This window comes from Pseudomonas sp. RC10, from assembly GCF_038397775.1.
Taxonomy (GTDB): Bacteria; Pseudomonadota; Gammaproteobacteria; order Pseudomonadales; family Pseudomonadaceae; genus Aquipseudomonas; species Aquipseudomonas bambusae.
Window position 1 is genome coordinate 3,356,148 of the sequence record NZ_CP151650.1, and the last position, 227,788, is coordinate 3,583,935.

At 62.1% G+C, this 227,788-nt stretch carries 205 protein-coding genes, 5 pseudogenes and 1 riboswitch (2 of these 211 only partly in view); of the genes and pseudogenes, 145 read left to right on the forward strand and 65 right to left on the reverse strand.

Annotated features, from left to right (window positions below; translation table 11 throughout):
• The 6 genes from AAEO81_RS15445 to AAEO81_RS15470 form a co-directional block, all read left to right on the forward strand.
• Positions 1-762: the 3' portion of a fatty acid desaturase family protein gene (locus AAEO81_RS15445; protein ID WP_341957525.1), read on the forward strand. It extends 336 nt beyond the left edge of the window; the window shows 762 of its 1,098 coding nt (coding positions 337-1,098); its start codon lies off the left edge, out of view; it ends in the stop codon at positions 760-762.
• 39 nt (positions 763-801) lie between these two features.
• Complete coding sequence (locus AAEO81_RS15450; RefSeq protein WP_341957526.1) at positions 802-1,134, forward strand: MocE family 2Fe-2S type ferredoxin; 333 nt, start codon at positions 802-804, stop codon at positions 1,132-1,134.
• On the forward strand, positions 1,131-2,375 hold the full coding sequence (locus tag AAEO81_RS15455; protein ID WP_341957528.1) for an FAD-dependent oxidoreductase: 1,245 nt from the start codon (positions 1,131-1,133) through the stop codon (positions 2,373-2,375). The genes AAEO81_RS15450 and AAEO81_RS15455 overlap by 4 nt, the downstream gene beginning before the upstream one ends.
• On the forward strand, positions 2,368-3,219 hold the full coding sequence (locus tag AAEO81_RS15460) for a sugar phosphate isomerase/epimerase (RefSeq protein WP_341957530.1): 852 nt from the start codon (positions 2,368-2,370) through the stop codon (positions 3,217-3,219). The genes AAEO81_RS15455 and AAEO81_RS15460 overlap by 8 nt, the downstream gene beginning before the upstream one ends.
• A gap of 66 nt (positions 3,220-3,285) precedes the next feature.
• On the forward strand, positions 3,286-3,960 hold the full coding sequence (locus AAEO81_RS15465; protein ID WP_341957532.1) for a GntR family transcriptional regulator: 675 nt from the start codon (positions 3,286-3,288) through the stop codon (positions 3,958-3,960).
• A 30-nt stretch (positions 3,961-3,990) separates the two neighbouring features.
• Entirely contained in the window at positions 3,991-4,842 is an 852-nt protein-coding gene (locus AAEO81_RS15470) for a DUF1989 domain-containing protein (protein WP_341957533.1), read from the forward strand.
• Positions 4,843-5,049: 207 nt separating this feature from the next.
• Here AAEO81_RS15470 and AAEO81_RS15475 read toward each other — a convergent pair whose 3' ends face one another.
• Positions 5,050-5,451, reverse strand: a complete 402-nt coding sequence (locus AAEO81_RS15475; RefSeq protein WP_341957537.1) for a hypothetical protein — start codon at positions 5,449-5,451, stop codon at positions 5,050-5,052.
• A gap of 192 nt (positions 5,452-5,643) precedes the next feature.
• On the opposite strand from AAEO81_RS15475, the gene AAEO81_RS15480 reads away from it, so the two are divergent.
• The 11 genes from AAEO81_RS15480 (at position 5,644) to AAEO81_RS15530 (ending at position 16,480) form a co-directional block, all read left to right on the forward strand.
• Positions 5,644-6,339: a hypothetical protein gene (locus tag AAEO81_RS15480; RefSeq protein WP_341957538.1), complete on the forward strand. Its 696-nt coding sequence runs from the start codon at positions 5,644-5,646 to the stop codon at positions 6,337-6,339.
• 348 nt (positions 6,340-6,687) lie between these two features.
• Positions 6,688-7,104 (forward strand): DoxX family protein, encoded by a 417-nt coding sequence (locus AAEO81_RS15485; RefSeq protein ID WP_341957540.1) that lies wholly within the window; start codon positions 6,688-6,690, stop codon positions 7,102-7,104.
• A complete protein-coding gene (locus tag AAEO81_RS15490; protein ID WP_341957542.1) occupies positions 7,097-7,729 on the forward strand; it encodes an antibiotic biosynthesis monooxygenase in 633 nt (210 codons plus the stop codon). The genes AAEO81_RS15485 and AAEO81_RS15490 overlap by 8 nt, the downstream gene beginning before the upstream one ends.
• A 133-nt stretch (positions 7,730-7,862) precedes the next feature.
• On the forward strand, positions 7,863-9,701 hold the full coding sequence (locus AAEO81_RS15495; RefSeq protein ID WP_341964543.1) for an amidohydrolase: 1,839 nt from the start codon (positions 7,863-7,865) through the stop codon (positions 9,699-9,701).
• A gap of 126 nt (positions 9,702-9,827) precedes the next feature.
• Complete coding sequence (gene ycaC, locus AAEO81_RS15500; RefSeq protein ID WP_341957543.1) at positions 9,828-10,448, forward strand: isochorismate family cysteine hydrolase YcaC; 621 nt, start codon at positions 9,828-9,830, stop codon at positions 10,446-10,448.
• Between the two features lie 370 nt (positions 10,449-10,818).
• Entirely contained in the window at positions 10,819-11,493 is a 675-nt protein-coding gene (locus tag AAEO81_RS15505; RefSeq protein WP_341957546.1) for a GntR family transcriptional regulator, read from the forward strand.
• Between the two features lie 107 nt (positions 11,494-11,600).
• Positions 11,601-12,407 carry an ABC transporter substrate-binding protein gene (locus tag AAEO81_RS15510; protein WP_341957548.1) on the forward strand — a complete coding sequence of 269 codons (807 nt, stop codon included), beginning with the start codon at positions 11,601-11,603 and terminating at the stop codon, positions 12,405-12,407.
• 24 nt (positions 12,408-12,431) lie between these two features.
• A complete protein-coding gene (locus AAEO81_RS15515; protein ID WP_166598756.1) occupies positions 12,432-13,199 on the forward strand; it encodes an amino acid ABC transporter permease in 768 nt (255 codons plus the stop codon).
• A 1-nt stretch (position 13,200) separates the two neighbouring features.
• Positions 13,201-13,980 (forward strand): amino acid ABC transporter ATP-binding protein, encoded by a 780-nt coding sequence (locus tag AAEO81_RS15520; protein WP_341957552.1) that lies wholly within the window; start codon positions 13,201-13,203, stop codon positions 13,978-13,980.
• A 48-nt stretch (positions 13,981-14,028) separates the two neighbouring features.
• Complete coding sequence (locus AAEO81_RS15525; RefSeq protein ID WP_341957554.1) at positions 14,029-15,639, forward strand: gamma-glutamyltransferase family protein; 1,611 nt, start codon at positions 14,029-14,031, stop codon at positions 15,637-15,639.
• 160 nt (positions 15,640-15,799) lie between these two features.
• A complete protein-coding gene (locus AAEO81_RS15530; RefSeq protein ID WP_166598753.1) occupies positions 15,800-16,480 on the forward strand; it encodes a GntR family transcriptional regulator in 681 nt (226 codons plus the stop codon).
• A gap of 536 nt (positions 16,481-17,016) precedes the next feature.
• On the opposite strand, the gene AAEO81_RS15535 is transcribed toward AAEO81_RS15530, so the two are convergent.
• The gene (locus AAEO81_RS15535; RefSeq protein ID WP_166598711.1) at positions 17,017-17,343 is read right to left on the reverse strand and encodes an NIPSNAP family protein; all 327 of its coding nucleotides are present in this window, start codon (positions 17,341-17,343) and stop codon (positions 17,017-17,019) included.
• A 196-nt stretch (positions 17,344-17,539) separates the two neighbouring features.
• Between AAEO81_RS15535 and AAEO81_RS15540 the strand changes: the two genes are divergently transcribed.
• The 29 genes and pseudogenes from AAEO81_RS15540 to AAEO81_RS15680 all read left to right on the forward strand — a co-directional run bounded on the left by AAEO81_RS15540 (position 17,540) and on the right by AAEO81_RS15680 (position 44,023).
• Positions 17,540-18,421: an NAD(P)-dependent oxidoreductase gene (locus tag AAEO81_RS15540; RefSeq protein WP_341957559.1), complete on the forward strand. Its 882-nt coding sequence runs from the start codon at positions 17,540-17,542 to the stop codon at positions 18,419-18,421.
• Between the two features lie 14 nt (positions 18,422-18,435).
• Positions 18,436-19,863, forward strand: a complete 1,428-nt coding sequence (locus AAEO81_RS15545; protein WP_341957561.1) for an aldehyde dehydrogenase family protein — start codon at positions 18,436-18,438, stop codon at positions 19,861-19,863.
• 93 nt (positions 19,864-19,956) lie between these two features.
• Complete coding sequence (locus AAEO81_RS15550; RefSeq protein WP_341957563.1) at positions 19,957-20,352, forward strand: carboxymuconolactone decarboxylase family protein; 396 nt, start codon at positions 19,957-19,959, stop codon at positions 20,350-20,352.
• A gap of 55 nt (positions 20,353-20,407) precedes the next feature.
• Complete coding sequence (locus AAEO81_RS15555) at positions 20,408-21,748, forward strand: MFS transporter (protein ID WP_341957565.1); 1,341 nt, start codon at positions 20,408-20,410, stop codon at positions 21,746-21,748.
• Positions 21,749-21,781: 33 nt separating this feature from the next.
• The gene (locus AAEO81_RS15560) at positions 21,782-22,702 is read left to right on the forward strand and encodes an NAD(P)-dependent oxidoreductase (RefSeq protein WP_341957566.1); all 921 of its coding nucleotides are present in this window, start codon (positions 21,782-21,784) and stop codon (positions 22,700-22,702) included.
• Entirely contained in the window at positions 22,699-23,088 is a 390-nt protein-coding gene (locus tag AAEO81_RS15565) for a cupin domain-containing protein (protein ID WP_341957568.1), read from the forward strand. Before AAEO81_RS15560 ends, AAEO81_RS15565 begins: the two co-directional genes overlap by 4 nt.
• 282 nt (positions 23,089-23,370) lie before the next feature.
• Complete coding sequence (locus AAEO81_RS15570) at positions 23,371-24,135, forward strand: carboxymuconolactone decarboxylase family protein (RefSeq protein WP_341957570.1); 765 nt, start codon at positions 23,371-23,373, stop codon at positions 24,133-24,135.
• A 47-nt stretch (positions 24,136-24,182) separates the two neighbouring features.
• Positions 24,183-25,574 (forward strand): MFS transporter, encoded by a 1,392-nt coding sequence (locus AAEO81_RS15575; protein ID WP_341957572.1) that lies wholly within the window; start codon positions 24,183-24,185, stop codon positions 25,572-25,574.
• Between the two features lie 27 nt (positions 25,575-25,601).
• Positions 25,602-26,441, forward strand: coding sequence for an N-acyl homoserine lactonase family protein (locus AAEO81_RS15580; protein WP_341957574.1), 840 nt, complete (start codon positions 25,602-25,604; stop codon positions 26,439-26,441).
• Positions 26,438-27,205 carry an SDR family NAD(P)-dependent oxidoreductase gene (locus AAEO81_RS15585; protein ID WP_341957576.1) on the forward strand — a complete coding sequence of 256 codons (768 nt, stop codon included), beginning with the start codon at positions 26,438-26,440 and terminating at the stop codon, positions 27,203-27,205. Before AAEO81_RS15580 ends, AAEO81_RS15585 begins: the two co-directional genes overlap by 4 nt.
• Positions 27,206-27,243: 38 nt before the next feature.
• Entirely contained in the window at positions 27,244-28,584 is a 1,341-nt protein-coding gene (locus tag AAEO81_RS15590; RefSeq protein ID WP_341957578.1) for an MmgE/PrpD family protein, read from the forward strand.
• 17 nt (positions 28,585-28,601) lie between these two features.
• Positions 28,602-29,483 carry an NAD(P)-dependent oxidoreductase gene (locus AAEO81_RS15595; protein WP_341957580.1) on the forward strand — a complete coding sequence of 294 codons (882 nt, stop codon included), beginning with the start codon at positions 28,602-28,604 and terminating at the stop codon, positions 29,481-29,483.
• Between the two features lie 76 nt (positions 29,484-29,559).
• Positions 29,560-30,594, forward strand: a pseudogene (locus tag AAEO81_RS15600) (transglycosylase SLT domain-containing protein); the annotation flags it as partial.
• Between the two features lie 1,149 nt (positions 30,595-31,743).
• On the forward strand, positions 31,744-32,691 hold the full coding sequence (locus AAEO81_RS15605) for a sigma 54-interacting transcriptional regulator (RefSeq protein WP_341957582.1): 948 nt from the start codon (positions 31,744-31,746) through the stop codon (positions 32,689-32,691).
• 85 nt (positions 32,692-32,776) lie between these two features.
• Entirely contained in the window at positions 32,777-33,688 is a 912-nt protein-coding gene (locus tag AAEO81_RS15610) for a sigma-54 dependent transcriptional regulator (RefSeq protein ID WP_341957584.1), read from the forward strand.
• Between the two features lie 314 nt (positions 33,689-34,002).
• Positions 34,003-34,164 carry a hypothetical protein gene (locus AAEO81_RS15615; RefSeq protein ID WP_341957586.1) on the forward strand — a complete coding sequence of 54 codons (162 nt, stop codon included), beginning with the start codon at positions 34,003-34,005 and terminating at the stop codon, positions 34,162-34,164.
• Between the two features lie 653 nt (positions 34,165-34,817).
• Entirely contained in the window at positions 34,818-35,126 is a 309-nt protein-coding gene (locus tag AAEO81_RS15620) for a hypothetical protein (RefSeq protein WP_166594294.1), read from the forward strand.
• Positions 35,127-35,179: 53 nt separating this feature from the next.
• Positions 35,180-36,265, forward strand: a complete 1,086-nt coding sequence (locus AAEO81_RS15625) for a type III secretion protein HrpZ (RefSeq protein ID WP_341957589.1) — start codon at positions 35,180-35,182, stop codon at positions 36,263-36,265.
• Positions 36,266-36,303: 38 nt separating this feature from the next.
• A complete protein-coding gene (gene sctI / locus AAEO81_RS15630; protein WP_341957591.1) occupies positions 36,304-36,678 on the forward strand; it encodes a type III secretion system inner rod subunit SctI in 375 nt (124 codons plus the stop codon).
• A gap of 10 nt (positions 36,679-36,688) precedes the next feature.
• Complete coding sequence (sctJ, locus tag AAEO81_RS15635) at positions 36,689-37,492, forward strand: type III secretion inner membrane ring lipoprotein SctJ (RefSeq protein ID WP_341957592.1); 804 nt, start codon at positions 36,689-36,691, stop codon at positions 37,490-37,492.
• The gene (locus AAEO81_RS15640; protein ID WP_341957594.1) at positions 37,492-38,040 is read left to right on the forward strand and encodes a type III secretion protein; all 549 of its coding nucleotides are present in this window, start codon (positions 37,492-37,494) and stop codon (positions 38,038-38,040) included. Before sctJ ends, AAEO81_RS15640 begins: the two co-directional genes overlap by 1 nt.
• A 23-nt stretch (positions 38,041-38,063) precedes the next feature.
• Positions 38,064-38,639: a type III secretion system stator protein SctL gene (gene sctL / locus AAEO81_RS15645; protein WP_341957596.1), complete on the forward strand. Its 576-nt coding sequence runs from the start codon at positions 38,064-38,066 to the stop codon at positions 38,637-38,639.
• Positions 38,640-39,411: 772 nt separating this feature from the next.
• A complete protein-coding gene (locus AAEO81_RS15650) occupies positions 39,412-39,720 on the forward strand; it encodes a transposase (protein ID WP_341957599.1) in 309 nt (102 codons plus the stop codon).
• Between the two features lie 8 nt (positions 39,721-39,728).
• Entirely contained in the window at positions 39,729-40,559 is an 831-nt protein-coding gene (locus AAEO81_RS15655; RefSeq protein WP_341964544.1) for an IS3 family transposase, read from the forward strand.
• A 158-nt stretch (positions 40,560-40,717) separates the two neighbouring features.
• Complete coding sequence (locus AAEO81_RS15660) at positions 40,718-40,942, forward strand: type III secretion protein (protein WP_166594299.1); 225 nt, start codon at positions 40,718-40,720, stop codon at positions 40,940-40,942.
• Entirely contained in the window at positions 40,929-41,360 is a 432-nt protein-coding gene (locus AAEO81_RS15665; RefSeq protein WP_341957602.1) for a type III secretion protein, read from the forward strand. Before AAEO81_RS15660 ends, AAEO81_RS15665 begins: the two co-directional genes overlap by 14 nt.
• 1 nt (position 41,361) lies before the next feature.
• Complete coding sequence (gene sctC / locus AAEO81_RS15670; RefSeq protein ID WP_341957604.1) at positions 41,362-43,467, forward strand: type III secretion system outer membrane ring subunit SctC; 2,106 nt, start codon at positions 41,362-41,364, stop codon at positions 43,465-43,467.
• The gene (gene hrpT / locus AAEO81_RS15675) at positions 43,464-43,670 is read left to right on the forward strand and encodes an HrpT family type III secretion system protein (RefSeq protein WP_341957606.1); all 207 of its coding nucleotides are present in this window, start codon (positions 43,464-43,466) and stop codon (positions 43,668-43,670) included. Before sctC ends, hrpT begins: the two co-directional genes overlap by 4 nt.
• A gap of 2 nt (positions 43,671-43,672) precedes the next feature.
• On the forward strand, positions 43,673-44,023 hold the full coding sequence (locus AAEO81_RS15680) for a type III secretion protein HrpV (protein WP_341957607.1): 351 nt from the start codon (positions 43,673-43,675) through the stop codon (positions 44,021-44,023).
• A 69-nt stretch (positions 44,024-44,092) separates the two neighbouring features.
• Here AAEO81_RS15680 and AAEO81_RS15685 read toward each other — a convergent pair whose 3' ends face one another.
• The 5 genes from AAEO81_RS15685 to AAEO81_RS15705 all read right to left on the reverse strand — a co-directional run bounded on the left by AAEO81_RS15685 (position 44,093) and on the right by AAEO81_RS15705 (position 49,287).
• Positions 44,093-44,887 carry an ABC transporter ATP-binding protein gene (locus AAEO81_RS15685; protein ID WP_341957609.1) on the reverse strand — a complete coding sequence of 265 codons (795 nt, stop codon included), beginning with the start codon at positions 44,885-44,887 and terminating at the stop codon, positions 44,093-44,095.
• Entirely contained in the window at positions 44,884-45,924 is a 1,041-nt protein-coding gene (locus AAEO81_RS15690) for an iron chelate uptake ABC transporter family permease subunit (protein ID WP_341957611.1), read from the reverse strand. The genes AAEO81_RS15685 and AAEO81_RS15690 overlap by 4 nt, the downstream gene beginning before the upstream one ends.
• Positions 45,921-46,940, reverse strand: a complete 1,020-nt coding sequence (locus AAEO81_RS15695) for an ABC transporter substrate-binding protein (RefSeq protein WP_341957613.1) — start codon at positions 46,938-46,940, stop codon at positions 45,921-45,923. The genes AAEO81_RS15690 and AAEO81_RS15695 overlap by 4 nt, the downstream gene beginning before the upstream one ends.
• Before the next feature lie 120 nt (positions 46,941-47,060).
• A riboswitch (cobalamin riboswitch) is annotated at positions 47,061-47,270 on the reverse strand.
• A gap of 182 nt (positions 47,271-47,452) precedes the next feature.
• Positions 47,453-48,172 carry an aspartate/glutamate racemase family protein gene (locus AAEO81_RS15700; protein WP_341957615.1) on the reverse strand — a complete coding sequence of 240 codons (720 nt, stop codon included), beginning with the start codon at positions 48,170-48,172 and terminating at the stop codon, positions 47,453-47,455.
• 119 nt (positions 48,173-48,291) lie between these two features.
• A complete protein-coding gene (locus AAEO81_RS15705; protein WP_341957618.1) occupies positions 48,292-49,287 on the reverse strand; it encodes an aldo/keto reductase in 996 nt (331 codons plus the stop codon).
• Positions 49,288-49,643: 356 nt separating this feature from the next.
• Between AAEO81_RS15705 and AAEO81_RS15710 the strand changes: the two genes are divergently transcribed.
• A complete protein-coding gene (locus AAEO81_RS15710; protein WP_341957619.1) occupies positions 49,644-50,201 on the forward strand; it encodes an ATP-dependent Clp protease proteolytic subunit in 558 nt (185 codons plus the stop codon).
• Positions 50,202-50,259: 58 nt separating this feature from the next.
• The gene (locus tag AAEO81_RS15715) at positions 50,260-50,424 is read left to right on the forward strand and encodes a hypothetical protein (RefSeq protein ID WP_341964668.1); all 165 of its coding nucleotides are present in this window, start codon (positions 50,260-50,262) and stop codon (positions 50,422-50,424) included.
• A gap of 69 nt (positions 50,425-50,493) precedes the next feature.
• Here the strand turns inward: AAEO81_RS15715 and AAEO81_RS15720 are convergent, their stop codons facing one another.
• From AAEO81_RS15720 to AAEO81_RS15735, 4 genes are all read right to left on the reverse strand, one after another.
• Positions 50,494-50,691 (reverse strand): KGG domain-containing protein, encoded by a 198-nt coding sequence (locus tag AAEO81_RS15720; protein WP_166594309.1) that lies wholly within the window; start codon positions 50,689-50,691, stop codon positions 50,494-50,496.
• 149 nt (positions 50,692-50,840) lie between these two features.
• A complete protein-coding gene (locus AAEO81_RS15725; RefSeq protein ID WP_166594742.1) occupies positions 50,841-51,599 on the reverse strand; it encodes an endonuclease/exonuclease/phosphatase family protein in 759 nt (252 codons plus the stop codon).
• A 134-nt stretch (positions 51,600-51,733) separates the two neighbouring features.
• Positions 51,734-52,948, reverse strand: coding sequence for an MFS transporter (locus AAEO81_RS15730; RefSeq protein ID WP_341957621.1), 1,215 nt, complete (start codon positions 52,946-52,948; stop codon positions 51,734-51,736).
• Between the two features lie 177 nt (positions 52,949-53,125).
• Positions 53,126-54,556 (reverse strand): mechanosensitive ion channel family protein, encoded by a 1,431-nt coding sequence (locus tag AAEO81_RS15735; protein ID WP_341957623.1) that lies wholly within the window; start codon positions 54,554-54,556, stop codon positions 53,126-53,128.
• Between the two features lie 208 nt (positions 54,557-54,764).
• Here AAEO81_RS15735 and AAEO81_RS15740 point away from each other — a divergent pair, with 208 nt between their 5' ends.
• From AAEO81_RS15740 to AAEO81_RS15760, 5 genes are all read left to right on the forward strand, one after another.
• Positions 54,765-55,757, forward strand: a complete 993-nt coding sequence (locus AAEO81_RS15740; protein ID WP_341957624.1) for an MBL fold metallo-hydrolase — start codon at positions 54,765-54,767, stop codon at positions 55,755-55,757.
• A 73-nt stretch (positions 55,758-55,830) separates the two neighbouring features.
• Entirely contained in the window at positions 55,831-56,718 is an 888-nt protein-coding gene (locus AAEO81_RS15745) for an AraC family transcriptional regulator (protein ID WP_341957626.1), read from the forward strand.
• A 234-nt stretch (positions 56,719-56,952) separates the two neighbouring features.
• Positions 56,953-58,506 (forward strand): winged helix-turn-helix domain-containing protein, encoded by a 1,554-nt coding sequence (locus AAEO81_RS15750; RefSeq protein WP_341964545.1) that lies wholly within the window; start codon positions 56,953-56,955, stop codon positions 58,504-58,506.
• Positions 58,507-58,520: 14 nt separating this feature from the next.
• The gene (locus AAEO81_RS15755; RefSeq protein WP_341957628.1) at positions 58,521-59,138 is read left to right on the forward strand and encodes a response regulator; all 618 of its coding nucleotides are present in this window, start codon (positions 58,521-58,523) and stop codon (positions 59,136-59,138) included.
• Between the two features lie 204 nt (positions 59,139-59,342).
• On the forward strand, positions 59,343-61,634 hold the full coding sequence (locus tag AAEO81_RS15760; protein ID WP_341957629.1) for an ATP-binding protein: 2,292 nt from the start codon (positions 59,343-59,345) through the stop codon (positions 61,632-61,634).
• Between the two features lie 127 nt (positions 61,635-61,761).
• On the opposite strand, the gene AAEO81_RS15765 is transcribed toward AAEO81_RS15760, so the two are convergent.
• Positions 61,762-62,406 carry a phosphohydrolase gene (locus AAEO81_RS15765; protein WP_341957630.1) on the reverse strand — a complete coding sequence of 215 codons (645 nt, stop codon included), beginning with the start codon at positions 62,404-62,406 and terminating at the stop codon, positions 61,762-61,764.
• Between the two features lie 224 nt (positions 62,407-62,630).
• On the opposite strand from AAEO81_RS15765, the gene AAEO81_RS15770 reads away from it, so the two are divergent.
• Positions 62,631-63,140: an AraC family transcriptional regulator gene (locus AAEO81_RS15770; RefSeq protein ID WP_166594318.1), complete on the forward strand. Its 510-nt coding sequence runs from the start codon at positions 62,631-62,633 to the stop codon at positions 63,138-63,140.
• An 11-nt stretch (positions 63,141-63,151) separates the two neighbouring features.
• On the opposite strand, the gene AAEO81_RS15775 is transcribed toward AAEO81_RS15770, so the two are convergent.
• Positions 63,152-64,414 (reverse strand): OprD family porin, encoded by a 1,263-nt coding sequence (locus AAEO81_RS15775; RefSeq protein WP_341964546.1) that lies wholly within the window; start codon positions 64,412-64,414, stop codon positions 63,152-63,154.
• 335 nt (positions 64,415-64,749) lie between these two features.
• Here AAEO81_RS15775 and AAEO81_RS15780 point away from each other — a divergent pair, with 335 nt between their 5' ends.
• Positions 64,750-65,670, forward strand: a complete 921-nt coding sequence (locus AAEO81_RS15780; protein WP_341957633.1) for a LysR substrate-binding domain-containing protein — start codon at positions 64,750-64,752, stop codon at positions 65,668-65,670.
• A gap of 263 nt (positions 65,671-65,933) precedes the next feature.
• On the opposite strand, the gene sctU is transcribed toward AAEO81_RS15780, so the two are convergent.
• The 12 genes from sctU to sctW all read right to left on the reverse strand — a co-directional run bounded on the left by sctU (position 65,934) and on the right by sctW (position 76,873).
• Complete coding sequence (sctU, locus tag AAEO81_RS15785; protein WP_341957634.1) at positions 65,934-67,010, reverse strand: type III secretion system export apparatus subunit SctU; 1,077 nt, start codon at positions 67,008-67,010, stop codon at positions 65,934-65,936.
• Between the two features lie 28 nt (positions 67,011-67,038).
• Positions 67,039-67,833: a type III secretion system export apparatus subunit SctT gene (gene sctT, locus AAEO81_RS15790; protein ID WP_166594322.1), complete on the reverse strand. Its 795-nt coding sequence runs from the start codon at positions 67,831-67,833 to the stop codon at positions 67,039-67,041.
• Positions 67,834-68,100 (reverse strand): type III secretion system export apparatus subunit SctS, encoded by a 267-nt coding sequence (sctS, locus tag AAEO81_RS15795; RefSeq protein WP_296187369.1) that lies wholly within the window; start codon positions 68,098-68,100, stop codon positions 67,834-67,836. It lies immediately after the preceding gene.
• An 8-nt stretch (positions 68,101-68,108) separates the two neighbouring features.
• A complete protein-coding gene (sctR, locus tag AAEO81_RS15800) occupies positions 68,109-68,762 on the reverse strand; it encodes a type III secretion system export apparatus subunit SctR (protein ID WP_341957639.1) in 654 nt (217 codons plus the stop codon).
• Positions 68,759-69,196 (reverse strand): FliM/FliN family flagellar motor switch protein, encoded by a 438-nt coding sequence (locus AAEO81_RS15805; protein WP_341957641.1) that lies wholly within the window; start codon positions 69,194-69,196, stop codon positions 68,759-68,761. The genes sctR and AAEO81_RS15805 overlap by 4 nt, the downstream gene beginning before the upstream one ends.
• Positions 69,186-69,908, reverse strand: a complete 723-nt coding sequence (locus AAEO81_RS15810) for a type III secretion system protein (protein ID WP_341957643.1) — start codon at positions 69,906-69,908, stop codon at positions 69,186-69,188. Before AAEO81_RS15810 ends, AAEO81_RS15805 begins: the two co-directional genes overlap by 11 nt.
• Entirely contained in the window at positions 69,905-70,453 is a 549-nt protein-coding gene (locus AAEO81_RS15815) for a type III secretion system HrpP C-terminal domain-containing protein (protein ID WP_341957645.1), read from the reverse strand. Before AAEO81_RS15815 ends, AAEO81_RS15810 begins: the two co-directional genes overlap by 4 nt.
• A 24-nt stretch (positions 70,454-70,477) precedes the next feature.
• Entirely contained in the window at positions 70,478-70,924 is a 447-nt protein-coding gene (locus AAEO81_RS15820) for a type III secretion protein (RefSeq protein WP_341957647.1), read from the reverse strand.
• A gap of 368 nt (positions 70,925-71,292) precedes the next feature.
• A complete protein-coding gene (locus tag AAEO81_RS15825; protein ID WP_341957649.1) occupies positions 71,293-72,642 on the reverse strand; it encodes a FliI/YscN family ATPase in 1,350 nt (449 codons plus the stop codon).
• Positions 72,639-73,649: a type III secretion system inner membrane ring subunit SctD gene (sctD, locus tag AAEO81_RS15830; RefSeq protein WP_341957652.1), complete on the reverse strand. Its 1,011-nt coding sequence runs from the start codon at positions 73,647-73,649 to the stop codon at positions 72,639-72,641. The genes AAEO81_RS15825 and sctD overlap by 4 nt, the downstream gene beginning before the upstream one ends.
• An 18-nt stretch (positions 73,650-73,667) precedes the next feature.
• Positions 73,668-75,761, reverse strand: a complete 2,094-nt coding sequence (gene sctV, locus AAEO81_RS15835; RefSeq protein WP_341957654.1) for a type III secretion system export apparatus subunit SctV — start codon at positions 75,759-75,761, stop codon at positions 73,668-73,670.
• Positions 75,761-76,873: a type III secretion system gatekeeper subunit SctW gene (sctW, locus tag AAEO81_RS15840; RefSeq protein WP_341957656.1), complete on the reverse strand. Its 1,113-nt coding sequence runs from the start codon at positions 76,871-76,873 to the stop codon at positions 75,761-75,763. Before sctW ends, sctV begins: the two co-directional genes overlap by 1 nt.
• A gap of 244 nt (positions 76,874-77,117) precedes the next feature.
• Here sctW and AAEO81_RS15845 point away from each other — a divergent pair, with 244 nt between their 5' ends.
• The 7 genes and pseudogenes from AAEO81_RS15845 (at position 77,118) to AAEO81_RS15875 (ending at position 86,069) form a co-directional block, all read left to right on the forward strand.
• Complete coding sequence (locus AAEO81_RS15845) at positions 77,118-77,672, forward strand: RNA polymerase sigma factor (RefSeq protein WP_341957658.1); 555 nt, start codon at positions 77,118-77,120, stop codon at positions 77,670-77,672.
• Positions 77,673-78,217: 545 nt separating this feature from the next.
• The gene (locus AAEO81_RS15850) at positions 78,218-80,572 is read left to right on the forward strand and encodes a type III effector HrpK domain-containing protein (protein WP_341957661.1); all 2,355 of its coding nucleotides are present in this window, start codon (positions 78,218-78,220) and stop codon (positions 80,570-80,572) included.
• A gap of 173 nt (positions 80,573-80,745) precedes the next feature.
• Positions 80,746-81,585: a transglycosylase SLT domain-containing protein gene (locus AAEO81_RS15855; RefSeq protein ID WP_341964547.1), complete on the forward strand. Its 840-nt coding sequence runs from the start codon at positions 80,746-80,748 to the stop codon at positions 81,583-81,585.
• Positions 81,586-81,670: 85 nt separating this feature from the next.
• Positions 81,671-83,146, forward strand: a complete 1,476-nt coding sequence (locus AAEO81_RS15860; protein WP_341957663.1) for a type III effector — start codon at positions 81,671-81,673, stop codon at positions 83,144-83,146.
• A gap of 1,210 nt (positions 83,147-84,356) precedes the next feature.
• Positions 84,357-84,569: pseudogene (locus AAEO81_RS15865) on the forward strand (hypothetical protein); the annotation flags it as partial.
• 311 nt (positions 84,570-84,880) lie between these two features.
• Positions 84,881-85,279, forward strand: a complete 399-nt coding sequence (locus tag AAEO81_RS15870; protein WP_166594336.1) for a RidA family protein — start codon at positions 84,881-84,883, stop codon at positions 85,277-85,279.
• Positions 85,280-85,382: 103 nt separating this feature from the next.
• Complete coding sequence (locus AAEO81_RS15875; protein WP_341957665.1) at positions 85,383-86,069, forward strand: dihydrofolate reductase family protein; 687 nt, start codon at positions 85,383-85,385, stop codon at positions 86,067-86,069.
• Positions 86,070-86,074: 5 nt separating this feature from the next.
• Here the strand turns inward: AAEO81_RS15875 and AAEO81_RS15880 are convergent, their stop codons facing one another.
• A complete protein-coding gene (locus tag AAEO81_RS15880) occupies positions 86,075-86,965 on the reverse strand; it encodes a LysR substrate-binding domain-containing protein (protein ID WP_341957667.1) in 891 nt (296 codons plus the stop codon).
• A 160-nt stretch (positions 86,966-87,125) separates the two neighbouring features.
• Here AAEO81_RS15880 and AAEO81_RS15885 point away from each other — a divergent pair, with 160 nt between their 5' ends.
• Entirely contained in the window at positions 87,126-88,517 is a 1,392-nt protein-coding gene (locus tag AAEO81_RS15885; protein ID WP_341957669.1) for an aldehyde dehydrogenase family protein, read from the forward strand.
• A 323-nt stretch (positions 88,518-88,840) separates the two neighbouring features.
• Here the strand turns inward: AAEO81_RS15885 and AAEO81_RS15890 are convergent, their stop codons facing one another.
• Complete coding sequence (locus AAEO81_RS15890; protein ID WP_341957671.1) at positions 88,841-89,467, reverse strand: ABATE domain-containing protein; 627 nt, start codon at positions 89,465-89,467, stop codon at positions 88,841-88,843.
• A gap of 105 nt (positions 89,468-89,572) precedes the next feature.
• Positions 89,573-90,484 carry a LysR family transcriptional regulator gene (locus tag AAEO81_RS15895; protein WP_341957673.1) on the reverse strand — a complete coding sequence of 304 codons (912 nt, stop codon included), beginning with the start codon at positions 90,482-90,484 and terminating at the stop codon, positions 89,573-89,575.
• Between the two features lie 255 nt (positions 90,485-90,739).
• On the opposite strand from AAEO81_RS15895, the gene AAEO81_RS15900 reads away from it, so the two are divergent.
• The 3 genes from AAEO81_RS15900 to AAEO81_RS15910 all read left to right on the forward strand — a co-directional run bounded on the left by AAEO81_RS15900 (position 90,740) and on the right by AAEO81_RS15910 (position 92,657).
• The gene (locus AAEO81_RS15900; RefSeq protein ID WP_341957675.1) at positions 90,740-91,156 is read left to right on the forward strand and encodes a VOC family protein; all 417 of its coding nucleotides are present in this window, start codon (positions 90,740-90,742) and stop codon (positions 91,154-91,156) included.
• 24 nt (positions 91,157-91,180) lie between these two features.
• Positions 91,181-91,414, forward strand: coding sequence for a 4-oxalocrotonate tautomerase family protein (locus tag AAEO81_RS15905; protein WP_341957677.1), 234 nt, complete (start codon positions 91,181-91,183; stop codon positions 91,412-91,414).
• Positions 91,415-91,670: 256 nt separating this feature from the next.
• Positions 91,671-92,657 (forward strand): alpha/beta hydrolase, encoded by a 987-nt coding sequence (locus AAEO81_RS15910; protein WP_341957679.1) that lies wholly within the window; start codon positions 91,671-91,673, stop codon positions 92,655-92,657.
• Between the two features lie 222 nt (positions 92,658-92,879).
• Here AAEO81_RS15910 and AAEO81_RS15915 read toward each other — a convergent pair whose 3' ends face one another.
• The 3 genes from AAEO81_RS15915 to AAEO81_RS15925 form a co-directional block, all read right to left on the reverse strand.
• On the reverse strand, positions 92,880-93,794 hold the full coding sequence (locus AAEO81_RS15915) for a LysR family transcriptional regulator (protein WP_341957680.1): 915 nt from the start codon (positions 93,792-93,794) through the stop codon (positions 92,880-92,882).
• Between the two features lie 31 nt (positions 93,795-93,825).
• Positions 93,826-94,887 carry a nitronate monooxygenase gene (locus AAEO81_RS15920; RefSeq protein ID WP_341957682.1) on the reverse strand — a complete coding sequence of 354 codons (1,062 nt, stop codon included), beginning with the start codon at positions 94,885-94,887 and terminating at the stop codon, positions 93,826-93,828.
• Between the two features lie 135 nt (positions 94,888-95,022).
• A complete protein-coding gene (locus AAEO81_RS15925; RefSeq protein WP_166594346.1) occupies positions 95,023-95,946 on the reverse strand; it encodes a LysR family transcriptional regulator in 924 nt (307 codons plus the stop codon).
• Between the two features lie 93 nt (positions 95,947-96,039).
• Between AAEO81_RS15925 and AAEO81_RS15930 the strand changes: the two genes are divergently transcribed.
• From AAEO81_RS15930 to AAEO81_RS15940, 3 genes are all read left to right on the forward strand, one after another.
• Positions 96,040-97,362 (forward strand): MFS transporter, encoded by a 1,323-nt coding sequence (locus AAEO81_RS15930; protein WP_341957685.1) that lies wholly within the window; start codon positions 96,040-96,042, stop codon positions 97,360-97,362.
• 9 nt (positions 97,363-97,371) lie between these two features.
• Positions 97,372-98,298, forward strand: a complete 927-nt coding sequence (locus AAEO81_RS15935) for a carbon-nitrogen hydrolase family protein (RefSeq protein WP_341957687.1) — start codon at positions 97,372-97,374, stop codon at positions 98,296-98,298.
• A 296-nt stretch (positions 98,299-98,594) separates the two neighbouring features.
• On the forward strand, positions 98,595-98,921 hold the full coding sequence (locus AAEO81_RS15940; protein ID WP_341957689.1) for a hypothetical protein: 327 nt from the start codon (positions 98,595-98,597) through the stop codon (positions 98,919-98,921).
• A 16-nt stretch (positions 98,922-98,937) separates the two neighbouring features.
• Here the strand turns inward: AAEO81_RS15940 and AAEO81_RS15945 are convergent, their stop codons facing one another.
• The 3 genes from AAEO81_RS15945 to AAEO81_RS15955 are packed head-to-tail and all read right to left on the reverse strand — an operon-like array spanning position 98,938 to position 103,044.
• On the reverse strand, positions 98,938-100,365 hold the full coding sequence (locus tag AAEO81_RS15945) for an efflux transporter outer membrane subunit (RefSeq protein ID WP_341957690.1): 1,428 nt from the start codon (positions 100,363-100,365) through the stop codon (positions 98,938-98,940).
• A complete protein-coding gene (locus AAEO81_RS15950) occupies positions 100,365-101,942 on the reverse strand; it encodes an MDR family MFS transporter (RefSeq protein ID WP_341957692.1) in 1,578 nt (525 codons plus the stop codon). The genes AAEO81_RS15945 and AAEO81_RS15950 overlap by 1 nt, the downstream gene beginning before the upstream one ends.
• Positions 101,935-103,044 carry an HlyD family secretion protein gene (locus AAEO81_RS15955; protein WP_341957693.1) on the reverse strand — a complete coding sequence of 370 codons (1,110 nt, stop codon included), beginning with the start codon at positions 103,042-103,044 and terminating at the stop codon, positions 101,935-101,937. The genes AAEO81_RS15950 and AAEO81_RS15955 overlap by 8 nt, the downstream gene beginning before the upstream one ends.
• A 98-nt stretch (positions 103,045-103,142) precedes the next feature.
• Here AAEO81_RS15955 and AAEO81_RS15960 point away from each other — a divergent pair, with 98 nt between their 5' ends.
• The 15 genes from AAEO81_RS15960 (at position 103,143) to AAEO81_RS16030 (ending at position 117,419) form a co-directional block, all read left to right on the forward strand.
• A complete protein-coding gene (locus AAEO81_RS15960; RefSeq protein WP_341957695.1) occupies positions 103,143-103,844 on the forward strand; it encodes a CerR family C-terminal domain-containing protein in 702 nt (233 codons plus the stop codon).
• Positions 103,845-103,946: 102 nt separating this feature from the next.
• Positions 103,947-104,351: an antitoxin Xre-like helix-turn-helix domain-containing protein gene (locus AAEO81_RS15965; RefSeq protein ID WP_341957696.1), complete on the forward strand. Its 405-nt coding sequence runs from the start codon at positions 103,947-103,949 to the stop codon at positions 104,349-104,351.
• Positions 104,345-105,037: an RES family NAD+ phosphorylase gene (locus tag AAEO81_RS15970; RefSeq protein ID WP_341957697.1), complete on the forward strand. Its 693-nt coding sequence runs from the start codon at positions 104,345-104,347 to the stop codon at positions 105,035-105,037. Before AAEO81_RS15965 ends, AAEO81_RS15970 begins: the two co-directional genes overlap by 7 nt.
• Before the next feature lie 128 nt (positions 105,038-105,165).
• The gene (locus tag AAEO81_RS15975; RefSeq protein WP_341957699.1) at positions 105,166-105,867 is read left to right on the forward strand and encodes a TetR/AcrR family transcriptional regulator; all 702 of its coding nucleotides are present in this window, start codon (positions 105,166-105,168) and stop codon (positions 105,865-105,867) included.
• Positions 105,868-106,091: 224 nt separating this feature from the next.
• Positions 106,092-107,150, forward strand: coding sequence for an aromatic ring-hydroxylating dioxygenase subunit alpha (locus tag AAEO81_RS15980; protein ID WP_166594357.1), 1,059 nt, complete (start codon positions 106,092-106,094; stop codon positions 107,148-107,150).
• Positions 107,137-108,096, forward strand: coding sequence for a PDR/VanB family oxidoreductase (locus AAEO81_RS15985; RefSeq protein ID WP_341957702.1), 960 nt, complete (start codon positions 107,137-107,139; stop codon positions 108,094-108,096). The genes AAEO81_RS15980 and AAEO81_RS15985 overlap by 14 nt, the downstream gene beginning before the upstream one ends.
• A 101-nt stretch (positions 108,097-108,197) precedes the next feature.
• A complete protein-coding gene (locus AAEO81_RS15990) occupies positions 108,198-109,433 on the forward strand; it encodes an FAD-dependent monooxygenase (protein ID WP_341957704.1) in 1,236 nt (411 codons plus the stop codon).
• A 60-nt stretch (positions 109,434-109,493) separates the two neighbouring features.
• Positions 109,494-110,345 carry an alpha/beta hydrolase gene (locus AAEO81_RS15995; protein WP_341957706.1) on the forward strand — a complete coding sequence of 284 codons (852 nt, stop codon included), beginning with the start codon at positions 109,494-109,496 and terminating at the stop codon, positions 110,343-110,345.
• Positions 110,332-111,375 (forward strand): 2,5-dihydroxypyridine 5,6-dioxygenase, encoded by a 1,044-nt coding sequence (locus tag AAEO81_RS16000; protein ID WP_341957708.1) that lies wholly within the window; start codon positions 110,332-110,334, stop codon positions 111,373-111,375. The genes AAEO81_RS15995 and AAEO81_RS16000 overlap by 14 nt, the downstream gene beginning before the upstream one ends.
• Positions 111,375-111,998, forward strand: coding sequence for an isochorismatase family protein (locus tag AAEO81_RS16005; RefSeq protein WP_341957709.1), 624 nt, complete (start codon positions 111,375-111,377; stop codon positions 111,996-111,998). Before AAEO81_RS16000 ends, AAEO81_RS16005 begins: the two co-directional genes overlap by 1 nt.
• A gap of 126 nt (positions 111,999-112,124) precedes the next feature.
• Positions 112,125-113,345, forward strand: a complete 1,221-nt coding sequence (locus AAEO81_RS16010; RefSeq protein ID WP_166594363.1) for an ABC transporter substrate-binding protein — start codon at positions 112,125-112,127, stop codon at positions 113,343-113,345.
• A gap of 182 nt (positions 113,346-113,527) precedes the next feature.
• Complete coding sequence (locus AAEO81_RS16015; RefSeq protein WP_341957712.1) at positions 113,528-115,504, forward strand: ABC transporter permease; 1,977 nt, start codon at positions 113,528-113,530, stop codon at positions 115,502-115,504.
• Complete coding sequence (locus AAEO81_RS16020; RefSeq protein WP_166594365.1) at positions 115,501-116,283, forward strand: ABC transporter ATP-binding protein; 783 nt, start codon at positions 115,501-115,503, stop codon at positions 116,281-116,283. The genes AAEO81_RS16015 and AAEO81_RS16020 overlap by 4 nt, the downstream gene beginning before the upstream one ends.
• Positions 116,280-117,050 (forward strand): ABC transporter ATP-binding protein, encoded by a 771-nt coding sequence (locus tag AAEO81_RS16025; RefSeq protein ID WP_341957714.1) that lies wholly within the window; start codon positions 116,280-116,282, stop codon positions 117,048-117,050. Before AAEO81_RS16020 ends, AAEO81_RS16025 begins: the two co-directional genes overlap by 4 nt.
• A 63-nt stretch (positions 117,051-117,113) precedes the next feature.
• Positions 117,114-117,419: a DUF1883 domain-containing protein gene (locus AAEO81_RS16030; protein WP_341957715.1), complete on the forward strand. Its 306-nt coding sequence runs from the start codon at positions 117,114-117,116 to the stop codon at positions 117,417-117,419.
• Between the two features lie 281 nt (positions 117,420-117,700).
• On the opposite strand, the gene tauA is transcribed toward AAEO81_RS16030, so the two are convergent.
• Entirely contained in the window at positions 117,701-118,687 is a 987-nt protein-coding gene (gene tauA / locus AAEO81_RS16035) for a taurine ABC transporter substrate-binding protein (protein WP_341957717.1), read from the reverse strand.
• Between the two features lie 482 nt (positions 118,688-119,169).
• Between tauA and AAEO81_RS16040 the strand changes: the two genes are divergently transcribed.
• From AAEO81_RS16040 to AAEO81_RS16055, 4 genes and pseudogenes are all read left to right on the forward strand, one after another.
• Positions 119,170-119,835, forward strand: a complete 666-nt coding sequence (locus tag AAEO81_RS16040) for an amino acid ABC transporter permease (protein ID WP_341957719.1) — start codon at positions 119,170-119,172, stop codon at positions 119,833-119,835.
• Complete coding sequence (locus AAEO81_RS16045; protein ID WP_341957721.1) at positions 119,816-120,475, forward strand: amino acid ABC transporter permease; 660 nt, start codon at positions 119,816-119,818, stop codon at positions 120,473-120,475. The genes AAEO81_RS16040 and AAEO81_RS16045 overlap by 20 nt, the downstream gene beginning before the upstream one ends.
• The gene (locus AAEO81_RS16050) at positions 120,472-121,233 is read left to right on the forward strand and encodes an amino acid ABC transporter ATP-binding protein (RefSeq protein WP_341957723.1); all 762 of its coding nucleotides are present in this window, start codon (positions 120,472-120,474) and stop codon (positions 121,231-121,233) included. Before AAEO81_RS16045 ends, AAEO81_RS16050 begins: the two co-directional genes overlap by 4 nt.
• A gap of 71 nt (positions 121,234-121,304) precedes the next feature.
• Positions 121,305-122,063, forward strand: a pseudogene (locus AAEO81_RS16055) (transporter substrate-binding domain-containing protein); the annotation flags it as partial.
• 183 nt (positions 122,064-122,246) lie between these two features.
• Here AAEO81_RS16055 and AAEO81_RS16060 read toward each other — a convergent pair.
• The 5 genes from AAEO81_RS16060 to AAEO81_RS16080 all read right to left on the reverse strand — a co-directional run bounded on the left by AAEO81_RS16060 (position 122,247) and on the right by AAEO81_RS16080 (position 126,479).
• On the reverse strand, positions 122,247-123,038 hold the full coding sequence (locus AAEO81_RS16060) for an amino acid ABC transporter ATP-binding protein (RefSeq protein ID WP_341957724.1): 792 nt from the start codon (positions 123,036-123,038) through the stop codon (positions 122,247-122,249).
• Entirely contained in the window at positions 123,031-123,681 is a 651-nt protein-coding gene (gene ehuD, locus AAEO81_RS16065; RefSeq protein ID WP_341957726.1) for an ectoine/hydroxyectoine ABC transporter permease subunit EhuD, read from the reverse strand. The genes AAEO81_RS16060 and ehuD overlap by 8 nt, the downstream gene beginning before the upstream one ends.
• Entirely contained in the window at positions 123,678-124,358 is a 681-nt protein-coding gene (ehuC, locus tag AAEO81_RS16070) for an ectoine/hydroxyectoine ABC transporter permease subunit EhuC (protein WP_341957728.1), read from the reverse strand. Before ehuC ends, ehuD begins: the two co-directional genes overlap by 4 nt.
• Before the next feature lie 210 nt (positions 124,359-124,568).
• Positions 124,569-125,435, reverse strand: a complete 867-nt coding sequence (gene ehuB / locus AAEO81_RS16075; protein ID WP_341957730.1) for an ectoine/hydroxyectoine ABC transporter substrate-binding protein EhuB — start codon at positions 125,433-125,435, stop codon at positions 124,569-124,571.
• A gap of 63 nt (positions 125,436-125,498) precedes the next feature.
• The gene (locus tag AAEO81_RS16080) at positions 125,499-126,479 is read right to left on the reverse strand and encodes an aliphatic sulfonate ABC transporter substrate-binding protein (protein ID WP_341957731.1); all 981 of its coding nucleotides are present in this window, start codon (positions 126,477-126,479) and stop codon (positions 125,499-125,501) included.
• Positions 126,480-126,765: 286 nt separating this feature from the next.
• Between AAEO81_RS16080 and AAEO81_RS16085 the strand changes: the two genes are divergently transcribed.
• From AAEO81_RS16085 to AAEO81_RS16095, 3 genes are all read left to right on the forward strand, one after another.
• Complete coding sequence (locus tag AAEO81_RS16085; RefSeq protein ID WP_341957733.1) at positions 126,766-127,593, forward strand: energy transducer TonB; 828 nt, start codon at positions 126,766-126,768, stop codon at positions 127,591-127,593.
• 86 nt (positions 127,594-127,679) lie between these two features.
• Positions 127,680-128,402 carry a MotA/TolQ/ExbB proton channel family protein gene (locus tag AAEO81_RS16090; protein WP_341957734.1) on the forward strand — a complete coding sequence of 241 codons (723 nt, stop codon included), beginning with the start codon at positions 127,680-127,682 and terminating at the stop codon, positions 128,400-128,402.
• A gap of 1 nt (position 128,403) precedes the next feature.
• A complete protein-coding gene (locus tag AAEO81_RS16095; protein ID WP_166594380.1) occupies positions 128,404-128,805 on the forward strand; it encodes a biopolymer transporter ExbD in 402 nt (133 codons plus the stop codon).
• 303 nt (positions 128,806-129,108) lie between these two features.
• On the opposite strand, the gene AAEO81_RS16100 is transcribed toward AAEO81_RS16095, so the two are convergent.
• From AAEO81_RS16100 to AAEO81_RS16110, 3 genes are read right to left on the reverse strand one after another with little or no spacing between them, the layout of a single operon-like run.
• Positions 129,109-130,704, reverse strand: a complete 1,596-nt coding sequence (locus tag AAEO81_RS16100) for an ABC transporter substrate-binding protein (protein ID WP_341957736.1) — start codon at positions 130,702-130,704, stop codon at positions 129,109-129,111.
• Positions 130,705-130,744: 40 nt separating this feature from the next.
• On the reverse strand, positions 130,745-131,596 hold the full coding sequence (locus AAEO81_RS16105; RefSeq protein ID WP_341957737.1) for an ABC transporter permease: 852 nt from the start codon (positions 131,594-131,596) through the stop codon (positions 130,745-130,747).
• On the reverse strand, positions 131,593-132,582 hold the full coding sequence (locus tag AAEO81_RS16110; protein ID WP_341957739.1) for an ABC transporter permease: 990 nt from the start codon (positions 132,580-132,582) through the stop codon (positions 131,593-131,595). Before AAEO81_RS16110 ends, AAEO81_RS16105 begins: the two co-directional genes overlap by 4 nt.
• Before the next feature lie 275 nt (positions 132,583-132,857).
• Here AAEO81_RS16110 and AAEO81_RS16115 point away from each other — a divergent pair, with 275 nt between their 5' ends.
• From AAEO81_RS16115 to AAEO81_RS16135, 5 genes are all read left to right on the forward strand, one after another.
• Positions 132,858-134,141 carry an acyl-CoA dehydrogenase family protein gene (locus AAEO81_RS16115; RefSeq protein WP_341957741.1) on the forward strand — a complete coding sequence of 428 codons (1,284 nt, stop codon included), beginning with the start codon at positions 132,858-132,860 and terminating at the stop codon, positions 134,139-134,141.
• A 159-nt stretch (positions 134,142-134,300) separates the two neighbouring features.
• The gene (locus AAEO81_RS16120) at positions 134,301-136,835 is read left to right on the forward strand and encodes a TonB-dependent receptor (protein ID WP_341957743.1); all 2,535 of its coding nucleotides are present in this window, start codon (positions 134,301-134,303) and stop codon (positions 136,833-136,835) included.
• A gap of 72 nt (positions 136,836-136,907) precedes the next feature.
• The gene (locus AAEO81_RS16125; RefSeq protein ID WP_341957745.1) at positions 136,908-138,074 is read left to right on the forward strand and encodes an LLM class flavin-dependent oxidoreductase; all 1,167 of its coding nucleotides are present in this window, start codon (positions 136,908-136,910) and stop codon (positions 138,072-138,074) included.
• A 513-nt stretch (positions 138,075-138,587) separates the two neighbouring features.
• Complete coding sequence (locus AAEO81_RS16130; protein ID WP_341957747.1) at positions 138,588-139,649, forward strand: LLM class flavin-dependent oxidoreductase; 1,062 nt, start codon at positions 138,588-138,590, stop codon at positions 139,647-139,649.
• Positions 139,642-140,817 carry a cupin domain-containing protein gene (locus AAEO81_RS16135; protein ID WP_341957750.1) on the forward strand — a complete coding sequence of 392 codons (1,176 nt, stop codon included), beginning with the start codon at positions 139,642-139,644 and terminating at the stop codon, positions 140,815-140,817. The genes AAEO81_RS16130 and AAEO81_RS16135 overlap by 8 nt, the downstream gene beginning before the upstream one ends.
• Before the next feature lie 9 nt (positions 140,818-140,826).
• Here the strand turns inward: AAEO81_RS16135 and AAEO81_RS16140 are convergent, their stop codons facing one another.
• From AAEO81_RS16140 to AAEO81_RS16155, 4 genes are all read right to left on the reverse strand, one after another.
• Positions 140,827-142,419, reverse strand: a complete 1,593-nt coding sequence (locus AAEO81_RS16140) for an ABC transporter substrate-binding protein (RefSeq protein ID WP_341957752.1) — start codon at positions 142,417-142,419, stop codon at positions 140,827-140,829.
• Positions 142,420-142,593: 174 nt separating this feature from the next.
• Positions 142,594-145,137, reverse strand: a complete 2,544-nt coding sequence (locus AAEO81_RS16145; RefSeq protein ID WP_341957754.1) for a TonB-dependent receptor — start codon at positions 145,135-145,137, stop codon at positions 142,594-142,596.
• 272 nt (positions 145,138-145,409) lie between these two features.
• Positions 145,410-146,639, reverse strand: a complete 1,230-nt coding sequence (locus AAEO81_RS16150) for an SfnB family sulfur acquisition oxidoreductase (protein ID WP_341957755.1) — start codon at positions 146,637-146,639, stop codon at positions 145,410-145,412.
• A gap of 49 nt (positions 146,640-146,688) precedes the next feature.
• Positions 146,689-148,278, reverse strand: a complete 1,590-nt coding sequence (locus AAEO81_RS16155; RefSeq protein ID WP_341957756.1) for an ABC transporter substrate-binding protein — start codon at positions 148,276-148,278, stop codon at positions 146,689-146,691.
• A 299-nt stretch (positions 148,279-148,577) separates the two neighbouring features.
• On the opposite strand from AAEO81_RS16155, the gene AAEO81_RS16160 reads away from it, so the two are divergent.
• The 4 genes from AAEO81_RS16160 to AAEO81_RS16175 are packed head-to-tail and all read left to right on the forward strand — an operon-like array spanning position 148,578 to position 153,481.
• Complete coding sequence (locus tag AAEO81_RS16160) at positions 148,578-149,597, forward strand: ABC transporter permease (protein ID WP_341957757.1); 1,020 nt, start codon at positions 148,578-148,580, stop codon at positions 149,595-149,597.
• A 2-nt stretch (positions 149,598-149,599) separates the two neighbouring features.
• Positions 149,600-150,613, forward strand: a complete 1,014-nt coding sequence (locus AAEO81_RS16165; protein ID WP_341957759.1) for an ABC transporter permease — start codon at positions 149,600-149,602, stop codon at positions 150,611-150,613.
• Complete coding sequence (locus tag AAEO81_RS16170) at positions 150,610-152,400, forward strand: ABC transporter ATP-binding protein (RefSeq protein ID WP_341957761.1); 1,791 nt, start codon at positions 150,610-150,612, stop codon at positions 152,398-152,400. The genes AAEO81_RS16165 and AAEO81_RS16170 overlap by 4 nt, the downstream gene beginning before the upstream one ends.
• Positions 152,401-152,458: 58 nt before the next feature.
• Positions 152,459-153,481 (forward strand): aldo/keto reductase, encoded by a 1,023-nt coding sequence (locus AAEO81_RS16175; protein WP_341957763.1) that lies wholly within the window; start codon positions 152,459-152,461, stop codon positions 153,479-153,481.
• Positions 153,482-154,153: 672 nt separating this feature from the next.
• On the opposite strand, the gene AAEO81_RS16180 is transcribed toward AAEO81_RS16175, so the two are convergent.
• Complete coding sequence (locus AAEO81_RS16180) at positions 154,154-155,380, reverse strand: MFS transporter (RefSeq protein ID WP_341957765.1); 1,227 nt, start codon at positions 155,378-155,380, stop codon at positions 154,154-154,156.
• A gap of 365 nt (positions 155,381-155,745) precedes the next feature.
• Between AAEO81_RS16180 and AAEO81_RS16185 the strand changes: the two genes are divergently transcribed.
• The 5 genes from AAEO81_RS16185 to AAEO81_RS16205 all read left to right on the forward strand — a co-directional run bounded on the left by AAEO81_RS16185 (position 155,746) and on the right by AAEO81_RS16205 (position 161,968).
• Positions 155,746-156,738 carry an ABC transporter substrate-binding protein gene (locus AAEO81_RS16185; RefSeq protein WP_341957767.1) on the forward strand — a complete coding sequence of 331 codons (993 nt, stop codon included), beginning with the start codon at positions 155,746-155,748 and terminating at the stop codon, positions 156,736-156,738.
• Positions 156,731-158,455 (forward strand): FAD-dependent oxidoreductase, encoded by a 1,725-nt coding sequence (locus tag AAEO81_RS16190; RefSeq protein WP_341957769.1) that lies wholly within the window; start codon positions 156,731-156,733, stop codon positions 158,453-158,455. The genes AAEO81_RS16185 and AAEO81_RS16190 overlap by 8 nt, the downstream gene beginning before the upstream one ends.
• Before the next feature lie 25 nt (positions 158,456-158,480).
• Positions 158,481-158,861: a 2Fe-2S iron-sulfur cluster-binding protein gene (locus AAEO81_RS16195; protein ID WP_341957771.1), complete on the forward strand. Its 381-nt coding sequence runs from the start codon at positions 158,481-158,483 to the stop codon at positions 158,859-158,861.
• A gap of 97 nt (positions 158,862-158,958) precedes the next feature.
• The gene (locus AAEO81_RS16200; protein ID WP_341957773.1) at positions 158,959-160,023 is read left to right on the forward strand and encodes an ABC transporter substrate-binding protein; all 1,065 of its coding nucleotides are present in this window, start codon (positions 158,959-158,961) and stop codon (positions 160,021-160,023) included.
• Between the two features lie 619 nt (positions 160,024-160,642).
• Positions 160,643-161,968 (forward strand): LLM class flavin-dependent oxidoreductase, encoded by a 1,326-nt coding sequence (locus tag AAEO81_RS16205; protein WP_341957775.1) that lies wholly within the window; start codon positions 160,643-160,645, stop codon positions 161,966-161,968.
• A gap of 345 nt (positions 161,969-162,313) precedes the next feature.
• Here AAEO81_RS16205 and AAEO81_RS16210 read toward each other — a convergent pair whose 3' ends face one another.
• Positions 162,314-163,225, reverse strand: a complete 912-nt coding sequence (locus AAEO81_RS16210; protein WP_341957777.1) for an AraC family transcriptional regulator — start codon at positions 163,223-163,225, stop codon at positions 162,314-162,316.
• 101 nt (positions 163,226-163,326) lie between these two features.
• On the opposite strand from AAEO81_RS16210, the gene AAEO81_RS16215 reads away from it, so the two are divergent.
• The 5 genes from AAEO81_RS16215 to AAEO81_RS16235 are packed head-to-tail and all read left to right on the forward strand — an operon-like array spanning position 163,327 to position 167,781.
• Positions 163,327-163,887, forward strand: coding sequence for a carboxymuconolactone decarboxylase family protein (locus AAEO81_RS16215; protein WP_341957778.1), 561 nt, complete (start codon positions 163,327-163,329; stop codon positions 163,885-163,887).
• Between the two features lie 46 nt (positions 163,888-163,933).
• Positions 163,934-165,004 (forward strand): acyl-CoA dehydrogenase family protein, encoded by a 1,071-nt coding sequence (locus AAEO81_RS16220; protein WP_166594400.1) that lies wholly within the window; start codon positions 163,934-163,936, stop codon positions 165,002-165,004.
• Positions 165,001-165,855: an ABC transporter ATP-binding protein gene (locus AAEO81_RS16225; RefSeq protein WP_341957780.1), complete on the forward strand. Its 855-nt coding sequence runs from the start codon at positions 165,001-165,003 to the stop codon at positions 165,853-165,855. Before AAEO81_RS16220 ends, AAEO81_RS16225 begins: the two co-directional genes overlap by 4 nt.
• On the forward strand, positions 165,821-167,020 hold the full coding sequence (locus AAEO81_RS16230; protein ID WP_341957782.1) for an ABC transporter substrate-binding protein: 1,200 nt from the start codon (positions 165,821-165,823) through the stop codon (positions 167,018-167,020). Before AAEO81_RS16225 ends, AAEO81_RS16230 begins: the two co-directional genes overlap by 35 nt.
• Before the next feature lie 32 nt (positions 167,021-167,052).
• The gene (locus AAEO81_RS16235) at positions 167,053-167,781 is read left to right on the forward strand and encodes an ABC transporter permease (RefSeq protein ID WP_341964548.1); all 729 of its coding nucleotides are present in this window, start codon (positions 167,053-167,055) and stop codon (positions 167,779-167,781) included.
• 126 nt (positions 167,782-167,907) lie between these two features.
• Here the strand turns inward: AAEO81_RS16235 and AAEO81_RS16240 are convergent, their stop codons facing one another.
• The 4 genes from AAEO81_RS16240 to AAEO81_RS16255 form a co-directional block, all read right to left on the reverse strand.
• Positions 167,908-168,744, reverse strand: a complete 837-nt coding sequence (locus AAEO81_RS16240; RefSeq protein ID WP_341957783.1) for a CmcJ/NvfI family oxidoreductase — start codon at positions 168,742-168,744, stop codon at positions 167,908-167,910.
• A 31-nt stretch (positions 168,745-168,775) separates the two neighbouring features.
• The gene (locus AAEO81_RS16245; protein WP_341957784.1) at positions 168,776-169,516 is read right to left on the reverse strand and encodes an SDR family NAD(P)-dependent oxidoreductase; all 741 of its coding nucleotides are present in this window, start codon (positions 169,514-169,516) and stop codon (positions 168,776-168,778) included.
• A 120-nt stretch (positions 169,517-169,636) separates the two neighbouring features.
• Complete coding sequence (locus AAEO81_RS16250; protein WP_341957785.1) at positions 169,637-170,935, reverse strand: MFS transporter; 1,299 nt, start codon at positions 170,933-170,935, stop codon at positions 169,637-169,639.
• 199 nt (positions 170,936-171,134) lie between these two features.
• Positions 171,135-172,340 (reverse strand): LysR family transcriptional regulator, encoded by a 1,206-nt coding sequence (locus tag AAEO81_RS16255; RefSeq protein WP_341957787.1) that lies wholly within the window; start codon positions 172,338-172,340, stop codon positions 171,135-171,137.
• 157 nt (positions 172,341-172,497) lie between these two features.
• Between AAEO81_RS16255 and galB the strand changes: the two genes are divergently transcribed.
• From galB to AAEO81_RS16270, 3 genes are read left to right on the forward strand one after another with little or no spacing between them, the layout of a single operon-like run.
• Positions 172,498-173,232, forward strand: coding sequence for a 4-oxalmesaconate hydratase (gene galB / locus AAEO81_RS16260; RefSeq protein WP_341957789.1), 735 nt, complete (start codon positions 172,498-172,500; stop codon positions 173,230-173,232).
• The gene (locus tag AAEO81_RS16265; protein ID WP_166594408.1) at positions 173,229-173,945 is read left to right on the forward strand and encodes a 4-carboxy-4-hydroxy-2-oxoadipate aldolase/oxaloacetate decarboxylase; all 717 of its coding nucleotides are present in this window, start codon (positions 173,229-173,231) and stop codon (positions 173,943-173,945) included. The genes galB and AAEO81_RS16265 overlap by 4 nt, the downstream gene beginning before the upstream one ends.
• 2 nt (positions 173,946-173,947) lie before the next feature.
• Complete coding sequence (locus tag AAEO81_RS16270; protein WP_341957792.1) at positions 173,948-175,027, forward strand: 4-oxalomesaconate tautomerase; 1,080 nt, start codon at positions 173,948-173,950, stop codon at positions 175,025-175,027.
• A 24-nt stretch (positions 175,028-175,051) separates the two neighbouring features.
• Here the strand turns inward: AAEO81_RS16270 and AAEO81_RS16275 are convergent, their stop codons facing one another.
• From AAEO81_RS16275 to AAEO81_RS16290, 4 genes are all read right to left on the reverse strand, one after another.
• The gene (locus AAEO81_RS16275) at positions 175,052-176,026 is read right to left on the reverse strand and encodes a GlxA family transcriptional regulator (RefSeq protein ID WP_341957794.1); all 975 of its coding nucleotides are present in this window, start codon (positions 176,024-176,026) and stop codon (positions 175,052-175,054) included.
• 432 nt (positions 176,027-176,458) lie between these two features.
• Positions 176,459-177,436 (reverse strand): HAMP domain-containing sensor histidine kinase, encoded by a 978-nt coding sequence (locus AAEO81_RS16280; protein ID WP_341957797.1) that lies wholly within the window; start codon positions 177,434-177,436, stop codon positions 176,459-176,461.
• A 171-nt stretch (positions 177,437-177,607) separates the two neighbouring features.
• A complete protein-coding gene (locus AAEO81_RS16285; protein ID WP_341957799.1) occupies positions 177,608-178,834 on the reverse strand; it encodes an acyl-CoA dehydrogenase family protein in 1,227 nt (408 codons plus the stop codon).
• Between the two features lie 60 nt (positions 178,835-178,894).
• On the reverse strand, positions 178,895-180,268 hold the full coding sequence (locus AAEO81_RS16290; RefSeq protein WP_341957801.1) for an LLM class flavin-dependent oxidoreductase: 1,374 nt from the start codon (positions 180,266-180,268) through the stop codon (positions 178,895-178,897).
• Between the two features lie 590 nt (positions 180,269-180,858).
• Here AAEO81_RS16290 and AAEO81_RS16295 point away from each other — a divergent pair.
• The 4 genes from AAEO81_RS16295 to AAEO81_RS16310 all read left to right on the forward strand — a co-directional run bounded on the left by AAEO81_RS16295 (position 180,859) and on the right by AAEO81_RS16310 (position 184,818).
• Positions 180,859-181,887: an ABC transporter substrate-binding protein gene (locus AAEO81_RS16295; protein ID WP_341957802.1), complete on the forward strand. Its 1,029-nt coding sequence runs from the start codon at positions 180,859-180,861 to the stop codon at positions 181,885-181,887.
• Positions 181,888-182,298: 411 nt separating this feature from the next.
• Positions 182,299-183,168 carry an ABC transporter ATP-binding protein gene (locus tag AAEO81_RS16300; RefSeq protein WP_341957803.1) on the forward strand — a complete coding sequence of 290 codons (870 nt, stop codon included), beginning with the start codon at positions 182,299-182,301 and terminating at the stop codon, positions 183,166-183,168.
• A gap of 2 nt (positions 183,169-183,170) precedes the next feature.
• Entirely contained in the window at positions 183,171-183,962 is a 792-nt protein-coding gene (locus AAEO81_RS16305; protein WP_341957804.1) for an ABC transporter permease, read from the forward strand.
• Positions 183,952-184,818, forward strand: coding sequence for a transporter substrate-binding domain-containing protein (locus AAEO81_RS16310; protein WP_341957805.1), 867 nt, complete (start codon positions 183,952-183,954; stop codon positions 184,816-184,818). The genes AAEO81_RS16305 and AAEO81_RS16310 overlap by 11 nt, the downstream gene beginning before the upstream one ends.
• 12 nt (positions 184,819-184,830) lie before the next feature.
• Here AAEO81_RS16310 and msrA read toward each other — a convergent pair whose 3' ends face one another.
• Entirely contained in the window at positions 184,831-185,337 is a 507-nt protein-coding gene (gene msrA, locus AAEO81_RS16315; protein ID WP_341957806.1) for a peptide-methionine (S)-S-oxide reductase MsrA, read from the reverse strand.
• Between the two features lie 179 nt (positions 185,338-185,516).
• On the opposite strand from msrA, the gene uvsE reads away from it, so the two are divergent.
• The 13 genes from uvsE to AAEO81_RS16380 all read left to right on the forward strand — a co-directional run bounded on the left by uvsE (position 185,517) and on the right by AAEO81_RS16380 (position 201,288).
• Entirely contained in the window at positions 185,517-186,548 is a 1,032-nt protein-coding gene (gene uvsE / locus AAEO81_RS16320) for a UV DNA damage repair endonuclease UvsE (protein WP_341957808.1), read from the forward strand.
• Positions 186,549-186,867: 319 nt separating this feature from the next.
• The gene (locus AAEO81_RS16325) at positions 186,868-187,992 is read left to right on the forward strand and encodes a GGDEF domain-containing protein (RefSeq protein WP_341957810.1); all 1,125 of its coding nucleotides are present in this window, start codon (positions 186,868-186,870) and stop codon (positions 187,990-187,992) included.
• A 418-nt stretch (positions 187,993-188,410) separates the two neighbouring features.
• Entirely contained in the window at positions 188,411-190,036 is a 1,626-nt protein-coding gene (locus tag AAEO81_RS16330; protein WP_341957812.1) for an NADP-dependent glyceraldehyde-3-phosphate dehydrogenase, read from the forward strand.
• Between the two features lie 102 nt (positions 190,037-190,138).
• Positions 190,139-190,735: a LemA family protein gene (locus AAEO81_RS16335; RefSeq protein ID WP_341957813.1), complete on the forward strand. Its 597-nt coding sequence runs from the start codon at positions 190,139-190,141 to the stop codon at positions 190,733-190,735.
• A gap of 24 nt (positions 190,736-190,759) precedes the next feature.
• Entirely contained in the window at positions 190,760-192,649 is a 1,890-nt protein-coding gene (locus AAEO81_RS16340; RefSeq protein ID WP_341957815.1) for a M48 family metallopeptidase, read from the forward strand.
• Positions 192,650-192,821: 172 nt separating this feature from the next.
• Entirely contained in the window at positions 192,822-193,448 is a 627-nt protein-coding gene (locus AAEO81_RS16345; RefSeq protein WP_341957817.1) for a biliverdin-producing heme oxygenase, read from the forward strand.
• Positions 193,445-195,667, forward strand: a complete 2,223-nt coding sequence (locus AAEO81_RS16350) for an ATP-binding protein (protein ID WP_341957819.1) — start codon at positions 193,445-193,447, stop codon at positions 195,665-195,667. The genes AAEO81_RS16345 and AAEO81_RS16350 overlap by 4 nt, the downstream gene beginning before the upstream one ends.
• A 301-nt stretch (positions 195,668-195,968) precedes the next feature.
• Positions 195,969-196,898 carry a pca operon transcription factor PcaQ gene (gene pcaQ / locus AAEO81_RS16355; RefSeq protein ID WP_341957821.1) on the forward strand — a complete coding sequence of 310 codons (930 nt, stop codon included), beginning with the start codon at positions 195,969-195,971 and terminating at the stop codon, positions 196,896-196,898.
• Between the two features lie 126 nt (positions 196,899-197,024).
• Complete coding sequence (gene pcaH, locus AAEO81_RS16360) at positions 197,025-197,744, forward strand: protocatechuate 3,4-dioxygenase subunit beta (protein WP_341957823.1); 720 nt, start codon at positions 197,025-197,027, stop codon at positions 197,742-197,744.
• A gap of 10 nt (positions 197,745-197,754) precedes the next feature.
• Positions 197,755-198,357 (forward strand): protocatechuate 3,4-dioxygenase subunit alpha, encoded by a 603-nt coding sequence (gene pcaG, locus AAEO81_RS16365; RefSeq protein WP_341957824.1) that lies wholly within the window; start codon positions 197,755-197,757, stop codon positions 198,355-198,357.
• Positions 198,358-198,404: 47 nt separating this feature from the next.
• Positions 198,405-199,769 carry a 3-carboxy-cis,cis-muconate cycloisomerase gene (locus AAEO81_RS16370; protein ID WP_341957825.1) on the forward strand — a complete coding sequence of 455 codons (1,365 nt, stop codon included), beginning with the start codon at positions 198,405-198,407 and terminating at the stop codon, positions 199,767-199,769.
• A gap of 16 nt (positions 199,770-199,785) precedes the next feature.
• On the forward strand, positions 199,786-200,181 hold the full coding sequence (gene pcaC / locus AAEO81_RS16375) for a 4-carboxymuconolactone decarboxylase (RefSeq protein ID WP_166594427.1): 396 nt from the start codon (positions 199,786-199,788) through the stop codon (positions 200,179-200,181).
• A gap of 219 nt (positions 200,182-200,400) precedes the next feature.
• The gene (locus tag AAEO81_RS16380) at positions 200,401-201,288 is read left to right on the forward strand and encodes a DMT family transporter (RefSeq protein WP_341957828.1); all 888 of its coding nucleotides are present in this window, start codon (positions 200,401-200,403) and stop codon (positions 201,286-201,288) included.
• A gap of 69 nt (positions 201,289-201,357) precedes the next feature.
• Here the strand turns inward: AAEO81_RS16380 and AAEO81_RS16385 are convergent.
• A pseudogene (locus tag AAEO81_RS16385) lies at positions 201,358-201,579 on the reverse strand (MFS transporter); the annotation flags it as partial.
• A gap of 88 nt (positions 201,580-201,667) precedes the next feature.
• Between AAEO81_RS16385 and AAEO81_RS16390 the strand changes: the two are divergent.
• The 6 genes and pseudogenes from AAEO81_RS16390 (at position 201,668) to AAEO81_RS16415 (ending at position 208,558) form a co-directional block, all read left to right on the forward strand.
• Positions 201,668-203,326 (forward strand): annotated as a pseudogene (locus tag AAEO81_RS16390) (bifunctional sugar phosphate isomerase/epimerase/4-hydroxyphenylpyruvate dioxygenase family protein).
• An 89-nt stretch (positions 203,327-203,415) separates the two neighbouring features.
• Positions 203,416-204,087 carry a TetR/AcrR family transcriptional regulator gene (locus tag AAEO81_RS16395; protein WP_341957831.1) on the forward strand — a complete coding sequence of 224 codons (672 nt, stop codon included), beginning with the start codon at positions 203,416-203,418 and terminating at the stop codon, positions 204,085-204,087.
• 91 nt (positions 204,088-204,178) lie between these two features.
• Entirely contained in the window at positions 204,179-205,573 is a 1,395-nt protein-coding gene (locus tag AAEO81_RS16400; protein ID WP_341957833.1) for an MFS transporter, read from the forward strand.
• Positions 205,574-205,701: 128 nt separating this feature from the next.
• Positions 205,702-206,469, forward strand: a complete 768-nt coding sequence (locus AAEO81_RS16405; protein ID WP_341957835.1) for an SDR family NAD(P)-dependent oxidoreductase — start codon at positions 205,702-205,704, stop codon at positions 206,467-206,469.
• A gap of 15 nt (positions 206,470-206,484) precedes the next feature.
• A complete protein-coding gene (locus AAEO81_RS16410; RefSeq protein ID WP_341957836.1) occupies positions 206,485-207,693 on the forward strand; it encodes an acetyl-CoA C-acyltransferase in 1,209 nt (402 codons plus the stop codon).
• A 91-nt stretch (positions 207,694-207,784) separates the two neighbouring features.
• Positions 207,785-208,558, forward strand: coding sequence for an enoyl-CoA hydratase (locus tag AAEO81_RS16415; protein WP_341957838.1), 774 nt, complete (start codon positions 207,785-207,787; stop codon positions 208,556-208,558).
• 16 nt (positions 208,559-208,574) lie between these two features.
• Here the strand turns inward: AAEO81_RS16415 and tssI are convergent, their stop codons facing one another.
• Positions 208,575-210,140 (reverse strand): type VI secretion system tip protein TssI/VgrG, encoded by a 1,566-nt coding sequence (gene tssI / locus AAEO81_RS16420; RefSeq protein ID WP_341957840.1) that lies wholly within the window; start codon positions 210,138-210,140, stop codon positions 208,575-208,577.
• A gap of 336 nt (positions 210,141-210,476) precedes the next feature.
• On the opposite strand from tssI, the gene AAEO81_RS16425 reads away from it, so the two are divergent.
• On the forward strand, positions 210,477-211,178 hold the full coding sequence (locus AAEO81_RS16425) for a YebC/PmpR family DNA-binding transcriptional regulator (RefSeq protein WP_166594437.1): 702 nt from the start codon (positions 210,477-210,479) through the stop codon (positions 211,176-211,178).
• 110 nt (positions 211,179-211,288) lie between these two features.
• On the opposite strand, the gene AAEO81_RS16430 is transcribed toward AAEO81_RS16425, so the two are convergent.
• On the reverse strand, positions 211,289-212,575 hold the full coding sequence (locus tag AAEO81_RS16430; protein WP_341957841.1) for a leucine-rich repeat-containing protein kinase family protein: 1,287 nt from the start codon (positions 212,573-212,575) through the stop codon (positions 211,289-211,291).
• Between the two features lie 57 nt (positions 212,576-212,632).
• Positions 212,633-213,181, reverse strand: a complete 549-nt coding sequence (locus AAEO81_RS16435) for a TetR/AcrR family transcriptional regulator (protein ID WP_166594439.1) — start codon at positions 213,179-213,181, stop codon at positions 212,633-212,635.
• A 118-nt stretch (positions 213,182-213,299) separates the two neighbouring features.
• Here AAEO81_RS16435 and AAEO81_RS16440 point away from each other — a divergent pair, with 118 nt between their 5' ends.
• The gene (locus tag AAEO81_RS16440) at positions 213,300-214,493 is read left to right on the forward strand and encodes an MFS transporter (protein WP_341964549.1); all 1,194 of its coding nucleotides are present in this window, start codon (positions 213,300-213,302) and stop codon (positions 214,491-214,493) included.
• Positions 214,494-214,604: 111 nt separating this feature from the next.
• Positions 214,605-216,203: a lactate dehydrogenase gene (locus tag AAEO81_RS16445; protein WP_341957846.1), complete on the forward strand. Its 1,599-nt coding sequence runs from the start codon at positions 214,605-214,607 to the stop codon at positions 216,201-216,203.
• 46 nt (positions 216,204-216,249) lie between these two features.
• Here AAEO81_RS16445 and AAEO81_RS16450 read toward each other — a convergent pair whose 3' ends face one another.
• Together AAEO81_RS16450 and AAEO81_RS16455 are read right to left on the reverse strand one after the other, a co-directional pair.
• Positions 216,250-217,008: an anti-sigma factor gene (locus AAEO81_RS16450; protein ID WP_341957848.1), complete on the reverse strand. Its 759-nt coding sequence runs from the start codon at positions 217,006-217,008 to the stop codon at positions 216,250-216,252.
• Positions 217,005-217,517 (reverse strand): sigma-70 family RNA polymerase sigma factor, encoded by a 513-nt coding sequence (locus tag AAEO81_RS16455; protein WP_341957849.1) that lies wholly within the window; start codon positions 217,515-217,517, stop codon positions 217,005-217,007. Before AAEO81_RS16455 ends, AAEO81_RS16450 begins: the two co-directional genes overlap by 4 nt.
• A gap of 177 nt (positions 217,518-217,694) precedes the next feature.
• Between AAEO81_RS16455 and AAEO81_RS16460 the strand changes: the two genes are divergently transcribed.
• The 3 genes from AAEO81_RS16460 to AAEO81_RS16470 all read left to right on the forward strand — a co-directional run bounded on the left by AAEO81_RS16460 (position 217,695) and on the right by AAEO81_RS16470 (position 219,947).
• Positions 217,695-218,780: a catalase family peroxidase gene (locus tag AAEO81_RS16460; RefSeq protein WP_341957851.1), complete on the forward strand. Its 1,086-nt coding sequence runs from the start codon at positions 217,695-217,697 to the stop codon at positions 218,778-218,780.
• Positions 218,777-219,325 carry a cytochrome b gene (locus AAEO81_RS16465; RefSeq protein ID WP_341957854.1) on the forward strand — a complete coding sequence of 183 codons (549 nt, stop codon included), beginning with the start codon at positions 218,777-218,779 and terminating at the stop codon, positions 219,323-219,325. Before AAEO81_RS16460 ends, AAEO81_RS16465 begins: the two co-directional genes overlap by 4 nt.
• A 76-nt stretch (positions 219,326-219,401) precedes the next feature.
• Positions 219,402-219,947, forward strand: coding sequence for an MgtC/SapB family protein (locus tag AAEO81_RS16470; RefSeq protein ID WP_341957857.1), 546 nt, complete (start codon positions 219,402-219,404; stop codon positions 219,945-219,947).
• 35 nt (positions 219,948-219,982) lie between these two features.
• Here AAEO81_RS16470 and AAEO81_RS16475 read toward each other — a convergent pair whose 3' ends face one another.
• A complete protein-coding gene (locus AAEO81_RS16475; protein ID WP_341957859.1) occupies positions 219,983-220,159 on the reverse strand; it encodes a hypothetical protein in 177 nt (58 codons plus the stop codon).
• 329 nt (positions 220,160-220,488) lie between these two features.
• On the opposite strand from AAEO81_RS16475, the gene AAEO81_RS16480 reads away from it, so the two are divergent.
• The 3 genes in view from AAEO81_RS16480 to glgB are tightly spaced (at most 16 nt apart) and all read left to right on the forward strand, a layout consistent with a single transcriptional unit that may run on beyond the window.
• Positions 220,489-222,525: an alpha-1,4-glucan--maltose-1-phosphate maltosyltransferase gene (locus AAEO81_RS16480; protein ID WP_341957862.1), complete on the forward strand. Its 2,037-nt coding sequence runs from the start codon at positions 220,489-220,491 to the stop codon at positions 222,523-222,525.
• 16 nt (positions 222,526-222,541) lie between these two features.
• A complete protein-coding gene (gene treS / locus AAEO81_RS16485; protein WP_341957864.1) occupies positions 222,542-225,862 on the forward strand; it encodes a maltose alpha-D-glucosyltransferase in 3,321 nt (1,106 codons plus the stop codon).
• A 2-nt stretch (positions 225,863-225,864) separates the two neighbouring features.
• Positions 225,865-227,788, forward strand: the 5' portion of a protein-coding gene (gene glgB / locus AAEO81_RS16490) for a 1,4-alpha-glucan branching protein GlgB (RefSeq protein ID WP_341957865.1). The gene runs 311 nt beyond the window's last position; 1,924 of the gene's 2,235 nt are visible here — the first part of the coding sequence; the start codon lies at positions 225,865-225,867; its stop codon lies beyond the right edge, outside the window.

The following is a 227,788-nucleotide window of genomic DNA, read 5'->3' on the forward strand; positions in this document are numbered from 1 at the left end:
CGCTGGATGAACGACGTGGTCTATCAGATCGCCTGCTTCATGGTCATGTACGAGCCACAAGTCTGGCGCTGGAGCCACGCCCGCCACCACACCGACACCATCATCGTCGGTCGCGACCCCGAGATCGTCGAGCCCCGTCCGCCGCGCCTGAACATGATCGTGCTCAAGCTGTTCTCGCTGCCCCACGTCTACAACGCGTTAAAGTCGCTGTTCCCCCACGCGAGCGGGCAGATGAGCGCGGAAGAAAAAGTGTTCGTGCCCGAGTCGGAATTTCCCAAGGTTTATCGCACGGCGCGCGTCTGGCTGGTGTTGCACGGGATCGTCATTGCCTCGGCGCTTTACCTCAACTCCTGGCTGCCGTTGATGTTCGTGCTGTTGCCGACGATGTACGGCGGCTGGCTGAGTTATATGTTCGGCCTGACTCAGCACGTGGGCCTGGCCGAAGATGAACTCGACCACCGCAAGAACTGCCGCACGATTTATATGAACCCCGTGTTCCGGTTCTTTTATTCGGACATGAATTACCACCTGGAACATCACATGTTTCCCATGGTGCCTTATCACGCCCTGGCGCAACTTCATGAAGAAATAAAAGACGATTGCCCGCCGCCGTACAACAGCCTGTTCGAGGCCTACCGGGAAATTATTCCGACGTTGCTGAAACAGCGCAAAGACCCTTCTTTCTATATCAAGCGCCCGGTTCGCGAGCCTGCGCCTGAAGCGGCAACAGCGTCGCAAAGCCCGGAATCGGCGTTCAGCTGACCATCACCCTCCTTTTCAAAAGAACAAGAGAGCACTGCCATGAGCAATCAATGGGTAGAGGTTTGTCACGTCGATGACATCGATGAAGAAGATGTCATTCGCTTCGATCATCAACAGAAAACCTACGCGGTGTACCGCTCCCACAACAGCCAATACTTCGCCACCGACGGCCTGTGCACCCACGAGAAGATTCATCTCGCCGACGGTCTGGTCATGGACTTCGTCATCGAATGCCCCAAGCACAACGGGCGTTTCGATTACCGCAACGGCAAGGCGCTGAACGCCCCGGCCTGCGTCAACCTCAAGACCTACCCGGTCAAGGTCGAAGCCGGGAAAGTCTTGCTCGACCTCTTGGGGCAGGGCGAAGCATGAAGGCGTCCGAGACGCTGGTGATCGTCGGCGCCGGTCACGCGGGTGGCCGAGCGGCGCTGACCCTTCGGGAAGCGGGATTTACGGGGCGTATCGTGTTGATCGGCGATGAGCCGCATTTGCCCTACGAGCGTCCGCCGCTGTCGAAAGCGCTGCTCAAGGGTGAGTCGGACCTAGCCGCGTGCAGCCTGTTCAGTGAGGCGAGTTTCATCGCGTCGGGGATCGAGCATCTCAGTGGGGTGAAAGCGACGCACATCGACCCAGCTCGGCATGAGGTGGTGTTGGACAGTGAGGTGTCGGTGGGTTACAGCAAGCTGCTGCTCGCCATCGGCGGTACGTCGCGCCGCCTCGATTTGGCGGGCCGCTCGTTCGACAACCTGCATTACCTGCGCACGTACGACGAAGCGGTCGAACTGGAAAAACGCCTCACGCCCGGCACCCGGCTGGTCGTGGTGGGCGGCGGGTTCATCGGCCTTGAAGTGGCGGCCAGTGCTCGCGAGCGCGGCTGTGACGTGACGGTGCTGGAGGCCGGGACACGACTGGCGGCCCGTGCCCTGCCTGAACGGATCTCCGAGGCGTTGTTGGCGCTGCACCGACGTGAGGGCGTGACCATACACCTCGGCGCGCGGATCGAACGTTTCATCGGGGAAACCCACGTGGAAGCAGTGCAGCTGGCCGATGGGACGCGCGTGCCGTGCGACCGGTTGCTGGTGGGCATCGGGCTGCAACCGAATCTTGAGCTGGCGCGCCAGTCAGGACTGGAAACAGGCAGCGGCATTCGGGTAGATCGCTATCTGTGCACCAGCGCGCCGGACGTGTACGCGGCGGGGGATGCCTGCGAATTTCCCGGCATCGACGGCGGCTTTCAGCGTCAGGAAACCTGGCGCAATGCGGAGGCCCAGGGCCGCATCGCCGCGCTGAACATGCTGGGTCAGGAGCAGCCGTTCACTGGCGTGCCGGGGTTCTGGTCCGATCATTACGCGTTCGGCTTGCAGACCGTGGGCGTGCTGGCGGCGGACGCGCGGATCGTCCAACGAGAGGGGGGCGATGGCGGGTTTTTGCTGCTGTACCTGGACTCCCAATCCAGGCTGACGGGCGCCAGTGGTTGGGGGCTCGGCAACAGCATCGCCAAAGACATCAAGCTGTGCGAGCGGCTGATCGAAAGCGGGGTCGTGTTACCCGTCGACGCACTGGCCGATGCCGGGGTGTCACTAAAAGGATTGCTGCGGGGTGCCCATGCCTGAGCGGTCATTGACGCGTGAGTTCGTGGTCTTCCAGTCGATGTGGGCCATGCAGAACGAACAGGGCGTGCTGCCGTCGCCTCTTGAACAGCAACTGACGAAGATTGCCGAAGCGGGTTTCGATGGCATCACTGATCACTTCTACGAACCGGGGGCGGCGCGGGAACTGGCAACGTTGGCGCGTAGCCTCGGGCTGCAGATCGAAGGCCAGTTGTTTCCGCAAACCGTCGACGGGTTGCAGCCTGCGTTGGACATCGCCAGCCAGTACGGTTGTCATCACCTGACGATTCAGGCCGACGTTCGCCCGCGCACGCTGAAGGAGGCGGTCACGCTGATCGAAGGCTGGCAGCGTCTGGCGGAGCAGGTGGATTTCCCCGTGCTGATCGAAACCCACCGCTACCGCGTGACCAACGACCTGCATTTCACCCTCGACCTGCTTCGGGAATTGCCGGAGATGAAGCTGTTGGCCGACCTGTCCCATTACGTGGTGGGACGCGAGATCCCGCTGCCACCGAGTGATGAGGATCAGCGTCAGATTGAGGCCATCCTGCGGCACAGTTGGGGCTTTCATGGCCGGGTCGCCAATAGTGAGCAGGTGCAGGTGCCGATCAGTTTTCCCCAGCATCAGCCTTGGCTGGCGCTGTTCAGCGAGTGGTGGCGGTTCGGGATGCAGGACTGGCGTGAGCGGCCGGAGGTGCAGGGGAGCCTGTCGTTTACCTGCGAACTGGGCCCGCCGCCCTATGGGATCACCGACCGATTTGGGCGGGATATCACTGACCGGTGGCAAGAGTCGTTGCAGATGAAGGATCTGGCTCGCCGCCTCTGGCAGGATTGCGCGCCAATCTGACGTTCTGGCACGCCCTGTGCTGTCCTGATCGATACCGGGTTGTTGAACAATCCCGCTCGCTCAGGAATGCACGCTGTGTCCATCGCCAAAGAAAACGGGTTGTCCCTCGCCGATCAGGTCGCGCACGAACTGCGTGAGGACATCATCAACGGTCGTTTGCTGTCCGGCATGCCGCTGGTGGAAACAGAACTGGTCCGCCATTACAGCGCGTCCCGCAACACCGTGCGCGAAGCCTTGCACCTGCTGGGGCGGGAAGGGTTGACCACCTACATACGGCACAAGGGCGTGATCGTCCGTCGCCTGACCGTGGACGACGTGCGTGACCTCTTCAGCGTGCGCCGCACCCTGGAATCCCGCGCCATTCTGGCCGGCCGCCCGCTGGCTCATCCCCAGACCGATCACATGGCCAACGCCATCGACGCCGCCGAGCTGGCCTGCGAGCGCGAAGACTGGCGGGCGTTCGGCACCCACAGCCTGCGTTTTCATCAGCAGGTCGTCGGCCTGCTGGGCAGCCCGTCGTTCAACGAATTCTTCACCAACATCGTCGCCCAGATGCGCCTGGTGTTTTCCGCTGCCCTCGACGAAGCGAACTTTCAGGCGCCGTGGCTGGCGCGCGACCGCCACCTCTATCAGCTGCTGCTCGACGAACGACGGCTTGAAGCCAACGAGGCGATGGACAGCTACCTCAACGATTCCGAACACCAGGCGCTGACGCTGCTGGCCAGCGCTGCACACCCTTGAATCAAGCCACCTTTAAACCAGGAGAGCCTCATGTATAAAGACTACCCAGCCGCGTATCAGGTCAGCAAAGGCTCGGCCTTGCAGGTCGACACGGCGTTTTACGAGCGCATTCGACAGGCGCAGGACCAGCGCACCCTGGTCGAGCAGTTCCAAGTGCCAATCCGCACCGGGCGGGCGTGGAAAGTGAAGGCAGGGCAGGTGTTCCGCGTCACCGCACCGGTCGGCCCGCAGGTGGGCGATTTCAACGTCTGGAACGCCAACGACCCCCGCGAACGCCTCTGGGCCGCCCGCACCCGGCAGCTGCAAGGCGCCCACGTCACCACTCATGATCGCCTGTGGTCGAACTTGCCATTCCTGCGCCCGCTGGTGACCATCACCGACGACAGCCTCGCGGCTTACGGCATCGACGAACACGGCGGCCGTCTGCACGATTTGCTCGGCACCCGCTGCGACCCCTACGTCAACAAAATGCTCACCGGCGAAGATTTCCATCACCACTGCCATTCCAACCTGACCCGCGCCGTGCTGCCTCACGGCCTGACCGAATTCGACGTGCACGATGTGCTGAACATCTTTCAATGCACCGGGCTCAACCACGACGACATGTACTTCATGAAGGCCTGCCCGGCGCAGAAGGGCGATTACCTGGAATTCTTCGCCGAAATCGACCTGCTCTGCGCCTTGTCCACCTGTCCGGGCGGCGACCTGTCCTTGCCGATGTGGGGGCCTGAAGCACAAGACCCGCTCAGCGTCTGTCGGCCGTTGGGGGTGGAAATCTACGACCTGACGCCCGAGCTGCTGGACGGTTGGGAACAACCCAAACGCGCCGAGTACAACGGGTTGCATGGGTTGGGGATTGCCAAGGCAGCGTGGGAAAAATAGCTACGCCTGAGTGTCCTGGATGGGGGGCTTCGGACAGCAGACGCTGAGCCTGCTGTTCGATGAATTCAAGTCCGTGAAAAGCGGGGCCAGCGACATCACTCTGTCATGCCCGCAGATTTTTTACATCCGCCCATTTTTTTTTTTACAAAACGCCCAATAGCCTCAGAAAATTTTACAGGTCGCCGGGGCGGATCGAACGGGATGACCTCAAGCATCCCGCAACAAGTCATGGGCGTTGAGCAGGCTCCAGGCGATTTCAGGGCGTTTTTCCAGGCCGCGGCGGATGGCGGCGGGGATGGCGGCTCGGGTCTTGCGACAGAGGCCGGGGAGGTCGGCGATGTCGATGACGATGCCACGCATGCTGCGCACTTCCTTGAAACCGGGGGCGACGTCGAGGCGGATGCCGAGTTGCTCGTACAGGCGCCGTTGCATGTGTTCCAGATCGGTGAGGCTGGCGATGTTTTCCAGCCGTTCGAGGAGGCGCTTTTCCTCGGGCTTGGTCAGGCGGAGGATGCGTTGGTCTGCCCCGGCGGTCTCCAGCAGGCGTTCGCGGTCGCAGATGCAGGCGCCGGGCGGGCAGGGTGAGCGGATCGGCAGTATGGGGATCATGGGTGCCGATCATAGCGAGGGGGATCGGGGATTTATAGGGCTTCGATGGACGGCCTCGTGATCGAGTCGCCGGACGGTCTTGCTGTGTGATCAGCGTCTCGTTGCGCAGCCGTTGGTGCAGAAAAAACGAACGCTGGCGTGTCTCGGTCCTCGAACGTTCATACCCCTCGCGGTCATTCTGGAGAGACGACGATGATCAGTTCGCGCAAGACCTTGATGCCTTTGTTGTTTGTCGCGGCCGCCGTTGCATCGGGCGGTGTGGTGGCGCAGTCCTCTGTTTCATCACCGGTCATGCTCGCGGCGTCCGGTATTGGCGGTGGGGGCGCGGGTGGCGGTTCGGCAGGGGGCGGGGCTGCTGGCGGTGGCGCGGCAGGTGGTGCGGCGGGCACGGGGGCTGCCGGAACCAATGCCGCCGGGACCAATGGCACCAACAGCGGCAACACCAACGCGACCGGGACCAATGGCACGAATAGCAGCAACACGAATGCCACGGGCACCAACGGCACGAACGTGAACGGCACCGACGCCGCCCACACCAATGGCAGCAACAGCAGCAATACCAACGCCACCGGCACCAATGGCACCAATGCCAACAGCACTGACGCGGCCCACACCAACGGCAGCAACAGCACTAACACCACCGCGCCGAACACCTCGACCACCAACGGGGTCAATAACGGGACCGGGCAAAATGGCGTGAACAACGGTGGTGTCAACAACGGCAACGTGGGGACGACCAACCCAGCGTTGAGACCGGGTAACGGCGTGGGTGGCTCGTCATCGGCGCCGTCCTCCAGTGGCAACAGTGATTCCCTGCAGCAGGAACGTCAGCAGAGTGGCGAGCGGATGATCATGGAGCGCAAGGGGCAGATTCAGGAGGCCAACTGAGGCGGTGTGTCAGGCGATTCAGCGTTCCCTGATCCGTCGTCTTCGCTGCCGTCGTGACCTCCGGCGACTCCCACAGGACTTGTTGCGAATCCGCGACCTGCGACCGACGCCTCTACAGTTGATCGTGCCCACCGGATCAAGGATGGCGCGAAATCCCGTGGGAGACGCCGGAGGTTACGGCGGCAGCGAAAGCGGTCCACCGGATTCACCCCACCTTCGGCCACGCACAAACCGTCCATTCACAGCACGTCCGTTCAATACCCGCAAATCCCCCCACGACACTATGGCTTCAAGACCTGCCATCCCTCATCGAGGACATGGCGGTATTCATGAATCCGTTGGTGTGAAATGAGCTATTCGACTTTCAACGACCGCGCGCTGGACCTGGGGCTGTTGTTCCTGCGGGGCAGCGGTGCGCTGTTTCTGCTGTTCGTCCACGGCCTGCCCAAGCTGCTGGATTACAAGGCGCAGCTCACGCTGATCGAAGACCCTTTCCACTTGGGCGGCGTCTTGACCCTGAGCCTGGCGATTTTTGCCGAGGTGCTGTGCCCGTTGCTGATCCTTGCCGGTGTGCTGGCCCGGCTTGCCTGCCTGCCGATTCTATTTCTGCTGCTGGTGGCGCTGGTCGTGGTGCACAGCGACTGGAGCGTCGAGCAAGGCCAGTTCGGCTGGCTGCTGATCATCATTTTCACCAGCGTATTGATTGCCGGTCCCGGTCGTCTGGCGCTCAATCTTCGCATGCCGGGAGCGCTTCGCTATGCCTGAAACCGTTCTGTCCGCCGATATCCCCGCGCCGTCGACGTTGTCACCCGACGAGATCGTGACGCTGGTGGTCAAGCACCGCGTCAAGCACGGGATGGAAACGCAATACGAAGCCTGGCTGCGCCGCACGGTCACCATTGCCAGCACCTACCCGGGGCACCTCGGGGTGGACGTCGTTCGCGGCAAGTCCGACGGTTTGCACACCTTCACCTGTGTGCTGCGCTTCTCCTGCACCGAGGTCATGCAGAGCTGGCTCAGCTCCACCCAGCGCCGCGACTTGGTCGCTGAAGTGGCGCACATGCTCGCCGACGGCGACACCACCGAGGTCAATCGCCATAGCGAATTCTGGTTCGTTCCGGCCAGCGAGCTGCCACCGCCGCCGCGCTGGAAACAGGCCGTGGTGACCTTTTGCGTGATCTGCCCGCTGACCCTGCTGATCCCGCTGCTGTGGGGGCCGGTCTTTCGCGCATTTCCGTTGCTCGCTAATTACGTGATCAGCACGGCGCTGGTGACGATCACCATCGTGTTGCTGGTGGTGTACCTGCTGATGCCCCAAGCGACAAAGCTGGCTGCGCCATGGCTGAACGCCAAACCCGAGCCGCTGCCCGGTGCCGACCATGAAGGATGAACCCACCAACAGCGACCGCCGCCGCTTCGTCGCCACCGGCTCGCTACTCAGCGCGGCGGCGGCCGTTTTCTCTTCATTTCCCGTCACTGGCCTTGCGGTCGGTGCATCCCACTCTTCTGCCCCCGGAGGCGCGATGAACGTCGATCTGATTCTCTATAACGGCAACTTTCACACGGTCGATCAGGAAAAACCCAAAGCCAGCGCCGTGGCCATTGGCGGCGGCAAATTCGTCGCCGTGGGCACCGATGCCGAGATCATGTCCCTGCGCAACAGCGCCACGCAGGTCATCGACATGCACCAGCGCACGGTGATTCCGGGCCTCAACGACTCGCACTTGCACCTGATCCGTGGCGGCCTGAACTACAACCTCGAACTGCGCTGGGAAGGCGTGCCTTCGCTGGCCGACGCGCTGCGCATGCTGAAGGATCAAGCCGACCGCACGCCGACCCCGCAGTGGGTGCGCGTGGTGGGCGGCTGGAACGAATTCCAGTTCGCCGAAAAGCGCATGCCGACCCTGGAAGAGCTGAATCAGGCTGCGCCGGACACCCCGGTGTTCGTCCTGCACCTCTACGACCGTGCGCTGCTCAACCGCGCCGCACTGCGCGTGGCGGGGTACACCCGCGACACGCCGAACCCGCCGGGGGGCGAAATTGTGCGGGACAGCAAAGGCGACCCGACCGGCATGCTGGTGGCCAAACCCAACGCAATGATTCTGTATTCCACCCTCGCCAAAGGGCCGAAGCTGCCACTGGAATACCAGGTCAACTCGACCCGTCAGTTCATGCGCGAGCTGAACCGTCTGGGCCTGACCAGCGCCATCGACGCCGGGGGCGGTTTCCAGAACTACCCGGACGATTACGCCGTCATCACTCAGCTCGCCGAAGCGAAACAGCTGACCGTGCGCATCGCCTACAACCTGTTCACCCAGAAGCCGAAAGAAGAGCTCAACGACTTCAAGCACTGGACCAGCACCGTCACACTGCACCAGGGTGACGACTTCCTGCGGCACAACGGCGCCGGGGAAATGCTGACGTTCTCCGCCGCCGACTTCGAAGACTTCCTCGAACCACGCCCGGACCTGCCGCCCGGCATGGAGCAAGACCTTGAGCCGGTGGTGCGCCATCTGGTCGAGCACCGCTGGCCGTTCCGCCTGCACGCCACCTATGACGAATCGATCTCGCGGATGCTCGACGTGTTCGAGAAGGTCAACCGCGAGATCCCGTTCAACGGCATTCCGTGGTTCTTCGACCACTGCGAAACCATCACGCCACAGAACATCGAGCGCGTGAAGGCGCTGGGCGGCGGCATCGCGATTCAGGACCGCATGGCGTTCCAGGGCGAATATTTCGTTGACCGTTACGGCAAGCAGGCCGCCGAGGCGACGCCGCCGATCAAACGCATGCTGGCCGAAGGTGTGCCAGTGGGGGCGGGCACCGACGCCACCCGCGTGTCGAGCTACAACCCCTGGACCTCGCTGTACTGGATGGTCAGCGGGCGCACCGTTGGCGGTCTGGAACTGTACCCGGAAGGCCTGTCCCGCGAGGCCGCGCTGGAGCTGTTCACCCGTGGCAGCGCGTGGTTCTCGTCCGAGCAGGGCAAGAAGGGCCAGATCAAGGTGGGCCAGTTAGCGGACGTGGTGGCCCTGTCGCAGAACTTCTTCAGCGTCCCGGAAGAGTCGATCAAGTGGATCGAATCGGTGCTGACCATCGTCGACGGCAAGGTGGTGTACGCCACCGAAGAATTCGACGACCTGGCCCCGCCGAGCGTGCCGGTGCTTCCGGACTGGTCTCCCGTGGCCAAGGTGCCGGGCCACTGGCGTCAGGGTGCGCCGATGGCCGCTGCTGTTCACCAGTGCAGCGGGCCGTGCGGGGTGCATGCCCACAGCCACGACAAGGCGCGAATGTCGAAAGTCCCGGTCAGTGACTTCCAGGGCTTCTGGGGCGCGTTCGGCTGTTCGTGCTTCGCGTTCTGACCGGCGATTGAAAAGAGCCTGAAATCCCTCGCCGGGCTGAATGGGCGAGGGCAGGGGTCAGCGCCGTTCGCTGACCCCCAATAAACGAAACGCCACACCTCAGTCACTCACTCAATGGAGTCAATCATGACCGCTCCCTACAAACGTCTGGACATCAACGATGCCGTGGTCCTGCTGGTCGATCACCAAACCGGCCTGATCTCGCTGGTGCAGGACTTCTCGCCGAACGAGTTCAAGAACAACGTGCTGGCCCTGGCCGACTGCGCCAAGTTCTTCAAACTGCCGACCATCCTGACCACCAGCTTCGAATCCGGCCCGAACGGTCCGTTGGTGCCCGAGCTGAAGGAAATGTTCCCGGACGCGCCGTACATCGCACGCCCTGGCCAGATCAACGCCTGGGACAACGAAGATTTCGTCAAAGCGATCAAGGCGACCGGCCGCAAGCAATTGATCATCGCCGGTGTCGTGACCGACGTCTGCGTGGCGTTCCCGACCCTGTGCGCGCTGGAAGAAGGCTTCGACGTGTTCGTGGTGACTGATGCGTCCGGCACGTTCAACGAAGTGGTTCAACAAGCCGCCTGGGCGCGCATGTCCGCTGCCGGTGCGCAACTGGTCAACTGGTTCGCCGTGGCCTGCGAGCTGCAACGCGACTGGCGCAACGACATGGAAGGCCTGGCCAACCTGCTGTCCCAGCGCATCCCGAACTACCGCAACCTGATCAACACCTACACCACGTTCAACAAGTAAGACGGGTTGATGTCAGACAGGGCGCCATTGTCCCGCCCTGTCTGACAAACGCCGCAGCCCCCTGTAGGAGCGAATTCATTCGCGAGACGGCGGCACATCCGCAGAGGTTTATCGGATGTACCGGCCTCTCGCGAATGAATTCGCTCCTACAGAACACCGTCTCCGGATCACGTTCCCGAACGCACGATCATCGTGCGTTATCTACCCAGTCCTGGTGCGTGAAGTAGCAGTCCGATACGCCCCCCGAAACCTGTTCCTGCACATTTTCCATTCCGGTCAGACAGTTGGCGGGGTGCCGCTGACCTTGGCACCGCTTTTGCTTTTATGCATCCGTGGATGATTGGATACAAAAATTCAAAGAGGTCACCTCATGCGCCCCGTGCCGCGTTACACCGAACGTCAACCCGTGACCGCCGAAGAGGAGGCGTACGCCTTTCTGCTCGACGCCATTTGCAAAGGCACTTACCGCATGGGCGAGCGGCTGATCGCCGAAGACATCGCGGGGGAGATCGGCATGAGCCGCATGCCGGTGCGCGAAGCGTTCAGGCGCCTGGCGGCCGACGGACTGGTCACGTTGCGGCCCAACCGCGGCGCCGTCGTCAGCGGCCTGAACATCGACGAAATGCGCGAAGTCTTCGAAATGCGCAGCGCGCTGGAAGGCCTGGCGATCCGCGTGGCGGTGCCCAAAATCACCGAACGCCACCTCATCCATCTGGAGCGCCTGCTCGACGACATGGACGACTACCGCGACGACAGTTCGGAGTGGGTCAGCCGTCACCGCGCGTTTCACGAATACCTGTGCAGCCTCAGCGAGCGCGCGCGGTTGATGCGGCAGATATCCGCGCTGTACACGGTCATCGAGCCGCACATGCGGGTCTGGCTGGAGCATGGCGAAAAGCCCCTCAGCGCCCGCGATGAACACGCGGTGATTCTCGATGCCGTGCGCGCTGGCGACGCCAATCACGCCGAGCGGGTCCTGCGCGACCACATCGAAGGCACGGTGCCTAGCCTTATCGCCTTTCTGGAGCAACAAAAACACCCCTAGCTTCCCCCAAAGAGCCAGAGCGGACACCCAGTCCGCCCGCTGCAAAGCCGTACCGCTGTGACGTTCAGAACTGCCCTTACTTTCTTACCGAAACCGGAGCTTCCGTCATGCACACACCCGCCACATTGGCCGCCGCCATTTCCCTGAGTCTTTGCGCATCGCAGGTGTTCGCCGCGCCGACCGTGCCCGACCGTCTGCAGAAGGTCGACAAGGTCACCTATTGCTCGGGCATGGATTCACCGCCGCTGGTGTCGTTCGACGCCGCGCAGAAACCGGTGGGCCTGACCATCGACCTCGGTGTCGAGATCGCCAGGCGGTTGGGGGGCAAGAAGGTGGAGTGGCGGGTGATTCCGTTCTCCGGGCTGGTGCCCGCGTTGCTGGCGCAGCAGTGCGACATGATCGTCGATCAGTTGTTCGACAAACCCGAACGTCGCGAAGTGATCAACATCGTCAATTACATGTATTCCAGCCAGTCGGTGGTGGTGCCCAAGGGCAACCCCAAGGGCATCAAGTCGCTGGATGACCTGTCCGGACACAAAGTCGCGGTGCTCAACGGGTCGACGATCAAGACCCTGCTCGACGCACAGAACGAAACCCTGACCAAAGCCGGCAAGCCGCCGCTGAAACTGGTGGTCTACAACACTGACACCGACGCGTTCCAGGCCCTGCGCATCAACCAGGTCGACGCATACGGCACCACCGTGGAAACTGCCGGTTACTACGCCAACATGGCGCCGGACCTGTTCCAGGAAGGCGTGCCCGCGTTCAGCCGCATCCTCACCGGGTTGGGCATTCGCAAGGACGACGCGCAACTCACCACCGCTGTGCAGCAGGTGATCAGCGACATGCGCAGCGACGGCAGCTACACCCAGTTGCTCGCCAAATGGCATGTCGAAAGCGACAAGCTCGACTGAGTCAGCGCCGAACGGGATAGACCGATGAATTTCAATTGGGATGTGTTCTGGCAATACCTCCTGCAACCCAGTGGCGTCTACGTCACCGGGCTGTGGCTAACCTGCCTGATCAGTGTGCTGGCGATGCTGCTGGGTTGCACGCTGGGCCTGATCGCAGCGTTGATGCGCCTGTCGAAGAACCCGCTGTTGAACCTGCCGGTGCGTTTTTACGTATGGCTGATGCGCGGCACGCCGCTGTTGGTGCAAATCGTCTTCCTCTACACCGCGCTGGCGGCGGGCGGGATTTTCCGCTTCGAAGACATCGACCTTGGCTGGTTCATCGTGCCGGGCAACATTCAGGCGGCGATCATCGCGCTGGGGCTGAACGAAGGCGCGTATATGGCCGAGATCATTCGTGCCGGGATCGGCGCGGTGGACAAAGGTCAGTACGAGGCCGGGCGTTCGCTGGGCATGACCTTCGGCAAGCTGATGCGCCGTATCGTGTTGCCCCAGGCGTTTCGGGTCATCGTTCCGCCGCTGGGCAACGAATTCAACGTGATGCTGAAAAACACCACGCTGGTCAGCGTCATCGGCGTTCAGGAACTGCTGCTGAGCACGCAAATGGTGACCTCCGCGACGTTCCGCGTTTTCGAGCTGTACCTGGTGGTGGCGATTTACTTCCTGATGCTGACCACGCTGTGGGGCTTCTTCCAGCGCTGGCTGGAACAGCGCTTCGGCCAGTCGGACCGACAGCCACCGGCGGCGAAACGCATGTTCGGTCGCAGCGCAATGAAACTGCTGAGGGGGCGTTGAGATGGCGCATCAAAGTGACGAACTGATCATCGAGGCGCTGGACATTCACAAGTCCTTCGGCGACCTGGAAATTCTCAAGGGCATCTCACTGCAAGTGCGGCGAGGCGAAGTGGTGGTGCTGATTGGCGCCTCGGGGTCGGGCAAGACCACCTTCATTCGCTGCATCAATTTGCTGGAAGACATTCAGTCCGGACGCATCCGGGTGAACGGCCAGGCCATGGGCTATCGCGAGCGGGCCGACGGCAGTCTGGTGCGTGAGTCCGAGCGCCACATCGCCCGCCAGCGTCGCGACATCGGCATGGTGTTCCAGCGCTTCAATCTGTTCGCCCACATGACCGCGCTGGAAAACATCATTGAGGCGCCGATCCACGTGCTCGGCGTCCCAAAAGCGGCTGCGTTGAATCAGGGCCGTGAGTTGTTGGCGCGGGTCGGTCTGGCAGACAAGGCCGCGCACTATCCCTCAATGCTCTCCGGCGGGCAGCAACAGCGGGTGGCGATCGCCCGCGCGCTGGCGATGAAACCCAAAGCCATGCTGTTCGACGAGCCCACCAGTGCCCTTGACCCGGAAACCGTCGGCGAGGTGCTTCAGGTGATGAAAGAACTCGCCGAAGACGGCATGACCATGGTCGTGGTGACCCATGAAATGGGCTTTGCCCGAGAGGTCGCCGACCGCGTGGTGGTGCTGGACCAGGGCGAACTGATCGAGCAGGGGCCCCCGGAACAGATTTTCAGCCGTCCGAATCACCCCCGTACCCAGGCGTTTCTCAGCCGCGTCCTCTGAGGCCCAGCCGGTCTGGTCCACGAATCCCGCATTGATAGAGCCTTCGACATGTTGAATTTTTCTGCCCACGACTATCCGTATCCGTCCCAACGCCAGAGCGTTTTTGCCCGCCGAGGCATGATCGCCGCATCGCAACCGCTGGCCGCTCAGGCAGGGATGGAAATGCTGCAAAAAGGCGGCAACGCCATCGACGCCGCGATTGCCACGGCCGCGGCCCTGACCGTCGTCGAACCTACCGGCTGCGGCATCGGCGGTGACGCGTTTGCGTTGGTCTGGACCCAGGGCCAACTGCACGGCCTGAACGCCAACGGCCATGCCCCAGCGGCGTTGAGCATCGAGGCCGTGAAAGCGGCCGGCCACACCGAGATGCCCCTGTACGGCTGGACGCCGGTCACCGTGCCCGGCTGCCCCTCGGCTTGGGCTGAACTGTCTCGACGGTTTGGCAAGTTGCCGTTCGTTGATCTGCTGCAACCGGCAATCAGCCTGGCCCGGGACGGTTTTCCGCTGTCACCCGTGGTCGCCCATCAATGGCAAAAAGCGTTCGACGAATTCAGTCCCCATCGGGACGCAGTGCTGGACAGCTGGTTCGACACCTTTCTGATCGACGGCCGGGCGCCGAAAGCCGGAGAACTGTTTCGCAACCCGGCGCAGGCGCGCACCCTTGAAGAACTGGCCACCACCCAATGCGAGAGCCTGTATCGCGGCGCGCTGGCGCAGCGCATCGACGCTCATTCGCGAGCCACGGGCGGCTATTTGCGCGCTGAAGACCTCGCCGCGTTTCGCCCGCAGTGGGTCGATCCGATCAGCGTCAATTACCGGGGCTACGACGTCTGGGAAATCCCGCCCAGCGGCCAGGGCCTCGTGGCGCTGATGACGCTGAAGATCCTCGAAGGCTTCGATTTCGACCATCGCGACAGCCAGCAGACTTGGCACCGTCAACTTGAGGCGATGAAGCTGGCCTACAGCGACGGCCTGCACCACATCACCGACCCATTGCACATGCGCGTCGCGGTCGAGGAGTTGCTCAGCGACCGTTACAGCGATGCACGGAGGGCCTTGATCGCCGATCACGCCCAGGCGCCAACACCGGGCGATCCCCACGCCAGCGGCACGGTCTACCTGGCCACCGCCGATGCCGAGGGCAACATGGTCTCGTTCATCCAGAGCAACTACCACGGCTTCGGCTCCGGCGTGGTGCTGCCCGACAGCGGGCTGGCGTTGCAGAACCGGGGGCAAGAATTCAGCCTCGATCCCGCGCACGCCAATTGTCTGGTCCCTGGCAAGAAAACCTTTCACACGATCATTCCGGGGTTTATCACCAAGGACGGCGAAGCAGTGGGGCCGTTTGGCGTGATGGGCGGTTACATGCAGCCTCAAGGGCACGTGCAGATGGTCATGAACCTGGTGGATTTTGGCCTCAACCCCCAAGCGGCCCTCGACGCACCGCGCTGGCAGTGGTTGGGCGGGATGAAAGTTGGCATCGAACAGGGCGCGTCAAAAGCGTTGGCAGCGGGATTGGCGCGCCGGGGCCACGACATCAGCATCGCTTTTGACTCCACGGAATTCGGACGCGGGCAGATCATCGTGCGGGACCCGGGCACAGGCGTGCTATGCGGCGGCACCGAGCCCCGGGCTGACTCCACCATCGTGGCGTGGTAAACCAGACGATCTGCTGATTTTAATTTTCCGAAAAGTCCTGTAATACAATACGATTGCTTTCAAGGGGCCGGATCATGAGGATCGGCCCCGGATTCAATCGTGGTCTTCCTGCAAAAGGAAGGCCGCCACCGTGGCATTCATAGGTCTTCAGGAATACAGCATGAAAGTACTACGTCAGGCGTCGTCCTTGCGGCATCAAGTGCAGGATGCACTGCGCAATGAAATCATCTCGGGGCGGTTCAAGCCTGGGGATCGTCTGGTGGAACAACAGCTGTACACCGCGCTGGACGTTAGCCGCACCTCGTTGCGTGAAGCATTGCGGCAACTGGAAGCGGAAGGGCTGGTGGAACAAGTGCCCCATCGCGGCGCCTACGTGGCCTCGGTGGATGCCAAGGACGCCGTGCAGATCTACGATGTACGCGGCGCGCTGGAAGTCCTCGCCGTGCGCAACTTCGTGCGCTACGCCACCGACGAAGACGTCGGCGAACTGAGCGAAGTCTTCGACGAATTCGCCGAACAGTCCCGCACCACCAGCGTCGACGGAACAGCCCTGCTGGACATCAAACGCCGCTTCTACCACGTCCTCCTCGACATCGAACAAAGCCGCGTCGTCGGCGGCATGCTCGAACAACTCAACAACCGCGTCAGCCTCCTGCGCGCCCTGTCCCTGGGCCGCGAAGGCCGCATGCCCCACACCCTGGCCGAACTCAAGGAAATCGTCCGCAACATCCAACTGCGCGACGAAGAAGGCGCCTGCGCCGCCGCACTGCTCCACGTCGAAAACGCCTCCAAAAACGTGCTTGAACTGTTGGCGGCAACTGGGGTGCACGCGGTGCAATAACCTGCCAACACCCGGATCGCCGGGCTGCCCCTTTCTCACGAACCCTGCGGCGTGCGCGGTTTAGGTATTCACTGAAGATTCACTGTGGGAGCGAATTCATTCGCGAAAGCGGGTCTTCAGGCGACGGAGATGTGTCGCCTGTACCGCCTTCGCGAATGAATTCGCTCCCACAGTTTAAGGCCTCTGCACGAAATGAAGCCCTGTACATGCCCTCACACCGCGAAGAGCGTTAGCTCCAGCCAGATGCCGTTGCTCTTCAAACACGATGGATCAGACGCCGCCGAACGCGACTTGGGTGCAGGCCGAGCGCAGGCGGCGCGGAGTGGGTCGAGCGGCATGGATGCCGCGAGAGCCGCGCTGGGCCATGGATGGCCCTTCGCGGCGGGCCCACGGAGCGTCGCCGTAGTGAGGGAACCCTGACGAAGTCAGGGCCAAACCAGGAGCAGGCGATTTTGGTTACTTTTGTCGCTTTTTCAAAAGTAACTCGCCGAAGGCGAAACCTTCTGCCCCCAGGCAGAACCGCCCCAACGGCAAACCTACCGCAACGCCGAATACGCCGTAGGCGTCATAAACTGCACCTCAACCCGCTCCACGATAATCTTCTGCGCCTCCGTCGCATTGCGCTTCTCCACCCACTCCGGATCTGCTTGAAACGCATTCCACTTCGTCTCCCGCTCCGCTAGGCTCTCCCACTGCAACAGATACGTCAGCGACTGATTCGTCGGCCCCGACAGATTCGTCCAGAACCCGACCTGCTTGATCCCATACTTATCGAAAAACCCCAGCGTAATGCTGGTAAACCGGTCATGCAAAGCGGGCAAACGGCCGGGAGCACAGTGATAAGTGCGCAATTCAACAATCATTCTTCCTCTCCTGTTTAAGTGCTGCTGACAAAGACTGAAAGCAGGTGCCGCTGGTAAGAAACCGTAAATTAGCCTATTGACCGATTGTATGACAGTCCTATAGTTTTATCTCACCTACTGGCCAATGTCATGCAGAACATTGCAGACACCGCCGCGACCCGAATTGACAAGAACATAAAAATCAAAGGGCACGAACATGACGCAACCCCAACGTATCGGCTTTATCGGACTGGGCATGATGGGCACGCCCATGACCGCCTGCCTGGCCAAAGCCGGCTTTCAACTGTTCCTCGCCGACGCCGATGCCGGGCGCCTGCGTGATGTGCAGGCGACCCTCAACGCCAGCGCGCTGACCCCCGAAAACGCCCAGTCACTCGACATCCTCATCACCATGCTGCCGAACTCGAACATTGTCGAGAACGTGTTGCTCGGCGAAGGCGGGTGGGCGGCATCCCTGGCGCCACAGGCCGTGGTGATCGACATGAGCTCTTCAGAGCCTGCCCGTTCCCGTGATCTTGGCCAGAAACTCAAGACCCTCAACCTTCAATACCTCGATGCCCCCGTTTCGGGCGGCGTGAAACGTGCCGTGGACGGCAGCCTGGCGATTCTGGTTGGCGGTAATGCCGAGGTCATGCAGCAATGCCGCCCGGTGCTTGACGCCATGGGCAAGAACATTCTGCACATCGGCGACGCCGGGTCGGGGCACGCCGCCAAGGCACTGAACAATTTCGTCTCGGCTGCGGGCCTGATGGCCACCGTCGAGGCGCTACACGTCGCCAAGCGCTTCGGCATCGACCCCGGCGTCATGGTCGATGTGCTCAATGCCTCCAGCGGTGGCAGCAACACCTCGTTGAACAAGGCCAAGCAATTCATGCTCAGCGGCACCTTCGGTTCGGGCTTCTCCATGCAGTTGATGAACAAGGACCTGAAGATCGCCAAGGGCCTGTCGGATGCGCTGGAGTATCCGATGATTTTCGGCCAGAGCGCGATCAAGGTCTGGAACGACGTGGCGCAGGATGCAACGCCGACCACCGACCACACCGAGATGTACCGCATGCTGGCCAAAGAAGGCGAGTGAAGGAGTCCGATTCCATGTCAAACGCCGCCAAGTTTTACATCGACGGACGCTGGGTCGAACCCGCATCCCCTTCATGGTTCGACGTCATCGACCCGGCCACCGAGACCGTGGTCGAGCGCCTGGCGCTGGGCGATGCCTCCGACGTTAACCGGGCCGTGGCTGCTGCTCGCAAGGCGTTACCCTATTACGCCCGGACTTCCGTTGCCGAGCGCATCGCGTTGCTGAAACGCGTCGTGTCGATCTATGAACGTCGTCAGGAAGAATTCGCCCAGGCCATGCGCATCGAGATGGGTTCGCCCATCACGTTTTCCCGCAAGTTCCAGGTGCCACGCGGCTGGCTGCACCTGAATCAACTGATCGAGGTGCTGCAACGCTTTCAGTTCGAAGAGGCTCAGGGCAGTACGCTGATTCGCCACGAACCGGTGGGTGTCTGTGGCCTGATCACGCCGTGGAACTGGCCGATCAACCAGATCGTGGTCAAGGTCGGTCCGGCCCTCGCGGCAGGCTGCACCATGGTGCTCAAGCCCAGTGAATACTCGCCGTTGAGCAGCCTGCTGTTCGCCGAAGTTCTGGACGAGGCGGGCGTGCCACCGGGGGTGTTCAACCTGGTCAACGGTGACGGGCCGGGTGTCGGCGCGGCGCTGTCGGCCCACCCGGACATCGACATGCTGTCGTTCACTGGTTCAACCCGCGCCGGGGTGCTGGTGGCCAAATCCGCTGCTGACACCGTGAAGCGCGTGGCGCAGGAGTTGGGCGGCAAGTCAGCCAATATTCTGCTCGACGACGTCAATCTGCAGGATGCCGTGACTCGCGGTGTCGCCGCGTGTTTCACCAACAGCGGCCAGTCCTGTTCGATCCCGACGCGCATGCTGATCCCGCGCAGCCTGATGGACGACGCGATCCAGATCGCCAGAACCGCCGCCGAAGGCTACAGCGTTGGCGCGACGACGGACGAAAGCACGCAACTCGGCCCGCTGGTCAATCGCGCGCAATTCCGTCGGGTGCAGACGTTGATTCAAAGTGGCATCGACGAAGGCGCGCAATTGGTCACCGGGGGCGTTGGCCTGCCGAGCGGTATCGAGAAGGGCTACTACGCCAAGCCAACGGTGTTCGCTTACGTGGCATCGGGCATGACCATCGCCCAGGAAGAGATCTTCGGGCCGGTGCTGTCGATGATCCCTTACGACAGCGAGGCCGATGCGATTGCCATCGCCAACGGCACCCACTACGGACTGGCGGCGTACGTGCAATCCGGCGATCAGGAACGCGCCCGTCGCGTCGCCCGCCAATTGCAGGCCGGCAGCGTTCACCTGAACTATCCGCCCGCCGATTTCGCCGCGCCGTTTGGCGGGGTGAAGCGCTCCGGCAATGGCCGCGAATGGGGCGAATACGGCTTGCGCGAGTACTTGGAAGTCAAATCATTGGTGGGCTACGGCAACTGAGTCGCTACGGGGATTCAGGCCCAAGGCTCAAAAAAATTTGCCCGTTTCAACTGTATGACAATCAGTCGATCGTACGAATAAGGTGATCACAACATGAGTGACAACGAACGCTTCAACCAAGGTTTCAACAATCGCAAAGAAGTGCTGGGCGACCGCCATGTCGAGAAGTCCTGGGCCGCCGCCGATGACTTCAACCGGCCGATGCAGAAGATGGTCACGGAAGTCTGCTGGGGCGAGATCTGGGGCGACCCGACGCTCTCGTTCAAGACCCGCAGCATCATCAACATCGCCATGCTCACCGCCATGAGCCAGCACCATGAACTGGGCATTCACATACGCGGCGCGCTGCGCAATGGCGTGACCCAGGACGAGATTCGCGCCGTGCTGATGCAGGCGGCGGTGTACTGCGGCGCGCCGTTGGGCCTGGCGGCCTTCCGCGTGGCGTCCGAAGCGATCAAGGCCTTCGAGGCTGAAACCGCTGCCAACTGAATGCTCCAACCTCCACCTCAATGCATGCGTCTCACAATAACTATAAGGAAACGCCATGAGCACATACGCCCCAGCCAGCTCGGCGGCTGAAACCGAACAGTCGATCGAGAAGAAGAGAAGGAACGCCATCAAGGGCGCGTTTTTCTCCGAATACATCGACATGTTCGACATCTACTTGCCGGTGGTGGTGTTGTCCCCGGTGCTGTTCTTCTTCCAACCTGCGCAACTGTCGCCCGGCATGGCCGCGATTCTCGCCTCGCTGGTGTTCATCACCACGCTGCTGGGCCGTCCCATCGGCGCCTTGCTGTTCGGCATGATCGCCGACAAGACCGGTCGCCGCATGGCCTCGATCTACTCGGTGTCCGGCTTCGGCGTGGTCACGTTGCTGATCGCCTTGCTACCGGGCTACGAGACCATCGGCATCGCCTCGTATTGGCTGCTGGTGCTGTTGCGCTTCGTCGACGGGATCTTCCTTGGCGGCGGCTACACCGGCGCGATGCCCTTGGCCATTGAATATTCGAAGAAGCACCAGCGCGGCTTCGTCGGCGGCTTGATCATCGCCGGGTTCCCGCTGGCCTACGTCTCCATCAACCTGGTGGCGATGCTGATGTTCATGCTGTTCCCCCTCGACGGCCCCGGTTCGCCGTACGTGGTATGGGGCTGGCGCATTCCGTTCGTGATTGGCGCGGTGCTGGCCGGTGTGCTCGCGCTGTACTACGTGTACGCCGTGTCGGAATCGGAAATCTGGGAAAGCGAAACCGGCAACAAACCCCGCGAGAAGCTGCCGCTCACTGACCTGATCCGAGGCAAAAGCGGCCGCAACTTGCTGCAAGTGTTGCTGATGATGACCGGCTTCTGGCTGACCCAAAACATCATCACCATCTTCCTGCCCACCGGGTTGCTGCGGAACACCTTGCACCTTTCGGGGCTTGAGGTGACCGGTACGCTGCTGATCGCCTATTCGATCCTGTTTTTCAGCTACATCGCCTCGGGCATGATCGGTCAGAAAATCGGCCGTCGTCGCTTCTTCATTGTGCTCGGCCCGATCATCGCCACTGTGGGCGCCGCGATCATGTACGTGCTGGCTAACGTTCAGGACCTGAGTCTGCCGGTGATCATCACCCTGGTCTGCGTGCTGTCGGTGCTGGTGACCGCACCGTGGGGCGTGATCGTGACCTACATCAACGAGCGTTTCGTGACCGACGTGCGCGCCACCGGCTTCGGTGTCGGCTTCAGCCTGTCGGTGATCATCCCGTCGTTCTACGCCTTTTACATGGCCTGGCTGGGCGAATTCATGCCGTTCACCGTGACCCCGGCCGTGCTGCTGGTGATCGGCGGCGTGATCGCCACCATCGGCGCCTACATGGGGCCGGAAACCAAAGACGTGGATTTCTAGGATTCACAGCCCCCGTGGCTGAGGAGAGCAGTCGTGAATAGCAAAACTGTGGGTTTCATTGGCTTGGGCAACATGGGCGGGCGCATGACGCGCTGCCTGGTGAACGCCGGGTTGAACGTGCTCGGTTATGACACCGACGCTGAGCGGGTCAAGGCGGCCGGGGCGCAGGCGGCGAAGTCCATCGCCGACGTGGCGTCCGAAGCAGGCGTGGTGCTGCTGTCGTTGCCTGACAGCAAAGTGGTGGAGGCGGTCGTCGAAGGGCCAAACGGTCTGTTGGCGCACTGCCGCGAAGGGCAGGTTGTCGTTGATCTGAGCACGGCGGCGGCGAGTTCGACCATTCGCCTGCATGGCCTGTTTGCCGAGCGCGGTGTGCAGTACGTCGACGCCGGGATTTCCGGCGGCGCGGCGGCGGCGGAGAAGGGCGCGCTGACCCTGATGGTCGGGGGCGATGCCGCGACGGTGGACGCCCTGGCCTGGGTGTTCGAACCCATCGCCAGCAAGGTGTTTCTGATGGGCGAGAGCGGCGCCGGGCACACCACCAAACTGCTGAATAATTTCCTCAACGCGGTGAGCCTCGCGGCCACCGCCGAGGTGATGGTGGCGGGCAAGAAAGCGGGCCTCGATCTGCATCGTTTGCTGGACGTGCTGAACAGCAGCAGCGGGGTGAACTTCGCCACGCAGAACCGTTTCCCCCACATCGTCGACGGCAATTACCTGGAAGGCGGCCTGACCGGCAAATTGATGAGCAAGGACGTGGTGCTGTACCTCGACCGCGTGCGCGAACTGGGCGTCGCGTCCCTCAATGCATCGGGGCCGCTGGCCAGTTTCGGCCTGCAAACGGCGCTGGGTTACGGCGACCTGATCAGCAACCGAGTGGTGGACGCCATCGGCGACATGTCTGGTGGGGTGCGTCTGCACGAATCGGCCAAAGGCAAGACAGGAGAGAAGGCATGAAGGTTTTTCACGGCGCCGTCGAAGGCGCGATTTCAGAGCAACGTGGCGCGACGTTCACTGGCGTGGTCTGGGCCGACCCGGTGATGCCGACCACCGATGGCGTGACCATCAACAACGTGTCGTTCAACCCCGGCGCCCGCACGTTCTGGCATCACCATGAGGTCGGGCAGGTGCTGTACGTGACGGCGGGCAGCGGCTGGATTTGCCTGGAAGGCAGCGACCCACAGCCGATCCGTCAGGGCGACACGGTGTGGATCGGCCCGAACGAACGGCATTGGCACGGCGCGAATACCAAGAACTTCATGGTCCACACCGCGACCTCCATCGGCAAGACCGTGTGGCAGGAAGCCGTGGCGGATGAGGATTATTTGCGGTCTGCGGATTGATCCCAGACGCCGTTATTCCCCTGTAGGAGCGAATTCATTCGCGATGCAATGTTTCAGGCGCCGCATGTGTATCGATCATGCGGCCCCATCGCGAATAAATTCGCTCCCACAGGTTATGGCGGTCTGACGATAGATCCAAAACGCCGTTATTCCTCTGTAGGAGCGAATTCATTCGCGATGCAATGTTTCAGGCGCCACATGTGTGTCGATCATGCGGCCCCATCGCGAATGAATTCGCTCCTACAGGTCTTGCAACGATCCCCACTGTTGACGAGGAAAACCATGAGCCTCACCGAAAAACAACAACAGGCCAAAACCGCGTTTACGCGACATGGCACGTGGAATGAAGGCTGGGACAGTCTGTTGCGTCTGGACCCCGGTTTTGTCGAGGCGTATGCGAATTTTGCGTCGGTACCGTGGCAGAACAATCACCTGCCGAACAAGGTCAAGTGCTTCATCGCGCTGGTCGCCAGTGCCAACGCCACGCACCTGTTTCAGCCCGGTATTGAGGAACACATTCAGGCTGCGCTCAAGCACGGCGCCACCCGCGAGGAACTGACCGAAGTGCTGGAGCTGATCAGCACCGTCGGCATTCACGCGTCCAACGTCGGTGTTCCGGTGTTGCTGGAAGTGCTGGAAGAAGAGGGCATGCGCAATGGTCCTGAACCCCTCGACGCCCGGCGCGAGGCGCTAAAGGCCAGCTTCATCGAGAACCGTGGCTACTGGCATCCGTCTTGGGAAGGGCTGCTGGAGCTGGACCCCGAGATGTTCGAGACCTACGTCGAATTTTCGTCGGTGCCGTGGCGCACCGGCGTGCTGGAACCCAAGGTCAAGGAATTGATGTATTGCGCGTTCGACGCTGCTGCCACGCACCTCTACGTGCCGGGCCTCAAGCTGCACATGCGCAATGCCCTGCGTTACGGCGCGACCAAGGAAGAGATCATGGAAATGCTGGAGATCGTCAGCGTGATCGGCATCCACGGTGCGCAAATGGCCGCGCCGATCCTGGAGCAGGCACTCAACGCGAGGGCCCGCGACGCCCGATGACGCCGCTGCTCCCAAGATTCCTATAACAATAACGATGAGGAACACACATGAACGCAGCAGCCAGCATTGGCGCGCGCCTGGACCGGTTATCGCTTTCGGGCTTTCACTACCGTCTGCTCGGCCTGATCGCCGCCGGGATGTTTTTCGACTCCTTCGACATCTACATCGCCGGGTCGGTACTCGCCGCGTTGATCAACAGCCATGAATCCACACTGGCACTGAACGCGACATTCGTCTCGGTGACCTTCATCGGCATGATGTCCGGCGCATGGCTGTCCGGCGTGTTGGGCGACCGCTACGGACGACGCTTCACCTACCAGTTCAACCTCGGGATCTACGGCTTCGCGTCGATTGCCGCCGCGCTGTCCCCCAACATGTACTGGCTGATCTTCTTCCGGTTGGTGATGGGCGTCGGCATGGGCGCCGAGATCGTCGTCGGCTATGGCACCTTGAGCGAATTCATCCCCGCCGCTTGGCGCGGGCGCTTCGGCACCATCCTCAACCTGATCATCAACACCTCGCTGTTTCTCGCGGCCTTCCTCGGCTGGCTGATCATCCCGCGCTTCGGCTGGCGCTGGATGTTTGCCATCGCGGGCGTGGGCGCGCTGATCGTCTGGTTCCTGCGGAAGAACATGCCGGAATCGCCACGCTGGTTGGCGTCCCAAGGGCGTCAGGAAGAGGCCGAGAAGATCGTGGCGAATATCGAAAGCCGCTGCGGCGTCGAGCCTGGCAGTGCCGTGCCGGTGACGATCACGGCGCGCGACGACACACCGCCCGCCCGGATTCGCGACCTGTTTTCCCGCCGCCTGCTGACCCGCACCATCACCGGCATCACCGTGCTGGTGGCGTTGTTCACCGTTAACTACGCTTTCGTCAGCTGGATTCCGACCTTTCTGGTGCAGCAGGGCCATAGCGTCTCCAACTCCCTGGGGCTGACCACCCTGATGTTCGCCGGAGGGCCGCTGGGGTCGTTGATTGCCTTCGCCTTGGCAGAACGGCTGGGACGCAAATGGGGCATCGTGCTGTTCTCGCTGGTGGGCATCGGTTTTGGCGTGAGCTACCCCTTCGCCGAGACCGAAACCGCGATCATCGCCGCCGGCTTCGCGATCACCGCGTGCATCTACGTGCTGTCGTCGTTGAGCGTGGCGAGTTACGTGCCTGAGCTGTTCCCGACCGAACTGCGCTTGCGCGGTGCCGGGTTGTGCAATGCCATCGGGCGTGGCGTGAACATCCTCGTGCCTTATGCCATCGCATCGGTGTTCGCCGGTTTCGGCATCGTCGGCGTGATCTCGCTGATCGTCGGCACGCTGCTGTTGCAAGCCATCATCGTCGGCTCGATCGGCCCGGAAACCAAGAACCGATCACTGGAAGACATCGCCGTGGCGCCGCTGCCGGTGGTGGCAGCGGGGCAAGAAAAGCCTCACGAAATCAAGACCTGAAGACCGACCCTATCTGGAGTTTTTCCCATGAACACACCCTCGACCGTCAGACCGAACTGGACCGACCCCGAAGTGATCGTGGTGCGTTATGGCACCCGGCAGACCACCAAAAGCGAGTGCTATTACAACTTCCGCGCCTACCGGGAACCGGACGCGGAAATCACCATGGATTATTTTTTCTGGATCTTCCGCAACGCCGAGCAAACCATCGTCATCGACACCGGTTTCAGCCCGGAGGCCGCAACCGCACGCAAACGCCAACCGGTGGTGGCGCCTGCCGATGCCTTGGCCCGCCTGGGCATCGACCCCAAAGAGGTCAAGTTGCTGGTGTTGACCCACGCCCACTACGACCACGCCGGGAACCTGGGTCTGTACCCGAACGCGAAGATTGTCATGTCGCGCAAGGAGTTCGACTTCTGGGGCACCGACATGGGCAAGCGCCCGCAGTACGGCCACCACATCGACCCACTGGACATCGAACGCATTCAGGCGCTGCACCATGAAGGCCGCATTACCTTGCTCGACGAAAAACAGAACACGCTGATCCCCGGCATCGAGCTGTACGAACTCGGCGGCCACACGCCGGGCCAGATGGCGGTGGTGGTGGAAATGCCCGAAGGCCCGGTGATCCTCGCATCGGATGCCATTCACTATTACGACGAACTGGAGCAGGACCGGCCCTTCGCCGTGCTCGACAGCCTGGCCGACATGTACCAGGGCTACGAGCGCATTCGCGAATGGCTGCAACGCCCCGGCGCGGTGGTGATTCCCGGCCATGACCCGGACGTGATGAACCGTTTCGCGCCGGTCGATCCGAGCGATCCGTCGTTCGCCGTGCGCATCGATGCCAACGGAGCCGGGGTATGAAAGGGCGCACGGCACTGGTGACCGGGTCGTCCGACGGCCTGGGCCTGGCGATGGGCACCGGGCTGGCCGCAGCGGGTTACCACGTTGTGCTGCACGGTTTGGCCATGCCCGATGAGGTGCGCGACACCTGCGAAGAACTGACGAGCACTCACGATGTGCAGGTGCGTTACGTGCGCGCTGACCTGTCCACACCTGAAGGCGTCGAAGCGCTGATCGCAGTGGCGGGGCCGGTCGATGTGCTGGTGAACAACGCGGTGATCCGGCATTTCGCGCCGCTGGAAGACTTCCCGCTGGCGCGCTGGGATCAGGCGTTGGCAGTGAACATCACGGCCGCATTTCTGGCGATTCAGCGGGTGCTGCCGGGCATGCGTGAACGTCAATGGGGACGCATCTTTAACCTGTCGTCCGCCTATGGCTCTCGGGCCATCGCCAACCGCATTGATTACGTCACCACCAAGACGGCGCTGCTGGGCCTGACCCGCGCCGTGGCGGTGGAAACCCTGGGGCAGGGCATCACGTGCAACGCCGTGTGCCCCGGCTCGGTGATGACGCCGAACATCGACAGCCGACTGACCGCGCTGATGGCTGAAAAACAGCTCGACCGCCAGACCGCTACCGTTGAGTTTTTGCAGGGCAAACAGGCCACAGGGCGCTTTGTCGAGGCCAGCCACGTGGCCGACCTGATCGTCTACCTGTGCAGCGAATCGGCAGGGTCGATCACCGGCGCGACATTGCCGGTGGATGACGGGTGGATGGCGGGGTGAGCGATGCTGAACATGACCCTTGGAAAACGGAACTGCCCATGACTCAAAGCCTCAGCCTGCAACTGGCGCATTTCATCGAACGCACCACCTGGTCGGACATTCCCGCCCACGTGCGTCACGAAGCCCATCGCGCATTGGTCAATTATTTCGCTGTGTCGCTGGCCGGTTGCAGCGACCCGGACGTGGCGAAAGCGGCGACGCTGTTCACGCGCTTCAACGCAGGCGGCGCGGCCCACGTCATCGGTCGCGCCGACGTCATGGACATGCTCAACGCGGCGTCGCTGAACGCCATGAGCGCCAATGTCTTCGACTACGACGACACGCACATTCCGACGATCCTGCACCCGACGGCACCGGTGGCCGCCGCGTTGTTCGCGCTGGCGGAAACACAGCCTGTCAGCGGTGAGCAGCTGTTGCTGGCGTTCGTGTTGGGCGTGGAAGTCGAGTGCCGGATCGCGATGGCCATTTCCCCCGAACATTACCGGCGCGGCTGGCACATCACCTCGACCTGCGGGGTGTTCGGCGCGGCAGCGGCCATCGGCAAGGTGCTCGGCCTCGACGCCCGGCAATTGGTCGGCGCATTTGGCAATGCCAGCGCACAAGCCAGCGGGCTGGTGGAAACCCTCGGCAGCGCGGCGAAGAGCATGGGTGTTGGCAATGCCGCGCGCAATGGCCTGCTCTCGGCATTGCTGGCACAGGACGGGTTCGTCGGGCCAGACCAGCCACTGGAAGGTGAGCGCGGTTTCTTGAAGGTGTTCGGTGAACAGCCGCGTTTCGACGAAATCAGCGTTGGGCTGGGCGAGCGCTGGGCCTTGCTGGCAAACACTTACAAACCCTATCCCTGCGGTGTGGTGCTTAACCCGGTGATTCAGGCGTGCCTCGAACTGGCGCGGGATCGTACGTGGGGGCTGGACGACATTCAGCGCATCGAACTCACCGGGCATCCGTTATTGCGTCAACGCACCGATCGGCCTGACATTCGCTTCGGCAGACAATCCCAAGTCAGCGCGCAACACGCCGTGGCGGTCAGCCTGGCGACGGGCAAGGCCGGTCTGGCGGAATTCAGTGACGCAGCGGTGAGTGATCAACGGCTGCGGGCGTTGTATGAACGTGTGCATTTCGTCGATGACGCTGACTACTCGGTGGAGTCTGCGCAGGTGCGGATCACGTTCAATTCCGGTTCGGTCCTCACACGAACCGTCGACGTTTCCCTCGGCAGCCTCGACGCGCCCCTCAGCGATCATTTTCTCGAAGACAAACTCCGCGACCTCGCCGCTTACGGCCGGTCCGGATGCGAACCGCAACCGCTGATCGATGCGCTCTGGGCGCTGGAACAGGCAACCGACGTTGGCGCGCTGATGCGCCTGGCCAGTCTCTGACAGACAGGAAAACACTTATGAGCAATCAATTACTGGGCTTCATCGGCGTAGGCGTCATGGGACGGCCCATGGCGCGGCGTCTGCTGGAACAAGGTCACTCGTTGGTGATTTTCGACAAAGATCAAGGCGCACTGGACGAGCTGGGTGCCTTGGGCGCGAAGGTCGCGGGCAGCGTGCGGGAGGTGGCGGACAGCGCTGAAATCATTTTCACCAGCCTGCCAAGTCCAGCGATTTTCAAGGCCGTGGCCTTGGGCGCTGACGGGATTATCGAAGGGACTTCCGTGCGCATTCTGGTGGACCTGTCCACCGTCGGTTCCCGTGCGGAACAGGAAGTCGCCGAAGGGCTCGCCGCGAAGGGCATCGATACCGTGGACGCGCCCGTGAGTGGCGGCGCTGCCGGGGCGAAGAAAGGCACGCTGGCGTTGATGGTCGCGGGCAAACCGGCAGCGGTCGAGCGCGTGCGCCCGCTGTTCGATGCCTTCGGCAAAGTGTTCATCGTAGGCGAGCAACCGGGGCAGGGCCAATTACTCAAACTGCTCAATAACATGCTCTCGACCACCGCGTTCGCGATCACCAGCGAGGCCTTTGTCGCGGGCGTAAAGGGCGGCCTGGACCCGGAGGTCATGATGGCGGTGATCAACGCGGGCAGCGGCAAGAACGGCGCGACGATGGACAAATTTCCCAAGCACGTGTTGCCGGGCACCTTCGATTTTGGCTTCCCGATTTCCAGCGTCTGCAAAGACGTCGGGTTGGCTGTCGAAGAATGCCAGGCGCTGGGCGTGCCGATGTGGCTGGGGAACGCGGCGCGGCAACTGTGGAACGTCGCCGCACAACAGGACGGCGGGCACCGAGACCTGACCGATCTGGTGCGCACCGTGGAAGGCTGGTCGAACCGCTGACCGATCTGCATCTATGGCATGGAACCGCTTCGGCGCGGGGGCCACCTAGGGTAATCGCTCTCAGGACCCGCCCCCCATGCCACCTGCCTCGACCCCGCTTTTGGGGCCCACTTTCGTTCGCCATGTCCGTTTCGCTTCGCTGGCCCTCGCCATGCTCTGCGCCGGTTGCCAGACCCTCGACCATGAGGTGCTCGGTTATCCGTTGCCGCCTTCGGTCGAGCGCACTCCGCGACTGGTGGCCGGGCTCAATCGGTCGCCGGACATCAGCGTCCGTCCGCGCCCTCGCGTCATGGCGGCGGCGTATGACGGCAGTGATATCTGGGGACGGCTGGGGCAGGGGTTCAGCCTGGTGGACGACACGGGGGAGAACCCGCGCATCGTCCGCCAGCGTGACTGGCTGTTGAGCAATCCCGGTTTCTTGCGCAACGCCAGCCTGCGCGCCAGCCCCTATCTGCACTTCATCGCCGAAAGCCTGGACCAGCGCGGCATGCCTGCGGAGTTGGCGCTGCTACCCATCGTCGAAAGCGCCTACAACCCCAAAGCCAATTCGATCAAGGACGCGGCAGGGTTGTGGCAGTTCATGGCCGCCACCGGGCGCGACTTCAACCTGCGCCAGACCGCCTGGTATGACGGGCGCCGCGACGTCGTGGCGTCGAGCAAGGCGGCCATGGATTACCTCACACGCCTTCACGACCAGTTCAACGGTGACTGGTTGCTGGCGATGGCGGCGTACAACGCGGGCGAGGGCACCGTCAGCCGGGCCGTCGAAGCCAACCAACTGCGGGGGCTGCCCGCCGATTACTGGCACCTGAACCTGCCGAAAGAAACCCAGGATTACGTGCCGCGCCTGCTGGCACTGTCGATGCTGGTGCGCGAACCGGAGGTGTACGGCGTCCAGCTCAGCCCCGTGGCCGATGCCCCGTATTTCACCGCCATCGAACTGACCCGCCCTGTAGACCTCAGCCAGTTGGCCGCCAGCGCCGGGGTGGACGAAGCGGTGCTGCTGGGCCTGAATCCGGCTTTCCTGCGTAAGAAAACTTTGGATGGCCCGACGCATTTGCTGGTGCCCAGGGATCAGGTGCAGCAACTGTCCGCCAGCCTTGCGAAAATGGGCCCGTACGGGTCACAGGCGTCAGGCGAAGCGCTTGCGGCGACCCTCTCGCCGGTATCGCCGTCCGTCCGGTTGTCGCCCTGAGGGCGGAACTCGCTCCACCGATCGCCGTGACCCGCTTCGGTGCACCGCTACAAAAAAGCGTGTGGGTAACCGTACGGATACAAACCTTCCTGAGGCAGGCATTCAGCGCTTCAAGCCTGCTGTGGTGTCGCCGGGCCATATATTCGTTCATCTAAATCGTGGCATACGCCGTGAACTTTTTCGCACCCCTGTACCCTTGCTGATACAGAGGGATTTATCGTGTTTCAGAAATATCTTGAAACATCGCATGAGTATTTGTTTCGCGAATGCCTCGCTATCACAGCTCGCCGCTCGTCATTGCATGGGAAGTCCTTAGTTGTGTCGCATTCGACACGAACAAGAAACAAAGGCCGCGTCGCGGTCCTCAGGTGGCGGAAATCGGCCACGTCGCGTCCACGCAAACCCCCGGAACACAAGGGTGTTCAGCCGGAGTGGCTGAATGGATAAAGCACCGTTCGGAAATCCGAATGGCCTTAGTTGGATTTCCGAATGTTTAAACGGCGTAAATAAAGTGTGCGTAACTTTATTAAGTTGCCGCGACTGAATGAGTTAAAGTGCCGCGCTAACTCTAAAGCTAAGCCAGGGGAGTTGAAAGGGAGCAGTAGTCACTTTGTATTCAGAAAGTGAGTATCAACGAATCGATAAATGAGCGCTTCTTCAACTTCAAACACAACAATGTTACTTGCAGAACTGATAGCCGTTTGAACTTAGATCGCTGACGGCCGGTGATGGTTTTCAGGCGAGCACAAGAAAACCGAGGGCTGGGCGCACTGAAATGTAGCATAACCCATTGATTGTTAATCTATTGTGATAGGCGATGAGAATTATTTTGCGCAATCGATGCCCTGTTAAAACATTGTCTTGCGCGAGGCAAGTCTTAAATTTAAATACGCGTTTGAAAGGGGCTGTGCATGTATTAGTTGCGCGGAAGAGTGCAGTCATATTGATATCACCGGGGAACCTTGTGAACCTGTTCTCATCAAGCGCGGGAACTAAAATTAATTATTGCTGCCTTTGTAATGCGTGGTACTAATAACTCGCTTGCACCCAATTTGAGAGGTATCGATGAAGGACGAAATCGATGTAAGCGGCTGGGCATCTTTAGGGGCAAATACAACGCTGGATGTTCATCAGATAGCGTTGAATACAGCGAGTCTGAGCATGGACCTGCTGCTGTGCGGCGAGACCGGAACCGGCAAGGACACGTTGGCCAAGGCCATTCATGAACTGTCGGGTCGGACCGGTGCCTTCGTCGGCATGAACTGCGCGGCAATCCCGGAATCGCTCGCCGAAAGCCAGTTGTTCGGTGTGGTCAACGGCGCGTACACCGGCGTCAGCCGATCACGTCAGGGGTACATCGAAGCGGCCTGCGGCGGCACGTTGTACCTGGACGAAATCGACAGCATGCCCCTGAGCCTTCAAGCCAAGTTACTGCGCATTCTCGAAACCCGCGGGATCGAACGCCTGGGCTCCACCGCGTTCATTCCCGTGGATTTGCGGGTCATCGCTTCGGCGCAACGGCCGCTGGATGAACTCGTGGAACAAGGGCTGTTTCGCCGCGACCTGTTCTTTCGCCTCAATGTGCTGACGATCCAGATGCCAGCCTTGCGCAACCGTCGCGAACAGATCCTGCCGTTGTTCGACCAGTTCACCCAGTCCATCGCCCGCGATTTCAACCGCTCGGTGCCTTCACTGGACACCGGTCTGGTGCAAGTGCTGTTGAGCCACGCGTGGCCCGGCAACATTCGCGAACTCAAGTCGGCGGCCAAGCGCTTCGTCCTCGGTTTCCCATTGCTGGGTGCCGACATCGAACCGGATCGTGATCCTGAAACCGGCCTCAAAACCCAGTTGCGGGTGATCGAAAAGATGCTCATCGAGGACGCGTTGAAGCGCCACAAACACAGCCTCGATGCCGTGATTCAGGAGCTGGAGATTCCCCGGCGCACCCTGTACCACCGCATGAAAGAACTGGGCCTGAGCTGCCTCGCGGTATCCGATCCGCTGTTTTCGTAACACCTGACGCCTGTTGTCCCACGAATCGCTCGGCCCGCCCGCAGCGACCGGCGCTTGCAGGCGCGTGAACTGCCAGAGGTTGGGGATGAGTGTCTACGATTCTTTTGATGATGAACCCGCCGATGACCAACAGGTGCCGAACCTGACAGTCATTGCCCAGAGCATTTCGCAGCTGGGCATCGATGTGCTGCTGTCGGGGGAGACGGGCACCGGCAAGGACACCGTGGCGGAGCGCATCCACGGGTTGTCGGGGCGTAAGGGGCGTCTCGTGGCGATGAACTGCGCGGCCATTCCGGAGACGCTGGCGGAGAGCGAATTGTTCGGCGTGGTCAGCGGCGCTTACACCGGTGCGGACCGGTCCCGGGTCGGCTACATCGAAGCCGCGCAGGGCGGGACGTTGTACCTGGATGAAATCGACAGCATGCCGTTGAGTCTTCAGGCCAAGCTGTTGCGGGTCCTGGAAACGCGTGAGCTTGAACGGCTGGGGTCGACGACGTCGATTGCGCTGGATGTGTGCGTGATCGCCTCGGCGCAGCACGCGCTGGATGAGTTGGTGGAACAGGGGCGGTTTCGCCGGGACCTGTATTTTCGGCTCAACGTGCTGACGCTGAAACTGCCGCCGTTGCGGGCACAGCGTGAGCGGATCATTCCGCTGTTTCGGCGCTTCGCGCTGTCGTCCGCCCGTGAGTCGGGGCGGGTGATGCCGGAGGTGAGTACGGTGTTGCGGCACGTCTTGTTGAACCATGACTGGCCGGGAAACATTCGTGAGCTGAAGTCGGCCGCCAAGCGGTTTGTGCTGGGGTTTCCGTTGTTGGGCGAGGAGCCTGGGGAAGAGGGCGAGTCGTCGACGGGGTTGAAATCGCAGATGCGGGTGATCGAGAAGGTGTTGATCCAGGCGGCGTTGAAGCGGCACAACAACAGCATCGATGCGGTGAGCCAGGAGCTGAACATTCCCCGGCGGACGCTTTATCACCGGATGAAGGAGTTGGATGTTTGAGGGTGTTTTTTCGAGGTGTGTGAATATCCGTTGCTGCGGTAACGGCTGCTGACGGTTCCGCCCTTACGGCGGGTCACTTTTGGCAAGAGCGCCCGGAATGCCGGCCCAGCCAAAAGTAACCAAAAACGCTTTGCTCCTGGCTTGGCCCTCCTTCGTCGGGTTCCCTCACTCCGGCGACGCTCCGTGGGCCCGCGCCGAACGGACATCCATGTCCTTGCGGCGCTCTCGCGGCATCCATGCCGCTCGACCCACTCCGCGCCGCCTGCGTTCGGCCTGCACCCAAGTCGCGTTCGGCGGTGTCTGAACTATTGCGTATGAAGATCAAAAGCGAAAGCGAAAGCGAAAGCGAGAGCGAGAGCGAGAGTAATGTCGAGGGCAAGGGCAAGGGCGAACTTCGCCCTGGAATCTGGACGCTGTCCTTGTGGGAGACGCCGGAGGTTACGACGGCAGCGAACGCGGTCTGCCTGGATTGGTGAAGATTCAGGAGCGCCGCAGAGCCCCTGTAGGAGCGAATTTATTCGCGAAGGTGGTACATCCGACGCAGCTCTGTCGTCTGCCAGATCCCTTCGCGAATGAATTCGCTCCCACAGGGGGATGGTGGAGCTACACAGATTTGCGCCCAACGTAAAAGAGTCAGACGCGTCGCTTGCCTTTGGCTTTGGCTTTGGCTTTGGCTTTGGCTTTGGCTGTGGCTTTTGATCTTCCTACGCAATGGCTCAATCACCGCAGAACGCGACTTGGGTGCAGGCCGAGCGCAGGCGGCGCGGAGTGGGTCGAGCGGCATGGATGCCGCGAGAGCCGCGCTGGGCCATGGATGGCCCTTCGCGGCGGGCCCACGGAGCGTCGTCGGAGTGAGGGAACCCGACGAAGGAGGGCCAAGCCAGGAGCAGGCACCCTTGGTTACTTGGGGTGCTTTTCCAAGTAACTCGCCGAAGGCGAAACCTTCTGCCCCCAGGCAGAACCCGCTGTAAGAGCGGAACCGTAATTAGCCGTTACCGCAGCATCGGATATCCCCACGATCTAAAAGCCAACAAAAAAATTTCCAAACCTCTGATGGAACCGATCCCACCCCCGTTACCACCTATCAGCACCAAGCACTTCCGCTGGTGATGACCCAGGAGTAATCGACATGGCCGTAGGTATGAACCCAATCTCGATGATCGGCAACCTCACCCAAGGCGCCGCTGGCGCGTTGTCCAGCATCAAGCAGGAAAGCAGCATCACCGACTCCGCCGCACCCTCCAAGGCTGAAGCCGCGCAAAACGCCGCGACCGAAAAATCCGACGCCAGCTCTGCACGACTGATCGCCATGCAGACCGACGCCGACATCAAGAAACAAACCAACGACGTCCTCAGCGCCATCCGTTCCGGCAAGGAAGATAGCTCGAACAAGGCGATCAGTGCCGAGGCGCAAAACGCCAAAGGTATCAGCTACTGATCATTCAGAGCGCCCCCTGAAAAAGGGGGCAACCCCCTGACATTGGAGGTTTCATGCTAAGTCTCAACGCCAGTATCAACCCGCTGCAGAACGCGCACATCGGCACCGTCGTGTCCACCGGCGGGATCGGCGGTCAACAAGGGCCGCAACAGTCGCTCAAGGACGTCATCGACAAGCTCGCCGGCGCGCTGACCAAGGACGGTCACCTGGACCAGGATTCGCCGCTCGGCAAAATGGTCGGCGACCAGATGAAAAAGATGAACCCTCTGGCCGCGATGGTCGGCGGCTCGCCGGACATGATCAAGGCAGCCTTGGGCGACGTGATCAAAGACAAGCTGGGCGACAACTTCGGCGCGGCGGCGGACTTCGGCCTGGGCGGCGGCGCCAGCAGTGGCGCGGGCAAGCCGGACCTGATGTCCCAAGTGCTGAACGGCCTGGGTAAAGCTTCGTTGGATGACCTTTTGAGCAAGCAGGGTGATGGAACGAAGTTTTCCTCCGATGACATGCCGATGCTGGACAAGGTCGCGCAGTTCATGGACCAGAACCCGAGCAAATTCCCCGCGCCGGATTCCGGGTCGTGGAAGAACGAGCTCAAGGAAGACAACTACCTCGACAAGAGCGAAACCAGCGCCTTCCGTGCCGCACTGGACATGCTCGGTGGCCAGTTGGATCAGCAGCAAAGCGGCGTTGCCGATGCCAGCAGCGGCGCGGGCAGTCCGACGGGCAGCACGCTGGCGGCGGACCCGACCGGTGGCCAAGGCGCATTGAGCGGCAATCCTGCTCAGGACCTGGGCCAGTTGCTCAGCGGTCTGCTGCAACAGGGCCTCAACGCCAGCACTGGCAATGGCGCGGGTAACAACGTCGGCAGCGGCCTAGGCTCTCCTGCGAACGATGCCGTGCAGCCGGGCAATTCGGGCAGCCAGGGCGTGGCCCAGGACCTTGGTCAGCTGCTGAGCGGCCTGATCGAGAAAGGCCTCGAAGCCAGCCAGGGCAACAACGGCAATGGCGCCGGCGCCACCGGTAACGGTGCGCCGCAAAACGCGTTGTTCGCGCAACACGACTTGCAAAACAGTCTGGGCCAGGCCGCCGACGCCATCGTCCAGGCACTGCTCGGATCAGGCAATAACAGCGTTTCCTGATAGAGCTTTCGTATCGACCCGTCTGCCGGAGAGCACCCGTGACCGTTTCCAACGTCAATCAACTCAAATCGCCATCCCCCGATCTTGAGCAACACCTTGATCAAGGACTGGTCAGCGGGCCTTCGCAGGCGGACGTCGATCTGTTCAATGCGGCCATGCGCCCCGACATGGCGCTGCAGCAGAGCCACCTTTCCGAACAGATTGCCAGTGCCTTGTCCGAGCGACTGGGCACCATGGACAAGTTTTCCCAGCAGGCGGCGCGCAAGATGAAAAAGGCCTCCACCACCGACGACCCGCTGGAGATCGCGCAGATGAGCCGATCCTTGTCGCAGTATTCGTTGCAAATGGCGTTGACCACCAAGGTCGTCAACAAGAGCGCTCAGGCGTTCGACAAGCTGACCAACCTGCAATAGAGGGTCTGGCGTGAAGTATCTGACTGCGGGTCTGATGTGCCTGATGTTGCTGCTCAGCGGATGCAGCGACGAGACCGACCTGTTCAGCGGTCTGTCCGAGCAGGACTCCAACGATGTGGTGGCCAGCCTCGCCGATCAGCACATCGATGCGCGCAAACGCATGGAGAAAACCGGGGTGGTGATCACCGTCGCCACCGCCGACATCAACCGGGCCGTGCGCATTCTCGACGCCGCCGGTTTGCCTCGGCATTCGCGCACCAGCCTGGGTGAAATCTTCAAGAAGGAAGGCGTGATTTCAACGCCGCTGGAAGAGCGCGCCCGCTACATCTACGCCTTGTCGCAGGAACTGGAGGCGACGCTGTCGCAGATCGACGGCGTGATCGTGGCCCGGGTTCACGTGGTGCTGCCTGAACGGGTCGCGCCGGGCGAGCCGGTCCAGCCCGCATCGGCGGCGGTGTTCATTAAGCACACCTCAGCGCTCGACCCCGACAGCGTGCGCGGGCGCATTCAGCAGATGGTCGCCAGCAGCATTCCGGGGATGTCCGGCGAGCCGCTGGACTCGAAGAAATTCGCCATCGTGTTCGTGCCCGCGGCAGAGTTTCAGGACACCGAACGGCTGGTCAATTTCGGGCCGTTTCTGGTGGACAGCGCGAACCTGGGCTTCTGGAAAAGCATGCTATGGGCGGCGCCGTTTGTCGGGCTGGTGCTGATCCTGTTGCTGGTGTTGATCCTGCGCAGCGACTGGCGCAACGCGCTGTTGCAGCGGATCGGCCTGCGTCGCGACGAGGGTTCTAACCTGCCGGTGCGGGCGTGATGCAAAACGCAACGCACGCTGCGATGGCGGACGCGGATCAGCGCTGGATTCAGTGGTGGTGCGCGCCTTGGCAATGGGCGCACGGCGACTGGCTGGCCCGATTCGCCGAGGACAGCGGGCTGCCAACGTCGGAGCTGTCGGGGGTGTTGCGCACCCGGCATGGCGCGTTTTTGCACAGCGTCGGGATTGCGCCCAGTCAACCTCCCGCGCCGGTTGAGCCGGTGCTGCAATGGTTGACGCTCGATCCCGCTCAACAGCAGGCCGCGCTGCACCTCGCACAGAGCATATGCCTGGGGCGCGTGACGGATGAATCCCCTCATGAGCGCTGGTGCCGCGCCGTGGCCAAGGCGTTGCGTCCTGGCGTCTGGCTCGACGCTTCCGTGCACGATCCTCGTGAATTGTTGGCGGCCTGGGTGGGCGAGGATTGCTGGTCCCGGTTGCGCTTGAACTGGGCACCTGGCGCCGTGCCTGACGCGGTGATCGAGATGCCCGTCGGCAAATTGCACACGCTCTGGCAATCCGTCGTTTGGCGCGCCAGCACACCCTGACTCTTTCTCTCCGGGAATTCGACATGCTCGCCAAACGCCGCCTCGCCCTGGCTTCTTCCGATGTGCTGCTCGACACCATTCTGCGGCGGGACGACTTGGCCGATATCCAGCTCGCCGGGGACGTATTGCGCAATGCGCGCGAGGAAGCCGAGCAGATCCTTGCGGACACCCGCGAACAGGCGCAACGGGAAAAAGACCAGGCGCTGATGCAGTTCTGGGAACAGGCCAACGGCTTTCTGGACGCGTTCGAGCAGCAGCGGCAGACGTTGCAGCAAGAAGCGATGAGCGCTGTCGAAGACTTGCTCAACATCACGCTCGCCCGACTGCTGGACGAGACCACGCTGGCCGAGCGGACACGGGTGCTGATCCGCAACCTCGCCGACAGCCAACGCCATGAAGCCGTCGCCACCCTCAGCGCGCACCCCGATCAGCTCGACGAACTTCGGGACTGGCTCGCGCAAAGCCGGTTTTCGGAACACTGGCAACTCAAGGCCGACCCCCTCATGCCGCCGCTAACCCTGCGCCTGAGCGACGCCAACGGCGCGTTCGACATTGACTGGACCAGCCTGAAACGCGGGCTGTTGGGGCAAGACGCGTAGGTGCATCAACGCTCTCCACAGTGGGAGCGAATTCATTCGCGAAGGGCTCGGACAGGCACTCGATCTGCGTCGCCTGTACTTCTTTTCGCGAATGAATTCGCTCCCACAGGTAATCGGCGGCGCTGCCAAATGCTGAGCCTGACTCGGTTTCAACTGTAGGAGCGAATTCATTCGCGAGAGGCCAGTACATTCAACCCAGAAATGTCGGCTGCACCAACGCTTCGCGAATGAATTCGCTCCCACAGGTAATCGGCGGCGCTGCCAAATGCTGAGACTGACTCGGTTTCAACTGTAGGAGCGAATTCATTCGCGAGAGGCCAGTACATTCAACCCAGAAATGTCGGCTGCACCGCCGCTTCGCGAATGAATTCGCTCCCACAGGTAATCGGCGGCGCTGCCAAATGCTGAGACTGACTCGGTTTCAACTGTAGGAGCGAATTCATTCGCGAGAGGCCAGGACATTCAACCCAGAAGTGTCGGCTGCACCGCCGCTTCGCGAATAAATTCGCTCCTACAGGTAATCGGCGGCGCTGCCAAATGCTGAGGCTGACTGGGTTTCAACTGTAGGAGCGAATTCATTCGCGAGAGGCCAGTACGTTCAACCCGGAAGTGTCGGCTGCACCGCCGTTTCGTGAATAAATTCGCTCCTACAGGTTTTTCGCCGCGCCCCATTATCCTGAACACCCCACCTTCCGTAGCAGCACAGCTGAACTGGCCTAATGATCCCGGACACCTCTTAAGGGCGATATGATTCGCCCATTCAGGAGGTTCCATGCAAGAGCGAAAAACCTATACCCGCGAGTTCAAGCAACGTGCTGCCAGCATGGTTCTTGACGACAACTGTTCGGTTCCTGACGTCTGCGCATCGATGGACGTCGGCCCAACGGCTCTGCGCCGCTGGGTGGATCAGGTTCGTAAAGAGCGCCAGAAAGGCCAGCCTTTGGCAGGCACCAAAGCGATCAGCGACGAGCAGCGAGAACTCCAGCAGTTACGCGCCAAAATCAAACGCCTGGAGACCGAGGCCGAAATCTTAAAAAAGGCTACCGCTCTCTTGATGTCGGATCCCGATCGTTTTTCCTGATTGAGGAACTGAGAGAGTCAGGTGCGTATCCGACCAGCCAGCTTTGCTGCGCTCTTGGCGTTTCCCGAAGCGCGTTCTATGACTGGCTTCATCGCCGTTCGTTGCCTGATGCCAAGCGTGAGGCGCTCAAGGCCCAGGTCGTCCAATTGCATAGGGAAAGCAGGGAAAGTGCAGGTGCGAGAATGATCTCTCAGTCCTTGAAGGCGCTACAGATCAAGGTAGGGCGACATCTGGCTGGGAAACTCATGGCGGAGGCAAATCTGACCAGCAGGCAGCGCCGCCGCCATCAGTATCGCTCCAGAGGTGTCGAGGCCTTTGTCGCCAAGAACCTGCTCGAACGTAACTTCAAGCCAACAGGAGTCAATCAGGTCTGGTGTGGCGACGTCACCAGCCTGATGGTCGGGAAGCGCTGGTATCACTTGGCAGTGGTCATTGATCTGTTCGCTCGCCGAATCGTTGGCTGGGCGTTTTCTCTGATCAATGACGCCAACCTGGTGAGCAAGGCACTGAGAATGGCGGTGGAGGTTCGAGGTAAACAGTCGGGTTTGATGTTCCATTCAGATCAAGGCTGCCAATACACCAGCCAGCGTTTCCAGTCCGAGCTGCTTGAGCATGGGATCACGCAAAGCATGAGCCGCAGGGGGCAATGCTGGGACAACGCACCAACGGAGCGATTTTTCGGCACGCTCAAGTCAGAATGGGTGCCTGCCAAGGGCTACTCAGAAATCGAAGAAGCTAGACGGGACATGACCAGCTTCTTCATGCGTTACAACCGAATCAGGCTCCACAGCTATAACAATTACCTGTCGCCGATAGCCATGGAGCTGCAGGCGGGGTGATCACCGTAATCGGTGTCCGGAAAGACTTGACCAGAACAAGCTTGCTGGTAGTGGAGACGATTACAACACGCGTCTAAAGCCTTTTTGTCACGTCACAGGGAACCGGAGCGCGGCGTGTTTCCACTCAGGGGATGAACCTTCACGTTGGAGTCGTCCCCATGATCAGTTTCAAATCACTGCAAAACCACCTCGATCATTCCTACAGCCGCGCCCAGAGCGACATGGAAGACGCCGCTGAAACCGCGTCCGACAGCGGCACGATGGAAGACCTTCAGGCGTTCAACGACGCGTCGCAACAAACCAACGTGGCGAATATGATCCTCAACGAAGGGCTGCGCGCCAAACACGGCATCACCAAAGCGATCATCGATGGAATTCAGTGAGTTCACGGCGATCCTCGCCCAGTGGTGTGAGCAACGTCCGCTCACGCCGCTGGACTGCTGGATCGACGACGCCAACGCCCGGCTGGCGGTGCACGGAAACGGTCTCCGCATCAGCCTCGACCTGCTCGATCCCTACGACGGCAGCGACCCTCAGCGTCTGGAAGCGTTATTGGGGCAGGGCGGTGCCAGCGTCGCCTGCGACTGCCTCGGTGCCTTGGCCATCGACCCCGAGACCCGCTGCGTCGTACTGCTCAGCTGGCTGCCCAATCCCTGCACGTCGGCGGATGCCCTCAATCGCCTCGAACAGCTGGCCAACCAGCGCGGCGCGATGCTCAGCCTGATGCAAACCTCCATGCGCCACGCCACGGCCCTGTCGTCGCCTCGCGCAACCCTCAATACCTGGCAACCGGGAGTGTGAAATGCGCAAGGCCTTAATGTGGTTGCCTCTGCTGATGATTGGCGTCGCGATGCCCGCGCTGGCAGCGGTGCCCGATGCCTGGAAACACACGGCTTACGCCTACGATGCACGGCAAACCGACCTGGCCACCGCGCTCAAGGATTTCGCCAAGGAATTCGGCATTGGCCTGGACATGGCGCCGATTCAGGGCACCCTCGACGGTCGCATCCGGGCGCAAAACCCGCAGGAATTCCTCGACCGTCTGGGCCAGGAACACCACTTCCAGTGGTTCGTCTACAACGAAACCCTGTACGTCAGCCCCACTAGCGAGCAGACCTCGGCGCGCATCGAAGTGTCCCCGGAGGCGGTGGACGACTTGCAGCAGGCGCTGTCCGACGTCGGGTTGCTGGACAAACGCTTCGGCTGGGGCGCATTGCCCGACGAAGGCGTGGTGTTGGTCCGTGGCCCGGCCAAGTACGTCGATTTCGTTCGCACCTACAGCAAAAAGGTCGAAGCGCCGGAGAAAGCCGAGAAGCAGGACATCGTCGTGCTGCCGCTGAAATACGCCAACGCCGCCGACCGCACCATCCGCTACCGCGACCAGCAACTGACCGTGGCCGGGGTGGCGAGCATTCTTCAGGAACTGCTGGAAAGCCGCTCCCGGGGCGAGTCCATCAACGGCGTGAATCTGGTGCAAGGGCAGGGCAGCACCGCCAGCGGCATGGCGGGCAACAATTCGGCCGGTCTGAATTACGGCGGCCTCGAAGGCGGCGGATTCGACACCAATGCGCTGGAGCAAGGGCTGGACCGCGTGCTCGGTTCCGGTGGCAAACGCGGCAGTGGTTCCCGTGACAGCGCAAGCGGGCGCTCGAAAATCCGCGTCAGCGCCGACGTGCGCAACAACTCGGTGCTGATCTACGACCTGCCGAAACGCAAGGCGATGTACCAGAAGCTGGTGAAGGAGCTGGACACCCCGCGCAACCTGATCGAGATCGACGCGGTGATCCTCGACATCGACCGCAACGAACTGGCCGAGCTGTCCAGCCGCTGGAATTTCAATTCCGGCAGCGTCAGCGGCGGGGCGAATCTGTTCTCCCAGGGCACCAGCTCGACGTTGTTCATTCAGGACGCCGGCAAATTCGCTGCCGACTTGCACGCGCTGGAAGGCAACGGCGCGGCGTCGGTGATCGGCAACCCGTCGATCCTGACCCTGGAAAACCAGCCGGCGGTGATTGACTTCAGCCGCACCGAATTCCTCACGGCGACGTCCGAGCGGGTGGCGGACATTCAACCGATCACGGCAGGCACCAGCTTGCAGGTGATCCCTCGCTCGCTGGAAAAGGGCGGCAGTTCTCAGGTGCAGTTGATCGTCGACATTGAAGACGGACAGATCGACACCTCCAACATCAACGAAGATCAGCCAGCGGTGCGCAAGGGCAACGTCAGCACGCAGGCGGTGATCGCCGAGCACGGTTCGCTGGTGATCGGCGGTTTCCACGGGCTGGAAACCAATGACAAGGTCAACAAGATCCCGTTGCTGGGAGACATCCCGGTGATCGGCAAGCTGCTGTTCCAGAATCGCACCCGGGAAACCAACCAGCGTGAGCGGCTGTTCATTCTGACCCCGCGTCTGATTGGCGATCAGGTCAACCCCTCGCGTTACGTCGAGCTGAGCAATCCCCACGACGTTGACGATCAGATGAAGCGCATCAAGCAGCGCCGCGACGGCGGTGAAGAGCCGACCCGTGGCGACGTGCAGAACGCGTTCACGCAGTTGCTCGATGGCGTGGCGCCGGTGGGCTTCAACAGTGGCGAGGCGCTGCCGTTCGAAGCCGACAGCCTGTGCGACCCCGGTGCGGGTCTGGAACTGGACCGTCAACGTTCGCAGTGGTTTGCGAAGAAGGATTGGGGCATCGCCGTGGTGGTCGCCCACAACACCACCGCGAAACCGGTGCGCATCGACGAAAGCCGTTGCGGCGGCCGCTGGGTAATGGGCGTCAGCGCCTGGCCCCATGCCTGGCTGCAACCGGGTGCGGAGAGTGAAATCTACATCGCGGTCCGCCAGCCGCAGGTCTCGACCAAGTCCGGCAAAAACCGTCCATCACTGCTCAAGGGGGCCACACGATGAACCTGCGCGGCTACGTCATCCTGCTCGTGCTGCTCGCCACCCTGGGCGGCTGCGCGAGCCATTCGGGCTGTTCGGGCTACGCCTGCAAACGCCCGGATTCCAACGATCGTGAGCTGGTGATCTGGTGGCCGGCGGACATGCGCCAGGGCATCGACGAGCGGGACCACGAGCAAGACTTCACCGTTGTGCCATTAAAGGACTGAGCATGATTCGGGTATCGGAAAAGGCAGCGTTCTACGCCCACGTCGCCGCAGAACGCGCGGCCATCTGGCCAGTGGCAACCGGCATCGCCTTCGTCAGCCGTCGAGAGCACCGGGATTGGGGCATCGCTCTGCACATCGAAGGCCGCGCCCTGCGCCCCGAGCAACTGCGCGACGCGCTGGAGCGGCGCTTTTCGCAGGCTGAGGTGTTCAACGAGTATTTCCTGTTTCTCGATGTGCAGCGGGATTTCGTGGTCTGGCACGCCGTGCCCGACGCCTCGGAATCCTCCACCAGCCTGGACAGCATTCGCCAGCATGAATTGATGTTGGCGGGGTTGGAGCATTTGCGGGATTGAGGCCTGCGCCATTCAATGCAGCACCGCGATCCACTGTGAGAATCGAGGGGTGTCAGACACCCCTGTGATTCAGGCCATGTGTGTACGCAAGCGCAACACCCGCTGCCCGTCGAACGGATCGGTCAACCAATGCCCCGACACGCCGAATGTGTCCCGTAATCGCTCTGGCGTCAGCACCTCGAACGGCGACCCCAACGCCACCAGTCGCCCCCGGTCCATCACGGCCAACCGGTCACAGGCCAGCGCCTGATTCAAATCGTGCAGGGCGATGACGGTGGTCACGGGCAGGCGTTGCACCAGGTGCAGAATCGACAGTTGCTGCTGAATGTCGAGGTGGTTGGTCGGCTCGTCCAGCAACAGGATCTGCGGCCGTTGCGCCAATGCTCTGGCAATGTGCGCCCGCTGCCGTTCGCCGCCCGACAGCGTGTGCCAGGCCCGATGACGAAGGGGCTCAAGGCTCACATCAGCAATCGCCTCACTGACGATTCGGTCGTCTTCCACGCTCCACGGCGCCAGCGCCGACAACCATGGCGTACGGCCCAATTCAACGGCTTCAAGCAGGCTGATCGAATCGCCGGTCTCCGCCTGTTGCTCGACCACCGCCATCCGCTGCGCCATGTCGCGACGGCGGATGGCAGACAGCCGTTCCCCGTGCAGGAGCACCTCACCTGAGGTGGGCGTCTGCAACCCGGCCAGCAACTTGATCAGGGTCGATTTGCCTGAACCGTTAGGGCCCACGACGCCGAGGTTTTCCCCCGCCCGAATCGACAATGACACGCCGCTGAGCAACGTCGCGCCCTTCACGCTGTAGCTCAGATTGACCGCGCTGAGCACGCTGGCGGCCTGTTCGACAGAAGCGTTCATCGGGCGCGATTTCCCCGCATCAGAATCAGTGCAAACACCGGCGCGCCGACCAGGGCCGTGATCACGCCAATGGGCAGCACCTGGCCCTTGATCAGCACCCGCGACAGCACATCGGCGGCGATCAGAAACAGTGCGCCGCTCAAGGCACTCAACGGCAACAGCCGCGCATGCCGCACCCCGACGACCATGCGCACGGCATGAGGAATCACCAGACCGACGAAGCCAATGGAGCCGACCATCGATACCATCACTGCCGTCACCAACGCTGCGGTGGCGATCAGAAGGGTCTGCACCCGACGCACCGGAATCCCCAGCGAAGCCGCCGAGTCGGCACCAAAGGTGAATGCATCCAGCGAACGCCGGTGCCACAGGCTCACCGCCAGCCCCAGCAGCACCACCGGCACGGAAAGCGCCACCGAGGTCCAGCGCACGCCACTGAGATTGCCCAATAGCCAAAACATGATGCCCCGGGCCTGTTCGGCGCTGGCAGATTTGGTGATCAGAAACGACGTCAGCGCATTGAACAGCTGCGACCCGGCGATCCCCGCGAGGATGATTTGCCCCGTCACCGCCTGGCTGCCCGAGGCCCGAGACGACCGTGCCAACAACGCGACCAAGGCAAACGCGGCAATGGCGCCCACGAACGCACCCATCGATAAGGAAATCGCCCCGGCGCCCAAGCCGATGATCGCGACCAATACCGCGCCGGTCGACGCCCCGGCGGAAATGCCCAGCAGATACGGGTCCGCCAGCGCGTTACGCAACAGCGATTGCAGCACCACACCGGACATCGCCAGGCCCGCGCCACAGGCCGCCGCGACGATGGCTCGGGTCAGCCGGTAATTCCAGACAATGCCCTCATCGATGGGATCGACCGCATAACCCGCCGCCCACAGCTTGTTCGCCAGCACCTGAAAGATCACCGGCAGGCTGATGGAGGTCTCACCGATGGCCACGCCCGCAATCACGGCCAGCACCAGCAAGCCGCTGACCCACAGGGCATGGCCCAGCCAGCGGGCGATGTTCAGGAGGTTCATGGTGTTTCAGTGGCCTTGGCCAATTGCTCGATGCCGTCGAACAGACGAACGCTGGACTCCATCGCACTGGCGTCCATGATCACGATGCGGTTGTTTTTCACGGCGTCCATGTTGCGGGTCACGGGGTCGGACGTGAGGAAGGCCAGTTTCTTTTCGTGGTCGTCAGCGGGGAAGCGGCGACGGTCCATGCGCGCGATCACCAGAATCGTCGGGTTGGCCTTGGCGATGGTTTCCCAGCCCACGGTCGGCCATTCTTCGTCCGAATCGATGATGTTGCGCATGCCCAGGGTGTCGAGCATGAATCCCGGAATGCCTTTGCGCCCGGCGACGTACGGGTCGGTGTTGATGTCCGGGCTGGAGAACCAGAACACCGCCGAAACCTTGCTCGCGTCATGGGCCTTGGCGTGTTCGATGGCCTGAGCCAGACGGGCCTTGTAGCCGTCGATCAGTTGCTGACCGCGATCCTGAACGTCGAAGATTTCCGCCTGTTGCGCGATGCTTTTGTACAGCGCGTCGATGCGGAACGCTTCAAGCCGAGTCCCGTCAGCGCCGACCAGGTTGTTCTTGCCTTCGCAGTCGGACGGCAGGATATACGTCGGGATCTTCAGGTCGTGAAACTGCTGTCGCGTGCCGACCGCACCTTGCGGACCGACCATCCATTCGAACTGCACCGGCACGAAGTCCGGGTGCTTGCCGATCACCGATTCGAAGCTCGGCGCGTTGTCGGCCAGGCGCTCGATCTTCGCGTTGGCGTCCTTGAATTGAGGCAGGGTGTCGTTGAACCACAGGGAAGTGCCAATGACCCGGTCGCTCAGGCCCAGCGCATAGAGCATTTCGGTGGCGGCCTGGCCGATGGTCACGGCTTTGTGAGGCGCCTGGGCAAAGGTCAGGGGCACGCCGCAGTTGTCGAGGGTCAACGGGTAGTGGGTCGGTGCAGCCAAAGCGGAGGGGGACATGAACGCTGCGCTCGACAGCGTCAGACTGGTGAACAAGGGAGCAAAACGGCGCAGCGACATTGGGGTTTCTCCAGTGAGCCTGTGATCGACGAAACAGGCACTGGAAAGCACACCCGAACGGCTGGCGGAGAATAAAGGCAAGCACCGCGCACGGGAGTCCTTCCCGGACACCCCGCCGGTGAATGATTGACGCTTGCCGGCAGGTCTCCTGACTGGCGCTTCATCACCGTGCTTCGGCCTTCCCGGGCGGTAACCCAGTGGCAAACAGGAAGCACGGCTCGACGCCTACAGTTGCGGGGACAGTTCCGTTTGAGCGCGCCCGATGACACAGGGCACGGCTCGCGGATTCCCTATTAATTCCGAGTGGAAACCGGCGGCGGCGATGGTAAACGATTTGCCCGATACAGGCGACCACTCGGCGTTCGCAACCCTTGTAGGAGCGTGGCTTGTCCCGCGATCGGCGACGAAGTCGTCGTCATCCGTCAAATGCATTTCATCTGAGGCACCGCGAATACCGATTTGGCGACGGGTTCCCCGCCGATCGCGGGACAAGCCACGCTCCTACAGGCCCCTTATTTTAACGGCCAGCCGATCACTTTCTTCGGCCTCGGATTCGCATACGTCCGCACTTTGGAGGTCTTCAATCCCAATCGCACCAGCGACTCCGCCAGCGCCACGGCGGCCGTCACGCCATCCACCACCGGCACGCCCGCACGGTCACGAATCAGCTGGTCCAGCCCGGCCATGCCGCCGCAACCCAGGCAGATCACCTCGGCCTTGTCCTGCGTCACCGCCTCGACCGCCTGCCCGGCGATGGCCTCCAGTGCGCGGTCCGGCCTCTCTTCCAGCTCCAGCACGCTCATGCCGCTGGCTCGCACCGACGCGCAGCGTTCGAACACACCGGCCAGTTTCAGGCGGTCTTCGATCAGCGGCACCGTCCGGTCCAGCGTGGTCACCACCGAATATTTATGCCCGAGCAGCATCGCCAGGCTGGCCGCGGCTTCGGTGATGTCCACCACCGGCACGTCCAGCAATTCCTGCAAGCCTTCGCGCCCGTGCTCGCCATACCCGGCCTGAATCACCGCGTCGTAGGGCTGATCGTAGGACAGCACGCGGTCCATCACGGCAATCGCCGCCAGATAGCTTTCGAAATTGCCTTCCACCGATTCCGCACCAAAACGTGGCGTCAGGCCGATGATTTCCGTACCGGGTGACGCAACACTGCGCGCCTGCTCGGCAATGGTGTCGGTCATGGATTGAGTGGTGTTCACGTTGACGATCAAAATGCGCATGGGGGCGGGTCTCAAGCGGTGATCATGGGATACATGCCTACCGCTGAAGCGAAAACCGCGCCACCTTGGAATTCGGCGGGTGAGACGTCGAACCGTTCGCCGACGTCTCGGGTGGATCTTCAATCCTTCATCGGCACCGGAGCCTGCGGCGCAATGAAGCCTTGATCACGCATCGCTTGCCAGAAGCCGTCCGGCACCTGGGCATTCAGCGCCGCGACGTCTTCGATGATTCGCGAGGGCCGGCTCGCGCCAGGAATCACCGCCGCCACCAGCGGGTTGGCCAGTACGAATTGCAGCGCCGCCGATTTGATATCGACCTGGTACTGGCGGGCGATTTCCTGAATGTGCGCGACCTTGTCGAGCATCGCTTGCGGCGCTTCCTGGTACTCGAAATGCTTGCCGCCCACCAACACGCCCGAGCTGTAGGGCCCGCCCACGACGAACTCGGCGTTGTGCTCACGGGCCTTGGCGAACAGGCGTTGCAGCGGCTGGTCGTGGTCCAGCAGCGAATAGCGGCCCGCCAGCAGGAAACCGTCCGGTTGTGCTTCACTCAGGTCCAGCGTCAGCTCGCACGGCTCGACCCGGTTCACGCCCAGGCCCCACGCCTTGATCACGCCTTCTTCGCGCAGTCGGGTGAGGGTGCGGAAAGCGCCTTTGCGGGCGATGTTGAAATGCTCGATCCACTCATCGCCGTGGGCATCTTGAGCGATGTCGTGCACGAACACGATGTCCAGCCGATCGGTGTCCAAGCGCTTGAGGCTGGCCTCGATGGAACGCAGCGTGGCGTCGCCGGAATAATCGGTGAGGATTTTGTTTTTCAAACCGTCGCTGAACGGGCCGCTGCGGGTTTCGCTGTCCAGTTCGTCGGAAATCAACCGGCCCACTTTGGTGCTGAGGGTGTATTCGTCGCGCGGCACATGGGCCAGCGCCTTGCCCAGCCGTTGCTCGGACAGGCCCGAGCCGTACAGCGGCGCGGTGTCGAAATAGCGGATGCCCTGATCCCACGCCGATTGCACCGTGGCGGCGGCTTCGTCTTCGCTGATGTCGCGGAACATATTGCCCAGAGGCGCTGCGCCAAAGCCGAGGCGGCCAATGATCTTGTCGTGCAGACTCATGAAAGTGTCCTGTCCGGGGTCATGGAGTGCCGGGAAAAAATGCCCGGCGTGTTGTACAGATCATGCCGTGCGGCAGGAGTTCTATGGTTCGTGTGGAGGGCGGGCATACGTGTCACACCACGCCGCAGAACTCCTCCTGTAGGAGCGAATTTATTCGCGAAGAGGGTTCAGACGCTAGAGAAGTGTCGACTGTACAGCCCTTTCGCGAATGAATTCGCTCCTACAGGTTTCTCGACTCGGCACCCTGTGGCGGACGATCCCCTCCGCTTGAGCAGCACGGCACCATGCAACTTTTGCGGTCTGCGCGCCTTCCAACCCATTACACCGTGTCGATAACCGGAAAGGGAGGGCCGTCGATGAGCGAACACATCGTCCATTTCCATTGTGGGGTCGATCAGACCACCACCGAGCATTTCCGCGACCGCTGTCTGGAAGCCCTCGACAAAGGGGCGACCGGCTTGCTGCTGAACCTCTCCACCGCAGGCGGCAGCACGGCCCTGGGCTTCACGATCTACAACTTTCTCAAGTCGCTGAAGGTGCCGATTCGCGCACTGAACAGCGGCAACATCGAATCCATGGGCATCGTCATCTACCTCGCCGCCGAGGAGCGCATCGTCTGTCCTCACTCCCGGTTTCTCATCCACCCGATGAGCTGGTACTTCAACCAGAGCTCGGTGGATCACTCACGCATCCGCGAATACCTGCGCAGCCTGGATAACGACTTGCAACGGTACGTGAACATCTATCTGAGCGAGACCGACGGCGCAGTGACCCCGCTGGACATTGGCCGCTGTCTGTCGTCGGAGGAAAAGGTGATTCGGGCCGAAGACTCCCTGGCCTGCGGCATTGCCCACCGGGTCGAGCAGTTGCAGTTTCCCGAAGGCGCCACGCACTGGACGGTCAGCGCCAGCTAAGCTCAACTCATCCACACACCGGGTCGCCACAGAACCCGCCTGACACGAGGAACTTGCCATGCACACTCATTCGCACAAAACCCCGGACGCCGTGCCCCGTGGCGCTGTTCCGCTGGACGAAGAAGAGGTTGAAGTGGACGTCGATAATGACCCCGGCAATGAAGACCCGGGTTCGCAGTTCGACCGGGACGCCACGGTGCCGCTGATCGACCCGGACGAATAACTAACGCAACGCACGGGCATAAAAAAGCGAGGGCTCTCACCCTCGCTCGTTCCGCTGATCAGACGTTGATCAGGATTTACGGCCTGCGCCGCCTTGTGGCATTCCGCCTTTTTTGCTGGCGTCCGGACGTTTTTCGTCAGTTGCTTTCTGCCGGTCGTTGGCCATGTTGCTGCCACCTGAAGCCTGGCCGCCTTTTTTGCCTGCGTCGGAGGCTTTTTGGCGATCGTTCGAGAAGTTGCCAGGGTTCGATTTTCCGGTGTTAGCCATGATTGCGTACCTCTTGTTATGAGAAGGGCGAGTCATGTGGCTCGCATTAAATGGGATGAATCAAGCGGCAGTTGGTTTAAACAATCACGGCATTACCGGACAAACGGCGGGAGTGGCGAAACGATGCCAGCGCCTTTGGATACGGGCGTTTACATGTGCACTTCGACCGCCAGCGGCAGGTGATCGGACAGGTGCGTCCACGGCCGCGTCCCGAGGATTTTCGGGTTGTGACTGGTGGCGTTGCGCAGGTAAACCCGGTCCAGCCGCAGCAGCGGGAAGCGGGCCGGGTAGGTCTTGGCCAATCGCCCATGGCTTTGCTCGAAAGCCTCGTGCAAGTACGTGCAGCGCGCTAGGCGTTTGTTGCCCTGCAATTGCCAATCATTGAAATCCCCGGCAATCACCACCGGCGCGTGTTCGGGCAGCGAGTCCAGCAACGCGCACAATAAGTCGAGCTGTAACTGCCGATGACTTTCCAAGAGGCTCAAATGCACGCAAATAGCGTGCACCTCGTCGTGTCCCGGCACCTGCAACACGCAATGCAGCAGGCCCCGACGCTCCGGGCCGGTGATCGACACGTCGAGGTTGCGGTAATGCAGGATCGGGTACTTCGAGAGGATCGCGTTGCCGTGGTGGCCTTCCGGGTAAACTGCGTTGCGGCCGTAGGCAAAGTCGCTCCACATGCTGTCGGCGAGAAATTCGTATTGGGAGAGGGTCGGCCAGTCGTGATAGCGGGCGGCATGGCGATCATGGCCGCCGAGCACTTCCTGCAAAAACACCAGATCGGCCCCCGTGCTGCGCACCGCTTCGCGCAGCTCCGGCAGGATGAAACGTCGGTTCAGGGCCGTAAAGCCCTTGTGAGTGTTGACCGTCAGTACGCGTAAACGATGAACGTCCCGTACGCCCGACATGTCCGAGAGGGGAAGGTGGACACCAGCAGGATCGGAAGTCACACGCACGCTCCTTTTGCGAGGGATGTGCTAGTTCCGACCGGCTCGGGTCCGGGCAGTTCAGCGTTTTGCGATGCCGTTTGGCCGGCGTCGTGCTAGAGCCGCGTGTCTACGGCGGGGCGTCGCGACAGCAGCACGGTCAGGCCCAACGCCAGAATCGAGAGCAGTGCTGCGAAAAAAAAGATCCAGTCGTAGCCCATGCCGAGGGCAATCGCGCCCATCAGCGGCCCGGCGATGGCCAGTGCCAGATCGAAGAACACCGCATAGGCCCCCAATCCCGCGCCACGGCTGCTGTTGGGCACTTGCTTGATGGCTTCGACGCCGATGGCCGGGTAGACCAGCGATAAGCCAAACCCCGCGAACCCCGCGCCGATCAACGCCACAGTGGTGTTGGGCGATAGCCACAACAGCACTAGCCCGACGGTCTCGACCGACATGCACACAATGGCCGAACGGTAGCCGCCGAAGCGGGTGATGGCGTTGATGAAAAACAGCCGCGCCACGATGAAGCAGACACCGAACACCGTCAGGCACCACGCCGCGCCTTCCCAGCCCCGGCTCACGTAATACAGGGTGATGAAGGTGGTGAGGGTGCCATAGCCGATGGAGGACAGGGTCAGGCCCAGGCCATAAGGTGCGACGCGACCGAACACCGACCAGAACGCCATGCGCTCGCCGCGCACCACAGGCACCGGCGGTTTGTTGCGAATCAGCAGCAGCGCGCCTGCGGCCAGCACGGTCAACACCAGGCCGAGGCTGACGAACCCCAGCGTGTTGACCATCACCACGCCCAGCGGCGCGCCGATGGCAATGGCGCCGTAGGACGCGATGCCGTTCCATGAAATCGAACGTGCCGTGTGTTCCGCACCGACCTGGCCGATGCACCAACTGATCGTGCCCACGCCCACCAGACCTTGCGACCCGCCGAGGATCACCCGAGCAATCACCAGAATGGACAGGCTGATGCCCGCGAACGTTTCGAGCAGGACCGCCAAAACGGTCAGCACGCCACTGATCGCGATGCCTGCCAGCCCATACACGATGGCCCGCTTGGTGCCGATGGTGTCGCAGATCCGGCCCGCCACAGGGCGGCTGAACAGCGTGGCAAGGTACTGCGAACCAATCACCAGACCGGCCACCACCGCACTGAAACCCAGTTGGTTATGGACATAGCCGGGCATCACCGCGATGGGCAGCCCGATGCACAGGAACGCGATAAAGGTGTAGAGGACGATGGAGACGATTTGCAGGGTGATCGCCATTGAATTCGTGTGCTGAGGCGACGTTTCGGGTGGCAGGGCGGCAGACATGAGGGCTCTTCGCAGGCGCGGTGGGAGTGCGCCATCATCGCCCGAGGCCAACGGAAATGAAAGCAGGCTAACGATTTAATCGTGATGCGTCGCCAGTCTCTTTCATTCCATCTTCAGTCGCGGTGCGGGTTTACCGGCAGTGGCATTTCCCCTGGCTTGCCCGCACGCCCGAATCGTTCAGCGCTTCTGCAACCAGCCCAAAAAGTGATTCTTCTTGATCACCACCGGCTTGCGCAGCAAAACATGCTGGCTGTTCTGTTGGCGCACCGCCTGCAACTTGTTGAGTGCCGTGGTGATTTCCGCCCGCTGCTCCATCGCCTTGCGCGTGGCGGCTTTTTCGATGCGGTACATCACACAGGACGTGAGGGCGATGAAGCGCGCCTCGGACGGCGAGTCGTCGAGCACGTTCTGCACGCCCATCACTTCCCCCGGCCCCATGCGCCCGGCCTCGATCATCTCCCTGCCGTCGGGAATCCTCACCGAGACAACGCCGGTCGCTATCACCCACAGCCCGTCCGGTTCGTCTCCCATGTCCATGATGGTCTGACCGGTGGCGAACTCCCGAGCGACCATCGTTTGCGCCAGTTCATCTTTCTCTTCGGCAGTGCTGGCCCTGAACACCTTCACCTCGTCCAGTAACGCCCTGGGTCGCGACATGGCCTCGGCGGTGATCTCCGATTGCCAGGCGATACCCGCAGCTTCCAGGTGCCGATACGCCAGATCGAACAGCAGATTGCGCACGTCGCTCTTGTTATTGAGGTCGCTGATGAAGCCTGTCATCGAATATTCGATGGTGGTCGGGCTGGTGTCTTTGACCACTGCCCGGGGTTGTGGCGTCTGTAACAACGCGCTGCACCCTTGCAACGCACGCTCCAGGGCATCCAGCACGCGGCGGGGCCGGATGTGCGGAGACATCATCACCGTGATCGACACGCCATGAATATTGACCGGTCGGCTCAAATTGACGATTTTTGCCTTGGCCGCCACTGAATTTGGGATCACCACCATGGTGCCGACCCCGGTCATCAGGTGCGTGGCGCGCCAGTCGATGTCCATGACCTTGCCTTCCATCCCGTCGATGGAGATCGCGTCGTCCACCTGATAGGGCTTGGTGGTGTTGAGGATGATTCCGGAAAACACGTCGCTCAGTGTGCTCTGCAACGCGAGGCCGACGATGATCGCCATCGCCCCGGAGGTCGCCAGAAGCCCCTTCACGGGCAGCTGCAGCACGTAGCCGGCCGCCGCGACGATGGCGATCAGGAAGACCACCGCGCCTATGACCTCCTGCAACAGTCGCCCGCTGTGGCCAACGCGGCCGGTTAACAGCAAGCCCAGCAGAACGGTGAGGGTGCGCGCCGCATACATCCACCAGACGATGGCCAGCGCGGTGGCGGCGAATTGCATGGCGCTGTTGTCGGGCCAGGCAGGCGCTTCCAGTGGGCTCACGCCTGCGCTGGCGATCACCAGGCTGTAGGCCACGAAACCCATGAGGCGGATGCCGATCCGGGTCAACCGGTTGCGGTCGGCCAGCAGGTGCCAGGCCGCGACATCTGCCAAAAGCAGAAGCAGGCTCCAGGCCAGCGAATAATGAGGAGCGTCTGAGGGCATGAAGGGAATTCCACGGGAGAGGGCACGTCGCCACGACACGCGGGGATGTTAGGGACAGTGATGGCGGGATGTCTATAACCGATCGCTCCCGGAGTCTGCCGTCATCGACCGCCGCAGCTCTGCTTCGAAACAAGCACAGCGCTTCAATCACTGGATCGGCAGGGATCGCACCATCGGCGCTTCTTCTAACCCTGCTTTGAGGCGTCCCATGCACTCATCCCTGTTTTCGCTCGCCCGTGCCGCTGGCCTGGGCCTTGCGCTGTGCTCGACCCTGGCCAGTGCCCAACCGCCCGCCCAGCAGAAAACCCAAGTGCCGGGCTATTTCCGGCTGGCGGTGGGGGATTACGAAGTCACGGCGCTGTTCGACGGTTACAACGACCTGTCGCCAAAACTGCTCAAAGGCCTGCCCCCTGAGCGGATTCGCGCGCTGCTGGCTCGGCGTGCCATCGAAACACCGGGGGTGCAAACCGCCTTCAATGCCTTTCTGATCAACACGGGAAAGAACCTGATTCTGGTGGACACCGGGGCGGGCCAGTGCATCGGTGAAACGGCGGGCATGCTGACGCGCAACCTCAAGGCGGCGGGCTATGAACCGGAGCAGGTCGACACGATTTTTCTGACCCACCTGCACCTGGATCACGTCTGTGGCCTGGTCGACGGCAACAAACAGCCGATCTTCGCCAACGCCACGGTGTACGCCGCCAAGCCCGAGGCCGATTACTGGCTGGACCCGACGGCGCTGTCCCGCGTGCCGGAACAGGCCAGGGCATTCTTCAAAATCGCGCAGGAATCGACCGCTCCCTACGTCGCTGCCGGTCGGTTCAAGACGTTCACCCCCGGCGAGTCGCCCATTGCGGAAGTGCACACCACCCTCGAAGCGGGGCACACCCCCGGCAGCACCACGTACCAGTTCACGTCTCGCGGCCAATCCATTGTCTTCATCGGTGACTTGGTGCATAACCTCGCCGTGCAGTTCGAACACCCGGAAGTCAGCATCAGTTTTGACGAGAACAGCCAGAACGCGATCGCCAGCCGCGACGCGGTGTTCAGCGAAGCCGCCAGCAAGAAGCGCTGGGTCGCCGCCGCGCACCTGCCGTTCCCCGGCACCGGGCACATCGAAGCCCTGGGCAAACGCTTCCAGTGGGTGCCTGTGGAATACGGCCCGTATCAGCGCGCTGCCCATGTGCCGCTGATCGACTAAGATGAGCGCAGTCGCCTGGGCACAGGGAGTGGGCGACTGCACTGGCACCCCTTTACTGACACAGGACTGGCCCTTGAACACTCCCCGGATCATGCAGCTGAGCGGTGATGCCTTCACCGCTGTGCGCATTCAGCAGGCGACCCCCGACCCTGAAAAGATCATCGACATCCCGTGTGTCGATGCCTTCTCGATCATCGTTCAGTTGCAGGATTTTGCCGCCCATCGCCTTTGGCGTGGGCGCCGGTTGAGCTACGCCGGTGGCCATCTCCGGGGCTCTGTCGCGTTGCCGTTCATGGGCGATGAACTGCGCTGTCAGCATCGTTCGTCTTACGACAATCTGCGCGTGACGCTGCCCCGGCAGGCGCTGGACGCGTTGCAGGCCGAGCAGGGCGCCCAAAAGATCGGCGTGTTCCGCTACGAGCAGGGCGGCGCCGAAGACCCCGTGCTGTATCACCTGGCGCACGCCATGCTCCCGGCGCTGCAACGTCCCGACATGGCCAATCGTTTGTTTCTCGATCACGTGCTGATGGCGATGAGCAGCCACGCCATCGCCCGCTATGGGCGTGTCGCCCCGGCGTCCGGCAAGCTTCACGCGTCCCTCACGCCCACCCAATTGGCGATTGCCAAGGAGCTGATCGCTAGCCACCTTGACGGCGATCTGTCGGTCGAGCGCATTGCCCAGGAATGCTCGCTGACGCGCAGCCATTTCTCCCGGGCATTCAAACAGGCCACTGGCGTCGCTCCCCACGCCTGGCTGTTGCAGATTCGTGTGGAGCGGGCGCGGGAATTGCTGCGCGCCATGCCGCCCATGCCGTTGGTTCAGATTGCGCAGCACTGTGGCTTCGCCGATCAGCCGCACTTGACGCGGGTGTTCACCCGATTGACCGGGGAAACACCCAGTGCCTGGCGCAGTCGTCAGCGACAGGTGCTGTCAGTGCCGGTCACTGGCGAGCGACAGTGACCAACTAATCGTTATCTAACGATCATTAAGCTCACCGAGATTCAACAACCGTTAGACGGATGAATTACAAGTTCCTACCCCTACGGATAATATCGGTTAATGTTTTTTACTGATTAGATGTTCACTGACTAAAAATGGATCGGCGACGTTGTTCGAGTACGGGAGCCCGATGGCCTCGTTCACGTTCGACGCATTCAGGGCGTGCGAATCCACTCTAAGGACTGCGTGAATAAGATGATAAGTCTCGGTCAGGCTACTGTGTCCCTGGACCTCAGGGACGTTTTCAAAGACGGCGTTGCCCTGCGCATTGGCACCCGCGCGTTCGATATTCTGGAAATGCTGATTCGCCATCAGGGGCAACTGGTCAGCAAGGAACAGATACTTCAGCACGTGTGGCCCGACACGATCGTTGAGGAAAATAACTTGCAGGTGCACATTTCGGCGCTGCGCAAGGCGCTGGGCGCTGACCGCGACCTGATTCGCACGATCCCCGGTCGTGGCTACCTGTTATTGGGCGGCGAGGGTGCCTGGCCTGACGCCACCTTGCAGGACCCGTTGCCCAAGGCGCGGGAAACAGCCTCGGGATGGGGACCATCAAGCGCCAGGCATCGGCTGCCCGCGAGCGTCGATCTGGTGGGGCGCGAGGCGTTGCTGGACGAGGTGGAGGCGGTTTTGAACGACGGCCACGCGTTGGTCACCCTGATCGGGCCGGGGGGCGTGGGCAAGACCAGTCTGGCGGTGGTGCTCGGCCAGCAGCGTATCGACCGCGAGGCAATGCCGGTGTGTTTCGTGCCGCTGGCCGAGTTGCAACGGGGCGATCGGCTGTGCGAAGTGCTGGCGGCCGCGTTGGGCGTTGAGCCCGTCGAGGGTGAGCCGCTGGCGGCGAGCATATGCCAACACGTTGTTCGCCATCCGGGCCTGATTATCCTCGACAACTGTGAGCACCTCATCGACGAGATCGCCGGGCTGGTCGAGGCCGTGTTACGGGGCGCGCCGTGTGCACGGCTGCTGGCCACCAGTCGTGAGCCCCTGCGGATTGCCGGCGAACGCAGCGTGCAAGTACCCCCGCTCACGGCGCCCGCACCGGACGCCAGCCGCGAAAACGTGTTGCAAAGCACCTCCGCTCAGCTGTTTCTGCGGCATTGGCGGGCACTGGACTGCCACATGGGCGGCAGCGGCGACACCGAACTGGACGATTACAGCGTCGAGCTGGTGGGTGAGGTCTGCCGGCGTCTGGACGGTATGCCATTGGCGCTGGAAATGGCGGCGGCACGGGCCACGGCACTGGGTCTTTATCAACTGGTCGCCAGTCTGGACGACAGCGTTCATCTGCTGACCGCGAGCCTGCGTACCGCGCCGCCACGGCAACAAACGCTGCATGCGTCGCTGGCCTGGAGCTATCGTTTGCTGAGCCGGGACGAACGTGCGGTGCTCAGGCTGCTCGCCGATCTGGACGGCCCGTTCACGCTGGATCAGGCGTGCCATGCCTTGCAGTGCGCGACGCTCGCCCGGGCGTGCATCATGGATTGCATGGTGAGGCTGGCGACCAAGTCGTTGTTGGTGGTGTCGGCCCAAGGACCGTTCCGTTTTTATTGCATGCTGGCGGCAACGCGGGCCTGCCTGCGGGTGGTTCAGACCCAGGAAATCGCTGGCGAAACCCTCAGGCTCGACCCGCGCTACCGTGTTCCCGCCGCTGCACAGGGCGATATCCAACCGCTCAGGGCTGTTCCGTTGGGTCCCGACGGGTATCATCCTCAGGCACACAGAGCACTGGCGTTGAGCCGCTGAAGACGGAAGAGTTTATGAATGCGACACCCCGGGTCTATGTGGTCGATGACGACGCCGCCATCCGTACCGCGCTGCAGCGCTTGTTGAATTCGGAGGACATCGCGTGCAGCGCCTTCGACAGCGCCGCCGCCTTTTTGGCGCACCCGCTCGATGAAGCCCCGACCTGTCTGTTGCTCGACGTCAATCTCGCCCACGGCACGGGTTTCGATTTGCAGGATGAATTGCAGGTGCGCGGCCTGCATTTTCCGATCATCTTCATGACCGGCTACGGCACCATCGCCATGTCGGTCAAGGCCATCAAAGCCGGGGCCCATGAGTTCCTGACCAAGCCATTCGAACCGGAGCACCTCCTGGACCTGGTGCGCGAAGCGCTGTCCGCCGACGCACGCAACCTGTCGGAACGCCGCCTGACGTTTAACGTGCGCGACCGTTTCAATCACCTGACGCCCCGTGAACGACAAGTCATGGGTTTATTGATCACCGGCAAAATGAATAAACAGATCGCTGTCGAATTGGGCACCAGCGAAGTGACCGCCAAAGTTCACAAAAAACATGTCATGGCAAAAATGAACGCACGCAATGTCATCGAACTTTTGAAGATGCACGAGCGGCTCGGTGTCATGACGCAATGACTAACCGCACATTTATACATCTTCAGTAGTTTGAAGTTTATATGTCGTGTGACCTGCCAATCGCGTCAACTTTCCGCCCGACAAAGTTGTGCTTATGATTCGCAGGGCCGATGAGTTCCATGCGGTTGTTTACGCCTGTCGAACTCAGGCACGGTCCGCGGGGCACGATCTGGCCCCTGACGTTGAATCTCACCAAGGGCTTTCATGAGCAGCGTTTTTGATGCGCCATCAGGCAGGGCTCCCCACGACGCGCTCTTCGGGCCGGAGTGGTGGGGGCAGCTCGTCTGGGAATGGCTGCTCGCCGACGGCGAACTGAGTCATTTCCGGGTGAGGCTCCCCGACGGCGGAGGTCAGCAGTGGCGCGTGATCAGTGCGGCCGCCGGCGCAAGTGACAATGCCACGCGGCGGCTGGAACATGAGTTTTCCCTCGCGGCCCGGTTGTCGCCCCGGTGGGCGCTGCAACCGCTGGCGCTGTTGTCCGACGCATTGCCCAGCGGCCATGGCCTGCTGCTGGTGTCGAGCGATCCGGGCGGGCAGCCGCTGCACGAACTGGCCAATCAACCCTTGTCGATCGAACGTTTTCTGCACCTGGCCATCGGCGCCTCGTCTGCTTTGGTGCATCTTCACGCAGAAGGGCTGCTGCACCGTGACATCAAGCCGTGCAATCTGGTGGAAGGAGCTGATGGCAGTGTGCGGCTGAGCGGATTTGGACTGAGCGTCGAGGCCCACCCTTCGGGCGCTCTGCCAGTGTCGGATTCAATTTGCGGCACGCTGGCGTACATGTCGCCGGAGCAATCGCGCAGGGTCGAGCGTCACGCCGATCAGCGCAGCGACCTTTACTCTCTCGGCATGACGTTTTACGAGTGGTTGGCCGGCCACTTGCCGTTCGAGGCCCGCGACGCCGTCGAATGGGTGTACTGCCATGTGGCGCGACAGCCACCGGCGCTCAGCCTGTATCGCGGTGACATTCCTCCCGCGCTGTCGGAGCTGGTGCTCAAGTTGCTGGCCAAGAACCCGGACGACCGTTACCAAAGCACGGCTGATCTGCTGGCAGACCTGCGTTCGTGCAACTGCCAGTGGCAACGGCTTCAGGACATTCCCGCATTGGGCCACGACCTGGCGCCGGCGCGCAGTGAAGCGTACCGGCACGCGCTGATCACGCAGGCGCGGCAGCGGGAGGCGATTCTGGCATCTCGCGTCAGTGTCACCATTGCCGGAGGGCAGGACACGCTCGACCTCGCGTCGGTGATGAAAGCGGCGCAGGCATTGAGTGACGAGACCGAGCAGGATCGCCTGATCGAAATCCTCATGCGCACCACCATCTTGCATGCCGGTGCACAGCGAGCGCTGCTGATGCTCGTGAAGAACGAGGCGCCGCTGATCCACGCGATTGGCCGTGACGACGATGGCGGCCTGCGGATCGAATTGGTGAACCTGACCCCCAGCAAGGCGCACTTGCCCCTGTCGATCCTCTACCGGGTGATGCGTACCCAACAGCGTCTGGTGATCGAGGATGTCTCCGCCGACGGCTACTTCGGCGACGATGAATACCTCGACGAGCATCGTGTGCGGTCCGCGTTGTGCCTGCCGTTGCTCAAGCAGCGCCAGGTGATCGGTGTGCTGTACCTGGAAAACAATCTGGCGCCGGGGGTGTTCACGGCCAACAGAGCCGGGGTGTTGGAGCTCTTGGCCGGGCAGGCGGCCATCTCGCTGGAGACCGCTCGACTGCATCAGGAACTGATGGCGGAAAACGCTCGCCGACACGACATTGAAACCGCGCTGCGAAACGCCAGGGCCAAACTGGCGAGGGTGTCGCAAGTCACGGTCATGGGTGAGCTGGCGGCGTCGATTGCCCACGAAATCAACCAGCCGTTGGCGTCGATGGTGTCCAATGCCGCAGCAAGCCTGCGCTGGTTGAACCGGGAGACCCCGAAGGTCGATGAAGCGCTGTCCGGGCTGCGGGACATCGTGCAGGACGGTCGGCGTGCCGGAGAAATCGTCAATGCCCTGCAGTCTCTCGCGCGACAAGGTGCGCAGCAGCGACGGCGGCTGTTGATCAACGACGTGATCCGTCACGTCGTGGCGCTGACCGTGGTCGAGGTGGAGCAACACAGAGTCCTGATGACCAGCCACCTGACCCGCTCACCGTTGCAGGTCTACGGTTGCGAAGTGCAATTGCAGCAGGTGGTGCTGAACTTGATCCTCAACGCGCTGGACGCCCTGAGCGCGGGCGACCAGGTGCTCAGACGCCTGTCGATCACCAGCGAAGCGGTGCACGATGATTATCTGGTGGTGAGCGTGGAAGACACCGGCCCGGGCATCGCCCTTGAGGACATGGATAAGGTGTTCAACGCGTTCTACACCACCAAGGACAAAGGCATGGGCATGGGATTGGCGATCTGCCGCTCCATCGTCAACGCCCACGGCGGCCAGCTGTACGTCATGCCTGCGCGCTACGGCGGCGCCACGTTCGTCTTCACCCTCCCGGCGGTTTGAGCGGCAGACGCAGGCTGCGAGCTACGAGCTACGAGCTACGAGCTGCAAGCTGCGAGCTAGAAGCGGCGAACGCTGAACCTGAGACCTCCGCGCACAGCTTGAAGCTTGAAGCTTGCCGCTTGAAGCTTCAATACGGCCAAGTCGACGCCAGCAACCGTTCGCAGAACCCGCCCGCATTCAGATGGTGGTCATGAAACTCCAGCACGTCGGCGTTGATCGTGCCGTAGGTGCTTTGCCGTCGGTGCAGTTGTCCCTCGGCCAGCGTATGCAGGAACTTGATCTTGAATCCGGCTTCGCGGGGGAATGCGTTGAGTACGCAGGCGAGGACACCGGGGCAGAGCGCCTGGCAATGGGTGCCAAGCAAGTCGGTGTCGACGGCCGCCGCCAGCAGCGCTGTCAACGCCGGTTTGTGCGAGGGAATGCCGGGGGTGGTGTGCAGGGCGATGGCGTCCCAGACGAGGGCGATGTCATCGCGGGAGCGGCCATAACCTCGCAGGAACTGGGCCGCTGCGTCGGCGCTGTCCACTTCGAAGCGCTGCTGGGAATGGCGATACAGCGTTGTGACACCGATGCGCAAAAACAGCGCGCTGATGTACAGCAGGTCGGGTTCATAGCGCAGTTCACGGCCTTGGCCGATCAGACTGGCGAAGACGAACGTGCGGCAGGCGGCGTCGAACATCAGTCCGGACTGGGTCGCCCGCATCAACTCGGTCGCCGCACGGGCCATCGCGCTGTCGGGGATCGAGATTCCAGCAACATATCGGGTGGTCACGTGCGTCCCTCGCAACGAACCGGGCTTTGGCATGTTCAGACCTTAAACCGCTCGGGCGACAGCGTCTTTGTGCGGCGCCTTAAACGTCCTGAAAGAGTCTGGGTCGGGCTACCTGGCAGGCGCGGATTATTAACCATTCAGAACATTTAATACCCGGAGAAGGACTTTAAGGCCTCTGCGGACCAGACTCCAGAGACCGCCCCCTGCGACCTGGAGAGCCCGGAATGAATGCAATCAACTCGACTTTGTACAACGCGTTGCTGGCGTCTTTGCGTGCCTTGCCCGACGGCGAGCAACAACTGCTGGAACAGGTGGTGCGTGAGCTGTCGAATCGCGTGGCCTCGGAAGCGGAACGCCCTGAGACCGAGACCCCGGCCGAGCGCGTGGCGCTGTCTCCGTGGCAGGAGCGGCGGGCCAAGGAGCTGATGGCCAGCCAGATGGACAAGGGCCTGTCGATTGCCCGTATCGCCAGCGAATGCTCGTTGTCGCGCAGCCATTTCTCACGGGCGTTCAAGAAAAACACCGGCCTGTCCCCCCGCGACTGGTTCCTGCAAATGCGACTGGACCGCGCCCGTGGGCTGTTGAGCGAATCGGCGCTAACCATTTCCCAGATCAGCCTGGACTGCGGGTTCGCCGATCAATCGCACTTCACCCGCGTGTTCACCCGAGTGGTCGGGATTACGCCGTTCAACTGGCGCCGGTCCAAGGCGCACGTGTTGGCGTGTGCGGGGTGATCAATGCAGCGCTACAAGACATTCAACGGGTACTGAACCACCACATACCAGCGATCAATGTCATCGCCGCCTTGCGCGTCGTTGCCGCGATGGGACACATGGGACAGGTTGAACAGCAGGTCTTTCGCCGGGCCTGACTGCACGACGTATTTGACGTCGATGTCGCGCTCCCAATGCCGTCCGCCCTTGCCCTGGACCGGCTGGAAACGTCCCGTCTCTTCGTCGAACGGCTGGTACACCGCGCCTTGAGGGGCGTGGGTGCCGTCGATCTGGCTGCCGCGCACGTAGCGGGTCATGAATTTCAGGCCTGGCACGCCGAGCACGCTGGCGTCGAGGTCGTAGCGCAGTTGCCAGGACTGCTCGTGGGCGCCGTTGAAGTCGGCGTATTTGATCGAGTTGGCGAGGTAAATCGAATCGCCCCCCACAAAGTCGAACGGCGTGTCGCCATCGATTTTCTGATAGGCGAGGGTGAGCGCCTGACCGCCCAGGCTGTATTTCGTGGACAGGCTCCAGGCCGTGTTGTCGATGGCTCCGGCCCGTGCGCTGCCTTGATCCAGCGTGCGATACACGTTGGCATCCGTCAGCAATGAGCTGTTGTCGGACGGCACGGCGAGGTAGTGCAGGTTGCCGTAATACTGCCGCCAGGTGTCAGTGAGTTGCGAGCCATAGACCGACCCGCCGAACGGCCCGTCGCCCGTGCTTTCCACGCCCGCCAGCGAGATCGCCCGACCACGGGTGCTGGCGCCATAGCCATCGAAATCGCCGTGGGCGGTGGAGGCGTTTTCGTTCTTGAACGCGTTGAAGTGCCCTGCGACCAGTTTCAATCCGTCGACATCCCGGCTGTCGAGAAACAGGCCGGTGGCGTATTCCGGTTGCAGGCGTTTGTCCCCGGTGTCGAGGACCGGCGTCTCGACTTCCATCTCGCCGATTTTCAGCGTGGTGTTCGAGAGCCGCAGCTTCAGTGCACCGCCGGCGCTGGCGTAATCGTCTTCGGCACGGCCGTCGCTGTCCAGCGGCAGCAATCCGGTCCCGGCGTGACCTCGGCCGCTGTCGAGCTTCAGGCCATAGAAACCGTGGGCATCGACACCAACGCCCAACATGCCTTGGGTAAACCCGGATTGCATGTTGGCGATAAAACCCTGGGCCCATTCCTGTCGATAACTCTGATCGGGGTGCCCGGTGCGGTAGTCGTTCTGCAGGAAGAAATTGCGCGCCAGAATGTTCAATGAAGTGCCCGCGAGGAAGCCCTGATCATCGGGGGCGGTGGCGGCCATCAAGGTCGGGGAAGTGGTGAGTAACGCCAGGGACAGCAGGGACAATCGGCTTGCCATGAAACGGCCTTCTGAAGAGTGAACACGCAAGCCGTCAATGTGGCAGGCACGGACGCGCGGGGATTGATGCCCTGTGCGCGTTTTAGTCCGGGAGTGCTGCGTGATAAATGAAGGCGTCAACGTCACGAAGAGCACATTCATGCAAGCCGTACGGCAACCGACTGTGTATATCTGCCCGAGCCGTTTACAGTGCCTCGCTTGTTGTGCATTGTTGACGGGCTCGAACCGTGCGCCGCCCAGCGCGGGCCTTTCCCTCATGCTTACACCGGAACCGATCCATGAATCGCAACGACCTGCGCCGCGTCGACATGAACCTGTTAGTGATCTTCGAAGCGTTGATGTTCGAACGCAACCTGACGCGGGTCGCTGAGAAGCTGTTTATGGGCCAGCCCGCGATCAGTGCCGCGCTGGCCCGTTTGCGCGATTTGTTCGACGACCCGTTGCTGCTGCGCAACGGCCGGGCCATGGAGCCGACGGCCCGTGCGCTGGACATTCTCAAGGAGCTGCAACCGGCGCTCGACACCATTTCCGGGGCCGTGAGTCGCGCCAAGGAATTCGACCCGGCCACCAGCTGCGACGTGTTTCGGATCGGGCTCTCCGACGATGCCGAGTTTGGATTGTTTCCGCCGCTGCTGACGCGCCTGCGGGAAGAGGCCCCGGGGATCATCGTCGTGGTGCGCCGAGCCAATTACCTGCTGATGCCGTCGCTGCTGGCGTCCGGGGAAATTTCGGTGGGCATCAGCTACACCACCGAACTGCCGGCCAACGCCAAGCGCAAGAAACTGCGCGACATCGGCTGCAAGGTGCTGCGGGGCGACAAGCGTCCCGGCACGTTGACGCTGGACGATTACTGCGAGCGGCCGCACACCATGGTGTCGTTCTCGGGGGATCTGAGCGGCAACATCGACCTGGACCTGGCCAAGGTCGGGCGGGCGAGAAGGGTGGTGGTGGCGGTGCCTCAGTTCAGTGGTTTGCGCGCCTTGTTGGCCGGCACCGAGCTGATCGCGACCGTCCCGGATTACGCGGCCTGCGCGTTGGTAGAAGGCTGCGCGCTGCGGGCCGAAGACCCACCGTTCCCCATCGAGCCAGCCGAGTTGTCGATGGTCTGGAGCGGCGTCCACGACAACGACCCCGCCGAACGCTGGTTGCGCGCGCGGATTACCGAGTTCATGTCCCAGGAAACGCGGCCGATGCCGTGAGCCGTGTGGAGCTTCGCGTCAGTGCTGAGTTGCCCGTACTGCCGCTTTCGCTGCCGTCGTAACCTCCGGCGTCTCCTACAGAACCGTGGTTAGTCCCGATCCGAACGGTATCTGATCGGACGCCATCGCGGGCAAGCGCGCTCCTACGGTCTTTCGTCGAACACAAACACAGCGTTCGCCGCCTATCCTGTGGGAGACGCCGGAGGTTACGACGGCAGCGAAAGCGATGTGCCTGTCACCCACGGCATCCCTGTCCAGACACCTTAATCCTCCTCTATCCGAATGAGCTCGTCCGTCACTTCCTCCAGCTGCCGCACGACCTGATAAATGTGCGCCACGGCCAGCAGGGTCGGGCGGGGGATGTGTTTGCCGGGTTTGACCTTGTACAGCGTTCGCGCCAGCCAGATGCTTTGCACCACCGGAATCCCGGCTTTCTTCGCTCGGGCGATGAGGGCCAGGGCGTCGTCGTCTTCGCCTTTGCAATGAATCAGCGGTAACGGCGTTTTTCCCGGCCGGTAGTACAGCGCGACGGCGTAGTGGGTCGGGTTGACCACGAGCATGTCGGCATCTTCCACGGGTTTCGGCGGCGCGGTCGGGGCCTGGTTCAGCAGCTCATGGGCCAGTTGCCGACGATGGCCTTTGACGTGGGGATCGCCCTCGGACTGTTTGTATTCCTTCTTGATGTCCTCATGGCTCATGCGCAGCTTTTTCGCGTGGAAATACTTCTGCAACGCGAAGTCCACGACGCCGATCACCACCAGCAGCCCCAAGGTGGCCCGGAGGATGTGGCGGAACAGCTGCAACAGCGAATGCCAGTAGGTCGTCAGGTCAGTGTTGGACAGCAAAATCAACGCCCCCAGCGACGGCTTGACCACCGCGTACAGCGTCGCGGCAATCGCCACCGCCTTGAGAATGCTGAGCAGCAGCGTCGTCAGGCTCTGGGCCGAGAACATCTGCTTGGCGTGGGCAAACGGGTTGAGCTTGTTGAGGTCGATCTTCAAGGCTTTGGGCGCGAACAGAAAGCCGATCTGCATCCAGCTCCCCACCAGCCGCATCAGCACCGCGATGCCGACGCTGCTGAGGATGAATCCGACCAGCACCGAGGCGCCTTCGCTGGCCACCTGTTCGAGGGTGTGCAGGTAGGGTTTGCCGATCCCCTGAAACGACAGCGACAGCAAATGCAGCAGCCGCGCCACGCTTTCATCGGCCAACCCCAGCGTGACCTCGCTGACCACCAGCAGCACCAGGAGTTTGCTCAGGTCCTGACTCTGCCCGACCTGGCCTTTCTCCCGGGCGTCGCGCAGCTGTTTGGGCGTGGCTTTTTCGGTTTTTTCGCTCATCGACTGCCCCTGTTTATCCGGTGCGCGCTCACGGCACCGGCACCAATTGCGTCAGCAAATGCTTGAGATCCGCCAGTTGCAGAATCTGGCCGTTGCCCAGTTCCAACAGGGTCGGCAGGTAGATCAGCAGAAACGCGATGCCCGCCATGCTCTTCGCCGGCATGGCCAGAATCGACACGTTGAGCTGCTGCGCGTACAGGCCGATGATCGCCAGCGCCGCTTCGATCAGCAGCAACAGGCCAATGAACGGCGCGGCGTAGAGCATCATGTGCTGCAGGGTCTGGTTGAGCTGTTCGAGAAACACGTCCAGCCCTTCGACCGTCATGCCTGGCAGCCACGCGGTGGGCGGCCAGACCTGGTAGCTGTCCCAGATCACCTGGGTGATCAGCGACAAACCGCCCGACAGGATCACCAGCATGATCAGGGTTTCCTGAAACAGCTCGCCCAAGGGGGTTGCGTCAGGCCCGAGGGCCGGGTTCAACTGCCCGCCGCTCAAGGCGCCGCGTTGGCTGTCGAGCAGTGCGCCAACCGAGGCGAACATCCAGAAGGGCGCGTACAGCAGCAGGCCGAGCAGGGTGCCCAGCACCGCTTCCTTGAGCAGCAGCGCGCCGATGGAAAACCAGTCGTTTTCAAAGGATGACAGCGCGCGGCTGATGGCGGGGGCCGGAACCATCGACACCACCAGCACCACGGCATAGCGCAGCGGGCCCTTGAGGTATTTGAAGCAGAACGCCGGGACCAGAATCATGCACGGCAACAGGCGCGCCGCTGCCAGGCCCATGCCCAGCATCAATTCAAACAGCCCCTGTGCGTCGAAGGGCATCTAGTGCATGCCCCCGGAACGGGCGATCAGGTCGAATGACATGTTGATGAACTGAATCAGTTCGACACCGATCCAGCGCCCGGTCATGGCCAGGGTCAGGCCGACCGCCGCCAGTTTGATGCCGAAGGGCAGGGTCTGGTCCTGAATCTGCATCAGGGCCTGCACCAGCGAAGTGATCACCCCTACCAGCACGGCAACCCCTAACGGGGGCGCCGTGAGGATCACCACCAGAAACATGCCCTGCTTGAACAACGCCAACGCTTCCATGGGCCGCCTCACATGTACGAATAAAAGAGACTGTCGAGCAGGCGTGTCCAGCCTTGCACCAGCACGAACAGCAACAGTTTCAGCGGCAGGGAAATGGTCATCGGCGAGACCATCTGCATGCCCAGCGCGAGCAGCAGGTTGGAGACGATCAGGTCGATGACGATGAACGGGATGTAGATCAGAAAGCCGATCTGAAACCCGGCCTGCAATTCCGACAGCACGAACGCCGGGACCGCCAGCAGCAGGTCGCTCTTGGTCGCCTGATCAGCCATTTCCTTGGGCCACATGCGTTGGGTGTTGTCCAGCAAGTGGGCGCTGACGTCGGGGTCGGTGTTTCGGGTCATGAAGCGTTGCAGCGGCTCGATCACCGTGCTGGCGCTGGCCTGGAGTTTGTCGGTGCTGCCCATTTCCAGCGGGTGTTCGTGAATCCGCTGCTGAATCTCGTGGGCCACCGGGGCCATGACGAACATGGTCGCCGCCAAGGCGATGCCGTACATCGCCATGTTCGGTGGCACCTGCTGCACGCCGATGGCGTTGCGGGTGATCAGCAAGGTCATGGCGATTTTCAGAAAGGCCGTGCAGACGATCAGCAGAAACGGAATCAGCGACAGGGCGCCGAGAAACAGCGCCAGCATGACCGGGTTCATCCCGTCCATGATCATGCGGGCGACGCCATGCGGATGATGTGCAGGCCGAGGCGGCCTTCGACGTCCACCAGTTCGCCCTCGGCCACCACGCGGTCGCCGTGGCACAACGTCGCGTAGCCGGGGGCGATGCCGCTGACTTCCAGCACCGTGCCCGCCGCGATCCGGCGCAGGTCGCCGAGGGTCAGGTCGAGGTGGCCGCAGCGCAGGGTCAAGGCCATGGGCAGGTGATCGAGCGGGTCGAGTGTGTGTTGCGGCTGGGATTCGGAGGTCGGCGTGTCGAGGGTGTCTTCGAACGGGGCGTCGGCGGGGTGTGCCCAATCCGTTTCAGCGGGGTCTTCGTGGAGCGGTTGCCCGTGGTCTTGGTAGGCGTCTTCGGCCACGGGGGAAACGTCCTGATCCTCGTCGGTCAGGGTGTCCAGCTCTTCGTCGTAGAGCGCTTCATTGGCCATGTTCCAGGGTTTCCTCGTGGCTGAGCCGTACATACAGCTGGCGTTCGTCGCTGTCGGTGTGCACTGCCCATTGCCGTCCGCCGAGGTTCAGGCGGCCTTGGCCATCGCTGTCGAAATGGCTCAGCGTGGGCAGCAGCACGTCACCAGGTTGCAGTGACGTGAGTTGCGCCAGGCTCAGCGACAGTTCGCCCAGTTCCAGCGGCTGTCGGACGGGCCATTGCTCGTCGAGCGCTTGCCGATGCCGGTACCAGTCAGCGCCTTGCAGTACGCGGAGCAAGACGTCGGCAGTGGCGCGGATCACCCCGTGCAGGCATTGATCGCCCCATTGCAGCTGAATCCGACAGGTTACGGCGGCGGTTGGCAGTGCAGTGTCAGTGCTGAGTGGCACAAGGGGCGAAAGCAGTTCCGCGATGACCGGACTGAATCGCTGATTCAATACCTGCCAGTACCAGGGCTGAGGTTCGCCGGAGAGGGTGACGGGCAACTCGCCGAGCAGGGTGAGCAGGGCGTCGGCGTTGCTCAGGCCCAAGATGCCAAGGGCGCTGTCGAACCAGATCAGTGAGTGATGCTCGGTGAAATCGGACGTCATCGGGCGCAGGGTCAGTTCGCCCGGCAGGCCTTGCGCGCTGAAGGCCAGCGTGGCCCCGGCGCCGAGTTGGCGACTGAAGTGCGCGGCGTGAGGATCGATCTGGCGGAAAGTCAGGGCGTTCATGCAGGCAGTTCCTCGTGAAAAGACAGGTCGACGTCATGACCCAGTGCGTCGGCCAGTGCAGTTTCACAGGCCCGTTGGTGGGGCTGGACGCGCTTGAGCACGCCTTTTCGGGCGAAGCCCAGTTCGACGTTCCATTGGTTGTCGCGTTTGTTGGCGTTGACCTGGACCTTGCCCAGCGTCGGCATCAGCAGGGTCACGCTGAACGGGCCGTCGGGTTGGGCGGGCAGGCGCTCGGCGAGTTCGTGAATCAGTTGGGTTGGCACGCCTTCGCTCGGGGGCAACAGGCTGAAACCGCTGCCACCGAAGCCCGAATGATCGGGTTCTTCGCTCACGGGCGGGACCAGCAGTTGCGAGAAAAACAGGCCGTCGGCGTTCAGCGCGTCGTTGGGGCTGGACTGAGGCGATGCCGTGGTGGGGCGACTGACATCGGATCGGCGGGCGCCACTCAGCGTGAGGCGGTCGGCCAGCGTGGACGGTTCAGGTGATGCCGGACGCTGCGCAGGGTGTGCAGCTGGGCGAGGGGGCGCTTTGATCGGTGCGTTCATCGGGCTCAACCTTATCGTTGAAAATCAGCTCTGTTCGTTGACGGCTTCGGCGAGGCAGGCCAGTTTCTCCACGGCCCGTTGGGCGGCCTTCGCGGCGGCCATGGCCTCGGTGATCCGTTGGCGCTGGTCGTCGATGCCCAGCTTTTGCCGCTCCACGTCCTGACGGATATAGGCCAGGCGGTCGAGCATGCGGTGTTCCTTTTCGTGCCAGCGGTCGAGGTCATTCAAGGGCATGGTCTTGTTCAGGTTGACTTCGCTCAACACCTGACGCCGCTCCCGCTGATTGACCCGCTCCTGGCTCAACACCTCGCGGGTCTCCTGCAATTGCACCTGCATCGCCTCCAACGCCTGCTGCGCCAGACGCTGCGCCCGCTCGGCACTCGCCTGACGGTGCTGACGCAACGGCGTCAGCACACCGATCACCTGCTCCATGGCTAGGCGTTGCGGATCGGTTTCGAGTTCTTCTTCCATCCAACAATCCTCCAGCACTGAAACTCGGGCCGACGGGTTAAAACAGGGTCCCCCTGTGGGAGCGAATTCATTCGCGAAGCGGCGGGGTGGCCAACGGAGATGTGTCGGCTGTACCGGCCTCTCGCGAATGAATTCGCTCCTACAGATTTCGTGCGTTGCAGCCAAGCCCGGGCCGACGGGTTGAAACGCGATCCCCTGTGGGAGCCGCCGGAGGTTACGACGGCAGCGAACGCGGTGGGTCAGCTGTAGAGGGATTGCCTGACCCTCCGCATTCGCGGCTGTCGCACAGCTCCAGCAGCTCCCATAGGAATGGGTTAGCTGGCTCAGAACCCATCCGTAGCCGGGGTCTTGGTGCAGCCACCCCCATTTCACTCCGGCAACTGCGATGTCAACGCCATCAACGCTTCAAGCGTCTCCTGCAACGGCACCGGCTCGCGCAAATCCTGGCGCAGGAAGGCGTTGATCGGTTCGTTAAGCTGCACCGCGCAATCGGTCACGGGGTCGCCGCCAGGCTGGTATTCGCCGAGGCGCAGAAGCATTTCCACCTGTTTGTACGCCGCCATGAGCCGCCGCAGCCGGTTGTTCGCCTGCTGGTGTTCGCGGCCAGTCACGTTGCTGAGAATCCGGCTGATGCTGGCTTGCACGTCAATCGCGGGGTAGTGGCCGCGTTCGGCCAGCTTGCGCGACAGCACGATGTGACCGTCCAACAGCGACCGCACTTCGTCGGCCACAGGATCGTTCATCGAATCCTGCTCGATCAGCACGGTGTACAGCGCGGTGATGGACCCCTTTTCGCTCATCCCGGCCCGTTCCACCAGACGCGGCAATAGCGTGTACACCGACGGCGGCAAGCCACCCCGGCCCAGCGGTTCGCCCGCCGCGATGCCGATTTCCCGTTGGGCCCGGGCGAAACGCGTCAGAGAGTCCAGCAGCAACAGCACCTTCATGCCGCGCTCGCGGTAGGCCTCGGCGATGGCGGTCGCGGTGAACGCCGCACGGGCCCGCTCCATGCTGGACCGGTCGGACGTGGCGCAGACCAGCACCGAGCGGCTGCGCAACGTGGCGTCCAGTTCGTGATCCAGAAATTCGCGCAATTCCCGACCCCGCTCACCGATCAGGCCGAAGACGATCACGTCGCAGTCCATGTTGCGCGCCAGCTCGGCCATCAGCGTGGTCTTGCCGCAACCGGCCCCGGCGAACAGCCCGACGCGCTGACCTTCGCCCAGCAGAATCGCGCTGTCGATGGCCCGCACGCCGGTGGGCAACGCGTTGGTGATCCGTGGGCGCTGAGTGGGCGGCAGGGCGTCGGCGATCACCGGCAGCGTCACCCGACGATCACCGGGACCGGCAAAAGCGCCCAACGAGTCCTCCAGCAACGGCCGGCCGAACCCGTCCAGCACGCTGCCGAGCAGGCTGTCATCGACGCCGATACGGTGGGCCATGCCGAGGGGGCGAATGTGCGCGCCGACCTGAATCCCGTCCGGCGTGCCCAAAGCGCTGAGCAGCGTGCAGTCGCGGGTGAAACCGACGATTTCCGCCAGCATGGTGCTGCCGTCGGCCTTGCTGACTTCGCACAGGTCCCCGACCTTCGCCGCCGGAATCTGGCACTCCAGCAAAATCCCGCTCACCGCACTCACGCGGCCGCTGACCTGCACGGCAGAAAACCCGCTCAGCCGCCGGGCGTGGCCGGTTTTCCAGTGATCGAGGGCGGCGTTCACCAGTTCACCTCGTAATGCCGTTCGCCGTCGAACTGAATGCGATTGTCGTCGATGCGGGTCAGGCGCAACCCGGCCAGTTCATCGCCGACGTACAGCCGATGCCCGTCCGCCGTGACCAGATGCGCGTGCGGCCCGGACATGATCTGCACGATGGTGAACGGCAGGCCGTTGCTGGACGTGGTGACGTTGTCGATCACGCCGACGGGCGTGTCATAACGGTCTTTGAAGCGTTGCAGCATGCGCTGATACACCACCTGCGACTCGGCTTTCAGGTTGCCGCTCAACACCAGACCTTCGGGCGTCTGCTGCACATCGACGCCACTGAGCAGGCGGTCGCTGAGCATGGTGGTGAGCTGGCGCCGGGTGTCGTCGACATTGGCCAGGTGAATACGTTTTGAAGCAGGTTCCGCGACGGGTTTCAAGGCGGGTTTTGTGGTTGCTGCGGAAGGCTTCGACGGTTGGACCATGGCGACGGCGGCCACCGTGTCCGGACTGCCGCTGCTACGGGTCAGGCTCCAGGCGCTGCCAGCAACGCCCAACAACACGCCGACGATGACCCCGGTGGTGCGGTTCAACAGCCTTGAGCGCGACTCGACTTTTTCCAGCGGGGGTGCGCTGCTGCGGGCGTCTGGTGCAGGGTCGGGCGGCTCGGTCACAGGCGTTTCCTGCGCGGCTTCGACCCGAGGTTGCGGGATGACAACCGGCACCGATGGCCACGCATCTTCGGCCGCCGACACGCACAGCCACACCGAACCCAGCACGAACGCGGTGTTGGGGATCAGTTCGGCGGTCGCGTGACGATGGCCTTCCTGATCGCCGATCTGACCCTCGGCCGCGTTCAGCACGAACCCTTCGCCTTGGCGCTGCAAGCGGCAATGCACCTGTTCGACACCCGGGTCGTGCAGCGCCAGGTCCTGCTCCTCGTCCGAGCCGATCACCCATTGTTCACCCACCAGGGGCAGGGCAGCGCCTTGATGCAGGCCGGTCAACACCCGTAATTCAAACATGCGACGCTCTCCAGCCACTCACGCGGCGTACTCGTTGTCCAGCGCTTCCAGGTCTTCTTCGAGGTCGAAGCGGCCCAGCACCTTGACCTGCGCAGCGTTGTTGATTTCGGCGAACGACAGCACCGGCACGTGATAGAACTCTTCCTGCAACAGGGTCCGCAGCGGGCTGCGCAGGTCCTGAGCCACGAGCAGCACCGCGCGTTCGGCGGTGCGGAGCGGGAAGGCGATGTGCAGCTGCTGCACCAGCAACTGGCTGGTCTCGTTGTCCAGCGCGAAGAAGGTTTCGGTCTGGGTCTGGCGCAGGCCGTCGCGCAAGATGCCTTCGCTTTCCGGGGTCAGCACCCACACCAGCAACCCTTCGGCGCCGCAGTATTGGTGGTAGATCTGCGACTTCAGGGCGATGCGCACGTAGTCGGCCAGCACCGTCACTTCCCGTTCGTGCTGGCCGTGTTCGATGAGGGTTTCGGCGATCACCCGAATGGCCCGAAGCGGCACGCACTCCGACGCCAGACGTTGCAACACCGCCGAGAACCGCGCCAGTGGCAGCACCCGTTGCATTTCCTGGGCGAGTTCCGGTTGTTCGCTTTCCAGCCAGCCGAGGATCGCCTTGGTTTCCTGCAAGCCGATGAATTGCGGGCCGCAGGACTGCAAGGCGCGCTCCATGCGCTCGATGATCAGGGTCATGGCGTCCACCCGCTCGACGTCATGGTTCTGCAATTGCGGGTCGTCATAAGGCAGCCACAGCCATTGGCCTTCCTGCCGCTCGACGCTGCCGTAGACCCCGGCGTCCGGCGATTCTTCAACCATCCGCGCATCCACCGCCACGTGGCTTTGGGTGAACGTCGCTTTGAGCAGCGGCACCTCGTAGACGGAAAAGCGGAATTCATCCGGTGGCAGGTGTTCGGCCTGTTCGATGATGAAGGAGGGCAGGGTCAGGCCGTATTGCACCACCAGCCGGTTGCGACGCTGGCGAATCTCGCTGACCAGCGCCTCGACCTGCGCCGGGTTCTGGCTGGGGTGGAATTGCAGGACGAACTGACGACTCGGCGAAAAGGTCCGCAAGTCTTCGCGGCCGTTCATCTCCGGCGCCACGGCCACCGCCTGCACCTGTTCCGCCTGGGGTTTGGCGCGGTGCAGTTGCAGCAACCCGCCCGTGCCGCAGACGATCGAAATGACGATGAACACCGCAGTCGGCATGCCCGGCAGCGCGGCGAAGCCGAGCATGGCCACGGCGGCGATGATCCAGGCCTTGGGCTGGCTGGTGATCTGCTCGGCGATCTGCCGACCGATATTGGCCTCGGCGCGGTCCTCGTCCGGCACGCGGGTGATGATCATGCCGCAGGTGACCGAAATCAGCAGCGCTGGAATCTGCGCGATGAGGCCGTCGCCGATGGTCAGCACGGTGTAGACCTGCAAGGCATCGCCCGCCGTCATGTTGTGCTGGACCACGCCGATGGCGATGCCGCCGATCATGTTGATCGCGACGATGATCAGGCTGGCGATGGCGTCGCCGTTGACGAACTTCATCGCCCCGTCCATGGCGCCGAACAACTGGCTTTCCTTGCCCAGCTCAGAGCGACGACGGCGGGCTTCATGAACGCTGATCAGGTTGGCGCGCAAATCGCTGTCGATGGACATCTGCTTGCCGGGCATGGCGTCCAGCGTGAACCGCGCGCCGACTTCCGCCACCCGCTCGGAACCCTTGGTGATCACCAGGAAATTGACCACGGTGAGGATCAGGAAGATCACCATGCCCACCGCCAGGTTGCCGCCGACCACGAACTGGCCGAAGGCTTCGACGATGTGCCCGGCGTCCTGATTGAGCAGAATCAGCCGGGTGGTGGAAATCGACAGCGCCAGACGGAACATCGTCGTCAGCAGCAGCACCGCCGGGAAAGTCGAGAACGCCAGCGGGCGGGGCAGGTGCATCGCGAGCATGATCAGCAGGCAGGAAATACAGATGTTGATGGCAATCAGCACGTCCACCAGGCCCGTGGGCAGCGGCGTGATCATCATGAAGACGATGGCGATCACCACAAAAGCGCCGACGATTTCCGAGCGGCGCATGGCCGCCAAGGCGAGTTGGTTGAGCAGGTTGATGACACGATCCATCAGGCGAGGCCCCCTTGCTGCGGGTTCTGTTCCAGCCGAGTCAGCTCGGCCATGAGGATGAGCAGGTTGCCCAAGGCGTTCTGGCGGCTTTTCATGTCGCGCCACAGGAGAATCGGCAATTGCTGCAACATCGGCCGCAGACCGTTGAGGAACGCGAGCTGATGCTTGAGCTGTTTGCCGCCGATGTGCTGGGTCAGTTGCAGGGTTTCATTGAGGCTCATGCCTTTGGCGGACAGCGCGAGCAGGTGTTTGAGGAATGCGGCGGAATCCACCTGGACGCCGGGGTTTTTGTTGCGCATCCGCCCCAGCAGGTGTTCGCAGCTTTGCAGCAGGGTCGCGACGTGGCGCGCCGTGTTGAGGCCGTGCATCAGCGTGCGCAATTGCTGGGGCGATGTGGAAGGGGTGAGGGCGGAGAGGTCGTCGGCGAGGGCGCTGCGCATGTCCCGCAGGTTGAGTTCGAACTCGCCGGCCTGCTCCTGTTCATTGAGGAGGGCATCGATCAGGCCGGTGATGTTGGGTTGACCGGACACGGCCACGCCGTACAGGTTGCGCAGGGCGCCCCGCCGTTTGTTGTCGATGCCCGAGCGGGCGAAGGCCTTGGCGCTGTTGATTCCCGCGCGCGCCCGCTGGCCGTATTGGCGGCGCAGCAGCTTCAATTGTTGGGTCAGGACCACGTGTTCGCCGGTGGCGCCGTCCGCTTGCGCCTGCTTTCTCGCGGCCTGAAGCACCACGTGCGCCTTCGCGGGATCGCCTTCGGAAAAATCGAGAATCTGCTCAAGGCTGGCGGCCCGTTCCTTTTGCAACTGTTTGCGCATCTTGCGGGCCGCGTCGTCGAGCCCGGAATCCTGACTGCCCATCAACAGTTGATACAACTCCCCCAGCTTCGCCGCGCGAGACTGCAAGGCATTGCCGCTCGCCACCAGTTCGCGCTGACCCAGGCTGCGGCTCTGTTGCACCAGCGCCGACGCGAAACGGGCCACCTGTTGCGGCGAGGTGCCGCCCAGGTTCGGCAGGTTGGTGCGCGGGGGCGTCGTGACCGTCGCCGCGTTCTTCGCGAGGGCGGGCTCAGGGGTGTGCAACGCTTGAGGAGCAGCGGGAGCGGAGATCTTCATAGGACGATTCTGAGCGTGGTCATGGGCTCTGAGTGGGGCGTCCGGGGATTACGGTTCCATCGATTCCGCACAATCGGCATCTGTGCCAAAAACCGTTCGGGATTCAGTGCCTTCGCGCAAGTTTTTGCACGGAAGGATTTGGTGCATAAATTATTATTGATACAAATCAGTGGGATAGAGGGTTTTAGAGGCTGGCACGGCTATCGCTATAGGGCTAACACACTTCAAACAAGGAAGAGCCCTGATGTTCCCAAGCCTCGCACTGCTCGACATCGAACCTAAAAAGCGCCACCAGCCGATCTCCGGCATCCGCCAATTGACGAGCGATCAGATCAAGATGATTCGTGCATTCATTCAGAAGCGCGTGATGAATCCGGACGACGTTGACGACATCCTGCAATGCACTTTTCTAGAGGCGCTGCGCAGCGAACACAAGTTCCAGAACGCGAGCAAACCGCAGACGTGGTTGTGCGGGATCGCGCTGAACCTGATCCGCAATCACTTTCGCAAAATGTATCGTCAGCCCTATCAGGAGAGCTGGGAGGACCAGACCCACACCGAACTCGACAGCCAGGGTGACATCGGGCATCAGGTGGACGGCCACCGCCAACTGGATCGCGTGGTCAAGGCCATCGGGACCTTGCCATCGAACATGCAGCGGGTGATCGAAGTGTCACTGGAAATGGACGGCAACTATCAGGAAACCGCGAGTTCGCTGGGGGTGCCGATTGGCACGGTGCGTTCGCGCCTGTCCCGTGCCAGGGAACAGTTGAAACGTCAGATGGACCCGTTCAGTTGAGGCCGGTCTTCTTCAGCCAGGTTCAGCGTTGGCCGAGCGCAGCCGAAACGGCCAGACCGTTTCAGATGTGCTCGGAAACGGTGGCAGCGTTGACCAGGTCGTACAGGGCGAAGGCGCGGTTAACCAGGAAAACGGTAACAGCGGTGAGGGCAATGGCATTGATCAGGTGGATAGTCATGGTCGTGAGTCCTGTAGGGAAGATCGTAAGGGAGGTAAGCGATGGAGGCGATGTTACGCGAGGCCCGAAAAACCTGAAGACAATCGCTTTCATGGTGGACATCAACAGGATTGATAAGGGCGGCGGGAGGCTCTAGTGCAAGTCTGTCAGCTCTGCGCAGAACCTCTGTAGGAGCGAATTCATTCGCGATTGGCCAGTACATCCGACTCTTGTCTGTCGACTGTACGGGCGCCTCGCGAATGAATTCGCTCCTACAGTCTTGGCCATCGCAGGCCTGAAAAAACGACACAACCTGAAACATTTCCCGGAACCGACCTGCATGCGGGACCACACAGTTGCCATCCTTCATTCCCGGATGGCGACTCCCATGCGTATTTCGAACAGCCCCTACAGCGGTATCGCACCTCAGTCCGACAGCGGCGAGTCGGCTCAATCCCTGCCACTGGCAAAATCAGCCAGCACGTTGCTGAGTCAGGGCGCGAACCCCAATGTCCAGTTCGGCGCGGCGACGGCTCAGCCTTCCGGGGACGTCGCCGCGACTGAAAAGCAATTGCTGTCTCTGCTGTTGCAACTGTTCAAAGGCAATGCGCAAGCCCCGCAGACACCGCAAACCCCGCCCCAAGGCACGCCGGCCAACACGTCATCGTCGGCCACATCCTCGGCCAACACGCCCACACAAGCCCCGGCCAGCGCCAGCAAACCCAACGCTGTCAGCGACGTCAGCGCCTCGACACCCACCGATGCCAGCCAACCCACCGACCAGCCCAAATCCACCGAAGCCAGCTTCCTCGACGACTCGAAATACTCATCGCCCAAAGAGCTGGAACGTTGGGCGCCGATGGTCGCCAACTTGCCGCCGGACCAGCGCGAGCAGGCCGCCAAGGAGCTGAACCGGCCCATCGCCGCCGCGCGCATGGCCGCTGAAAAAGGCCCGGACGCCGCCAAGGCCATGGACTTCATCAACGCCAACCCGGCGCTGAAAACCGCCGTGGACACCGGCAAACACGGCGGCAAGGCTGACGGCAAGATCACCGACGGTGACCTCAAGGCCTTCGCCAAAAACATGCAAAAGGCCGCCGACAGCGCCGACAAAGACATCTCGAATTACCAGAAAGACCACCCGGACGCCGATCCGCAGTCAATGGAACTGGTGCGCAGCGCCGCCCTGATGCGCGCCAACGAACCGCTGACCAAGGCCGCCGACCCCAAGCACGCGGCGGGCACGGACGGCGAAACCAAAGTCGACGGGCTGACCAGCGCCGACGGTTTGAAAGCCCTGCAGAGCGACAACCCCGGACTGGCCGGACCGCTCAAACAGGCGGCCAAGACCTGGTCGCAGCCGGGTCTCCTGACCCAGATCGACCAGGGCGGTCTGGAAGGGCGGTCACTGGCGGCCCACAGCCCCGATAAACTGTTCAGCGCCAGCAACATCAGCGACTGGATCAAGAAACAGGCGCCCACCAACGGCGGTGAATTCGCCAGCGTGTTGAGCGACGCCGCGACCCTCAATTCGGTCGCCAACACCGACATCAGCAAGCTGGGCAAGGACGTCTTCGACAACCCTACGGCCTACACCGGCGAGCAAAAGGCTGCGGTGATGGTCAAGTTGCAACAGACCCAGCAAAGCGTCGTGGCCGGGGAAGACCTGCGCAAGACCGGCAAGACCGAAGACGCACTCAACGAGAAAATCGGCCAGTTGCAGGCCGACCCGGATGTGCAAGCCTTCCTCGATCAGCAGATCCCGCAGCAGTCGCGCAACCTGGTCAACAGCACGCCGAGCCTGCAAAAGGCCGTCAACGAGCAGATGCAGAAGGTCAACAGCGGTGAGGCCTTGCAGACTGATTTGAACACCGCCGACAAGGCCACCAGCAAGGACAAACCCAACGCCGATTACAGCAGTGCCCTCGGCGGATTGTCCGCGCAACTGCAAATGCAACAGGACCTGCTGGGGCCGAACGCCAACGTGCCCACCGCGCAACAGGTGCTGGGCCAACGCCCGGACCTGCAAGGCAAGGTTCAGGACTCGTACGTCAGTAATTTCAGCGAAGGCGGCGCGGTCAAGCAGCTGCTGAACCAGAAGAAAGCCGACGGCGAGCAAGCCTTGAATAGCGCCGACGCGCAAAAGGCGGCCTACGACAGTGTGTTGCCGCAGGATTTCGTGCAGGGCCAACAACAGAACTACGTGCAGTCCACCTTCGCCCAGCTTCAGGACTCCAAACCCGGCCGCAAGATGCTCGACGAAGCGAGCAAGGGCGACAAGGACCACGCGCCGTCCCAGGTCGCGAAAATGGCCTCCCACATGGGCCCGGCAGCGTTCCAGTCCATCGCAGGCTTCGCCTCTGTCTCGGACATGCTGGCCCGCGGCGACAAGACCGACGCCGCCAAGACGATTTACGACAGCACCAAATCCGGCCTGTCAGCCGCCAAGCAAGGCTACGACGCGGTGGCGAAATCCGCCGGGCGCGCCGGGTTGGGTGAAGTGGCCGCGAAAGTCGGCGGGCGCGTCGCGGGCATGGTCGTCGGTGAAGCCGCCGGGATGGCAGCCGGGGCCGCCATCGGCGCCTCGATTCCGGTGGTCGGCTGGATCGCCGACGCCGCCATGAGCCTGGGTTTCGGGATCTCCGCGATCATCGAAGCCGTGAAGAAGCACAAGGCGCAGAAAGCCTTCGACCACAACGTCGACCCGGTCCTGGACCAATTCGGCATTCCGAAGGCCCATTGATTCTTCCCTGACCTGAAACGAGGTAAACGATCATGAACATGAGTGTTTCGTCGCATCGCCCCCTGCAGGACCTGAACACGCCCACGGATTTTTCCTCACTGAGCGGCAAATCCGGCCAGCACAACGGCCTCGGCAGCAGTGGCAGCGGCAACCAGGCCATCGACCCCAGCGCATTGCTGTTCGCCAGCCCGACGCAGTCCCAGGTCAATTTCGCGCCGCCCAACAGCCAGGACCCGCAGGTGGACGCCAGCAACCCGGCCTCCAGCACTGATCAACAAGCGGGCGTGGTGCAGCAGATCATGAGCCTGCTGATGCAATTGATCCAGATGCTCATGCAGAACAACCCCAACAGCCCGTCCAACGCGCAAAACCTCGCGACGCAGAACCCGGCCACTGGCAGCGGAAGCGGTGCCGGCAGCGGCGCAGTGGACGGGGCGGGTTCCGGCGCAGGTTCGGGCGAGGGCGCGTCGGGTGCAGAGGGCGCTGGGGCTCCAACGAGCAACGCCGCCAGCGCGGTGCCGGGCGATACGTCGCTCACCGGTTCAGGCGATCTGCACCTGCCCAAGCAGCTCGAACCGTACCGCAACGACATCATGGACGCCTCGAACGCCACGGGCGTTCCGCCGAGCGTGCTGGCCGGGCAGATCTGGGCCGAGTCCCGTGGCCAGTTGGGCCAGGACACCACCAACGTCAACGGCAAGACCGATGCGGGCCTGATGCAGGTCAACGCCGATACCTTCGCCGGTCTGAAAAAGGAAAACCCCGATCTGCTGGGCAACGCCGACGTGAACAACGCCCACGACAACATCATGGCGGGCGCGCTGTACATGCGCGATCAGAAAGAGGCGTTCGGCGACTGGGGTTCCGCGCTGCGGGCCTACAACTCCGGCCCGGACAAGGTCAGCAAGGGTGACCTGGCCAACGCAGGCGGCGTGGGCGATCCCGACTACGTCAACAACGTCATGAACTTCGCGAAGATCATCGAAAGCGGTCAGGGGCAATTGCCCGGCTGATCGGTGACTCGCTCAAGGACCGGGTGACGGGCGGGTGTGTGCCCGTCGCGCGGTCTGGCTCGTACATCAACAAGAGGTGTTAACCATGAATGGAATCCAGAGAACCCCCCAAGGCGCTCAGCCGGTCGCCAGCACGTCGGCGAACACCGTCAACGACACCGACGCAGGGCATGGCGCGGGGCGGGTTGCCGCGTTGTCTCCGGCGCTGGTGCAAGCGGAAGTCACGCTGATCGCCGATTACCTGAAACAGCACGTTTTTTCTGCCCATTACCAGAATTTGAAAACGGCTCCTCCCGGCGCCAGCCAAGCGGCGCTGGATGACATCAACCAACATAACGAAGGCGTGACCCGGCATAACGCGCAGCTCAACGACATCGCCACCAGCCGTGCCCGCGTGTTGCAGCGGGAGGGCGAAACCCTGAGCGACATCGCCGACACCCTGGCCAAGGGCGAGAAGTTCGACCGGCTGGCAACTCACACGTCCAGCGCGTTCCGTGCGATTCCGTTCGCCGCCGCGACGGCGTTGCAGTACGCCCGCCCCCAGATCAACAAGGGCGACTGGCTGCCGACGCCACTCAAACCTCTGACGCCGCTGATTTCTGGGGCGCTGTCGGGTGTCATGGATCAGGTGGGCACCGGGGTGATGAACCGGGTGACCGGCGATAATCAATTCCTCAAGACCACGCCTGACAAGCTGCATGATGCAATGGCGACCTCCCAGCGGCTGCACGCACCGGGGCTGGTCAGGCAGAGCGTCGACATGGGCGTGGCGATTCAGGGCTACACCGCCCGTAACGCAGCGCGTACGGTCATGGCCACCGCGCTGGCGGGGCATCCCAAGGCACAGGGCGCGATGGACACCGCAATCTCGACGGTCGGCGGACTCGGGGCGAATGCCGTATTCGGCAACCGGTTGCAAGCCACGGAACACCGTGACCATCAGCGCGGTGGGGCCTATGTGTTCGGCCGTAAAGACGCCGAGGCCAAGCCGCTGGACGAAGAAACGGAATGGCTCGACGCCTATAAGGGCATCAAGAACGCCAGCTATTCGGGGGCGGCGGTCAATGCGGGCAAACGCCTCGCGGGCATGCCTATCGACATCCTGACCGACAGCAGCAAAGCCGTGCGCAGCCTGGTCTCGGCCACCAGCCTGACCCAGAACGGGCTGGCGTTGGCGGGTGGGTTCGCGGGCGTGGGCAAGTTGCAGGAATTGGCGACCAAAAACCTCAGTAATCCTTATGCGAAGACCGTTGTCAGCCAGTTGACCAACACTGCTGCATCGGCCGCCGTGTTTGCTGGCTGGACCACCGCAGGCGTGATGACCGATCCGGCCACCAAAGGCGCCGAGGCCTTCCTGCAAAACACCGTCAAGGGTGCGGCGTCCACCTCGGCGTCGTTTGTGGGCGACAAGAGCGTGGCGGGCGCCAAAGCCGTCGGCCGTGGTGCTTCCGAAACCGTGTCCACAACCGGCGCGGCCTTGCGGGCGCAGTACGAGAATCATGTGCGCCGTCGTGAACGGGAGCGGGATGTTGAGGGGGAAGGGGGGATGGAGATGGCCTGAGGTGGCTTGAAGTTTTGAGCCGCGAGTTTTGAGCTGCAAGCTGCAAGAAAGAGCAGAATTCGCGCGCTTCAGACGCTTTTGATTCTGCCCGGAGGGCGTAGGAGTTGGCTTGCCTACGATCGGCTGCGAAGCAGTCGCAAATTCAGAGCATGCGATCTGTCTGACAGGGTGGAGGTGTTTGGTTCTACTGCCGCTACGCAGCAGATTGTAGGCAAGCCAACTCCCACGGCCCGTAATCAAAAGCGTTGTGCAGCGCTTGTTAGAGTACGCGACGCGTTCAGTGACTATGCGAGCTGATGCGTTAGCGTATAGCGTTAGCCTTTATGGCCTTAGTTCTTTTCCGTCTGCACTTATTTGGCGCATACACATTAGCTATCCATAACTCGAAAGTCTGTTAATACCCCTCAAAACTTGCACAATCGTGCTTTTATTTAAGCCCACAGAACTAATAGCACACGACCCACTCGAAGCGTTTAATGGCAGATAGTTTGCCATCGGGCGGATGAAGCTTCGTGGTTGAGGCGCACGCCCGAAATCAGGACTAACCTGAGCAGACGCGGGCGTTCGCCGTTGATACCGACTGTCCAGTCAAACGCCGCTCGCTGGCTGCACAGGCCATCCATGCAAGTCAGGAAATGTAGACCGTCCTTATTTGGGGACACCGTTTTTATTGTCGACGACATTCACTGGCCGGGCACTTCGCCCGCCTCGACAGACATGACACTTGGAGCAATCGGCGATGAATAAGCAATGGGTTTGGGGCCTGACGGTTTCCGTGCTGGCTTTGGGTGTGTCCACCGCGTACGCGGCGTCCGATGTAACCACTGGCAAGGCCGTGGCGGAATACGGCTCCGAGAAAGTCGGCCCGAACCGAACGGCGTCCGATGGCAGCGACCATGTCGGAGCGAATGCGACCGCGTCCGATGGCGCGGATCATGTCGGCGCCAACGCTACGGCCTCCGATGGTTCGGATCGTGTGGGTGCCAATCGTGTAGCGGCTGACGGTGCTGATCGTGTCGGGGCCAATCGCGTAGCGGCTGACGGTGCTGATCATGTGGGCGCAAATTCCGTTGCTGCTGATGGTGCTGATCGTGTGGGTGCCAACCGCGTAGCCGCTGATGGCGCTGATCATGTGGGCGCAAATTCCGTTGCTGCTGATGGCGCTGATCGTGTGGGTGCCAACCGCGTAGCCGCTGATGGCGCGGATCGTGTAGGTGCCAATCGCGTAGCGGCTGACGGTGCGGATCGTGTAGGTGCGAATCGCGTAGCGGCTGACGGCGCTGACCGTGTCGGTGCAAATCGAGTGGCCGCCGACGGTGCAGATCATGTGGGTGCGAACTCCGTAGCCGCCGACGGCGCCGATCGCGTGGGTGCGAATCGTGTCGCTGCTGATGGCGCGGACCGTGTAGGCGCTAATCGTGTCGCTGCTGACGGCGCAGATCACGTCGGCGCCAACGCTGTCGCTGCGAACGGCCAGCCTGAACGCGGTCTGGCTTCTGATGGCGCGGACAAAGTGGGCGCGTCCCGCGTCGCCGCTCAGGGCGAGAAAAAACTCGATTACATGAACTTCCGCGAAGTGGCCGGTGAGATGGATTACGACAAACTCACCCGGTAACGGTCACGTGAAAGGAAAGACCGCCCCGCCTCGCCGGTGGCGGTTTTTTTTTGCCTGCGCCGCACGCGCGCTCTTACACGACGGCATAATCGCGCCTTCTTTCAACAGGAGACCGCCCGATGACTGACCGTACGCTGATTGTTCCCGACACCATGACATCCCTCGTTGAACGCGCCGGTTACGCCCCTGCTGTGAGCGTCGGCGACACGTTGTACTGCGCCGGACAAGTCGGCAGAACCGCCGACCTCAAGGTGATCGACGACCCGGAACAACAGTTCATCGCGGCCTGGGACAACCTGCGTCAGGTGCTCGAAGCGGGAGGCTGCACGTTCGAAGACATCGTCGACATGACCACCTACCACGTGAACATGTCGCAGCACATGCCGGTGTTTCGTGACGTAAAAAACCGGCTGTTCCCCCGAGGCCTGTGCGCCTGGACCTGCATCGGCGTGAGCGAACTGGCGCACCCCGGCATCCTGGTGGAAATCAAATGCGTGGCGGTGCGGCGTCGGGCTTGATCCATGGGCGGTATGACAGCCGGCCGCTCGTGGAGGATGGGCTGAACTAACGCTGCGCCATCCGGGTCGGTTTTACATCGCTCATCCATTGCTGGAGTCTGTCATGCAGCCTTATGTCATTTGCCACATGATGTCGTCCCTCGACGGCCACGCGCTCACCGACGGCTGGGACCGCGCCTTCAAGAAATCCGCGGGCGACCTCTACGAAACGCTGGCCCAGACCTTCGAATTCGATGCCTGGATCTGCGGTCGCGTGACCATGCAGGAAATCGCCCACGATGACGGTTATCCGAAAGGCTTGGCGAAGGGCACGATTCCCCGCACGGATCACTTCGTCGAACGCAATGCCAACAGCTACGCGATCTCCATCGACCCCCACGGCAAGGTGGGCTGGAAGAAAAATGAAGCGCTGGGTTCCCACGTGGTTGAAGTGCTCACTGAAGGCGTCTCGGACGATTACCTCGCGCACCTGCAATCCGTGGGCGTTTCGTACCTGTTTGCGGGAAAAACGGAAATCGACCTCCAGCACGTGGTGGACGTGTTAAGCAGACAACTGGGCTGCAAACGGCTGATCGTCGAGGGTGGGCCCCATGTCAGCGGCTCGTTCGTCAACGCCGGTCTGGTGGACGAAGTGAGTGTGTTGATCTTGCCGCTGGTGGACGGTCGTGGCGAACACCCCGCGTCATTCGAGGTGTCGCCCGACGCCTGGAAACAGCCCGCGCACCTAAAGTTGTCGTCTGCCGAGGTCCAGGAGGGCGGCGCGGTTTGGCTGCGTTACACCAGGGCCTGATGGAATCAACCGGCGAGGCGTGTCTCGTCGGCATGCTGGACGGCGCTCTGCACCAGGTCGATGAAAGCGTTGAGCGCAGGCGAGCGCACGCCCCGTCGCCAGATCAGCCAGATATTCAAGTAGCGGAATTCTTCGCTCAGCGGATAGGCCCGGACGCTGGGGCTGCCTGGCATGCTTTCGAGCATGCTGCGCGGCACCATCGCCACGCCCGCGCCTGCGGTTACACAGGCCAGCATGCCGTGGTAGGACTCCATTTCGAGGATCTTGCCGGGGGTGGCCATGTCGGCCTTGAACCAGGCTTCGAAGTGGCGGCGGTAGGAGCAGTTCTGGCGAAAGCCATAGACCGTCTTCCCATTCACATCCAGCGCACGGGTCACGGGATCATGGCTGGCAGCGGTGATCAGCAGCATTTCCTCTTCGAACAACTCGACGCCTTCCAGCTCGGGGTGACGCAGTGGCCCATCGACGAACGCAGCACTCAGCCGTCCTGACAAGACACCGTCGATCATGTCTCCAGAAGGCCCGGTAGAGAGGTCCAGCTCGACCTTGGGGTAGCGCTGGTGAAACGCTGCCAGCAGGGAAGGGATGCGCACGGCCGCCGTGCTTTCCATGGAGCCCAGGGAAAACGCGCCCTGAGGCTCGGACCCCGAGGTGGCCTGACGCGCCTCCTCAACCAGATCGAGAATGCGCCGGGTGTAGTCGAGAAACGTCCAGCCGGTGGGGGACAGACGCAGGCGCAGTTTTTCGCGAATGAACAGATCGACGCCCAGTTCCTGTTCCAGTTGCTTGATGCGAGTGGTCAGGTTGGACGGCACACGGTGCAGGCGCTGGGCCGCCGCGGTGATGCTGCCTTCTTCGGCAATGGCCTTGAACAGTTCGAGTTGGGTCAGGTCCATGTGGGCGGTCAATCTTTCACGTTTTGAGAATGTATTTTTGATAATTATTCATTATCGGAAATGGTTCGGAGAGCCTATCGTGGTCCCAGGACTTCAGCAATGGGTGGCCGTCGGACGGCATTCAGTGTGAAGGTCACACCACCACAGGAGGCATTTACTCATGTCGCAACACGCATCTTCGTCTCACGCCATTTCGTTGAACCCTGCCACTGGCAAGGTGTTTGCCGAGTATCCGTTCGAACAGGCTGCCGAGCTTGAGCAGTCCCTGAGCCGCGCTGCCGCTGGCTTCAAAGCCTGGCGCAAGGAGCCGATCAGCGTGCGCGCCGAGCAGTTGCGCAAAATCGCCAAGGTCTTGCGCAAGAACGCCGAGGCACTGGCGCAGATGATGACCGCCGAAATGGGCAAGCCCATCGCCCAGTCCCGTGGCGAGGTGGAAAAAACCGCTGCCACCTGCGAGTGGTACGCCGAAAACGGCCCGGCCATGCTGGCCCCGGAAAAGACCCCGGTCGAGAACGACAAGGCGTACATCGATTACCTGCCGCTGGGCCCGATCCTGGCGGTGATGCCGTGGAACTTCCCGATCTGGCAGGTGATGCGCGGCGCGATCCCGATGATTCTTTCGGGCAATACCTACGTCCTCAAACACGCCCCCAACGTCATGGGTAGCGCGTACCTGTTGCGTGATGCTTGGGCCGAAGCCGGTCTGCCGGAAGGTGTGTTCGAAGTGATCAACGTCGGCAACGAAGGCGTTTCGAAAGCCATTGCCGATCCACGCATTGCCGCGGTTGCCGTCACTGGCAGCGTACGCGCCGGTGCTGCCATTGCCGCTCAGGCCGGTGCAGCGTTGAAGAAGTGCGTGCTGGAGCTGGGCGGTTCGGACCCGTTCATCGTGCTGGCGGACGCGGACCTGGACGAGGCCGTGAAGGCCGCGACCATCGGCCGTTATCAGAACAGTGGCCAGATTTGCGTGGCGGCCAAGCGCATCATCGTCGAAGAAAGCGTGCTGCCCGCGTTTACCGAAAAGTTTGTGGCGGCGGTCAAAGCGCTGAAAGTCGGTGATCCGCTGGATGAGGCGAATTACGTCGGTCCAATGGCCCGTTACGATCTGCGCGACGAGCTGCATGCCCAAGTGCAGAAAACCCTGAGCGAAGGCGCGACGCTGTTGTTCGGCGGTGAAAAGGTCGCGGGCGAGGGCAATTACTATGCGCCGACGATCCTGTCGAATGTGCGGCCAGGCATGACATCGTTTACGGAAGAGCTGTTCGGCCCCGTGGCGTCCTTGATCGTCGCCCGTGATGCCGAGCATGCCGTCGAGCTGGCCAACGACAGCGAGTTCGGTCTGGCGGGCAGCGTCTGGACGGCGGACGTCGAAAAGGCCCGCGACATCGCGGCGCGACTGGAAACCGGCGGCGTGTTCATCAATGGCTACACCGCCTCTGACGCCCGGGTGCCCATTGGCGGCGTGAAGAAAAGCGGATTCGGCCGGGAGCTGTCGCACTTCGGCATCCGCGAATTCTGCAACGCGCAAACCGTCTGGCTGGATCGTCGTTGATCGGCGTCAGCCGGTAGCACCGAACCCCGCGCAATCGATGACTGCGCGGGGTTTTTCTTTCTCTGTGATGGGCACGTCCTGTTGCTACAAACACTCAGGTGCGTTGCAGCCCTTCGGGTCGACGCGGTTTGAACTGTAGGAGCGAATTCATTCGCGAAAAGGCGTTCGGGCGATGGAGATGTATCAGCTGTACCGCCGTCTCGCGAATGAATTCGCTCCTACAGGAGATCGCGGTAGCTCTGAGAGACGCGGCCGTCCCCCTCGGTGTCAGGCGCGACGGGTGTGTCGTTCGCAAGGTCCTGGGCTGCTCCCATTGCAGACCGCTAAATCGCCTTTTTCTGCCGTTCCCGATGCGCCGCTGCTTTGGCGCGGTTGCCGCAGGCGGCCATGCTGCACCAGCGGCGTTTCTTGCCTCGGGTGTGGTCAACGAACATCAGGGTGCAGGTCGGTCCTTCGCAGCTTTTGACGTCTGAAAAATCCTCGGTGCACAGGAACTCGGCAATCGCCTCTCCTACGGGCAACAACAAAGATTCCGGCGTACGCCAGCGCCGTTTCAGGCCAAGGGACAGTTTTCCGTCGAGACCATCACCGGCCGTGATTTCCGCGTACTTCTCATCCCGTTCCAGCAAACGATTCAGCGATCCGAGTTCCGAAGCGGCCGACGGATCAAGGGGCTGCCCTCGGTGTTTGAGCACGAACGCCCGAAACCACTCGCGGAGCGATCTTGCTTGCGCGGCGGCGTTGTCCAGCTCGCCCGGCAGCGCGTTTTCACGCAAGGTGCTGAGAACGGATTCGTCGACCCAGCCCGATTGGCGCAACCAGTCCAGCCAGCCGTCACCGTCATCGATCCAGTCGAAAGGTTCGGTCATCGGTGTGGCGATGGAGTTCAGAAAGTCCAGTGCAGGGGCGTCTGCGACGAAAATGGCGGGGCCGCGAAGCTTGGAGGTCATGAAGGTTCCCCAACGAAGAATCGGCCAATGGTAACCCCTGAAATGCACTTGGCCAAGTTACGGTTTCGTGGGTGACACTGCGCACTGACGAATGACCGGCCCCGCTCATTGCGAGGACAGGGGCGCCAGCGCATCGCGCAGGCGCGGACTGGCAAAATCCAGAAAACGGCGAATTTTCAACGGCATGTGACGGTGAGGCGCGTGCAGGATATGAATGGGGAAGGGCGGCAATTCGTATTCTTCGAGGACGATGCGCAGGGTTCCGGCCTGGATGGCTTCATGGGCCTGGTAATGCAGCAGTCGGGCGAACCCCACACCTTGCACGGCGGCGTCCACCAGCGCGTTGGCCCCCGTGAGCAGGCGCGGAGCAAAGGCCACCTCAATGGACGCGCCGGTGTCCGGAGCCTGAAAGCGCCAGCCGGCGGTCAACGTCGGACCGTCTGTGGCGATACACGGCATGTGCTTCAAGTCGAGGGGCGTCTGCGGCACGCCATGTTCGGCGAGCAACTTGGGACTGGCGCAAATCACTCCCCGCACCGCGCCGACACGGGTCGCGGTCATGCCGCTGTCGGGCAGATGACCGATGCGCACGGCCATATCGATCTGATCGTCGAGCAAATCGACATTCCGGTCCCGAAGGTCAAGTTTGACGTTGATTTCGGGAAACAGTCCGAGGAAATCCGCCACCACCGGCAGCACGTGAAGGCGGCCAAACAGCAGCGGGGCGGAGATGACCAGTTCACCTCGCGGCGCCACGAATTCCCCCGCAGCGGTGCGTTCGGCTTCGGCGATCTGTTCGAGAATCTTCTTCGCGGCAGCCGCGTAAATCACCCCCGCATCGGTCAGGCCGAGTTTGCGCGTCGTGCGCGTCAGTAACTGCGTTCCCAAGTGCTTTTCGAGGTCCCCGATGTTGCGGCTGACCGTCTGGACCGGGATTCGCAAGGCACGAGCGGCAGCGGAAAAACTCCCGGTTTCGATGGTGCTCAGCAACAGGTTCATCGCTTCGATACGGTCCACTTCATCTTCCCGAAAACAGTGAAGGTCTTTCCCGAAAACGTTGGATTATCAAGGTTCCGCGGAGGGTTCATAGTCTGGTCCAGCCCTTTGTGCAGCGCAAGAACCGTCTGTGTGGCGCCACGCAGCGGAGTTTTGTCGCGCGCGAACCCGGCGCCGACGCCAAGGCTGGGCTATGACTGTACACGCGACCCAGGGTGATGCCGCAGCCTGGGACTGTCCCTTCAAAAATCAACACGGCATCCAAGAGGATTTGTCATGAGTGAAGCACTGACCCAAGGTGTTCACCACGTAGGGCTGGCCGTGGAAAACCTCGACCAGACCGTCGATTTTTTCTGCACATGCCTGGGCTGGAAAGAAGTCGGGCGCAACCCGGCCTATCCTTCGGCATTCGTCAACGACGGCACCGTGACCGTCACGCTCTGGCAGGTGGCAGACCCGCAGACAGCCACACGCTTCGACCGCCGAAAAAACATTGGCCTGCACCACCTTGCCCTGGCCGTTACCAACTTGCCGGGCGTGTTCGAGAAAGTCCGGGCGTACCCCGGCGTGGTCGTGGAGTTTGCACCTCAGCCAACTGGCCCCGACTCTCCACGCTCCCATTTCATTTGCGCAATCCCAGGCGGGATTCGTGTCGAGTTCGCCACTCGCGCCCCGGCCGCCACGGCCAAGTGACTTCCAGCAGCAGGAGATGAGTCGATGCCTTACGTCAATATCAAAATCACCCGGGAAGGCACCTCGCCCGGTGCCAGCGCCACCACGCCGGAACAGAAAAAAGCCCTGATTCAGGGGGTGAGCCAGTTGCTGCTCGACGTGTTGGGCAAACCACTCGATTCCACGTTCGTCGTCATTGACGAGGTTGACCTCGACAGTTGGGGCGTGGGAGGTGTGACCGTTACTGAGTACCGGAACGGCCTTAAGAACAAGTCCTGACTGCGCTGCATGCCGGCAAAACACGGATGTTTTGCCACAGCACTTCAATCTTCTCCCGATGCCCCCATGCCCATCTGTCTACGCCCCGCAGTCGTGTCTGCTGTTGCCTGAGTTTTCTGTGATGCTCATAAAAGTAACCTTATAGAATGCGTTTGACAGGTTACTTATTGCGTGCAAGGATAAATCCACCTTAGCCAAGGGTCGCATGGGAACGCCCGTGCTCATCACGTTGATCACCCACGAAGGATCGCAACAAATGACTCTCAACAAATTGCTGGCGGCCATGTGCGCATGCGCTGCGATCGCTGTCGGTTCAGGCATCACACCCGCCCAGGCGGCCACGGAGAAAACCATGACGTCCAGTGTTCAACCTTTCCAGCAAGTGCATTACCGCTATGCGCAAGTCAATGACGTGAAAGTGTTCTACCGTGAGGCAGGCAACCCGGCCAACCCCACTGTTTTGCTGCTGCACGGTTTCCCGACTTCGTCGTTCATGTACCGCAATCTGATTCCGATTCTGTCCAAGCGTTATCACGTGGTTGCGCCGGATTTCCCGGGCTTCGGCCTGACCGAAAGTCCAGCCCGTGACAAATACGAGTATTCGTTCGAGAACATTGCCAACACCATCGACCAGTTCACCGAGCAGCTCGGCCTGAAACAGTACGCAATGGAAGTATTCGACTACGGTGCACCGGTGGGCTGGCGTTTGGCGAAAGCACACCCTGAGCGCATCACTGCGATCATCACCCAGAACGGCAACGCCTACGTCGAGGGTTTGAGCGATGGTTGGGCACCGATTCAGAAATACTGGAAAGACGCGTCACAACAGAACCGCGACGCACTGCGTCCGTTCTTTGAAGTCGGCGCAATCAAGGACCAATACACCTACGGCACGAAAGACCCGAGTGTTGTCGCGCCAGAAACTTACTTGATGGATGCGGCGCATATCGCCCGCGGTGATAACGCTGAAATTCAACTGGACCTGTTTCGCGATTACCGTAATAACGTCGAGATGTACCCCGAGTTCCAGAAGTATTTCCGTGACCACCAGCCACCCCTGTTGGCTGTATGGGGCAAGAACGATCCGTTCTTTCTGCCACCCGGTGCAGAAGCCTTCAAGCGGGATTTGAAACATGCAGATGTTCGTTTCTACGATACCGGTCACTTCGCACTGGAAACTCACGTCGATGAAATAGGCGCGGCGATCGTTCAGTTCCTGGACCATAACGTCAAGCGCAAGTAAGGCGGCAGCTTCGAGGGTCAAGCGACAGGTTTAAGCTAAAGCAGAACGTGAAAATGGCGGCCATTGTGGTCGCCATTTTTTATGGGTATCGGTCAGGTTTCTTCAAATAAACCATAACCGCTCCGAAGGTTTTAATGAGGTTCTTCAGGCCGCTTCCACAGTCCTGTGTCAGCCCCGAGCCTTCATGGCGACGCGGCCATACGCGGCAAGAAGCCGCCGTGCCTAGTCCAGAAACAACCCCTGTTCCTGCTCGAAGGTCTCCATCAGGTAATCCGCGACCGCCCGAATGGGCACGTCTTTGCGATCCTGCGGGCGCATCAACAGCCATGCCTCCCTGGGCGGCGGGACGCTCTTCAACTGGCAAAGCCGCAGCGTCGGTTCCTGTCGACCCACGTAATGAGGCACAAGCGCCAGCCCCGATCCGAACCGGGCCGCCGTGGCCTGGGCAATGTGGTTGTTGGCGCGAAACGGCACCCGTGCGGACGGGAAGTGGCGGGCGAGCCACAACGCTTCCGGCATGTCCGAATTTTCTTCATCGAAGCTGATGAACTTGGGATTGCCGCCATCTTCTACGGCACGGCAGACCTCTTCCGTGCCGTAATACCCGAAGGCCAGTCGACCCAGGGGTTTGGCGATGAAATTACCATCCAGTGGCTTGCCGATGCGCACGGCGATGTCCGCCTGATGTCGCTCCAGGCTGACCGAGCGCAGGTCGGTGGCCAGATCAATGTCCAGGCCCGGGTACATCACCGGCAGCCTGGCCAGCCGCTCGATGAGAAAACCGTGGGACAGGGCAGGGGGCGCGTTGATGCGCACCAGCCCTCGCGGCAAATCATCGGCATCGCCGCGCCCGAGGGTCTGTACCGACGCCTCCATGGCGCTGGCGACGTCCATCGTGCGCATGCCCGCAGGCGTGAGCACGTAGCCTTCGGGGCGACGCTCCACCAGCTTCTCGTTCAAGGTCAGTTCCAGCGACTGAATGCGCCGGGAAATGGTCGCGTGGTTCACCGACAGCGCCCGGGCCGCCGCAGACAAGCTGCCGTGACGACCCAGCGCAAGGAAAACCCGAACGTCCTGCCAATCGATTTCTGTGCGTTTTTTATCAGGCATCGCGAGAGGGTAGCGGATTTGTAACAAGGGTTGAATCCCCGCGCCCTTGATCCACCGCTTAGGCTCCGGACAGGTTCAACACCACGCCGCCCAAATGACGGGTCAGCTCAGCGGTGGTCATCAGTGGTGACAGCCTGAACGACTGGCCCGCCCACATGTTGGTGAAGTCCGACACACCGGCCTTGTCCGTCACCGCGCGCAACGGCATCAGCGCGCCGCCTGCGGTGGGGAAGGCCGGGGCGTGTTCGGACAGCGGGCCGATTTCGCGCATCAGGCGGTTGAGAATGCCCCGCGCCGGACGGCCCGTGAACAGGTTGGTCAGCACCGTGCTGTCGTCGTCGGCATTCAACAGTGCCTGACGGTGGAAATCGCTGATCTTCGCTTCCGGCGTCAACAGGTACGCGGTGCCCACCTGAATGGCTTCGGCCCCCAACGCGAAGGCCGCCCGCGCACCCCGCGCCTCGGCAATGCCCCCCGCTGCGATCACCGGGATCGACACAGCGTCAACGATCTGCGGCACCAGCGAGAACAGCCCGACCTGGGCGGCCATGTCGTGGGTCAGGAAGTTGCCCCGATGCCCGCCCGCTTCGTAGCCCATGGCAATCACCGCGTCGACACCGCGCTCGGCCAGCCATTGCGCTTCTTTGACCGTGGTGGCCGACGCGATGATTTTCGCCCCGGTGGCGCGCACGCGCTTCAATAGGGCCTCGTCCGGCAGACCGAAATGGAAACTCACCACCTCGGGCCGGTACTGCTCGACTACGCGGCAATAGGCGTCATCGAACGGTGCCCGCGCCGAGGAGGGAATCGGCTCGGCGGGGTCCAGCCCCAGCTCGACATAATAGGGCGCCAGTTTGGATCGCCAGGCCATTTGCTTGACGGGATCAGCGGCGGGCGCGACGTGGGAGAAAAAATTCAGGTTGATCGGCTTGCGGGTCTGCCCACGAATCTCGTCCAGCGCGGCGGTCATTTGCTCGATGGAGAGCATCGCCCCCGGCAGGGAACCCAGGCCACCTGCATTGCTGGCTTCGATGACCATTTTCGCGGTGGTCGCGCCTGCCATGGGGGCTTGGATGATGGGCAGATCAATACCGAAAAGGTCGAGGATGCGGTGACTCATGGGTGACTCCTGGTGGTTCGAATCAAGGGTTCAGACGTCCAGGCCTGAAACAGGGGCCCGGACACGTGTCGTCGGTGCGCAGCGGGTGTGCAGAAAAGCACGGCGGGTCGCGCGTTGCAGAGGTCTTCTCGCCCGCTATTTCAGCTCCCTCGTGACCTGGGAGATGAAGCTGCGAATCCACTCATGCTGGGGTTTGTCCTGCTTGGCGATGTCCCAGACCATGAAGCAGCGAAACGACGGCACGGCCAGCGGCACCGGGCAGGTCGTCAGCGGCATGTATTGGGCGAAACTGCGCGCCGCAAAGGTCGGAATCGTCGCCACCACGTCGGTGCTCAACAGCGTCGTCAGCGCCCCGGCGAAGTGAGTGAATGACGCCGTCACCTTGCGCGTGTGACCCGCCGCCTCGAACAGGTCATCGATGAACCCCCGTCGTCCGTCGAAGCAGATTCGCACGTGTTCCGCGGCAAAATAATCGTCGAGTTCCAGCGGCTCCGATTCACCTGCTCCCGGCCGGTACAGGCAGGAATAGGACGACGAAAACAGCACCTGTGACGAGTATTGCGTACTGAAATCCTTCGGCTCGCTGCAGATCACCAGGTCCATCGCCGGATCATGCAGCGCGTTCTTCCACAGCGAACTGTTGGTCTGGTGAAAGGCGAAGCGAATGCCGAGCCGTTCCTGAGACACGGCGCCCACGAGCCGGGGTGCGAGAAACGCTTCGAGGTCGTCCGACATCGCGAGGTTGAAGACGTAATGGGATTCCTCGGGTGAAAACGAGGTGTCCGACCCCAGCAGCGCAGACACGGTGGACAGCGCCTCGGTGATCATCGGCGCGATCTCCAGTGCCTTGCGTGTGGGCTGCATCCCGGCACTGGTGCGCACGAACAGCTCATCGCCGAAGTGTTCGCGCAGACGTCGCAGCGCCGAACTCACCGCGCCCTGAGTCACGTGCAAGACGGCGGACGCCCGCGTGGCGCTGCGTTCCGTCATCAGACAGTGAAACGTCAGCAGCAGGTTCAGGTCCATGCGCGCGATATTACGTACGTTAATCCGGCTCATATTTCCTAATCGTTTGTCACCGCTCCCTGGCCATTTCACGATGCCCCCGCACGACACACATAACCAGAAATGACCAACCAAAGGGGCAGTCCAATGAGCGTGGCACAACATTCGGCACAAAGGGAAGCGTCGACGTCCGACACGGAACGGGTCGACATCAACAAGCGGGCGATCGCCGTCGGCATCGGCAATTTCATGGAATGGTTCGACTTTGCGATCTACGGGTACTTCGCCGGGATCATCGGCGCGCTGTTCTTTCCCTCTACCGCAGCGGGTGTTTCGCTGCTGTCGTCCCTGGCCGTGTTCGCCGTCGGCTTTCTGTCCCGCCCGCTGGGCGCACTGGTGCTGGGGCCGTTGGGTGACCGGCTGGGTCGTCGCGCCGTGTTGATTGTGACGGTGTTCGGCATGGGCATTTGCACCACGATCATCGGCCTGTTGCCCTCGTATGAGGCCATAGGCATCGCCGCGCCGATCCTGTTGATCGCGTTGCGCTTCATTCAAGGGATGATGGTCGGCGGCGAGTGGTCGAGCGCCGGGATCTACATCGTCGAAAGCGCGCCAAGCCACCGCAGGGCCACGGCCGCCAGCGTGATCACCGGGACCGCCGGGCTGGCGTTTCTGGTCGGCACGTTCACGGCAGCGATGCTGTCTTCGAACCTGACGGACGCGCAACTGGCCGCCTGGGGCTGGCGCGTTCCATTCGTGGTGTCGATCGTCATGACCGGCATCGCCGTGTTCATCCGCCGCAAACTCGGCGACACCCCGGTCTACGAAGAACTGGTCAAGCAACGTCAGTCTGCCCATGTGTCGCTGCCGTCCCGCGCCGCCAAGCGTAAGGCGTTCATCACCACGTACGCGTTTTCGGCGCTGTTCGGGGTGTCGCTGTATTACTTCATCACCTACGCCAACAACCACCTGGTCACCGCCGTCGGCCTGCCGAAGAGCACCGCGCTGTGGCTGTGCAGCATTGCGCTGGTGGTGTATTGCATCCTCAACCCGATCATTGGGCGCATCAGCGACGCCATTGGCCGCCGCAAACTGGTGCTGTTTTCCGCAGCGGGCCTGACCCTCATGGCGTACCCGATCTTCTGGATGCTCAACAGCGGCAGCACCGCGCTGATCATCACAGCCTTGCTGGTGTTCGCGATTCTGGTGGCGATCACGGCGGTCATGGACGTGGTGTTGCTGGTGGAAGTCTTTCCGGCCTCCATTCGTTCCACCGGCGCCGCATTGGGCCACAACCTGGCGTTGGCGACGCTGGCAGGCCCCGGACCTTTCATTGCTGCCGCGCTGATCAAGGCCACCGGCGACGTCAACATGCCCGCGCTTTACCTCACCGCAGTGTCGGCCCTGTGTTTTGCCGTGCTGCTGGTAACCCTTCCAGAAACCAAAGACAACAACATTTCTGCGTACTAGGAGAACAGCATGACCCGTATCGCCGTTGTACAAGCGTCTTCCGTTCCGTTCGCCCCCGTGGCCAGCGCCGAAAAGGCCTGTGAGATTTTGCACCGCGTCGCCAGCCAGGGCGCGCGGCTGGCGGTCTTCCCGGAAGCCTTTATCGGGGGATATCCCAAAGGTCAGAGTTTCGGCAGCGTCGTCGGTAACCGCACCATCGATGGCCGGGACCTCTACAACGAATACGTCGAAGGCGCCGTCGCGCTGGACGGGCCCGAGCTGGCAATCATCGCCGAGTGCGCGACCGAGGTGAACGTGATCGTCGTCATGGGCATCATCGAGCGTTTCGGGCGGACCCTGTACTGCACCGCCGTGACGTTCGTGCCCGGCAAAGGCATTGCCAGCTATCACCGCAAATTGATGCCCACTGGCCAGGAACGCATCATCTGGGGGTTTGGTGACGGCTCGACGATCGAGGCGGTGCCCACCGAGATTGGCATCATTGGCAACGTGATTTGCTGGGAAAACTACATGCCGGCGCTGCGTCAGGCGATGTACGCCCAGGGCACTCAGTTCTATTGCGCACCGACCGCCGATGACCGTAAGGGCTGGAGCAGTTCGATGGTGCACATCGCGCTGGAAGGGCGGGCGTTCGTGCTGTCGGCCTGCCAGGCGATCAAGCTGAACGAGTACCCGCACAGCTATCAGGAGGCGTTCGGTCTGGAATTCAACGCCGACGACTACATCATGCGCGGTGGCAGCATGATCGTCAGCCCCATGGGTGAAGTGCTCGCGGGCCCGGTGTTCGACACCGAAACCGAGCTGTACGCCGACGTCGACCTGGCGATGCTGAACAAATCCAACCTGGACTTCGATGTCTGCGGCCATTACTCGCGGCCCGACGTGTTCGAGTTGCAGGTCAACATCAAGGCGATGCGTCCGGTGAGCTTTAAATAAGCCGTCATGACGCGACAGGGGAAGGCGCTTGAGATGAGGATTGCACATCGTTGTCAGGCGCCTTCTGATGTCAAGGAAACCCCGTCAAGCTACGCGATACGGGCCGGGAGGCCGTAACGAAATAGCGCGATGAGGGTTATCTCCTGAGCAGATGGCTCACCGGATGCCAGGCTGTTTATCGTTAACGGTGATAGTCAGCATCAAGGATTACAAGTTCAGTTATGACGGCCGATCTGGAAAATGGCCTGCATTAGAAAAGCTGCCCGCCGGGGCAGCACGAATGACAGGAATCTCCCATGCGTCTGACCCTTGCTCCGATTGCCCTGACGGCTTTCGCCTTGTTGACCGGTTGTGCTTCTGCGCCCAATGAACCCACCTTGACCCTGCAAACCAGCAAGTCGCCGGAGCAGTTCGCGGCCTGTGTGGTGCCCAAGCTGCAAAGTCATTCGCTGAGCCCGTTGCTGTCCCAGACCCAGCGCCACTACCGGATCACCATGTCCAGCTCGCTGGCGGCGGACAACGTGATCGAAGCCTACAAGGCAGGCAACGGCGGCAAGGTGTTCATCTACGAACGTAGCCTGTTGTCGTCAGGCGTGGGCCAAGCCGCAAAAGACTGCGTGTGATTCAACCCGCTACGGTCTACAGCACCCAACCGAGCCCCAGCGATTTGTGCAGCGCGGCGAAATCCTTGAGCAGCGCTGCATCACCGGAAATACGGCTTTCCTGCGCCTGATAGCGGGTCCGTTCAGCGTCGAGCCAATCCAATGTGCTGGCGGTGCCGGCGCGATAGCGTTGCTGGGTGAGGTCGGCGGCGCGTACGGCGGAGGCCTCGACGTTGCGCAACAGCACGACGTTTTCCCGCTGGTGGCCGTAGCGCGCCAGTGACACGTCCGCATCCCGCAAGGCACTCAACACCACACTTTTATACTGCGCGAGCGCTTCGTCGTGCCCGGCTTCGGCGCCTTCGACGCTGGCGGCCACGCGCCCGAAATCCAGAATGTTCCAGGTCAGGCGCGGCAATAACAGCCACGTGCCGTTGTCCTTGCGCGCGAGGTGGCCAGGGTCGGCGGCGGAGAACGACAGGTCGCCGGTCAGGCTGAGCTTCGGGAACCAGTCGGCTTTCTTTTCGCCGATCTGTGCGTTGCTGGAAGCGAGGGCGCGTTCGGCCACGCGGATGTCAGGGCGCGCCTTGAGAATCGCCGCCGGTTCGGCAAACGGCACTTGGCTGGGGATCGACGGCATGGGTTGCGCGGTGTTCAGCTTGTCGTCGAGTTCGCCGGGCTCCAGCCCGCACAACAGACCCAACTGGTCCACCGATTCAACAATCGAGGCTTGCAGCGGCAGACGCTGGGCGCGGGTGTTGTCGGCCTGGGTCAACACTTGCTCCAGTTGCAATTGCGACGCCACGCCCCGGCTGCGGCGTTGCCGCGTGAGGTCCAGTGCCTGATCTTCGATGGCCACGCTGGCCTCGACCAGCGCCAGACGCGCCTGTTGGTCGCGAAGGTCGGCATAGGTTTGCACGATCTCTGCCGCCAGTTGCACCTGTGCATCCGCCAGCCGGGCCTGTGACGATTCGGCTTCGGCCTGGGCGGCTTCGATGGCGCGACGTGAGCCGCCGAACAGGTCGGCCTCCCAACTGGCGTCGAACCCGGCGAGGTACAGCGTCAGCGGCCCACGACCACCGCCGCCATTGTCCCCACCCAACACAGAGGTGTCGGGAGAGCGCAGTTTCAGCATCGCGGCATCACCACTGACTTTGGGCAGCAACTCGGCGTCGGCGCCTTTGAGGCTGGCGCGAGATTGCCGCAGCCGTGCCTGAGCCGTGGCGATGTCGGGGCTGTTTTGCATCGCCTGACTGATCAGCGCATTGAGCTGCGTATCCCCGAGCGACTGCCACCACTGGGCGACAGCGGGCTCCCGGGCGGCGTGGGTGTCCGCGTGGGGGAGTTGACCGGCCGCCAGGGTTTTCGGCGCCACGTTCGGTGCGCCGTGATAATCCGGGCCGACGGTGCAGGCCGACAACAGCGCGGCGGACAGCAGCAGGAGGGGGAATGAACGGGGAATCATTATCGTGGACCTGCCTGCGCGGCGCGCTTTTTCAGGATGAAGATCAGGGGGAAGCACGCCAGCATGGCCATCCCCAGCACATAAAAAGCATCGTTGTAGGCCAGCACCGACGCCTGCTGCGCAATGTCGCTGCCCAGTTGCGCGAAGGCCTGGAGTTGGGCGGTGGACGGGTCGCCGGTCTGGGCCAGAAAGCGGGCGGTGTCACTGGCCATGTGGTCCTGCGCCAGTTGGCTGTTGGCAAGAATGCCTTCGCGCAGCACGTCGTCGTGGTAGTGACTGCGTCGGTCCATCAACACACCGAGCAGCGCCAGTCCGAGGGTGCCGCCGAGGTTGCGTGACATGTTGTAGAGCCCGGCGGCGTCGCCCGCGTCTTTGGCCTCGACCGAACGCATCGACAGTTGGCTCAACGGCAGCATCACCAGAATCTGGCCGAACCCTCGGAGCAACTGCGACAGGGTGAAGTCGTGGCCCACGCTCTGAACCGTCAGTTCGGTGTCGAGAAAACAGCTGGCCCAATACAGCAGCAGCCCGGCGCCGACCATCAGCCGCAGGTCGTAGCGCCCCAGCATCTTCGGCAGGATCGGCATCAGGAAGAACGCCGGAATGCCTGACAGCAGCATGATCGAACCCGACTGCTCGGCGTTGTAGCCCGAGAGGATGCCGAGGAATTGCGGCACCAGATACGCCGTGCCGTACAGTCCGGCGCCCACCGCCGTGGCGATCAGCAAGACACTGCCGAAGCTGCTGTTGAGCACCAGTTGCAGACGCAGGATCGGCGTACTGGAGCGGACCTGGCCCACCGCGATCAAAAAGAAACCCAGCAGCGTGGCAAGGCTCAGCCAGACGATCAGCAGCGAGTCGAACCAGTGCTCACGCTGGCCTTCCTCCAGCACCACGGTCAGCGAACTCAGCCCCATCGCCAGGCCGATGATGCCCAGCCAGTCGGCCTTGATGAAGCGTTCCAGGTTCATGCGCTCGCTGGGCAGACCGGTCAGCAGCAGGGTGATCAGTGCGATGCTGATGGGCAGGTTGAGAAAGAAGCACCAACGCCAATTGATGTTTTCCGTGAGCCAGCCGCCCACCACCGGCCCCATCAACGGACCGAGAATCGCGGTCATGCCGAACAACGTGGTGCCAATCGCCAATTGATGCGGCGGCAGGCGGGTACGGACGATGGTCTGCGCCGTGGGAATCATCGCGCCCCCGGCGAAACCCTGGCCGATGCGTCCGGCGATCATCGCGCCAAGGCTCGATGACAGGCCGCAGAACAGCGAGAAAAAGGTGAACATCAGCGCCGTGCCGATCAGAAAACGCCGCAGGCCGAACACGCGGGTCAGCCAGGCGGCGAGGGGGATCATGACGATTTCCGACATCAGGTAACCGGTGGCGATCCAGGTGCCTTCCGTACCGGTGGCGCCGATCTGCCCCTGAATCTGCGGCAGCGCCGAATTGGTGATCGAGATGTCCAGCGTTGCCAGCAACGCCCCCAACGAACCGGCCGCCACGGCGATCCAGTCGGTCAGCGAGGCGTTGCGGGGTGTCTCGACGTTGCCCGGGAGGGATGCGGCATCAGCCATGATGGGCGTCTGCCTTGGCGGTGCGAATGTCCACGTCCACCGTCGCGGACAGGCCGGGCACGAGGGCAGGGCGCACGTCATCGGTCACGTCCAGCGCGATCCGCACCGGCACCCGTTGCACGATCTTGGTGAAATTGCCGGTGGCGTTGGACGGCGGCAATAGCGCGAACTGGGCGCCGGTGCCGGGGGCGAGGCTGTCAATGTGGCCTTGCAGGTCGCGACCTGGCAGGGCGTCGACGTGCACGACCACGTTCTGACCGGCGCGCATCTCGCCAATCTGGGTTTCCTTGTAATTGGCGGTCAGGTAAATCGCATTCACAGGGACCACGGTCAGCAACCGCGTGCCGGGCTGGACGTACTGACCGACCCGCACGCCCCGGTCGGCGACGCGGCCGTCCAGCGGGCTGCGGATCACTGCGTCTTCCACGTCCAGCTGACTTTGCGCCTCGCTGGCCTTGGCCACGTCCAATTGCGCCTGGGCCTGTTTGAGTTGAGCTTGCAGCGTGCCGTAGCGGGTCTGGCTGGAGCGCAAGGCGGCCTGCTTGGCGGCGACGTTGCTGCGGGCCTGAGCGAGTTCATTGTTCAGTTGTGCGAGGCGTTCTTCCGGCTCGGCCCCGGATCGGGCCAGCGGCGCATAACGGGCGGCCTCGGTTTGTGCGTGTCTGGCATCGGCTTGCGCGCCTTGCAATTGGGCCTGGGCCTCGGCGATGGTCGAGTCCTGTTGCACCAGATCGGCTTCGGCCTTGGCCAGGTCTGCTGTGCGCGCCGCGATAGTGGCCGAGGCTTCGTCGCTCACCGCCTGGTATTTGCGCGCGTCGAGCCGAACCAGAATGTCGCCGCGCTTGACGGGCTGATTGTCGGCCACCAGCACTTCGCCGACGTAGCCGCTGATCTTCGGCGCGACGCTGATGCTGTCGGCCTGCAAATAAGCGTCGTCAGTGGTTTCGATGAAGCGTCCATGCAGCCACCACCACACGCCCCAGCCCACGGCGAGCAGCAGGGCGACGGTGCCCAGGGTCAGGAGAATGCGTCGGGCTTTGCCACGCTGGCCATTGGCGGTTTCTTCAGGGGCGACCTGAGGGGTAGGTTGTGCAGCGGACATCAGGTCAACTCCGAATTTGTATCAGGTGATATAAATTCGTTTCTTCGCCATTTTTTGTCAATCGGTATATTTTGGCGGTCACTGAAAAGGAGCAGCACATGGCACGACACAAACCTGCCGCCGAAGGGGGCTATCAACGGGGTGAAGAGACCCGCGCCCGCCTGATCGAAGCCGCCGTCGCGGTGTTTGGCGAGCGTGGTTACGACGGCGCCTCGACCCGTGACATCGCCACCGCAGCAGGCCTGAATTCCCCGGCCTTGCAGTATTACTTCGATGGCAAGGAGGGCGTTTATCTCGCCTGCGTCGAGCATTTGATCACGCTGCTGTGGGGCAAGATGGGCGCTCCGGTCGAGGCGGCCGAAACGGTGCTGGCCGACGAAACGTCGGGTGACCCGGCGCTGATCGAGGTGTCGCTGGGGATTCTGAGTGCGGTGGTTTCGACGATCCAAGACAGCCCGCAAACCACGGCCTGGCGTGCGTTTCTCGACCGGCATCAGGCCGGGCTGTGCCCCGAGGTCGCGACAAATGCGTTCGAGGACCGCTTCAAGAAACGCATCGGCGTGGTCATCCGGCAACTGATCGCCCGCCTGTCCGGGCTGGCCGTTGATGATGAGCGCACGATCATTCATTCCATGGCGCTGTTCACCCAGGGGCTGGCGTTCCGGGTGCAGAAACCCAAGTTGCTGGAAGCGCTGAACTGGACCGCCATCGATCAGCAAGAAATGGAGTTGGTGCGAGACGTGGTGCTGACTCAGGCCCGTTTTACCCTTGAAGGACTCGTCAGGCAGCGGGGCGCGTAGCGGCCTTGAAACCTCGAACGTTCATCGGACAGTTTCGGCACGATTTGCATCTGTAGACGCAATAGGTATAAATTGGCGTCTACAGATCAAGAGGGCACTGTGATGACTGTGGCGCTGCAACAACCGCAACTTTCCCGATCTCAAGGCGTGGTGGGCCTGCGCACGGCTTTGCGGATTCTCGACAAATGGAAGGCCTCCGGCGATCAGGCCTGTCGCATGCTGCGCATTTCCCGCAGCACCTACACCCGAGCCCGGCAGGACGACGCTGATTGGTCGGTGGCGCTGGACCTCGACCAGATGCAGCGCATCAGTTTCGTGCTGAACATTCACGCCGCGCTGCGCACCCTCTTCGACAACCCGGACAACGTCTACGGCTTTCCGTCCATGGACAACGATAACGCGTTCTTCAACGGCCGCAAGCCACTGGACGTGATGGCTCAGGGCGACATGATTTCCCTCTACGAAACCTTCCGCCGGATCGACGCCCTGCGGGGCGCCCAATGGTGAATCCGGACGACTTGCCTGTTCTGCCGGATGAAAAACGGCTCGCCCACCGACTGGTCAACTCTAAATACCCGCCCATCGACCTGTTCAACGACGTGGCCGATGCGGAGGAGTTCGATACCCTGTTTCAGTTCCAGGCCATGACCAATCCCCGGCTGTTGAATGAGGTCGGCAGACTGGAGCTGATTCCCCGTCAGGACATCCCCTTCGGCATTCCCGGCTGCTCCTACGCCACCGCGCCGTTCACCCACGTCAATGCCGACGGTTCGCGCTTCAGCGCGGGTGAGTTTGGGGTGTTGTATCTGGCAGACACTGTCGAAACCGCCGTCGCAGAAGTGCGGCATCACCAGCAGCAGTATTGGTCCCGAGTCAGCCAGCTCAACTACGAGCGTTTCGTATTCCGCAGCCTGTCCTGCCGTTTTCGGGAAGTCGGCAGCGTCGATGCCACCGTGCTTGCGTCGTCACATCCCATTTACGCCCCCGACGATTACAGCGCGTCTCGTGCCTTGGGTGCGGCCCTCAAACACAAGGGCGTGGCAGGGCTGCGTTATCACTCGGTGCGCTCGCCGGGCAATGTGTGTTGGGGGCTGCTCACGCCTCGGCATGTGGCCTCGATCCACCAAAGCGCGCATTACGAAATGATCTGGAACGGTCGGATTACCAGCGTGAGTCGCTTGTCCGGGGCGTGAACGAGCCACTGGCATGATCGCTGCTAGGAATTAAAGAGCTAATCAATTAATTTGTGGGCTCAGGTTTTCAGAGGCTTCAATGGGCCTCTCCCGACATCAAATTCGGCCGCTCAAGGTAACCCGCACCCATGCAGACAATCATTGGCCGTCGTGGCAAGGCCGCTTCTCCCGAAGGGAAGGTCAAGACCAGCAGAAAAGGGCCAGGACGCCCCGAAGGCGCTAGCAATCTGCGCGATGTGATTCTGGACGCCGCCGAGGAGCTGTTCGCCAACCTGGGCTACGCCGGCACCACCATGCGCGAAGTGTCCCAACACGCCAACGTCACCCAGGCGTTGATCAGCTATTACTTCGGTTCCAAATACGGCCTGTTCGAAGAAGTGTTCCTGCGACGCGGCAGCGCGATCTCCGATGAGCGCCTGAAAAACCTCGACACGCTACAAGCCCAGGGCCAGGTACCGGGGGCGCGGGCGATTGTCGAGGCGTTCCTGTTGCCGACCGTAGTGTTGAGGACTTCCGTCCAGGGGCGCCATTTCCTTCGTTTACAGGCGCGCCTTCACACTGAGCCGCCTAATATTTCCTACGCGTTGCGGGACAAAGCCTATGGCACGTCCACGCAACGTTACGTTGATGCCTTGAAAGACGCCGTGCCGGGGTTGAGCGATCTGGACGCCAACTGGCGCATCACCTTGATGGTGGGCACCTACTTATATGCGTTCTCCGACAGCCATCGCATGGAAGAGCGGCTGCCGGACGGGCAATACAACCCCGAAGACTGGCAATCGCTGATTCAGCAGGTCACCAGTTTCGTGGTGGGCGGGATGTCGGCGTAACGGGTAACACGTGGGTAAAACGGCACCAGATTGGGGAGCGGCTCCCCAAACGGGTGCGAGACGTAACGGCGACGAATCGACGGCTTAAATAGAAAATCCATAAAAATCAGTTGGTTGTCGCATTTTTTTGCAATTGGCACAGCTTCTGCTATCTATTAATTAAAAGGTTGATTAATTAATTACAGCTTTTGAGTGGTTACACCCAGAAAAGCAAAGGAGTCGTGATGAACCTGATTGCCGTTTCCTCTCATCAACCGGTCACCGCCGCAGACGGGTGCCAGGACCCGGTCCTGCTCAATGACTGGCACGTCGTGGGCTACAGCACCGATTTTGTCGAAGGCACGATCTATCCCGTGCGCTTGCTGGAGCGCGAGCTGATTGTCTGGCGCAGCGCCGACAACCAGATTCACGTCTGGGAAGACCTGTGCATCCACCGTGGCGCGCGTCTGTCCAAAGGCTGGATCAAGAACGACTCCGTGGTATGCCCGTACCACGGCTGGGAATACAACGGCAGCGGCGCCTGCACCTTGATGCCTGCCGCGCCGGACGAAAAACCGATGAAGAAAGCCCGCGCCTTTCCGTACCCGGCGGTGGAGCGTTACGGTTTTGTCTGGACCTGTCTGGGCGAACCCGCTTCGGACATTCCGGTGTTCCCGGAGTGGGACAACGACGTGTTCATGAAGGTGCACAGCGGCCCGTACCCTTACGCCGCCAACGGTTTCCGTGCGGTAGAGAACTTCATCGACGCGTCGCACTTTCCGTTCGTGCACGCCGGCCTCAATGGCGTGATGGACAAACCCGATCGTCTGGAGCCGTACACCGTGGAGGAGGTCGACACCGGCCTGCGTTCTTCCGAAGTGCGTGTGTTCCAGCCATGGGGCGATGCGCGGGGCAAGCCGCTGGTGGCGTTCTACACCTACCACGCGTTCCGTCCGCTGGTGGGTTACTTCTCCAAACGCACCCAGGACTCCGACGCCGAAGGCAATGTCATCAGCGATAAGTCCGACACCTTCGCGACACTGTTCACCGTGCAGCCGCTGGATGCGGTGAATTGCATCGTGCGGGTGTGCGCCGCCATGGACGTCAACCCGCGACCGGATGCCGACGCCGTGCGCGCCCGCGCCGACGTGGTGTTTGGCCAGGACCGCGACATCGTCGAAACCCAGCGTCCGGAGCGCATCCCCACCGAGCTGCGTTACGAACTGCACCACCGCACCGACCTCATGGGCCAGCGCTACCGCACCTGGTTGCGCAACAAGGGCATCCAATATGGCGTTATCTGACGGCTTGTTGAGCGTGCGTCTGCGCGCCATCGAATACGGCGCGCCGGGCATCAACCTTTACACCTTCGAATCCCTCGACGGGCAACCGCTGCCGCCGTACGAGCCGGGTGCTCACGTGGACGTGGCGATGGCCCCGGACCTGCTGCGCCAGTATTCCTTGCTGTGGCCGGCAACCGAGCCAAGCCAGTACCGGATCGCGGTGCAACTGGCTGAGGTGGGGAAGGGCGGTTCGCGCAAGCTGCATTTCGAATCGGTGGTGGGCGCGACGTACGAGGTGTCGGCGCCGCGCAATCACTTCCCGCTGATGCCCAGCGACGAAGCGTTTCACCTGTTTGCGGGCGGCATCGGCATCACGCCGATCATCTCGATGTACCGGCAGTTAAAGGCCAGCGGGCGCACGGTGTTTCTGTATTACTGGGCGGCCAGCGCGCAGCACATGCTGTTCCATGAAGCGTTGTGTCACGAGAGGGACGGCGTGCAGCTGTTTCACACCCGTTGCGGCGGGGCTGCGCCACCTCGGCTGAAGGACGTGATCGCGACCTTGCCCCAGAGCGCCCAGCTGTATTGCTGCGGGCCGCAGGGCATGGTCGACGAGTTTGACCAACTGACGCTGGACCGACCGGAAGCCAACACCCATCGCGAGCGTTTCAGCGCGACGACGGATGCGCTGCAACCCGGCGACAGTTTCCGGGTACGCCTGCAACGCTCGGGGCTGACGCTGACCGTACCCGCCGAGCTGAGCCTGTTGCAGGTTTGCGAAGCGGCCGGGGTGGATGTGGCGTACTCCTGCGAAGAAGGGGTGTGCGGCGCCTGTGAAGTCAAGGTGCTTGGCGGACACGTTGAACACCGCGACACGGTGCTGACCCCCAAGCAGCGGGAGCGCAGCGCAAGCATGATGATTTGCTGCTCGCGCGGCGTTGGCGACAGCCTGGTACTTGACCTGTAGCGCTGGAATGCCCGGCGATTTTTTCGCCGGTTAATTAATTGGTTGATCAATTATTACAAGAGGCCAGCGCGAAACACCCTCGCGCTGCAGGAGGAACACCCGTGGACAGAGCATTGCGAGTCGGCATCATCGGCGCCGGTATCGGCGGCGTCACCTTGGCCCGAGCCCTCGAACAGCGTGGCATCGAAGCGCGGATTTTCGAGCGCGCGCCGATGTTTGGCGAAGTCGGCGCGGGCGTGCAGATGACCCCCAACGCGGTCAAGGTGCTGAGTGAACTGGGGCTGGACAATCAACTGAAAACGATCGGTTTTCTGCCCGACGCGATGGTCGGCCGCAACTGGAAAACCGCCCGCGAACTGTTTCGCACGCCGCTTAAAGAATCCTGCCCGGCGCTGTACGGCGCGCCGTTCTATCACGTGCACCGGGCCGATCTTCATGCCGCGCTGGCGAGCGACATCAAGCCGGGGCAAGCCACCTTCGGCGCCCACTGTGTCGGTTTGCAGCAACTGGGTAACACCGCTGTGGCGAAATTCGCCGACGGGTTGGAGTTCGAGGCGGACTTGATCGTCGGCGCCGATGGCGTGCGTTCGGTGATTCGCGAGCAGTTGTGGGGCGAAGAGGCCGCGAACTACACCGGCCACATGTGCTGGCGCGCGCTGGTCAACGTCGATAAACACCCGCTGCCGTTTGTCAGCCCGGATTCCAGCTTCTGGATGGGGCCCAAAGGCCACGTCGTGACGTACTACGTGAAAGGCGGGTCGATGGTGAACATCGTCGCCGTGAACGAAAACCCGTCGTGGGTCGAGGAATCGTGGAACGCCAAGAGCACGCAGCAGGAATTGCTCGCCGGGTTCGAAGGCTGGCACCCGAACTTGATCGAGCTGTTCAAGCGCACCGACCCCGACGCGATCTTCAAATGGGGCCTGTTCGACCGCGATCCGATAAAGACCTGGTCCAAGGGCAACGCCACGCTGTTGGGCGACGCCGCGCACCCGATGCTGCCGTTTCTGTCCCAAGGCGCGGCGATGGCCATCGAAGACGGTTACGTGCTGGCCCAGTCCCTGGCGTATCACGGCCCGCGCCAATTGCAGCAGGCCCTGCGCGCCTACGAACTGGAACGCCTGCCGCGCACCAGTCGGGTTCAACTGGAAGCACGGGAGCGCGGGCGCACCTATCACTTGCCGTCGGCGTGGTCGCAGCTCAAGCGCGACATGGCCTACCGCTGGCGTCAGTTGCTTAACCCGAATGCCGTGGGGATTCAGGCCAACTGGGTCTACGAATACGACGCCCGGGACTGCGAAACCCGTTTCCCACTGGCGCAGAAAATCCCCGCCTGATTGCAGTCGCGCAGCCAACGATTGCAGATCGGACAGAACGATAACGGAAGGGGTCATGCCATGAGTCATCTTCGCTACGGCGGCCACGTGCACGCCAACGGGATTCGCCAGCATTATTTGCGTTACGGGCCGCCGGAGGGTGCAGCCGAGGGGCTGGACCCGGTGATCATCGTGCCGGGCATCACCAGCCCGGCGGTCACCTGGGGCTTTGTCGCCGAACGCTTCGCCAGCCGCTTCGACACGTATGTGCTGGACGTGCGTGGGCGCGGGCTTTCGGAATCCGGTGACGCGCTGGATTACAGCCTCGACGCCCAAGCGGCGGATCTGGTCGCGTTCGCCGACGCGCTGGGCTTCAAGCGTTACAGCGTGGTCGGTCACTCGATGGGTGCGCGAATCGCCTTGAGGGCCAAGGCGTCCGGCGCCGATGGCATGACCCGGATGGTGCTGGTGGACCCGCCTGTTTCCGGGCCGGGGCGTCGGCCTTATCCGGCACAGCTGCCGTGGTACATCGATTCAATTCGCCAGGCCAAGGTCGGCATGAGCGCCGCCGACATGCGCGCCTTTTGCCCCACCTGGACCGAGGCTCAATTGGCCTTGCGTGCTCAGTGGCTGCACACCTGTGACGAGCGGGCGATCCTCGCCAGTTTCAATGGCTTTCACAAAGACGCGGTGGTGGAAAATATCGCCGCCATTGATTGCCCGGCGTTGCTGGTCACGGCGGCGCGGGGTGAGGTGGTCAAGGACGAGGACGTCGCCGAATGCCAGGCGCTGTTGCCAACGCTGGCCCATGTGCGCGTCGCCGATGCCGGTCACATGATTCCCTGGGACAACGAGGAAGGTTTCTACGCCGCGCTGGGGGATTTTCTTGGCGCGGCATTGAGCGAGGAGGGCGCACGTCATGGCCGTCAGTGATTTCACCATGATCGAGGCCTGGACCCAGGTGTTGCGCCTCTCGAAGTTGCAAGCGGGCCAGGCCGTGACGATCCTCACGGGCGCCGACACCCACCCGCAAACCTTGCGCACCGCACAGATCGCCTGCCAGTCGCTGGGCGCGGTGATCAGCCGTCTCGACCTGGCCCCGGTCAATGGCGAACGCTCCCTAAGCCGCGACCCGCTGGCCTATCTCGGCACCACGCCGTTGACCGGCAACAAGCCAGCGATGGCCGCCCTGAAAGCCAGCGACCTGGTGCTGGACCTGATGACGTTGCTGTTCTCTCCCGAGCAGCACGACATTCTCGCTGGCGGCACGAAGATCCTGCTGGCGGTCGAGCCGCCGGAAATTCTTGCGCGCATGGTGCCGACCGAAGCGGATCGCACGCGGGTCATGGCCGCTGCGGCAAAGATCAAGCAGGCCAGCCGGATGACCGTCACGTCGCCTGCCGGAACGTCACTGTCCTGTCCGCTGGGCGAGTTTCCGGCGATCAGCGAATACGGCTTCGTCGATGCACCGGGGCGCTGGGATCACTGGCCGAGCGGCTTCGTGCTGACCTGGCCCAATGAATTGCAGGCCAGCGGCACCATCGTCATCGACCGGGGCGACATCCTCTTGCCGCACAAAAGTTATGTGCAGAACCCCATCGTGCTGACCGTCGAGGCTGGCTACGCCACGGGCATCGAAGGCGGCGTCGACGCGGCATTGCTGCGCGATTACATGGAAAGCTTCGCCGACCCGGAGGCCTACGCCATTTCTCACATCGGCTGGGGGCTGCAACCCCGGGCGCGCTGGTCAACGCTGGGGCTGCTGGATCGCGAGGCGCACATCGGCATGGACGCGCGGGCGTATGAAGGCAATTTCCTGTTTTCACTCGGGCCGAACAACGAAGCGGGCGGGTCGCGGACGACGGCGTGTCACATCGACATTCCCCTGCGCGGCTGCACGGTTTCACTGGATGACCGGGTGGTGGTCGAGGCAGGCAAGGTGATCAACGAGGAGCCGCTGTGATGAGCAACGATCTAGAAAGCTACCAACGTCAGGGCTTCGGTGCCGATATGGCATTGCCCGCGCCTTACGCGTTGCTGATCGTCGATCTGGTGGAAGGCTTTGCCGACCCCGAGATTTTTGGCGGCGGCAACATCCCCCAGGCCATCGCGCAGACCGAACAGTTGCTGGCCCACGCACGGGCACAGGACTGGCCGGTTGCCCATTCGCGGATCGTCTTCGCCGACGACGGGGCGGACGCCAACGTGTTCTCGCTCAAAGTGCCGTCGATGCTGACGCTGACCGAACACGCACCCCGCAGCGCCATTGTGGCGCAGCTGACCCCCGTGGCAGGCGAGTTGGTGGTGCGCAAAACCCTGCCGTCGGCATTCTTCGGCACCGATCTCGCCGCATGGCTGACGTTCAGGGGCGTGCGCACGCTGTTGGTGGCCGGCGCGGTCACCAGTGGGTGCGTGCGGGCGAGTGTGCTCGACGCGCTGAACCACGGATTCCGGCCCCTGGTGGTCAGTGATTGCGTGGGCGATCGGGCCATCGGGCCCCATGACGCCAACCTGTTCGACCTGGCGCAGAAGTACGCCGTGGTCAAGCCGATGACCGAAGCGCTGGCGCTGCTGGACGACGCCTGACCCTACAACAAGCCAATCTGGCACACGCGTTGCTATTTAATTAACTGCCCGTTTAATAACGGTGGTCCGAGCCTGGAACGCCCTAATGCTGTGCAAGCCTTTCACCTGATCAGCTTGGAGAACACCATGAACATGCGTGCACGTTTCACAAAATCGAACCTGTTGGCGGGCGTGATCGCCTTGATCGTCAGCGGCGCCGCCTGGTCGGCGGACACCATCAAGATCGGCGACATCAACAGCTACAAATCCCAGCCAGTGTTCACCGATGGCTACAAGAAGGGCATGGAACTGGCCGTTGAACAGATCAACGCGGCAGGGGGTGTCAACGGCAAGAAACTGGAGCTGATCACCCGCGACGACAATGCCAACCCTGGCGACGCGATCCGTCAGGCCGAAGACCTGATCAACCGCGAGCATGTCGATGTGCTGGCCGGTGCGTTCTACGCCCACATCGGCACCGCGCTGTCGGACTACGCCAAGCAGAAAAAACGTTTCGTGCTGATCACCGAAGCCCTCAGCGACAACATCGTCTGGAGCGCGGGCAACCGCTACACGTATCGCCTCGACGCCTCGACTTACATGCTGACCTCGGCGCTGGTGGACGAAGCCGTCAAGCTGCACAAGAAACGCTGGGCGCTGGTGTACCCCAACTACGAGTTCGGCACTGCGGCCGCCAGCGCGTTCAAGACCTTGCTCAAGGCGCGTCAACCCGATGTGGAATTCGTGACCGAGCAGGCCCCGCCGTTCGGTAAAGTCGATGCGGGCAGCGTGGTGCAGGCGCTGGTGGACTCGAAACCGGATGCGCTGTTCAACGCATTGTTCGGGGCTGACCTGGCGAAGTTCATTCGCGAAGGCACCACCCGCAGCTTCTTTGGCGAGCAACTGCCGGTGCTGAGCATCATCACCGGTCAGCCGGAATACCTGGAACCGTTGAAGGACGAGATTCCGCCGAACTGGACCGTCACGGGTTACCCCTGGTACAGCATCGACACCCCGGCGCACAAAGCCTTCGTTGCGGCGTATCACGCCAAATACGGCACCGAGAACCTGCGCTTCGGCTCGGACATCGGCTATTCGGCGATCCAGTCCATCGCGGCCGGGATCAAGGCGGCGGGCGGCAAGACGGACTCCGAGTCGTTGGTCGATGCGTTCAGCGGCCTGAAGGTCAACACCCCGGACGGCCCGCTGGAATACCGCAAGATCGACCACCAGGCGACCTGGGGTCTGTACGTCGGCAAGCTGGCGGTGAAGGACGGTGCGGGCGTGATGGTGGATTACACCTTCAAGCCGGGCGACACCCTGCTGCCTTCCGATGATGACGTGCGTAAGTTGCGTCCGGCCGAGTGATGTGCAGCGGTAGTGAATACACCGTGTAGTGCTATTTGAAATGCGATTTTGTGAGAGTCGGCTTGCTGGCGAAAACGTTGGGTCAGTGAAAAGTGAAATAACTGACCCACCGCATTCGCCAGCAAGCCGGCTCCCACAGGTCCTGTGCTGGCAGCGGGAACCTACGCCTGATCGCGGATGAGGTGACCGCGCTGCCCCAGATCGAGGGCGTCATGGACTTTTCAGCGTTATTTTCACAGTTACTCAACGGCCTGGCCGAAGCGTCGTCGCTGTTTCTGGTGGCGGCGGGGCTGTCACTGATTTTTGGCGTGACCCGCATCGTCAACTTCGCCCACGGCTCGTTCTACATGCTCGGGTTGTACATCGCCTATTCCATCGTCGAATACCTCATGGGGTCGATGGGTGCGGCCGGGTTCTGGCTTGGTTTGGCGCTGGCGGCGATTTCCGTGGGCCTGATTGGCGCCGTGGTGGAAATCGTTCTGCTGCGCCGCATCTACAAGGCGCCGGAACTGTTCCAGTTATTGGCCACATTCGCCCTGGTGCTGGTCATCAACGACGCGGTGCTCGGCTATTGGGGCGCGGAAGAACTGCTCGGTCGTCGTGCACCGGGGTTGTCCGGCTCCATCGACATTCTGGGGCGTCAGTTCCCCACCTATAACTTTTTCCTGATCGCCATCGGGCCGATTGTGCTGGGTCTGGTGTGGCTGTTGCTGGTGCGCACGCGGTGGGGCGTGCTGGTTCGCGCGGCGACTCAGGACCGGGAAATGCTCGGCGCCCTCGGCGTCAATCAGGCGTGGCTGTTCACGAGTGTCTTCGCCTTGGGCGCGATGCTGGCGGGGCTCGGCGGCGCGGTGCAGTTGCCCCGGGAACCGGCCAGCCTTTCCCTCGATTTGCGCACCATCGGCGAGGCCTTCGTCATCGTGGTGGTGGGCGGCATGGGGTCGTTGCCGGGGGCTTATGTCGCGGCCCTGCTCATCGCCGAAATCAAGGCGCTGTGCATCGGCTTGGGGTCGGTCACCCTGTTCGGCATCAGCGTGTCGTTTTCCAAGCTCACGTTGGTGATCGAGTTTCTTGTCATGGCCGTGGTGCTGGTGATCCGGCCGTGGGGCCTGATGGGCAAACCACAAGCCACCAGCCGCAATTCGGCGCCGGTGGAAGCCCCGATGCGACCGGGTTCGACCTCGTTCAAATGGCTGGTCGGTGTGGGGTTGCTGGTATTGGCCGTGCTACCGCTGCTTTCGACCTGGCTGCCCTATGCCAGCGTGCTGACTCAAGACGTGTTGGTGACCGTGCTGTTCGCCGTCAGCCTGCACTTCATCATGGGCCCCGGTGGCATGCACTCGTTCGGCCATGCCGCGTACTTCGGGCTGGGAGCGTACGGCGCCGCGATTCTGTTCAAGGTGCTGACGATGCCCATGCCGATGGCCTTTGCTTTCGCGCCGCTGGTGGCGGGGTTGGGCGCGTTCGTCTTCGGCTGGTTCTGCGTGCGCTTGTCGGGGGTGTACCTGGCGATGCTGACGCTGGCGTTCTCGCAGATCGTCTGGTCGGTGGTGTTCCAGTGGGAGGACGTCACCGGCGGCTCCAACGGCATCACCGGCATCTGGCCGTCGGCTTGGCTCGACGGCACGCGCTATTACTACCTGACGCTGATTCTGGTGGCAGTGAGTATTTTTCTGGTCAGACGCATCCTGTTCGCGCCGTTCGGCTACAGCCTGCGGGCGGCGCGGGATTCAGCCTTGCGCGCCGACGCCATCGGCATCGACGTCAAACGCGTGCAATGGCTGGCGTTCGTCATCGCCGGGGTGTTCGCCGGGCTGGCGGGCACGCTGTACATCTTTTCCAAGGGCAGCATCTCGCCGGACGCCATGGCGGTCGGCAAGTCCGTGGACGGGCTGGTGATGGTCCTGCTCGGCGGCATTCAGAACCTGCTGGGGCCGGTGGTCGGCGCCAGTGTTTTCAGTGTCTTGCAGGACTCGATCATGCGCGCCACCGACTACTGGCGGGCGGTGTTCGGCGGCGTGATCCTGCTGCTGGTACTGGTCTTTCCGCAGGGCATCGCCGGGTTCTTTCAACAAGTGGGCGGGTGGTGGCACGCGTGGCGATCTCGGTCGCCTGCGCATGAGGCAAGCGTTACCACGGTGATGGAGAAACAGGCATGACCCTTCTGCAAGTACGTGACTTGAACAAGTCCTTCGGCGGCGTCCGTGCCGTCGACGGCATCAACTTCGACCTGCACGAAGGCGAGCTGCTGGCGCTGATCGGCCCCAACGGCGCAGGCAAATCCACCACCTTCAACATGGTCGGCGGCCAGCTCAAGGCCTCGGGCGGTTCGATCCGTCTGCTGGGGCAGGAACTGGTAGGCAAACGCCCGCGCGACATCTGCCGCATGCAGGTGGGCCGCACCTTCCAGATCGCCGAAACCTTCGCCTCGCTGACCGTGGTGGAGAACGTGCAGATGGCGTTGCTTTCCCATCACGGCAAAGGCTTTTCGCTGTTCACCTCGGCGCGCAAACAGTACCGCGAAGAGGCCATGGACTTGCTCGCCCAAGTCGGCATGCAACGCCACGCCGAGCGCCCGTGCAGCGAACTCGCGTACGGCGACGTCAAGCGGGTGGAACTGGCAATGGGGCTGGCGAACGACCCGAAACTGTTGCTGATGGACGAGCCCACGGCGGGCATGGGGCCGGAAGAACGCAACGACCTGATGGCGCTGACCAAGCGGCTGGTGGTGGAGCGCAAGATGGCCGTGCTCTTCACTGAGCACAGCATGGACGTGGTCTTCGCCTACGCCGACCGGATGATCGTCCTGGCCCGTGGGCGTTTGATTGCCGAAGGCGACGCGCAGTACATCCGCAATCACCCGAAGGTGCAGGAAGTGTATTTCGGCACCGGCAAGACGTTCGAAAACGAAATCGCTCAGTCGCAGGTGCAGGTATGAACGCAGTGCTGTCCACGCAACGCCCGGAGGCCGCTTCGGTGGGTGAATCGCTTCTGGAAGTCACCGGCCTCAACGCTTGGTATGGGGCCGCTCAGGTGCTGTACGACCTGAATCTCAACGTCAAACGCGGCGAAGTCGTGACCTTGATGGGCCGCAATGGCGCAGGCAAGTCCACCACGTTCAAGGCGTTGATGGGCATGCTGGCGCGGCGTCAGGGTGGCATTCACTTCATGGGGCAGGACATCTCGGCCCTGGCGCCGTTTGAGCGGGCGCGACTGGGGCTTGGGTTCGTCCCTGAAGACCGGCGCGTGTTCACTCACCTGACCGTGACCGAGAACCTGGAAGTGGGGCGTCAGGCCAACCGGCATTGGCCAGACGGCACCGAGGCGCTGAACTGGACGCCGCAACAACTGTTCGAGTTCTTCCCCAACCTTGGCGCCATGCAAGACCGGCCGGGCGGGCAGATGAGTGGCGGCGAACAGCAGATGCTGACCGTGGCGCGCACGCTGATGGGCAATCCGTTCCTGATCTTGCTGGATGAGCCGTCAGAAGGGGTCGCGCCGGTGATTGTCGAGCAGATGGCACACATGATCCTGGCGTTGAAAGCCAAGGGCGCGAGCATTCTGTTGTCCGAGCAAAATTTGCACTTTGCCGGACTCGTATCAGACCGCGCCTACGTGCTGGAAAAGGGGCTGGTGCGCTATGAGGGCAGCATGTCGGAACTGGCGGCGAACGAGGCGGTGCGCAAGGCCTACCTGACGATGTAGCCGGGGAGCGGGGCAGGCGGCCGTGATATTCTCGCGGCTTGTCTGTCCTGTCTGTGGTTTCCCATGAAATACATCCATCAGCGCGAGCACCTCAATGAAGGTGACATCGTGGTCATCGAGTCGTCGGGCGTGTGCAACATCCGCCTCATGAGCGACGCCAACTTTCGCAGCTTCAAGAACGGCGGTCGGCACACCTACCACGGCGGCGCGTTCGACCGCTTTCCGGCGAAAATCATCGTGCCGAGCAGCGGGTTCTGGAACATCACACTGGACACCGTGACCAAACGGGCAATCAGCGTCACGCGCAAGCCCAACATCAAGCATTCGATCAAGATCGTCAGGCGGTCCGGGGGCGGGTTGCCTCGGTAAGCGTTGTCTTCCACAAGGGTGGTGGCGCGGCAATGTCTACGGTCCGACGCTGTCCCTGTGGGAGCTGCCGGAGCTGTGCGACGGCCGCGAAAGCGGTGTATCAGGCAACACATCTTCCACTGACCCACCGCTGTCGCTGCCGTCGTACCTCCGGCGTCTCCCACAAGGGTGGTGGCGCGGCAATGTCTACGGTCCGACGCTGTCCTTGTGGGAGCTGCCGGAGCTGTGCGACGGCCGCGAAAGCGGTGGGTCAGACGCAGATGTGTTGTTTGACACACCCACTATTTGGCAATGAACTGCTCACTCACATACGCCGAATAATCCGGCAGCACGCTTTCAATCTTCCCCTGATCCTTCAAAAACTCCGCCGTCTTGGCAATCGCGGTCACCGTGCCGCCACCCAGCAATTCCGGCGATTTCTGTTCTGCCGCCGTGGGGAAGTGCGAGCCGTCCAGCAGCTCAGGCACGTCCGCCGCATTGGCGCCGGTGAAGCGCGCAATGGTCTTGACCGGCGTTGAGTCGGCCGTCCACTCGCTACGATGGGCCGTGTAATCGGCAATGGCGGCCAGACTGACCTTGGCAAAACCGGCGACGACGTCCGGGTGTTTCTCGGCAAAATCCTTGCGGGCGACCCAGACTTCAAACGTCGGTGAACCCCACTGCGACACTTGCCCGGCGTCGGTCAGAATCTTGCCCGTCTTGCGGATTTCCCCCAGCGCGGGTGACCACGTGAACGCGCCATCAATGTCGCCACGTTTCCACGCTGCCGTGATCTGCAACGGGGTCAGGTTGAGGATGGTGACTTTCTTCGGATCGATGTTCCAGTGCTTCAATGCGCCAAGGAGGCTGTAGTGCGAGGTGGACACGAACGGCACGGCGATTTTCTTGCCGATCAGGTCTTCCGGCTTGTCGATGCCGCTGCCATTACGCACCACCAGCGCTTCGGAACTTTGAATCTGCGAGGTGACGATGAACGCCACCAGCGGCACTTTCCTTGACGCCGCTGCCGCCAGCGGACTCGACCCCAAATTGCCAATCTGCACGTCACCCGAGGCCATCGCCGCGATCACCGCAGGGCCCGCGTCGAACTGGCGCCAGTCGATTTTCTGGCCGATGGCTTTTTCGTACTCACCGTCAGCGATGGCGCGCTTCACCGGGTCGATGCCGGTGATGTAGCCGAACGTGAGGTCAGCGGCCTGGGCGGCCATTGAGAACGCAAACACGCTCAATGCCAGGGAGAGAGGGGCCGTCCAATGTGTCTTGATCATGGGGGTCGATGCCTTGGTTGAAAGTCCGCGCCGGTCACAGCGAACGGCGGTCAGGCATGGAGCATAAGGTTCTATGAATTTTGTTTTAAATATCATTTTGGCATTAGCTTAGGCGTGTCTGCTGGCTGGATCATACGCTTTTCACAGCGTCGTCGAAGACCTCGCCTCAAGACCTCCGGCGCATGACGGTGGCGCGAAGTTCGCATCAGTTCGATGACCAACGCCTAAAGCGTGCAAGGCAGCCCTATTGCTGTTGCGCCAGCAACACCGACCGAACAAAAATGCCTTAAAACAAACAGTTACCTCCGTCATTCGAGGCCTGAAAGCCTTTAAAACGGCGCCGATGACGCATGGCACAAAGCCTGCAATCCCCTGAATCTGTCCCGCGATGCGCTGCCCGGCGCGTTGTGTCCGATCGTTCAGGAGTGTCCGTTGTTGTCTTTCCCTGCGTCTTGGGGCTGCCTGCCCCCGCGTGAATCGCCATGAATTTCGATGTCGATTTTGCGCTGTCCACATTGCCTGCGTTTCTGGTCGCGGTGTGGGTCACCCTGCAAGTCGGGTTGATCGCCATCGTCACCTCGTTATGCGTCGCCTTGATCAACGCCGCCATCGCCGTGTTCGAAGTGCCGGTGCTGCGACGGCTGGTGCGCTGGTACGTCGAACTGGCGCGGAACACGCCGCTGTTGATTCAGCTGTTTTTCATCTACTTCGCGCTGCCGAGCATCGGCATCCGCATCTCCGGGTTTGCTTCGGCAATCATCGCCATGACCTTTCTCGGCGGGGCGTACCTCACGGAAATCCTCCGGGCCGGAGTCGCGGCGGTGCCCAAGGCGCAGATCGAATCGGGGTTGTCGATTGGCCTGTCGCGCTGGCAGTTGCTGCGGCATGTGATCCTGCCGCAAGCGGGCATCCTCAGCCTGCCCGCATTGTTCGCCAATTTCGTGTTCCTGCTCAAAGAAACCACCGTGGTCTCGGCAGTCGCGGTGCCCGAGATTCTGTACACCACCAAGAACTACATCGCGCTCTACTACAAGACCTACGAAATGCTCGCGGTCATGACCGGTATGTGTGTGCTGCTGTTCGTGCCGCTGTCGCTGTTGCTGCGCGTGATCGAAAGGAGGCTCCAGCATGGCCAGTTCGGGTCTTGAGTTGCTGTGGGTGTCGGCGCCGCAATTGCTGACGGGGATCGGTCGCACGCTGGGGATTTCCGCCTTGGCCATCGTGTTCAGCAGCGTTGGCGGCCTGGCGTATGGCGTGCTGCGCAATCTCGGCATTCGCTGGCTGGACACCCTCCTGCTGATTTACCTGGAAGCGTTTCGGGCGATTCCGGTGCTGGTGTGGCTGTACCTGTTCTTCTTCGGCTTGCCGATCTTTTTCGGCTGGAGCATTCCGGGCTTCTGGTGCGCGGTGCTGGTGCTGTCCCTCTGGGGCATCAGCGAAACCGGCGAAGTGGTGCGCGGCGCCTTGCGTTCGATTCCCCGTGGCCAGCGCGAGGCCGGTCTGGCCATCGGACTGAGTCTGCCCGGTCTGTATGGCCGGGTCTTGTTGCCCCAGGCCTTGCAGCGCATGACGCCGCCGATGATCAACGTGTTCACCCGCATCATCAAAACCAGCTCGCTGGCGGTGCTGATCGGCGTGGTCGATGTGATCAAGATCGGCCAGCAGATCATCGAGCGCACCTACGAATCGGTGCTGATCTACGGCTTCCTGTTCCTGTTTTTCTTTCTCGTCTGCTACCCGTTGTCAGCCGCATCCCGTGTGCTTGAGCGACGCTGGAGTCACTCATGAGTGCATTGATAGAGCTGTCCGGTTTCAGTAAGCGTTTTGGCGATGTCCCGGTGTTACAGGACGTCGATCTCCAGGTCAAAGAGGGCGAGGTGCTGGTCATTCTCGGCCCCAGCGGCTGTGGCAAAAGCACCTTGCTGCGTTGCTTGAACGGGCTCGAAGCGGGCCACGCCGGGCACTACCGTTTCATGGGCCGCGAGTTGCCGGCCAACACCGACTGGCGCCTCGTTCGCCAGCAGATCGGCATGGTGTTCCAGAGTTATCACCTGTTTCCGCACATGAGCGTGCTGGACAACATTCTGCTGGGCCCGGTCAACGTGCAGAAGCGCCCGAAGGCCGAGGCGCGGCAGCAGGCGGAAACGCTGTTGGCGCGGGTTGGCTTGCTGGACAAACGCGATGCCTTTCCTCGCGAGTTGTCCGGTGGCCAGCAGCAACGCATCGCCATCGTCCGTGCGTTGTGCATGAACCCCAACGTCATGCTGTTCGACGAAGTGACCGCCGCCCTCGACCCCGAAATGGTCAAGGAAGTGCTGGAGGTGATTCTCGACCTCGCGCGCAGCGGCATGACCCTGTTGATCGTCACCCACGAAATGGCCTTTGCCCGTGCGGTGGCGGATCGGGTGCTGTTCATGGACGGTGGCCGCATCGTCGAACAGGCCGACCCTGAAACCTTCTTCAGCTCCCCGCAGACCGCACGCGCGCAGCAGTTTCTGGAGAAATTCTCCTACGTAGAAAATATGCCTAAAAGGAATGCATCGTGAACCTTAAAACTGCCCTCGTTTTCCCTCTGCTGGCTCTCGGTTTGTGGGGCAGCGTCGCTGCCCATGCCGAAGGGTATCTGGACAAGATCAAGGCCCGCGACAAGCTGGTCGTGGGCGTGTTCAGCGACAAACCGCCGTTCGGCTTCGTCAATGAGAAGGGTGACTACGTCGGTTTCGACACCGACCTGGGCCGCCGTTTCGCCAAGGATCTGCTGGGTGACGAGAAGAAAATCGAATTCGTGGTGGTCGAGCCGGCCAGCCGTATTCCGTTCCTGCAAAGCGACAAGGTTGACCTGATCCTGGCCAATATGACCGTGACCCCGGAGCGCGCCCAAGTCGTGGACTTCACCCACCCGAACCTGCGCGTGGCGGTGCAGGCGCTGGTGCCGGAGAAAAGCGACGTGAAGAGCCTTGATGACCTGGCGAAGAAGACCACCATCGTCACCACCGGCACCACGGCGGACATCTGGCTGACCAAAAACCACCCGGACTGGAAACTGCTGAAGTTCGAGAAAAACTCCGAGTCGCTGCAAGCCCTGGCCAACGGTCGCGGTGATGCCTACGCGCAGGACAATCTGGTGCTGTTCAGCTGGGCCAAGCAAAACCCCGGCTACCGCGTGCTGACCCAGAAACTGGGCGACGAAGCACCTATTGCCCCAGCGGTGAAGAAAGGCAACGTCGAGCTGCGTGATTGGGTGAACACCGAACTCGCCAATCTGGGCAAGGAAAAATACCTGCTCAAGCTCTACGACCAGTACGTGCGTAGCCAACTGGCCGATGGCACCGACCCTGCGGCAGTGATCGTCGAAGGTGGGGACTGGAAGCCGTAAGGTCGTTTCCAGCGCGTGGGCGGTGAGTCAGTGATGGATTTGGGGCTGACCTACCGCTTTCGCCACTGTCGTAACCTCCAGAAGCTCCTACAGGATCTGCGTCGGGCACAGCGCCTCGATACGCCAAAGATTCCTGTGGGGGACGCCGGAGGTTACGACGGCAGCGAAGACGTCGTCACGGGTTCAACGCCGCTCCACCACATTCAAAAACCGCCGCGTCCGTTCGTTCTCCGGGTTGACGAGAATCTGATCGGGCGTGCCGTCCGCGACGATTTTCCCGGCTTCCATGAACAGCACCCGGTCGGCAATGTCCTGGGCGAATTTCATTTCGTGGGTCACCAGCAGCATGGTCATCTGCTGCTCATAGGCAATCGTCCGAATCACCGCCAACACCTCACCGACCAATTCCGGGTCGAGGGCTGAGGTCACTTCATCGAACAGCATCACCTGCGGCCGCATCGCCAACGCACGGGCAATCGCCACGCGCTGTTGCTGCCCGCCCGATAACTGCGCCGGGTAGGCGTCGGCCTTATGGCTCAAACCCACCAACCCCAGGTATTCATGGGCGCGGGTCAATGCCTCTTCGCGACTGAGTTTCAGCACCCGAAACGGCGCCTCCGTCACGTTCTCCTGCACGGTCAGGTGCGGAAACAGGTTGAACTGCTGGAACACCATGCCCACCCGATGCACCACTGGCGCCTTCTTCGACCCTGGCCAGCGCCAGCCAGAGGACCGCGCAGGCACGTGGGCGCCCGCCACTTCGATACGCCCTTGCTGGTAGGTTTCGAGCCCTTTGATCAGGCGCAAGACCGTGGACTTCCCCGAACCGCTGGGGCCGATCAGCGCGACTTTCTGGCCTTGGGGAATGCTCAAATCCAGATGATCGATTACCCGGTTATCGCCGAATTGCTTCACCACGCCGTTGAGGACGATCTGCGGCGAGGCGAGGGGGAGGCCGTTGGTGAGATCAGACATGAGTGCGCCTTTCGAAATATTTGAACAGCAGGGAAGTGGGGATGCTGATGGCCAGGAACATCAGCGCCATGACCGTGTACGGCTCGTTGTAGCGGTAGCTCATGCCCGCGATCTGTTTGGCCGCCTGGAACAGCTCGGGAATACTGATGACCGCCAACAGGGGTGTTTCCTTGAACATGCCGATCAGGTAATTGCCGAGCACCGGCACCATCGGTTTCAGCGCCTGAGGCAAGACGATGCGGCGCCAGGTCGTCGTGGCGTCAAAGTCCAGTGCCCGGGCCGCTTCCCATTGACCGGCCGGTACGCCTTCAATGGCGCCGCGAAACCCTTCGGCGATGTACGAGCCGTAATACAGGCCCAGGCCGATCACCCCCGTGGACATCGCTGGCAGCGTGATGCCCGCCAGAGGCAGGGCGAAAAACAGTACGTACAGCTGCACCATCAGCGGAGTGTTGCGGAAGAAGCTCAGGTAGGCGCTGCTCAGCCGCCTGATCACGGTGTGCCGTGTACGTTGGGCAATCGCGAGCAGCAGGCCGATCAGCGTCGCGAGGAGGAAGCCCAGAATCACCACCTGCACGGTCACCAGCAAACCGTCGAACAGGTCCGGGACGATGGACCAGGCGAATGCGGGGTCGAAGATCATCTCGCACCTCCGCGACGCCAGGACGTGATGTGGCGCTCGTAGCGTTTAACCAGCCAGCTCAACGGCCAGGCCATGGCGAAGTAGCAGACCAGCACGATGCTCCAGATCAGCGTTTGTTGGCCGAGGGTGGTGATCAACTGGCCGCCGGAAAAGGTCAGGTCGCTCAGGGTGATCAACGACACCAGCGAGGTGGTTTTCAGCAGTTCGACCAGTTGGTTGCCCATGGGTGGCAGCATGAAGGGCAGGGCTTGCGGCAACACGATGCGGCGGAAGGCGGTGATGGAGTCGAAGTCCAGTGCCCGCAAGGCATCACGCTGGCCGAGGCTGACGTTGTTCAGGGCTGAGCGCACGATCTCCGAGCCGTAGGCGGAAAAGGTCAGGCCCAGCCCGAGAATGCCGGTGGTCATCGGCGACAGGCTGATGCCGAACAGCGGCAGGATGAAGAACAGGTAAAACAGCAACACAAGGGCCGAAATGCCCCGCAGGATTTCAACGTAGACCGTGGCGATCCAGCGCAGGATTCGCCAGGGCGAGAGCCGCATCAGGGCGATGACGAACGACATCACGATGACGATCAACTGAGCGAAGAACGTGAGTTGAAGCGTGACCCATGCGCCGTTGGCCAGCTGATGAGCGATGAAACGTGCCGTTTCCACGGCGGGAGAATCGAAGAACATGGCCGTACTCGTGTGGGTTGGGGCCGGACATCAGCGCAAGACCTGTGGGAGCGAATTCATTCGCGAAAAGGGCGGTACAGCCGACACATCTCCAGCGCCTGAAATACCTTCGCGAATGAATTCGCTCCCACAGTTCAGTCCGCGTCAGACGAAACATTGCGTGGCGACACTGAATTCGCTCCTACTGTTGAATCCACGCCAGACGAAGCACTAACGATTACACCGCTGCTCGGCCGTCACATCTGCCGGAGCCAATTCATTTTCGGTGTAGCCGTACTTCTGCAATATCTTCAGCAATTCACCCGACGCCCGCAGTTTCGCCAGTTCCCCGTTGAAGGCCTGGGTAAACGCCGGGTCGTTTTTCGGCAAACCGTAAGCGTGGTAATTCCAGATGGGCTTGCCTTCCGCGTCGGGGATCTGGTCGAACGGCAGGGCGCGCTCGATGCTTGGGTCGTTGGCTTTCTTGACCAGGTTGATGATCTCCGCGTCCGGGAAATACACCACGTCCACGCGACCGGCTTGCAGCGCGGCGAGGGCGTCGGTGTCCTTGTCCAGCAGTACGACGTTGCTGGTGGCGATCCCGCTGTCCTTGGCTTCCTGCACCTGGTTGCTGCCCGGCTGTGTGGCCAGTCGAGCTTTGCCGTTGGCGGCCACATCCTTGAGGCTGTGCAGCTTCAACGGGTTGCCGGCCTTGACGATGAACGCGCCGCCCGAGCGGGTCACCGGGTTGGAATAGCCGATCACCTTGCAGCGCGCCGGGTTGATAAACAGGCCCGCGCCGATCAGGTCAAAACGTCCCGCCGCCAGCCCCGGCACCAGCGAACCGAATTCTGTGATGGGGGTTTCGATTTTGCTGATGCCCAATTGCCCGAGAATGGCTTGCAGAATCTCGACGTTGGCGCCTACGGTCTTGCCGGTGGTGTCGATGTAGGCGTAAGGCTGCTCGTTGGCGATCCCGGCGGTCAGGCCTTGGGTGCGGCCTTTTTCCAGCAGACCGGCAAATGCGGAGGAGGCGAACAGTGCGTTGAACAGCACGGCGGAGCCGATTGCAGCAGACAGCGATTTCAGGCCTTTCATGAACAGTGCTCGATAGGAAGTGAACGAAAATCGGTTGCGTGAGATTGAGCCAGTGGCGACGAATCAGGGCGTCCAGATGCCCACGTCCTTGGCATCCACGGCTTTGGGCAGCAAACCCGCTGCTAAAAAGGCGTCGGCAATTTTCTGCTGTTCGCCCAACTGATCAGCCTTCACCGGCTCGACCTGATAGCTGCGATGGGCGTTGGCGGATTCCACGGTTTCCACGTCCAGATTGCCCCACAGCGGACCCAGCACTTTCGCGGCATCTTTAGGGTTCTTCTTGATCCAGCTGCCCGCTTCCTGCAGCTGCTGATACACCAGCTTCAGCACCTTCGGATGCGCGCCCGCGTAGGCGGTGCTGGTCAGGTAATAGCGTTTGTAGCTCGCCAGGCCGGTGCCGTCAGTCAAGGTGCGGGTCGGCAACTGGCGCTGAACGCTGGTCAGGAAGGGTTCCCACGTGACCCACGCATCGACCTTGCCGTTCTCGAACGCCGCTCGACCGTCAGCCGGTGTGAGGTAGGCGGGCTGAATGTCGGAGAAGGTCAGGCCTGCCTTGTTCAGCGCCGCGATCAACAGGTAATGGGTGCCGGCCGCTTTGGTCACGGCGACTTTCTTGCCTTTCAGGTCGGCCAGTTGCTGGATCGGCGAATCCTTGGAAACGACGATGGCCTGCGCACGGGGGGAGGCCGACTCTTCAGCGAAATAGGTGAGTTTGGCCTGAGCGGCCTGGGCGAAAATGGGCACGGTGTCGGCGACATCCGCGCTGATGTCGACGTTGCCGATGTTCAACGCTTCCAGCAGTGGCAACCCGCTCGGGAACTCGTGCCAGCTGACGTCGATATTGTCGTTGCCCAGCGCTTTTTCCAACGTGCCCTGGGCCTTGAGCAAGGTGATCAGCGTCGACGACTTCTGATAGCCGATGCGCACCGTCTCCCGTGCCTGAGCGCTTGACGGCAAAACGAACGCGAGGGCGAGGGCGAGACTCAGCCCCGCGAACAGCGGACGGCGAAGAGGGGTACGGCGGGTGTCGAGAGGGCTGGGCATGATCGATTCGTGCTCGAAGTATGTGGGTCGACGTAAACGCTGGCGAACGCCAAGCCCTGAATCATAGGGTTCTAAGAAATAATCTTTAAATACCTTCTGGCTATTAGCTTATTCAGCAATTTCAGCGCGGCGACAGGGCGTCGCTTATGCCTGATTCAAAGCGTCTTCGACCTAAATATTCTTTTAAGAGATAAAACGAATCATGGATTATTCGAAAGGTGACTGCGGCAGGTCAGACGCTCTGGAACGCCGTTGTCATCCTTAAGTGGACATGCAGGAGTGACACATGAGTAATGCCCAAACCGCCAATGCACTGGACGTGCTCTGGCGTCAGGCGCCGGGCGGCGAGCTGCTCGACCTGGGCCGGGTCTATCGAGGGCCGCTGGCGCTGTCCCGGCTGCACACCACGCCCCGGCGCATTCTGAGTCGGCGAGAGGCCGTGCTGCTCGGTGCGTTCGCGCTGGTCTTGCACGGCGCGGTGATCTACTGGGTCAACAGCACCCCGACGCCAGCCTTGCCGGTGGTGCCGCCAGAAATCCCGCCGATGACCATCGAGTTCTCCCAGCCCGCGCCGCCTGTGGTCGAAACACCGCCACCACCGCCCGAGCCGATTCCTCAACCCGTGGTCGAACCGCCGCCTCCGGTGGAAGACGAACTGGCCGTGAAACCGCCGCCCCCCAAGCCGATTCCCAAGCCGATTCCCAAGCCAAAACCTGTGGTGAAACCCGTGCCTAAACCGGTGGCCAAAGCCGTCGAGCAACCGCCCGCACCCCCCGCACCGCCACAACCGGTTGCGGCGCCTGCACCGCCGGCTCCACCCGCCCCGGCGCCCATCACCCCGGCCTCCGCCAGCGCCGGTTACCTGCATAACCCGGCCCCGGAATACCCGGCGCTGGCGATGCGGCGTAACTGGGAAGGCACCGTGTTGCTGCGTGTGCATGTGCTGGGCACCGGTAAGCCGAGCGAAATCCAGGTCCAGAAAAGCAGTGGCCATGAGCAGCTCGACGACGCTGCACAAGCGGCGGTGAAACGCTGGAGTTTCGTCCCGGCCAAACAGGGCAATGACCCGATTGACGGCTGGGTCAGCGTGCCCATCGATTTCAAGATCAAATAACGTTCAACCCCTATTCGTGACACCGCGGGCCACCTGACAAAAGGCGCATCGCTACAACGATCCCTTGCCTTGTTGGAGAGCCTCACATGAACCTCATCGCTTCCCCCTTCGATTCCATTGAACACGCGGTCATCTGGCTGCTGATCGTCTTCTCCGTCGCCACCTGGGGCCTGACCCTGCTGAAAGGTGTGCAGTTCGCCCGTCTCAAGGGGCAGGACAAGAAATTCCACAAGCAATTCTGGGCCGCGTCGAGCCTGGATTCCGCCGCTGAACTGGCCCAGACCCAACCCGGTGCAGCGGCCCGCGTCGCGTTGGCGGGCTACGCGGCGATTCAGGTACCAGAAGGCGGGCAGGCCGCCGATTTGAGCCAGGCCATCAACCATCAGGATCGCCTTGAGCGCGCCTTGCGCCAGCAGATCGTCCGTGAGCGTCGCTCGCTGGAAACCGGTCTGGCCATCCTCGCCAGCATCGGCAGCACGTCGCCCTTCATCGGCCTGTTCGGGACCGTCTGGGGGATCATGTCGGCGCTCAAGGGCATCAGCGCAGCGGGCTCGGCGAGCCTCGAAACCGTGGCGGGCCCGATTGGTGCGGCGTTGGTGGCGACCGGCGTCGGGATCGCTGTCGCGGTACCAGCGGTGCTGGTTTACAACTATTACCTGCGTCGTCTGAAACTGACCGCTGCGGACCTTGATGACTTTGCCCACGACTTCTACAGCCTGGCGCAGAAAAATGCGTTCCGCGTGCTGCTGCACCCGGTGCTGAAATCCGGCGCCACCGGTGCGGGCCAGAAAGTGAAGGAGGCGTCCTGAGATGGCTTTCTCCACACAAGACAGCGATGAAGTGCTGAGTGAAATCAACGTCACGCCGTTGGTGGACGTGATGCTGGTGCTGCTGGTGGTGTTCATCGTCACCGCGCCGCTGCTGACCAACTCGATTCCGATCAACCTGCCCAAAACCGAAGCCGTTGCCCCGGTGGAACAGAAAGACCCGCTGGTGGTGAGCATCGATGACAAGGGCAAGCTGTTCATCAACAAGGATGAGATTCAGCCGGATCTGCTGGAGACCAACCTGCGTTCGGCCAAGGACAAAAATGCCGATGTGCGGGTGCAGTTGCAGGCGGACAACGGCGTGAATTACGGCGAGGTGGCCCGGGCGATGGCGTCGATTGAAAAGGCGGGGATTACCAAGTTGTCGGTGATCACGGCCAAGTGATCGCCAGCGCTGTTAGCGCATGAATGCTTCAGGCTTTTACAGGTTGCTTCTCAGGCGGAGGGCAACCTGTTTTTTTATGGATCGTTCCTACAGCTGAGTCCGCGCCAGGCGACGAACAGGGCGGCAGCGCGGCCCCCCCTGTAGGAGCGAATTCATTCGCGAGAGGCCGGTGCAGCCGCTAGACATCTGTCGCCCGACGCACCTTCGTCGGAATGCTGCCCAGAATAAATTCGCTCCCACAGTTCAGCCCGTACCACACGAAACATGGCGTGGCGACTCGAATTCCAGTGGGAGCGATTTCACTCAACCTTTGAGGTAAATCTGCGCCCCGTTCCCGCCCAACCCCTCGGCGCCGACGAAGAAGTCGGTCACGCGTTTGTCGTAGACCACCGGGTTTGCCAAGGTCATGACGCCCAAATCCGGCAAGTCTTCGACGACAACCTTCTGGAACTCCGCAAACAGCCCGAAACGCTTCTGCACGTCCGTCTCTATCGCGGCCGCTTCCAGCAACTGGTCGACCTTCGGGTTGCTGTAATGCGCGCCATTGGAAAACGGCACCCCTGGCTTGAAATTCTTCGACCAATACAACCGTTGCACGCCCACGGTCGGGTCGAACAGGTTGCTCATGCCGTTCAGCGTGAAATCGAAATCCCGATCCGTGTACACCCGCTTCACGTAGGTCGCGAAATCCTGGGAACGCAGGGTCACCTGGATGCCGACTTTCGCCAGCGCCTGTTTGATGTAGTCCGCCGTGCGCCGGTAGGTTTCAGGGCCCGGCAATGGGTCGAGCGTCAGCTTGAAGCGCACGCCGCTGCTGTCTTTCGGCAATCCGGCCTGGTCCAGCAATTCGTTGGCCTTGGCCACGTCGAAGGCGTAGCGGGGCAGGTCCGGGCTGTAGAAGTTTTTCATGTCCGGGCTGATCGGCCCGTACAGCGGTTTGCCGTAGCCGAGGAAGATGGTCTTGCGGATGAAGTCCAGGTTGATCGCATGGGCGATGGCCGTGCGCACGGCGTGTTTCTGCAAGTACGGGTTGTCGAAGTTGAACTCGATCCGGGTGATGCTGTTGACGTAGGGCTCGCCGCGATCATCGACGCTCAGGCGCGGATTGGTCTTGATCCGCTCGATGTCGCTGAGGGGCACGCCACCCGTGGAGATGTCGATTTCCCCCGCTTCCAGCGCGGCCACCGTCGCCGCCGAGTCCGCGATGAAACGCACGATCACCCGGTCCAGATACGGCTTCGGCGCGTCCCAGTAATTCGGGTTGCGTTCGAGGATCACATGGCTGCCGCGCACCCACTCCTTGAACACGAACGGCCCGGTGCCGATGGGCGCGGTGGCGTTGGCGTGGGTCTCCGGGCGGGCGTCGCCGTACACGTGTTTCGCCACGATGGGCGACTCGCAGGCGGCCAGGGCCTTGAGCAAGTACGGCGCAGGTTTGCTGAGTTTGAGCTGCACCAGATGCGGGTTGATCGCCGTGACGCTGGCGACGTTGGCGAAGGTCGCACGGCCTCGCGGGTTGGAGGCCTTGAGGGTTTGCAGGGAGAACACCACGTCATCGGCGGTGAAGTCCTGGCCGTCGTGCCATTTCACGCCCTGACGCAGGGTAAAGGTGTATTCGAGGCCGTCGTCGCTCGCCGTCCAGGCCGTGGCGAGCTGCGGTTTCGGGTTGAGGTCGAGGTCGTACGTCAGCAAACCCTCGGTGACCTTGCCCGCGATGTACACGGTGGCGCCCGCGGTGTGGGTCAGGTTGACCAGAATCGGCGGCTCGATAGCGATGTGCATTCTCAGGGTGCCGCCGCGCACGGGCGGTTCATCGGCGAAGGAGAAGCGGGGTGTGAGTTGTAGGAGGGTGGCGGTGGCACCGGCGTAAACCAGCAACTGGCGTCGAGTCAGGCTCATGATGGGTTTCCGTAGAAGGACACTAAGGACAGCGACGGGCTCATGGGGCGGCCCGGTCGCGGGAAGGGTTGAACGCGTCGGTGAGGCCGTCGCCGATCAGGTTGAAAGCCAGTACGGTCAGGAAGATCGCCAGACCGGGAATCGCCGTGAGGTACCACGCGGTGCGGATCTGCTCCCGGCCGCTGCCGATCATGCTGCCCCAGCTCACCTGATTCGGATCGCCCAGGCCCATGAACGACAGCGCCGATTCCATCAGTACCGCCGAGGCGACCATGATCGACGTGGTGACGATCAGCGTCGGCAGGATGTTGGGCAGCACTTCCAGCGCAATAATGCGCAGGTGGCTGTAACCCACGCTGCGGGCGGCGAGGATGTATTCGCGCTCCCGAATCGAGCGCACTTCGGCGCGCACCAGTCGCGCGACGGTGGGCCACGAAATCACCCCGATGGCGAAGATCAGCGTCGGCACTGAGGGCTGTGCGATGGCCACCAGCGCAACGAGCAGAACGAAACTGGGCATGGTCTGGAAGATCTCGATCAGCCGTTGCAGGCCGTAATCCAGCTTGCCGCCGAAGTAACCGGCCACCGCGCCAATGCTCAGGCCCAGCAGCACGCCGAACAGGCTGGCCAGGATGCCCACTTGTAACGACACCCGCCCGCCATGGACCACCCCGGCCATGACGTCGCGCCCCAGCGCATCGGTGCCCAACGGGTAATGCCAATCCTGCCCCGGCCAGAGCAAGGCGTCGGCTTCCATGCCCAGCGGGTCCCCGGGATAAATCAGCGGCGCGAACACCGCCAGCAGGGTGATCACCATCAGAAAGGCCAGACCGGCCAATGCGGTGGGATTGCGCAGAAAGCGGCGCAGCCCAGGGCTGCGGCGGGCGCTCATCGGTGACTCCGAATGCGTGGATCAAGCCAGGTTTGCAGCAGGTCCACCAGCACGTTGGTGATGATCACCAGCAGCGAGGACATCAGCAGAATCCCCAGCAGCACGTTGTAATCCCGGGCCATCACCGCGTCATAGGCCAGGCGCCCCAGCCCCGGCAGGCTGAACACCGTTTCGATGACCACGGCACCGCCGAGCATGCCGCCGAAGTGCAGGCCGGCCATGGTGGTGATCGGCAGCAGGGCATTGCGCAGCACGTGTTTGAAGGTGATCACCCACGGCGACAGGCCTTTGGCTTGCGCCGTGCGCACGTAATCCTGGGCGCCGGCTTCGAGCATCGAGGCGCGGGTCAGCCGGGCGTAGATGGCGATGTAGATCAACGCCAGCGAACTGGCCGGCAAGGCCATGAAACGCAGGGTATCGCCGACAGCCGCCCAGCCGTGCAGGTCGGCGCCGATGGTGCCTGCGCCGCCCGTTGGCAGCCAGCCGAGCTTGACCGAGAACACCACGATCAGCATCAGGCCGATCCAGAAACCCGGCACGGAATAGAAGAACTGTGAGCACACCGACAGCACCCGATCCGGCCAGCGCCCTTGCCACCGGGCCATGAGCATTCCGAGGGCCACGCCGAATAACAGTGAGAAAAACAGCGCCAGCAGCATCAGGGTCAGGGTGGTGCCCAGGCGTTGGGTGATCAACGCCTGCACGGTCGCGCCGTAGCGAGGCGAGTAGCCCAGGTTCAGGTGCGCCAGGTTGCTCAGGTAATGCCAGAGCTGCACCGGGATCGACTGGTCCAGACCGAACTGGCTGCGTAATGCCGCGAGGCTTTCTTGGGTGGCTGAACCGGATTCGCCCGCCATCACATCGGCGGCATCGCCGGGAGCCAGTTGCAACAATAGAAAGTTGATCAAAAGAATGCCCAACATCGTGGGCAAGGTATGCAGCAGCGCGCGCCAAAGTGCGCGGCTCAGGGTCAGCCATATCTTCATTAAAGGATTCCATTTCGTGCGGCGCTATTAACGGTTTGCTTATAACCTTTGTCAATGCACGAAAGGAGCATAACGTTATGCAAACAGACACTCTAAGCATAGATAAAAACGATATACGTACTTTCCATGTCGATGATTGACGCAGGAAAGAGGGAACATTACTGTCGGCCACCTGTCAGCGATGTCAGTTTGGATACATGCCCCATCGCGAACTACGTTATAGGGCTGCCCCTGCAGGCAGTGCACTTACTTTAAATTGTTTAAATGAGGCACGTGTGGCACTCAATCATTCCATTGAGTCGGGTCAACTCCGGCATGAACCTTCATCTGCTGATGCGCTGTCGCGTTTGCTGGGGCGGATTCCGGCGCTGGTGGAAGAAGTGGCCAAAGAGGCTTCCCGTCGAGACCTGGAGCGTGAACTGCCATTCGCCGCCTTTGCGCTGATTCGTGAAGCCGGACTCGGCGCGCTGCGAGTGCCCCGTGCGTTGGGCGGGCCGGGCGGCAGCGTGCAGGACTACATCGAATTCATCACCACCCTGGCCAGTGCCGACCCCAACGTCGCTCACGCGCTGCGCTCGCATTTCAATTTCAGCGAAGCAGTCATTCACAGCCCGGACACGGCTGAAAAGCGTGATTACATCGCCAAAATCCTCGACGGCAAGCTGTTCGCCGGGGCCCACACTGAGGTCGGCGCGCCGCTGGGCACCATCCTCACGCGGCTCACCCAGGTGGGCGATCACTACCGTCTCGACGGCAAGAAGTGGTACGCCACGGGCTCGGCCTACGCGGACCTCCTCTCGTTTTCCGCCACCGATGACAGTGGCAAGCTGATCAGCGTGCTGTTGCCCGCCGACCGCGCGGGCATCAATGTGCTCGATGACTGGGATGGCATGGGCCAACGCCTGACCGCCAGCGGCGGGGTGCTGCTGGACAACGTCGAAGTCTTTCCCAACGAAATCAAGACCCGCAGCCACAATGCGGACGTCGGTCGCCACTGCTCCAGCCTGCGCCAACTGCATCTGGCGGCCTGCGCGGCCGGGGTGGTGCGTAACATTCGTGAAGACGCGGTGGCGTATGTGCGCAAACAGGCCCGCGCCGCCATGCACAGCCCGGCAGACACCGCCCGTGACGATCAATTCGTGCAGCAAGTGGTGGGTGAGATCGCCGCCAATGCCTACGCTGTTGATGCACTGATCGCCAATACCGCACGTGTACTTAACGACAGTTCATTGGGTTTGTTTGCAGTGGCCGACGTGCAACTTGCGTCGGCAGAAACAGTGGCTGTTGCTACAGCAACACTGGATCAGCAATTAATCAACGGATCGATCAGTAATGCACAGATGCAAGTCGTGGTCGCCAAACTAGCGTTGCGTTCGGCTGAGATCATCTTTGAAGTAGGCGGCGGGTCGGCCACGTCGCGCAAATATAACTTTGATCGTCACTGGCGCAATATACGCACCGTATTGAATCACAACCCGCTGCTGCACAAAGCCCGAGTCGTCGGTGATTATTATGTGAATGAAACGACCACTCACCTGCGGGAAGGGTTGGTCTTTTAGTGTCAACAGGACAGGGATTCGTCCGCCCCCTTATACAATCAGAGTTCATCAGAACCTCCACGCGCAAGACCCCACCAGGTACCGCTTTTCACAATCCTTGTTAGATGGCCAGGAACGTCCACCACGCCAGCAATAAATTGATTTTTTGCAGGTAGTCCCATGAATGCTCGTATCAATACCCCACGCTCACCGCTCGCGTTGATGGTGTCCATTGGCGTGATGACGCTGTGTGGCAGCGCGGCCGTGTTCGCCGATGACACCGCTCCGAAAAACTCCGCGCAATCGGGTAAAGGTGAGGACGCACTGGAAACCGTGGTCGTGACCGGCTCGCGGGCCGAGAAACGCACGGTCGCTCAAAGCCTGGCGCCCATCGACGTGATAAGCGCCGATGACCTGGCGCGCTCCGGCAAGCAGAACCTGCGCGATGCCTTGGCCGCGCAGGTGCCGTCCTACACCAACGACGCGGGTTTCACTGGCGCCACCGGGATCGCCGTGAAATCGGCGACCCTGCGCGGCTTGGGCGGTAACGCCGTGCTGGTGCTGGTCAACGGCAAGCGCCGTCACAACACCGCACAGATTTTCCACCAGTCGTCCGCCACCTCCAACGGTCAGTCGCCGGTGGACCTGGACCTGATCCCGATCAGCGCGGTGGACCACATCGAAGTGCTGCGTGACGGCGCGGCGGCGCAATATGGGTCGGACGCCATCGCCGGGGTGATCAACATCATCCTGAAGAGCAACAAGTCCGGCGGCCAGGCCTCGGCGATTTACGGCCAGTACGGCCAGCGGGAAGGCCACAAGGGTTTCTACGGCGCCACCGGCCAGACCTCCGCCAACCAGGGTTTTGAATTGCCGAACGACGGCTTCTTCAACCTCAGCGCCGACATCAAGATTCAGGAAACCAGCAACGCCGCCGGCGCCGTGCCGGATCGCACCAAGATCTACGCCGGCAATGACCCCCGCGAGTACGGCGAAAGCCGCTACCGGCAGACCATGGGTCAGCCTCGGGTGCAGACCTACAACACTTCGTACAACCTCGACCTGCCGCTGAACGACGACCTCGACTTCTATTCCTTCTCGACCTTCAGCCACCGTGACTCCACTGGCTTCGGCACCTTCCGCACCGCGGTGTCGGCGCAGAACGTTCCGGAAATCTACCCGGACGGTTTCCAGCCCAAGTTCCGCTCCGTTGAGGATGACGTGCAGAGCGTGTTCGGCCTCAAGGGCAAGGACGTGTTGGGCTGGGATTGGGACCTGTCGAGCAGTTGGGGTCGTAACGATCTGCACCTGCACAACGACGATTCGCTCAACGCCTCGTTCGGCCCGGCGAGCAAGACCGACTTTGACAACGGTGAAGCGATCTTCAGTCAGTGGACCAACAACCTCGACATCACCCGTGCCTTTGACACCGGGCTGTTCAAGGACCCCCTCAGGGTCGCGAGCGGTATCGAATACCGCGTCGACAGTTATCAGATTCGCAAAGGCGAGTTCCAGTCTTACGCCGACGGCGGCTACGTGTACCCGGTCGGCTCGCCGAACGCGGGCAAGCGTCCGAATTCCGGCTCGGCGGGCTGGGGCGGGTTCAGTCCGGCGGCGGAGGGCAGTTGGGATCGCAGCAACACCGCGGGCTACGTCGACTTCACCCAGAAAGTCACCGACAAATGGGAGCTGAGCCTGGCCGGTCGTTACGAGCATTACAGCGACGTGGGCGACACCACCAGCGGCAAGCTGTCCACCCGCTACCAACTGACGCCGACCTTCGCGGTGCGCGGCACGGTGAACAACGGCTTCCGTGCGCCTTCGTTGCAACAACAGCATTTCTCGTCCAGCACCTCGGCCTGGGGCGTCAGCCCGATCACCGGCCAGTTGCAACAGCAGGTCACCAACTACGCGGTGCCGGGCTCGGCGACAGCAGCGGCCTTGGGGTCGAAGAAACTCAAGCCTGAGAAGTCGCAGAACTACAGCATCGGTTTCGTCGCCACGCCGTCGAAAGACCTCGACCTGTCGGTGGACTTCTACCAGATCGACATCAAGGACCGCATTCTGCAAACCAGCTCCCTCAGTGGCCTGAACGATCCGAACGTTGCCGCCCTGTTGAACGCGGCCGGGCTGAGCACCAACCAGGCCGTCTCGTATTACGGCAACCTGGCCGACACCCGCACCCGAGGCATCGACCTGGTCGGCGACTACCGCGTCGATTACGGGCCGTGGGGCCGTGGCAAGTGGACGCTGACCAGCACCCAGCAGTTGCAGCAGATTCGCAGCATCAACGAACCGGATTCCCTGGCAGGCACCGGCGTGTCGGTCCTCGGGCGTGACAAGCAGGGCAACCTGGAGACCGCGTTTCCGAAGAACAAGACTGCACTGCAACACACTTGGTACATCGATGATTTCGAGGTCTCGCTCAAGGAAACCCGCTACTCGGCGGTCACCGGCAAGAGCTACTACGCCGAAAATCGCGACGAGAAGATCAAGCCCGCGTTCATCACCGACCTGGACGTTGGCTACAACATCAGCGACAGCTTCAAGGTGTCGGTGGGTGGCTTGAACATCTTCAATAAACGGCCCGAGCAGCTCTCGCAACAGGCCAAGCAGTTCTACCTGTTCCCGGTCGATAACCCGGCCTACAGCTGGTACTCCCCGTACGGCGTGGACGGCGGCTACTACTACGCCCGACTCGATTATTTCTGGTAACCCGACAGGGCCACGCGACCGCATCCGGTCCCGTGGCCCGGCCTTTCAATCACCTGGAAAAAGGAAACCGAAATGGCTCAAGCACAGCACAACCCGACATTCGAACGCTCGGCCTTTCCCGCGCCGACCGATTACCCCGACAGCCCGCTCAGCCAGGCGCTCAAACAACCGCTGCTGCTGGGCGTGTTCCTCAACATGCAGGACATTCGCCTGACCAATCACCCGACGTCCAACACCTGGACGTTCGACTACAACACGCAAATCGTCCAGCAGGCCGAAGCACTGGGCTTCGAACTGGCGTTCAGCCGGACTCAGTGGTTGCCGAAAGGCGGGTATGACGGTGAGGCGTCGCTGGACTCGTTCATTGCCCTCGGTGCGATGGCGGCGGTGACCAAAAGCATCCTGTTGGTCTCGACCATTCACGTGTTGTACGGCCCGTTGCACCCGCTGCACATCGCCAAATACGGCGCGACCCTGGACCACATCGCGAAGGGCCGCTGGGGCATCAACATCGTCACCGGGCATCGTCCGGTGGAGCATGAAATGTTCGGTCGCCCGCAGATCGAGCACGACCAGCGTTATCAACTGGCGGGTGAGTTGTTCGACGTACTGAACACGCTGTGGAGCAGCACCGAGAATTTCAGCTACGAAGGCGCGCACGGCTGGAAGATCAAGGACGGTTACATCACGCCGAAGCCGCTGTACGGGCGCCCGGTGCTGGTGACAGCCACGGGGTCGGAGGCGGGGATCGATTTTGCGACGAGTCAGTCGGACCTGATTTTCATCACCAATTCGTCGGGCTCCGGCATTCGCGAAACGCTGGAAGACATCCCGGCCCACGTGCAGAAGATCAAGGCCCGTGCGCGGCAGTTCGGGCGTGAGGTCAGGACCATCATTAACCCGATCATCGTCAGCCGCGACACCGAGGCAGAAACCCGCGACTACCTGGAAGGGATCGTCGGCAACAAAGTTCCCGGCGCGTTCGGCAACCACAAAGCCTACGCCAGCGACGCCCACGCCTGGCGCGGTCGTGCAGACGGCTCGCGCAACACCGGACTGGGGCTGGGTGGCAACATCGAAATCGTCGGCACACCGGAGCAGGTGGTCGAGCAATTGGTGGCGTTGAAAGCAGCGGGGATCGATGGCGTACAGCTGAACTTCCACGACTTTGCCGTGGACCTCAAACATTTTGGCGAACGGATCTTGCCGTTGTTGAAAGAAGCGGGGTTGCGGGTGTAACGCGCGTCACGGCACTTCATCCGAATTCGGCGGAATACCTGTAGGAGTGAGCTTGCTCGCGAAGACGGCGTGACAGGCGCCGAAATTAGCTTGGGCTGTAACGGCTTCATCGCGAGCAAGCTCACTCCTACAGGTTTGGCGGCGCGCTGTTTTGTGAGACAGACATCGGCCTTTCTATAGGCGTGAGCTTGCTCACGAAGACGCCGTGACAGGCACCGAAATAGCATCGGATGTACCGGCCTCATCGCGGGCAAGCTCACTCCTACAGGTTCAGCGGCGCGCTGTTTCACGAGACAGACATCGGCCTCTCTGTAGGAGTGAGCTTGCTCGCGAAGACGCCGTGACAGGCACCGAAATAGCATCGGATGTACCGGCCTCATCGCGAGCAAGCTCACTCCTACAGGGTGCAGCGGCGCACCGATTGATGCGTCAAACCACGATCCCCCTGTGGGAGCGAATTTATTCGCGAAGAGGCCCGCATAGACGCCACATTTCTACTATCAGGAGCACACCATGAGCCTCGAATTCATCGGGCATACCAGCAGCCGCAGCGGTGCGGAGGTGATCGAGGCCAGTGGTCCGGTCATCGACAAGGCGTACATCAAACACATGGCCCACACCGCCGAGGCCAACGGCTTTGACCGTTTGCTCATCGGCAGTTTCGCCACCTGGCCTGACAACAACCAGATCGCCGCCTACGTGCTGCACAACACCGAACGGTTGGGCGTGATGCTGGCCCACCGCCCCGGTTTCGTCGCGCCCACGGTGGCAGCACGGCAACTGGCGACGCTTGACCAGTTCAGCGAAGGCCGTCTCGCCGTGCACGTCATCAGCGGCGGCACCGACGTCGATCAACAGCGCGACGGTGATTTCCTTGCCCACGACGAACGCTACGCCCGCACCGCCGAGTACCTGAACGTGGTGAAAAAGGTCTGGCACAGCGATCAGCCGTTCGACCACCAGGGCGACTATTACCGGGTCAAGGGGGCACTGTCGAACGTCAAACCCTGGCGCGACAGCGGGGTGCCGATCTTCTTCGGCGGCTCGTCCCAGGCCGCGTTCGACGTTGCTGGCCAGCACGCCGAGGTCTACGCGCTGTGGGGCGAATCCTTGGCCCAGACCGCCGAAACTATCGCCAACGTGCGCAAGGCGGCGGCCCGTTATGGCCGTGAGGATCAGATCCAGTTTCTGCTGGCGTTCCGGCCTCTGGTGGCCGACACCGAAGACGCCGCCTGGGCCCGCAGTCGCGAGTTGCTGGCCGCTGCCAAAGCCAAGTATCCGGCCGCACCGGTCCTGCACCAGAACGTCGGTTCGCAACGGTTGCGCGATGCAGCGGCGCAAGGTGCGGTACTGGATCAGCGGCTGTGGACCGAGTTCGCCGCCGTGACCGGTGCCCATGGCAATTCCACGGCGCTGGTCGGGACGCCGCAGCAGGTCGCCGACGCGCTGTTGGAGTACCACAAGATCGGGGTCAGCAAATTCCTGATTCGCGGTTTCGACCCGGTTCCGGACACCCTGACGTTTGGCCGCGATGTGATTCCGCTGGTTCGTGCTGCTGTCGCCCGTCATGCCTGAGCGCCGTTTGCTGGATCAGTTATTCGGCGAGACGGGTGCGACTTTCGACGGGAGTAGCTTTCCGTCCAGGGTGCGGGTCGATCATGGTGATCTCCAGCGCTTGCCCGATCTCTTCAGGCACCCCGTCCTCAGTAACCTCGAACAACTGGCCGACCGCTACCGGGGGCGCCTGTCATTTGGACGCGGCCTGCGCTCGCCCAAAACCTTCGACAGCCACGTCAACGCCGCCAGCCTGCTGCAACTGGGCCTGACGGTGTTTTTTCAAGACGTGGCGGGCAGCGTTCCAGGTTCGGCCGCGTTCCTGCGTCAACTTGAAAATGAACTCGGCGTCACTCCCGGCAGCGCTCGCTTGAGTGCGTTCGCTTCACCGGGCGACGATGGCGTGTCTTGCCATTACGACGCGGAGGAGGTGATATCGATCCAGTTGCTCGGCCACAAGACCTTTCACGTCGCGCCCATGACCCAGATCGAGCACCCCTACGGCGCGCAATTCGGGCCGGAGATGGTGGCCGTGGAGAACCTCTACGAACAGGCGCGTGAAGGCTTTCCAGCCCCCGATGACGCTGCGTTCATCACCCACGACATGGCCCCCGGCTCGGTGCTGTACCTGCCGCGAGGCACCTGGCACAGAACCGAAGCCCGGGAGCCGTCGCTGTCCCTGAGCATTGTCATTCGCCCGCCGGTGCTGGCCGACGCATTGCTAAGCTGGCTCAAACCGTGGCTGCTGGGCGACTCGCGATGGCGTGCGCCGGTTTACGGTGACCGAGCGGCCCATGAGAAAGCGTTGAAACCGCTGTTAGGGGAATTGGCCCAGCGTCTCAGCGAGGGCGCCGAAACCCCGATCCTCAGTTGGAGCACAGGCCCTTCCGTGGAAAACAGCGACCTGTTGAACGTCCCGACTTCGCAGCTCTCATGGCAAACCACAGTATCCGGCAGAGCGCGCATCGAAGTCCGTGCGTTGGATCAGGACTGGCGTGAACGCGTGACCCTCGACACGGAAATCCCCGTCGCGTTGCTCCCCGCATTGGCGTGGATCAATCAACGCCCAACTGCGTTCAATCTGCGCCAACTGAGCGAACAGTTGCCGAAGATCACGCCGGGCGATCTGCGGCAATTGCTGGAGCTGCTGGTCAAGGCCCATGCCCTGCGGTTACTGGTGCCGCGCTGAACCCACGCGCTAGCCCAGACGCACCCCGGACAGATTGCCAATGAACCCACCACCCGTGGAATCGGTCAGGTTCTGCACGTTGCTGCGGGCGAGCAGGGCGTCCTCGGTGGAGATGATTGGAATCCTCGGCAAGTCTTCCAGCACCTTGTTCTGCACCTGGTGGTACAAGTCCCAGCGATGCGTCGGGTCGTTGTCCACTTGAGCCTGTTCCAGCAGGCCATCGACCTCGGCGTTCACGTAATGGGTCGCGTTGGAATAGGCCACCCCGGACTGAATGTTCTTCGACCAGTAGAAGCGTTGCAGGCCGATGGCCGGGTCCGGGGCCGTGGACGCGGGGGACAGGTTGGTGTCGAAGTCGTATCGGCCATACACCCGGTCTATGAACTGGGCGTAATCCTGATTGCGAATCTCCAGCTTCACGCCGATTTTCGCGAAGGTGCTGCGCAGGAAATTGGCCGTCTGCTGATACACGGCGGACGGACTCGGGTCGTTCTTGATGCGCAGGCGCACGCCGTCCTTGTCTTTCTTCAGACCCGCGGCTTCAAGCAAGGCCTCGGCGCGCTTCAGGTCGAAGGGGTACTGCGGCACGTCGGCGCTGTAGAACTGCGGAAAGTTTTTAGGGATCGGTGAGTCGGCGGTGGTGCCTTGTCCGAGCAGGATGTTCTTGAGGATGAACTCCTTATCGATGGCGTGGGCGAAGGCCTGACGCACCCGCAGGTCCTGGAATTCCGGCCGTTGCAGGTTGAACTCCAGGGCCATGATGCCGGTGCCGCCATACGTGTTCAGGCGATCAACGATGGTCAGTGCAGGGTTGGTTTTCAGGCGCTTGATTTCGCTGTTCGACAGGGTGTCGGCATAGGCCACGTGCACCGCGCCGGTTTCCAGCGCCGCTGACACCGAAGACGGGTCGGCCATGAAGCGATAGACCACCTGATCCAGCAGCGGTTTGCCGGACTGCCAGTACGCGGGGTTGCGTTCAAGGGTCAGGTAATTGCCGCGCACCCATTCCTTGACCTTGAACGGACCGGTGCCGATCGGCGCGGTGTTGGCCGGGTTGTTGAGGATGTCGGTGCCTTCATAAAGGTGACGGGGCAACACTTGCGAGTCGCGGGCGTTCAAGGCGCTGAGCAGATAAGGCGTGGGTTTCGACAGGTGCCAGACCGAGGTCAGCGGATCGGGGCTGTCCACGCTTTGCACGTTGGGGAACGCAGAGCGGCCTCGGGAACTGTATTTCTTCCAGACTTGTAGCACGGAAAACGCGACGTCTTCCGACGTGAATGGCTTGCCGTCATGCCACAGCACACCGGGGCGCAGCTTGAACGTGACCTGCAAGCCGTCCGCGCTGAATGTCCAGCTTTCGGCGAGTTGCGGTTGCGGACCGTTGTCGGGGCTGAGGTACAGCAGGCCGTCGAAAATCTTCGGCGAGATGAGCTGCGTGGCCGGCGCGGTGGTCAGGCCGGTGGTGAGTAAGGTCGGCTCAGGGTTTTGCGCAATGATCAGCGTGCCGCCGGGGCTGTTGCCGAAGGCGAAGCGCTGGCCGAGCAGGCCATAGGCGGCGGTGGAGGCCAGGGAATAGCCGAGGAAGGTGCGGCGGGTGACCATGTGGATGTTCCTTTTTTCTCGATTGATCGGGTGAGTCCATGCTTGCTTCTGCCCGAAGGGCGTAGGAGCGCGCTTGCCCGCGAGAGAGTGGCTGTCTCGGTGCACAGGTGTCGTCTGGACTGGCCATTCGCGGGCAAGCGCGCTCCTACAGGGGGTTAGGGCCTGCGCCTATCCTCACCAGTCATAACTCACCCGCGCGTAGTAGAAACCGCCCCCGATCCCGTACGGCGTGTTGCGGTTGGCGTACGGGTCTTCGTGGTTGATGGTGGAGGCGAGGGTGTCGGGCTGGTTCGGGGGGCGTTTGTTGAACAGGTTGTTGGCGCCGAGCGTGGCCTTGATGTTGTCGGTCACCAGGTAGCTGATGGCGGCGTCGGTGATGAACGCGTCGCTGGTGGTCGAGTCTTGCGACCGGTTCAGGACGTTGTTCACGGCGCGGGTCTTCGAGTAGTAGTGCTCGGTCAACTGCACCTGAACCTTGCCCAGTTGCCAGTCCAGCGCCGCCCGCACGATGTTCTGCGGCAATGCTTCTTCGAGCAGGGTGATGCGCTCGCGGTCCAGCAGGCTCAGTCCGGCGTTGCTCAGCACGGCAGGGTCGTCGACGCTTTTCACCTCGTTCTTGTTGCGCGCATAGGACAACGCCCAATGGGCCCGGCCGTAACGCTCGTAGTCGGCGTCGTAGTCGAGCTTGAACTCGATGCCGCGGGTCTGGGTGTCGCCGAAGTTGGTGAAATAGCGCACCTGCTGCTGGCTGGTCAGCCCGGCACTGGTCAGCGCTTGTGCTACCGCTGCGTTGTTGAACCCGTTGAAGGCCCCCGTGAGGAAGATGCGGTCGCGGATGTCGATCTGGTACACGTCGACCGACGCCGACAGGCGATCGGTCGGGGTGAAGACCAGGCCGAAACTGACGTTGGTGGACTTCTCCGGCTTGAGCTTCTTCGCACCCAGTGCCTGAGCGGCCGGTGAGTCCGGGCGCAGGGTGTCGTAGTAGTACGAAATGTACGAGGTGTTGGTGATCGGGTCGTTGACCGGCTGCACCGTCGCACTCTGGTAGTTCTGCTCCGCGAGTGACGGCGCGCGGAAACCGTTGCTCAACGTGCCCCGCACCGCGACCTGGTCATTGAACTGGTAGCGGTTGGAGAACTTGCCCGCGACCGCCGAACCGAAGTCCGAGTAATCCTCGTAACGCACCGCCAGCCCGGTGTCCCATTTGTCCGTGAGCTTTTGCGCCAGGTCGACGTAATACGCGGTGTTGTGCCGTGCTTCATTGAAGGCGAATTGTGGACTGAAACCGGTGAGAAACGCCGAACCGGCGCCGGCCAGCTTGCCCCGCAGGTTCACCGCCGGGTAATCGTTGGGGTAGCGGTAACCGCCGCCCGCGTAGGAGTAGTACTCGCCGGGGCCGAGTTCCAGTTGGTCGTAGCGGTATTCGGTGCCGATGGTCACGTTCAGCGGTGCCGCAAACAATCCGGTGTCGAAGGCACGTTGTCCGCTCAGCGACAAAATGCTCTCGCTGAATGTCAGGTCTCCGGCGTGCATGTTCTGCAAGGGCAGCAGCGCGCCGAACGAGGGGTTGGTGGTGTTGAGGATGTTGATGTCGGCGCGGTTCTGGCCGTAGCTCACGCCCGCGTCCCAACTCCAGCCCAGGATGTCCTCGGCCTTGATGCCCACGTTGAGTTGCAGGTCTTCTTCCTTGGTTTGCAAACGCGAGCTGTAGCCGCCCGGCGTGGTGATGACGTTCGACGTGGCGTTGGTTTCGGAGCGGAACGAGCCCTTGGCCTCGGAGGTGCGCGGGGCGTAGGTGGCGAAGGAATACAGCGCCAGGTTGTCGTTCAGCGGCAGGCCGATGTTGTAGGCGAAACTGGTGCTCTCCTGAATCGGCACCACCTCGTAGTTTTCCGGCACGTTGCGGTTGGCCGTGGCTTCGCGAGGGTCGTTGGGCGAGGCGTAAATCTGCCAGATGGACTGGCTCGGCTGCTTCCACGGGCCGACGGTGTGGCTGTCACCGGTTTTCAGGTACGACAGGCTGAAGTTGGCGAAGCCGCCGTTTTCACCCAGTGCGAAACCGGAGTTCAGGCCGCCGGTGTAAGTGGCACCGGCGTCGCCGAGGTTGCCGACTTTCGAAACCTCGTGGTTGTACTCGCCGTAGGAGACGTCCGCCGAGCCCCCGGATGAGGCGGATTTGAGGATGACGTTGATCACCCCGGCAATCGCGTCCGAACCGTATTGCGCCGCTGCGCCATCGGTCAGCACTTCGACCCGTTCCACGGCCGAAATCGGGATCAGGCCAAGGTCTGCGGCCGATGAACCCAAGGTCGCGCCGCCGCTGTTGTTGATCATCGACGTACCGTGGCGCCGTTTGCCGTTGACCAGCACCAGCACCTGATTCCCGGACAGCCCGCGCAAAGAGGAGCCGCCCACGTTTTTCGACAGGGCGCCGCCGTTGCTGTTGATGTTGATATAGGACGGCGCCACTTGGGACAGCGCCCGCCGCAAATCGCTGGCCCCGGTGGCGCGCAACGCATCGCCCTTGATCAGCTGCACGGGAGCGAGGGCCTTGAGCGCCGTGGTCTCGACCCTGGAGCCGGTCACGACCACGGTTTCGAGGCGTTCCTTTTCGTATTCGGTTTCAGCGTTGGCGGTATCGAACGGCGCGAGACTGGCGGCGCCGACGGAAAGAACCACGCCAAGGGTATGGCGTCTGGACGGGAGTGAAGACATGGGTATGTGCCTGGTGTTGCTTCTGCATTCTTCGCTGTGTGTGCAGGAGTGAGTCGACGCTGGCCGGTTGGGCCTGGCAGGGTTTTGGGTGTTAACGGTTGTAGCTGCGGGCGTCCGGGATGGGGCGGTCCTGAACTGCCCCGAAGAAATTGGACACCCATCCAACCCTTGGGGCAGTTCCTTACTGTGGGAGCGAATTCATTCGCGAAAAGGGTTCAGGCGTTGGAGATGTATCACCTGTACCGACTTCGCGAATGAATTCGCTCCCACAGTCACCGCCCCAACAACTGAAACTTCCCGATCAAATTGAATTTCCACGCCACCGGGTCGTGGACGGTGTGGGTGCGTGCATTGCGCCAGTGGCGGTCGTAGCCATATTCGAGGCGGGTGGAGCTGGCGCCGCCGAGCTGGAACAGTTTGTTGCTGGCCAGCAAGGCCGCTTCGGTGGTGAGGATTTTCGCGGTGGCCAGCGCCGACGAGACCTGAATCGACGGCCCCGGCCCTTGCTCCGCTGTCACCCGGTCGAACAACGCCGCCGCTTTTTCCAGCACCGCTTCTCCGGCGTGAATCCGCGTGTGCAGGTCGCCGATGATTTCCAGCACGTACGGGTCTTCGGCGACGGCGGTGACCCCGGTGCGCGCATAGGGCCTGGCGTGTTCACGCACGTAATCCAGCGTGTCGCGAAACGCTGCCCTCGCGATGCCCAGGTCCAGCGCGCTGTGAAACAGATCGGGAATGCCGTAGGTGTTGGCGCTGACTTTGCCCTGTTCGGTGTCGAGCACGTGACTGTGTTCGACGCGCACGTTATCCAGCAGCAGGGTGCCGCTGGCGGTGGTGCGCTGGCCGAAGCCGTCCCAGTCGTCAATGATGCTCAGGCCCGGTGCGTAGCGGTCCAGCACAGCGGTTTTCGACTGGCCGTTCTCGTCCACGCAGCCCACGGAAATCAGCTGGGAAAACAGCGCCCCGGTGGAATACGCCTTGGACCCGTTGACCCGATAGTGATCGCCTTCACGGGTGATCTGCGTGCGTGTGGTGCCCGCGGGCAAGCTGCCGCCCTCGGCATGGCCGTTGCCCCAGCGATAGCCCTCCAGAATCTTGCCGAAGAACAACGCCTGCTGCTCCGGACGGCCCACCGCCTCGATCACGCTGCACGCCAGAATGATGCTCAGCATCAGTTGGCCAATGGAGGCGTCGGCCTCGCCGATGATCGCCACCACTTCGGTCAGCGTCCGGTACGACACCTCGGCACCGCCAAACGCCTTGGGCACGCGAATCGCCAACAACCCGCTGTGGGCGAAGTCGTCCAGCTCCTGCCACGGCAGCTGGCGCTCGACGTCACGGCGTTGAGCGTTCAACCTGAACACGGCGGCCAGCCGTTCAGCCGTCTCCACCGCTTCGCGTTCACTGCGAATGACCTGGGCCGGGCGGGCAGGGGCGGTGACGTTGCGCTCTGAGGCTGAAGGGTTCGACGAGGCGTGCCGGGCAAACGATGTGTCGGTCATGAAAGAGGTGTCCTGTTCCTGAAGGGCGTCGGTGAATCTGGCGACGGCATCACGCCTGATAACGGGCGTCGGCGAAATTGCCGTACAGCGCTTCCGAAGAGTTGAAGAAATCCTTGAGCTGTTTCTGGGTGACCACCACCACCGTCGGCGACACCAGCGGAATTTTCGGCAAATCCGTGAGCACGATCTGCTGAAATTCGGCGTAAAGGGCCTTGCGCTTAACGGGATCGACCTCGCCCTGGCCCTGTGCAAGCAGTTCATCGACACGGGTATTGGCGTAACGCGCGCCATTGGAGAAGGCGATGCCGGGCTTGAAGTTCGACGACTGATAAAAGCGCTGGGTGCCCATTACCGGATCGGGACCGGCGGTGGCGCTGACCAGCGTGGTGTCGAAGTCGCGGCGGGTGTACACGCGGTTCACGTATTCGGGGAAGTCCTGGGAGCGGATCACCAGCTTGACGCCGATCTTCGCCAGGTTACTGCGCAGGTAATGGGCGATCTGCAGGGTTTCATTGGCCGGGTTGGGGTCGTTGTAGACGGTCAGCCGCACGCCGTCGGCGCCTTTCTTCAACCCGGCCTCTTCCAGCAGGGCTTCGGCCTTGGCCAGATCGAAGGGGTAACGCGGCACGGTGTCGTCGTAGAAATCGCTCATGCTCGACGGAATCGCGCTGTACGCCGACTTGGCAAAACCGAAGTAGATGTTCTTGACGACGAAATCCCGGTCCACCGCATGGGCAAAGGCTTGACGCACGCGCACGTCCTGAAACACCGGCTTTTCCAGGTTGAACTCGAAACCCACCAGCCCCGGCGAATACGGCGCGCTGATCTCGCTGACTTGCAACTGCGGCACGTTGCGCAGGCGCTTGACGTTGCTCAGGGCCACCGACGCCAACTGAACGGCCTGGGTTTCCAGCGCGGCGGAGGCGGCGGTGAGGTCGGGAATGATGCGGAAAATCAGGCTGTCCAGGTGCGGCTTGCCGGTGTCCCAATACTGCTCGTTCTTCACCAGATTGATCGATACACCACGGTCCCAGCGCTCGAACTTGAACGGGCCGGTGCCGATGGGCTTGATGTTGTACGGGTTGGTCAGCGGGTTGCCAGCGTCGTACAGGTGCTTGGGCAACACCTGCGCATCGGTGGATGACAGCGCGCTGAGCAGATACGGCGTGGGGGTGGAGAGGGTGATCACCACTTGCAACGGCGTCGGCGTTTCGACCTTGCTCACCGGCGCGAAGGTGGTGATACCGCGAGAATTGAATTTGCGCCAGATGTTCTGCAGGGAAAACGCCACGTCGTCGGCGCTGAACGGCTGGCCGTCATGCCAGGTGACCCCGGCCCGCAGGTTGAAGGTGTACACCAGCCCGTCGGCGCTGACGTGCCAGTCGGTGGCCAGCCGTGGGACCGGTTGGCGTTGGTTGTCGTAGGACAGCAGGCCATCGAACAGCTTGCTGGTCACCGTATAAATGGTGCCGTCGGTGGTCAGCGCGTTGGTCAGGACCGTAGGCTCGGGGAACTGCGAGACGACCAGCGTTTGCGTGCCGTCCGTGGCGGCGAACAGCCCCGAGGCGTGACTGGACAGCCCGGCAGCGGCCGCCAGAATCGTGGAATGTTTGATGAACGTTCTTCTGCTCAACGACATGCTGCACCTTCAATGACGCGGACGAGAGAGACGCGCGCACTCATGGTCTGGCCTGCGCGGCGATCTTATTAAGAAGTAAGGGAGGCGATGTTCTGTTGGGCATCAGAATCGAACCGCGAGACTAACGGACTTATTCCAGCGGACACAAGTGCCGGTCTTATAACTTTAAATTCAGACTTCATGCCGCGTGGCTTTATAAGTTTAGAACTTTTTATGCGGTGTTCGCGCCGAAAAATTACTGTATTAGTGTTCGCCGTTGAAACAGTCCTCGCTCAATTCGATTGTTTATAGAGAACTCGATGTCGGTCCGAACTTTCTACCAGCGTTTAACTCAGCGGCTGCATTCAGGCTTTCGCAGTTCACTGTTTCGTGCCGTGCCGACCGCCCTTGGTGTGATCGTCCTCAACTTTATTCTGTTGCAGATGGTGCCGGGGGACGCTGTCGATGCGTTGACCGCCGAAGCAGGCTCCGCGACCGCGGAAACCAGCGCCTTGCTGCGTCAGCAATACGGCCTCGACAAATCTTCGCTGGCGCAATTCGGCGACTATGTGAATCAACTGGCCCACCTCAGCCTCGGCGACTCGCCCCGGTACGGCATTCCGGTGCTGGACGTGATCAGCCAACGCCTGCCCAACACCTTGTTGCTCATGGGGCTGGCGCTGGCGATTTCGTTGGTGGTCGGCGTCATCCTCGGGGTGATCATGGCGCTGTGGCAGGGCAAATGGCCGGACCGCGTGCTGTCGTCGCTGGCGTTCGTGCTGTATTCGACGCCGGGTTTCTGGATCGGCTTGATGGCCATCGTGCTGTTCGCGGTCAAGCTGGAATGGCTGCCCAGTGGCGGCGACGGGACCATTGGTGCCGGGCTGACCGGCATCGATAAATTCGTCGATAAGTTGCAGTACGCGATCCTGCCCGCACTGACGCTGTCCAGCTTCTTCATCGCGATTTATGCCCGGCTGACCCGCGCCTCGGTGCTGGAAGTCCTGACCCACGATTACGTGCGCACCGCCCACGCCAAGGGGCTGACGGCGTGGCACATCACTTGGCGCCACGTGCTGCGCAACGCCTTGCTGCCCTTGACCACCGTGGCCGGGACGCACTTGGGCGGCTTGCTCGGCGGCGCCGCCGTGGCGGAAACCGTGTTCGGCTGGCCGGGCATCGGGCGCCTGACCCTCGAAGCGGTGCAGGCCCGTGAATACAAGGTGTTGCTCGGCATTCTGCTGCTGTCGTCGTTCATCGTCATCGTCGCCAACCTGCTGGTGGACCTGCTGCACAAACGGCTCGATCCCCGGATATCTCCACGAAAAGGGGGGCGTTGAGCATGACCCTGGAAACCTCTGCACCCATCAGCCGTCCACGGCCCGCGCCGGTCAACCTGCCGGACAGTTCCTGGCGGCAGCAACTGGGCAGTTCGCTGCTCGGGCGTTTCGCCGCCACCGGAAAAACCCTGACGGATCAGCCGGACGACCCTTCCTCTGAGTTTCACGCCCACGACCGCTGGCCCGTGCTGCGTGCCTTATTGCGCTCACCGGGCGCCGTCGTCGGCATCGGCGTGTTGCTGCTGATCGTGCTCGTGGCGTTGGCGGCGGGGCACCTGTACCCCGGCGACCCGCTGGACATGGCGGGTCAACCGCTGTTGGCGCCTGGCGAGGACTGGGCATACCCACTGGGCACCGATGCCCTCGGGCGCGACATCGCCGCTGGCCTCGCCCACGGGGCACGGGTCTCACTGTTGGTCGGCATCACGGCGGCGCTGGTCAGCGTGGTGATCGGCACCCTGATCGGCGCACTGGCCGGGTATTTCGGCGGGCGTATTGACCGGGCCCTGACCTGGCTGATCGAGCTGTTCCAGACCACGCCGTCGTTCCTGCTGGTTGTGGTGGTGGTCTCGATCACCCAATCCACGGTGGGCGTGATCGCCGTGGTGATTGGTCTGACGTCCTGGGACACCGTCGCCCGACTGGTGCGTGCGGAATTTCGCGCATTGCTCAACGCCGATTTCGTGCTGGCGGCACGGACCGTGGGCTACAGCACCCGGTGGATCATCTTTCGTGAAGTCCTGCCCAATGCTTTGCCGCCGATCATCATCACCGCGTCGGTGATTGTGGCGTCGGCGATTCTCACTGAGTCGTCGCTGTCGTTCCTCGGTGTCGGTGACCCCAACCTCATCAGCTGGGGCAGCATGATCGGCAGTGGCCGCGACATGCTGCGCAGCGCGCTTTACCTGACCGCGATCCCCGGCGCCGTGCTGGTGGTCACCGTGTTTAGCCTGAATCTGGTGGGTGACGCCCTGATCAGCGCATTGAATCCAAGACTGCGTGGGAGAACGGCATGAACGCTGTAGCCAATATCGACGACACGGGTCAGCCGTTGCTCAGCGTGAGCGATCTGCAGGTCAATTACGGCGAGTACCAGGCGGTCAAGGGCGTGAGCTTCACCGTGGCGCGGGGCGAAACCCTGGCGCTGGTGGGCGAATCCGGGTGCGGCAAGTCCACCACGGCCATGGCGATCATGCGCCTGCTGGGCGGGCGTGCCGGGATCACCGGCAACGTCGATTTCGACGGCCAGAACCTGTCCACCGTCAGCGACCCGGTGATGCGCAGCCTGCGGGGCAACGACATTTCCATGGTGTTTCAGGACCCCATGACCTCGCTGAACCCGGTGCTGAGCATCGGCGAGCAGATCGGCGAGGTGCTGCGGCGCCATCGTGGCCTGTCGCGCAAGGACGCCCGCGACGAAGCCCTGAAGCTGCTGAAAAAAGTGCGCATCCCCAACGCCGAAGCGCGGCTCGACGATTTCCCGCACAACCTCTCCGGCGGTCAGCGGCAGCGGGTGATGATCGCCATTGCCGTGGCCTGCAACCCGCGTTTGTTGATTGCGGACGAGCCCACCACCGCGCTGGACGTCACGGTGCAGGCGCACATCCTGCAACTGCTCAAGGAGTTGAGCGAGGAATACGCCATGGGCCTGCTGCTGATCACCCACGATCTGGGCGTGGTCGGGCAGTGGGCGGATCGTGTGGCGGTGATGTACGACGGGCTGATCGTCGAGTCCGGGACCACCGAGGCCATCTTCACCGCGCCGCAACACGCCTACACGAAAGGGCTGCTGGGCGCCTCGTTGCGGCTGGACACGGATGCCCATTACGCCACCGCGTCGTTGCCGGAAATCAACGTGCGCAAGCACAACAGCGGGGTCATCGAGTTCGACCTGCACAGCCATTCCCGTTATTTCACGGCGCGGGATGCCAGCACGGGCGCCCTGGAACAACCGATCCTTGACGTTCGCCATTTGCGCACCGAGTACAAGACCCGTCAGGGCACGGTCACGGCGGTGGACGACGTGAGCTTCCAGATCCGGCCCGGCGAAACCTTAGGGCTGGTGGGGGAATCCGGCTGTGGGAAGTCTACGCTGAGCAAGACGATTCTCGGGCTGATCAAGGCCCGTTCGGGGGAGATCCTGCTGAACGGGACCGATATCGCCGGTTTTGACGAAAAACAGCTGCGTGGCCATCGCCCGTTCGTGCAAATGGTGTTTCAGGACCCCTATGGCTCGCTGAACCCCAAGCACAGCGTCTACCGCATCCTCGACGGCGTGCTGAAAAACCACGGGGTGAAGAGCGCGCAAAGTCGCAGCCAGCAGATCTTCGAGATCATCCACCGTGTCGGCCTGCCGCAATCGGCGGTGTGGAAATACCCCCATGAATTTTCCGGCGGCCAGCGCCAGCGCATCGGCGTGGCGCGGGCCCTGATCCTACGGCCGTCGCTGGTGATCCTCGACGAAGCGGTGTCGTCGCTGGACGTCTCGGTGCGGGCGCAGATCCTCAACCTGCTGGCGGACCTGAAGCAGGAATTCGGGCTTTCCTACCTGTTCATTTCCCATGATCTGTCGGTGGTCAAGTACATGGCCGACCGGGTGCTGGTGATGCACGACGGCAAGATCGTCGAAGAGGGCGCCCACGACGGCATCTGGAAAAATGCCCGCCACGATTACACCCGCAAGCTCATTGGCTCCGTTCCCGTGCCGCGTTACGCGCTGGCGGACGATGAGTCGGTGCCCTATGCGGATTCGGCCTGGCAGGAACTGCCGGTGGCCATGCTGCTGTCGCGCTTCGCGGTCTAGCGACGACGTTTCCACACATTTGCTACACACACGATGAAAGACCATTGAGGGAGAAAACATGAGCGCTATCGAATACCGCAATCTGGGTCGCAACGGCATCAAGGTGTCGCCTATCACCCTGGGCACCATGATGTTCGGCGGCCAGACCGACGACAGCGTGGCCAAGCGGATCGTCGACAAGGCCTATGAGCAGGGCATCAACTTCATCGACACGGCCAATGGCTACAACGGCGGTGCATCCGAGGAAGTGGTCGGGCGCCTGATCGCCGACCGTCGCTCGCAGTGGGTGCTGTCGACCAAGTTCGTCAACCCGAACCCCGGCGCTATTGGGCCGAACGATCGTGGCGCGTCCCGCCACAACGTCATTCAGTCGGTGGACGCCAGCCTCAAACGCCTGAACACCGATTACATCGACCTGTTCTACCTGCACCGCGAAGACCACACGACGCCGGTGGAAGAGACCGTTCGCGCGCTGTCCGACCTGATTCGTGCGGGCAAGATTCGGTCTTACGGGCTGTCCAACCACCGGGGCTGGAAACTCGCCGAGTTCAGCCGTGCGGCGGATGTGCTGGGGGTTGAGCGTCCGGCGGCAAGCCAGCCGTTGTACAACCTGGCCAACCGTCAGATTGAAAACGAGCATTTGCCTGCGGCCGAGTATTACGGGATTGGCGTGGTGTCCTACAGCCCGCTGGCCCGTGGTGTACTGACCGCGAAGTACGACCCGACGCAGCCGCCGTCCGAAGGCACTCGCGCCGGTCGCAACGACAAGCGCCTGCAACAGACCGAATGGCGGCCGGAGTCGCTGAACCTGGCGCAACGGGTCAAGGACCACGCGCAGTCGCGGGGCATCACACCGGGCCAGTTCGCGTTGGCATGGGTGCTGAACAACCGGCTCATCACGTCCGCCATCGCGGGTCCGCGTACTGAAGAGCAATGGAACGACTACGTGCCCGCGCTGAACTACGCGTTCACGGCAGAAGACGAAGCCTTCATCGACGACCTGGTCATCACCGGCCATTCCTCGACACCGGGCTACAACGACCCGAGCCACCCGTTTGCGGGGCGTAAGTCGAGGGTTTGATCAAACGTCAGGCCTCGCCGCAAACCTTGTGGGAGACGCCGGAGGTTACGGCGGCAGCGAAGGCGGAGTGTCAGATGATTCATCTCTCACTGATCCACCGCTTTCGCGGCCGTCGTAACCTCCGGCTGCTCCCACAGGGTCGGCGGATGCCGCAGCTCACAGGCTAGACACAGCCTTTGACGATATCCCGCTCTTCATTCCAGCCGGACTCCACCGGTCAGCCTATGCGGAGCACAGGAACGATCAATTTCAGAAACACCACTGAAGATTGCCTCGCCGCAAAACCTTGTGGGAGACGCCGGAGGTTACGACGACAGCGAAGGCGGAGTGTCAGAGGATTCATCTCTCACTGATCCACCGCTTTCGCGGCCGTCGTAACCTCCGGCTGCTCCCACAGGGTCAGCGGATGCCGCAGCTCCCAGGCTAGACACAGCCTTTGACGATCTCCCGCTCTTCATTCCAGCCGGACTCGACCGGTCAGCCTATGCGGAGCACAGGAACGATCAATTTCAGAAACACCACTGAAGTTTGCCTCGCCGCAAAACCTTGTAGGAGACGCCGGAGGTTACGACGGCAGCGAAGGCGTCGTGTCAGATGATTCATCTCTCACTGATCCACCGCTTTCGCGGCCGTCGTAATCTCCGGCAGCTCCCACAGGGTCGGCGGATGACCCTACGATTGCGCGGTCAAATCCCACCCACGCCACGGCCTCTGCACCAACAACCCACCCGCCAGCGTCACGGCCACCAGCCCCCAGACGGCGATGGTGGTGGTCACGCCCCATCGATCCGCGAGAAACCCGCCAATCAGCGTCGCTACGGGCTGCAGGCCGAAGCCGATGATGCTGAACAACCCCATCAGACGTCCGCGCATGGCCGCAGGGGAGAGGATCTGGACCATGCTGGTGCAGGTCACCATGGCCTGTGACGTTGCCAGCCCGAACATGAACAACGCGATCAACTGCAGCGCCAGCCATTGACTCAGTGCGCTCACGATCAGCCAGCCGCCCATCCACACCAGCGTGAGCGACAACGTCAGCCCCATGCGTTTGATATGGCTGATGACCGGCGACAGAAAGAACGCATACACCAGCGACCCGGACGCCGCCGCTGCCAGCAACAGGCCCGTGCGCCGGGGATCGCCGTGGGCCACGGCGGGCAACAGGGCCAGGGTGCCCAAGCCGAACATCGTCAGCGTCGCGCAGCAGATGTAAAGGTTGCGCAGGGTCAGGGTGTCGCGGATGTGCGCCAGTGCCTCGATCAGCGAAGCGGCCGTCTGCCCCTGACGCCGCTCCTGATTCACGCCGCGCAACGAGATCAGTGAGAAAATCACCACCCAGTACGACAAACCGTTGGCCCAGAACGCTGCCGACATCCCCACCTGCGCCACCAGATACCCCGCCAGCGTGGGCCCCACCGTCCGGCACACGTTGAGGATCATCGAGTTGATGCTGATCAGCTTGCGGATGTTGTCCATCCCGGCCAGGTCAAACAGAAACGCCTGCTGGGTCGGGAAATACACGGAGTTCACACAGCCCATGAGAAAGGCGAACACATAGATATGCGCCAATTGCACGTGCTCGGCCTGAATCATCGCGGCGATGGCGAACGTCAGCGCGATCTCCAGCAGATGGCAACCGATGAGCAGTTTGCGCCGGTCGTAGCGGTCGGCGAGGCCGCCGGTGAACAGGCTGAACGCCAGAATCGGCACGCTTGAACACAATGCGCTGACGCCAAGGGCAAACGCCTGCCCGCCGGACAACTGATAGACCAACAGCGCCATCGCCGTCTGTTGCAGCCAGATGCCGATCATTGAGACAGACTGGCCCGACAGATAAACCCGTGTATGCGCCGTGCGCAAAGGCGTGAAGTTATTCAACCACAACGAAAGGGCAGACATCGGCGTTATCGATCCGGTCAATAATAATGAAGTGGATGTTTATTGACTGTTGTTGATTCAACAGTGCTGTTGCTCAGGCAACACTGAACTAACGTGAGCAACTTAAAACGCTCGACAGACTGATGAGTGTGTCAATGACTGTCAATCAATCCCCGGTCATAAACTCAGAACGTAACGGTCTATCTGCTGTTATTTAGTTTGGATTACACTCGCTGCACCTCGCACGAGGCCTCTATAGACAACCGCGTTGTTTCTATTAAATGTCGTGCGACCACGTCCGCCATTGATGAAGTTTCCCGTTGCAGCCGTTGGATTGCGAACAACGCCTGCGAATGCCCAAACCCATTCCGTTAATGGCCGATTTCATGACCGATCTGAACCTGTGGTACACCCGTTGCCCCACCCCGACGCCCCTCGGCCTTGCCGTGAAACTGGGCTATCTGGAATCTGCGCTGGCGCAGCATTCGGTGGGCATCCAGTCGCTGCAAAGCTCGACGGATGAAAAAGTCCGCGCCAGCCATTTCGATCACTCCCAGCCATGGTCCTTCCGCCAGGGCGGCAACATTCCCCCGATCCACGCCCGTGCCAGTGGGCGAGACACCCGGTTGGTCGGCATCACCTGGATCGACGAATTTCAGGCGGTCATCACGCTGCCGTCATCGGGCATCACCGACGCTTCGCAACTGGCGGGCAAACGCCTCGGCCTGCCACGCCAGCCGCCGGGGATCATCGACTTCCAGCGCGCCACGGCGCTTAAGGGCTTGCTCTCGACCCTTGAAGTCGCCGGGATTGCGCGCAAGGACGTGCATTTTGTCGACGTCGTGACGCAGACCCCGCACTTCGGCCAGGCCACCGTGGGCTATCCGCCCGAGCTGAAACGCCGTCTGCCGTACGCGGCGGAATTCACGCAACTGATCAAAGGCACCATCGACGCGTTTTTCGTCAAAGGCGCGGAAGGCCTGAGCGTGGCCCATCAGTTCGGCGCAGTGATCCTCAGTGAAACCGGCAGCCACCGCGACGCGGCGATACGCATCAACAACGGCACGCCACGGCTGTTGACGGTGGACGGCACGCTCGCTCAAGAGCGGCCGGATCTGGTTGAAGCGTTATTGCAATCTGTGCAGCGTGCGGGCGAATGGGCGGCGCAGAACCCCGATTTGACCCAGCGCTTCGTGGCCCAGGAAATCGGCGTGTCCGAGGAAGCGGTTCAAGGGGCCTTCGGCCCGGACCTGCACCTTAAATTCACCACCCACCTCGACCCGTCGGGTGTGGAAGCGATTCAGTCGTTCAAGCATTTCCTGTTGCGCGAAGGCTTCATCGAACAGGATTTTTCGGTTGAGGACTGGCTGCATGTCTGAGTCGCCCTCGGTCTGGGACGTCATCGTGTTGGGCGGTGGGGCAGCCGGTCTGGTCGCGGCGTTTCATGCGCGTCAGGCCGGGGCGTCCGTGCTGGTGGTCAACAAGGGGCTGGTCGGTCGCAGCGGGGCGACGATCACCTCGGGCGGCGGCGTGTCCATTGCGGGGGAAAGCCTGCGTGCCTTGGGCCTCGACGCCGATGCCAGCGACACCGAAGAGCGCTTTCTGCACGACACCATCACGGCGGGCTCCTGGCTCAACGACCAGCAGTTGGTTGAAAGTATGGTCACCGGCGTGGGCGAAGAGGTCGGTCGGCTGGTGGATTGGGGCATCAAATTCACCCTCAACCGGCGTGCGCCCGGTCACAGCAGCGGGCGGGGCATTCACATCAGTGGCGTGGACATGCAGCGCGCGTTGACGCGGATTGCGGTGCAGGCGGGGGTGAGTTTTCGCGAGGACTTTCAATCGACGCAATTGCTGCAACGCCAGGGCGAGGTGGTCGGCGTGCTGGGCCTGGACCGTCGCACCGGCTCGGTGGACAGTATTTTTGGCCACGCCACGGTGATCGCCACAGGTGGCGCCACCTCGAACTGGAGCTTGCGCACTGCACCGGAAGAGCTGTCCGGAGAAGGACAGCGCATGGCGGTGGAAGCGGGCGCGACCCTGATCGACATGGAAATGACCCAGTTCTTGCCCTGCTGCCTGGCCGCCCCGGCAATCTGGCGCGGTTTGCAGTTTCCATGGATTCTTGGCCCGCAAAGCGGCGTCCACGCGTGGCTGATGAACCGTTTCGGCGAACGCTTCATGGCCCGGTGGGACCCGGCCCGCATGGAGCTGGCGACCCGCGACATGGTGTCGGCCGCCTGCGCCACGGAAGTCTACGAAGGGCGCGGCAGTCCCAACGGTGGCGTGTACTTGTCATGGAAACACCTGCCCAACGACATCATCGACAACTTCCCGTTGAACTCCCGCAACATCAGCGCCGATTGGCAGTGGGAAGGCTTCGACATGACGCCGTTGGTGGAGCGCATCAAGCAGGGCTACGCCATCGAAGTCGCCCCCGCCGCGCACTTTTCCCTCGGCGGCGTGCGCGTCGACAAAGGCGCCAACACCGGCGTCCCAGGGCTGTTCGCCTGCGGTGAGGCCACTGGCGCGATGCACGGCGCCAATCGCCTGTCTGGCAACGCGGGTGCGCAAGTGTTGGTGCAGGGCAGGGTGGCCGGGGTCGCGGCGGCCCGTGATGCACGGGATCGCCGTGCCCGTGACCGCCACGCCGAAAACCTGGGCAGCGCCTACGCGACGACGATCGCGCCGTTCGAACGGGACAGCGGCGTTGTGCCCTTCGAACTCAAGGAGCCACTGTCGCAACTGGCCGAAACGGCGCTCGGGCCGGTGCGCACGGCCGAGTCGATTGCCAAGGCTCAGGCCACGTTGGCAGATCTGAAAGACAACGCCCTGCCGCAGTTGGCCTGCCGCACCCGGGATTTGATGTGGAACCGCGACTGGAGCGACGCGCTGGAATGTCAGGCGGCGTTTTCAGTGCTGGACGCCGCGTTGCTCGGTGCCGCCGGACGTACCCATTCCATCGGCGCACACCAGCGTCACGACCACAAAGACGCTTACGCCGGGCCGCTGAGCCACTCGCTCATCCGTTACGACGGTCAGGCACTGGTGCGTGATACCACCCCCGTGGCCTTTCCGTTTTTAGCGCGGCCATGAACCTTTTCGTTATCGGGAGCCTTGCATGCTGATGCACCTGACGCTGTTTCGTGACGGCGAGCTTCGCCAGTTGGACATTCAACTGCCGCCACCTGCCGGTCTGGGGTTGGGCATTGATCGCTGGGAAGGCGCGTCGGTCAGTACCGCGCTGCAGTATGTCCAGCGCGTGTTCGAACCCAATTTTGGTTATGCACTGTCGTGCCGTCGTGGGCTGTGCAAGCTCTGCGCGATGCGCATCGACGGTGAGGTCAAGCTGGCGTGCACCGTGCCGTTGCACGACGGCATTCGCATCGAACCGGCCAAGCCGAAACTGGCGCTGCACGACACCGTGGTCGAGCTGAGTCTGGTGCGGGAGAAGCCCCAGCGGATCAAGGCTGTGCAAGTGGCCGCCGACATCACGCCATGAATCGCAACACCTCAACAACCACCTGACTGCCTGTCGGGATTGCCTTTATCCAACGTCAAGCGTCCCGCGTTAAGCGAACCTATTCAGGAGTCTGATCATGTCCGAAGCACTGCTAAAAGAACCGCAAGCCCTCGAAATCACGGCACCGACCACGATCTGGTACACCCGCTGCCCGGTGCCCACCACGTCTGGCATCGCTCAGCACAAACACTGGCTGCAAAACGAGTTCGCCCGCCAGGGCATCACCCTGGATTCGATTCGCGCCTCCCAGGACCGCGCCGTGCGTGAATCGCACTTCCGCCACAGCCTGGCCGGCAGCTTCCGTGAAGGCGGCAACGTGCCGCCGATCTGGGCCAAGGCGCAGGGACAGGACACCGTGGTGGTGGGCATCACGTGGGTCGATGAGGAGCAGTTGGTGTTCGTACGCGGCGACAGCGACATCAAGACCGTTGCCGACCTGCGTGGCCGTAAACTCGGCGTGGTGCGCAAGGCCGCCAGCGACTTGGTGGACGTGGGCCGGGCCGAGGGGCTGCGCGGGCTGTTGACCGCCTTGCAACTGGGCGGCGTGCCACGGGACAGCGTGGAAATCGTTGACATCGCGACACCGGAGTGGGACCTCAAGGAAGGCTCGAAAACCCGCGAAGACCATCATGCGATTCCGACACTGGCGTTGCTCAACGGCACCGTGGACGCGATCTTCATCAAGGGCGCGGGCAGTGCTCGTGCGCTGGCGCAGGGGCTGCGGCCGATCCTCAACATCAACGAACAGGAAAACCCGTTGCTGCGGCTGAGCGCCGGTTCGCCGCGACCCATCACCGTGGATCGCCAGACGCTGCAAGATTCGCCCGAGATCGTCACCCGTTACCTCGCCGTGCTGTTGAAGACCTACGAATGGGCCAAGGACCATCCGCAGGAAGTGGTCGACACCATCGCCGCCGAAACCGCGACCGATGCCGAGAGCGTGCGCTACGCGTTCGGCCCTGAGCTGCACCTGTCGTTCGAACCGAAACTGTCGGAAATCTACCTCGAAGGTTTGCGTCGGCAGAAGGATTTCCTGCTGGCCGAAGGTTTCATCGACAAGGACTTCGACTTCGACAGCTGGATCGACCCCGCACCGCTGGAAAAGGCCTGGGCATTGAAGGATGAGATTGTGTTGGGCTAACCCCCATTAGACAGCGCTGCCATGGGCGGCGCCTGCACTTTTTTTCGCGAATAAATTCGCTCCCACAGGTAATCGGCGGCGTTGCCAAATGCTAAGTCCGACGCGGTTTTTACTGTGGGAGCGAATTCATTCGCGAAGGGGCCGGTACATCCTAGCGAATAGGTGCCGGCTGTACCCCCGTCTCGCGAATAAATTCGCTCCAACAGGGATTCGGCGGCGTTGCCAAATGCTGAGTCCGACGCGGTTTTTCTGTAGGAGCGAATTCATTCGCGAAGGGGCCGGTACATCCAGTGAATAGGTGCCGGCTGTACCCCCGTCTCGCGAATAAATTCGCTCCTACAGGGATTCGGCGGCGTTGCCAAATGCTGAGTCCGACGCGGTTTTTACTGTGGGAGCGAATTCATTCGCGAAGGGGCCGGTACATCCTAGCGAATAGGTGCCGGCTGTACCCCCCGTTTTGCGAATAAATTCGCTCCCACAGGTGCGGCAGCGCGCGGCGATACCGTGAACGACCCCAACCCTCTAGCAGCACCAAATCGCATAAGCCAGTCCATCAGGTTATTGGACCGCAGACCCCTCCAGACTCGATGCTGGCGTTTTATCGACTGTCGGACCCTCCATGACCACACCCCGTCAACTCAAACTCGGCGCGTTCATGCGCCCGGTCAGCATTCACACCGGCGCATGGCGTTACCCCAATGCCTGGCGTGATGCGAATTTCAATTTCGGGCACCTGAAACGCCTGATCCAGACCCTGGAAAAAGCCCGTTTCGATGCCTTCTTCATGGCCGATCACCTGGCCATGCTCAACATGCCTATCGAAGCGTTGAAACGCAGCCATACCGCCACGTCGTTCGAGCCGTTCACGCTGTTGTCGGCGCTGAGTCAGGCCACGGAACACATCGGCCTGGTGGCCACGGCCTCGACGACCTTTGACGAACCCTTTCACATCGCCCGCCGTTTCGCGTCCCTTGATCACCTGAGCAACGGCCGGGCGGGCTGGAACATTGTCACCACCTCCAACCCCGACGCCGCCTTGAACTTCGGCCTCGAAGAACACCTGGACCACGACCAGCGCTACGCCCGTGCCCGTGAGTTTTACGACGTGGTGACCGGCTTGTGGGACAGCTGGGCGGACGACGCGTTTGTCCGTGATGCCGACAGCGGCGTGTACTTTGATCCGGAGAAACTGCACACCCTCAATCACAAAGGTCAATACCTGTCGGTGCGCGGCCCGTTGCACATTGCGCGTCCACCCCAAGGCTGGCCAGTGATTGTGCAGGCAGGGGCCTCGGAGCCGGGGCGCCAGTTAGCGGCGGAAACCGCCGAGGTCATCTTTGTGGCGCCGGGAACGCTCGATGAAGGCCGCGAGTTCTACGCCGACGTGAAAGGCCGGATGGCGCGCATTGGGCGTGATCCTGATCACCTGAAAATCCTGCCGGGCGCGTTTGTCGTGGTCGGCGATACGGTGGAAGAGGCCCGACGCATTCGGGCGCACCTGGACAGTCTGGTGCACGAGCAGAGCGCGATTGCGTCGCTGTCAGTGGCGCTCGGCGTGGACGCCAGCCGTTTCGACCTCGACGGCTTTTTGCCCCCGATCCCGCCCACCAACGCCAGCCGCAGCACGCAGGAGCGGGTGCTGGCGTTGGCCGATCGCGAACAGCTCACGGTCCGGCAACTGGCGCAGCGATTGGGCGGTTATGCCGGGCTGTCCTTCGTCGGCACCGAGCAGACCATCGCCGATGAGATGCAGACCTGGCTGGAAACCCACGGCAGCGACGGCTTCAACATCATGTTCCCGTGGCTGCCGGGCGGGCTGGATGACTTCGTCGCGAAGGTCATTCCCGAGTTGCAGGCACGCGGGATATTTCGCAAGGAATATGAAGGCACCACATTGCGCGAGAACCTGGGATTGCCAAGGCCGGTGAACCGGTTTTTTGGGTGAGGCGCGGTGGTGTACCCACGCTTCAAAAACGCCACATATCCCGTAATGCTGCATGGCAACGCGCAATCCCTGTAGGAGCGAATTCATTCGCGAGAGGCCGGTACAACCAACACATCTCCACCGCCTGATGCATCTTTCGCCGTATTGCCGCCCAGAATGAATTCGCTCCTACAGATTCAGCCCGCGCCGGACGACGCACTGCCGAGCAGCACGCAATCCCTGTAGGAGCGAATTCATTCGCGAAGGGGCCGGTACATTCAGCGAATCAGTGTCGGCTGTACACCCGTCTCGCGAATAAATTCGCTCCTACAGGTAATCAGCGGCGCTGCCAAATGCTGAGCCAGATCACCGCCGATCATGCTGCTTGCGATACGCCCCCGGCTGCACACCCTCGGCCTTGGTGAACGCGCGGGTGAAGGCGGACACCGATTGGTAGCCCACGGCGCTGGCGACGTGTTCGACGGTCTGGTTGGCTTTGAGCAAGTGGGCGGCGTGGCGCATGCGCAGGGCGAGCAGGACGTTGCCCGGCGATTGCCCGGCGATTTCGTTGAAGCGTTTGAAGAAGGCCGAACGCGACAAGCCGGTGCACGCGGCCATGGCCTCCAGCGTCCAGGCATGTTCGGGGCGTTCGATCATCTGTTGCAGCAGCGCGGCGAACAGCGGCTGGCGGGCGAGGGCCACCAGCCCGCCCAGCGCCGGATTGCCGCCGACGTGTTGGCGCAGCACGTACAAAAACAGCAAATGGCTCAACCGCTCCAGGAGCGTCGATGAAGGGCCTGACGCGCGCTGACATTCCTGCAGAATCAACTCGAACACACTGCGCGCCGCCGTGGACGACGGGTCTCCCGCCCGCAGAATGATGAAATCGGGCAACGCTTCCACGATCAGCGATGACAAACCGGCATGAAAATGAAAGAAGCCGCACACCAGCCCTACGCCATCGGCAGCGGCACTGTCCAGCGCGAGCATTTCCATGCGCGGTTGACCCTGTGCGGCCTGAGCGTCGGCCTCATTCGACAGCCGATACGGCAAATCCCGCAGCAGAAACACCGCATCCCCCGTATCCAGGTGCTGAGGCTGATCATGGCCCTCAACGTGCAGCCAGCATTGCCCCTGCACCAACACATGAAAGCTCGATCGCGCCAGCCCCTGCGTGCTGGCATGCCAGCCGCCGCAATAGCGGCCCACGTGGAAAATGCTGGCGTCCAGCTCAAGACTCTCTAATAACCAATCGATTAGCGGGGTGGCGAAATTCATCTAATGGAAACACTCAGAAGCAAGTAATCGCTACTTTAGAATATGGAGTGAAATTTTTATAACCAACACACTGGTCGGACCCTCTACCACAGGAGTCCAACATGTCCCGCGTCACTGTGCAAACCCTGCAAAGCGCGCCTGAAGCCGCCAAACCCTTTCTGGAAAACGCGCTCAAGGCCAACGGTTATCTGCCCAATCTGCTCGGCGTGCTGGCCAATGCACCGGCCGCGCTGGAGACCTACCTGACCGTCTCGGCGATCAATGGCAAGGCTGAGCTAAGTCTGGCCGAAAGGGAAGTGGTGCAACTGATCGCAGCGACCCGTCATGGCTGCTCGTTCTGCGTCGCGGGCCACACGGCCGTGGGATTGAACAAGGCACGTCTGGCCCCGGAGGTCGTCGAGGCCCTGCGCACAGGTTCCGCGCTGCCCGAGGCGAAGCTCGAAACACTGGCCGCTTTCGCCCGTGAAGTGATTGCCACCCGTGGCGACGTTTCCGACACCACCTATGCCGCGTTCAAAGGGGCAGGTTACAGCGAAGGCAATGCGCTGGAAGTGATCCTCGGCGTCAGCCTGGCGACCCTGTGCAACTTCGCCAACGTGTTCGCCCAGACCGAGCTCAACCCGGAGCTTGAGAAATACCAATGGCAACGTTCCGCGCAATGATTGCGGGCGTCGATGCATGAATGAACGACAGATAAGGAGAGCTCTCATGGTGGATTCGGTACTTGGCCATTGGCTGGATGCGCACGCCCAGGCACTGGATCTCGGCCAGTGCGATCCGGAGTCCGTGTTGCCGCAACTGGCCGACGCCGGGGTGATGCGGGTCGGCATTGGCCGGAAAGACGGCGGTTCAGGCGGCACGCTGGCCGACGCGGTGGAGACCGTGGCGGCCATCGCGACCCATTCGGTGACGGCGGCGTTCGTGTTCTGGGGGCAACGGGCGTTCATCGAATACCTGCTGCACAGCCCCAATGCGCGATTGAGGGAAACCCTGCTGCCCGCGCTGCTCGACGGTTCGCTGGCGGGGGCCACAGGGCTCTCCAACGCGATGAAGTTTTTATCCGGCATCGAAACCCTGCAAGTGCGCGGCATTGAAAACCCAGATGGCTGGTCACTGGAAGGCCGCTTGCACTGGGTGACCAACTTGCGCAAACAGAGTTTCGTGGTCGCGGCGGCCATTGAGGGCGAGGCGGGGAAAAAGCCCTTCGTCATGGCCATCCCTTCGACTGCCAGCGGCCTGCGCCGCTCCGAAGACTTGCAGCTCATGGGCTTGCAGTCGAGCAACACCGCAGCGCTGGAGTTCAGCGACATCGAACTGTCCCGCGACTGGTTGTTGCACCCCGATGCGAAGCAGTTTCTGCCGGCGGTGCGTCCCGGCTTTCTCGGCCTGCAATGCGGCTTGTCGATCGGCCTGGCGCGGCGTTCACTGGACGAAGTCAAACGTCACCTTGATGGCACGCGTTCGGTGCTGAGCGCCGAACATCATGAACAGGTCGAGCGTCTGGAGTCCGTCATCAGCGGACTCAAGGCCGGGTTGCTCGATGGCCGTTTTCTGACCCAGGCCGCCGCGCTGTTCCGCTTGCGCATCGCCCTGGCGCAGTCCGTCGCAAGCGCCGTGCAACTGGAGCTGCAAGCCAGTGGCGGCAAGGCGTTTCTCGATGAGCACGGCAGCGCGTTTGCCCGACGCTGGCGCGAGTCGGCGTTCATCCCCATCGTCACGCCGAGCCTGGTGCAACTTCAGGGCGAGTTGCAGCGTCAGGCCCGAGAGTCGGCGGCATGAACGGGTCCGCGAATCCCGTGCTGAGCGCCCGGAACATCAGCCTGGGGTACGCCCGCGAGCAAGGCTGGCAGCACGTGTTGGCGCAGTTCGACCTGGACGTGCGCGCCGGGGAGGTGGTCTCGATTCTCGGTCCCAGCGGCGTCGGCAAGTCGAGCCTTTTGCGCGTATTGGCCGGCCTGCAAACCGCGCACACCGGTGACGTCCACGTGACGGGTGAGCCGCTGACCGGGCCGCATCCTCGAGTCGCTGTGGCGTTTCAGGACCCGAGCCTGTTGCCGTGGCTGACCCTGGAAAAGAACGTGGCCTTCGGGCTGGATTTCGCCAGTCAGCCGTCCTTGAGCGCGGCTGAACGGCAAACCCGAGTCGATCAGGCCATCGCGGAAGTCGGCCTGAGCCATGCGCGCGGCTATCACCCGGCGCAGTTGTCGGGCGGCATGGCGCAGCGTACGGCGCTGGCCCGATGCCTGGCGCGTCAGCCGCTGGTGTTGCTGCTGGACGAACCCTTCGGGGCGCTGGACGAGGTGACCCGCGCCGACATGCAACAGCTGCTGCTGGACGTGACGGCGCGACATGACACCGCCGCGATACTGATCACCCACGACATCGACGAAGCCTTGCTGCTCTCCAACCGCATTCTGCTACTGGGCGACACCCCGGCGCGGACGGTGGGCGAGTGGCACATCGATCTGCCACGGCCTCGGGCCGAGCTGGTCGAGGAAATGGGCGCGTTGCGTGTCGACATTCTGAAAACCCTTCGGCGGGCGAGCCGCAACCCACACCCTCGAACCGAATCGCTCGAACCGCCGGAGATTGGCCATGTGCCTGGACGACTTCACTCACACCCGTCGTGATTTTTTGAAACTGAGCGCGATGCTCACCGCCGCCGGCGCCATGCCGCTGCTCAACAGCCTGCAAGCCCGGGCCGCCGCCGAACCGGATGCCCCGGTGCGCATCGGCTACTTGCCGATCACTGACGCCACGCCGCTGCTGGTGGCCCATCACAATGGCCTGTTCGAAGCCGAAGGCATTCAGGCCGAGCGTCCGGTGCTGTTGCGCAGTTGGGCGCAGGTCATTGAGGCGTTCATTTCCGGGCAGGTCAACGTGATTCACCTGCTGTCGCCGATGACCGTCTGGGCGCGCTACGGCAGCAAGGTCCCGGCCAAGGTCGTGGCGTGGAACCACGTTGGCGGCTCGGGTTTGACCGTCGGCCCGGACATTACCGACGTCAAGCAATTGGGCGGGCAGTCCATCGCCATTCCCTTCTGGTATTCGGTGCACAACGTCGTGGTGCAACAGCTGCTGCGCGACAACGGCCTGACCCCGGTGAGCAAACCGGCCAACGCACAACTGGCGGCCAACGAGGTGAACCTGGTGGTGCTGCCCCCGTCGGACATGCCGCCCGCGCTGGCCAGCAAACGCATTGCCGGGTACATCGTCGCCGAGCCGTTCAATGCCTTGGCGGAGGATTTGAAAGTCGGTCGCGTGCAGCGCTTTACCGGCGACGTCTGGCGCAACCATGCGTGCTGCGTGGTGTTCATGCACGAGCACGATTTGAACAACCGGCCGGAGTGGTCGCAGAAGGTGGTCAACGCCATCGTCAAGGCGCAGGTCTGGACCCGTGACAACCGCGCCGAGGCCGCGAAGCTGCTGTCCAAGGACGGCGCCAACCGTTACACGCCTCACGCCCAGACCGTGCTCGATCGGGTGTTGTCGCCGGCCGCCAGTGAGCGGCAGGGCTACCTCGCCAGCGGCGCCATTCAGCACGCGCAATGGGACGAGCACCGCATCGATTTCCAGCCGTACCCGTTCCCGAGCTACACCGAGGAGCTGGTGCGCCGCTTGAAAGACACGCTGATCGAAGGTGACAAGGGCTTCCTCGCCAGCCTCGATCCGAAAACCGTCGCTGGCGATCTGGTCGATGACCGTTTCGTGCGCAACAGCATTGCGGCGGTGGGTGGGTTGAAAACCTTCGGCCTCGCCGAGAGCTTTCAGCGGAACGAGGAGTACAGCGCTTGACGGCAGGCAAGTACGCGTCGCTTGGGCCTTGGCTGCTGGGGATCGGCGGGCTGCTGTGCCTGCTGATCATCTGGTGGCTGGGCATTCACCTGTTCGGCGATCCGAAGGGGCTGTCGGCCCGGTTTTCCCCGCAGGCAACCCTCGCCAGTCTCTGGACGCTGTTGGGCAGTGCCGAGCTGTACGGCCACGTGTGGGTGAGCCTGAAACGCATTCTTGTGGGGTTGCTGCTGGCCTTGCTGATCGGCGTGCCGTTGGGCCTGTTGATCGGCAGCTCGCGGAATCTGGAAGCGGCGACCACACCGGCGTTTCAATTCCTGCGCATGATCTCGCCGCTGTCGTGGATGCCCGTGGTGGTGATGCTGATGGGCGTGGGCGACCAGCCGATCTATTTCCTGCTGACCTTCGCGGCGGTGTGGCCGATCCTGTTGAACACCGTGGCGGGGGTGAAACAGCTCGACCCGCGCTGGCTGCAACTCAGTCGCAGCTTGAGCGCCAGTCGCCGGGAAACGCTGATCAAAGTCATCATGCCCGGCGTGCTAGGGCATGTGCTGACCGGGGTGAGGTTGTCGATCGGCATCCTCTGGATCGTATTGGTGCCGTGCGAAATGCTCGGCGTCAGCGCGGGCCTGGGCTACTTCATCCTCGACACCCGCGACCGCCTCGCGTACTCGGAATTGATGGCCATGGTGCTGCTGATCGGCGTGCTGGGCTTCATGCTCGACGCCCTGGCCCGTGGACTGCATCGGCGGTGGGTGCATTGAGGTCACAGGCTCGCTCCCACAGGGGGCTGTGTCGCCTCCGAATTTCAGGGCTGATCCGAATCAAACTGGGGGATCAATTTCACAAACGCCACCGCCGGCAAGCCGGACTGCTACAGGGTGTGCGATTCACTCCTCAAAAAACACCAACGCCCGCAATTCGATACTGCGGCGCGGCGGTGCGTTGGGCGGGGTGGTGGGGTCGTCGAAGGCGGTGTGGGCGCCGGCCCGGGCGATGAGGTCGGTTCTGGAATCGTAGATCTTCAACAGCAACGCTTCCTCGGGGCGCAGTTGCGGGTAGTAATACCAGCGGTGGTTTGGATTGGCCCGGATGGAAAACGTCTCGCCCACCTTGTCGCGGTACACCAGATCGCTGGGGATAAAGTCCTCGGCGTCCATCGTGCTGGCGTCGCACAAGGCCAGCGGAGTGGTGAAAATTGGCCCGCCGATCGGGCGCCACAGGTTGATGATCGCGAAACGTTTTTGCAGGCGCTGTTCGGCTTCCTCGGCGGGCAGATGATCACGCACGCGGCGGATGGCCGAGCGCTCGGTCTGGTCGTTGTGCACGTAGCGCACCGGTTCGCGCAGGCCCGCCGCTTCACGACCTGGCTGATCGACGCGGATCGTGTGGTCAAAAATCACCGTTTTGACTGCACCGGTCTGTGCCCGCAATAGCGCATCCGCTTCGGCGTAATACTGCTGCACGACCTGCGCCTCGTCTTCCGGGTCCGCCACGGCACTGGCCTGTTCGACCCGCTGAAACCCTTGGGCGTCGAGCAAAGGCTCGGTCTTGAGCAAACGCGCGTTATGAATATCCACGCGCGTCGGTTGCAGGGTGCCGGTGCGTTGCGGCTGGCCATCGGGCTGCGGCCAGGTGTAATTGACTGGCCGGACGCCGTCGTCCAGCAGGTAATTGAGTTCGCCGACGACAGACGCCGGTCCGAGGTTTGGCTGATGAATGCCCATGTGAACGTTCCTCCAGTGGAGACGAAGCGCTTCAGAAAGGTTCTTTGTAGGGCCGCAGGTCGAGCTCCTGAGTCCAGGCGCTGCGCGGTTGTGAATGCAGGTACCAATAGGCGTCGGCGATGTCGTCCAGCGCCAGCGTGCCGTCGTCGCCCAGTTGTTCGAAACGCTGCGGAGCATGGCTGCGGATGCGTTCGCCATTGATCGCACCGTCGATCACCACATGCGCGACGTGCACGTTTTGCGGGCCGAATTCCCGGGCGAACGATTGGCTCAGCGAGCGCAACCCGGCCTTGGCGGCGGCAAAGGCGGCGAAGGGCGGTTTGCCGCGCAACGCGGAGGTCGCACCGGTGAACAGCAACGTGCCGCCGCCGTTTTCCAGCAGCAGCCGGGTCGTTTCCCGGGCGAAGATAAACCCGCCGAGGGTGGACGCGCGCCAGGTCTGCTCAAACAGTTCGGTGCTCAGCTCCAGCGTCGGCGCGACCACGGAGTTGCCGACGTTGAAGATCGCGACCTTCAGCGGACCCCACTCACGAATGCGCTGGATGGCGGCAAGCGTGTCGGCTTCGCTGCCTGCATCGCCCGGCAACGCGAGGGCTTCGCCATCGACGGCTTCGATGCTACGCACCACAGCGTTGAGTTTTTCAGGACTGCGGCCACTCACCGCCACCTTATAACCACCTTGGGCAAAACGCCTGGCAAGGGCGGCGCCCAAGCCTTCGACGGCGCCGACACCCGTGATCCAGACCACTTCTTTCGCAAGGGATGAGGACATGGAATCCACTCTCAGAGATCGATAGAAATCCACTCTACCTGCCCCGATCCAAGACCCCATAGACTTTGGAGCGCTATCCATATAGCTAGGATTTAGCTTTAAGCTCTGATGACCCTGTGGTCACCGAAAAACGACTGGGGTTTTCTTGAGCCCTGCTTCCGTGGGGGACGGCTCGGTCACCATACTCGCCGGGTGGTCGCTGAGGTCCACGCCCGTGGCATTCGGCAGGCACATCGCTGCAATGAAGGCGATGAGGTACGAGCTCACCGCGAAGACTCCCATGGCCACGGGCAGGCTCATTTCTGTCGAGGCGAAGCCCACGGCGGCGGGCATGATCGAGCCGAAGCCGCGGCCGAAGCTGGTGCAGAAACCGGCGCCGTTGGCGCGAATCTGGGTGGGGTAGAGCTCGGAAAACGCCAGTGGCAAACCGGACGCGAGCCCGCCCTGGAACGCGCCGAGCAACAGTCCGAGCGCCAATACCACGGTCATGTTGACCGGCGCGAACATGTAGACCGAGACCACCAGCGTCTGGCAGATCAGGAACAGCATGAAGGCCTTGCCACGGCTGATGTAGTCACTGATCAGGCCATAAACGAACGGGCCGATCAGCGAGCCGATGATGTTCACCGCGAGGTAGCCGGACGTAGACGCAATGGGCAGGTTAAGCACCGTGCGCATGTAGGTCGGCAGCCAGGTGATCATGATGTACGCCGCGCCGAAGATTCCGCTGGCCAGGATCGTGCTGATCAACGTGATGCGGCGGTGCTCGCCACCGAAGATCACCCGAAGGTCGATCTTGCGCGATTGCTTGCTCACCTGCTGGAACGCCTCGGATTCCGGCACCAGGCGACGGATGAACCAGATCAACAGCGCAGGCAGCAGGCCGATGGCGAAAAAGGCGCGCCAGGCGATGTCCTCCGGTAGAAACGCGAACACCACGGGCATCACGGTCAGGGAGATGGCGTAACCCACGGCGTAGCCGCTTTGCACCGAGGCAGCCACCCGGCCGCGCAAGGCGGGTTTGATGGCTTCGCTGATCAGCACCGCGCCCACGACGGCTTCGCCACCGTAGCCAATGCCTTGCAGGAAGCGTACGGGCAGAAACGACCAGAAGCCGTTGCAGAACCCCGCCATGCAGGTGAAGGTCGCGACCCACAGGACCGTGGCCTGCATGACTTTGATGCGGCCGTAACGGTCGGCCAGCATGCCGGCGCCCCAACCGCCGATGGCGCTGCCGATCAACGAGACTGAGCCGAGCAGACCCGCGTCGGATTTGCTCAACGCCAGCACGGTCATCAGCACGGGCATCATCAACGCGTAGATCGTGGAATCCATCGAGTCGAGGGTGAAGCCACCGAAGCAGGCCCAATAGGTCCGCTTCTCCTGTTTGTTCAAGTCCGAATACCAACCCAGTCGCATGGTGCTTTCCTTTATTTTTATAGGAGGACGTCAGCAGGCTAAATCGGAACGGGCAGGCAGGCCTCTGCGAAATGCTGATGGAGCCTGCGATTATGGTTATGGACCCTTTGCGCCAATGATCGCGGGGGCTTTTCAGGTGTCGGTCGATTGTCGAATAAAGAAAAGCGATAGCGCTGAGGTCGGCAGCGAATCGTGCTGATCAATGATCGGCCATTTCTTTCACGACGTGTCTGATCGCCCCCATCGCTGCATTGGCCGCCGCCGAATGCAGGCTGGCGTTGCGGTAGATGAGGCCGATGGGGCGCGCCGTGCCACTGAGTTGCACGTCGATTTGACAGAGCTCACCGGAGGCCATCTCCTGCTCCAATTGATGGCGGGACACCGCCGCCAGCATGTCCGAGCGCAGCAACAAACCGCGAATGATGGCCATGTCAGCGGTTTCGACCACTGGCCATGGCGCCTGAACACTCGCTTCGGTGAAGCAGGCTTCCAGCAGACGGCGAGCGGGCGAACCGGCGCGGGGCAATACCCACCGGGCATTGGCCAACGCGTGCACGGCGACCGGCCCGGTACTCAGCGGGTGATCATGGCGCGCCAGAACCACCATTTCCTCGACGAGTAAGGCTTCTCCGGTCATGTCCGAGGCGTAGTCCGCCGAGCGCAAGGCCCCAAAAATAAAATCGATGTCTCCCACACGCAGTTCCGTGGCCAGGAAATCAAAGGGGCTTTCGTTGGTGATGACCCGGATGCCGGGGTGCTCGGCGGTCAGGCGGACGATGGCTTCGGGCAGGATTCGCGTGCGCCCCAGGGGCAGGGCGCCGACGTGCACGACGCCTTCCAGCGCGCCGCGCATGGCGGTGATGTCCGAACGCATATGCCGCAGCTCATTAAGGGCGCGGCGGATGGGGAACAGGATTTCGAGGCTGACGCGGGTGGGCTGCAACCCTTTGGGTGTGCGCTCGAACAATGATTGGCCGCAGCCGCCTTCCATGACCTTGAGCGCCGAACTGACCGCTGGCTGGCTCAGGCCGAAATGCCGGGCCACCGTCTGCATGTGCCGGGTTTCGCAGAGTTTGACGAACAGTTCCAGGCGTCGCGCCTGAAACAGGTACAGGGGTTCAACGAGTGGGGTCGCCGCGTTGAGCAAGAGGGGCACGGTCTGCAACTCGTCGAGGACGCGCAACGCGCGGGGCAGAATCCGTTCGCCGGATTCACTGAGGCGCATGCCGTTGACGTGGCGTTCGAACAGCGACACACCAAGCGCGATTTCCAGCTCGGAGACCGCCCGCGTGACCACCGATTGCGCCCGATACAGGGCTTCCGACGCCTTGGACACGCTGCCCAACTGCGCGACGCGGACGAAGGCGCGGACCTGCATGAGGTTGACGAGGTCATCACTGAACATAGGGGGCGGGGCGCTCCGAAAGGCACGAATGACGGGAATATGCGGTGCGTCGGCGTGCCGCGCAATAAGTAAAACGTATATCAGCATGGGTTGAACGCATTATTCGTCGACCCAGACGGGTGACATGCTCTGGAAAAAAGCAGGAGGTTCATCCCACATGGTCACCCCACAGAAAACCGCACTGGTCGTCAGCGCTCATTCCGCCGATTTCGTCTGGCGCGCAGGCGGTTCAATCGCCCTGCACGTGAGTCAGGGCTACGCCGTGCACATCGTCTGCCTGTCATTTGGCGAACGGGGCGAGTCGGCCAAGCTGTGGCGCAAGGGCGAGATGACTGAAGACAAGGTCAAAGACGCCCGCCGTACCGAAGCGCTGGCCGCCGCCGAGATTCTGGGCGCCAGCATCGAGTTCTTTGACATCGGCGATTACCCGATGCGCGCCGATCGGGAGACCTTGTTCCGTCTGGCAGACGTGTTTCGTCGCGTGCAGCCGTCCTTCGTGCTCAGCCATTCGCTGAAAGACCCCTACAACTACGATCACCCGCTGGCCATGAACCTGACGCAAGAGGCCCGAATCATTGCCCAGGCAGAAGGGTATCGTCCGGGGGAAAAAATAGTCGGCGCGCCACCGGTCTACAGCTTCGAGCCGCACCAGCCCGAACAATGCGAATGGCGGCCCGACGTGCTGCTGGACATCACCAGCGTCTGGGACCGTAAATACGCGGCCATCCAGTGCATGGCGGGTCAGGAACACCTGTGGGAGTACTACACACGGGTCGCGCTGCAACGGGGCGTCCAGGCCAAGCGCAACGTGGGCATCACCTCGGCGCGGGACATCGTCTATGGCGAGGGGTATCAAAGCATCTTCCCGCGCGTGACGGAGAATCTGGCATGAGTCACTTGATTGGAAAATCAGGCTTCGTGGTGCGTCAGATTCCCCGTGCCGACCCGTCGTCCATTGATGATCTGAGCCGTTTCGGTGTCGCCACCGTGCACGAAGCCCAAGGCCGCAAGGGCTTGCTCAGCAGCCGGTTGCGGCCTATTCAGCAGGGCGTGTGCGTCAGCGGCACTGCCGTCACCGTGTCGGTGGCGCCGGGTGACAACTGGATGTTTCACGTGGCGGTGGAGCAGTGCCAGCAAGGCGACATTCTGGTCGTCGCGCCGACGTCGCCGTGCACCGATGGTTATTTCGGCGATCTGTTGGCCACGTCGCTCAAGGCCCGGGGTGTACGCGCGTTGGTGATCGATGCGGGTGTTCGCGACACACAGACCCTGCGCGAGATGGGATTTGCCGTGTGGTCCAGCGCGGTGCACGCGCAAGGCACTGTGAAAGAGGTGCTGGGCTCGGTCAATTTACCCATCATCTGTGCGGGACAGTTGATCAATGCCGGGGATGTCATCGTCGCCGATGACGACGGCGTGGTGGTGGTCCGACACGCTGAACTCGCCCCGGTGCTTGACGCAACGCGCAAGCGGGCAGACCTTGAGGAGCAGAAACGCGTCAGGCTGGCCAATGGCGAATTGGGCCTCGACATCTACGACATGCGCGGCCGTCTCGCGGAGAAAGGCCTGACGTATGTCGACCGACTGGAAGAGATCGAACACTGACGATGAGTCAAACCCGCATTCCCTGTCTGTTCATGCGTGGCGGCACCTCCAAGGGCGCGTATTTTCTCGCGAGTGATCTGCCTGCGCCGGGGGAGGTGCGTGATCGGGTGTTGCTGGCCGTGATGGGGTCGCCGGATACCCGGCAGATCAATGGCCTGGGGGGCGGGGATTCACTGACCAGCAAGGTGGCGATCATCAGCCCTTCCGAACGGGAAGATGCCGACGTGGATTACCTGTTCGCCCAGGTGTTGGTGGACGAGCCTCGTGTGGATTACGGCCAGAATTGCGGCAACGTCCTGGCAGGCGTCGGACCGTTCGCCCTTGAGCGGGGTTTGATTGCAGCCTTTCCGGGTGTGACGCCGGTTCGGGTGTTCATGGTCAATACGGGGCAGGTGGCGGTGATCCACGTCCCTACGGCCAATGGCGAGGTCGATTACGCGGGCGATCAACGCATTGACGGTGTGCCGGGAACAGGGGCGGCGCTGGCGATCGAATTCAAGGACATCGCCGGGTCGAGTTGCGGCGCCTTGTTGCCCACTGGCCGAGCACGGGATGTGATCGACGGCATTGAGGTCACGTGCATCGACTTCGGCATGCCTGTGGTACTGATCCGCGCAGGCGATCTGAGCAAGAGCGGTCACGAAACCCCGCACTGCCTCGATGCCGATGCGACGCTTAAAGCGCGACTGGAGTCGATCCGTCTCCAGGCCGGCCCTTTGATGAACCTCGGGGAGGTCGGTCAGCGCAACGTGCCAAAAATGGTCTTGGTTGCTGCGCCCCGTGAAGGTGGCGCGATCTGCACCCGATCGTTCATCCCGCACCGTTGCCACACGGCCATTGGTGTCTTCGGCGCGGTGAGTGTGGCGGCGGCCTGTCTGCTGCCTGGCTCTGTCGCCGATGACTTCGTGGAACGGGAGGACACCGACCCTCAGCGCCTGAAGATCGAACACCCCACGGGGCACTTCGTCGCTGAGATCCATAGGTCTGAAGGGCAGCTGCTTGGCGGAGGTATTGTTCGCACCGCTCGGCTGCTGTTCGAAGGCCGCGTGTGCATTCCTGCCACCGTGTGGAAACCGGCTTGATCCTGTTAGCGCGCACCAACGCGGTCACTCACCCCCAAACTGCTGCCGATACTGATTCGGCGATAACCCGATCCGTTCGCTGAACGCCTTGCGCATGTGCCGTGGGCTGCCGAAGCCGCAGCGGGTGGCGAGGGTCTTGAGGGGCAGGTTGCAGGCTTCCAGCAGTTTCCGGGCATGGTCGATGCGAGCGTTCTGCACGTACTGCATGGGCGTCACGCCGACTTCTCGCTGAAAGGCGCGGGCGAAATTGCGGGCGCTCATGGCGGCAAGGTCGGCCATGCGCTGAATGGTGTAAGGCTCTTCGATGTGATCGACGACGTAGGCCTGGACCTTGGCAATGGCACCGCCGTCCCGGGGCACCGCTGCCAGCAGGGGGCCATAAGGGGTCTGGCCGCCCTGGCGCTTCATTACCACCAGCAGGATTTTCGCGACCTCCAGGGCCAGCTCCTTGCCGTGGTCTTCGGCGACGACGGCCAGCGCCATGTCGATACCGGCGGTGATGCCGCCCGAGGTGATGAGATTGCGGTCCATGACGTAGATCTGTTCGGTTTCGACCCGCGTCTCCGGGTAGCGTTGGGCAAGGCGCTCGACGTAATTCCAGTGGGTGGTGCAGCGATAGCCGTCGATCAGCCCGGCCTCGGCCAACAGGAACACGCCGGTGCAAATCGCGCCGAAGCGCCGGGCGGTTTTGACGGCATCGGGCAGCCACTCGTTCAGCGCGGGGTGGCTGACACCGTAGGCGCCCGGGCCACCGGGAACCAGAAGCAGGTCAACGGAGGTGGGACAGTCCTCAAGGCGGAGGTCGGCATGGACCTTGAGGCCACACGAACTGCGCACCAGGCCCGCTCGGTCGGAAACGGTGAGCAACTGGTAATGTTTTTCCTTGGGGAGCAGGCGGTTCGCCAGGGTAAAGGCGTCCATCGGGCCGGTCACGTCGAGCATCAGCACGTCGTTGAACAGCACCATCACCACGGTCTTGTGGGCACAAGGGTCTTGCATGCATCAACCGCCTTTTTCAGGGCCGGGCCGGCACAGGCCGGTGGCTCGGGTCTTTCATGGCGGGAGTGTAGGGCAAATTGAAGGGAGTCCGGTACAGCGGAATCGAGAGAGTGCCAGCAGGATCGTGTGCGCTGGGTGTGCTGCCGCTGCGGTCGGACGCGACCCCGGGCTGATCGCTGCCGTCGTGCCTCCGGCGTCTCCCACGAGACTTGCGGTGTTCAGGGATTGAGCCGACGACACAAATACCCTGTGGCAATCCGGCGTGCCGGCCATGACTCGCAGCCGTCGGCGGCCCGGACGCGATTGTATTTGGACGACGAACGCGAGTACGGCGCGGAACCTTGTGGGAGCAGCCGGAGGGACGACGGCCGCGATCTGCCGGGCACCGGCAGCAAAACCGGACACCTCGGTCGTGTCAGGTGAAAAGGTGCCTCAATGGTTCTTGCACCCCACCGGCAGTTGAAACCGGATCATCGCGCCGCCCAGTTCGGAGGTTTCGGCGTAGAGGTTGCCGTTGTGGGCTTCGACCACGGATCGGCAGATGGTCAGCCCCATGCCCAGTCCGCTGGGCTTGGTGGTGTAGAACGCGCCGAAAATCTGCTGTCGGTCTTGCACCGGGATGCCGGGGCCGTTGTCCTCTACGGACACCTGTACGCCGTCGCGCAAGGACACCGAAGACACTTTCACCACACCCGACGATATCGGGGCTTGGGCGACGGCTTCGAGGGCGTTGGCGATCAGGTTGTACACCAATTGCTGGACCTGAACCGGATCGGCGATTACGGACTGATTGGCCATGAGCTCGGTTTTCAGGGTCACCCCCGCCCGCGTCAGCGCAGGTGCATGCAGGCGGGCGGCTTCGTGAATCAGATCGTTGACGTTGACCGGTTGCGGCGTACACGGCGACCGTCGGGCCAGCGCCCGCAGGGCTGCCACGATGTTGGCGGCCCGTTCGCAGTCCTTGCGGATGTCGCTGAGGCCATCAATGGCTTCGTCCAGATTCGGGTTGTCCCGTTGCAGCCAGCGCGCACAAGCTGATGCATTGGAGGCGATGGCCAGCAGCGGTTGGCAGATTTCATGGGCGATGGACACCGTCAGCTCACCCATGGCCTGCAAATGCGCGTTGCGTGAGAAGTCATCCTGCGGGCTGATCGCAGGTGCAGGTTTGCGAATGGCGTTGTGCGATGGGGTGGGCACGTGTGGCGCCCAGAGTTCCAGCGTGCCCAGGTGCTGGGCCGGGTAGGGCGTCGGCAGCGGGGTGATGGCGATGCCGCTGTGCGGGTCGGGGATCAGCCGATACATCGACTCGGTCTGCCCCGGGGGCAGTGACATGTCGTAGTAGTCGGACCAGGGCTGATCTGCACCGGCACTGGCGTTGGAAGCGCGTTGAGGTGAACGTTTTTCTGGCATCGAGCCCCCGGATTCAAAGCGCCTCGTGTCGTTGTCGCCGAGTATACGCAGCGATCCGGGGCCGAAACGAAAGTCGTTCCCGTTTGGCAGAATCAGGCACCTCGATGGCCGTTACAGTCCCCTCGGTGCCCGGATTGGCAAGACCGTATCCAGAAGCGCAGCGCTGAAGAATTACGCCACGCCGATTTTCCACTGCGCAGGTGGCGGCGTGCCGTTGACCGCGTAGTCGCCGACGATGCGGTCCTTGTAGATGCGCGGGTTGTGGGAGGTGAGGGTGCGGGCGTTGCGCCAGAAACGATCAAGACCCAGCGGGCGCAGCGTGGCGGACGCGCTGAGGGCGTCGAACATCCGCGAACTGGCGTCGAGGATCAGGTCGCTGACGATGGTTTGCGACTGGGCAATCTCCAGCTCGGCGATGTCCACGGCTTTCTTCAAGGCCTCTGCATCACCGGTGAGCCGCGCCTGATAAGCCCGTTCCAAGGCCTCGGCGGTCTTCAGCACAATGGCCCCGGCGCTGTAGGCCGCCGCGCGCAGACTGCCCACCACTTGCAGGACCTGCGGGTCCTGGGCCACCCGCGACGCATTGCCGTTGCTGAAACTGCGGGTGCGCTTGGCCACGGCAGCCGCCACTTCGCCGCTGAGGGCACGACCGATCCCGGCAAGGTTGGCCAGGTGCACGATCTGATACAGCGCCGGGGAATACTGGAACTTGTCATCGACGCTGACGATGTTCCGCGTGTCCACCGCCACGCCGCGCAGATGCGTGGTGCCGCTGGCGGTGAGGCGCTGGCCGAAGCCGTTCCAGTCGTCCACCACCTCCACGCCTTCCGCGTCACGGCGCACAGTCACAAACACGCGTTTGTCGTCGTGATCGCTGACCGCCACGTCGATCCATTCGCTGTACAGGCAGCCTGTGGTGTAGAACTTGTTGCCGTCGATGCGCCACTGCTCGCCGTCCAGATACAGCCGCGAATGCAGGTGCGATTGCGGCGTGTCGCCGACTTCGCCGGTGGCCGGGCCCACGGTTTCGCCGCGCACCAACCGCTCGAACCAGACTTTGCGCCGTTCTTCGTCACGGCTGTTCAGCAGGTTTTCCGTGAAGCCCAAATGCCCGCGCAGGGCCTGCACCAGATTGGAGTCAGCTTCGCCCAGCTCGATCAGCAGGTTGGCCAGTTCGGGCAAAGTGACGCCCAGGCCGCCGTATTCTTTCGGCACCCGCACGGCGGTGAAACCCGAGGCCTTGAGCAGTTGCAGCTCCTGGACCGGCAACCGGCGCTCCAGCTCGCGGCCGATCGCGCCTTCGCGCAGGTTGGCAAACAGCGGACGAAACCGCTCGGCCAGTTGTTCATAGCGAGCGGAAGGGCCTGCGCCCCAGGCTGCGTTGACTTGATGCGCCATGGTCAAACTCTCTGTACAAAAAATGAATCAGGAGGCGTCCGCCTCATGGTTTTCTGGAAATCAGACGGCAATCGACGGCTCGCGAAGCAAGGTCGCCGGGTGCGCGGGGAAGGGCAGGCCCAGACGCTCGCGCAGCGTGTTGCCGGTCGGGCCGTCTTGCGGCACCAGCCCGCGACGTTTCAGTTCCGGCAGGATCAGCGCGATGAAATCGTCGAGCCCCTCGGGGTAGGTCGGCGGCAGGATGTTGAAGCCGTCGGCCCCGTAGCCTTCGAACCACGCCTGCAACTGGTCCACGACTTCTTCCGGCGACCCCACCAACGTCCAGTGCCCCCGCGCACCGGCCAGACGCAGGTACAGCTCGCGGATGCTCAGGCCTTCGGCGGCCAGTTGCAGGATCAACTGCTGACGGCTCTTCGAAGCGTTGGTGGCGGGCAGGTCTTGAGGCAGCGGGCCATCCAGCGGCAGGTGGGACAGATCGACCCCACCCAGCAAGCCGGACAGCAGGCTCAGGCCGACCTCCGGGTGCACCAGATTTTGCAGGCGCTGATGCTTGGCATGGGCTTCGGCGGAAGTCGGCGCGGTGAAGATGGTCACCCCCGGCAGAATCTTGATGTGTTCGGGTTTGCGGCCCAGCACGGCAGCGCGGGATTTGATGTCGCTGTAGAACGCCTGTGCATCGGCCAGACTCTGGTGCGCGGCGAAAATCGCCTCGGCGGTGGCCGCGGCCAGATCACGTCCGTCTTCAGACGCCCCCGCCTGCACCAACACCGGTTTGCCTTGGGGGGAACGCAGCACGTTCAACGGCCCGCGCACGTGGAAATGCTCGCCGTGGTGGTCGGCGCGGTGCAGCTTGGTGCGGTCCAGGAACACGCCTTTGTCCTTGTCCAGCAGCAGCGTGTCGTCTTCCCAGCTGTCCCAGAGTTTCTGCACCACTTCATGAAACTCCCGCGCCCGGCTGTAGCGGTCGGCGTGGGCAGGCTGCTGGCCCTCGGCGGTCTTGGCGAAGTTCTTCGCGGCGTCGGGGTCGCTGCTGGTGACCAGGTTCCAGCCGACGCGACCGCCGCTGATCTGGTCCAGCGAGGCGAACTGGCGCGCCAGGTTGAATGGCTCGCTGTAGCTGGTGCTGGCCGTCGCCACCAGACCGATGCGCGAGGTGACGACTGCCAGCGCGGACAGCAGCGTCAGCGGTTCGAAACTCAAGCTCGGCGCGATCACCCGGTCGAAGGTCGGCGCGTCGATACCGCGCACGGACACGCTGTCGGCGAGAAAGAGCGTGTCGAACCCGGCTGCTTCCGCCTTGCGTGCGAGGTCGCTGAAGTGGTCCAGACGGACGCCTGCGTCGGCCTGAGAGCCGGTGTCACGCCAGGCCGCGATGTGGTGCCCGGTGGCGCGCAGGAAGAGGCCGAGTTTCAGGGTGTCAGTGCGTGTGCTCATGGGATGACTCCGTGCAATCGTGAGTGTTCAGCCAGCGTCCGTTAATGGCACGCGCCTGTTTATCTTGCAGGGAATAAAACAGGCAGGTGTTCGTGGGGTCATTCATTAAGCGGTGCGCAGTAGAGGTCATGAAGTTGCAAGGGCTGTGCCGTAAACGGGCCGTTATTTAAAAGGCCAATACATCAGTATTTAACCAGGCTCGGTAAACACAGCTTCGAATTGATGTGTGTCAAGAGGAGGGTATCTGTTGTTTGACTGTTGCTGGATCAACACTTGTCTTGCGCGGTGTTATTCGCGTGCGCGCTGGCGGAAAGCCGCATCCCTTAGCAGGCAGCCTTAACGGCGACAGGGATTGCACAGGCCTCACCGTTGACCGGTCATTCCATCGGAGTTGCGAACTAAGGCATTGCAGATAACAGCAGGCATAACTTTAGTTGAAAACGTTATAGCCAATATCCAAGTGACAATTGACGCTGAATCCATCGCCTCATTATTGTCGCTCCGGCCATAGCCTCTTATTTAAACAGTGCCTGCCGTTCATGAATAACGCGTGCCTGTCTCGAAGATTTAAATAACCAAGGACGCTCGTCATGGAAACGCTTAACAGCCGCAGGGCTTTTATCAAACAGGTGGCGTTATTGGGCACGGCGGCCGCCGCCGGGATGATCCTGCCAGGCTGCGGCAAGCCGGAAAAGACCGCCAACGCTGCGCCTGCCGTGATCAAGAACCGCTCGGACCAGGTGGTCAGCTTCAAATACCCGGACAACCCGTCGTTCGACCTGGTGTACCTCGCCGATTCATTGGGCTATTTCGAGGGCACTCGCACCCGGCCGAATTACATCGGCAAGATCGCCGCGCCGCAGATCATCCCGTTGGTTGGCACCGGTGAGATCGACTTCGGTTCGCGGATGGTGCCGTTGGTGATTTCGGCGATTGCCAGCGGCCTTGACCTCAAGGTGGTCGCGGCGGGCGGCAAGACCCTGCAGGAAGCGCCGCACATGAAGTATTTCGTGCGGGCCGATTCGGGGATTTACACGCCCAAGGACATGGAAGGCAAAACCGTGGGCTTCAACAGTTTCGGGGCCTGTGCCGAGTTCGTGACCAAGAAATACCTGCGTGAGCACGATGTGGACGTGGACAAAATCAACTGGGTGGTCGTACCCGACAACCAGGGCGAACAGACCGTGCTGACCCGTAACGTGGACATCGCAATCATTCACCCGCCAGCGTCCGGCGGCGCGGAACACAACCCCGAACTGCGCAAGTTGTGGAGCGACTACGACCTCGACAAAGGCCTTGGCGGCATGGCGCCGTACAGCGGCTACGGCAGATTCATCCGGGAAAACCCTGAGGCCACGCAGGATTTCGTCACCGCGATTGCGAAGGCCGCCAACTGGGTCAACGCCAACCCCGACGAGGCGCGCAAGATCGTTTCCCAACGCATCGGCACGCCGCTGGAGCTGGTGGAGCGCTACGCCTACGTCGACGACCTGGTGGTGACCGAACCGCCCATTCAGTACTACATCGACATCCTCGAAAACGAGAAGAAGATCAAGCCCGGGACAGTGGCCGTGAAGGATGTGTACACCAATGCGTTCAATGCGTTGGCGAAGGCGTGAGCGCGGGTCGTCGGCATGGATTCCCCGGTCACGCAGCCGCTGCAAAACCTGTAGGAGCGAATTCATTCGCGAAAGGGCCGGTACAGCCAAGAAATCTTCATTGTCTGAACCCCCTTCGCGAATGAATTCGCTCCCACAGTGAAGAGGGCGTCGTGCTCAAGGTCTGCGACCGACACCGAACCTGTGGGAGCAGCCGGAGGTTACGACGGCCGCGAAAGCAGTGAGTCGGGCGATGCATGTGTGCCTGCCTTGACGCAAATTCCCTGTAGGAGCGAATTCATTCGCGAAAGATTTTTCAGGCGACGCCTCTTCAACGCCTGTCCTGGCTTTCGCGAATGAATTCGCTCCCACAAAGAAACGGTGTTCACCCAATGAAAGGGGTGGTCATTACAAAGGACAGAAGAGGCATCAGTGCACAAAATCTCCACAGTTAATCTGCACATGGAATACCAGGCGCAGGACGAATCAGGCAAAACCGAGCGGGTCGAGGTGTTGAAGGACTTTGATCTTCAAGTGCGCGAAGGCGAGTTCCTGTCGATCCTCGGCCCGTCCGGCTGCGGCAAATCCACCTACCTCAATATCCTCGCCGGGCTCGCGCAGAAAACCGGCGGCACGCTGGAGATCGACGGAAAACCCTTGCAGGGCATCAACCGCAATCAGGGCGTGGTGTTTCAGGGCTATGCCTTGCTGCCGTGGCGTTCGGTGCTCGACAACATCGCCGTGGGGCTGGAAATCCGGGGCGTCGGCAAAACCGAGCGACGGGAACGGGCACGCGAATACCTCGATCTCGTTGGCCTGACGGGCTTCGCCTCCCGCTACCCGCATGAGCTCTCGGGCGGCATGCGTCAACGCGTGGCCATCGCCCGCTCGCTGGTCTATGAACCTGACGTGCTGCTGATGGACGAGCCCTTCGCCGCCCTCGACGCACAAACCCGCGAAACGCTCCAGGACGAACTCCTGCGCATCTGGGACCTGCACAAAAAAACCATCGTGTTCATCACCCACAGCCTCGACGAAGCGATCTTCCTGTCCGACCGCGTGGCGGTCATGACCCCGCGCCCTGGGCGGATCAAGGAGATCATCGACATCGACCTGCCACGTCCCCGGTTGCCGCAACTGCGCAACAGCCATGCCTTCGTTCATCTGCGTCAGAGGGCGTGGGCGTCGTTGCGCGAAGGCATGGGCAATGCAGTTCCGGATGCGGCGGAGGTCGAAGAAGCAGCCCGTCATGAAAGCTGGCAGCAGGTCGCCCGGCTCGGCGGCTATCGGGTGGGGGTCTGAGCATGAGTGCGTGGTCTCGCTGGTCCCGACACTCACGCCGCGCGGTGGACAGTTCCATCGGCATTCTGGCCTTTCTGGCGCTGTGGGAAGCCTTGCCGCGACTGGGCATCGTCAACCCCGGTTACCTGAGCCCGCCGTCGGCCGTGCTCGGCGCCATTGTCGACATGGCGGGCAATGGCGCGCTGCTCAAACACCTTCAGGCCAGCCTGATCCGGTCTCTGGCAGGCCTCGCGTTGGCCATCGTCACGGGCATTTCGCTGGGCCTGCTGATGGGCTGGTTCGCGCGGGTCGAACGTATCCTCGATCCGCTGTTGCAGTTCTTCCGGCAAACCTCGGCGTTGGCGCTGTTTCCCGTGTTCATCCTGTTTCTGGGCATCGGCGAACTGTCGAAAGTGGCGATCATCTTCTGGGCGTCGTTCTGGCCAATCCTGTTGAGCACCATCAGCGGGGTCAAACAGGTGGACAGCCTGCTGATCAACTCGGCGCTGTCGATGGGGGCCAACCGCCGTTTTCTGTTCCTGAAAATCGTCCTGCCCTCGGCGTCGCCGTCGATCTTTACCGGGGTGCGTTTGGCGGGGGCGTATTGCATCACCGCGCTGGTGGCGGCCGAGATGATCGGCGCCCATTCCGGGCTGGGGTTCCTGACGCTGAATTCGCAGGAGGTGTTCCAGATCCCGAGCATGTACGCGGGGATTCTGCTGCTGGCGGTGGTGGGGTTGTTGTTGAACTTCCTGCTGGCGCTGCTGGAGCGTCGCTTCACCCGTTGGCGCCGTGGGTTGAAACATGCCGGCTGACACCGGCGCAGCGTTCACCGGAGGCTGGATTCGCTGGAGCCTGGCCGGGTTGATCGGCGCGGCAGCGGTCTGTGCCATCTGGCTGCTGCCAATGATCGATGGTGCCGAACAGGGCCCGGGCCCGGTATTGCTGCAAGCGCAGGCCCGGCAGGTGTTGCGTATCGGCGTGCGCAGCTACCCGCGACCGACTTACAGCAACGAGGCGCTCATCGCCGAGCCCGATGAAATGGACAGCGAATTGGCCACCGCATTGGGCCGGTATCTTGGGGTGAGGGTCGCATTGACGGCGATCCCATCACAGGACGTCGCCGGATTTCTGCGCAGGGGCGAAGTGGATGTCGTCATCGCGGGCAGCCTCGACATTCCGGGGCTGGAGCGGCAGCGGGCGGGATTGAGCGACGTACCTTCGGCCTATGAGAAAGGCGCGCTGCTCAGCCTGCGCAACGCGCCGCAAACCTCAATCAAAGGTCAGACCGTGTGCGTGGCCAATGGCAGCCCATGGATTCATGCATTGCAGGCAAAGGGCGCGCAGGTTCAAACCTACGTATCCGGGATTCGGGCAGCCACAGCGTTCATGGCGGGCGACTGCCAGTTGCTGGCCGACGAACGCACGGTCCTCACCAGCCTCCTGCAAACCCCAGACTGGCGCTTCTATCGCATGCTGCCGCAAACCCTCGAAGCCAGCAGCGATGCGCGGGTCTACCTGTCCCAACCTGACCCGAAAAGCCTGCGCCTGCTCCAAACGGGACTGCGCGAATGGCGGTCCGACGGCGGGCAGGCGAAGGCTTGGGATGTGCACAGCAATGCGTTTCTGGTCGATAGCATGAAGATCAGCGATGGCTTGGTGTGTCACTGATCCGTACGACCTTTATGCGCGCTTCGGCAACACCCAATCCTTGCGGATGAAATGGCAGGTATAGCCATTCGGGATGCGTTCCAGGTAATCCTGGTGCTCCGGTTCCGCTTCCCAGAAATCCCCGGCCGGGCTGATTTCGGTCACGACTTTGCCAGGCCACAGGTCGGAGGCATCGACGTCTTTGACGGTGTCTTCGGCGATGTGCTTCTGCTCGTCGTTCAGGTAGAAAATCGCCGACCGGTAGCTCAGGCCGATGTCGTTGCCCTGGCGATTGGCCGTGGACGGGTCGTGGATCTGGAAGAAGAATTCGAGGATTTTCCGATAGCTGATCAGCGCCGGGTCGAAGACGATTTCAATGGCTTCGGCGTGGGTGCCGTGGTTGCGGTAGGTGGCGTTCGGCACATCGCCGCCGGAGTAGCCGACGCGGGTGGACACGACGCCGGGGTAGCGGCGCAGCAGGTCCTGCATGCCCCAGAAGCAGCCGCCGGCGAGGAGGGCGGTTTCGGTTTGAGTGGTCATGGTGCAATCCTTCCTGTATGCGTTGAACGCACAGATGTCAAAGTGTGTCCCAGTGTGCTCGCCTGTCGTCGACCGGTGCAAGGGGGGCGAAATAACCCGAACTCCCGACCCGCCCTCGACGTCTGCTGTGAGAGACACCCCCGTCAAAACCTTCATCAGGACCCTCTTCAGGACTTTCCGTGAACAAACCCCGCATCGGCTTCGCCTGCATGTACCGCCACCCGGAGCGCGAATTGTCGCTCAAGGAACTCAAGGCGTTGGAGGGCGGTTATAACCCGCGCACCACGACCTTGCGCTGGATGGACAGCGTCACCGTGCAAGAGGCGCAGGACAAGTTGCTGGACATCGTCGAGCACAACCTGGCAGCGCAAATTCGCCTGTTGGGCTACGTCGCGCAGTTGCCGGTGGAGCGGCGTATGTTGAGGCTGAGCAGCGACCTGTTGCCGTTCTACAGCCACCCCAAGGTCGCGGCGTTTTATCAAACGTCCTCGGTCATGACCCGGCTGGCGAGTCTGTTTGCCGCCATTGGCGACACGGCGCGGCAGGCGGACATCCGGCTGTCGTTCCACCCCGGTCAATTCTGCGTGCTGGGGTCGGACCGTCCGGACGTGGTGGAGAACAGCCTTGCGGAATTCGAATACCACGCCGACATGATCCGCATGATGGGTTACGGCCGCCGTTTTCAGGACTTCAAATGCAATATTCACATCGCGGGGCGACTCGGTGCGGACGGGGTGCGCGCCGTCTGGCCACGTCTGTCTGAAGTGGCACGCCAGTGCATTACGTTCGAGAACGACGAGAAAACCTACGGCGTCGATGACTGCCTGCAACTGGCGGACCTGGCGCCGGTGGTGCTGGACATTCACCACTGCTGGATTCACGAAAGCCGTTACATCGCCCCCGATGACCCCCGGGTCAGTCGCATCATCGACAGTTGGCGTGGCGTGCGGCCGGTCATGCATTACTCGCAGCCGCCCGAGAGCCTTCAGGCACTGGGCTTCACCGCTGAGCAGAAGCTGGAGATGGAGGCATTGCTTCAGGTGGTCAACAAACGTGACCTGTACCTGCACAGCGACCGCATGTGGAACGACTGGACCAACCGCTACGCGCTGCAATTCCTCGATAGGTTCGACATCATGTTCGAAGCCAAGGACAAGAACCTGGCCACGGAAGCGTTCTATCGGCAGTTCATGGACCCCGAACAACCCTGAATTCCAAAATGGGGGGCTGAATCCTGTGGAGCGAATTCATTCGCGAACGGTTTTTCGGGCGACGCATCACCATTGCCTGTTCCGGCTTTCGCGAATGAATTCGCTCCCACAGTGAGAACAGCGCACATGGCGGAAATTGAGGGATGGCGGATCTTCGATGTCAGCACCGCGGCCTCTAAATGGCGCGTTGGGACGTTTTTTAGCTTGAGCGGTCGGTAAAAACATCAATTGTCGGCGCTTTCGACGCGTCCGTGTTGTGTGCGGTCATGGCCCGGTGCCACAATCGCGCCTGTGACCGCAGTATGGACAGGCCATTTCGATGTACCTCGTTGAATTTCAGCACGAGCGCAAAGCCCTGATCGACGCCCAGGTGCGGACGGATCGGTTGCAGCTGCTGTTCAGGCAAACGGTTTTCTCCGTGCTGGGCAGTTTTCTGGCTGCCGTGATGCTGAGTTGGCTGTGCTGGAGCCGGATCGATCACGCGCTGGTGTTTGGCTGGCTGATGCCATTGGGCGCGTCCACCGCGCTGAGGGTGGCGCTGCTGGTCACGTATTTTCGCAGCCCTGTCGTCAGGCGCACCCCTGAATGCTGGGAGCTCAAATACTGGCTGACGCTGGTGCTGTCCGCGACGATCTGGGGGTTAGGCGCGCTGGCGTTGATGCGCTCCGATGACCTGCTGATCCAGGCCCTGGTGTTGCTGTTTACGGTGGGGATGTCGGTCAGCGCCGTGTCCTGTTATTCGGCGTATCGCTCGATGACCATCGTGTCCATCGGGCTGGTCTTGCTGCCGTGTTCGCTCTGGCTGCTGTTTCAACAGGGCACGATGCAGGTGGGCATGGCCTTGCCGTCGCTGGTGTTCGCGTCTTTCGTGATCACTGCCACCCGCAGACTGTCCGAGGCGATGGAGACGGCGTTTCGCCTGACCCGGGAAATGGAGCACGCTCGCGACATCGCCAATCAGGCGGCGCAAACCGATGAACTCACCGGGATGAAGAACCGTCGAGCGTTTTTCCATCATGCCGAGCAGACGTACGCGCACGGCAAACGCAACCGCCAGCCGATCAGTGCGCTGATGCTGGACATCGACCACTTCAAGCGGATCAACGATTCTTATGGGCATCAGGCCGGGGATCAGGTGTTGCGGCAGATCGGGGTCGTGATCAGCGAGTGCGCGAAAGAGGGCGACATTTGCGGTCGGCTGGGCGGCGAAGAGTTCGCGCTGCTGCTGATCGACACGTCCCTCATTGCCGCCGAGGTACGGGCCGAGCAACTGCGCCAAACCATCTCGCGGCTGTGCTGTGATCACGGGGAAGTGATCACCGCCAGCATTGGCGTGGCGTCGATGGGGGCGGAAGGGCAGAGCGTTCATGCGTTGCTCAACGACGCGGACAAAGCGCTGTTCCGGGCCAAGGCGCAGGGGCGTAATCAGACGGCGTTGGCGTGAGGAGCGGTTTGTCCAGACAAACGCGTGCGTGTCAGACAGACCGCCTTCGCTGCCGTCGTAACCTCCGGCGTCTCCCACAGGGTCTGAGGTGCGCCGGCTGGTGGCGTGCGCATTTGATGAAGGTTATCGACGCAATCGTCCGGACGTCATCCCTGCACCGGCCGAACACAAACCTGTAGGAGCAGCCGGAGGTTACGACGGCCGCGAAGGCGGTGTATCAGGCGAGGCGTTCGTTACTGTCCCGACGCTATCGCTGCCGTCGTAACCTCCGGCGTTCCCCACGGGGTTCCTTGCTCGGCCTTGAAATCGTGACCCCTTCTGTCACACCCCCGTGACATTCCCCCTGACTCTTTTCATTCTCTTCAAGCTGTGGCGTAGTGTCTGGCGCACATTGGCCGACTGGAAGAGGTAAAGAGCGATGACCCTGCAAAACCAACTGGACAACCTGTACCCGCGTGCCGAGGACATCCCCGAGCAGTTCCGCGCAGGCCCTGTCATCGAGCAGCGGGATTACCTGGTCAACGGCGTGTTGCATCAGTGGCAGGGGCCATTGGCGCCGGTGCTCAGTCCGGTGTCGCTGAAGACCGACGCAGGCCTTGAAGACGTGATCCTGGGCAGCACGCCGCTGATGGACGCCGACACCGCGATGACCGCCCTTGATGCGGCCGTCAAAGCCTATGACCGAGGGCAGGGTGCCTGGCCGACCATGCGCGTCGTGGACCGTATTCATCACGTCGAAACCTTCCTCAAAAAAATGCGCGAACAGCGCGAGGCCGTCGTGACCCTGCTGATGTGGGAGATCGGCAAGAACCTCAAGGACTCGCAGAAAGAGTTTGACCGCACCTGCGACTACATCGTCGACACCATCAACGCGCTCAAGGAGCTGGACCGTCGCTCCAGCCGCTTCGAGCTTGAACAAGACACCCTCGGCCAGATTCGGCGCGTGCCGCTGGGCGTGACCCTGTGCATGGGGCCCTACAACTACCCGCTGAACGAAACCTTCACCACGCTGATTCCGGCGCTGATCATGGGCAACACCGTGGTCTTCAAACCGGCCAAGTTCGGCGTGCTGCTGATCCGTCCGTTGCTCGAAGCCTTCCGCGACAGCTTCCCCGCCGGCGTGATCAACGTTATCTACGGCAGCGGCCGCGAGACCGTCAGTGCGCTGATGGCCAGCGGCAAGATCGACGTCTTCGCCTTCATCGGCACCAATAAGGCCGCCAGCGCCCTGAAAAAACTGCACCCCAAGCCACACCGCTTGCGCGCGGCACTGGGCCTGGACGCGAAGAACCCGGGCATCGTGCTGCCCGACGTCAATCTCGACAATGCCGTGACCGAAGCCATCACCGGCTCGCTGTCGTTCAATGGCCAGCGTTGCACCGCGCTGAAAATCCTGTTCGTGCACGAAAACGTGGTGGGCAGTTTCCTTGAGAAGTTCGAGGAAAAACTCGCCCAGCTGAAACCGGGCATGCCGTGGGAGCCGGGGGTTTCCCTGACGCCGCTGCCGGAACCGGGCAAGACCGACTACCTGCAAGGCCTGGTGGATGACGCCGTGAGCAAAGGCGCCAAAGTGGTCAACGAAGGCGGCGCCACGACCCATCGGCAGTTTTTCTACCCGGCGGTGCTGTACCCGGTGACACCGGACATGCGCGTCTACCACGAAGAACAGTTCGGGCCGGTGGTGCCGGTGGTGGCGTACCGCGATCTGGAAACCGTCATTGAGTACGTGCTGGACTCGGATTTCGGCCAGCAGTTGAGCATCTTCGGCAACGACTCCAAGCAGGTCGGGCGACTGGTCGATGCGTTCGCCAATCAGGTAGGCCGCATCAACATCAACGCCCAGTGCCAGCGCGGGCCGGACAGCTTCCCGTTCAACGGCCGCAAGAACTCGGCCGAAGGCACGCTTTCGGTAGACGATGCCCTGCGCGTGTTCTCGATCCGCACACTGGTCGCAACCAAGTTCCAGGAGAACAACAAAGCGCTGATCAGCGACATCATCCACAACCGTGAGTCGAGCTTCCTGACCACTGATTACATTTTTTGATCGCCGGGTTTATCACAGGGTTCCCTGATGTGTCTCGCAGCGACTTGGGCTAAGATTCCGCAGCCCACGTCGCTGTAGTCATTGCACCTCAAGGAAGTCAGCATGAGCGTCTCCGCTATCGTTTTTCTGGTTGTCGTCGTCGGTTCGGTGGTCTACGTCATCGGCGTCTACAACCGACTTGTCCTGTTGCGTAACCGCTTCAAGAATGCCTTCGCCCAGATCGAAGTGCAGCTCAAGCGTCGTCACGACCTGATCCCCAATCTGGTCGAAACCGCCAAAGCCTACCTCGCCCATGAACGCGACACCCTGGAGTCGGTGATCAGTGCGCGCAATCAGGCGGTGGCCGGCCTCAAGGCAGCATCCGGTCAGCCCGGAGATGAACAACGCATGGCGCAACTGGGGAGTGCCGAAGGGGCGTTGACCAGCGCGATGGGTCGCCTGAACGTGACGATGGAAGCCTACCCGGACCTCAAGGCCTCGCAGAACATGCAGCAGCTCAGCGAAGAGCTGACCAGCACCGAAAACAAGGTGGCGTTTGCCCGTCAGGCTTACAACGACGCGGTGATGGAATACAACACCTACAAACAGTCCTTCCCGCCGGTGTTTTTCGCCGCCAACTTCGGTCACAAGGCCGATGCCGGTGTGCTGGAGTTCGCCGACACCGCGCAGATTCAGGCCGTGCCCAAGGTGGCGTTTTAATCGACCCACCGCAGGGACCGCGTGATGAACTTCTTCGAGCAGCAAGACCGCGCCCGACGCAACACCGGGCGGCTGGTGCTGTTGATGACGCTGGCGGTCACCAGTCTGGTGGCCTTGACCAGCCTGGCCGTGAGCGTTGGCCTGCAATTCATGGCCGACAGCGGCAGTAAACACCGAACCTTGCACGTGGCCTGGAACCTGGTGCCCGCGATTGCGCTGGTGACGGTGCTGGTGATCCTCTTGGCGTCGTTGTACAAAAGCCGCCAGCTTCAGGGCGGCGGCAAGGCGATTGCCGAGCGCCTGGGCGGGCGGCTGATCAACCTAACGCAGCACAACGACGACGAGCGCAAGGTGCTCAATGTGGTCGAGGAAATGGCCATTGCCTCGGGCAGTCCTGTGCCGCCGGTCTATCTGATCGACGACACCAGCATCAACGCCTTCGCCGCCGGATTGACCCCGCAAGACGCCGTGATCGGCATTACCCGGGGTGCGATTTGCCTGCTGTCGCGGGAAGAACTGCAAGGGGTGATTGCCCATGAGTTCAGCCACATTCACAACGGCGACATGCGCCTGAACACCCGGCTGGTCTCGGTGCTACACGGGATACTGGTGATCGGGCTGATCGGCGAGTTCGGCATGCGCAGCGCGAAAGACGGCGAAAAAGCCGCGCTGCCCTTGTTTTTCGTCGGCGCGACGCTGTGGGTGCTGGGCTATACCGGCACGTTTTTCGGCAATTGGATCAAGGCCGCGGTCAGCCGGGAGCGGGAGTTTCTCGCCGATGCCTCCGCCGTGCAGTTCACCCGGGACCCGGCCACCATCGGCGGTGCGCTGAAAAAGATTGGCGGGTACGGGCAAGGCTCGAACTTGCAAGCGAGTCACGCACCCGAGTTCAGCCATCTGTATTTCGCAGCGGGGGTGGCGGCTTATGTAGAGGGGTTCATGGCCACGCACCCGCCGCTGAAGAAACGCATTCGACGCATCGAGCCGCAGTGGGACGGCGTGTTTCCCGAGGTGGTGTGGCCGACTGCTTACACGCACTTTCCTGCGACGCCGCCTGTGCGTGTACCGACCGAATACAACGGGTTGAACCTGACCCTTGCCGGGATCGAAGAATCGCTGGCCTCGATTGGCGATCCGAAACCGGTGCACCGGGCCTTGGCTCAAGGCGCGTTGGCCCGACTGGACGGGCTGCTTTATGACGCCGCACACCACGAGATCGGGGCGCAAGCGCTGGTATACGGCCTGTTGCTGTCGTCCGACGCCGCGATGAGGGAGCAGCAATTGCAGCTTCTGAAACCCCGGATCGAGGCGCGACTGGAGGATCGTTTGCGGCGTCTGGTCACGCCGTTGCAACGACTGGATCAAGACCTGCGCCTGCCGCTGATTGACCTCGCGATCCCGGCGCTCAAACAGATGAATACGCAGGCCATCGCCAGGTTCACGGACAGCATGACGCTGTTGATCAAGGCGGATCAGCGGATCGAAATGTGGGAATGGACGCTGCTGCGGATCGTCGAACGCAGCTTGAATCCACCGCGTCAACGCCAGGCGAAATACGATCTCGTGCAGTTGGGCGATGACGTGGGTGTTCTGTTAAGCGCATTGGCCAGGGCAGGCCATGACAACCCGGATCAGGCGCAGGCAGCGTTCGTGCATGCCCGCGCCAGTTTGCCAGTGCCTCTCGCCGGTCTGGAAATGGCCGCGCCGGCAGGCCTGAAATCCTTGGCCACGTCCGTCAGCCGCCTGAACCTTTTGTGGCCGTTGCAAAAGCCGCAACTGCTCAAGGCCATGGCCCGCTGCGTCGAACACGACGGACGGGTCACCGCGGCCGAAGCCGAATTGATGCGCGCCGTCGCCGACATCCTCGATTGCCCATTGCCGCCGATTGCCGGGTCCGGTCTGACGCACCCCTGAGGCTGTGGTAAACGCCGGAGGGGCTTTGAGATTGCCGTTGCCATAAGGCAGGCCCTTGAGACGCATGTTTACACCCGGGCATGGTGTCCATTACCGTGCGAGACAGTTATTTGGCAGAACCTTGCGGATGTCTGCCTACGCCCCACTTTTTCATTGCTGACTGGACACCCCTTTGGTTGAAGCTACCCCCGAGTCGATTGCCCTCTCTACGTCATCGTTGCCGTCCGTCAGCGTGTTGCAACAGCTGCGCACGGCCACTGCGGTGCAGCACAAGGCGCTGGAGGCACGACTGCCGTTGACGAGCCCCGACCTCGATCGTTCCACCTATGCGCGCATCATCAAGGCCTATTACGGTTTCCATGTGCCGCTGCAGCACAGCATCGAGCGTTTTCTGGATGCCGCCCCTGACCCCGCACGGCACAAAATCCCCGCGCTGATCAAAGACCTTCACGCCTTGGGCCTGACCCGCGAGCAGGTCGACGTTTTGCCCCTCTGCACTGAATTACCCGTCATCGACAGCGAAGCGCGCTTGCTGGGCGTGATGTACGTGATGGAAGGCGCGACGCTGGGCGGACAGGTGCTGCGGCGGATCGTCGCCGACCGGCTGGGCATCGACGCCGACACCGGCGGTGAGTTTCTTGACGTGTATGGCCGAGACACCGGGCGGTTATGGAAAGCATTTCTGGCCCGCCTGGCCGACTTCGATCATCCTGACGAAAACCCATGGGTGGTGGATGCGGCATGCGACACCTTCGCCCGCTTCGAGCACTGGCTGGATCGCGCAGGCGTTTTGAAATGAACCCCACTCCCGAACACACTTTGGAATCGTTGCTGCACAACTGCGCTGACGAGCCCATTCGCATCCCTGGTGCCATCCAGCCCCATGGCGTGCTGTTGACCCTCGACGAAACCTCCTGGACCGTCCAGCAAGCGAGCGCCAATGCTTCCTTGCTGCTGGGCGGCGCCGATGACCTGCGTGCCGGCCAGCCGCTGTCGATCTGGCTCGGCGTGGATCAGGCCGACGCCCTGCGTGAGGCCGTGGCCACCGGCCCGCTGGACGACATCAATCCGCTGCGCCTGCGCTGTGGTGGGCAGTGGGCAGACGGCTTGATCCATCGGCATGACGGCCTGTTGTTCCTCGAACTGGAACCCGTCGATGAGCAGGCTGTGCTGCCGCCGCTGGACCATCACCTGAGCCGGACCCTGCGTCGTCTGCAATCGGCGAAAACCCTGGCTGAGCTGTACGACATCAGCGTCAACGAAATTCGCGCATTGACTGGCTATGACCGGGTGCTGATCTACCGTTTCCAGGAACAAGGGCACGGTCAGGTCATCGCCGAGTCCGCCACCCCTGAACTCGATGCCTATCAGGGCCTGTTCTTTCCAGCCAGTGACATCCCCGAGCAAGCCCGCGAGCTCTACCGCCTCAATTGGCTGCGGATCATTCCTGACGCCGCCTACGTGCCCGTACCGATGGTGCCTGCGCTGCGCCCGGACACCGGCCAGCCGCTGGACATGAGTTACGCGGTGCTGCGCAGCGTTTCGCCGATTCACTGCCAGTACATGCAAAACATGGGCGTACGGTCGTCGATGAGCATTTCGTTGCTCAAGGACGAGCAACTGTGGGGGCTGATCAGTTGCGGAAACCGCGAACCCTTGCAAGTGCCTCACGCCTTGCGCGCTGCCTGCCAGACCATCGGCCAGGTGCTGTCGATGCAGATCAGCGCCCTGGAGGGTGTGCAGGCACAGCGTCAGCGCCAGGCCAAGGACAGCCTTCTGGCAACGCTGGCCCAAGCGATGGTCGACGCCGAGGGCGACGTTTATCACGGTCTGGTGGCGCAAGCTGACGACCTCTTGGCATTAGCCGACGCCAGCGGTGCGGCGGTCATCATCGAGCAGGACATTCACCTGTTCGGCCAGTGCCCGACCCCTGAACAGGTGCAATTGCTGCTGGGCTGGGTCCAGCAGCAATCGTCTCCGGTGGTCGAAACGTCGAGTCTGAGCCGTCTGTTTCCCGACGCGACAGCGTATCAGCGGATTGCCAGTGGCCTGCTGGCGTTCACGCTGCCCAAACCGGTCGACAACGGCGTGCTCTGGTTCCGTCCGGAAATCAGGGACAGCGTGCAGTGGAGCGGCAACCCGGACGCGTCCAAGGTGCTGGTGGGCAACCGCTTGCAGCCCAGGGAATCGTTCGAAGTCTGGAAGCAACAGGTGGAAGGCACGTCCCGGCTGTGGAGCGTCGGCGATGTGTATGCCGTGTCCGACTTGCGGCGCTCGGCATTGGAGTCGGACCTGTCACGGCAAGTGCTGCGGGAGAAAGACGCTGTGCGGGCAAGGGATGAGCTGGTCGCAGTGGTCTCCCACGACTTGCGCAGCCCGCTGACGGTCATCGTCATGCAGTGCGGGATGATGCAACGGGTGATCGCGGCGGACGTCAGCCCTGCGTCGAAACGCCTGAACTCGGCCATCGACACCCTTCAACGGGCGACGGCGCGCATGACCAACTTGCTGGAAGATTTGCTCGATACGTCGAAGATCGAGGCCGGGCGGTATTCCATCGACCCGCAGCCGCTGGAATTGAGCCAGTTTTTCGAAGACGCGTGGTCACTGCTGCTGCCGCTGGCGCTGAACAAATTCATCGACCTGACCTTCACCGGTGAGCCGAACCTAAAGATCATGGCCGACCCTGAGCGGATGTTTCAGGTGTTGTCGAACCTGGTGGGCAATGCCATCAAGTTCACGCCGAAAGAAGGCCAGATCAGTGTCACCGCGACCGTCGAAGGGGATTTTGTCGCGATCACCGTCGTCGACTCCGGGCCGGGCATTGCGCCGGAACAGCTGCCCCATGTGTTCGAGCGCTACTGGCGCATCCGCGAAGGCAACCCGAGCGGGACGGGGTTGGGGCTGTACATCTCGCAAGGGATCGTCAAAGCCCATGGCGGCGAACTGACCGCCAGCAGCGAGCAGGGTGTGGGCAGCACGTTTCGGCTTACCGTGCCGTTGGTGGCGAGCGCTTGAGATGAGTGCCGGTCTGGCGGGCGCTGTCGCTGCCGTCGTCCCTCCGGCGTCTCCCACGGGATTGGGGAATGCCTTGAGATGTGTGGACGGTGTCGAACCTGTGGGGCAGCGGCTGTTCAACCTCCGCCATGTTCCACGGGATTGGGCTTGACCATGAAATGTGTGGACGGCACCCGACCTGTGGGAGCCGCCGGAGGGACGACGGCCGCGATGGCGGTGGGTCAGGCTGCTAAAGGGCTGAAGGCTTTGTTATCGGGGCGAATCGCGTGACGCCCAACTGTTTTAGAAGGTTTTTCCCACTGTGAACATCGACACCCGCATCAAATTCCGCCATCTGCTGTGTTTCCTTGAGGTCGCGAGGCGGGGCAGTCTGGCGAAGGCGGCGGACAAACTGACGATCAGTCAACCCGCGCTGTCGAAGACCCTCAAGGAGCTGGAAAGCCTGCTGTCGGCCACGCTGTTCGAGCGCAGCAAGCGCGGCGCGGCCTTGACCGAAGCGGGGGTGGCGTTCATGCGCTACGCCGGGCCCAGTGTTCAGGCGTTGCGCGAAGGGGTGAACAGCCTGCGGTCGGGCATTCATGAACCGGTGACGGTGCGTCTGGGGGTGCTGTCGACAGTCGAAAGCCTGCTGGTGCCGGAAGTGATCTGTCGCCTGCACGCCCGGCACCCCTCACTGGTGGTCAGCGTCGCCACGGGCCCTAGCGCATGCCTGCTGTCTCAACTGCGGCTGGGCGAACTGGACCTGGTGGTCGGGCGCATGACCGACAGCCCACAAATTCTCGGCCTGAGCTTTGAGCACTTCTACAGCGAATCCATGACCCTGGTGGTGCGGGCAGGCCATCCGCTTCTCGCCGAGGGCGACCGTCGCGCCACACTGGACGACTTTCCGCTGGTGTTGCCGCTGGCGGGGACCACCATTCGCCAGTTCGCCGACAGCCTGTTCGTGCAACACGGCATTCAGCCCCCTCGGCAGCGTCTGGAAACCCTGTCCCTGACCCTCAGTCGTCGTTATGTGGTATCCAGCGACGCGGTATGGATCGCACCCTTCGACGCGGTTTGCCAGGATTTGCACAGCGGCGAATTGATGGAACTGGAGCTGGGCATGCGCGAACCGGGCGGCTCGGTGGGGCTGTGCAGCAACCCGGCGCTGCCTCTGACGCTGGAGGCGCAGTGGTGTGTAGACGTGCTGCGGGAGGTGGGGCACGCGTACCGGGAGGGCGATTATTCATAACCAAACGGTTATGGATGCCGGTGGTTTTTTCAATGTTGTCGCGGCCGTCGCTGCGGGACACTGCGCCGATGCCTGCGGGTCCTCCGGCAGGCACGAACCTCCCATAACAACAGCAAGGAGACTGGCATGTCCGACCTGCACGACAGCCGTTTCGCCACCCGCGACCGTCATTGGCAACCCAAGGCACTGACCCCGGATTACAAGACATCGATTCTGCGCTCCCCGCGTCAGGCACTGGTGAGCATTCCCCAGTCGATGTCGGAAACCACTGGCCCCGATTTCACACGGTTGCAATTCGGGCGTCATGACGCGGACCTGCTGCTCAACTTCAACCACGGCGGCCTGCCCATCGGTGAGCGCATCATCGTTGCCGGTCGGGTGATCGATCAGTACGGCCAACCCGTGCCGCACACGCTGGTCGAAATGTGGCAAGCCAATGCCGGTGGTCGTTATCGGCACAAAAAAGACGCCTATCTGGCGCCGCTGGACCCCAATTTCGGCGGCGTGGGTCGTTGCCTCACCGACCGCGACGGCTATTACTGCTTCCGCACCGTCAAGCCCGGCCCGTACCCTTGGCGCAATGGCCCCAACGACTGGCGTCCCGCGCACATTCACGTCTCTGTCAGCGGCCCGTCGATAGCCACCCGACTGATCACACAGCTGTATTTCGAAGGCGATCCGTTGATCCCCCTGTGCCCCATTGTCAAAGCCATCGCCAACCCGGAAGCGGTGCAAGGCCTCATCGCCAGGCTCGACATGAGCCTGGCCAATCCGATGGATTGCCTGGCGTACCGCTTCGACATCGTGCTGCGCGGCCAGCGCAAGACCCACTTCGAAAACGTCTGAGGAGGCTGACATGCCCGTTCATATTCTGCCGGAAACCCCTTCACAGACCGCTGGCCCCTACGTTCACATCGGCCTGGCGCAGGCCGCCGCGGGCAACCCGCCCCGGGAGCAGGAAATCTGGAATGAGATGGCCAGGCCGGACGCCCCCGGCGAGCACATCCTGCTGCTGGGCCACGTCTACGACGGCAACGGTCACCTGATTCGCGATTCGTTTCTGGAGCTGTGGCAAGCCAACGCCGACGGCGTGTACGAGACGGATTTCGACCTGAACAAGCCCTTCAACAGCTTTGGCCGCACGGCGACCAGCGACGAAGGCGAGTGGTTGGCCATGACGGTTAAACCGGGCGTCGTACGCAACGCAGCCGGGCTGCCCATGGCACCCCATGTGAACCTGTCGCTGTTCGCTCGCGGCATCAACATTCACCTGCACACGCGGCTGTATTTCGATGACGAAGCTGCCAGCAACACGCTGGACCCGGTGCTCAACCTGATTGAGCAACCGGCCCGTCGTCAGACATTGGTTGCGAAACGCTGCACCGTGGACGGCAAAGTCGCCTATCGTTTCGACATCCGTGTGCAGGGCGAAGATGAGACCGTGTTCTTCGATTTCTGACCGCGTGACCGCATTAACTGTATGGACGAGCCGTCAGGAGCAGTACGTTGAACAGATCCGGCAATCAGCTTTTCGACCGTTATTTCACTCAACACACCATGCGCGAGGTCTTTTCCGATCAGGGCCGCGTGCAAGGCATGCTCGATTTCGAAGCCGCGCTGGCCAACGCCGAGGCCACGGTCGGCGCGATCCCGACCGACGTCGTGGCCGATATCGTCGCAGCGTGCGATGCATCGCTGTACGACTTCGATGCGCTGGCCGTGGCCATCGGCGACGCGGGCAACTCCGCCATTCCGTTGGTCAAGGCGCTGGGCAAGCAGGTCGCCACGCGCAACCCCACCGCCGAGCGTTACGTGCACATGGGCGCCACCAGTCAAGACGCGATGGACAGTGGGCTGGTGCTGCAACTGCGCAGCGCGATCGGTCTGTTGGAGCAGGCGTTGGGCAACCTCGCGGAAGCGTTGGCGCAACAGGCCCAGCGGCATGCCAACGTCCCGATGGCGGGGCGCACCTGGCTGCAACAGGCGACTCCGGTCACCCTTGGCGCGAAAATCGCCGGATGGCTGGGGGCGGTGACCCGCCATCGTCAGCGTCTCAAAGAGCTGAAATCGCGGGTGCTGTGCGTGCAATTCGGGGGCGCGTCGGGGAGCCTGGCGGCGCTGGGCGACATGGCCTTTCCCATCGCCGAAGCCTTGGCCAAGGAATTGAAACTGAACCTGCCCGATCAGCCGTGGCACACCCAGCGCGATCGGTTGGTGGAGTTCGCCAGCCTGTTGGGGCTCATTGCGGGCAGCCTGGGCAAGATCGGCCGGGACGTGAGCCTTCTGATGCAGACCGAAACCGGTGAGGTGTTCGAGCCGGCAGCGGCGGGCAAGGGCGGTTCATCCACCATGCCCCACAAACGCAACCCGGTGGGGGCAGCGGTGATGATCGCCGCCGCCACCCGTGCGCCGGGGTTGGTGGCCACGTTGCTCAGCGCCATGCCACAGGAGCATGAGCGTAGCCTGGGTTTGTGGCACGCCGAATGGGAAACACTGCCGGAGCTTTGCTGCCTCGTGTCCGGGTCGTTGCAACAGGCGCTGGCGGTCATTCCCGGTCTTGAGGTGGATGCCGAGCGGATGGCCCACAACCTGGCGCTGACCCAAGGGCTGGTGTTGGCGGAGGCGGTGAGCATTGCGCTGGCCGGACGCGTGGGGCGAGACAGGGCCCATCAACTGATCGAGCAATGCTGTCGCCGGGCGGTGGACCAGGGTCAACCGTTGCGCGTCATAATGGGCGCCGATCCGGCGGTCAGCGAACAGCTGTCGCCGCAGGCGCTGGATAATCTGCTCGACCCCACCCGTTACCTGGGGCAGTCGAGGCGCTGGGTCAAGCGCGCGGTGGCCGATCACCAGGCTTTCAATCTTCGTTGAATCGACAGGATCGCAAATGGACGAGAAACACCGTTATGAAGCCGGCATGAGCGTACGCCGTGAAGTCTTGGGCGACGCCCACGTCGACCGCAGTCTGGAGAAACTCACGCCGTTCAACGGCGAGTTTCAGGAAATGATCACCCGCCATGCCTGGGGCGACATCTGGACCCGCCCCGGTTTGCCACGCCATACCCGCAGCCTGATCACCATCGCCATGCTGATCGGCATGAACCGCGAGGGCGAACTGCGCCTGCATCTGCGTGCCGCAAAAAACAACGGCGTGACCCGCGACGAGATCAAGGAAGTGTTGATGCAAAGCGCGATCTATTGCGGCATACCGGCAGCCAACGCGAGTTTTCATCTGGCAGAAGCCGTGTGGGACGAACTGGGGGTTGAGTCGTTGCAGGAGTGAGCGTTGCGAGCGATGCGAACGGGGTGAATGAGTGCGTTCACTTGCGCCCCCTGTACTGCTTACAGCGTCCGACGTACGACGCCGGGCGCGACAAAAACGACGTCATCCTTGAGGTTTCTTTGGTTATCTGACGACAGCTTCTATATTCTCTGCGTCTAGCTCCAGACTCGCAGCGATGGTCGGTCGACTACGCGCTTCCGCAAGGCCAAAGGAACCCTGATGAGCACCACCCGTACGCCGCTCTCCGGCGTCAACCAGCCACTCAAGGGCATCGCACTGATTGTCCTGGCGACCTTCCTGTTTTCCAGTCACGACACCCTGTCCAAATACCTCTCCGGCATTTACCCGATCATGATGGTGGTCTGGGTGCGTTATGTCGTGCACACCGCATTGATGGCCTGCATTTTCATGCCGTCCGCAGGGCTGCGCGTATTACGGACCAAGCGGCCGGGGCTTCAAGCGCTGCGGGCGGCATGCCTGTTGGGCACGAGTCTGTTATTCACCAGCGGGCTGATGTTCATCCCGATTGCCGAAGCCACGGCCGTGAACTTCCTGGCGCCCCTGCTGGTGACGGCCTTGTCGGTGCCGCTGCTCAAGGAGCAGGTGTCGCGAGGCCAGTGGATAGCCGTGCTGGTGGGGTTTGGCGGGGTGATGGTGATCGTGCATCCGGGCGGCGAACTGTTCACCCCCGCCGTACTGCTGCCGCTGGGCTCCGCGCTGTGTTTTGCGTGTTATCAATTGCTCACTCGGCTGGTTGCCGCCCATGACAGCCCGACCACGAGCAATTTCTTTGCGGGGCTGTTTAATAGCCTGCTGATGAGCGCCATCGTGCCGTTTTTCTGGCAATCGCCGCAGTGGATACACATTCCATTCATGCTGGCGCTGGGCACTTGCGGGATGGTCGCGCATTTGCTGCTGACCCAGGCTTTCCGCTTCGCGGCACCCGCGTTGCTGGCGCCGTTCGGCTACTGCCAGATCGTGTTCGCGGGGCTGTGGGGGTATCTGGTGTTCAACCACGCGCCGTCACTGACGGCGCAAGCGGGGATTGCGATTATCTGCTTGAGCGGCCTGGCGGCCGCCTGGCAGCAGCGCAGGACAGGCGGGTAGGGCGTTGACCACGGCGCGATGCGGGAGGGCAATCCAGAGTGCCGCTTGACCGACCCGCATCGCTAACCATCAGGCAGCGCTTGCTTTCACGTCACGCGGCGCCATGAAGAACATCCACACCAGCGCCAGAAAGTACATCGCCGGAATCAACGTAAACACCACGTTGTAATTGTTATGGGTCGCCGTCAGCACGGCCCCGACAATCTGGGTCATGAACATCCCGCCAATCGACGCGCACATCCCGCCAAACCCGAACACCGTGCTCACCCTGTGCGGCGGTGTGTAATCCAGCTGACAGCAGGGGCGAAGAATAATCGGTCTGACACCGAAGCATCAGCCAGGCGCTGTCTCTTGGGTGCGTTCATTCAGGAGTCAGTTTATGCAGCGTTCGATTGCCACCGTTTCCCTGAGCGGGACCCTCCCCGAAAAGCTGGAAGCCATTGCCGCCGCCGGGTTCGACGGCGTGGAAATTTTTGAAAATGGCGCTATTGGCCGAACGAGCCGGTGCGCGGCAGTTGCGCGTGGGCTACGAAGGGCTTGCCTGGGGTCGGCATGTCAACACGTGGCAGCAGGTGTGGAACCTGGTGCGTCAGGTCAATCACCCGGCTCTGGGGGTGTTGCTGGACAGCTTTCACACGCTGTCGTTGAAGGGCGATCCAGGCGCCATTGCCGATATTCCCGGTGACAAGATTTTCTTCGTGCAGATGGCCGACGCGCCTTTGCTGGCCATGGACGTACTGGAGTGGAGTCGGCATTTTCGCTGCTTTCCTGGCCAGGGTGAATTCGATCTGCCGGGTTTTCTCGCCCCGATCCTGCGCAGCGGTTACACCGGGCCGTTGTCGCTGGAAATCTTCAACGATGGTTTTCGTGCTGCGCCCCCTCGGGCCAATGCGGCGGACGGCTTGCGTTCGTTGCTGTACCTGGAAGAAAAAACCCGCGAACGGCTGGCCGAGGAGGCGCAGCCTGTTTCGCCCGGGTTGTTGTTCAACCCGCCGAAAGCCAGCGCGTACGACGGCGTTGAATTTCTTGAATTTGCTGTCGATGAGGCTCACGGCGCCCGTTTGGGCAGCTGGTTGCAGGGCCTCGGTTTCGCTCAATTGGGTCAGCACCGCTCGAAGGCTGTCCGCCTGTTGGGGCAGGGCGATATCAAGATCGTGCTCAATGCCGAGCCTTATTCCTTCGCCCACAGTTTTTTCGAGTCCCACGGCCCATCGCTGTGCGCCACGGCGTTGCGCGTTGAAAATGGCAGCGTGGCGCTGGAGCGCGCCCGTCAGTTCAAGGGGCAGCCGTACCGAGGGCTGGTCGGGCCGAACGAGCGAGAGATTCCCGCCGTGCGCGCGCCCGACGGCAGCCTGATTTATCTGGTAGAGCCAGCCCGGCCCGGCCAGTCGATCTACGACAGCGATTTCAACATTCACACGGACACCCCCGCTGCCGGTGGTCTGCACCGCATCGACCACATGGCCATGGCGCTCCCGGCGGATAGCCTCGACACGTGGGTGCTGTTCTACAAGAGCCTGCTGGATTTCGAGGCCGACGACGAAGTGGTGCTCCCGGACCCCTACGGTCTGGTAAAAAGCCGTGCGTTGCGCAGCCGTTGCAGCACCGTGCGCCTGCCGCTGAACATCTCCGAAAACCGTAACACGGCGATTTCACATGCCCTGTCGAGTTACCGCGGCTCCGGTGTGCATCACGTCGCTTTCGCCTGCGAGGACATTTTTACCCAGGTGGCGCGGGCGAAAGAGGCTGGGGTGCAATTGCTGGACATCCCCCTTAATTATTACGACGACCTGGCGGCCCGCTTCGATTTCGACGACGAATTTCTGAGTGAGTTGGCCTATTACAACGTGCTGTATGACCGCGATGCCAAGGGGGGGAGCTGTTTCATGTGTACACCGAGGCGTTCGACGAGCGATTTTTCTTCGAGATTCTGCAACGCAAAAATGGCTACGTCGGTTATGGCGCAGCCAACGTGGCGGTGCGTCTGGCAGCCATGGCCGCTTCACGGAAAGGCACGCCACGGCAAGCGAGGTTGTGACAGACCACGCGCATGCTGGCATATGCCGCTTCCGTAACGCGGCGCTGCGGCTCATAATCGGCGGATTCCACCGTGGTCGTGAGCCAAGCATGAAAACTGTCGACGACACTCTTGTCGAAGCGTCCGTAGAGTCGCCACGCAAGGGCCGCAAGAACAATCCGGAAAAAACCCGCGACGGCATCCTCCAGGCCGCCGTCGCTGAATTCGTCGCCCAAGGCCTTTCAGGTGCGCGGGTCGACGCCATTGCCGAACGTACGCAAACCTCGAAACGGATGATTTATTACTACTTCAACAGCAAGGAGCAGCTGTACAGCGAAGTGTTGGAGAAGCTGTATGGCGACATCCGCCACACCGAAAGCAGCCTGAAACTCGACGTTCTGCCGCCCATGGAGGCGATTCAGCGTCTGGTCGAATTCACCTTCGATCACCACGACCGCAACGTCGATTTCGTGCGCATCGTCTGCATCGAGAACATCCACAATGGCGAAAACGTCAAACAGTCTCCGACCATTCGGGCGCTGAGCCAGCATGTGCTGCAAGCGCTGGACGAGACGTTGCGGCGTGGAGAAAAAGAAGGCGTGTTTCGCGAAGGTGTACAGGCGGTCGATCTACACATGCTGCTGAGTTCGTTCTGTTTCTACCGCGTGTCGAACCGCCATACTTTTTCGGAGATTTTCCAGATCGAGCTGGAAGACCCGCACATCAAGGCCCGGCACAGGGCAATGGTGAGCGATTCGGTGATGCGGTATCTGAAACCATGACGCCGATTGCCGCCACTGAGGCGAATTCGCTCTGCGCGTGACGCCCTGAAACCGCTACGCTAGAGCACTGCCCATTCAAGGACCGGTGCCGATGTCGCAACGCCAATCCACCCTGATCGCGCTGTTGGTGGCGGTCACGTTTTTCATGGAAAACCTCGACGCGACAGTGATCGCCACGGCCTTGCCGCAAATGGCGAAAACCTTTGGTGTGGCGGCGGTCGACCTTAACATCGGTATGAGCGCCTACATGCTGGCCATCGCGGCCTTCATTCCCATCAGCGGCTGGCTGGCGGATCGGCTGGGCTCGCGGCTGGTGTTCGGCGGCGCCATCGTGCTGTTCACCCTGTCTTCGTTGCTGTGCGGGTTGAGCACAGGGCTGGAGGCGTTTGTCGCGGCACGGGTGCTGCAGGGCATCAGCGGCGCGATGATGGTCCCGGTCGGGCGCCTGGCCGTCATGCGTGCCACGGAGAAAAAGGACCTGGTCCGCGCCATTTCGCTGATCACCTGGCCAGGCCTCGTAGCGCCCATTCTCGGCCCGCCTTTGGGCGGCTTCATTGTCACTCACGCCTCATGGCCGTGGATTTTCTACCTCAATCTGCCACTGGGCGCGCTGGCCTTGATCGCCACCTGGGTCTTGATCCCTCGACGCAATGACGTCAGCCAGCGGGCGTTCGACTTTCCCGGTTTCGTGCTGGTGGGGGTGGCGTGCATGGCGTTGCTGTACGGCATGGAGATGCTTGGGCAGGCTCGTGGCAGCCATGGGCCCGGGCTGCTGGTGACGGCCGTCGGTCTGGTCAGCGCCGTGCTGGCCTGGGCACACATGCGCAAGCGGGCCGAACCGCTGTTGAACGTCAATGTGGTCGGCATCCGCACGTTCAGCGTCAGCCTTTTCGGCGGCTCGCTGTTTCGTATCGCCATCAGCACCTTGCCGTTCCTGCTGCCGTTGATGTTTCAACTGGGCTTTGGCCTGTCGGCGTTCGATTCGGGGCTGTTGGTGCTGGGCGTGTTCGCGGGGAACCTGGCGATGAAGCCCTTCACCAGCCCGATCATGCAGCGCTGGGGCTTTCGCGCCGTGCTGATGGGCAACGGGGTGATCGGTGTGCTGGCCATCGCGGCCTGTGCGTTGCTCGACGAGCGCATGAGCTGGGGCTTGATCCTGTTCATCCTGTTTGTGGGCGGCCTGTCGCGGTCGATGCAGTTCACGGCCTTCAACACCCTGGGGTTCGCCGACGTGCCGAAGCCGCAGATGAGCGACGCGTCGACGATGTTCAGCATGTTTTTCCAGCTGAGCATGGGCATGGGGGTGGCCATCGGCGCGTTGCTGCTGCGCGGCTCGATGTATCTGCACGGCAACGACGGCCAGGCGCAGACGGCGGACTTTCAGTTGACGTTCGTCGGGGTGGCGCTGATCGCATTGCTGGCGTTACTGGATAACCGGCGGCTGTCCTCCGAATCCGGTGAGGCGGTGCTGCAGCGCAAGGCGTGAGCGACGGCGTGACGTCACGCACTGTCCAAAACCGTCATCGCGGCTGCGCGCTTTGACTATTGCCCATTGCCGGGACAGAGCGGAGTATTTCGTCACTCGAACAATAAGAAGTGAAGGACGGCACAATCATGCAGATCGAAGGCAAGGTATTTCTGGTCAGCGGCGGCGCATCGGGTCTGGGCGCGGCGACCGCGCAGATGCTGATCGAGGCGGGCGCTAAGGTCATGCTGGTGGACGTCAATGGCAAGGCGCTGGACACCCAACTGCACGTGCTCGGCGTCAATGCCCGGGCCAGTGTCACCGACATCACGAATGAGGCCGCTGCGCAGGCGGCGGTGGACAAGGCGCTGGCTGAGTTCGGCCAGATCAATGGCCTGATCAATTGTGCGGGCATCGTCGGCGCTGAAAAAATCCTCGGCAAGGACGGCCCCCATGGCCTGGACAGTTTCAGCCGGGTGATAAACGTCAACCTCATCGGCAGCTTCAACCTCCTGCGTCTGACCGCTGCCGCCATCGCCGAGGGCGTGGCGGACGAGGGTGGCGAGCGCGGCGTGATCGTCAACACCGCATCCGTGGCCGCGTTCGACGGCCAGATCGGTCAGGCCGCCTACGCGGCGTCCAAAGGGGCCATCGCCAGCCTGACCTTACCCGCCGCCCGTGAACTCGCGCGGTTCGGCATCCGGGTCATGACCATCGCCCCCGGCATTTTCGAAACCCCGATGATGGCCGGCATGACCCCGCAGGTGCGCGAGAGCCTGTCCGCAGGCGTCCCGTTCCCGCCACGGCTCGGCAAGCCCGACGAATACGCCGCCCTGGTGTGCCACATCATCGAAAACAGCATGCTCAACGGTGAGGTGATCCGTCTCGACGGTGCCTTGCGCATGGCTGCTCGCTAATCGAGGACATTCAACATGCCACACAACCAGCGTCAGCCACAGAACGAAGACCCCGTGGTGATCGTCAGCGCCGTGCGCACGCCCATGGGCGGCTTCCAGGGAGATCTCAAAAGCCTCACGGCGCCGCAACTCGGCGCGGCGGCCATTCGTGCGGCGGTTGAACGTGCGGGGCTAGCGGCTGCGGATGTCGAGCAGGTGCTGTTCGGCTGCGTGCTGCCTGCCGGACTTGGCCAGGCCCCGGCACGACAGGCCGCCTTGGGGGCAGGCCTGAGCAACGGCACCTTGTGCACGACGCTGAACAAGATGTGCGGCTCCGGCATGCAAGCGGCGATCATGGGCCATGACCTGCTGCTGGCGGGCAGCGCCGGGGTGGTGGTCGCGGGCGGCATGGAAAGCATGTCCAACGCGCCGTACCTGCTGGACAAGGCGCGCAGCGGTTATCGCATGGGCCACGGGCAGATCGTCGATCACATGTTTCTCGACGGGCTGGAAGACGCCTACGACCGTGGGCGCCTCATGGGCACCTTCGCTGAGGATTGCGCGTCATTCGACAGTTTCAGTCGCGAGGCCCAGGACGCGTTCGCCATCGCCTCGCTGACCCGGGCCCAAGAGGCCATGAAGCAGGGGCATTTCGACGCTGAAATCGTCCCGGTGCAGGTGACTGTCGGCAAAGAACAGAAAACCGTCTCCCAGGACGAGCAACCGCCGAAAGCCAGGCTGGACAAGATCCCGCAGCTCAAACCGGCTTTTCGCGAAGGGGGAACGGTCACGGCGGCCAACTCCAGTTCAATTTCCGACGGCGCGGCGGCGTTGACGTTGATGCGTCAATCAGAGGCCGAACGGCGCGGGCTGAAGCCTTTGGCGGTGATTCGCGGCCATGCGGCGTATGCCAACCAGCCCAACCTGTTTCCGACCGCACCGATTGGCGCCATCGAAAAACTGATGCGCAAAACCGGCTGGTCCCTTAGCGATGTGGACCTGTTCGAGATCAACGAGGCGTTTGCCGTGGTCGCGTTGGTGACCATGAGCAAGCTGGAACTGCCCCACGAGAAAGTGAACGTCAACGGCGGCGCCTGTGCCCTCGGCCATCCCATTGGTGCCTCGGGGGCGAGGATTCTGGTGACCCTGTTGTCGGCGCTGAAACAGCGGGGGTTGCGACGCGGCGTGGCCGCCATTTGCATCGGCGGCGGCGAAGCGACGGCCATTGCGCTGGAGCTGGTTTAATCGTTTAAATTCAATGGTTTGAAGCTTTAACTTAAAGTCGGGTAATGCTGTTTCTGGCTTCGACAATTATTGATTAACGGGATGAAGAACAATGACTTACGAAATGATCTTGAAGGAAATAAAAGGTCGGGTTGCGTTGCTTACGCTTAACCGCCCACAAGCACTGAATGCCCTCAATGCGCAGTTGATCAGCGAGCTCAATCACGCGCTGGATGAACTCGAACGCGACCGTGACATTGGCTGCATCGTGCTGACGGGGTCGGCCAAAGCGTTTGCCGCCGGTGCTGATATCAAGGAAATGGCCGAACTGACATACCCGCAAATCTATCTGGATGACCTGTTCAGCGACAGCGACCGGGTGGCCAATCGCCGCAAGCCGATTATCGCGGCGGTGTCCGGGTTTGCGTTGGGGGGCGGCTGTGAACTGGCCCTGATGTGCGATTTCATCCTGGCGGCGGACAACGCCAGGTTCGGTCAGCCGGAGATCAAGCTCGGCGTGCTTCCGGGCATGGGCGGCACGCAGCGCCTGACCCGCGCCGTGGGCAAGGCAAAGGCCATGGAAATGTGTCTGACCGGGCGCATGATCGACGCCGAGGAAGCGGAGCGTTCCGGACTGGTGGCGCGCATCGTGCCTCAAGCGCAATTGCTCGAAGAGGCGCTGAAGGTCGCCGAGAGCATCGCCGCCAAGTCGTTGCCGGTGGCGATGATGGTCAAGGAAAGTGTCAATCGCGCGTTCGAGGTCAGCTTGTCCGAGGGCATCCGCTTCGAACGTCGGGTGTTCCATTCGGCGTTTGCCAGCGCGGATCAGAAGGAAGGCATGGCGGCATTCATCGAGAAGCGTGAGCCAAACTTCAAGCACCGCTGATCAGCGGCGGCTGACCTCACATGCCGTCGTCTCCCGTGGCGTGCGGCGTATACCGGATGCCGTGCGCGTTGATGTGCAAGGTGGCGCGGGCGCCGCGCAGGGTGAGGGGTACCTTGCTGTCGACGAGCACAGGCGCTGGCTCGGGCGGTTTCGTCGGTGGCGACGCACCGTCCCGTTCGGTGGGTTCAAGGACCGAAATCCGCTCAGGGCCCTCGGCCATGCCACAGACCAGCGGCTGGTCGGGGTCACCTTCGAAAAACTGAATACGCAACGCCATTCCAGCGCGCGGCTCGGTGAGACTGCCGACGACGCGTGCCCAACTGTCTCTGAATGGGCTTGCCGGACCTTCGGTCTGCCATCCATATCGAATCCTGACTCGACCGGCTTCGTCCGCCCGTCCGTCGATCAGGGTGGCGGTCTCCAGCGACGCCACGACGGGTTGCGGGTGTTCCAGGGACGGCCTGAACGGCATTGTCCACGGCAGCACACTAAAACTGTTTTCGTAGCCCGCCAGCGCTGGCCGGTCTGCGCCCGGCGGGACAAGCAGCCATTGTGCAATGCCCATGTCGGCGGCGCCCTCTGACGCCATGGCCTGCAAGATATGAATGACGTCGTTGGAGGTGCAGCCCCTTAACGGCGCCAGTTGCCAGGCGCTGTGGCGCACATCCGTCAACAGCGATTGATCATTGAGCAATGGGTCTGGCTGTCCGTCCACGCGTACGACCAGGCCTGCGCGAAACCAGGGCAAGCGGCTGCGGCCCCTGATTTCCCGCCGTTCACAGCGCAGCCGCTCCAGCAGGCGCACGCTGATCTGTTTCTGCTGCTGTTGTGCGAGGGGGCGATTGGCGTTCTGCACCGCGCAAAGGCGCTGATTGTCGGCATCGGAGGCATGGTGTTGAGGTGCAAAGGCCTGGGGCGTGTAATGCTCGCCCGCATGGCTGCTGTAGCTGGCCTGCACGGACAGTTGCTCGGCGAGGTGATCGATCGGGGCGGGCGCCGACCCTTCCGGGAAACCCATCGGGTCGTCGGAAAACACCAGGGTATGCCGTTGAAGAGCGTGTTCATGGCGAAAGGCAATGCCTTCTTCTTCGCACAGCCTCTGCAGGAAGTGCAGGTCGCTTTCGTCGTATTGCAGGCAATGAGGTCGGCGGGGATATACGCCGATCAAGTGATCGAACCGGAACGCCCCGTCAGTCAGGCCGTGGTCGTGCAGCAGCCGCGTGAGGATTTGCGGCACCGTCAGCCCGTTGAATGCGCGACGCCGGGTCGGGCCGCACAGTTGCTGGAGGGCAGGGGTCAGGCGTAGCCGGTACACGCTGAGGTCAGCGCCGCGATACAGTTGTCGGGCGTCGCTGATCTGCCCATGCACGCCATGCACCGGGGCAGGCGTGCCGCCGATTTCCAACCCGGCGTTGCACTGCCGCAACGACGCCAGATCCAGCGCAGGATCAGGGCTCACAAGGTCGATGTCGAAGCAAAATGGCGCATTGAGTCGATCACGACCCTTGACGCCGACGACCAGCAGATCGCTGGGGCGGCTGGCGATGGACAGGGTCATCGTCACTGGCGAGTCTTTGTGCATCGAGTGGGGCACCGTGAAATTTCGGGGTGCAGAGGGTACGAAAAGCGGCGCGACAAAGGGGCCAGTTCTGTATTTTCAGAAAGGGACTACAGGTCGCGTCGCCATATCCAGAGCCGTGTGTTGACGTTTTCCGGGAAACTTATCCGCGCTCGTTTGATCGACGGCAGCACGTCAGGGGTTTCATATGACGCCAGCGCGTATAAAATGCGGCGGGCGCCAGCGTTCTGTCCTGGCGCGTCATCATCGTTCACCTTTTCAGCATTCACCGTCTTCGGTCCGACGCGCCACGCCGGATCGGCCCCGACGGTGTACTGCCACCGGAACAAGAGAGTAATCATGGGCGCACAGTGGAAGGTCAAACACAAAGAAGCAGCAGCCAATGCCAAGGGCAAGATTTTCGGCAAGCTGTCCAAGGAAATCATGATTGCCGCGCGTTCCGGCGCTGATCCCGACATGAATTCGCGCCTGCGTTTGGTGGTCGAGCAGGCGAAGAAAGCCTCTATGCCCCGCGAGACGCTGGAGCGCGCGATCAAAAAGGGCGCTGGCCTGCTGGGCGAGCACGTGCACTTCGAGAAAGTGACCTATGAAGGGTTCGCGCCGCACAAGGTGCCGGTGATCGTCGAATGCCTGACCGATAACGTCAACCGCACGGTTGCCGAGATCCGTGTGCTGTTCCGCAAGGGGCAAATGGGCGCTGCTGGCTCCATCACGTGGGATTTCGACCATCTGGGCATGATCGAAGCCGCGGGCGACGGCAAGGCCGACCCGGAAGAAGCCGCCATCGAAGCCGGCGCTCAGGACGTCGAGCCGGGTGACGAGGGCGTGACCCTGTTCTACACCGAAGTCACTGACCTGGACGCCGTGTGCAAGGCGCTGCCAGAACAAGGCTTCACTGTGGAATCCGCCAAGATCGGCTACCGCCCGAAAAACCCGGTGTCGGGCTTGAGCGACGAGCAGATGGCCGAGGTTGAAGCGTTTCTGGAAGCGATTGACGGCCACGATGACGTGCAGGACGTGTACGTCGGTCTGGCCGGTTGATACCACGGTGGGTCAGTGACTGATCGGAGTGATTGACCCACCGCATCGCTGCGGTCGCGCCTCCGGCATCCCCCAAGAGCCCGAGGCCGCCGCAAGCCAGTGATGTTTGCCTAGCGATCCAGCAGCGCCAGCACCTCGGCAAACCCCGGTCGTTTCATGACCTGTGGCTGAATGCAGCGCGCCGCAAGCCCCCGCAGCACAGCCGTTTCTTCGTCAGACCCGTCGCAACACGTCAGCAACTCATCCAGCAATATCCCGAACGCCCGCACCTCGATGCGCTCCAGGGTCTGGCCCGTCGTTTCATCGGGATAAAACGCGGCAGCGCCGAAATCCCCCAGCAGACTTTCGCCCTGTTCCGCCCAGAGAACGTTATGGGCGTACAGGTCGCCGTGATTGATGCCTTTGCGATGCAAATGCCCGCAGGCGTCGGCAAGGCCGTGGGCCATGCGCCGCACCGTCGCAAGGCTCAGGCGCGTACTGCCGTAGACGTCACGCGTGCAGGATTCGAGGCTGGGCGGGCGGGCCAGGGTGATGAATCGCGGGGAAATCAGCTCCATCACCAACCCTCGCGCCTGCTGCGGGTGATCGAACACTTGCCCCAGGACGGGAATCAGGTTCGGGTGCTGACCGGCGGCGATGCACGCAGCCATTTCATTCAATGGGGAGCCATCGCTGGTCAGCTCGCCCTTATAGAGCTTGACGGCCACCTCGTCGGTCACTCCGTCGTCGTGCTGCCATTCCGCCTGCTGAATCACCCCGGAAGCGCCTTCTCCCAGCACCTGATGCAAGGTCAGCGCTGACCAGGGAATCTGCCGGATGGGCTCCTCAGTGTGAATGTCGTTCAGCGGGTTGCCGGAAAACGCCAGCCAGGCCAGCGCGGGCATCTGCAGCAGCCAGTCCGGCAATCGGCGAATCTCGTTGGACGCTATGCGCACCAGCTCCAGCCGCTGACACGCCGCCAGTGACGGGGGCAGGGTGCGCAATCGGTTTCCGGCCAGCATCAGTTTTTGCAGGTGTTCGAACCGACCCAGCTCATCAGGCAGTGATTCCAGGCGGTTATCCGTCAAGACGAGGGCGCGCAGACGGGGTGGCAGCGAGCGGGGCGATACTTCGGTGATCCGGCACGCCTTGAAGCCGACGAAAAACAACTGCTCGCACTGGCCCAACGCTTCGGGCAGGTGGGTGAACAGGTTGTTGGAACAGAACAGAATCTTGAGGCGTTTGAGCCGGTGCAGATCGGCCGGCAGCTCGCTGAGTTGATTGTCCGACAGGTTCAACACCTCCAGCGAATCGCTGAGGTTGAAAATCTCGTCGGGAAACGCCGTGAGGCCGCAGCTGAGGTCCAGCCGTTTGCTGCCCGCCAGTGTGCCGGCGCGCAGGTCTGCGAGAGTGTGCATGGGGAAAAGGCCCGTGGTTCAGGGCCGGTCATGATAGCGAGTTCGTGAGCGTCGCGCTCAACCGAGGCAGCGATCCAGCAGCTGATGCATGCGTTCGAGGGTGGGGGCCGATTCGGCATAGAGAATCCGGTACACCATCGGCGCCACGACCGCATCGACCAGCTCATCGGCGGATGGGCTGCGCTCGCCGCGCAAGTGGGCGCGGTCGATGATGATCTGCAACTGATCGCGGACCATGTTCAGGCACTTGCCCGAGCACAGGGTTGCGCTGCTGGCGACCACGTCGCGCATCATTTCGCGGCCCGGTGCGGAATTGGTTTCTTCGAGGTAGACCTCGACCCAAGTGCGCAAATCTTCGCGCAGGCTGCCGCAATCCACCGGTTCATCGGGGCGCAACCGTTCCACTGCCGCATCGGCCAGCAGCGACGTCAAATCGCCCCAGCGACGGTAGATGGTCGAGGGCGTGACGCCTGCACGGGCAGCGATCATCGGCACGCTCAACGCGGAACGGTCCTGCTCTTCAAGCAAGTCGCGCACGGCGGCGTGGATCGATGTCTGCACCCGGGCGCTACGGCCGCCGGTACGAATGCCTTCTTTGATAGCCATGAATCGGACCTTAACACAAAGTATTTGCTTTAAGCGGTTTCTGCTCGCACACTCTCTAACGCAAATTAATAGCTTTTATGGTGTGCTTTTTCGGGAGAGTGTACGCGTGTCTGAATCGATGCAGAACCCGCAAGTCGATGGTCGGAGCCGGGGCCACCTCGGGTATTTCGCGTTTGTGATGCTGTGCTTCTTTGCTGCTTCCAGTGCCCCGACGCCGCTTTACCATGTGTATCAGCAGGCGTGGGGCTTTTCTTCCGCGCTGCTGACGCTGATTTTTGCGGTGTACGCCTTGAGTTTGCTGGCGACGTTGTTGGTGTTCGGTTCGCTGTCAGACTATTTGGGTCGGCGTCCGGTGATCCTCGTCGCTCTGCTGCTGGAGGCCTTGTCGATGCTCTTGTTCATCGGCGCCAGCGACGTCAGTTGGCTGATTGCCGCCCGCGTCTTGCAAGGGGTGGCGACGGGGATCGCCAGCAGCGCGTTGGGCGCGGCGATGCTCGACACCGATCAGAATCAGGGCCCATTGATCAACAGCATTGCGCCGATGTTCGGCATGGCGTTGGGCGCGCTCGGCACCAGCGCGCTGGTCGAATACGCGCCGATGCCGTTGCTGCTGGCCTTCATTCTGCTGCTGGCGGCATTCGTGGCGCAGATCCTGTACCTCTGGCGCGTGAAGGAAACCGTCAGCCCGCAACCCGGTGTGTTGAAGACCCTGAAACCAAGACTCTATGTGCCGCAGCGTGCGCGCAGTACCTTGCTGCTGGTGTTGCCAGCGGACATCGCCGCCTGGGCGCTGGGCGGGTTCTTCCTGTCGCTGGCACCTTCATTGCTCGCCGCCGCGACCGGCTCGAAATCCGTGCTTCACGGTGGTTTGGCGGTGGCGGCTCTGACGATCAGCGGGGCGATTTCCATCATGAACCTGCGCCTGCGCCCGCCGCAATTGGCGCTGTTGGTGGGGTGCAGCTTTTTGGCGTTGGGCGTGTCGGTGATTCTGCTGGCGGTCAACGTGGGCTGGCTGTGGCTGTTCTTCAGCGGCGCCGTCGTGGCGGGGATCGGGTTTGGCGCCAGCTTCCTGGGGGCGTTGCGGTTGCTGCTGCCGCTGGCTCACGCCCATGAACGGGCGGGGCTGATGTCGACGTTTCTGGCGTTGAGCTACCTGGCGTTCTGCGTCCCGGCGCTGCTTGCCGGGCTGGCGGTCAAAAGCGAGGGCCTGGTGGTCACGACCAACGTGTACGGGGCCGTAGTGGTGGTGTTGGCGTTGCTGGCCCTGGGCGGGTTGCTCATGCAGCGCATGACCAAGGCGCGCGCGGCCTGACCCCGGATAGCACTGGAAATGGGCGCGGCGCCGCCCATTCCCTAAAGTCAGAGGCCGCAGTGCCGATAAACCGGCTGGGACACACTCGACTCAATTGAGCATGGATCAGCTATGACTTCGATTTCCTCTATCACCTCCACGCAGCCTCTGGTGGTCACCCCGACAGTGGCGACTCAGCCGGTGGCCACCGCAGCGGTGGGGACAACCCCGAGCACCGCATCGCCTTCGTCTGTCGTGTTGCTGGGGCAGGACACCCTCGTCACTAACGCACAGACCTACACCGCCCGTGGTGTGATTGCCGACGCCGATGTGCCGCCCGCCTGGGAATACACGCGGCAGGATTCGGTGACCCTGGCGATGCAGGGCAACTTCAGCACGACGCATGGTGTGGGCCGTTTCCAGGGCCTTGGCGCCACGCTGCTTGCGCAACTGGCGCAGACGGGGAAGGGTGTTTCCCAATCGGTGATCAGCTCGCCTTCCGGACGAACCCTTGAACCCTCCGAGCTGGCGGCCGCCCAGGACAAACTGCACAGCAGTGCCGCCGACAACAGCATCAGCCTGACCCTGAAGACCGCCAGCGGCAAGACCGTGCAGTTGACCCTTTCCAGCAGCGAAAACGGGCTGGCGGTACAGGCACAGGTCAGCGGTGGCGACCTGAGCGACGACGAACTCGCCGCGCTGGGCAAGATGGCGGACGGTTTTCAATCGGCCATCGACGGGCTGACGGCGAAACCTCCTCAGCTCAAGCTGGAAGCGTTGACGCAATATGACAGCAACGTGTTTTCGTCGGTGGCGCTGAGCACCCGCATCAAACTGAATGACGGCAGCGTCCAGACCCTCGACATGAATGCCGACGCCGACCAGCGTTCAGTGCGCATGAGCGGTGCGTCGGGCAATCTGAACATTTCGGTCGATCTGAAGAATGCCGCCATTATCGGCAACAGCGACCAGCAGGCGAAAGCCGTTAAAAACTACGTGAGTCAGATTGAAGCCGCCCGGACACGCGGTGACGGCGACGCACAATTGCTCTCCCTCTTCGAAGACGGGTTCAAGACGCTGCACAGCCAATACCCGGGAGCCCGGCCTTCCACTGCACCCCAGACCGTCAACTCCATCGACTTGACCGATACCGATCACGGCTTGCTGACGGGCCTGGCCGATTTCAAGGCGTCGGTCACCGAGAAGACCGAGGCCAGCAACCCGGCACGCCCTGATGAGCTGGACGCGTTCTCGTACAACCTGTCGCAATCGACGCAATCCAAAGGCCGGGATCAGTTGAACCGGACCCTCGTTCAGAACCAGCAATCGAGCCTGATTGCCAGTTACCACAAGGCGCTCACCGCAGGCCAGAAGCTGGACCTGAGCCGCGATCCGACGTCGCAGAATTACCTGTATTACCAGATCAACGATCAGGCCAGCAGCAAGACCAACATCGGTTACGACAAAGGGGCATTGGTGCAGGCGTCGGTCAGCCAGTCCGCAAGCCAGTCGACGCGTATTTCCAAATACGTGATGGGGCACCTGGAGAGCGACACGCGGACGCCGTTGTCATCGTCAAAAACCCAGAATTTCCTGAGCGTGCTGCAACAGGCGCTACAACAGGACAAGGACGCGAAACAAGGACGTGGCGTTTCGACGCTCAAGGACACCCTGGCGGGGATTCAGGACAAGGTATTGTTGCGGGGCAGTGCGAGCGACCTGAAAGGTTGAGCGGTGGATCTGTGACAGACCGGCTGTCTGATCCACCGCTCTCTGTTCAAATCGGCTGACGCAACGCCTGTCGCGCAGCCTTGACAGCAGGGTCATCGGCAGGGCTGACCACGGCGTAGTTGTAACCACCTCCTGACCAATAATCGGCTTCCAGCTCACCGTCCCGTCGCGTGCCGGGGGCCAGCAAATGATTGTTCGGGCCTGGCGGACGGATGTAGAAACTCAGCGTCCGTCCTTCGTCATCCTTGTACACCACCATCGCGGCGGCACCTTGTTCGGTGCTGGTCAGGCGCCCACTCACGGGTTTGAACCCGGCTGACGCCAGATCGGGCAGGCGGTTGGCCTGGGCGAAATGCTTGTCCAGCCAGACCTGCGCGTTGTTCGGCTTGTCGGTGTTCCAGTCGCTGGCCATGCTGTCGTTGACCGCGAACATCCGATAGGCCTGCACGGCGTCGGCCATGGGCTGAACGCCGCTGACGAGGGTCATTTCCCGGGCCTGCCAGCCACTCATCCCGCCGACACCGACCGCGATCAACAGCACCGCCGCGGTGGCGAACTGGCGGCTGCGGCTACGACGCACGCGCTGGCGGATGAACGTCGGGTCCAGGTCTGGATTGGCCGGGCGATGCAGTTCGCCACTCAAGCTGGCGCGCAGGTTCTGGGCATCCCGCTGCCAGGCCAGCAGTTGCTGGGCCAACTCGGGCTTCGTGGCCAGATACGTCTCCATCGTCTGCCGGTCGGCGTCGTTGAGTTGCCCATCGACGTAGGCGTGCAAGTCGCGTTCACTGGGAGGCAATGTCATCATTTCAATATCCGCAGAGCAGGGGTGGTGATTTCGCCTTCGCTGAGCAGGCGCAGGGCCTGCCGCGCGCGAGACAAGCGGGACATGACGGTGCCCACAGGGACGCCGAGAATTTCCGCCACTTCGTTATAACTCAAGCCTTCGACAGACACCCAGAGCAATAGCGCACGTTGTTCGGTGTTCAGCCGTTCGAACGCCTGCAGCGTGGTTTGCGCGACCACGGTGCGCTCCACGGAAGGCTCATGGTGATCTTCCTTGCCGCCGGTAAACAGCTCCAGCATGCGACTGTACCGGCGCGAACGTCGATGGGCGTCGAGAAATTGCCTATAAAGAATGGAGAACAGCCAGGCGCGCAGGTCGCCTTCCGGGCGTTTGCTGCTCCAGGCAGACAAGGCTTTTTCAAGGCTCGACTGCACCAGATCATCGGCCGTGCTGTGGTCACGGGTGAGCGATGCGGCAAACCGACGCATTCGCGGCAGCAGCTCTCGTAATTGATCGTCGACATCATGCATAAGGTGATTTCCTGATCGATCGGCGGGATCGCTCGGATCGTATGACCAGCAAGACGCACGCCCGTGCAGGTTATTCCACCGCACACAAAATAAATATCACGCCATGGAATAAAGGCGTGTATGCCGCGTCCTACCGCTACATGAATGCAGAGAGGCCCTAGGCCCGGAGTGTGACCGATGATTGATCGTGAGCCGCCGTACCCCCGCAAACCACCCTTGACCCCCTCGGAGAAAATCGTTCGCCTCGCCGGTATTGGCCTGGTGGTGGCCATCGCCGCCGGCGCATTCGCCTACGTGAACGGCAGCCTTGACCCACAACGCTTGACGCCTGCTCGGGTTGTCGATGTGTTCGAACACAGCAACGGCGTTCACCCCGGCTACCGTCGCAACCACCCCAAAGGGATCTGCGTCGCCGGGTATTTCGAGAGCAATGGCGCGGCGGCGACACTGTCCAAAGCTGAAGTCTTCGCCAGTGGCCGCATCCCGGTGGTCGGACGGCTGGCGTTGCCCACCGGCAATCCGTATTCGCCTGACAGCGCGGCGCCCATCCGCAGCTTCGCGGTGCAGTTCACCCAACCCAACGGCCAGCAATGGCGCACCGGGATGAACAGCATGCCGGTGTTCCCGGTGGGGACCCCTGAAGCGTTCGTCGACCTGCAAAAAGCCACCGCGCCTGATCCCAAAACCGGCAAGCCTGATCCATCCAAGCCTCCGGCGTTCTTTGCTGCGCACCCCGAGGCCCAGCCGTTTCTGGCCTGGGTCAAGACGGCCAAGCCGTCCGCCAGCTTTGTGACCGAGACCTACAACAGCGTCAACGCGTTTGTGCTGGTAGATGCGCAGGGCAAGCGGCAACCGGTGCGCTGGAGTCTGGTGCCTGAAGCAAAAGGCGATGCACCGGCCCCGGACGCCAAGGATTACTTGCAGCAAGACTTGAGCGACAAACTGGCCAGCGGGCCACAGCGCTGGAATCTGGTGCTGACCCTTGCTAACCCGCAAGACCCGACCAACGATGCGTCCAAGGCGTGGTCCGGGGAGCACACGACCGTGACGGCGGGAACGTTGGTGGTTGAAAGCGACAGCGCCCAACTGGACGGCGCGTGCCGGGACATCAATTACGACCCGCTGGTATTGCCGAGCGGCATCGAAGGGTCAGACGATCCGTTGCTGGCGGCTCGGTCTGCTGCCTACGCCTCGTCTTACCTGCGCCGCACAGGCGAAGTCGATCAACTGAAAGCCGCGCCTGCCCAGGAGAAACAGCCATGAGTACGCCCACCTTGCATTTTTCGCCTCTGACGCGCGCGCTGCACTGGTTGATGGCCGTGATGGTGATCGCCATGTTGTTCATCGGCGCGGGCATGGTGGCCTCGGTGTCCGAACGCCATGAGTGGTTGTTGAACATCCATAAACCGCTGGGGATTGCGATTCTGGCATTGGTCATCGTGCGTTTGATCGTGCGCTTCACCACGCAAACGCCGCCGTTGCCAGCGGATTTGCCTGCGGTGCAAGCGTTGGCGGCGAAGCTCTCTCACTACCTGCTCTATGCGTTGATGCTGGCGATGCCCCTGATTGGCTGGGCGATGATCTCGGCAGCGGGCGACCCGGTGATGCTCGGCAGCTCAATCCGTCTGCCTTCCATCCTGGCGGCCCATGCCGAGACGTTTGCGTTTCTGCGCAAAGCCCATCGCTATCTGGCGTATCTGTTTTTCCTGACCATCCTCGCGCACCTCGCGGCCGCGTTGTTTCATGGCTGGATTCGCCGGGATGAAGTGCTGGACAGCATGTTGCGAGGGAAAACGCGGGGGTCATGATGCTGCTCGTCCGTTCGCACTCTTGCCTGTCGCCGTGGTCCATTGATCACCGCATCCCAGGCAAGGAAGACCCGTCATGAACGGTTGGTGGCAGGAAGTCGTCGAGACGTTGCGTTCCGAGTTCTCAGACATCACCGATGCGTCCCAACTGACGCGGGTGAGTGTGCGGCTGGTGATCGCGGCCGTTTTGGGCGGGATTCTCGGTTTCGAACGCGAGCACAAAGGCAAGGCGGCGGGGGTGCGTACCCATATGCTGGTCTGCATGGGCGCGGCGCTGTTTGTTCTGGTGCCGCGACTGGCAGGCGCGGATGACGCGGCGTTGAGCCGCGTGGTGCAAGGCATCGTCGCCGGGATCGGCTTTCTCGGCGCGGGCACCATCCTCAAGGGCGACAAACTCAACACTCATCAAGTGAAAGGCCTGACCACTGCAGCGGGGTTGTGGATGACGGCCGCCATTGGCATCGCCGCTGGCATGGGCCGGGAAGCCACTGCCGTGCTGAGCACGATACTGGCGCTTGGGATATTCAGCTTGATGCCGCTGATCGTCGAACGCTTCGATCCACCCGAAGAGCGAGACAAAGACCCGGCCCGCAAGACCGGCGGTGATTCGCACCAACCCTGAGCGCGACGGCGCGCACTCAGGGCTTCTTCATTCAATCATTCTGGAAAGGTTTCACCCAGTACCGCAGGCGGCTCCTGGCTGGGCGGGTCGCCCTTGGGCGGGTCGATGACAGGCGGCATGGTCGGCGGAGGCGGTTCTTCAGGTTTCGGCACCGGCAGTTCCGGATCATCGATGTTCGGATCGGGCGTTTCAGCGGGAACGGGAATGGTCATTGCTTCACCTTCCTTAGGCGCAGGTCGCAAGAGGCAATCGTGCCGGTTTTTTCTGCGCGCTCGCTGCGTTCGACAGTGAGTCCGATTGAATGATTCAGCGCAATTTCCCGGTGGTTTGCCAGCCCGCGACTAAGCTGCCAACGGATCGATTTTTGCCGCACAAGCTCTTTGAACTTTTCCCCGAAACTGGCGTTCGGAACCTATGCGGCCAGATTCGGGCACACCTGCCCTGATGCCGGACGCATGCAGATCAAGGATGAAGTGTCGACGAAATGGACTATTACGGACTTGTATAAGGAGCGTCCCTGGGGCGTGAGGAGTGATGCTCGATGAATGTGACTGCTGATCAGCCATACGGCCCGGATTCCCTGGCCACCGATGTTCCACACCCAACCCAGCCTTTATCCCTGACCCAGGCCCTGCAACTGCCGCGGATCGTCATCGAAGACACGCAGCCGGTGCTTGAGCACGGGCAATTGGCGGCCAAAGCCATCACCGGGCAACCCGTAACGGTCACCAGCAAGGTGTTCGCCGATGGCCACGACAAAATGGCCGTGCGCATCCGTTACCGCGCTGCCGACGAGCAGGAATGGCATCAGGCGCCGATGCGCGAACTGGGCAATGACAGCTGGATCGGTGAGTTCACCCCGACCTCAGTCAGCCGCTACCTGTTTCGCCTGGAAGCCTGGATCGATCAATTCGCCAGCTATCGCTATGAGCTGGAGAAAAAATACGCTGCCGGTGTGCCGGTCGATCTGGAGCTGGAAGAAGGGCGTTTGCACCTCGTGCATGCCAGCGAACGCAGCCAGAACGAACTCAAAGGGCAGATCGATAGCCTGCTGAAACGTCTCGGCGAGAACACTGAACACGAAGCGCAGGTCACCTTGCTGCTGCACAGTGAAACCGCCGCGATCATGGCGCAGGCCGACAATCACGCGTTCCTCAGCCGCAGCCTTGAATTCCCGCTGGATGTGGAACGTGAACGGGCGCAGTTCGCCAGCTGGTACGAGCTGTTTCCTCGCTCGATCACTGACGATAAACATCGCCACGGTACTTTCAACGACGTGCACACCCGCTTGCCGATGATTCGCGACATGGGTTTCGACGTGCTGTATTTCCCGCCGATTCACCCGATTGGCCGCGCGCACCGAAAAGGCCCGAATAACTCGCTGAAAGCCGGTCCCGACGATCCGGGCAGCCCGTACGCCATCGGCAGTGCGGATGGCGGTCACGACGCGATCCACCCGCAATTGGGCACCCGTGAAGACTTCCGCAATCTGGTGGCTGCGGCTGCCGAGCACGGCCTGGAAATCGCCCTCGATTTCGCGATCCAGTGCTCCCAGGATCACCTGTGGCTCAAGGAGCATCCGGGCTGGTTCTCGTGGCGCCCGGACGGCACGATCCGTTACGCGGAAAACCCGCCGAAGAAATACCAGGACATCGTGAACGTCGACTTCTACGCGCCGGATGCGATTCCTAGTCTCTGGCTGGAACTGCGCAATGTGGTCCTTGGCTGGGTCGAGGAGGGCGTGAAGATCTTCCGCGTCGACAACCCGCACACCAAGCCGCTGCCGTTCTGGCAATGGATGATCGCCGACATTCGTGCGCAGCATCCGGACGTGATGTTCCTCGCCGAGGCCTTCACCAAACCGGCGATGATGGCGCGTCTGGGCAAGGTCGGTTACTCCCAGAGCTACACCTACTTCACTTGGCGCAACACCAAGGCCGAGTTGGCCGAGTATTTCACCCAGCTCAATGAGTCGCCGTGGCGCGAATGCTACCGGCCCAACTTTTTCGTCAATACGCCGGACATCAACCCGCACTTCCTGCACGACTCAGGGCGCCCGGGCTTCCTGATCCGCGCCGCGCTGGCGACCATGGGGTCGGGGCTGTGGGGCATGTATTCCGGGTTTGAACTCTGTGAGTCCGCCCCGGTGCCGGGCAAAGAGGAATACCTGGATTCCGAGAAGTACGAGATTCGCCCTCGGGACTTCACCGCACCCGGCAACATCATTGCCGAGATCGCGCAGTTGAACCGCATCCGTCGTCAGAACTCAGCGTTGCAGACTCACTTGGGCCTGCGCATCTACAACGCCTGGAACGACAACATTCTGTACTTCGGTAAACGCAGCGCGGACGGCAGCAATTTCGTGCTCGTGGCCGTCAGCCTCGATCCGCGCAACGCGCAGGAAGCCTATTTCGAGCTGCCGTTGTGGGAAATGGGTCTGGCGGATGATGCGGCGACTCTGGGTGAAGACCTGATGACCGGCCACTCCTGGACCTGGTACGGCAAAACGCAGTTCATGCGCATCGACCCGAACTATCAGCCGTTTGGCATCTGGCGCATCAAGGCGCCAAACCAATAATTCAAGGGACGTGGTCATGGCAAAGAAACCCCGCAACGCTGCCTTTATCGAAGACCCGCTCTGGTACAAGGATGCGGTGATTTACCAGGTGCACGTGAAGTCGTATTTCGATTCCAACGATGATGGAATCGGCGACTTTCCGGGCCTGATCGCCAAACTCGATTACATCGCCGAACTGGGCGTGAATACCATCTGGCTGCTGCCGTTTTACCCGTCGCCCCGGCGCGACGACGGCTACGACATCTCCGACTATCGCGGGATTCACAGCGATTACGGCAACATGTCGGACGCCAAGAAATTCATCGCCGAAGCACACAAGCGCGGGCTGCGGGTGATCACTGAGTTGGTCATCAACCACACGTCGGACCAGCACCCGTGGTTCCAGAAGGCACGGCACGCGAAGAAGGGCTCCAAGGCCCGAGATTTCTACGTCTGGTCCGACGACGATCAGAAATACGACGGCACCCGGATCATCTTTCTCGACACTGAAAAGTCCAACTGGACCTGGGACCCGGTCGCCGGTCAGTACTTCTGGCACCGCTTCTATTCCCACCAGCCGGACCTGAATTTCGACAACCCGCAGGTGATGAAAGCGGTGCTGGAAGTCATGCGCTACTGGCTGGACATGGGCATCGACGGCCTGCGTCTGGACGCGATTCCGTACCTCATCGAACGCGACGGCACCAACAACGAAAACCTGCAAGAGACCCACAACGTCCTCAAGCAGATTCGTGCGGAGATCGACGCCAACTACCCCGACCGCATGCTGCTGGCCGAGGCCAATCAATGGCCGGAAGACACGCAGCTGTATTTTGGGGATCGCAAAGGCAAGGACGGCGACGAATGCCACATGGCCTTTCACTTCCCACTGATGCCGCGCATGTACATGGCCGTAGCGCAGGAAGACCGTTTCCCGATTACCGACATCCTGCGCCAGACCCCGGAAATCCCGGAAAACTGCCAGTGGGCGATTTTCCTGCGCAACCACGATGAGCTGACCCTGGAAATGGTCACCGACCGTGAGCGCGACTATCTGTGGAACTACTACGCCTCCGACCGCCGCGCGCGGATCAACCTGGGCATTCGCCGTCGTTTGGCCCCGCTGCTGGAACGCGATCGTCGCCGCGTAGAGCTCCTTAACAGCATGTTGTTGTCCATGCCAGGGACGCCGACCCTGTATTACGGCGACGAAATCGGCATGGGTGACAACATTTACCTGGGTGACCGCGACGGCGTGCGCACGCCAATGCAATGGTCCATCGACCGCAACGGTGGCTTTTCCCGAGCCAACCCGGCGAGTCTGGTCTTGCCGCCGATCATGGATCCGCTGTACGGCTATCAGTCGGTCAACGTCGAAGCCCAAGACCACGACCCGCATTCGCTGCTGAACTGGACGCGGCGCATGCTCGCCGTGCGCAAGCAGCAGAAGGCGTTCGGCCGGGGCACGCTGAAAATGCTCTCGCCGAGCAACCGCCGGATTCTGGCCTACACCCGCGAACACACAGGGCCGGACGGCAAAACCGAGATCATCCTCTGTGTCGCCAACGTCTCCGCCGCGTCTCAAGCGGCCGAGCTGGAACTGTCCCACTACGCGGGCACGGTGCCGGTCGAGATGCTGGGCGGCAGCGCCTTTCCACCCATTGGCCAGCTCAATTACCTGCTGACGTTGCCACCGTATGGCTTCTACTGGTTCCTGCTGGCCGCGGAGAATCAAATGCCGAGTTGGCACGTCGAACCGGCCGAAAGCATGCCGGATTTCCCCACCCTGGTGCTCAAGCAACGTTTGGAAGAACTGCTGGACGAACCGCTGCGCCAGACCATGGAACAGACCTCGCTGTCGGTCTACCTGCCCAAACGCCGCTGGTTCGCGGGCAAGGGCACGGCCATCGACAACGTGCACATCGCTTACGCCGTACGCTTCGGCACGGCCGAACGCCCGGTGCTGCTCAGCGAAATCGAGGTCACGTCGGGCAATGATGTGGCGCGGTATCAACTGCCGTTCGGCTTCCTCGCCGAGGATGACTTCAGCAGCGCGCTGCCGCAGCAATTGGCCCTGGCCCGTGTGCGTCGTGGGCGCCAGGTTGGCCTGATTACCGATGCGTTCACCCTGGAGCCGTTCATCCGGGCCGTTATCAAGGGCATGCAGGACAAGACCGCATTGCCCACCGACGATGGCGAGCTGCGCTTTCAGCAGACCTCGAAACTGGCGGCGCTGGGCCTGAACGACGAATCTGAAGTGCGCTATCTGTCCGCCGAGCAATCCAATAGCTCGGTGGTGGTCGGCAACGCGCTGGTGTTGAAGATGATCCGTCGCGTGGCGGCCGGGACGCACCCTGAACTGGAAATGGGCGCGTACCTCACCGAAGCCGGCTACGAACACATCTCGCCGCTGCTGGGCGCGGTGGTGCGGGTCGACAAGGCGGGCGAGAGCAATCTGCTGATGATCGCTCAGGGGTATCTGAGCAATCAGGGCGACGCGTGGGAGTGGACCCAGAACAACCTCGAACGCGCCGTGCGCGATCACATGGCCCATGGCTCGTCTTCAGTCGAGCAGCACGCCAACGCGTTGCTCGAATTGAAAGATTTCGCCGGTCTGCTGGGCCAGCGGCTGGGGGAAATGCACGTGGTGCTGGGCGCGCCGACCGACAATCCCGACTTCAAGACCGAAGTCACCAGCGTCAAGGACAGTCAGGCGTCGGCGAAAAGTGTGGGGGCGCAAATCGAGCGCGCGCTGGACTTGCTCGAACAGCATCGCAATACCCTTGAACCTGGCGATCAGCAATTGGTCAGTGAACTGCTGGGTAAACGCAAACCGCTGCTGGCACAGGTGCAGAGCCTGGCCAAACAGTCGGTGGGCGGCCTGCGCATGCGGGTTCACGGTGACTTGCACTTGGGCCAGATGCTGGTGGTGAAAGGCGATGCGTACCTGATCGACTTTGAGGGTGAACCGGCGCGACCGCTGCAGGAGCGTCGCGCGAAGTACAGCCCGTTCAAGGACGTCAGCGGCGTGTTGCGATCTTTCGACTACGCTGCCGCCATGGCGGTACGCAATGCCCAGAGTGCGGATAGCTCGCCTCAGGCAGAGGCGGCGCGTAAGCATGTGGCCGAAACGTATTTGACACAAGCGCGGGACGCGTTCCTCGGGGCTTACAAAACAGCTACCGTCGACGTTGCCCACGCCTGGAAAGACACCGAAGGGGAGGCGGCCGCACTGGCGCTGTTCACTTTGGAAAAAGCGGCTTATGAAGTGGCCTATGAGGCCGAGAATCGGCCGACCTGGTTGTCGGTACCGCTTCAAGGTCTACGTGGGCTGCTGGACTTGTCTGATGGAGAATGAAAATGAGTGCGTCTGACCCATTCGGTAAAGGCAACCAAAATGTGCTGCCCAACGCCGGCGACATGGACGCGTTGATCCGCGCCGAACACCGCGACCCGTTCTCCATGCTCGGCCCCCACAGCGACGGCAAGGAAGGCCAGGTGATTCGCGCCTACCTCCCCAATGCATTAGGCGTGCGCGTGCTGTCCCGTGACGGTGAACGCGACCTGGGCGAACTGAGCATGAGCGACAAACCCGGCTTTTTCGCCGGGCACTTTCCGGTGCGAGAGCCTTACCTGTTGAAGATCAACTGGGCCACCGGCGAGCAGATCACCGAAGACCCGTACAGCTTTGGCCAACTCCTCGGCGAGATGGACTTGTACCTGTTTGCTGAAGGTAATCACCGCGACCTGAGCAGCGCGCTGGGCGCACAGGTCACGTCCGTCGATGGCGTGAATGGCGTGCGTTTTTCGGTGTGGGCGCCGAACGCCCGTCGGGTGTCCGTCGTGGGCGACTTCAACAGCTGGGATGGCCGCCGTCACCCGATGCGTGTGCGTTACCCGTCCGGTGTGTGGGAAATTTTCATCCCGCGCCTGGGCCCCGGTGAAGCCTACAAATATGAAATCCTCGGCCAGCACGGCGTCCTGCCACTGAAGGCCGACCCGATGGCGCTGGCCACCAAGGTGCCGCCGGACACCGCCTCGAAGGTCGCTGCGCCCCTGAGTTTTGACTGGCAGGACAACGACTGGATGCAGGCCCGTGGCGACAAGCAGGATGTGCATCAGCCGCTGTCAATCTATGAGTTGCACGCCGGATCCTGGAAATGGCACCACGGCGGCGATGACGAGCCGGATCGTCCGTTCAATTGGCAAGAGCTGGCGCGGGAGCTGATCCCGTACATCAAAGGGCTGGGCTTCACCCACATCGAATTGATGCCGATCATGGAGCACCCGTTTGGCGGCTCGTGGGGGTATCAGTTGCTCTCGCAATTCGCGCCGAGCGCGCGTTATGGCTCTCCAGAGGATTTCGCGGCCTTCGTCAACGCCTGTCACCAAAACGACATCGGCGTGATTCTCGACTGGGTGCCTGCGCATTTCCCGACCGACACCCACGGCTTGGCGCAATTCGACGGCACGGCGCTGTACGAATACGGCAACCCGCAGGAGGGTTTCCATCAGGACTGGGACACGCTGATCTACAACCTGGGCCGCACCGAAGTGCACGGGTTCATGATCGCCTCCGGCCTGCACTGGCTGAAGAAATTCCACATCGACGGCCTGCGGGTGGATGCCGTGGCGTCGATGCTGTATCGCGACTATTCACGTAAAGCCGGGGAGTGGGTGCCGAACCGCTACGGCGGTCGTGAAAATCTGGAAGCCATCGATTTTCTGCGTCACCTGAACGACGTGGTCGCGCTGGAAGCGCCGGGGGCGTTGGTCATCGCTGAGGAATCCACGGCGTGGCCGGGCGTCAGTCAACCGACTCAACAGGGCGGCCTGGGCTTCGCCTACAAGTGGAACATGGGCTGGATGCACGACACGCTCAAGTACATCGAGCAGGACCCGATCCATCGTCAGCATCACCACGACCGTCTGAGTTTCGGACTGGTGTATGCGTGGTCCGAGCGTTTTATCCTGCCGATTTCTCACGATGAAGTGGTCCACGGCAAGCATTCGCTGATTGACAAGATGCCGGGGGATCGCTGGCAGAAATTCGCCAACCTGCGGGCGTACTTGACCTTCATGTGGACCCACCCTGGCAAGAAGCTGCTGTTCATGGGCTGCGAGTTCGGGCAGTGGCGCGAGTGGAACCACGACACTGAGCTGGACTGGCACTTCCTTAACTACGCGGACCACAAAGGCGTGCACACGCTGGTGGGCGATCTGAACCGGCTGTATCGGTCCGAGAAGGCGTTGTACGAGCAAGATTGCCAGCCGCAGGGTTTCC

What these genes read in the sequence shown, in the direction of transcription:
- AAEO81_RS15450 (WP_341957526.1), top strand. Translation starts at nt 802, where the DNA reads ATGAGCAATCAATGGGTAGAGGTTTGTCACGTCGATGACATCGATGAA.
- AAEO81_RS15455 (WP_341957528.1), top strand. Translation starts at nt 1,131, where the DNA reads ATGAAGGCGTCCGAGACGCTGGTGATCGTCGGCGCCGGTCACGCGGGT.
- AAEO81_RS15460 (WP_341957530.1), top strand. Translation starts at nt 2,368, where the DNA reads ATGCCTGAGCGGTCATTGACGCGTGAGTTCGTGGTCTTCCAGTCGATG.
- AAEO81_RS15465 (WP_341957532.1), top strand. Translation starts at nt 3,286, where the DNA reads ATGCACGCTGTGTCCATCGCCAAAGAAAACGGGTTGTCCCTCGCCGAT.
- AAEO81_RS15470 (WP_341957533.1), top strand. Translation starts at nt 3,991, where the DNA reads ATGTATAAAGACTACCCAGCCGCGTATCAGGTCAGCAAAGGCTCGGCC.
- AAEO81_RS15475 (WP_341957537.1), bottom strand. Translation starts at nt 5,451, where the DNA reads ATGATCCCCATACTGCCGATCCGCTCACCCTGCCCGCCCGGCGCCTGC.
- AAEO81_RS15480 (WP_341957538.1), top strand. Translation starts at nt 5,644, where the DNA reads ATGATCAGTTCGCGCAAGACCTTGATGCCTTTGTTGTTTGTCGCGGCC.
- AAEO81_RS15485 (WP_341957540.1), top strand. Translation starts at nt 6,688, where the DNA reads ATGAGCTATTCGACTTTCAACGACCGCGCGCTGGACCTGGGGCTGTTG.
- AAEO81_RS15490 (WP_341957542.1), top strand. Translation starts at nt 7,097, where the DNA reads ATGCCTGAAACCGTTCTGTCCGCCGATATCCCCGCGCCGTCGACGTTG.
- AAEO81_RS15495 (WP_341964543.1), top strand. Translation starts at nt 7,863, where the DNA reads ATGAACGTCGATCTGATTCTCTATAACGGCAACTTTCACACGGTCGAT.
- ycaC (WP_341957543.1), top strand. Translation starts at nt 9,828, where the DNA reads ATGACCGCTCCCTACAAACGTCTGGACATCAACGATGCCGTGGTCCTG.
- AAEO81_RS15505 (WP_341957546.1), top strand. Translation starts at nt 10,819, where the DNA reads ATGCGCCCCGTGCCGCGTTACACCGAACGTCAACCCGTGACCGCCGAA.
- AAEO81_RS15510 (WP_341957548.1), top strand. Translation starts at nt 11,601, where the DNA reads ATGCACACACCCGCCACATTGGCCGCCGCCATTTCCCTGAGTCTTTGC.
- AAEO81_RS15515 (WP_166598756.1), top strand. Translation starts at nt 12,432, where the DNA reads ATGAATTTCAATTGGGATGTGTTCTGGCAATACCTCCTGCAACCCAGT.
- AAEO81_RS15520 (WP_341957552.1), top strand. Translation starts at nt 13,201, where the DNA reads ATGGCGCATCAAAGTGACGAACTGATCATCGAGGCGCTGGACATTCAC.
- AAEO81_RS15525 (WP_341957554.1), top strand. Translation starts at nt 14,029, where the DNA reads ATGTTGAATTTTTCTGCCCACGACTATCCGTATCCGTCCCAACGCCAG.
- AAEO81_RS15530 (WP_166598753.1), top strand. Translation starts at nt 15,800, where the DNA reads ATGAAAGTACTACGTCAGGCGTCGTCCTTGCGGCATCAAGTGCAGGAT.
- AAEO81_RS15535 (WP_166598711.1), bottom strand. Translation starts at nt 17,343, where the DNA reads ATGATTGTTGAATTGCGCACTTATCACTGTGCTCCCGGCCGTTTGCCC.
- AAEO81_RS15540 (WP_341957559.1), top strand. Translation starts at nt 17,540, where the DNA reads ATGACGCAACCCCAACGTATCGGCTTTATCGGACTGGGCATGATGGGC.
- AAEO81_RS15545 (WP_341957561.1), top strand. Translation starts at nt 18,436, where the DNA reads ATGTCAAACGCCGCCAAGTTTTACATCGACGGACGCTGGGTCGAACCC.
- AAEO81_RS15550 (WP_341957563.1), top strand. Translation starts at nt 19,957, where the DNA reads ATGAGTGACAACGAACGCTTCAACCAAGGTTTCAACAATCGCAAAGAA.
- AAEO81_RS15555 (WP_341957565.1), top strand. Translation starts at nt 20,408, where the DNA reads ATGAGCACATACGCCCCAGCCAGCTCGGCGGCTGAAACCGAACAGTCG.
- AAEO81_RS15565 (WP_341957568.1), top strand. Translation starts at nt 22,699, where the DNA reads ATGAAGGTTTTTCACGGCGCCGTCGAAGGCGCGATTTCAGAGCAACGT.
- AAEO81_RS15570 (WP_341957570.1), top strand. Translation starts at nt 23,371, where the DNA reads ATGAGCCTCACCGAAAAACAACAACAGGCCAAAACCGCGTTTACGCGA.
- AAEO81_RS15575 (WP_341957572.1), top strand. Translation starts at nt 24,183, where the DNA reads ATGAACGCAGCAGCCAGCATTGGCGCGCGCCTGGACCGGTTATCGCTT.
- AAEO81_RS15580 (WP_341957574.1), top strand. Translation starts at nt 25,602, where the DNA reads ATGAACACACCCTCGACCGTCAGACCGAACTGGACCGACCCCGAAGTG.
- AAEO81_RS15585 (WP_341957576.1), top strand. Translation starts at nt 26,438, where the DNA reads ATGAAAGGGCGCACGGCACTGGTGACCGGGTCGTCCGACGGCCTGGGC.
- AAEO81_RS15590 (WP_341957578.1), top strand. Translation starts at nt 27,244, where the DNA reads ATGACTCAAAGCCTCAGCCTGCAACTGGCGCATTTCATCGAACGCACC.
- AAEO81_RS15595 (WP_341957580.1), top strand. Translation starts at nt 28,602, where the DNA reads ATGAGCAATCAATTACTGGGCTTCATCGGCGTAGGCGTCATGGGACGG.
- AAEO81_RS15605 (WP_341957582.1), top strand. Translation starts at nt 31,744, where the DNA reads ATGAAGGACGAAATCGATGTAAGCGGCTGGGCATCTTTAGGGGCAAAT.
- AAEO81_RS15610 (WP_341957584.1), top strand. Translation starts at nt 32,777, where the DNA reads ATGAGTGTCTACGATTCTTTTGATGATGAACCCGCCGATGACCAACAG.
- AAEO81_RS15615 (WP_341957586.1), top strand. Translation starts at nt 34,003, where the DNA reads ATGAAGATCAAAAGCGAAAGCGAAAGCGAAAGCGAGAGCGAGAGCGAG.
- AAEO81_RS15620 (WP_166594294.1), top strand. Translation starts at nt 34,818, where the DNA reads ATGGCCGTAGGTATGAACCCAATCTCGATGATCGGCAACCTCACCCAA.
- AAEO81_RS15625 (WP_341957589.1), top strand. Translation starts at nt 35,180, where the DNA reads ATGCTAAGTCTCAACGCCAGTATCAACCCGCTGCAGAACGCGCACATC.
- AAEO81_RS15640 (WP_341957594.1), top strand. Translation starts at nt 37,492, where the DNA reads ATGCAAAACGCAACGCACGCTGCGATGGCGGACGCGGATCAGCGCTGG.
- sctL (WP_341957596.1), top strand. Translation starts at nt 38,064, where the DNA reads ATGCTCGCCAAACGCCGCCTCGCCCTGGCTTCTTCCGATGTGCTGCTC.
- AAEO81_RS15650 (WP_341957599.1), top strand. Translation starts at nt 39,412, where the DNA reads ATGCAAGAGCGAAAAACCTATACCCGCGAGTTCAAGCAACGTGCTGCC.
- AAEO81_RS15660 (WP_166594299.1), top strand. Translation starts at nt 40,718, where the DNA reads ATGATCAGTTTCAAATCACTGCAAAACCACCTCGATCATTCCTACAGC.
- AAEO81_RS15665 (WP_341957602.1), top strand. Translation starts at nt 40,929, where the DNA reads ATGGAATTCAGTGAGTTCACGGCGATCCTCGCCCAGTGGTGTGAGCAA.
- sctC (WP_341957604.1), top strand. Translation starts at nt 41,362, where the DNA reads ATGCGCAAGGCCTTAATGTGGTTGCCTCTGCTGATGATTGGCGTCGCG.
- hrpT (WP_341957606.1), top strand. Translation starts at nt 43,464, where the DNA reads ATGAACCTGCGCGGCTACGTCATCCTGCTCGTGCTGCTCGCCACCCTG.
- AAEO81_RS15680 (WP_341957607.1), top strand. Translation starts at nt 43,673, where the DNA reads ATGATTCGGGTATCGGAAAAGGCAGCGTTCTACGCCCACGTCGCCGCA.
- AAEO81_RS15685 (WP_341957609.1), bottom strand. Translation starts at nt 44,887, where the DNA reads ATGAACGCTTCTGTCGAACAGGCCGCCAGCGTGCTCAGCGCGGTCAAT.
- AAEO81_RS15690 (WP_341957611.1), bottom strand. Translation starts at nt 45,924, where the DNA reads ATGAACCTCCTGAACATCGCCCGCTGGCTGGGCCATGCCCTGTGGGTC.
- AAEO81_RS15695 (WP_341957613.1), bottom strand. Translation starts at nt 46,940, where the DNA reads ATGTCGCTGCGCCGTTTTGCTCCCTTGTTCACCAGTCTGACGCTGTCG.
- AAEO81_RS15700 (WP_341957615.1), bottom strand. Translation starts at nt 48,172, where the DNA reads ATGCGCATTTTGATCGTCAACGTGAACACCACTCAATCCATGACCGAC.
- AAEO81_RS15705 (WP_341957618.1), bottom strand. Translation starts at nt 49,287, where the DNA reads ATGAGTCTGCACGACAAGATCATTGGCCGCCTCGGCTTTGGCGCAGCG.
- AAEO81_RS15710 (WP_341957619.1), top strand. Translation starts at nt 49,644, where the DNA reads ATGAGCGAACACATCGTCCATTTCCATTGTGGGGTCGATCAGACCACC.
- AAEO81_RS15715 (WP_341964668.1), top strand. Translation starts at nt 50,260, where the DNA reads ATGCACACTCATTCGCACAAAACCCCGGACGCCGTGCCCCGTGGCGCT.
- AAEO81_RS15720 (WP_166594309.1), bottom strand. Translation starts at nt 50,691, where the DNA reads ATGGCTAACACCGGAAAATCGAACCCTGGCAACTTCTCGAACGATCGC.
- AAEO81_RS15725 (WP_166594742.1), bottom strand. Translation starts at nt 51,599, where the DNA reads ATGTCGGGCGTACGGGACGTTCATCGTTTACGCGTACTGACGGTCAAC.
- AAEO81_RS15730 (WP_341957621.1), bottom strand. Translation starts at nt 52,948, where the DNA reads ATGTCTGCCGCCCTGCCACCCGAAACGTCGCCTCAGCACACGAATTCA.
- AAEO81_RS15735 (WP_341957623.1), bottom strand. Translation starts at nt 54,556, where the DNA reads ATGCCCTCAGACGCTCCTCATTATTCGCTGGCCTGGAGCCTGCTTCTG.
- AAEO81_RS15740 (WP_341957624.1), top strand. Translation starts at nt 54,765, where the DNA reads ATGCACTCATCCCTGTTTTCGCTCGCCCGTGCCGCTGGCCTGGGCCTT.
- AAEO81_RS15750 (WP_341964545.1), top strand. Translation starts at nt 56,953, where the DNA reads ATGATAAGTCTCGGTCAGGCTACTGTGTCCCTGGACCTCAGGGACGTT.
- AAEO81_RS15755 (WP_341957628.1), top strand. Translation starts at nt 58,521, where the DNA reads ATGAATGCGACACCCCGGGTCTATGTGGTCGATGACGACGCCGCCATC.
- AAEO81_RS15760 (WP_341957629.1), top strand. Translation starts at nt 59,343, where the DNA reads ATGAGCAGCGTTTTTGATGCGCCATCAGGCAGGGCTCCCCACGACGCG.
- AAEO81_RS15770 (WP_166594318.1), top strand. Translation starts at nt 62,631, where the DNA reads ATGAATGCAATCAACTCGACTTTGTACAACGCGTTGCTGGCGTCTTTG.
- AAEO81_RS15775 (WP_341964546.1), bottom strand. Translation starts at nt 64,414, where the DNA reads ATGGCCGCCACCGCCCCCGATGATCAGGGCTTCCTCGCGGGCACTTCA.
- AAEO81_RS15780 (WP_341957633.1), top strand. Translation starts at nt 64,750, where the DNA reads ATGAATCGCAACGACCTGCGCCGCGTCGACATGAACCTGTTAGTGATC.
- sctU (WP_341957634.1), bottom strand. Translation starts at nt 67,010, where the DNA reads ATGAGCGAAAAAACCGAAAAAGCCACGCCCAAACAGCTGCGCGACGCC.
- sctT (WP_166594322.1), bottom strand. Translation starts at nt 67,833, where the DNA reads ATGCCCTTCGACGCACAGGGGCTGTTTGAATTGATGCTGGGCATGGGC.
- sctS (WP_296187369.1), bottom strand. Translation starts at nt 68,100, where the DNA reads ATGGAAGCGTTGGCGTTGTTCAAGCAGGGCATGTTTCTGGTGGTGATC.
- sctR (WP_341957639.1), bottom strand. Translation starts at nt 68,762, where the DNA reads ATGATCATGGACGGGATGAACCCGGTCATGCTGGCGCTGTTTCTCGGC.
- AAEO81_RS15805 (WP_341957641.1), bottom strand. Translation starts at nt 69,196, where the DNA reads ATGGCCAATGAAGCGCTCTACGACGAAGAGCTGGACACCCTGACCGAC.
- AAEO81_RS15810 (WP_341957643.1), bottom strand. Translation starts at nt 69,908, where the DNA reads ATGAACGCCCTGACTTTCCGCCAGATCGATCCTCACGCCGCGCACTTC.
- AAEO81_RS15815 (WP_341957645.1), bottom strand. Translation starts at nt 70,453, where the DNA reads ATGAACGCACCGATCAAAGCGCCCCCTCGCCCAGCTGCACACCCTGCG.
- AAEO81_RS15820 (WP_341957647.1), bottom strand. Translation starts at nt 70,924, where the DNA reads ATGGAAGAAGAACTCGAAACCGATCCGCAACGCCTAGCCATGGAGCAG.
- sctD (WP_341957652.1), bottom strand. Translation starts at nt 73,649, where the DNA reads ATGTTTGAATTACGGGTGTTGACCGGCCTGCATCAAGGCGCTGCCCTG.
- sctV (WP_341957654.1), bottom strand. Translation starts at nt 75,761, where the DNA reads ATGGATCGTGTCATCAACCTGCTCAACCAACTCGCCTTGGCGGCCATG.
- sctW (WP_341957656.1), bottom strand. Translation starts at nt 76,873, where the DNA reads ATGAAGATCTCCGCTCCCGCTGCTCCTCAAGCGTTGCACACCCCTGAG.
- AAEO81_RS15845 (WP_341957658.1), top strand. Translation starts at nt 77,118, where the DNA reads ATGTTCCCAAGCCTCGCACTGCTCGACATCGAACCTAAAAAGCGCCAC.
- AAEO81_RS15850 (WP_341957661.1), top strand. Translation starts at nt 78,218, where the DNA reads ATGCGTATTTCGAACAGCCCCTACAGCGGTATCGCACCTCAGTCCGAC.
- AAEO81_RS15860 (WP_341957663.1), top strand. Translation starts at nt 81,671, where the DNA reads ATGAATGGAATCCAGAGAACCCCCCAAGGCGCTCAGCCGGTCGCCAGC.
- AAEO81_RS15870 (WP_166594336.1), top strand. Translation starts at nt 84,881, where the DNA reads ATGACTGACCGTACGCTGATTGTTCCCGACACCATGACATCCCTCGTT.
- AAEO81_RS15875 (WP_341957665.1), top strand. Translation starts at nt 85,383, where the DNA reads ATGCAGCCTTATGTCATTTGCCACATGATGTCGTCCCTCGACGGCCAC.
- AAEO81_RS15880 (WP_341957667.1), bottom strand. Translation starts at nt 86,965, where the DNA reads ATGGACCTGACCCAACTCGAACTGTTCAAGGCCATTGCCGAAGAAGGC.
- AAEO81_RS15885 (WP_341957669.1), top strand. Translation starts at nt 87,126, where the DNA reads ATGTCGCAACACGCATCTTCGTCTCACGCCATTTCGTTGAACCCTGCC.
- AAEO81_RS15890 (WP_341957671.1), bottom strand. Translation starts at nt 89,467, where the DNA reads ATGACCTCCAAGCTTCGCGGCCCCGCCATTTTCGTCGCAGACGCCCCT.
- AAEO81_RS15900 (WP_341957675.1), top strand. Translation starts at nt 90,740, where the DNA reads ATGAGTGAAGCACTGACCCAAGGTGTTCACCACGTAGGGCTGGCCGTG.
- AAEO81_RS15905 (WP_341957677.1), top strand. Translation starts at nt 91,181, where the DNA reads ATGCCTTACGTCAATATCAAAATCACCCGGGAAGGCACCTCGCCCGGT.
- AAEO81_RS15910 (WP_341957679.1), top strand. Translation starts at nt 91,671, where the DNA reads ATGACTCTCAACAAATTGCTGGCGGCCATGTGCGCATGCGCTGCGATC.
- AAEO81_RS15920 (WP_341957682.1), bottom strand. Translation starts at nt 94,887, where the DNA reads ATGAGTCACCGCATCCTCGACCTTTTCGGTATTGATCTGCCCATCATC.
- AAEO81_RS15925 (WP_166594346.1), bottom strand. Translation starts at nt 95,946, where the DNA reads ATGAGCCGGATTAACGTACGTAATATCGCGCGCATGGACCTGAACCTG.
- AAEO81_RS15930 (WP_341957685.1), top strand. Translation starts at nt 96,040, where the DNA reads ATGAGCGTGGCACAACATTCGGCACAAAGGGAAGCGTCGACGTCCGAC.
- AAEO81_RS15935 (WP_341957687.1), top strand. Translation starts at nt 97,372, where the DNA reads ATGACCCGTATCGCCGTTGTACAAGCGTCTTCCGTTCCGTTCGCCCCC.
- AAEO81_RS15940 (WP_341957689.1), top strand. Translation starts at nt 98,595, where the DNA reads ATGCGTCTGACCCTTGCTCCGATTGCCCTGACGGCTTTCGCCTTGTTG.
- AAEO81_RS15945 (WP_341957690.1), bottom strand. Translation starts at nt 100,365, where the DNA reads ATGATTCCCCGTTCATTCCCCCTCCTGCTGCTGTCCGCCGCGCTGTTG.
- AAEO81_RS15950 (WP_341957692.1), bottom strand. Translation starts at nt 101,942, where the DNA reads ATGGCTGATGCCGCATCCCTCCCGGGCAACGTCGAGACACCCCGCAAC.
- AAEO81_RS15955 (WP_341957693.1), bottom strand. Translation starts at nt 103,044, where the DNA reads ATGTCCGCTGCACAACCTACCCCTCAGGTCGCCCCTGAAGAAACCGCC.
- AAEO81_RS15960 (WP_341957695.1), top strand. Translation starts at nt 103,143, where the DNA reads ATGGCACGACACAAACCTGCCGCCGAAGGGGGCTATCAACGGGGTGAA.
- AAEO81_RS15965 (WP_341957696.1), top strand. Translation starts at nt 103,947, where the DNA reads ATGACTGTGGCGCTGCAACAACCGCAACTTTCCCGATCTCAAGGCGTG.
- AAEO81_RS15970 (WP_341957697.1), top strand. Translation starts at nt 104,345, where the DNA reads ATGGTGAATCCGGACGACTTGCCTGTTCTGCCGGATGAAAAACGGCTC.
- AAEO81_RS15975 (WP_341957699.1), top strand. Translation starts at nt 105,166, where the DNA reads ATGCAGACAATCATTGGCCGTCGTGGCAAGGCCGCTTCTCCCGAAGGG.
- AAEO81_RS15980 (WP_166594357.1), top strand. Translation starts at nt 106,092, where the DNA reads ATGAACCTGATTGCCGTTTCCTCTCATCAACCGGTCACCGCCGCAGAC.
- AAEO81_RS15985 (WP_341957702.1), top strand. Translation starts at nt 107,137, where the DNA reads ATGGCGTTATCTGACGGCTTGTTGAGCGTGCGTCTGCGCGCCATCGAA.
- AAEO81_RS15995 (WP_341957706.1), top strand. Translation starts at nt 109,494, where the DNA reads ATGAGTCATCTTCGCTACGGCGGCCACGTGCACGCCAACGGGATTCGC.
- AAEO81_RS16000 (WP_341957708.1), top strand. Translation starts at nt 110,332, where the DNA reads ATGGCCGTCAGTGATTTCACCATGATCGAGGCCTGGACCCAGGTGTTG.
- AAEO81_RS16005 (WP_341957709.1), top strand. Translation starts at nt 111,375, where the DNA reads ATGAGCAACGATCTAGAAAGCTACCAACGTCAGGGCTTCGGTGCCGAT.
- AAEO81_RS16010 (WP_166594363.1), top strand. Translation starts at nt 112,125, where the DNA reads ATGAACATGCGTGCACGTTTCACAAAATCGAACCTGTTGGCGGGCGTG.
- AAEO81_RS16020 (WP_166594365.1), top strand. Translation starts at nt 115,501, where the DNA reads ATGACCCTTCTGCAAGTACGTGACTTGAACAAGTCCTTCGGCGGCGTC.
- AAEO81_RS16025 (WP_341957714.1), top strand. Translation starts at nt 116,280, where the DNA reads ATGAACGCAGTGCTGTCCACGCAACGCCCGGAGGCCGCTTCGGTGGGT.
- AAEO81_RS16030 (WP_341957715.1), top strand. Translation starts at nt 117,114, where the DNA reads ATGAAATACATCCATCAGCGCGAGCACCTCAATGAAGGTGACATCGTG.
- tauA (WP_341957717.1), bottom strand. Translation starts at nt 118,687, where the DNA reads ATGATCAAGACACATTGGACGGCCCCTCTCTCCCTGGCATTGAGCGTG.
- AAEO81_RS16040 (WP_341957719.1), top strand. Translation starts at nt 119,170, where the DNA reads ATGAATTTCGATGTCGATTTTGCGCTGTCCACATTGCCTGCGTTTCTG.
- AAEO81_RS16045 (WP_341957721.1), top strand. Translation starts at nt 119,816, where the DNA reads ATGGCCAGTTCGGGTCTTGAGTTGCTGTGGGTGTCGGCGCCGCAATTG.
- AAEO81_RS16050 (WP_341957723.1), top strand. Translation starts at nt 120,472, where the DNA reads ATGAGTGCATTGATAGAGCTGTCCGGTTTCAGTAAGCGTTTTGGCGAT.
- AAEO81_RS16060 (WP_341957724.1), bottom strand. Translation starts at nt 123,038, where the DNA reads ATGTCTGATCTCACCAACGGCCTCCCCCTCGCCTCGCCGCAGATCGTC.
- ehuD (WP_341957726.1), bottom strand. Translation starts at nt 123,681, where the DNA reads ATGATCTTCGACCCCGCATTCGCCTGGTCCATCGTCCCGGACCTGTTC.
- ehuC (WP_341957728.1), bottom strand. Translation starts at nt 124,358, where the DNA reads ATGTTCTTCGATTCTCCCGCCGTGGAAACGGCACGTTTCATCGCTCAT.
- ehuB (WP_341957730.1), bottom strand. Translation starts at nt 125,435, where the DNA reads ATGAAAGGCCTGAAATCGCTGTCTGCTGCAATCGGCTCCGCCGTGCTG.
- AAEO81_RS16080 (WP_341957731.1), bottom strand. Translation starts at nt 126,479, where the DNA reads ATGCCCAGCCCTCTCGACACCCGCCGTACCCCTCTTCGCCGTCCGCTG.
- AAEO81_RS16085 (WP_341957733.1), top strand. Translation starts at nt 126,766, where the DNA reads ATGAGTAATGCCCAAACCGCCAATGCACTGGACGTGCTCTGGCGTCAG.
- AAEO81_RS16090 (WP_341957734.1), top strand. Translation starts at nt 127,680, where the DNA reads ATGAACCTCATCGCTTCCCCCTTCGATTCCATTGAACACGCGGTCATC.
- AAEO81_RS16095 (WP_166594380.1), top strand. Translation starts at nt 128,404, where the DNA reads ATGGCTTTCTCCACACAAGACAGCGATGAAGTGCTGAGTGAAATCAAC.
- AAEO81_RS16100 (WP_341957736.1), bottom strand. Translation starts at nt 130,704, where the DNA reads ATGAGCCTGACTCGACGCCAGTTGCTGGTTTACGCCGGTGCCACCGCC.
- AAEO81_RS16105 (WP_341957737.1), bottom strand. Translation starts at nt 131,596, where the DNA reads ATGAGCGCCCGCCGCAGCCCTGGGCTGCGCCGCTTTCTGCGCAATCCC.
- AAEO81_RS16110 (WP_341957739.1), bottom strand. Translation starts at nt 132,582, where the DNA reads ATGAAGATATGGCTGACCCTGAGCCGCGCACTTTGGCGCGCGCTGCTG.
- AAEO81_RS16120 (WP_341957743.1), top strand. Translation starts at nt 134,301, where the DNA reads ATGAATGCTCGTATCAATACCCCACGCTCACCGCTCGCGTTGATGGTG.
- AAEO81_RS16125 (WP_341957745.1), top strand. Translation starts at nt 136,908, where the DNA reads ATGGCTCAAGCACAGCACAACCCGACATTCGAACGCTCGGCCTTTCCC.
- AAEO81_RS16130 (WP_341957747.1), top strand. Translation starts at nt 138,588, where the DNA reads ATGAGCCTCGAATTCATCGGGCATACCAGCAGCCGCAGCGGTGCGGAG.
- AAEO81_RS16135 (WP_341957750.1), top strand. Translation starts at nt 139,642, where the DNA reads ATGCCTGAGCGCCGTTTGCTGGATCAGTTATTCGGCGAGACGGGTGCG.
- AAEO81_RS16140 (WP_341957752.1), bottom strand. Translation starts at nt 142,419, where the DNA reads ATGGTCACCCGCCGCACCTTCCTCGGCTATTCCCTGGCCTCCACCGCC.
- AAEO81_RS16145 (WP_341957754.1), bottom strand. Translation starts at nt 145,137, where the DNA reads ATGTCTTCACTCCCGTCCAGACGCCATACCCTTGGCGTGGTTCTTTCC.
- AAEO81_RS16150 (WP_341957755.1), bottom strand. Translation starts at nt 146,639, where the DNA reads ATGACCGACACATCGTTTGCCCGGCACGCCTCGTCGAACCCTTCAGCC.
- AAEO81_RS16155 (WP_341957756.1), bottom strand. Translation starts at nt 148,278, where the DNA reads ATGTCGTTGAGCAGAAGAACGTTCATCAAACATTCCACGATTCTGGCG.
- AAEO81_RS16160 (WP_341957757.1), top strand. Translation starts at nt 148,578, where the DNA reads ATGTCGGTCCGAACTTTCTACCAGCGTTTAACTCAGCGGCTGCATTCA.
- AAEO81_RS16165 (WP_341957759.1), top strand. Translation starts at nt 149,600, where the DNA reads ATGACCCTGGAAACCTCTGCACCCATCAGCCGTCCACGGCCCGCGCCG.
- AAEO81_RS16170 (WP_341957761.1), top strand. Translation starts at nt 150,610, where the DNA reads ATGAACGCTGTAGCCAATATCGACGACACGGGTCAGCCGTTGCTCAGC.
- AAEO81_RS16175 (WP_341957763.1), top strand. Translation starts at nt 152,459, where the DNA reads ATGAGCGCTATCGAATACCGCAATCTGGGTCGCAACGGCATCAAGGTG.
- AAEO81_RS16180 (WP_341957765.1), bottom strand. Translation starts at nt 155,380, where the DNA reads ATGTCTGCCCTTTCGTTGTGGTTGAATAACTTCACGCCTTTGCGCACG.
- AAEO81_RS16185 (WP_341957767.1), top strand. Translation starts at nt 155,746, where the DNA reads ATGACCGATCTGAACCTGTGGTACACCCGTTGCCCCACCCCGACGCCC.
- AAEO81_RS16190 (WP_341957769.1), top strand. Translation starts at nt 156,731, where the DNA reads ATGTCTGAGTCGCCCTCGGTCTGGGACGTCATCGTGTTGGGCGGTGGG.
- AAEO81_RS16195 (WP_341957771.1), top strand. Translation starts at nt 158,481, where the DNA reads ATGCTGATGCACCTGACGCTGTTTCGTGACGGCGAGCTTCGCCAGTTG.
- AAEO81_RS16200 (WP_341957773.1), top strand. Translation starts at nt 158,959, where the DNA reads ATGTCCGAAGCACTGCTAAAAGAACCGCAAGCCCTCGAAATCACGGCA.
- AAEO81_RS16205 (WP_341957775.1), top strand. Translation starts at nt 160,643, where the DNA reads ATGACCACACCCCGTCAACTCAAACTCGGCGCGTTCATGCGCCCGGTC.
- AAEO81_RS16210 (WP_341957777.1), bottom strand. Translation starts at nt 163,225, where the DNA reads ATGAATTTCGCCACCCCGCTAATCGATTGGTTATTAGAGAGTCTTGAG.
- AAEO81_RS16215 (WP_341957778.1), top strand. Translation starts at nt 163,327, where the DNA reads ATGTCCCGCGTCACTGTGCAAACCCTGCAAAGCGCGCCTGAAGCCGCC.
- AAEO81_RS16220 (WP_166594400.1), top strand. Translation starts at nt 163,934, where the DNA reads ATGGTGGATTCGGTACTTGGCCATTGGCTGGATGCGCACGCCCAGGCA.
- AAEO81_RS16225 (WP_341957780.1), top strand. Translation starts at nt 165,001, where the DNA reads ATGAACGGGTCCGCGAATCCCGTGCTGAGCGCCCGGAACATCAGCCTG.
- AAEO81_RS16230 (WP_341957782.1), top strand. Translation starts at nt 165,821, where the DNA reads ATGTGCCTGGACGACTTCACTCACACCCGTCGTGATTTTTTGAAACTG.
- AAEO81_RS16240 (WP_341957783.1), bottom strand. Translation starts at nt 168,744, where the DNA reads ATGGGCATTCATCAGCCAAACCTCGGACCGGCGTCTGTCGTCGGCGAA.
- AAEO81_RS16245 (WP_341957784.1), bottom strand. Translation starts at nt 169,516, where the DNA reads ATGTCCTCATCCCTTGCGAAAGAAGTGGTCTGGATCACGGGTGTCGGC.
- AAEO81_RS16250 (WP_341957785.1), bottom strand. Translation starts at nt 170,935, where the DNA reads ATGCGACTGGGTTGGTATTCGGACTTGAACAAACAGGAGAAGCGGACC.
- AAEO81_RS16255 (WP_341957787.1), bottom strand. Translation starts at nt 172,340, where the DNA reads ATGTTCAGTGATGACCTCGTCAACCTCATGCAGGTCCGCGCCTTCGTC.
- galB (WP_341957789.1), top strand. Translation starts at nt 172,498, where the DNA reads ATGGTCACCCCACAGAAAACCGCACTGGTCGTCAGCGCTCATTCCGCC.
- AAEO81_RS16265 (WP_166594408.1), top strand. Translation starts at nt 173,229, where the DNA reads ATGAGTCACTTGATTGGAAAATCAGGCTTCGTGGTGCGTCAGATTCCC.
- AAEO81_RS16270 (WP_341957792.1), top strand. Translation starts at nt 173,948, where the DNA reads ATGAGTCAAACCCGCATTCCCTGTCTGTTCATGCGTGGCGGCACCTCC.
- AAEO81_RS16275 (WP_341957794.1), bottom strand. Translation starts at nt 176,026, where the DNA reads ATGCAAGACCCTTGTGCCCACAAGACCGTGGTGATGGTGCTGTTCAAC.
- AAEO81_RS16280 (WP_341957797.1), bottom strand. Translation starts at nt 177,436, where the DNA reads ATGCCAGAAAAACGTTCACCTCAACGCGCTTCCAACGCCAGTGCCGGT.
- AAEO81_RS16285 (WP_341957799.1), bottom strand. Translation starts at nt 178,834, where the DNA reads ATGGCGCATCAAGTCAACGCAGCCTGGGGCGCAGGCCCTTCCGCTCGC.
- AAEO81_RS16290 (WP_341957801.1), bottom strand. Translation starts at nt 180,268, where the DNA reads ATGAGCACACGCACTGACACCCTGAAACTCGGCCTCTTCCTGCGCGCC.
- AAEO81_RS16295 (WP_341957802.1), top strand. Translation starts at nt 180,859, where the DNA reads ATGGAAACGCTTAACAGCCGCAGGGCTTTTATCAAACAGGTGGCGTTA.
- AAEO81_RS16305 (WP_341957804.1), top strand. Translation starts at nt 183,171, where the DNA reads ATGAGTGCGTGGTCTCGCTGGTCCCGACACTCACGCCGCGCGGTGGAC.
- AAEO81_RS16310 (WP_341957805.1), top strand. Translation starts at nt 183,952, where the DNA reads ATGCCGGCTGACACCGGCGCAGCGTTCACCGGAGGCTGGATTCGCTGG.
- msrA (WP_341957806.1), bottom strand. Translation starts at nt 185,337, where the DNA reads ATGACCACTCAAACCGAAACCGCCCTCCTCGCCGGCGGCTGCTTCTGG.
- AAEO81_RS16325 (WP_341957810.1), top strand. Translation starts at nt 186,868, where the DNA reads ATGTACCTCGTTGAATTTCAGCACGAGCGCAAAGCCCTGATCGACGCC.
- AAEO81_RS16330 (WP_341957812.1), top strand. Translation starts at nt 188,411, where the DNA reads ATGACCCTGCAAAACCAACTGGACAACCTGTACCCGCGTGCCGAGGAC.
- AAEO81_RS16335 (WP_341957813.1), top strand. Translation starts at nt 190,139, where the DNA reads ATGAGCGTCTCCGCTATCGTTTTTCTGGTTGTCGTCGTCGGTTCGGTG.
- AAEO81_RS16340 (WP_341957815.1), top strand. Translation starts at nt 190,760, where the DNA reads ATGAACTTCTTCGAGCAGCAAGACCGCGCCCGACGCAACACCGGGCGG.
- AAEO81_RS16350 (WP_341957819.1), top strand. Translation starts at nt 193,445, where the DNA reads ATGAACCCCACTCCCGAACACACTTTGGAATCGTTGCTGCACAACTGC.
- pcaH (WP_341957823.1), top strand. Translation starts at nt 197,025, where the DNA reads ATGTCCGACCTGCACGACAGCCGTTTCGCCACCCGCGACCGTCATTGG.
- pcaG (WP_341957824.1), top strand. Translation starts at nt 197,755, where the DNA reads ATGCCCGTTCATATTCTGCCGGAAACCCCTTCACAGACCGCTGGCCCC.
- pcaC (WP_166594427.1), top strand. Translation starts at nt 199,786, where the DNA reads ATGGACGAGAAACACCGTTATGAAGCCGGCATGAGCGTACGCCGTGAA.
- AAEO81_RS16380 (WP_341957828.1), top strand. Translation starts at nt 200,401, where the DNA reads ATGAGCACCACCCGTACGCCGCTCTCCGGCGTCAACCAGCCACTCAAG.
- AAEO81_RS16395 (WP_341957831.1), top strand. Translation starts at nt 203,416, where the DNA reads ATGAAAACTGTCGACGACACTCTTGTCGAAGCGTCCGTAGAGTCGCCA.
- AAEO81_RS16400 (WP_341957833.1), top strand. Translation starts at nt 204,179, where the DNA reads ATGTCGCAACGCCAATCCACCCTGATCGCGCTGTTGGTGGCGGTCACG.
- AAEO81_RS16405 (WP_341957835.1), top strand. Translation starts at nt 205,702, where the DNA reads ATGCAGATCGAAGGCAAGGTATTTCTGGTCAGCGGCGGCGCATCGGGT.
- AAEO81_RS16410 (WP_341957836.1), top strand. Translation starts at nt 206,485, where the DNA reads ATGCCACACAACCAGCGTCAGCCACAGAACGAAGACCCCGTGGTGATC.
- AAEO81_RS16415 (WP_341957838.1), top strand. Translation starts at nt 207,785, where the DNA reads ATGACTTACGAAATGATCTTGAAGGAAATAAAAGGTCGGGTTGCGTTG.
- tssI (WP_341957840.1), bottom strand. Translation starts at nt 210,140, where the DNA reads ATGCACAAAGACTCGCCAGTGACGATGACCCTGTCCATCGCCAGCCGC.
- AAEO81_RS16425 (WP_166594437.1), top strand. Translation starts at nt 210,477, where the DNA reads ATGGGCGCACAGTGGAAGGTCAAACACAAAGAAGCAGCAGCCAATGCC.
- AAEO81_RS16430 (WP_341957841.1), bottom strand. Translation starts at nt 212,575, where the DNA reads ATGCACACTCTCGCAGACCTGCGCGCCGGCACACTGGCGGGCAGCAAA.
- AAEO81_RS16435 (WP_166594439.1), bottom strand. Translation starts at nt 213,181, where the DNA reads ATGGCTATCAAAGAAGGCATTCGTACCGGCGGCCGTAGCGCCCGGGTG.
- AAEO81_RS16440 (WP_341964549.1), top strand. Translation starts at nt 213,300, where the DNA reads ATGCAGAACCCGCAAGTCGATGGTCGGAGCCGGGGCCACCTCGGGTAT.
- AAEO81_RS16445 (WP_341957846.1), top strand. Translation starts at nt 214,605, where the DNA reads ATGACTTCGATTTCCTCTATCACCTCCACGCAGCCTCTGGTGGTCACC.
- AAEO81_RS16450 (WP_341957848.1), bottom strand. Translation starts at nt 217,008, where the DNA reads ATGATGACATTGCCTCCCAGTGAACGCGACTTGCACGCCTACGTCGAT.
- AAEO81_RS16455 (WP_341957849.1), bottom strand. Translation starts at nt 217,517, where the DNA reads ATGCATGATGTCGACGATCAATTACGAGAGCTGCTGCCGCGAATGCGT.
- AAEO81_RS16460 (WP_341957851.1), top strand. Translation starts at nt 217,695, where the DNA reads ATGATTGATCGTGAGCCGCCGTACCCCCGCAAACCACCCTTGACCCCC.
- AAEO81_RS16465 (WP_341957854.1), top strand. Translation starts at nt 218,777, where the DNA reads ATGAGTACGCCCACCTTGCATTTTTCGCCTCTGACGCGCGCGCTGCAC.
- AAEO81_RS16470 (WP_341957857.1), top strand. Translation starts at nt 219,402, where the DNA reads ATGAACGGTTGGTGGCAGGAAGTCGTCGAGACGTTGCGTTCCGAGTTC.
- AAEO81_RS16475 (WP_341957859.1), bottom strand. Translation starts at nt 220,159, where the DNA reads ATGACCATTCCCGTTCCCGCTGAAACGCCCGATCCGAACATCGATGAT.
- AAEO81_RS16480 (WP_341957862.1), top strand. Translation starts at nt 220,489, where the DNA reads ATGAATGTGACTGCTGATCAGCCATACGGCCCGGATTCCCTGGCCACC.
- treS (WP_341957864.1), top strand. Translation starts at nt 222,542, where the DNA reads ATGGCAAAGAAACCCCGCAACGCTGCCTTTATCGAAGACCCGCTCTGG.